General features: G+C 71.7%; 221 protein-coding genes, 4 tRNA genes and 1 pseudogene (2 of these 226 only partly in view). 169 read left to right on the top strand and 57 right to left on the bottom strand.

What is annotated here, in order from left to right; genetic code table 11:
- From lysX to ACFZB9_RS13220, 11 genes are all read right to left on the bottom strand, one after another.
- A protein-coding gene (lysX, locus tag ACFZB9_RS13270) for a bifunctional lysylphosphatidylglycerol synthetase/lysine--tRNA ligase LysX (RefSeq protein ID WP_391446528.1) crosses the window boundary here: on the bottom strand, positions 1-1,529 show its 5' portion. It extends 52 nt beyond the left edge of the window; the window shows 1,529 of its 1,581 coding nt (coding positions 1-1,529); the start codon lies at positions 1,527-1,529; the stop codon falls past the left edge of the window.
- A gap of 80 nt (positions 1,530-1,609) precedes the next feature.
- On the bottom strand, positions 1,610-3,238 hold the full coding sequence (locus ACFZB9_RS13265) for a hypothetical protein (RefSeq protein WP_391446526.1): 1,629 nt from the start codon (positions 3,236-3,238) through the stop codon (positions 1,610-1,612).
- Positions 3,239-3,455: 217 nt separating this feature from the next.
- Positions 3,456-4,202: a hypothetical protein gene (locus ACFZB9_RS13260; protein WP_391446525.1), complete on the bottom strand. Its 747-nt coding sequence runs from the start codon at positions 4,200-4,202 to the stop codon at positions 3,456-3,458.
- 87 nt (positions 4,203-4,289) lie between these two features.
- Positions 4,290-5,081 (bottom strand): type III pantothenate kinase, encoded by a 792-nt coding sequence (locus ACFZB9_RS13255; protein ID WP_391446523.1) that lies wholly within the window; start codon positions 5,079-5,081, stop codon positions 4,290-4,292.
- A 58-nt stretch (positions 5,082-5,139) separates the two neighbouring features.
- On the bottom strand, positions 5,140-6,108 hold the full coding sequence (gene nadC / locus ACFZB9_RS13250; RefSeq protein WP_391446521.1) for a carboxylating nicotinate-nucleotide diphosphorylase: 969 nt from the start codon (positions 6,106-6,108) through the stop codon (positions 5,140-5,142).
- Positions 6,105-7,781: an L-aspartate oxidase gene (locus ACFZB9_RS13245; protein ID WP_391446519.1), complete on the bottom strand. Its 1,677-nt coding sequence runs from the start codon at positions 7,779-7,781 to the stop codon at positions 6,105-6,107. The genes nadC and ACFZB9_RS13245 overlap by 4 nt, the downstream gene beginning before the upstream one ends.
- A gap of 22 nt (positions 7,782-7,803) precedes the next feature.
- Entirely contained in the window at positions 7,804-8,220 is a 417-nt protein-coding gene (panD, locus tag ACFZB9_RS13240; protein ID WP_184936936.1) for an aspartate 1-decarboxylase, read from the bottom strand.
- Between the two features lie 45 nt (positions 8,221-8,265).
- Complete coding sequence (panC, locus tag ACFZB9_RS13235; RefSeq protein ID WP_391446516.1) at positions 8,266-9,162, bottom strand: pantoate--beta-alanine ligase; 897 nt, start codon at positions 9,160-9,162, stop codon at positions 8,266-8,268.
- On the bottom strand, positions 9,162-10,109 hold the full coding sequence (locus ACFZB9_RS13230) for a Rossmann-like and DUF2520 domain-containing protein (RefSeq protein ID WP_391446514.1): 948 nt from the start codon (positions 10,107-10,109) through the stop codon (positions 9,162-9,164). Before ACFZB9_RS13230 ends, panC begins: the two co-directional genes overlap by 1 nt.
- 59 nt (positions 10,110-10,168) lie before the next feature.
- Entirely contained in the window at positions 10,169-10,855 is a 687-nt protein-coding gene (locus ACFZB9_RS13225; protein WP_391446512.1) for a response regulator, read from the bottom strand.
- Between the two features lie 13 nt (positions 10,856-10,868).
- Positions 10,869-12,071 carry a sensor histidine kinase gene (locus ACFZB9_RS13220; protein WP_391446510.1) on the bottom strand — a complete coding sequence of 401 codons (1,203 nt, stop codon included), beginning with the start codon at positions 12,069-12,071 and terminating at the stop codon, positions 10,869-10,871.
- A gap of 94 nt (positions 12,072-12,165) precedes the next feature.
- Here ACFZB9_RS13220 and ACFZB9_RS13215 point away from each other — a divergent pair, with 94 nt between their 5' ends.
- Both ACFZB9_RS13215 and ACFZB9_RS13210 read left to right on the top strand, forming a co-directional pair.
- Positions 12,166-13,173 carry an SAM-dependent methyltransferase gene (locus tag ACFZB9_RS13215; RefSeq protein WP_391446508.1) on the top strand — a complete coding sequence of 336 codons (1,008 nt, stop codon included), beginning with the start codon at positions 12,166-12,168 and terminating at the stop codon, positions 13,171-13,173.
- A gap of 5 nt (positions 13,174-13,178) precedes the next feature.
- Complete coding sequence (locus ACFZB9_RS13210) at positions 13,179-14,345, top strand: NADH-quinone oxidoreductase subunit D (RefSeq protein WP_391446763.1); 1,167 nt, start codon at positions 13,179-13,181, stop codon at positions 14,343-14,345.
- A gap of 63 nt (positions 14,346-14,408) precedes the next feature.
- Here the strand turns inward: ACFZB9_RS13210 and ACFZB9_RS13205 are convergent, their stop codons facing one another.
- Together ACFZB9_RS13205 and ACFZB9_RS13200 are read right to left on the bottom strand one after the other, a co-directional pair.
- A complete protein-coding gene (locus ACFZB9_RS13205; protein WP_391446507.1) occupies positions 14,409-15,242 on the bottom strand; it encodes a hypothetical protein in 834 nt (277 codons plus the stop codon).
- A gap of 48 nt (positions 15,243-15,290) precedes the next feature.
- Positions 15,291-16,046, bottom strand: coding sequence for an alpha/beta fold hydrolase (locus ACFZB9_RS13200; protein ID WP_391446504.1), 756 nt, complete (start codon positions 16,044-16,046; stop codon positions 15,291-15,293).
- Between the two features lie 117 nt (positions 16,047-16,163).
- On the opposite strand from ACFZB9_RS13200, the gene ACFZB9_RS13195 reads away from it, so the two are divergent.
- The 5 genes from ACFZB9_RS13195 (at position 16,164) to ACFZB9_RS13175 (ending at position 21,428) form a co-directional block, all read left to right on the top strand.
- Positions 16,164-17,129, top strand: coding sequence for a Ppx/GppA family phosphatase (locus tag ACFZB9_RS13195; protein WP_391446503.1), 966 nt, complete (start codon positions 16,164-16,166; stop codon positions 17,127-17,129).
- 202 nt (positions 17,130-17,331) lie between these two features.
- Positions 17,332-18,153, top strand: coding sequence for a sugar phosphate isomerase/epimerase family protein (locus ACFZB9_RS13190; protein ID WP_391446761.1), 822 nt, complete (start codon positions 17,332-17,334; stop codon positions 18,151-18,153).
- Positions 18,154-18,182: 29 nt separating this feature from the next.
- Complete coding sequence (locus ACFZB9_RS13185) at positions 18,183-18,947, top strand: class I SAM-dependent methyltransferase (RefSeq protein ID WP_391446501.1); 765 nt, start codon at positions 18,183-18,185, stop codon at positions 18,945-18,947.
- 103 nt (positions 18,948-19,050) lie between these two features.
- Positions 19,051-20,895 carry a dihydroxy-acid dehydratase gene (gene ilvD, locus ACFZB9_RS13180; RefSeq protein WP_391446499.1) on the top strand — a complete coding sequence of 615 codons (1,845 nt, stop codon included), beginning with the start codon at positions 19,051-19,053 and terminating at the stop codon, positions 20,893-20,895.
- A gap of 38 nt (positions 20,896-20,933) precedes the next feature.
- Positions 20,934-21,428 carry a hypothetical protein gene (locus ACFZB9_RS13175; RefSeq protein WP_391446497.1) on the top strand — a complete coding sequence of 165 codons (495 nt, stop codon included), beginning with the start codon at positions 20,934-20,936 and terminating at the stop codon, positions 21,426-21,428.
- Here the strand turns inward: ACFZB9_RS13175 and ACFZB9_RS13170 are convergent, their stop codons facing one another.
- Both ACFZB9_RS13170 and ACFZB9_RS13165 read right to left on the bottom strand, forming a co-directional pair.
- Complete coding sequence (locus tag ACFZB9_RS13170; protein WP_391446495.1) at positions 21,429-22,601, bottom strand: hypothetical protein; 1,173 nt, start codon at positions 22,599-22,601, stop codon at positions 21,429-21,431.
- Positions 22,602-22,723: 122 nt separating this feature from the next.
- Positions 22,724-23,173, bottom strand: coding sequence for a hypothetical protein (locus tag ACFZB9_RS13165; protein ID WP_391446493.1), 450 nt, complete (start codon positions 23,171-23,173; stop codon positions 22,724-22,726).
- 332 nt (positions 23,174-23,505) lie between these two features.
- On the opposite strand from ACFZB9_RS13165, the gene proC reads away from it, so the two are divergent.
- The 8 genes from proC to ACFZB9_RS13125 all read left to right on the top strand — a co-directional run bounded on the left by proC (position 23,506) and on the right by ACFZB9_RS13125 (position 30,581).
- The gene (proC, locus tag ACFZB9_RS13160; RefSeq protein ID WP_391446491.1) at positions 23,506-24,333 is read left to right on the top strand and encodes a pyrroline-5-carboxylate reductase; all 828 of its coding nucleotides are present in this window, start codon (positions 23,506-23,508) and stop codon (positions 24,331-24,333) included.
- A 53-nt stretch (positions 24,334-24,386) separates the two neighbouring features.
- On the top strand, positions 24,387-25,070 hold the full coding sequence (locus tag ACFZB9_RS13155) for an HAD family hydrolase (RefSeq protein WP_391446760.1): 684 nt from the start codon (positions 24,387-24,389) through the stop codon (positions 25,068-25,070).
- 138 nt (positions 25,071-25,208) lie between these two features.
- Positions 25,209-26,423, top strand: a complete 1,215-nt coding sequence (locus tag ACFZB9_RS13150; protein ID WP_391446489.1) for an MFS transporter — start codon at positions 25,209-25,211, stop codon at positions 26,421-26,423.
- Positions 26,404-27,615: an acetoin utilization protein AcuC gene (locus tag ACFZB9_RS13145; RefSeq protein ID WP_391446487.1), complete on the top strand. Its 1,212-nt coding sequence runs from the start codon at positions 26,404-26,406 to the stop codon at positions 27,613-27,615. The genes ACFZB9_RS13150 and ACFZB9_RS13145 overlap by 20 nt, the downstream gene beginning before the upstream one ends.
- A gap of 256 nt (positions 27,616-27,871) precedes the next feature.
- Positions 27,872-28,081, top strand: a complete 210-nt coding sequence (locus ACFZB9_RS13140) for a helix-turn-helix domain-containing protein (protein ID WP_035847941.1) — start codon at positions 27,872-27,874, stop codon at positions 28,079-28,081.
- Between the two features lie 121 nt (positions 28,082-28,202).
- On the top strand, positions 28,203-28,301 hold the full coding sequence (locus tag ACFZB9_RS13135; protein ID WP_003948845.1) for a 30S ribosomal protein bS22: 99 nt from the start codon (positions 28,203-28,205) through the stop codon (positions 28,299-28,301).
- 142 nt (positions 28,302-28,443) lie between these two features.
- A complete protein-coding gene (locus tag ACFZB9_RS13130) occupies positions 28,444-29,535 on the top strand; it encodes an NAD-dependent epimerase/dehydratase family protein (protein ID WP_391446485.1) in 1,092 nt (363 codons plus the stop codon).
- Positions 29,532-30,581: a lysophospholipid acyltransferase family protein gene (locus ACFZB9_RS13125; RefSeq protein ID WP_391446483.1), complete on the top strand. Its 1,050-nt coding sequence runs from the start codon at positions 29,532-29,534 to the stop codon at positions 30,579-30,581. Before ACFZB9_RS13130 ends, ACFZB9_RS13125 begins: the two co-directional genes overlap by 4 nt.
- Before the next feature lie 122 nt (positions 30,582-30,703).
- Here the strand turns inward: ACFZB9_RS13125 and ACFZB9_RS13120 are convergent, their stop codons facing one another.
- The 3 genes from ACFZB9_RS13120 to ACFZB9_RS13110 all read right to left on the bottom strand — a co-directional run bounded on the left by ACFZB9_RS13120 (position 30,704) and on the right by ACFZB9_RS13110 (position 34,595).
- Positions 30,704-31,996, bottom strand: coding sequence for a DUF5667 domain-containing protein (locus ACFZB9_RS13120; protein WP_391446481.1), 1,293 nt, complete (start codon positions 31,994-31,996; stop codon positions 30,704-30,706).
- Positions 31,997-32,247: 251 nt separating this feature from the next.
- The gene (locus ACFZB9_RS13115) at positions 32,248-33,123 is read right to left on the bottom strand and encodes an ECF subfamily RNA polymerase sigma factor, BldN family (protein WP_391446479.1); all 876 of its coding nucleotides are present in this window, start codon (positions 33,121-33,123) and stop codon (positions 32,248-32,250) included.
- Positions 33,124-33,623: 500 nt separating this feature from the next.
- Positions 33,624-34,595, bottom strand: a complete 972-nt coding sequence (locus tag ACFZB9_RS13110; protein ID WP_391446477.1) for an HAD family hydrolase — start codon at positions 34,593-34,595, stop codon at positions 33,624-33,626.
- Positions 34,596-34,726: 131 nt separating this feature from the next.
- Here ACFZB9_RS13110 and ACFZB9_RS13105 point away from each other — a divergent pair, with 131 nt between their 5' ends.
- The 6 genes from ACFZB9_RS13105 to hemB all read left to right on the top strand — a co-directional run bounded on the left by ACFZB9_RS13105 (position 34,727) and on the right by hemB (position 41,140).
- Complete coding sequence (locus ACFZB9_RS13105; RefSeq protein WP_391446475.1) at positions 34,727-35,005, top strand: glutaredoxin family protein; 279 nt, start codon at positions 34,727-34,729, stop codon at positions 35,003-35,005.
- 250 nt (positions 35,006-35,255) lie between these two features.
- Positions 35,256-36,098, top strand: coding sequence for a redox-sensing transcriptional repressor Rex (locus ACFZB9_RS13100; protein ID WP_391446473.1), 843 nt, complete (start codon positions 35,256-35,258; stop codon positions 36,096-36,098).
- The gene (locus ACFZB9_RS13095) at positions 36,095-37,441 is read left to right on the top strand and encodes a glutamyl-tRNA reductase (protein ID WP_391446471.1); all 1,347 of its coding nucleotides are present in this window, start codon (positions 36,095-36,097) and stop codon (positions 37,439-37,441) included. The genes ACFZB9_RS13100 and ACFZB9_RS13095 overlap by 4 nt, the downstream gene beginning before the upstream one ends.
- Before the next feature lie 41 nt (positions 37,442-37,482).
- A complete protein-coding gene (hemC, locus tag ACFZB9_RS13090; RefSeq protein WP_391446469.1) occupies positions 37,483-38,490 on the top strand; it encodes a hydroxymethylbilane synthase in 1,008 nt (335 codons plus the stop codon).
- Positions 38,487-40,148 carry a uroporphyrinogen-III synthase gene (locus ACFZB9_RS13085; protein WP_391446467.1) on the top strand — a complete coding sequence of 554 codons (1,662 nt, stop codon included), beginning with the start codon at positions 38,487-38,489 and terminating at the stop codon, positions 40,146-40,148. The genes hemC and ACFZB9_RS13085 overlap by 4 nt, the downstream gene beginning before the upstream one ends.
- A gap of 14 nt (positions 40,149-40,162) precedes the next feature.
- On the top strand, positions 40,163-41,140 hold the full coding sequence (hemB, locus tag ACFZB9_RS13080) for a porphobilinogen synthase (protein ID WP_391446465.1): 978 nt from the start codon (positions 40,163-40,165) through the stop codon (positions 41,138-41,140).
- Between the two features lie 67 nt (positions 41,141-41,207).
- Here the strand turns inward: hemB and ACFZB9_RS13075 are convergent, their stop codons facing one another.
- The 3 genes from ACFZB9_RS13075 to ACFZB9_RS13065 form a co-directional block, all read right to left on the bottom strand.
- Positions 41,208-41,495 carry a hypothetical protein gene (locus ACFZB9_RS13075; RefSeq protein WP_391446463.1) on the bottom strand — a complete coding sequence of 96 codons (288 nt, stop codon included), beginning with the start codon at positions 41,493-41,495 and terminating at the stop codon, positions 41,208-41,210.
- 218 nt (positions 41,496-41,713) lie between these two features.
- The gene (locus ACFZB9_RS13070; RefSeq protein ID WP_184936990.1) at positions 41,714-42,052 is read right to left on the bottom strand and encodes a rodlet layer protein; all 339 of its coding nucleotides are present in this window, start codon (positions 42,050-42,052) and stop codon (positions 41,714-41,716) included.
- 76 nt (positions 42,053-42,128) lie between these two features.
- A complete protein-coding gene (locus ACFZB9_RS13065) occupies positions 42,129-42,467 on the bottom strand; it encodes a rodlet layer protein (protein WP_391446461.1) in 339 nt (112 codons plus the stop codon).
- 427 nt (positions 42,468-42,894) lie between these two features.
- Here ACFZB9_RS13065 and ACFZB9_RS13060 point away from each other — a divergent pair, with 427 nt between their 5' ends.
- Positions 42,895-43,578 (top strand): hypothetical protein, encoded by a 684-nt coding sequence (locus ACFZB9_RS13060; RefSeq protein ID WP_391446459.1) that lies wholly within the window; start codon positions 42,895-42,897, stop codon positions 43,576-43,578.
- Positions 43,579-43,652: 74 nt separating this feature from the next.
- On the opposite strand, the gene ACFZB9_RS13055 is transcribed toward ACFZB9_RS13060, so the two are convergent.
- The 4 genes from ACFZB9_RS13055 to ACFZB9_RS13040 form a co-directional block, all read right to left on the bottom strand.
- The gene (locus ACFZB9_RS13055) at positions 43,653-44,042 is read right to left on the bottom strand and encodes a hypothetical protein (RefSeq protein WP_391446457.1); all 390 of its coding nucleotides are present in this window, start codon (positions 44,040-44,042) and stop codon (positions 43,653-43,655) included.
- 103 nt (positions 44,043-44,145) lie between these two features.
- Complete coding sequence (locus ACFZB9_RS13050; protein WP_391446455.1) at positions 44,146-44,415, bottom strand: chaplin; 270 nt, start codon at positions 44,413-44,415, stop codon at positions 44,146-44,148.
- Between the two features lie 94 nt (positions 44,416-44,509).
- A complete protein-coding gene (locus tag ACFZB9_RS13045; protein WP_391446453.1) occupies positions 44,510-44,752 on the bottom strand; it encodes a chaplin in 243 nt (80 codons plus the stop codon).
- A 188-nt stretch (positions 44,753-44,940) separates the two neighbouring features.
- Positions 44,941-45,180 carry a chaplin gene (locus ACFZB9_RS13040; RefSeq protein WP_391446451.1) on the bottom strand — a complete coding sequence of 80 codons (240 nt, stop codon included), beginning with the start codon at positions 45,178-45,180 and terminating at the stop codon, positions 44,941-44,943.
- A gap of 252 nt (positions 45,181-45,432) precedes the next feature.
- Between ACFZB9_RS13040 and ACFZB9_RS13035 the strand changes: the two genes are divergently transcribed.
- Together ACFZB9_RS13035 and ACFZB9_RS13030 are read left to right on the top strand one after the other, a co-directional pair.
- On the top strand, positions 45,433-45,672 hold the full coding sequence (locus tag ACFZB9_RS13035) for a chaplin (protein ID WP_391446449.1): 240 nt from the start codon (positions 45,433-45,435) through the stop codon (positions 45,670-45,672).
- Between the two features lie 192 nt (positions 45,673-45,864).
- Positions 45,865-47,514 (top strand): RICIN domain-containing protein, encoded by a 1,650-nt coding sequence (locus tag ACFZB9_RS13030; protein ID WP_391446447.1) that lies wholly within the window; start codon positions 45,865-45,867, stop codon positions 47,512-47,514.
- Positions 47,515-47,828: 314 nt separating this feature from the next.
- Here the strand turns inward: ACFZB9_RS13030 and ACFZB9_RS13025 are convergent, their stop codons facing one another.
- Positions 47,829-48,311: a hypothetical protein gene (locus tag ACFZB9_RS13025; protein WP_391446445.1), complete on the bottom strand. Its 483-nt coding sequence runs from the start codon at positions 48,309-48,311 to the stop codon at positions 47,829-47,831.
- A 390-nt stretch (positions 48,312-48,701) separates the two neighbouring features.
- Here ACFZB9_RS13025 and hemL point away from each other — a divergent pair, with 390 nt between their 5' ends.
- From hemL to ACFZB9_RS12975, 10 genes are all read left to right on the top strand, one after another.
- Positions 48,702-50,036, top strand: a complete 1,335-nt coding sequence (hemL, locus tag ACFZB9_RS13020; RefSeq protein ID WP_391446443.1) for a glutamate-1-semialdehyde 2,1-aminomutase — start codon at positions 48,702-48,704, stop codon at positions 50,034-50,036.
- On the top strand, positions 50,033-50,710 hold the full coding sequence (locus tag ACFZB9_RS13015; RefSeq protein ID WP_391446441.1) for a histidine phosphatase family protein: 678 nt from the start codon (positions 50,033-50,035) through the stop codon (positions 50,708-50,710). Before hemL ends, ACFZB9_RS13015 begins: the two co-directional genes overlap by 4 nt.
- A 126-nt stretch (positions 50,711-50,836) precedes the next feature.
- Positions 50,837-51,430 (top strand): TlpA family protein disulfide reductase, encoded by a 594-nt coding sequence (locus tag ACFZB9_RS13010; RefSeq protein WP_391446439.1) that lies wholly within the window; start codon positions 50,837-50,839, stop codon positions 51,428-51,430.
- A gap of 170 nt (positions 51,431-51,600) precedes the next feature.
- Positions 51,601-52,203 (top strand): TlpA family protein disulfide reductase, encoded by a 603-nt coding sequence (locus ACFZB9_RS13005; RefSeq protein WP_391446437.1) that lies wholly within the window; start codon positions 51,601-51,603, stop codon positions 52,201-52,203.
- A 170-nt stretch (positions 52,204-52,373) separates the two neighbouring features.
- Complete coding sequence (locus ACFZB9_RS13000; protein WP_391446436.1) at positions 52,374-52,976, top strand: TlpA family protein disulfide reductase; 603 nt, start codon at positions 52,374-52,376, stop codon at positions 52,974-52,976.
- Positions 52,973-53,752 carry a cytochrome c biogenesis CcdA family protein gene (locus tag ACFZB9_RS12995; protein WP_391446433.1) on the top strand — a complete coding sequence of 260 codons (780 nt, stop codon included), beginning with the start codon at positions 52,973-52,975 and terminating at the stop codon, positions 53,750-53,752. The genes ACFZB9_RS13000 and ACFZB9_RS12995 overlap by 4 nt, the downstream gene beginning before the upstream one ends.
- A gap of 1 nt (position 53,753) precedes the next feature.
- On the top strand, positions 53,754-55,580 hold the full coding sequence (locus ACFZB9_RS12990) for a cytochrome c biogenesis protein ResB (protein ID WP_391446431.1): 1,827 nt from the start codon (positions 53,754-53,756) through the stop codon (positions 55,578-55,580).
- Positions 55,581-55,586: 6 nt separating this feature from the next.
- Positions 55,587-56,741 carry a c-type cytochrome biogenesis protein CcsB gene (gene ccsB / locus ACFZB9_RS12985; RefSeq protein ID WP_391446429.1) on the top strand — a complete coding sequence of 385 codons (1,155 nt, stop codon included), beginning with the start codon at positions 55,587-55,589 and terminating at the stop codon, positions 56,739-56,741.
- Positions 56,742-56,933: 192 nt separating this feature from the next.
- Positions 56,934-57,338 (top strand): hypothetical protein, encoded by a 405-nt coding sequence (locus ACFZB9_RS12980; protein ID WP_327067474.1) that lies wholly within the window; start codon positions 56,934-56,936, stop codon positions 57,336-57,338.
- 117 nt (positions 57,339-57,455) lie between these two features.
- Positions 57,456-57,950, top strand: coding sequence for a GNAT family N-acetyltransferase (locus tag ACFZB9_RS12975; RefSeq protein ID WP_391446426.1), 495 nt, complete (start codon positions 57,456-57,458; stop codon positions 57,948-57,950).
- Here the strand turns inward: ACFZB9_RS12975 and ACFZB9_RS12970 are convergent.
- The 3 genes from ACFZB9_RS12970 to ACFZB9_RS12960 form a co-directional block, all read right to left on the bottom strand.
- Complete coding sequence (locus tag ACFZB9_RS12970) at positions 57,928-58,137, bottom strand: acyl-CoA carboxylase epsilon subunit (RefSeq protein ID WP_391446424.1); 210 nt, start codon at positions 58,135-58,137, stop codon at positions 57,928-57,930. The two genes, ACFZB9_RS12975 and ACFZB9_RS12970, sit on opposite strands and share 23 nt — an antisense overlap.
- Before the next feature lie 79 nt (positions 58,138-58,216).
- The gene (locus ACFZB9_RS12965) at positions 58,217-59,803 is read right to left on the bottom strand and encodes an acyl-CoA carboxylase subunit beta (protein ID WP_391446422.1); all 1,587 of its coding nucleotides are present in this window, start codon (positions 59,801-59,803) and stop codon (positions 58,217-58,219) included.
- 438 nt (positions 59,804-60,241) lie between these two features.
- On the bottom strand, positions 60,242-60,583 hold the full coding sequence (locus ACFZB9_RS12960; RefSeq protein WP_391446420.1) for a PLD nuclease N-terminal domain-containing protein: 342 nt from the start codon (positions 60,581-60,583) through the stop codon (positions 60,242-60,244).
- A 105-nt stretch (positions 60,584-60,688) separates the two neighbouring features.
- Between ACFZB9_RS12960 and ACFZB9_RS12955 the strand changes: the two genes are divergently transcribed.
- The 3 genes from ACFZB9_RS12955 (at position 60,689) to ACFZB9_RS12945 (ending at position 63,588) form a co-directional block, all read left to right on the top strand.
- Entirely contained in the window at positions 60,689-62,146 is a 1,458-nt protein-coding gene (locus tag ACFZB9_RS12955) for a menaquinone biosynthesis decarboxylase (RefSeq protein ID WP_391446418.1), read from the top strand.
- A gap of 76 nt (positions 62,147-62,222) precedes the next feature.
- Positions 62,223-63,131: a menaquinone biosynthesis prenyltransferase MqnP gene (gene mqnP / locus ACFZB9_RS12950; RefSeq protein ID WP_391446416.1), complete on the top strand. Its 909-nt coding sequence runs from the start codon at positions 62,223-62,225 to the stop codon at positions 63,129-63,131.
- Between the two features lie 88 nt (positions 63,132-63,219).
- Positions 63,220-63,588, top strand: coding sequence for a VOC family protein (locus tag ACFZB9_RS12945; protein WP_391446414.1), 369 nt, complete (start codon positions 63,220-63,222; stop codon positions 63,586-63,588).
- 47 nt (positions 63,589-63,635) lie between these two features.
- Here the strand turns inward: ACFZB9_RS12945 and ACFZB9_RS12940 are convergent, their stop codons facing one another.
- On the bottom strand, positions 63,636-64,346 hold the full coding sequence (locus ACFZB9_RS12940) for an MOSC domain-containing protein (RefSeq protein WP_391446412.1): 711 nt from the start codon (positions 64,344-64,346) through the stop codon (positions 63,636-63,638).
- Between the two features lie 75 nt (positions 64,347-64,421).
- Entirely contained in the window at positions 64,422-65,180 is a 759-nt protein-coding gene (locus ACFZB9_RS12935; RefSeq protein WP_391446410.1) for a cyclase family protein, read from the bottom strand.
- 39 nt (positions 65,181-65,219) lie between these two features.
- Here ACFZB9_RS12935 and ACFZB9_RS12930 point away from each other — a divergent pair, with 39 nt between their 5' ends.
- From ACFZB9_RS12930 to ACFZB9_RS12905, 6 genes are all read left to right on the top strand, one after another.
- Positions 65,220-65,930: a UbiX family flavin prenyltransferase gene (locus ACFZB9_RS12930; RefSeq protein WP_391446408.1), complete on the top strand. Its 711-nt coding sequence runs from the start codon at positions 65,220-65,222 to the stop codon at positions 65,928-65,930.
- A gap of 150 nt (positions 65,931-66,080) precedes the next feature.
- The gene (locus ACFZB9_RS12925; RefSeq protein WP_391446407.1) at positions 66,081-66,539 is read left to right on the top strand and encodes an Lrp/AsnC family transcriptional regulator; all 459 of its coding nucleotides are present in this window, start codon (positions 66,081-66,083) and stop codon (positions 66,537-66,539) included.
- Positions 66,540-66,653: 114 nt separating this feature from the next.
- Positions 66,654-67,616: a threonine/serine dehydratase gene (locus tag ACFZB9_RS12920; protein WP_391446405.1), complete on the top strand. Its 963-nt coding sequence runs from the start codon at positions 66,654-66,656 to the stop codon at positions 67,614-67,616.
- A gap of 68 nt (positions 67,617-67,684) precedes the next feature.
- Positions 67,685-68,848 carry an aminofutalosine synthase MqnE gene (gene mqnE / locus ACFZB9_RS12915; protein ID WP_391446404.1) on the top strand — a complete coding sequence of 388 codons (1,164 nt, stop codon included), beginning with the start codon at positions 67,685-67,687 and terminating at the stop codon, positions 68,846-68,848.
- 160 nt (positions 68,849-69,008) lie between these two features.
- A complete protein-coding gene (locus ACFZB9_RS12910; RefSeq protein ID WP_391446402.1) occupies positions 69,009-70,016 on the top strand; it encodes a hypothetical protein in 1,008 nt (335 codons plus the stop codon).
- A gap of 141 nt (positions 70,017-70,157) precedes the next feature.
- Complete coding sequence (locus ACFZB9_RS12905) at positions 70,158-71,102, top strand: beta-ketoacyl-ACP synthase III (RefSeq protein WP_391446400.1); 945 nt, start codon at positions 70,158-70,160, stop codon at positions 71,100-71,102.
- A 238-nt stretch (positions 71,103-71,340) separates the two neighbouring features.
- On the opposite strand, the gene ACFZB9_RS12900 is transcribed toward ACFZB9_RS12905, so the two are convergent.
- The gene (locus tag ACFZB9_RS12900; RefSeq protein WP_184937043.1) at positions 71,341-71,988 is read right to left on the bottom strand and encodes a TetR family transcriptional regulator; all 648 of its coding nucleotides are present in this window, start codon (positions 71,986-71,988) and stop codon (positions 71,341-71,343) included.
- A 411-nt stretch (positions 71,989-72,399) separates the two neighbouring features.
- Between ACFZB9_RS12900 and ACFZB9_RS12895 the strand changes: the two genes are divergently transcribed.
- Together ACFZB9_RS12895 and ACFZB9_RS12890 are read left to right on the top strand one after the other, a co-directional pair.
- Positions 72,400-75,012, top strand: coding sequence for a serine/threonine-protein kinase (locus ACFZB9_RS12895; protein WP_391446397.1), 2,613 nt, complete (start codon positions 72,400-72,402; stop codon positions 75,010-75,012).
- A 231-nt stretch (positions 75,013-75,243) separates the two neighbouring features.
- Positions 75,244-76,275, top strand: coding sequence for a S1C family serine protease (locus ACFZB9_RS12890; RefSeq protein WP_391446758.1), 1,032 nt, complete (start codon positions 75,244-75,246; stop codon positions 76,273-76,275).
- Between the two features lie 133 nt (positions 76,276-76,408).
- Here ACFZB9_RS12890 and ACFZB9_RS12885 read toward each other — a convergent pair whose 3' ends face one another.
- Positions 76,409-77,617, bottom strand: coding sequence for a sensor histidine kinase (locus ACFZB9_RS12885; protein ID WP_391446395.1), 1,209 nt, complete (start codon positions 77,615-77,617; stop codon positions 76,409-76,411).
- Positions 77,618-77,955: 338 nt separating this feature from the next.
- Here ACFZB9_RS12885 and ACFZB9_RS12880 point away from each other — a divergent pair, with 338 nt between their 5' ends.
- The 13 genes from ACFZB9_RS12880 (at position 77,956) to ACFZB9_RS12820 (ending at position 91,032) form a co-directional block, all read left to right on the top strand.
- A complete protein-coding gene (locus ACFZB9_RS12880; protein WP_391446393.1) occupies positions 77,956-78,372 on the top strand; it encodes an NADH-quinone oxidoreductase subunit A in 417 nt (138 codons plus the stop codon).
- Positions 78,363-78,989: an NADH-quinone oxidoreductase subunit B gene (locus tag ACFZB9_RS12875; RefSeq protein WP_391446391.1), complete on the top strand. Its 627-nt coding sequence runs from the start codon at positions 78,363-78,365 to the stop codon at positions 78,987-78,989. Before ACFZB9_RS12880 ends, ACFZB9_RS12875 begins: the two co-directional genes overlap by 10 nt.
- On the top strand, positions 78,986-80,062 hold the full coding sequence (locus ACFZB9_RS12870; protein WP_391446389.1) for an NADH-quinone oxidoreductase subunit C: 1,077 nt from the start codon (positions 78,986-78,988) through the stop codon (positions 80,060-80,062). Before ACFZB9_RS12875 ends, ACFZB9_RS12870 begins: the two co-directional genes overlap by 4 nt.
- A 44-nt stretch (positions 80,063-80,106) precedes the next feature.
- Complete coding sequence (locus tag ACFZB9_RS12865) at positions 80,107-81,021, top strand: NADH-quinone oxidoreductase subunit H (protein WP_391446756.1); 915 nt, start codon at positions 80,107-80,109, stop codon at positions 81,019-81,021.
- A gap of 50 nt (positions 81,022-81,071) precedes the next feature.
- On the top strand, positions 81,072-81,557 hold the full coding sequence (locus ACFZB9_RS12860; RefSeq protein ID WP_391446754.1) for a 4Fe-4S binding protein: 486 nt from the start codon (positions 81,072-81,074) through the stop codon (positions 81,555-81,557).
- Positions 81,554-82,210 (top strand): NADH-quinone oxidoreductase subunit J, encoded by a 657-nt coding sequence (locus tag ACFZB9_RS12855; RefSeq protein ID WP_391446387.1) that lies wholly within the window; start codon positions 81,554-81,556, stop codon positions 82,208-82,210. Before ACFZB9_RS12860 ends, ACFZB9_RS12855 begins: the two co-directional genes overlap by 4 nt.
- Before the next feature lie 6 nt (positions 82,211-82,216).
- Positions 82,217-82,615, top strand: coding sequence for an NADH-quinone oxidoreductase subunit NuoK (nuoK, locus tag ACFZB9_RS12850; protein WP_391446386.1), 399 nt, complete (start codon positions 82,217-82,219; stop codon positions 82,613-82,615).
- On the top strand, positions 82,612-84,660 hold the full coding sequence (locus ACFZB9_RS12845; protein WP_391446384.1) for an NADH-quinone oxidoreductase subunit L: 2,049 nt from the start codon (positions 82,612-82,614) through the stop codon (positions 84,658-84,660). Before nuoK ends, ACFZB9_RS12845 begins: the two co-directional genes overlap by 4 nt.
- Positions 84,661-84,733: 73 nt before the next feature.
- On the top strand, positions 84,734-86,293 hold the full coding sequence (locus ACFZB9_RS12840; RefSeq protein ID WP_391446382.1) for a NuoM family protein: 1,560 nt from the start codon (positions 84,734-84,736) through the stop codon (positions 86,291-86,293).
- Between the two features lie 3 nt (positions 86,294-86,296).
- Complete coding sequence (locus ACFZB9_RS12835; protein ID WP_391446380.1) at positions 86,297-87,880, top strand: NADH-quinone oxidoreductase subunit N; 1,584 nt, start codon at positions 86,297-86,299, stop codon at positions 87,878-87,880.
- A gap of 140 nt (positions 87,881-88,020) precedes the next feature.
- Positions 88,021-88,878, top strand: coding sequence for a zinc metalloprotease HtpX (gene htpX / locus ACFZB9_RS12830; protein WP_391446379.1), 858 nt, complete (start codon positions 88,021-88,023; stop codon positions 88,876-88,878).
- Positions 88,879-88,944: 66 nt separating this feature from the next.
- A complete protein-coding gene (locus ACFZB9_RS12825) occupies positions 88,945-89,241 on the top strand; it encodes a YciI family protein (RefSeq protein ID WP_391446377.1) in 297 nt (98 codons plus the stop codon).
- Between the two features lie 303 nt (positions 89,242-89,544).
- On the top strand, positions 89,545-91,032 hold the full coding sequence (locus ACFZB9_RS12820) for a CehA/McbA family metallohydrolase (protein ID WP_391446752.1): 1,488 nt from the start codon (positions 89,545-89,547) through the stop codon (positions 91,030-91,032).
- Positions 91,033-91,047: 15 nt separating this feature from the next.
- Here the strand turns inward: ACFZB9_RS12820 and ACFZB9_RS12815 are convergent, their stop codons facing one another.
- From ACFZB9_RS12815 to ACFZB9_RS12790, 6 genes are all read right to left on the bottom strand, one after another.
- Entirely contained in the window at positions 91,048-92,040 is a 993-nt protein-coding gene (locus tag ACFZB9_RS12815) for an MASE1 domain-containing protein (protein ID WP_391446375.1), read from the bottom strand.
- A gap of 137 nt (positions 92,041-92,177) precedes the next feature.
- On the bottom strand, positions 92,178-93,002 hold the full coding sequence (locus ACFZB9_RS12810) for a PP2C family protein-serine/threonine phosphatase (protein WP_391446372.1): 825 nt from the start codon (positions 93,000-93,002) through the stop codon (positions 92,178-92,180).
- A gap of 149 nt (positions 93,003-93,151) precedes the next feature.
- On the bottom strand, positions 93,152-94,801 hold the full coding sequence (locus ACFZB9_RS12805) for an LCP family protein (protein WP_391446370.1): 1,650 nt from the start codon (positions 94,799-94,801) through the stop codon (positions 93,152-93,154).
- On the bottom strand, positions 94,794-95,360 hold the full coding sequence (locus tag ACFZB9_RS12800) for a DUF6542 domain-containing protein (protein WP_391446369.1): 567 nt from the start codon (positions 95,358-95,360) through the stop codon (positions 94,794-94,796). Before ACFZB9_RS12800 ends, ACFZB9_RS12805 begins: the two co-directional genes overlap by 8 nt.
- A gap of 164 nt (positions 95,361-95,524) precedes the next feature.
- On the bottom strand, positions 95,525-96,853 hold the full coding sequence (locus tag ACFZB9_RS12795) for a nitrate/sulfonate/bicarbonate ABC transporter ATP-binding protein (RefSeq protein ID WP_391446366.1): 1,329 nt from the start codon (positions 96,851-96,853) through the stop codon (positions 95,525-95,527).
- Between the two features lie 32 nt (positions 96,854-96,885).
- Positions 96,886-98,631: an ABC transporter permease gene (locus ACFZB9_RS12790; RefSeq protein ID WP_391446364.1), complete on the bottom strand. Its 1,746-nt coding sequence runs from the start codon at positions 98,629-98,631 to the stop codon at positions 96,886-96,888.
- 214 nt (positions 98,632-98,845) lie between these two features.
- On the opposite strand from ACFZB9_RS12790, the gene ACFZB9_RS12785 reads away from it, so the two are divergent.
- The gene (locus tag ACFZB9_RS12785; protein ID WP_391446362.1) at positions 98,846-99,247 is read left to right on the top strand and encodes a YccF domain-containing protein; all 402 of its coding nucleotides are present in this window, start codon (positions 98,846-98,848) and stop codon (positions 99,245-99,247) included.
- A 79-nt stretch (positions 99,248-99,326) separates the two neighbouring features.
- Here ACFZB9_RS12785 and ACFZB9_RS12780 read toward each other — a convergent pair whose 3' ends face one another.
- Complete coding sequence (locus tag ACFZB9_RS12780) at positions 99,327-99,980, bottom strand: TetR/AcrR family transcriptional regulator (protein WP_391446360.1); 654 nt, start codon at positions 99,978-99,980, stop codon at positions 99,327-99,329.
- 154 nt (positions 99,981-100,134) lie between these two features.
- Between ACFZB9_RS12780 and ACFZB9_RS12775 the strand changes: the two genes are divergently transcribed.
- Entirely contained in the window at positions 100,135-101,166 is a 1,032-nt protein-coding gene (locus tag ACFZB9_RS12775; RefSeq protein ID WP_391446358.1) for a medium chain dehydrogenase/reductase family protein, read from the top strand.
- Between the two features lie 47 nt (positions 101,167-101,213).
- On the opposite strand, the gene ACFZB9_RS12770 is transcribed toward ACFZB9_RS12775, so the two are convergent.
- The gene (locus ACFZB9_RS12770; protein ID WP_391446356.1) at positions 101,214-102,413 is read right to left on the bottom strand and encodes a citrate/2-methylcitrate synthase; all 1,200 of its coding nucleotides are present in this window, start codon (positions 102,411-102,413) and stop codon (positions 101,214-101,216) included.
- A 312-nt stretch (positions 102,414-102,725) separates the two neighbouring features.
- Here ACFZB9_RS12770 and ACFZB9_RS12765 point away from each other — a divergent pair, with 312 nt between their 5' ends.
- Positions 102,726-104,129 carry a citrate synthase gene (locus ACFZB9_RS12765; RefSeq protein WP_391446750.1) on the top strand — a complete coding sequence of 468 codons (1,404 nt, stop codon included), beginning with the start codon at positions 102,726-102,728 and terminating at the stop codon, positions 104,127-104,129.
- Between the two features lie 35 nt (positions 104,130-104,164).
- Here ACFZB9_RS12765 and ACFZB9_RS12760 read toward each other — a convergent pair whose 3' ends face one another.
- The 4 genes from ACFZB9_RS12760 to ACFZB9_RS12745 form a co-directional block, all read right to left on the bottom strand.
- Entirely contained in the window at positions 104,165-105,172 is a 1,008-nt protein-coding gene (locus ACFZB9_RS12760; RefSeq protein ID WP_391446355.1) for an NADP-dependent oxidoreductase, read from the bottom strand.
- A gap of 363 nt (positions 105,173-105,535) precedes the next feature.
- Positions 105,536-106,105, bottom strand: a complete 570-nt coding sequence (gene mug, locus ACFZB9_RS12755) for a G/U mismatch-specific DNA glycosylase (protein ID WP_391446353.1) — start codon at positions 106,103-106,105, stop codon at positions 105,536-105,538.
- A gap of 65 nt (positions 106,106-106,170) precedes the next feature.
- Positions 106,171-107,502 (bottom strand): phosphatase PAP2 family protein, encoded by a 1,332-nt coding sequence (locus ACFZB9_RS12750; protein WP_391446351.1) that lies wholly within the window; start codon positions 107,500-107,502, stop codon positions 106,171-106,173.
- A gap of 557 nt (positions 107,503-108,059) precedes the next feature.
- Entirely contained in the window at positions 108,060-108,548 is a 489-nt protein-coding gene (locus ACFZB9_RS12745) for a YajQ family cyclic di-GMP-binding protein (RefSeq protein WP_391446350.1), read from the bottom strand.
- Positions 108,549-108,740: 192 nt separating this feature from the next.
- Between ACFZB9_RS12745 and ACFZB9_RS12740 the strand changes: the two genes are divergently transcribed.
- The 13 genes from ACFZB9_RS12740 (at position 108,741) to ACFZB9_RS12680 (ending at position 124,850) form a co-directional block, all read left to right on the top strand.
- Positions 108,741-108,821, top strand: a tRNA-Tyr gene (locus ACFZB9_RS12740).
- Positions 108,822-109,192: 371 nt separating this feature from the next.
- Entirely contained in the window at positions 109,193-109,720 is a 528-nt protein-coding gene (locus ACFZB9_RS12735) for a universal stress protein (RefSeq protein ID WP_391446348.1), read from the top strand.
- Positions 109,721-109,728: 8 nt separating this feature from the next.
- Positions 109,729-110,157, top strand: coding sequence for a hypothetical protein (locus ACFZB9_RS12730; RefSeq protein ID WP_391446346.1), 429 nt, complete (start codon positions 109,729-109,731; stop codon positions 110,155-110,157).
- Between the two features lie 132 nt (positions 110,158-110,289).
- Positions 110,290-112,269, top strand: a complete 1,980-nt coding sequence (locus ACFZB9_RS12725) for an APC family permease (protein ID WP_391446344.1) — start codon at positions 110,290-110,292, stop codon at positions 112,267-112,269.
- 437 nt (positions 112,270-112,706) lie between these two features.
- Complete coding sequence (locus ACFZB9_RS12720; protein WP_391446748.1) at positions 112,707-114,710, top strand: APC family permease; 2,004 nt, start codon at positions 112,707-112,709, stop codon at positions 114,708-114,710.
- A gap of 213 nt (positions 114,711-114,923) precedes the next feature.
- Positions 114,924-115,136, top strand: a complete 213-nt coding sequence (locus tag ACFZB9_RS12715; RefSeq protein WP_391446342.1) for a hypothetical protein — start codon at positions 114,924-114,926, stop codon at positions 115,134-115,136.
- The gene (gene kdpF / locus ACFZB9_RS12710; RefSeq protein WP_184937114.1) at positions 115,133-115,222 is read left to right on the top strand and encodes a K(+)-transporting ATPase subunit F; all 90 of its coding nucleotides are present in this window, start codon (positions 115,133-115,135) and stop codon (positions 115,220-115,222) included. The genes ACFZB9_RS12715 and kdpF overlap by 4 nt, the downstream gene beginning before the upstream one ends.
- 1 nt (position 115,223) lies before the next feature.
- Positions 115,224-116,885 (top strand): potassium-transporting ATPase subunit KdpA, encoded by a 1,662-nt coding sequence (gene kdpA, locus ACFZB9_RS12705; protein WP_391446340.1) that lies wholly within the window; start codon positions 115,224-115,226, stop codon positions 116,883-116,885.
- Positions 116,885-118,999 (top strand): potassium-transporting ATPase subunit KdpB, encoded by a 2,115-nt coding sequence (kdpB, locus tag ACFZB9_RS12700; RefSeq protein ID WP_391446337.1) that lies wholly within the window; start codon positions 116,885-116,887, stop codon positions 118,997-118,999. Before kdpA ends, kdpB begins: the two co-directional genes overlap by 1 nt.
- A 19-nt stretch (positions 119,000-119,018) precedes the next feature.
- Entirely contained in the window at positions 119,019-119,651 is a 633-nt protein-coding gene (gene kdpC, locus ACFZB9_RS12695; protein ID WP_391446335.1) for a K(+)-transporting ATPase subunit C, read from the top strand.
- 109 nt (positions 119,652-119,760) lie between these two features.
- Positions 119,761-122,316: an ATP-binding protein gene (locus ACFZB9_RS12690; RefSeq protein WP_391446333.1), complete on the top strand. Its 2,556-nt coding sequence runs from the start codon at positions 119,761-119,763 to the stop codon at positions 122,314-122,316.
- On the top strand, positions 122,313-123,002 hold the full coding sequence (locus ACFZB9_RS12685; protein ID WP_391446331.1) for a response regulator: 690 nt from the start codon (positions 122,313-122,315) through the stop codon (positions 123,000-123,002). Before ACFZB9_RS12690 ends, ACFZB9_RS12685 begins: the two co-directional genes overlap by 4 nt.
- Positions 123,003-123,329: 327 nt before the next feature.
- Complete coding sequence (locus ACFZB9_RS12680) at positions 123,330-124,850, top strand: hypothetical protein (protein WP_391446329.1); 1,521 nt, start codon at positions 123,330-123,332, stop codon at positions 124,848-124,850.
- A gap of 59 nt (positions 124,851-124,909) precedes the next feature.
- Here the strand turns inward: ACFZB9_RS12680 and ACFZB9_RS12675 are convergent, their stop codons facing one another.
- Positions 124,910-126,424 (bottom strand): hydrolase, encoded by a 1,515-nt coding sequence (locus ACFZB9_RS12675; RefSeq protein ID WP_391446328.1) that lies wholly within the window; start codon positions 126,422-126,424, stop codon positions 124,910-124,912.
- A 320-nt stretch (positions 126,425-126,744) separates the two neighbouring features.
- Here ACFZB9_RS12675 and ACFZB9_RS12670 point away from each other — a divergent pair.
- The 6 genes from ACFZB9_RS12670 to ACFZB9_RS12645 all read left to right on the top strand — a co-directional run bounded on the left by ACFZB9_RS12670 (position 126,745) and on the right by ACFZB9_RS12645 (position 129,347).
- Positions 126,745-126,817 (top strand) — tRNA-Thr (locus ACFZB9_RS12670).
- Positions 126,818-126,858: 41 nt separating this feature from the next.
- Positions 126,859-126,931 (top strand) — tRNA-Met (locus ACFZB9_RS12665).
- 83 nt (positions 126,932-127,014) lie between these two features.
- The gene (gene rpmG / locus ACFZB9_RS12660; protein WP_006604855.1) at positions 127,015-127,179 is read left to right on the top strand and encodes a 50S ribosomal protein L33; all 165 of its coding nucleotides are present in this window, start codon (positions 127,015-127,017) and stop codon (positions 127,177-127,179) included.
- Positions 127,180-127,292: 113 nt separating this feature from the next.
- Entirely contained in the window at positions 127,293-127,754 is a 462-nt protein-coding gene (locus ACFZB9_RS12655) for a MaoC family dehydratase N-terminal domain-containing protein (RefSeq protein ID WP_391446326.1), read from the top strand.
- Positions 127,755-127,758: 4 nt separating this feature from the next.
- Entirely contained in the window at positions 127,759-128,181 is a 423-nt protein-coding gene (locus tag ACFZB9_RS12650) for a MaoC family dehydratase (RefSeq protein ID WP_391446324.1), read from the top strand.
- A 119-nt stretch (positions 128,182-128,300) separates the two neighbouring features.
- Positions 128,301-129,347: a UDP-N-acetylmuramate dehydrogenase gene (locus ACFZB9_RS12645; protein ID WP_391446322.1), complete on the top strand. Its 1,047-nt coding sequence runs from the start codon at positions 128,301-128,303 to the stop codon at positions 129,345-129,347.
- A 61-nt stretch (positions 129,348-129,408) separates the two neighbouring features.
- On the opposite strand, the gene ACFZB9_RS12640 is transcribed toward ACFZB9_RS12645, so the two are convergent.
- From ACFZB9_RS12640 to ACFZB9_RS12630, 3 genes are all read right to left on the bottom strand, one after another.
- Positions 129,409-129,633, bottom strand: a complete 225-nt coding sequence (locus tag ACFZB9_RS12640) for a hypothetical protein (protein WP_391446321.1) — start codon at positions 129,631-129,633, stop codon at positions 129,409-129,411.
- A gap of 35 nt (positions 129,634-129,668) precedes the next feature.
- Positions 129,669-130,694 (bottom strand): adenosine deaminase, encoded by a 1,026-nt coding sequence (locus tag ACFZB9_RS12635; RefSeq protein ID WP_391446319.1) that lies wholly within the window; start codon positions 130,692-130,694, stop codon positions 129,669-129,671.
- Positions 130,695-130,800: 106 nt separating this feature from the next.
- A complete protein-coding gene (locus ACFZB9_RS12630; RefSeq protein ID WP_391446317.1) occupies positions 130,801-132,039 on the bottom strand; it encodes a pyridoxal phosphate-dependent aminotransferase in 1,239 nt (412 codons plus the stop codon).
- Positions 132,040-132,278: 239 nt separating this feature from the next.
- On the opposite strand from ACFZB9_RS12630, the gene ACFZB9_RS12625 reads away from it, so the two are divergent.
- The 19 genes and pseudogenes from ACFZB9_RS12625 to ACFZB9_RS12535 all read left to right on the top strand — a co-directional run bounded on the left by ACFZB9_RS12625 (position 132,279) and on the right by ACFZB9_RS12535 (position 155,642).
- Positions 132,279-132,351, top strand: a tRNA-Trp gene (locus ACFZB9_RS12625).
- A 163-nt stretch (positions 132,352-132,514) separates the two neighbouring features.
- The gene (gene secE / locus ACFZB9_RS12620; RefSeq protein ID WP_391446315.1) at positions 132,515-132,886 is read left to right on the top strand and encodes a preprotein translocase subunit SecE; all 372 of its coding nucleotides are present in this window, start codon (positions 132,515-132,517) and stop codon (positions 132,884-132,886) included.
- A 221-nt stretch (positions 132,887-133,107) separates the two neighbouring features.
- Complete coding sequence (nusG, locus tag ACFZB9_RS12615) at positions 133,108-134,094, top strand: transcription termination/antitermination protein NusG (RefSeq protein WP_391446313.1); 987 nt, start codon at positions 133,108-133,110, stop codon at positions 134,092-134,094.
- Between the two features lie 155 nt (positions 134,095-134,249).
- The gene (gene rplK, locus ACFZB9_RS12610; RefSeq protein WP_266296769.1) at positions 134,250-134,684 is read left to right on the top strand and encodes a 50S ribosomal protein L11; all 435 of its coding nucleotides are present in this window, start codon (positions 134,250-134,252) and stop codon (positions 134,682-134,684) included.
- Positions 134,685-134,754: 70 nt separating this feature from the next.
- Positions 134,755-135,477: a 50S ribosomal protein L1 gene (gene rplA / locus ACFZB9_RS12605; RefSeq protein WP_391446311.1), complete on the top strand. Its 723-nt coding sequence runs from the start codon at positions 134,755-134,757 to the stop codon at positions 135,475-135,477.
- 247 nt (positions 135,478-135,724) lie between these two features.
- On the top strand, positions 135,725-136,600 hold the full coding sequence (locus tag ACFZB9_RS12600; RefSeq protein ID WP_391446310.1) for a hypothetical protein: 876 nt from the start codon (positions 135,725-135,727) through the stop codon (positions 136,598-136,600).
- Positions 136,601-136,632: 32 nt separating this feature from the next.
- Complete coding sequence (locus ACFZB9_RS12595) at positions 136,633-137,595, top strand: hypothetical protein (protein WP_391446308.1); 963 nt, start codon at positions 136,633-136,635, stop codon at positions 137,593-137,595.
- 54 nt (positions 137,596-137,649) lie between these two features.
- On the top strand, positions 137,650-138,501 hold the full coding sequence (locus ACFZB9_RS12590) for a hypothetical protein (protein WP_391446306.1): 852 nt from the start codon (positions 137,650-137,652) through the stop codon (positions 138,499-138,501).
- A 354-nt stretch (positions 138,502-138,855) separates the two neighbouring features.
- Positions 138,856-139,419, top strand: coding sequence for a 50S ribosomal protein L10 (gene rplJ / locus ACFZB9_RS12585; RefSeq protein WP_391446304.1), 564 nt, complete (start codon positions 138,856-138,858; stop codon positions 139,417-139,419).
- Between the two features lie 91 nt (positions 139,420-139,510).
- Positions 139,511-139,891 carry a 50S ribosomal protein L7/L12 gene (gene rplL, locus ACFZB9_RS12580; RefSeq protein ID WP_391446302.1) on the top strand — a complete coding sequence of 127 codons (381 nt, stop codon included), beginning with the start codon at positions 139,511-139,513 and terminating at the stop codon, positions 139,889-139,891.
- 612 nt (positions 139,892-140,503) lie between these two features.
- Entirely contained in the window at positions 140,504-143,977 is a 3,474-nt protein-coding gene (gene rpoB / locus ACFZB9_RS12575) for a DNA-directed RNA polymerase subunit beta (protein WP_391446300.1), read from the top strand.
- Positions 143,978-144,092: 115 nt separating this feature from the next.
- Positions 144,093-147,998, top strand: coding sequence for a DNA-directed RNA polymerase subunit beta' (locus tag ACFZB9_RS12570; protein WP_391446298.1), 3,906 nt, complete (start codon positions 144,093-144,095; stop codon positions 147,996-147,998).
- 203 nt (positions 147,999-148,201) lie between these two features.
- Positions 148,202-148,879 carry a DUF4097 family beta strand repeat-containing protein gene (locus ACFZB9_RS12565; protein ID WP_391446296.1) on the top strand — a complete coding sequence of 226 codons (678 nt, stop codon included), beginning with the start codon at positions 148,202-148,204 and terminating at the stop codon, positions 148,877-148,879.
- 85 nt (positions 148,880-148,964) lie between these two features.
- The gene (locus ACFZB9_RS12560) at positions 148,965-150,170 is read left to right on the top strand and encodes a histidine kinase (protein ID WP_391446295.1); all 1,206 of its coding nucleotides are present in this window, start codon (positions 148,965-148,967) and stop codon (positions 150,168-150,170) included.
- A gap of 17 nt (positions 150,171-150,187) precedes the next feature.
- Complete coding sequence (locus ACFZB9_RS12555; protein ID WP_391446293.1) at positions 150,188-150,868, top strand: response regulator; 681 nt, start codon at positions 150,188-150,190, stop codon at positions 150,866-150,868.
- A gap of 99 nt (positions 150,869-150,967) precedes the next feature.
- Positions 150,968-153,079 (top strand): MMPL family transporter, encoded by a 2,112-nt coding sequence (locus ACFZB9_RS12550; RefSeq protein ID WP_391446291.1) that lies wholly within the window; start codon positions 150,968-150,970, stop codon positions 153,077-153,079.
- 147 nt (positions 153,080-153,226) lie between these two features.
- Positions 153,227-153,406, top strand: a pseudogene (locus ACFZB9_RS12545) (NAD-dependent deacetylase); the annotation flags it as partial.
- 38 nt (positions 153,407-153,444) lie between these two features.
- Positions 153,445-154,650, top strand: a complete 1,206-nt coding sequence (locus ACFZB9_RS12540; protein ID WP_391446289.1) for a cytochrome P450 — start codon at positions 153,445-153,447, stop codon at positions 154,648-154,650.
- Complete coding sequence (locus ACFZB9_RS12535; RefSeq protein ID WP_391446287.1) at positions 154,647-155,642, top strand: ADP-ribosylglycohydrolase family protein; 996 nt, start codon at positions 154,647-154,649, stop codon at positions 155,640-155,642. Before ACFZB9_RS12540 ends, ACFZB9_RS12535 begins: the two co-directional genes overlap by 4 nt.
- Before the next feature lie 34 nt (positions 155,643-155,676).
- On the opposite strand, the gene ACFZB9_RS12530 is transcribed toward ACFZB9_RS12535, so the two are convergent.
- Entirely contained in the window at positions 155,677-156,975 is a 1,299-nt protein-coding gene (locus ACFZB9_RS12530; RefSeq protein ID WP_391446746.1) for a DUF2786 domain-containing protein, read from the bottom strand.
- A gap of 191 nt (positions 156,976-157,166) precedes the next feature.
- Between ACFZB9_RS12530 and ACFZB9_RS12525 the strand changes: the two genes are divergently transcribed.
- The 41 genes from ACFZB9_RS12525 to glmM all read left to right on the top strand — a co-directional run bounded on the left by ACFZB9_RS12525 (position 157,167) and on the right by glmM (position 185,642).
- The gene (locus ACFZB9_RS12525) at positions 157,167-157,748 is read left to right on the top strand and encodes a DUF1707 and DUF4190 domain-containing protein (RefSeq protein ID WP_391446285.1); all 582 of its coding nucleotides are present in this window, start codon (positions 157,167-157,169) and stop codon (positions 157,746-157,748) included.
- A gap of 455 nt (positions 157,749-158,203) precedes the next feature.
- The gene (gene rpsL / locus ACFZB9_RS12520) at positions 158,204-158,575 is read left to right on the top strand and encodes a 30S ribosomal protein S12 (RefSeq protein ID WP_014144289.1); all 372 of its coding nucleotides are present in this window, start codon (positions 158,204-158,206) and stop codon (positions 158,573-158,575) included.
- A 2-nt stretch (positions 158,576-158,577) separates the two neighbouring features.
- Complete coding sequence (rpsG, locus tag ACFZB9_RS12515) at positions 158,578-159,048, top strand: 30S ribosomal protein S7 (protein ID WP_035848142.1); 471 nt, start codon at positions 158,578-158,580, stop codon at positions 159,046-159,048.
- Positions 159,049-159,087: 39 nt separating this feature from the next.
- Positions 159,088-161,193 carry an elongation factor G gene (gene fusA, locus ACFZB9_RS12510; RefSeq protein WP_391446284.1) on the top strand — a complete coding sequence of 702 codons (2,106 nt, stop codon included), beginning with the start codon at positions 159,088-159,090 and terminating at the stop codon, positions 161,191-161,193.
- A gap of 194 nt (positions 161,194-161,387) precedes the next feature.
- Positions 161,388-162,581 (top strand): elongation factor Tu, encoded by a 1,194-nt coding sequence (gene tuf / locus ACFZB9_RS12505; RefSeq protein WP_329564865.1) that lies wholly within the window; start codon positions 161,388-161,390, stop codon positions 162,579-162,581.
- A gap of 564 nt (positions 162,582-163,145) precedes the next feature.
- Entirely contained in the window at positions 163,146-163,454 is a 309-nt protein-coding gene (gene rpsJ, locus ACFZB9_RS12500; protein WP_012785157.1) for a 30S ribosomal protein S10, read from the top strand.
- 14 nt (positions 163,455-163,468) lie between these two features.
- A complete protein-coding gene (gene rplC, locus ACFZB9_RS12495) occupies positions 163,469-164,116 on the top strand; it encodes a 50S ribosomal protein L3 (RefSeq protein ID WP_327067387.1) in 648 nt (215 codons plus the stop codon).
- A gap of 4 nt (positions 164,117-164,120) precedes the next feature.
- Entirely contained in the window at positions 164,121-164,798 is a 678-nt protein-coding gene (gene rplD, locus ACFZB9_RS12490) for a 50S ribosomal protein L4 (RefSeq protein ID WP_391446281.1), read from the top strand.
- Positions 164,798-165,118, top strand: a complete 321-nt coding sequence (rplW, locus tag ACFZB9_RS12485) for a 50S ribosomal protein L23 (RefSeq protein ID WP_035848160.1) — start codon at positions 164,798-164,800, stop codon at positions 165,116-165,118. The genes rplD and rplW overlap by 1 nt, the downstream gene beginning before the upstream one ends.
- Before the next feature lie 43 nt (positions 165,119-165,161).
- Complete coding sequence (gene rplB / locus ACFZB9_RS12480) at positions 165,162-165,998, top strand: 50S ribosomal protein L2 (protein ID WP_280692193.1); 837 nt, start codon at positions 165,162-165,164, stop codon at positions 165,996-165,998.
- An 11-nt stretch (positions 165,999-166,009) separates the two neighbouring features.
- Positions 166,010-166,291, top strand: a complete 282-nt coding sequence (gene rpsS, locus ACFZB9_RS12475; protein ID WP_030232469.1) for a 30S ribosomal protein S19 — start codon at positions 166,010-166,012, stop codon at positions 166,289-166,291.
- Between the two features lie 55 nt (positions 166,292-166,346).
- Entirely contained in the window at positions 166,347-166,694 is a 348-nt protein-coding gene (rplV, locus tag ACFZB9_RS12470) for a 50S ribosomal protein L22 (protein WP_280692195.1), read from the top strand.
- Positions 166,694-167,527 (top strand): 30S ribosomal protein S3, encoded by an 834-nt coding sequence (gene rpsC / locus ACFZB9_RS12465; protein ID WP_327067383.1) that lies wholly within the window; start codon positions 166,694-166,696, stop codon positions 167,525-167,527. Before rplV ends, rpsC begins: the two co-directional genes overlap by 1 nt.
- A 5-nt stretch (positions 167,528-167,532) precedes the next feature.
- Positions 167,533-167,952: a 50S ribosomal protein L16 gene (gene rplP / locus ACFZB9_RS12460; RefSeq protein ID WP_344442252.1), complete on the top strand. Its 420-nt coding sequence runs from the start codon at positions 167,533-167,535 to the stop codon at positions 167,950-167,952.
- The gene (gene rpmC / locus ACFZB9_RS12455; protein WP_035848170.1) at positions 167,952-168,176 is read left to right on the top strand and encodes a 50S ribosomal protein L29; all 225 of its coding nucleotides are present in this window, start codon (positions 167,952-167,954) and stop codon (positions 168,174-168,176) included. The genes rplP and rpmC overlap by 1 nt, the downstream gene beginning before the upstream one ends.
- Positions 168,176-168,448 carry a 30S ribosomal protein S17 gene (rpsQ, locus tag ACFZB9_RS12450; protein WP_110670527.1) on the top strand — a complete coding sequence of 91 codons (273 nt, stop codon included), beginning with the start codon at positions 168,176-168,178 and terminating at the stop codon, positions 168,446-168,448. The genes rpmC and rpsQ overlap by 1 nt, the downstream gene beginning before the upstream one ends.
- A 102-nt stretch (positions 168,449-168,550) precedes the next feature.
- A complete protein-coding gene (rplN, locus tag ACFZB9_RS12445) occupies positions 168,551-168,922 on the top strand; it encodes a 50S ribosomal protein L14 (RefSeq protein ID WP_035848171.1) in 372 nt (123 codons plus the stop codon).
- 14 nt (positions 168,923-168,936) lie between these two features.
- Positions 168,937-169,248, top strand: a complete 312-nt coding sequence (gene rplX, locus ACFZB9_RS12440; protein ID WP_391446744.1) for a 50S ribosomal protein L24 — start codon at positions 168,937-168,939, stop codon at positions 169,246-169,248.
- Positions 169,248-169,826, top strand: coding sequence for a 50S ribosomal protein L5 (gene rplE, locus ACFZB9_RS12435; RefSeq protein WP_184937222.1), 579 nt, complete (start codon positions 169,248-169,250; stop codon positions 169,824-169,826). Before rplX ends, rplE begins: the two co-directional genes overlap by 1 nt.
- A 4-nt stretch (positions 169,827-169,830) precedes the next feature.
- A complete protein-coding gene (locus ACFZB9_RS12430; RefSeq protein ID WP_057231320.1) occupies positions 169,831-170,016 on the top strand; it encodes a type Z 30S ribosomal protein S14 in 186 nt (61 codons plus the stop codon).
- A 296-nt stretch (positions 170,017-170,312) separates the two neighbouring features.
- Positions 170,313-170,720 carry a 30S ribosomal protein S8 gene (gene rpsH / locus ACFZB9_RS12425; protein WP_184937226.1) on the top strand — a complete coding sequence of 136 codons (408 nt, stop codon included), beginning with the start codon at positions 170,313-170,315 and terminating at the stop codon, positions 170,718-170,720.
- A gap of 22 nt (positions 170,721-170,742) precedes the next feature.
- Positions 170,743-171,282: a 50S ribosomal protein L6 gene (rplF, locus tag ACFZB9_RS12420; protein WP_391446277.1), complete on the top strand. Its 540-nt coding sequence runs from the start codon at positions 170,743-170,745 to the stop codon at positions 171,280-171,282.
- A gap of 3 nt (positions 171,283-171,285) precedes the next feature.
- Positions 171,286-171,669: a 50S ribosomal protein L18 gene (gene rplR / locus ACFZB9_RS12415; RefSeq protein ID WP_391446276.1), complete on the top strand. Its 384-nt coding sequence runs from the start codon at positions 171,286-171,288 to the stop codon at positions 171,667-171,669.
- A gap of 48 nt (positions 171,670-171,717) precedes the next feature.
- Positions 171,718-172,362, top strand: coding sequence for a 30S ribosomal protein S5 (gene rpsE, locus ACFZB9_RS12410; protein WP_391446274.1), 645 nt, complete (start codon positions 171,718-171,720; stop codon positions 172,360-172,362).
- Positions 172,362-172,544, top strand: coding sequence for a 50S ribosomal protein L30 (gene rpmD / locus ACFZB9_RS12405; RefSeq protein WP_030300409.1), 183 nt, complete (start codon positions 172,362-172,364; stop codon positions 172,542-172,544). Before rpsE ends, rpmD begins: the two co-directional genes overlap by 1 nt.
- A 2-nt stretch (positions 172,545-172,546) precedes the next feature.
- The gene (gene rplO, locus ACFZB9_RS12400) at positions 172,547-172,999 is read left to right on the top strand and encodes a 50S ribosomal protein L15 (RefSeq protein WP_391446271.1); all 453 of its coding nucleotides are present in this window, start codon (positions 172,547-172,549) and stop codon (positions 172,997-172,999) included.
- Positions 173,000-173,318: 319 nt separating this feature from the next.
- Positions 173,319-174,626: a preprotein translocase subunit SecY gene (secY, locus tag ACFZB9_RS12395; RefSeq protein ID WP_391446270.1), complete on the top strand. Its 1,308-nt coding sequence runs from the start codon at positions 173,319-173,321 to the stop codon at positions 174,624-174,626.
- Positions 174,626-175,285 (top strand): adenylate kinase, encoded by a 660-nt coding sequence (locus tag ACFZB9_RS12390; RefSeq protein ID WP_391446268.1) that lies wholly within the window; start codon positions 174,626-174,628, stop codon positions 175,283-175,285. The genes secY and ACFZB9_RS12390 overlap by 1 nt, the downstream gene beginning before the upstream one ends.
- Before the next feature lie 136 nt (positions 175,286-175,421).
- Positions 175,422-176,261: a type I methionyl aminopeptidase gene (map, locus tag ACFZB9_RS12385; protein WP_391446266.1), complete on the top strand. Its 840-nt coding sequence runs from the start codon at positions 175,422-175,424 to the stop codon at positions 176,259-176,261.
- A 54-nt stretch (positions 176,262-176,315) separates the two neighbouring features.
- Complete coding sequence (gene mscL / locus ACFZB9_RS12380) at positions 176,316-176,741, top strand: large conductance mechanosensitive channel protein MscL (RefSeq protein ID WP_391446264.1); 426 nt, start codon at positions 176,316-176,318, stop codon at positions 176,739-176,741.
- Between the two features lie 162 nt (positions 176,742-176,903).
- The gene (gene infA / locus ACFZB9_RS12375; protein ID WP_003956442.1) at positions 176,904-177,125 is read left to right on the top strand and encodes a translation initiation factor IF-1; all 222 of its coding nucleotides are present in this window, start codon (positions 176,904-176,906) and stop codon (positions 177,123-177,125) included.
- A gap of 65 nt (positions 177,126-177,190) precedes the next feature.
- Positions 177,191-177,304: a 50S ribosomal protein L36 gene (rpmJ, locus tag ACFZB9_RS12370; protein ID WP_003956441.1), complete on the top strand. Its 114-nt coding sequence runs from the start codon at positions 177,191-177,193 to the stop codon at positions 177,302-177,304.
- A 191-nt stretch (positions 177,305-177,495) separates the two neighbouring features.
- Entirely contained in the window at positions 177,496-177,876 is a 381-nt protein-coding gene (gene rpsM, locus ACFZB9_RS12365; protein ID WP_280692217.1) for a 30S ribosomal protein S13, read from the top strand.
- Between the two features lie 73 nt (positions 177,877-177,949).
- Positions 177,950-178,357 (top strand): 30S ribosomal protein S11, encoded by a 408-nt coding sequence (gene rpsK / locus ACFZB9_RS12360; RefSeq protein ID WP_030232513.1) that lies wholly within the window; start codon positions 177,950-177,952, stop codon positions 178,355-178,357.
- 170 nt (positions 178,358-178,527) lie between these two features.
- A complete protein-coding gene (locus tag ACFZB9_RS12355) occupies positions 178,528-179,550 on the top strand; it encodes a DNA-directed RNA polymerase subunit alpha (RefSeq protein WP_035800873.1) in 1,023 nt (340 codons plus the stop codon).
- 134 nt (positions 179,551-179,684) lie between these two features.
- On the top strand, positions 179,685-180,161 hold the full coding sequence (rplQ, locus tag ACFZB9_RS12350) for a 50S ribosomal protein L17 (RefSeq protein WP_391446261.1): 477 nt from the start codon (positions 179,685-179,687) through the stop codon (positions 180,159-180,161).
- Positions 180,162-180,267: 106 nt separating this feature from the next.
- Positions 180,268-181,167 (top strand): tRNA pseudouridine(38-40) synthase TruA, encoded by a 900-nt coding sequence (gene truA / locus ACFZB9_RS12345; protein WP_391446260.1) that lies wholly within the window; start codon positions 180,268-180,270, stop codon positions 181,165-181,167.
- A gap of 42 nt (positions 181,168-181,209) precedes the next feature.
- Positions 181,210-182,874: an ABC-F family ATP-binding cassette domain-containing protein gene (locus tag ACFZB9_RS12340; RefSeq protein ID WP_391446257.1), complete on the top strand. Its 1,665-nt coding sequence runs from the start codon at positions 181,210-181,212 to the stop codon at positions 182,872-182,874.
- Between the two features lie 218 nt (positions 182,875-183,092).
- Positions 183,093-183,536 carry a 50S ribosomal protein L13 gene (gene rplM, locus ACFZB9_RS12335; RefSeq protein WP_327067370.1) on the top strand — a complete coding sequence of 148 codons (444 nt, stop codon included), beginning with the start codon at positions 183,093-183,095 and terminating at the stop codon, positions 183,534-183,536.
- A gap of 74 nt (positions 183,537-183,610) precedes the next feature.
- A complete protein-coding gene (gene rpsI, locus ACFZB9_RS12330; RefSeq protein ID WP_376778550.1) occupies positions 183,611-184,093 on the top strand; it encodes a 30S ribosomal protein S9 in 483 nt (160 codons plus the stop codon).
- Between the two features lie 181 nt (positions 184,094-184,274).
- Positions 184,275-185,642, top strand: a complete 1,368-nt coding sequence (glmM, locus tag ACFZB9_RS12325) for a phosphoglucosamine mutase (protein WP_391446255.1) — start codon at positions 184,275-184,277, stop codon at positions 185,640-185,642.
- Positions 185,643-185,649: 7 nt separating this feature from the next.
- Here the strand turns inward: glmM and coaA are convergent, their stop codons facing one another.
- On the bottom strand, positions 185,650-186,654 hold the full coding sequence (coaA, locus tag ACFZB9_RS12320) for a type I pantothenate kinase (protein WP_391446253.1): 1,005 nt from the start codon (positions 186,652-186,654) through the stop codon (positions 185,650-185,652).
- Positions 186,655-186,774: 120 nt separating this feature from the next.
- Between coaA and glmS the strand changes: the two genes are divergently transcribed.
- From glmS to ACFZB9_RS12295, 5 genes are read left to right on the top strand one after another with little or no spacing between them, the layout of a single operon-like run.
- A complete protein-coding gene (gene glmS, locus ACFZB9_RS12315) occupies positions 186,775-188,631 on the top strand; it encodes a glutamine--fructose-6-phosphate transaminase (isomerizing) (protein WP_391446251.1) in 1,857 nt (618 codons plus the stop codon).
- A gap of 21 nt (positions 188,632-188,652) precedes the next feature.
- On the top strand, positions 188,653-189,021 hold the full coding sequence (locus tag ACFZB9_RS12310; RefSeq protein WP_391446247.1) for a holo-ACP synthase: 369 nt from the start codon (positions 188,653-188,655) through the stop codon (positions 189,019-189,021).
- Between the two features lie 9 nt (positions 189,022-189,030).
- A complete protein-coding gene (locus ACFZB9_RS12305; RefSeq protein WP_391446246.1) occupies positions 189,031-190,524 on the top strand; it encodes an NAD(P)H-hydrate dehydratase in 1,494 nt (497 codons plus the stop codon).
- A gap of 35 nt (positions 190,525-190,559) precedes the next feature.
- A complete protein-coding gene (gene alr / locus ACFZB9_RS12300; protein ID WP_391446742.1) occupies positions 190,560-191,720 on the top strand; it encodes an alanine racemase in 1,161 nt (386 codons plus the stop codon).
- Entirely contained in the window at positions 191,692-192,954 is a 1,263-nt protein-coding gene (locus ACFZB9_RS12295) for an alpha/beta fold hydrolase (protein ID WP_391446244.1), read from the top strand. Before alr ends, ACFZB9_RS12295 begins: the two co-directional genes overlap by 29 nt.
- A gap of 4 nt (positions 192,955-192,958) precedes the next feature.
- Here ACFZB9_RS12295 and ACFZB9_RS12290 read toward each other — a convergent pair whose 3' ends face one another.
- Positions 192,959-193,792 (bottom strand): hypothetical protein, encoded by an 834-nt coding sequence (locus ACFZB9_RS12290; RefSeq protein ID WP_391446242.1) that lies wholly within the window; start codon positions 193,790-193,792, stop codon positions 192,959-192,961.
- Between ACFZB9_RS12290 and ACFZB9_RS12285 the strand changes: the two genes are divergently transcribed.
- The 3 genes from ACFZB9_RS12285 to ACFZB9_RS12275 all read left to right on the top strand — a co-directional run bounded on the left by ACFZB9_RS12285 (position 193,791) and on the right by ACFZB9_RS12275 (position 195,337).
- Positions 193,791-194,240 carry a hypothetical protein gene (locus ACFZB9_RS12285; RefSeq protein WP_391446240.1) on the top strand — a complete coding sequence of 150 codons (450 nt, stop codon included), beginning with the start codon at positions 193,791-193,793 and terminating at the stop codon, positions 194,238-194,240. The two genes, ACFZB9_RS12290 and ACFZB9_RS12285, sit on opposite strands and share 2 nt — an antisense overlap.
- 217 nt (positions 194,241-194,457) lie before the next feature.
- Positions 194,458-195,012 (top strand): tRNA (adenosine(37)-N6)-threonylcarbamoyltransferase complex ATPase subunit type 1 TsaE, encoded by a 555-nt coding sequence (tsaE, locus tag ACFZB9_RS12280; RefSeq protein WP_391446238.1) that lies wholly within the window; start codon positions 194,458-194,460, stop codon positions 195,010-195,012.
- A 115-nt stretch (positions 195,013-195,127) separates the two neighbouring features.
- Positions 195,128-195,337: a hypothetical protein gene (locus ACFZB9_RS12275; protein WP_391446236.1), complete on the top strand. Its 210-nt coding sequence runs from the start codon at positions 195,128-195,130 to the stop codon at positions 195,335-195,337.
- On the opposite strand, the gene ACFZB9_RS12270 is transcribed toward ACFZB9_RS12275, so the two are convergent.
- Positions 195,283-195,810, bottom strand: a complete 528-nt coding sequence (locus ACFZB9_RS12270) for a L,D-transpeptidase (RefSeq protein ID WP_391446234.1) — start codon at positions 195,808-195,810, stop codon at positions 195,283-195,285. The two genes, ACFZB9_RS12275 and ACFZB9_RS12270, sit on opposite strands and share 55 nt — an antisense overlap.
- Positions 195,811-196,004: 194 nt before the next feature.
- On the opposite strand from ACFZB9_RS12270, the gene tsaB reads away from it, so the two are divergent.
- The 5 genes from tsaB (at position 196,005) to ACFZB9_RS12245 (ending at position 199,660) form a co-directional block, all read left to right on the top strand.
- A complete protein-coding gene (tsaB, locus tag ACFZB9_RS12265; RefSeq protein ID WP_391446232.1) occupies positions 196,005-196,676 on the top strand; it encodes a tRNA (adenosine(37)-N6)-threonylcarbamoyltransferase complex dimerization subunit type 1 TsaB in 672 nt (223 codons plus the stop codon).
- Between the two features lie 38 nt (positions 196,677-196,714).
- A complete protein-coding gene (gene rimI, locus ACFZB9_RS12260) occupies positions 196,715-197,233 on the top strand; it encodes a ribosomal protein S18-alanine N-acetyltransferase (protein WP_391446740.1) in 519 nt (172 codons plus the stop codon).
- Positions 197,226-198,353, top strand: a complete 1,128-nt coding sequence (tsaD, locus tag ACFZB9_RS12255; RefSeq protein ID WP_391446230.1) for a tRNA (adenosine(37)-N6)-threonylcarbamoyltransferase complex transferase subunit TsaD — start codon at positions 197,226-197,228, stop codon at positions 198,351-198,353. The genes rimI and tsaD overlap by 8 nt, the downstream gene beginning before the upstream one ends.
- On the top strand, positions 198,350-198,622 hold the full coding sequence (locus ACFZB9_RS12250; RefSeq protein ID WP_391446228.1) for a hypothetical protein: 273 nt from the start codon (positions 198,350-198,352) through the stop codon (positions 198,620-198,622). Before tsaD ends, ACFZB9_RS12250 begins: the two co-directional genes overlap by 4 nt.
- Positions 198,623-198,703: 81 nt before the next feature.
- The gene (locus ACFZB9_RS12245) at positions 198,704-199,660 is read left to right on the top strand and encodes a polysaccharide deacetylase family protein (RefSeq protein WP_391446226.1); all 957 of its coding nucleotides are present in this window, start codon (positions 198,704-198,706) and stop codon (positions 199,658-199,660) included.
- On the opposite strand, the gene ACFZB9_RS12240 is transcribed toward ACFZB9_RS12245, so the two are convergent.
- Together ACFZB9_RS12240 and ACFZB9_RS12235 are read right to left on the bottom strand one after the other, a co-directional pair.
- Positions 199,636-200,841: an SAM-dependent methyltransferase gene (locus tag ACFZB9_RS12240; protein ID WP_391446225.1), complete on the bottom strand. Its 1,206-nt coding sequence runs from the start codon at positions 200,839-200,841 to the stop codon at positions 199,636-199,638. The two genes, ACFZB9_RS12245 and ACFZB9_RS12240, sit on opposite strands and share 25 nt — an antisense overlap.
- 12 nt (positions 200,842-200,853) lie before the next feature.
- Positions 200,854-201,156 (bottom strand): hypothetical protein, encoded by a 303-nt coding sequence (locus ACFZB9_RS12235; protein WP_391446223.1) that lies wholly within the window; start codon positions 201,154-201,156, stop codon positions 200,854-200,856.
- Between the two features lie 246 nt (positions 201,157-201,402).
- On the opposite strand from ACFZB9_RS12235, the gene groES reads away from it, so the two are divergent.
- The 3 genes from groES to ACFZB9_RS12220 all read left to right on the top strand — a co-directional run bounded on the left by groES (position 201,403) and on the right by ACFZB9_RS12220 (position 204,696).
- Positions 201,403-201,711, top strand: a complete 309-nt coding sequence (gene groES, locus ACFZB9_RS12230) for a co-chaperone GroES (RefSeq protein WP_391446221.1) — start codon at positions 201,403-201,405, stop codon at positions 201,709-201,711.
- A gap of 171 nt (positions 201,712-201,882) precedes the next feature.
- Positions 201,883-203,514 carry a chaperonin GroEL gene (gene groL, locus ACFZB9_RS12225; protein ID WP_391446220.1) on the top strand — a complete coding sequence of 544 codons (1,632 nt, stop codon included), beginning with the start codon at positions 201,883-201,885 and terminating at the stop codon, positions 203,512-203,514.
- A gap of 153 nt (positions 203,515-203,667) precedes the next feature.
- Entirely contained in the window at positions 203,668-204,696 is a 1,029-nt protein-coding gene (locus ACFZB9_RS12220) for a LysR substrate-binding domain-containing protein (RefSeq protein WP_391446218.1), read from the top strand.
- 127 nt (positions 204,697-204,823) lie between these two features.
- Here ACFZB9_RS12220 and ACFZB9_RS12215 read toward each other — a convergent pair whose 3' ends face one another.
- Positions 204,824-205,138 carry a WhiB family transcriptional regulator gene (locus ACFZB9_RS12215; protein ID WP_391446217.1) on the bottom strand — a complete coding sequence of 105 codons (315 nt, stop codon included), beginning with the start codon at positions 205,136-205,138 and terminating at the stop codon, positions 204,824-204,826.
- Positions 205,139-205,597: 459 nt separating this feature from the next.
- On the opposite strand from ACFZB9_RS12215, the gene ACFZB9_RS12210 reads away from it, so the two are divergent.
- The 4 genes from ACFZB9_RS12210 (at position 205,598) to ACFZB9_RS12195 (ending at position 210,191) form a co-directional block, all read left to right on the top strand.
- The gene (locus ACFZB9_RS12210) at positions 205,598-206,209 is read left to right on the top strand and encodes a response regulator transcription factor (protein WP_014136228.1); all 612 of its coding nucleotides are present in this window, start codon (positions 205,598-205,600) and stop codon (positions 206,207-206,209) included.
- A 225-nt stretch (positions 206,210-206,434) separates the two neighbouring features.
- Positions 206,435-207,103, top strand: a complete 669-nt coding sequence (gene shbA, locus ACFZB9_RS12205; RefSeq protein WP_391446216.1) for an RNA polymerase sigma factor ShbA — start codon at positions 206,435-206,437, stop codon at positions 207,101-207,103.
- Positions 207,104-207,461: 358 nt separating this feature from the next.
- Positions 207,462-208,964: an IMP dehydrogenase gene (gene guaB / locus ACFZB9_RS12200; RefSeq protein ID WP_391446214.1), complete on the top strand. Its 1,503-nt coding sequence runs from the start codon at positions 207,462-207,464 to the stop codon at positions 208,962-208,964.
- 111 nt (positions 208,965-209,075) lie between these two features.
- Positions 209,076-210,191 carry a GuaB3 family IMP dehydrogenase-related protein gene (locus ACFZB9_RS12195; protein ID WP_391446212.1) on the top strand — a complete coding sequence of 372 codons (1,116 nt, stop codon included), beginning with the start codon at positions 209,076-209,078 and terminating at the stop codon, positions 210,189-210,191.
- A 49-nt stretch (positions 210,192-210,240) separates the two neighbouring features.
- Here the strand turns inward: ACFZB9_RS12195 and ACFZB9_RS12190 are convergent, their stop codons facing one another.
- Positions 210,241-210,804 (bottom strand): hypothetical protein, encoded by a 564-nt coding sequence (locus ACFZB9_RS12190; protein ID WP_391446210.1) that lies wholly within the window; start codon positions 210,802-210,804, stop codon positions 210,241-210,243.
- Between the two features lie 221 nt (positions 210,805-211,025).
- Between ACFZB9_RS12190 and ACFZB9_RS12185 the strand changes: the two genes are divergently transcribed.
- The 9 genes from ACFZB9_RS12185 to ACFZB9_RS12145 all read left to right on the top strand — a co-directional run.
- Positions 211,026-213,152 carry a serine/threonine-protein kinase gene (locus ACFZB9_RS12185; protein ID WP_391446208.1) on the top strand — a complete coding sequence of 709 codons (2,127 nt, stop codon included), beginning with the start codon at positions 211,026-211,028 and terminating at the stop codon, positions 213,150-213,152.
- A gap of 18 nt (positions 213,153-213,170) precedes the next feature.
- Positions 213,171-214,343 (top strand): protein kinase, encoded by a 1,173-nt coding sequence (locus ACFZB9_RS12180; protein WP_391446206.1) that lies wholly within the window; start codon positions 213,171-213,173, stop codon positions 214,341-214,343.
- A 158-nt stretch (positions 214,344-214,501) separates the two neighbouring features.
- Positions 214,502-216,355 carry a serine/threonine-protein kinase gene (locus tag ACFZB9_RS12175; protein ID WP_391446204.1) on the top strand — a complete coding sequence of 618 codons (1,854 nt, stop codon included), beginning with the start codon at positions 214,502-214,504 and terminating at the stop codon, positions 216,353-216,355.
- A gap of 109 nt (positions 216,356-216,464) precedes the next feature.
- On the top strand, positions 216,465-218,084 hold the full coding sequence (locus ACFZB9_RS12170) for a succinic semialdehyde dehydrogenase (protein ID WP_391446202.1): 1,620 nt from the start codon (positions 216,465-216,467) through the stop codon (positions 218,082-218,084).
- Entirely contained in the window at positions 218,081-219,877 is a 1,797-nt protein-coding gene (locus ACFZB9_RS12165; RefSeq protein ID WP_391446201.1) for a GMC oxidoreductase, read from the top strand. The genes ACFZB9_RS12170 and ACFZB9_RS12165 overlap by 4 nt, the downstream gene beginning before the upstream one ends.
- Before the next feature lie 149 nt (positions 219,878-220,026).
- On the top strand, positions 220,027-220,611 hold the full coding sequence (locus tag ACFZB9_RS12160) for a hypothetical protein (RefSeq protein WP_391446200.1): 585 nt from the start codon (positions 220,027-220,029) through the stop codon (positions 220,609-220,611).
- Complete coding sequence (locus tag ACFZB9_RS12155) at positions 220,592-221,287, top strand: class F sortase (RefSeq protein WP_391446198.1); 696 nt, start codon at positions 220,592-220,594, stop codon at positions 221,285-221,287. The genes ACFZB9_RS12160 and ACFZB9_RS12155 overlap by 20 nt, the downstream gene beginning before the upstream one ends.
- Before the next feature lie 123 nt (positions 221,288-221,410).
- Positions 221,411-222,391: a hypothetical protein gene (locus ACFZB9_RS12150; RefSeq protein WP_391446196.1), complete on the top strand. Its 981-nt coding sequence runs from the start codon at positions 221,411-221,413 to the stop codon at positions 222,389-222,391.
- Positions 222,388-223,213, top strand: the 5' portion of a protein-coding gene (locus ACFZB9_RS12145; protein ID WP_391446194.1) for a response regulator. It continues 8 nt past the right edge of the window; 826 of the gene's 834 nt are visible here — the first part of the coding sequence; the start codon lies at positions 222,388-222,390; the stop codon falls past the right edge of the window. Before ACFZB9_RS12150 ends, ACFZB9_RS12145 begins: the two co-directional genes overlap by 4 nt.

Genomic DNA, 223,213 nt, shown 5'->3' with positions numbered 1-223,213 from the left:
GCGGCCCCACCGCCGAGGTCAGGCCGCACCAGCGGGAAGAGCACCGTCTCGCGGATGTTCTTGCCGGTGAGCAGCATGATCAGGCGGTCGACGCCCAGGCCCAGGCCGCCGGTGGGCGGCATCGCGTACTCCAGCGCGCGCAGGAAGTCCTCGTCGATCTGCATCGCCTCGACGTCGCCGCCGGCCGCCAGCAGCGACTGGGCGGTGAGGCGGGCCCGCTGCTCGACGGGGTCGATCAGCTCGGAGTAGGCGGTGCCCAGCTCGGTCCCGAAGATCACCAGGTCCCACTTCTCCGCCACGCCCGGGATCGAGCGGTGCTGGCGGGTGAGCGGGGAGACCTCGGTCGGGTAGTCCTTGATGAAGGTCGGCCGGATCGCGTTCTCCTCCAGCAGGCGCTCGACCATCTCCAGGACGATCTGCCCGTGGCCCCACTCCTTGTCGTAGGGCACGCCGGCCGCGTCGGCGAGCTTGCGCAGCTCCTCGACGGTGGTCTGCGGGGTCACCTCGCTGCCCAGGCGGGCGGAGATGCCCGGGTAGACGCTGACCTCCTCCCACGGCTCGGCCAGGTCGATCTCGTGCTCCACGCCGTGCGCGTCCAGGCCCTTGATCACCGTGGTGCCCAGCGCGTCGCGGGCCGCGTTGACGATCGTGGCGCGGATCAGCTCGGCCTGGGTGTTGTAGTCGCCGTACGCCTCGTACGACTCCAGCGAGGTGAACTCCGGGTTGTGGGTGGAGTCCGCGCCCTCGTTGCGGAAGTTGCGGTTGATCTCGAAGACCTTCTCGGCGCCGCCGACCACCAGCCGCTTGAGGTACAGCTCGGGGGCGATGCGCATGAAGAGGTCGATGCCGTACGCGTTGATGTGCGTCTTGAACGGCCGTGCGTTGGCGCCGCCGTGCACCGGCTGCAGCATCGGGGTCTCGACCTCGATGAAGCCGCGGTCCTCGTAGGTGCGGCGGATCGAGCGGACCACCTTGCTGCGCAGCTGCAGGATCTCGCGGGCCTCGGGGTTCACGATCAGGTCCACGTACCGCTGGCGGACCCGGGCCTCCGGGTCGGTCAGGCCCTTGTGCTTGTCCGGCAGCGGGCGCAGGCACTTGGCGGTGAGCTCCCAACGGTCCACCATGACGCTCAGCTCGCCGCGCTTGGAGGTGATCACCTCGCCCTCGACGCCCACCTGGTCGCCGAGGTCGATGTCCGCCTTCCAGGCCGCCAGCCGCTCCTCGCCGAGCTTGTCCAGCGAGAGCATCACCTGCAGGTCGCCCGAGCCGTCGCGCAGCGTGGCGAAGCAGAGCTTGCCGCCGGTGCGGGCCAGGATCACGCGCCCGGTGACGCCGGCCCGCTCACCGGTGGCGGTGTCGGCGGGCAGGTCCGGGTGCTTGGCGCGGAGGTCCGCGATGGTGGTGGTCCGGGGGAACCCGACCGGGTACGGGTCGATCCCGGCGGCGCGGAGCCGGTCGAGCTTCTCGCGCCTCACGCGCATCTGCTCGGGAAGGTCGTCGGTCGCGGGAAGGCTGCTCTGATCGCTCACCTCACCAGGGTAGCGAGCCAAACGCCCCGCCCCGCCACCGGATATCACCGGACGGCGGGGCGGGGCCTGTGGCCAGGTCGTCAGTGCTGCGCGCCGGCCTTGCGGCGGCGGGCGGCGTACACCAGGGCGCCGGCGCCGAGCAGCACCGCGGCACCGCCGGCGGCGGCGATGGCGCCGGCATCGGAGCCACCGCCGGTGAAGGCGAGCTCCTGGCCGGCGGGCTTGCTCGCCGCGGCGGTCGCGGTGGCCTTGCCGGTCGCGGCGGTGGTGGTCGGCGCGGCGCTGGTGGCGGCGGCCGGGGCGGCGCCGGTCGGGGCGGCACTCGGGGTCGTGGCGGGCTGGGCACCGAAGGCCAGCTGGACGCTGTTGTTGGCCGGGTTCGGGTCGAAGCTCAGCTTGTCGGTGGCGTTGAAGTCGGACGGCAGCTCGCCGTCGACGAAGTCGACCAGCCCGTTGCGCACGGCGCTCGGGTCGTCCACCTGGATGCCGAAGTCAAAGGTGATCTTGAAGCCGGCCGGCTGCGTCTGCTTGGTGTCGCAGCGGTACATGGTGCGGTTCGCCGCGTCGGTCAGGTGGGTCTGCAGCAGGCAGCCGTTCGGCACCGTGGTGGCCTTGACGCCGGCGGGCAGGATCACCTGCAGGTCGGCGATCGAGGATCCCGACCGGTTGCTGAAGAGCGCCGGGCCGTCGTTGCGCAGGCCGACCTCGAGGGTGCCCTGCTTGCCGCCGGCCTGCGGCTGCCAGCTGCCGAGGGCCACGTAGTCCGCGTGGTTGACGGCGGTGACGTCGAGCTCCGCCTCGCTGTTGCGGCCGAGGTCGGCGATGGTCGAGGGCCCGGTGACGGGGGATTCGGGCTTGCCGAGGGTCAGGTGCGGGCCGCTGCCCTGGGTGAACGTGACGCCGGAGTTGTAGGAGTTGTCGAACGGCTGCGGGCTGACCGCGAATTCGACGAAGTTCTCCAGCGCCTGGCTCGACACGTCGAACTGCACCGGGTCCAGGTGCACGGTCTCGCCGGGGGCGATGCCGGTGTCGATCGTGCAGATCGCGGTCGAGGAGTAGTCGTTCGCGCCCTTGCCGTACTCGCAGTTCCCGTACTGCTGGTGGAACGGCAGGGCGACGGAGGAGTAGATCTCGATGGTCGTCCGGGTCGAGGCGAGCGGGCCGTTGTTGGTGATGTCGAGCCCGGTGGACACGGTCGAGCCGACCTTGACGCCGTTCTGCGCCGGGATCTGCTTGACCGACAGCTTGGAGCCGCCGACGGTCAGGACGGTGTCGAACGAGGCGGAACCGCCGTCCTCGGTGGTGGCCGTCAGGTGCAGCTTGCCGCCGGCCCCGAGCTTCGCGCCCTTGACCGCCTGGAACGGCAGCTCGATCTGGTTGCCGATCCGCGGGCCGACGGACTGGGCGCACGTGACGATGGAGCCCTGCGAGGTGCAGGACGCGCTGCTCTGGAAGGTGGCGATCCCGGCCAGGGCGCTGAGGTCGATGGTGAGCTTGCCCCCCTGCGGCGAGGACGCGCCGGGGGCGGTCACGGTCACGTCGATGTTCTGCACGCTGCCGTCGGTGGGCAGCGCGTAGGCGGCGGCGCCGCTGATCGTCAGCCCGCCGGCGGCAGCATGGGCCGGCAGGGCCGTCAGGCCGGCGGTGAGGAGCGCGGTGAGTGCGGTGGCGCCGGTGGCGGTGGCGCGGCGGGTGCGGGCTGAGAGCACGAGGTCCCCCTGGTTGCTGAATATTCCCAGCGGACCATAGGGGCAGAGGGGAAGGCGCGAATCGGACAGTTTCGGGCAGTGCTGTCTCAAATGCGCTCAAGTTTTAGTGAAGCTTGACCATAAGTCAGCAACTAAGTCATCACATTATCGATAAAGCACTGCGCGCCACCGCCCCCAGGGCGATGGCACGCAGTGCATGGGACGACCGGACGGCTGGTCAGCCGGTCCCGGTGGCCAGCTCCTCGTCCTCCTCGGTCCGCGCGACCACGACCGGGGCCGGGCGGCGGGCGAAGAGCTCGGCAGGGGTGGGGATCCGGCCGGCGGCCGGGGCCGCGGAGGTGCCCGCCTTGGCGGAGGTGGTCGGGCGGGGGGCGGGGGTACCAGCGGGGGTGCTCATCGGAATCGGTCCTCCGGCGCGGTCGGCTCGGTCGTTGAGGGGGCTGGGCACGGCCGCCAGGTGCCGCGCGGTGGCGGGGCCCGGGACGGCGGGGCGGGGCAGGCCGGTGGTGCGGGCCAGGCGCTCGCGGATGGCGGCCTCGGCCAGGGCGTGGCAGCGGCCGGCCAGGCGGGAGCGGCGGGCACGTTCGCCGGGGCCGCAGGGCAGCTTGGCCAGGGAGCGCAGGGCGGCCAGATCGTCCGGTTCGGGGAGGTAGCCGTCGGTGACGGCCTCCTCCAGGCGTTCCAGGTAGCCGCGGGCACTGCCGGGCAGGGCGGACCGGTAGCGGACCAGCTCGGCGAGGAGGAAGCCACGCAACCGGCCGCCCTCGCTGACGGCCTCGTCGATGGCCTCGGTCAGCCGGAGTGCCTCCTGGACGTCCTCGGCCCAGAGGTCGGCCAACAGCGGGCCGGCCGGCAACTGGGCGGGAACGGCGGGGTGGAGGGCTTGGGCGAGGGCACGGCGCAGCACGCGCACTTCGTCGGCGCTGAAGGCCATGCCACCGCGGGATCCGTGAGGCGTGGGCATAAGTTGACACTACGTGAGGAATATCCGATTTGCGGGATGCCTCGCATGGCGCCGCCCGGATGGCCCAGCTTTATATATGACAGGCCGTCAGGTGGCGGTGTTCCGCTCGTAGACCAGTCGCAGCCCGATCAGCGTCAGCCAGGGCTCGTGCACGTCGATGGTGCTCGCCTCGTCCAGCACCAGGGGGGCCAGGCCGCCGGTGGCGATCACCTGGACGTCCTCGGGGTCGGTGGGCGACAGCTCCTTGGCCATTCTGGTGACCAGCCCGTCCACCTGGCCGGCGAAGCCGTAGAGCACGCCGGACTGCATGCCCTCCACGGTGTTCTTGCCGATCACGTTGCGGGGCTTGGCCAGCTCGATCTTGCGCAGCTGGGCGCCGCGCACCCCCAGCGCCTCGACCGAGATCTCGATGCCGGGGGCGATCGCGCCGCCCACGTAGTCGCCGCGTTCGTTGATCGCGTCGAAGGTGGTGGCCGTGCCGAAGTCGACCACGATGCACGGTCCGCCGTAAAGGTGGTTGGCGGCCAGCGCGTTGACGATCCGGTCGGCGCCGACCTCCTTGGGGTTGTCCATCAGCACATGCACCCCGGTCTTGACGCCGGGGGCCACCAGCACCGCGGGCAGGTCGCCGTAGTAGCGGCGGGTCACCTCGCGCAGCTCGTGCAGCACGGCGGGCACCGACGAGCAGATCGCCAGCCCGTCCACCCGTTCACGGCCCGCACCACCGGGCTGGCGGCCCATCAACCCCTGCATCAGGACCGCCAGTTCATCGGCGGTGCGGCGCGGGTCGGTGGAGATCCGCCAGTGGTCGACGACCTCCTCACCGTCGAACAGGCCGAGCGTGGTCTGGGTGTTGCCGACGTCGATGGTGAGGAGCATGGGCCCCGCTTTCCGGATCGGAGGGGTCGTCAAGGGTCGTCAGCGGTCGGCCGCTGGATCAGGCCCGCAGGTCCAGGCCGATGTCCAGGACCGGCACCGAGTGGGTGATCGCGCCGACCGCCAGGTAGTCGACACCAGTCTCGGCGACCTCGCGCGCGGTGGCCAGGGTCAGACCGCCGGAGGCCTCCAGCTTGGCCCGGCCCGCCACCAGCTCGACCGCCTCGCGCATCTGCGGGACGGTGAAGTTGTCCAGCAGGATCAGGTCGGCACCCAGAGCCAGCACCGGCGGGATCTGCTCCAGGGTGTCCACCTCGACCTCCACCGGGAGCTCGGGGTAGGCGGCCTTGACGGCCGCGAAGGCCTCGGCCACGCCGCCCGCGGCGACCACGTGGTTGTCCTTGATCAGCGCGGCGTCGGAGAGCGCCATCCGGTGGTTGACGCCGCCGCCGCAGCGCACCGCGTACTTCTGCAGCGCCCGCAGGCCCGGGTGGGTCTTGCGGGTGTCGCGCACCGCGGCGCCGGTCCCCGCCAAGGCGTCGGCCCAGGCGCGGGTGGCGGTGGCGATGCCGGACAGGTGACAGAGCAGGTTGAGCGCGCTGCGCTCGGCGGTGAGCAGGTCGCGGGTGCGGCTGCGCACCGAGAGCAGCACCTGGCCGGCCTCGACCCGGTCGCCGTCCTCGACGTGCCGCTCGACCTCGAACTCCTCCTCGCAGATCAGCGAGACCACGGCCTCGGCGATCCGCAGGCCGGCCACCACGCCCGCCTCGCGGGCGGTGAAGTCGGCGGTGGCCACCGCGTCCTCGGGGACGGTGGCCACCGAGGTGACGTCCTCGCCGCCGGCCAGGTCCTCGGCCAGCGCCAGGGTGGCGATGTCCTCGACCTCGACCGGGTCCAGGCCCGCCTGCTCCAGCAGCTCGGCCAGCGCCGGGTCCAGGCCCGTCTCGTAGCCCTCGCCGTCGGCGCAGCCGCAGCCGGCGCCGCAGCCGTCCTGATCGGCCATCGGAAGTTCCTCGTGGCTGTGGGTCATCGGTTCTGGTGCTCCTCACGGACGCGGACACCGGCGGCGTCCAGGACGGTGGTCAGATGACGCTGCCAGGTGGCGTCGTCGCGATCGGGGAAGTCCTCGCGCCAGTGGCAGCCGCGGGTCTCGGTGCGGCGGGTGGCCGCGGCCACCAGCGCGGTGGCGACCAGCAGCAGGTTGGCGGCCTCCCAGGTCTCCACCCGCGGGTCGGCCGGCTTCTGCTCGGCGGCGCGCTCGGCGGCGCCGGCGGCGACCGCGGCCAGCCCCTCGGTGGCGCCGGCCATGCTCCCGGCCGAGCGCAGCACGCCCGCGCCGCGCGACATCAGGTGCTGGATCCGGGCCCGGGCCTCGGGGGCGGGCAGTGGCACGGGGGTGGCGGCCCGGGCGCCGGCCACATCGACCTCGCGCAGCGGCAGTTCGCCGGCCGCACTGCGCTCGGCCAGGTCGTGGGCGATCCGCTCGGCGAAGACCAGGCCTTCGAGCAGCGAGTTGGAGGCCAGCCGGTTGGCGCCGTGCACCCCGGTGCAGGCCACCTCGCCGCAGGCGTACAGGCCGGGCACCGAGGTCCGCCCGTGCAGGTCGGTGCGCACCCCGCCGGAGGCGTGGTGCGCGGCCGGGGCCACCGGGATCGGCTCGGTGACCGGGTCGATGCCGTGGGCCCGGCAGGCGGCCAGGATGGTGGGGAAGCGCTCGGCCCACATCCGGGCGCCGAAGTGCCGCCCGTCCAGGTACATGTGCTCGGCGCCCTGGGCCGCCATCTGCTGCATGATCGCCTTGGCCACGATGTCGCGCGGGGCCAGCTCGTTCAGCTCGTGCCGGCCGACCATGAACCGGGTGCCGGCGGCGTCCACCAGGTGGGCGCCCTCGCCGCGGACGGCCTCGGAGACCAGCGGCAGCTGGCCCTCGGCCCCCGGCCCGACCCAGAAGACGGTGGGGTGGAACTGGACGAACTCCAGGTCGGCCACCTCGGCGCCGGCCCGCAGCGCGAGCGCCACCCCGTCGCCGGTGGCGACCGCCGGGTTGGTGGTGGCGGAGAAGACCTGGCCCATGCCGCCGGTGGCCAGCACCACGGCCCTGGCCCGGATCGCGCCGACCCCGTCACGCTGGCCCTCGCCCATCACGTGCAGGGTCAGCCCGGCGGTGCGGCCCGCGGCGTCGGTGAGCAGGTCGAGCACCAGCGCGTGCTCGACCAGCTCGATCTCGGGGTCGGCGTGGACGGCGGCGACCAGGGCGCGCGATATCTCCGCGCCGGTGGCGTCGCCGCCCGCGTGGACGATCCGGTTGCGGTGGTGGCCGCCCTCGCGGGTGAGCAGGATCTCGCCCTCGGCGTCGGTGTCGAAGGCCGCACCGAGGGCGATCAGGCGGCGCACCGCCTCGGGGCCCTCGGTGACCAGCACCCGCACGGCCTGCTCGTCGCAGACCCCGGCGCCGGCCACCAGGGTGTCGGCCAGGTGCTGTTCGGGAGTGTCGCCCTCGCCCAGGGCGGCGGCGACACCGCCCTGGGCCCAGCGGGTCGAGCCCTCGTCGAGCACTGCCTTGGTGACCACCGTCACCCGCAGGCCCGCTTTGCGGATGTTCAGGGCGGCGGTCAGGCCGGCGACACCCGAGCCGACCACCACGACGTCGGTCGTGGCGGTCCAGCCGGGGGCGGGTGCGGTGAGGCGGTGGGTCGCAGGCATCTCAGGCTCCAGTCGGCCGGTGTTACGCGTGTACGGCGTCGCCGCGCAGGGTGTCCGTCCCGGGCAGGGCTTCGGCGGCGTCGGAACCGAAGCCGGTGATCTTGTTCTCCGCGTCCACGAAGACCACCTTGGGCTGGTAGGCCTTGGCCTCGGCGGTGTCCATCTGCCCGTAGGCGATCAGGATCACCAGGTCGCCGGGGTGGACCAGGCGGGCGGCGGCGCCGTTGATGCCTATCACGCCGGTGCCGCGCGGCCCGGCGATGGTGTAGGTCTCCAGCCGGGCGCCGTTGTTGATGTCGACGATGTGGACCAGCTCGCCGGGGAGCAGGTCGGCCGCGTCGAGCAGGTCCTGGTCGACCGTCACCGAACCGACGTAGTGCAGGTCGGCCTGGGTGACGGTGGCCCGGTGGATCTTGGACTTGAGCATGGTGCGGAGCATGGGTCACGCCTCCTGGGTTGAGTGCATGCCGAAGGGACTGCTGACTTACCTGACCTGGATGCGGACGTTGTCGATCAGGCGGGTGGAGCCCACCTTCGCCGCCACGGCCAGTACCGCCTCGCCCTGGAAGTCGTCCGGCGCCTCGACGAAGTCGTGCGGGTCGATCAGGGCGAGGTAGTCGAGTGCGACGCCGTCCGCCTCGGCCAGCACCTGGGCGGCGGCCTCGCGCACGGCCGCCGGGCCCTTGGCGGCCACGTCGCGGCCGGCGAACAGCGCGCGGGAGAGCGCCAGCGCCTGGGCGCGCTCGGTCTCGGAGAGGTACTGGTTGCGCGAGGAGAGCGCCAGGCCGTCCGTCTCGCGGATGGTCGGCACGCCGATCACCTCGACGTCGAAGTCCAGGTCGGCCACCATCCGCTGGATGACGGCCAGCTGCTGGGCGTCCTTCTCGCCGAAGAACGCGTAGTCCGGGTCGGTGATGTGCAGCATCTTGGCCACCACGGTCAGCACCCCGTCGAAGTGCCCGGGGCGGGTGGCGCCCTCGAACCGCTCGCCCATCGGGCCCGCGCTCAGCCTCACCTGCGGGGTGCCGTTGGGGTAGACCTCCTCGGGCAGCGGGGCGAAGACCACGTCGGCGCCGTGCTCCTCGGCCAGCCGCACGTCGGCGGCCAGGCTGCGCGGGTAGCGGTCCAGGTCCTCGGTCGGGCCGAACTGCAGCGGGTTGACGAAGACCGTCACGGCCACCCGGCCCTCGGGGCCGACCTCCTTGCGGGCGGCCCGGATCAGCGCGGCGTGGCCCTCGTGCAGTGCGCCCATGGTCATCACGAGCGCGTTGTCCACCGGGCTCTCGTCGGGCCAGAAGGCCGCCTCGAAGTCACCGACGGTGTGGGTGAGCTGGGTCTTGCGGACCTTGGGGGCCTTGGCGGCGGGCTTGGGGCGGGCCATTAGTTCTCCTCGTCGAGTACGTCCAGCAGCGAGGCCGCCGCTTCGTCCGTCAGCGTCCCGTGGGCCAGCGCCCGCTGTGCGGTGGCCTTCGCCATCGCCCGGTAGGCCGCCGGGATGTCCGGGGACACGGTGGTCAGCTGCGCCAGGTGGCGGCGCACGGTGCCGGCGTCGCCGCGGGCGACCGGGCCGGTCAGCGCCGCGTCGCCGGAGCGCAGGCTGTTGTCCAGCGCGGCACCGAGCAGCGGGCCGAGCAGCCGGCCCGGCTCCGCGATGCCCGCGGTGCGCAGCAGCTCCATGGCCTGCGCGACCAGGGTGACCAGGTGGTTGGCGCCGTGCGCCAGGGCCGTGTGGTAGAGCGGGCGGACCTCCTCGGGCACCCACTCGGGCTCGCCGCCCATCTCCACCACCAGCGCCTCGGCCACCGGGCGCAGCTCCTCGGGAGCGGTCACCCCGAACGGGCAGCCGGCCAGGCGGGCCAGGTCGACCGAGCCGCCGGTGAAGGTCATCGCCGGGTGCAGCGCCAGCGGCAGCGCGCCGACCCGGGTGGCGGGGGCCAGCACGCCCACGCCGTGCGCGCCCGAGGTGTGCACCACCAGCTGGCCGGGGCGGATCGCGCCGGTGGCGGCCAGGCCGGCGACCAGGTCGGCCAGCGCGTCGTCCGGCACGGTGAGCAGGACCAGGTCGGCGGCGGCCAGCACCTGCGGGGGCGTCACCAGGCGCACCCCGGGCAGCAGCGCCTCGGCACGGCGGCGCGAGGCGGTGGAGACGCCGGAGGCGGCCACCACCTGGTGGCCGGCCAGCTGCAGGGCGGCGCCCAGCGCGGGGCCGACCCGTCCGGTGCCCACCACGCCCACGGTCAGGCGGGCGGGACGGGCCGCGGGGTCACCCGGGTCGGGGAGGGCGAACAGATCGGAGGTGCTCACGGGCTTCTGCGTTCCAGTCCTCATACGGGTACCAGACGGTCCGTCCCATCCTACGACCCGGCCCGGACCCGCCCGGACAAGCCCTAGGCGCGGCCGGCCCGCAGCAGTCCGGCCTCGTAGGCGAGCACCACGGCCTGCACCCGGTCGCGCAGGCCCAGCTTGCCCAGGATCCGCCCGACGTGGGTCTTCACGGTGGCCTCGGAGAGCACCAGCTCGGCGGCGATCTCGCTGTTCGACAGCCCCTGGGCGACCAGCAGGAAGACCTCGCGCTCGCGCTCGGTCAGCGGGGTCAGCGCGGGCGGGCCCGAGGCGGGCTGCGGGATGGGCAGCACCTCGGCGAACCGGTCGATCATCCGCCGGGTGGTGGTCGGGGCGACCACCGCGTCGCCGGCGTGCACCGAGCGGATCGCGGTGACCAGCTCGGTGGGCGGCACGTCCTTGAGCAGGAACCCGCTGGCCCCGGCCTTGAGCGCGGCGAAGGCGTACTCGTCCAGGTCGAAGGTGGTCAGGATGAGCACCTTGGGGGCTCCCGCGCGGGGGGTGCCGTCGGGTTCCAGGCAGATCCGCCGGGTGGCCTGCACGCCGTCCAGCCGGGGCATCCGGACGTCCATCAGGATCACGTCGACCTGGCTGGCGGCGGCCACCTCGATGGCCTGGGCGCCGTCGCCCGCCTCGGCGGCGATCTCGATGTCCGCCTGCGACTGCAGCACCATCCGGAAGCCGGTGCGCAGCAGTTCCTGGTCGTCGACGAGCATCACGCGGATCGTCACCTGGGGTTCTCCTTCATCGGGCCGTCTTGAGGGGGAGCACGGCGCGGATCCGGAACCCGCCGCCGGGCCGCGGGCCGGCGTCCAGGCTGCCGCTGACCATGCCGATCCGCTCACGCATGCCGATCAGACCATGGCCCTGGCCGTCCGTGCCGCCCCGGGAGAGCTGCTCGTCGGTGCTGCCACGGCCGTCGTCCTCGATCAGCACGTTCAGGTCGCGGTCGCCGAAGTCCACCGCCACCCGGGCGCTGACGTTCGGTCCGCCATGCTTGCGCACGTTGGTGAGGGCTTCCTGAACGATCCGGTAGACGGTCAGCTCGACGCCGCGCGGCAGCTCGCGGACCTCGCCCGAGGTGGAGTACTCCACCGGCAGGCCGGCGGTGCGCACCTGCTCCAGCAGCTCGGGCAGCTCCTCCACCCCGGGCTGCGGCACGTACTCCTCGATCGCGTCGGCGGTGCGCAGCACGCCCAGCAGGCGGCGCATCTCGACCAGCGCCTGCCGCCCGGTGGAGGCGATGGTGCCCAGCGCCTCCTTGGCCTGTTGCGGCGAGTTGTCCATCACGTAGGCGGCGCCGTCGGCCTGGACGATCATCACCGAGACGTTGTGGGCGACCACGTCGTGCAGTTCGCGGGCGATCCGGGCGCGCTCGGCGGCCACCGCCACCTTGGCCTGGGCGTCGCGTTCGCGCTCCAGCCGCGCCGCGCGGTCCTCCAGCTCCACCAGGTAGGCGCTGCGGACCCGGGTGAGGCGGCCCCAGGCCCAGCAGAGGATGAAGGGGGTGGAGAGCAGCGCGGCCACGAAGGCCTGCTGCAGGAAGCCGTGGACGGGTGAGCCGTCGTCCGAGGTCTTGTGCAGCATGCCGACCGTCAGCGGTCCGGCGAGCAGGCCGCTGACCAGCGCGAAGCGCGAGATCCAGGGGACGGCGAAGGCGGCGCCGGTGTAGACGAAGACCAGGTAGCCCAGCGAAGAGGCGTCCGGGTCGATGTTCGCCAGCACCTGCATCAGGCCGAGCAGCATCGCCGCGACCGTGGTCGGCCCCGGCCAGCGGCGGCGCACCACCATCAGGCCGAACATCAGCACGGTGATGAGGTAGTAGGCCTCGCGGCGCCAGCCGACGGTGTTCATGTTGGACACCAGGGCCAGGAAGAGCACGATGGACGCCCAGACGCCATCGACCACCATGGGGTGTCCGCGAAGCCAGGCGTAGAGTCGATGCACGTGACAAGCCTAGGCAGTCGCCGAGGGCCATCCCGTCCGCCACAAGAGCGATCCCGGCCTCGTCCGCAGGTCGGAGCCCGGTACCGTCGCGGACATGACCTGGATGCGCTGGCGACCCGCCATGGAAGGGGCCCTGTACGGGTCCCAGGGCGGCTTCTACCACCGTCCTGAGGGACCTGCCGGGCACTTCAGGACCTCCGTGCACGCCTCACCCCAGTACGCGGCGGCCGTCGGGCGCCTGCTCCTGGAGGTGGACGAGGCGCTCGGCCACCCCGAGGAGATCGCCCTGATCGACGTGGGGGCCGGCCGCGGGGAACTGGTCGGGGCGCTCTGCGAGCTGCTGCCGGGCCGGCTGCGCGCCTACGGCGTCGAGCTGGCGGCCCGCCCGGGCGGGTTGCCGCAGCAGGTGCGGTGGACCGAGCGGGTGCCCCAGGGGGCGGTGGGGCTGCTGTTCGCCAACGAGTGGCTGGACAACGTGCCGCTCGCGATCGCCGAACGGGACGAGGACGGTGTGCCGCGCTACGTCGAGGTCACCGTGACGGGGGAGGAGCGGCTCGGCCCGCCGTTGACCGGGGCCGACGCCGAGTGGGCGCAGCGGTGGTGGCCCGAGGGCGATCGGACCCAGGGGGAAAGGCTTGAGCTGGGCGGCACCCGGGACGCGGCCTGGGCGGCGGCGGTGGGCGCGCTGGACCGTGGGCTCGCGGTGGCGGTGGACTACGCGCACCGGAAGTCGGACCGGCCGATCTTCGGGACGCTGACCGGTTTCCGGGACGGCCGCGAGGTGCCCCCGGTGCCGGACGGCAGCTGCGACCTGACGGCGCACGTGGCGCTCGACTCGGTGGCCGTCCCCGGTGTCCACAGCCTGTGGACAACCCAGCGGGACGCCCTGCGCGCGCTCGGTGTCGACGGCAGCAGGCCGCCGCTCGCGCTGGCCTCCAGCGACCCGGCAGGGTACGTCCGGGCGCTGGCCGCCGCGGGGGAGGCGGCCGAGCTCACGGCCACCGCCGGGTTGGGCGGCTTCGGCTGGCTCGTCCAGGCTGTCCGGATGCCGGTACCGCGGAGCTTGGCGGGGCTGGCGGGATGGCAGACTCTGGGGGCATGAGCAGCTTGAGGGAGACCACGGTCGGCATCGGTGCGGGAGCCGCCCCCCTTGATGACGGTCTGGGCGCCTCCACCGACATGGTGCTGAACATCGGCCCGCAGCACCCGGCCACCCACGGTGTGCTCCGGCTCAAGCTGGTGCTGGACGGTGAGCGCATCGTCTCGGCCGAGCCGGTCATCGGCTACATGCACCGCGGCGCCGAGAAGCTCTTCGAGGCCCGGGACTACCGGCAGATCATCATGCTGGCCAACCGGCACGACTGGCTCTCCGCCTTCGCCAACGAGCTGGGCGTGGTGCTCGCCGTCGAGCGGATGCTGGGCATGGAGGTGCCCGAGCGCGCGGTGTGGACCCGCACCCTGCTCGCCGAACTCAACCGGGTGCTCAACCACCTGATGTTCATCGGCTCCTACCCGCTGGAGCTGGGCGGCATCACCCCCGTCTTCTACGCCTTCACCAGCCGCGAGGAACTCCAGCAGGTGCTGGAGGAGGCCAGCGGCGGCCGGATGCACTACATGTTCAACCGGGTCGGCGGCCTCAAGGAGGACCTGCCGGCCGGCTGGCTCGGCCGGGTCCGCACCGCGATCGCCGCCGTCCGCGGCCAGCTGCCGGTCTACCAGGACCTGGTGCTGGGCAACGAGATCTTCCGGGCCCGCACGGCGGGAGTCGGCGTGCTCGCCCCCGAGCACGTGCACGCCTACGGCATCACCGGCCCGATCGCCCGGGCCAGCGGCGTCGACTTCGACCTGCGCCGCGACGAGCCCTACCTGGCCTACGGCGAGCTGCAGGACGTGCTCACCGTGGCGGTGCGCGAGGAGGGCGACTGCCTGGCCCGCTTCGAGTGCCTGCTGGAGCAGACCACCAACTCGCTCGACCTGGCGGACGCCTGCCTGGACCGGCTGGAGCGGCTGCCGGGCGGGCCGGTCAACCTGCGGCTGCCCAAGGTGCTCAAGGCACCCGAGGGCGAGACCTACGCGTGGACCGAGAACCCGCTCGGGGTCAACGGCTACTACCTGGTCTCGCGCGGCGACAAGACGCCCTGGCGGCTCAAGCTGCGCTCGGCGTCCTTCAACAACATCCAGGCGCTGATCGAGCTGCTGCCCGGCACACTGGTGGCGGACATGGTGGCGATCCTCGGGTCGATGTTCTTCGTGGTCGGGGACATCGACAAGTAGCCGGGAGCCGGGCAGCCGCCGGCGGCTGCGCGTCCTTCTCGCGGCTGCGCGTCCGTCTTGCGGCTACGCGTCCTTCTTGCGCTTCGGGTCGGCGGGGTGCGGCGCGAGCTTGCGGTCGGCCCTGCTCTTGATCCGCTGGTCGCACAGCTCGGCCAGCACCGCGTAGGCCGCCGGGCCCATCAGCTCGGTCAGCTCGGCGCGGTAGCTGACGTAGACCGCGTCGGGGCCCTGGTGCGCCTCCGGGCTGCTGGTGCACCACCAGTGCAGGTCGTGGCCGCCCGGGCCCCAGCCGCGCCGGTCGTACTCGCCGATGCTCACCTGCAGGTAGCGGGTGTCGTCCGGGCGGTCGATCCAGTCGTAGGTGCGGCGGATCGGCAGCTGCCAGCAGACGTCCGGCTTGGTCTCCAGCGGCTCCTTGCCCTCCTGCAGGGCCAGCGTGTGCAGCGCGCAGCCCTGGCCGCCGGCGAAGCCGGGACGGTTGAGGAAGATGCAGGCGCCGTCGACCCGGCGGGTCTGCCGGTCGCCGTCCTCGTCCAGCATGGTGATGCCGCCGTCGAGCTTGAGCCGGCCCTTCTTGTCGGTGCCCCGCTCGAAGTACTGCCAGGTCTCGGGGGTCAGCCGCTTGGCGTGCTCGATGACGCGCTGCTCGTCGTCCTCGTCCGAGTAGTGCGCGCCCAGCGTGCAGCAGCCGTCGGACTCGCCGCGGCCCGGGCGGATGCCGTGGCAGCCCTGGCCGAAGATGCAGCCCCAGCGGGAGGTCAGCCAGGTCAGGTCGCAGCGGAAGACCTGCTCGTCGTCGGCGGGGTCGGCGAACTCGACCCAGGCGCGCGGGAAGTCCAGCCCGACCTCGGGCTGGGGCTTCTTGAGGGTGGGGGCGGGGATGTCGATGGCGGCCACCCGGCAAGGGTAGCCGCCATCGGCGACGGTGCCGCCTGAAGCGCCTCGTCAGCCCCGCAGGAAGGCCTCCAGCGCGGTGGCGAAGGCGACCGGGGTCTCGTACATCGGGTAGTGGCCGGTGGCCGGCAGCACCTGCAGCTCGGCGGCCGGGTAGAGCGGCTGCCAGCCGGTGCGGAAGGTCTCGGTGGTGAGCGCCAGGTCCAGCTCGCCGACGAAGACCCGCACCGGCAGCGGCAGACCGGCCACCTTCGCGGCGAAGTCCTGGGTGGTCCACTCGGTCAGATAGGCGTCGAAGGCGTCCACCCGGCTGGTCGCCGTGGAGCGGGCCACCATCCGGTCCAGCCAGACGGCGTTCGCCCGCTGCCCGGTGACCTGGTCCAGGATCATCCGCCGGGCGGTGAAGTTGCGCGGGGCGGCGTGGAACAGGGCGTGCTCCTGCTCGCCGAGCGGGAAGGCCGCGGCCGGCACCGGCGCGACGGCGGCCAGCTTGCGCACCCGGTGCGGCGCCTGGGCCAGCACCAGCTGGGCCGCCTTGGCGCCCATCGAGTGGCCGACCAGCGAGAACTGCTCCCAGCCCAGCTCGTCGGCGAGGGCGAGGGTGTCGGCGGCGATCTCGGCGAGGGTGAACTCGCCGGGGACCTCGACCCGCTCGCCGTAGCCGCGGTAGTCGAGGAAGGCGTAGCCGAAGGCGCTCTTGTCCAGGTAGTCCAGGAACGGGCCCCAGCCGGCCGTGGTGCCGAACCAGTCGTGCAGGACGATGACTTTGTGCTCGCCGGCGCCCAGGCGGCGGTGACTGATCGTCATGATGGGTGGCTCCCGGGGTGTGAGTGGTCGTCAGCCACCAGGCTGGCCCGCGAGCCGCCCGATCGGCAATCGAACAGGCGGGATTTCCGCAGGTGCCGTGGCGTAGCGTGGGGATCTATGCGACTCGGTGTGCTCGACGTAGGTTCCAACACCGTCCACTTCCTCGTGGTGGACGCCCACCGCGGCGCCGCACCGCTGCCCGCGTATTCGCACAAGGCGGAGCTGCGGCTGGCCGAAATGCTCGACGAGCGCGGGGCGATCCGGGACGACGGGGTGGCCCGGCTGATCGACATGGTCGCCTCCTCGCTGCGGGTGGCCGAGGACAAGGGCGTGGTCGACCTGCTGCCGTTCGCCACCTCGGCGGTGCGCGAGGCGGCCAACGGCGAGAGCGTGCTGCGCCGGGTGCGCGAGGAGACCGGCGTCGAGCTGACCGTGCTCGCCGGGCAGGACGAGGCGCGGCTGACCTTCCTGGCCGTGCGCCGCTGGTTCGGCTGGTCCTCGGGGCGGCTGCTCGACCTGGACATCGGCGGCGGCTCGCTGGAGATCGCCTGCGGCATCGACGAGCAGCCGGACACCGCCTGCTCGCTGCCGCTGGGCGCGGGCCGGCTGACCGCGAACTGGCTGCCGGGCGACGTGGCCGACCCTGAGGCGGTGCGCGAGCTGCGCCGCCACATCCGGGCCGAGATCGCCGGCGTGGTCGGCGAGGTGGCCAGACTCGGGCCGCCGGACCACGCGGTGGCCACCTCCAAGACCTTCAAGCAGCTGGCCCGGATGACCGGCGCCGCGCCCGCCGAGGCCGGCCCGCGGGTGCCGCGCCGGCTCACCCGCAGCGGTCTGGCCGCCTGGGTGCCGCGGCTGGCCGCGATGACGGCGGCCGAGCGGGCCAAGATCCCCGGTGTCTCCGAGGGCAGGTCCCGCCAGCTGCTGGCCGGCGCGCTGGTGGCGGACGCGGCGATGGACCTGTTCGGCCTGGAGGCGCTGGACATCTGCCCGTGGGCGCTGCGCGAGGGGATCATCCTGCGCCGGCTGGACAGCATGGGGCAGCAGGGCGCCGCGACCCCGCCCGCGCTGCTGGGCGCTTAACCTGAATCCCGTGGAGGAGCGGTCTCCGGTGGAGGAGCAGGCGAAGAGAGCGGGCGGCGGGCGCGCCGAGGAGCAGCCGCGCCGGCGCGGCGGGCCGTCGCCGTCGGAGCCCGCGCCGCGGCCCAGGCTGCCCAGGGCGCCGCGCCGCAAGGCGGCCGTCTTGCGGCGCGAGCCGCTGCTGCGCACCACCGACCGGCTGGTGCTGCCCGCGCACCCCGCGCTGCACGTCCCGGACACCAAGGTCGCGCTCTCCACCGCCTCGGTCTACCCCGACAACACCGCGATCGCCTTCGAGCTGGCCGCCAAGCTGGGCTACGACGGCGTGGAGGTGATGGTCTGGAACGACCCGGTCAGCCAGGACCTGGACGCGCTGCGCGCACTGGGCGAGAAGTACCGGATGCCGATCCTGGCGGTGCACGCGCCCTGCCTGCTGATCACCCAGCGGGTCTGGACCACCGACCCGTGGACCAAGCTGAAGCGGGCCAGGGCGGCGGCCGAGACGCTGGGCGCCGACACCGTGGTGGTCCACCCCCCGTTCCGCTGGCAGCGCAGTTACGCGCGCGAGTTCGTCCAGGGCATCGACCGGATGGCGGGCGAGACGGCGGTGCGGTTCGCGGTGGAGAACATGTACCCGTGGCGCTACAAGGACCGCGAGGTGCTCGCCTACGCCCCCGGCTGGGAGGTCACCGAGGAGGCGTACCGGCACTTCACCGTCGACCTCTCGCACGTGGCCACCTCGCGGATCGACGCCTTCGCGCTGGTCGACCGGATGGGCGACCGGCTGGCCCACGTGCACCTGGCGGACGGCTCCGGCTCCGGCAAGGACGAGCACCTGATCCCCGGGCGCGGCAAGCAGCCCTGCGCCGAGCTGCTGGAGCGCCTGGCGCGCACCGGTTTCGAGGGCCATGTGGTGCTGGAGGTCAACACCCGGCGCTCCGGTTCGCCCGCCGAGCGGGAGGCCGATCTGGCCGAGGCGCTGGCCTTCACCCGACTGCATCTGGCCACCGGCTCGCGCGTACCCTGACGGTACGAACGATCTGCCGAAGGGGTGCCATGACGGACAATCAGCACAGGGCCCACGCGGAGAGTTTCGGCGCGGTGGCCGCCGAGTACGACCGCGCTCGGCCGTCCTATCCCGATGAACTCTTCCAGGCGATCGAGGAGTTGACCGGCCGTGTGATCAAGGGCGCGGCGGTGCTGGACGTCGGCGCCGGCACCGGCATCGCCACCAGGCTGCTGCACGCCCGTGGCGCCCGGGTCACCGCCGTCGAACCGAGCCCCGGGATGGCGGCCCAGCTGCACCGGGTCAGCCCGGAGATCACGCTGATCAAGGGCGACGGCAACGACCTGCCGTGCCACGACGCCACCGCGGACCTGATCACCTACGCCCAGGCCTTCCACTGGACCGACCCCGAGCGCTCGCTGCCCGAGGTGCTGCGGGTGCTGCGCCCGGGCGGCGCGGTGGCGCTGTGGTGGAACATCAAGGACCGCTCGGTGCCGTATCTGGCCGCGCAGGAGGCCCGGCTGGTCGCGGCGCTGCCCTCGTACCACTACTACGGGGCGATGAACGCGATCGGCGACCAGCTGGCCCGCCACCCCTTCGAGGTGGCCCGGCGCACGCTGCGCTGGGAGCGCCGGCTCGGCGTCGAGGAGGTGCTGACCGACCTGCGCTCGAAGTCGTACTTCGCGGTGCTGGAGCCCGAGGTTCGCGAGCCGGTGCTGGCCGCCGAACGGGAGGCGCTGCTGGCCGACTTCCCGGACGGGCAGGTCGTCGAGCCGTACCAGCTGGACCTCTGGGTCGGCGTCAAGCGAGCCTGAGCGGCGCGCTCGCCGGGGTGACCGGCATGCGGACGGCGGGTCCGGCGGGTGGGACGGGGGCGTAGGCTCGGCTGTTACCTACCCCTGGGAATGGAGAGATCCCGTGCCCGAGCTGAAGTCCCGTACGGTCACCCACGGTCGCAACATGGCAGGCGCCCGCGCCCTCCTCCGGGCCGCCGGTGTAGCCCGGGAGGACTTCGGCAAGCCGATCATCGCGGTCGCCAACTCCTTCACCGAGTTCGTGCCGGGCCACACCCACCTGCAGCCGGTGGGCCGGATCGTCTCCGAGGCGATCCAGGCGGCCGGCGGCATCGCCCGCGAGTTCAACACGATCGCGGTGGACGACGGCATCGCGATGGGCCACCACGGCATGCTCTACTCGCTGCCCTCGCGCGACCTGATCGCCGACAGCGTGGAGTACATGGTCAGCGCGCACTGCGCGGACGCGCTGATCTGCATCTCCAACTGCGACAAGATCACCCCCGGCATGCTGATGGCCGCACTGCGCCTCAACATCCCCACCGTCTTCGTCTCCGGCGGCCCGATGGAGGCCGGCCAGGCGGTGCTGGTGGACGGCACGGTGCGCAAGCTCGACCTGGTGAACGCGATCTCCGACGCCGTCGACGAGAACGTCTCGGACGCGGACATCGCGATCATCGAGGAGAACGCCTGCCCGACCTGCGGCTCCTGTTCGGGCATGTTCACCGCCAACTCGATGAACTGCCTCACCGAGGCGATCGGCCTCTCGCTGCCCGGCAACGGCTCCACGCTGGCCACCCACACCGCCCGCCGGGCGCTGTACGAGGACGCGGGCCGCACCGTCGTCGAGATCACCAAGCGGCACTACGACGGCGACGACTACTCGGTGCTGCCGCGCTCCATCGCCACCCGCGCGGCCTTCGAGAACGCGATGGCGCTGGACATCGCCATGGGCGGCTCGACCAACACCATCCTGCACCTGCTGGCCGCCGCCCAGGAGGCCGAGCTGGACTTCGACATGCGGGCGATCGACCAGATCTCGCGCCGGGTGCCCTGCCTGTCCAAGGTCGCGCCGAACGGCTCGTACTACATGGAGGACGTGCACCGGGCCGGCGGCATCCCGGCGATCCTGGGCGAGCTGTACCGCGGCGGGATGCTCAACGAGGACGTGCACACGGTGCACAGCGACTCGCTCGCCGAGTGGCTGAAGACCTGGGACGTCCGCGGCGGCTCCCCCTCGCCGACCGCCGTCGAACTGTTCCACGCGGCGCCCGGCTGCGTCCGCTCGGCCACCGCCTTCTCGCAGTCCGAGCGCTGGGAGACGCTGGACACCGACGCCGCCGGCGGCTGCATCCGCAGCGTCGAGCACGCCTACTCGGTGGAGGGCGGGCTGGCCGTGCTCTACGGCAACCTGGCCGAGGACGGCTGCATCGTGAAGACGGCCGGTGTGGACGAGTCGATCTGGACCTTCAGCGGCCCGGCCGTGGTGCTGGAGTCGCAGGAGGACGCGGTGGACGCGATCCTGACCAAGCGGATCAAGGCGGGCGACGTGGTGGTCATCCGCTACGAGGGCCCCAAGGGCGGCCCCGGCATGCAGGAGATGCTCTACCCCACCTCCTTCCTCAAGGGCCGGGGTCTGGGCAAGGTCTGCGCGCTGATCACCGACGGCCGGTTCTCCGGCGGCACCTCGGGCCTGTCGATCGGCCACGCCTCCCCGGAGGCGGCCGCGGGCGGCACCATCGCGCTGGTCGAGGACGGTGACGTCATCTCGATCGACATCCCGGGCCGCTCGGTGCAGCTGGAGGTCTCCTTCGAGGAACTGCACGAGCGCCGGCTGCGCCTGGAGGCGTCGGGCGGCTACCAGCCGGTGCACCGCGACCGCCCGGTCAGCGCGGCGCTGAAGGCGTACGCGGCGATGGCCACCTCGGCGGACAAGGGCGCGGTGCGCGACGTCAGCCGACTGGGGTGAGCGGCCGGGCTCCGGGGCTGCTCGGTGATACTGGAGGGGTGACCGACGAGCGCCCCACCCCCGCAGCAGCCCCCGAGCCGATCCGCTTCTTCGGCACCAGCTGGGTGGCGCGCGGCGCCGACTACTGGGTGCGGCGGGTGGTCGTCTCGCTCGGCGCGATGCTGACGGTGGCCCTCGGCGCGCTGGTGCTGCGCTTCGCGGTGAGCGGGGTGCAGCTCTCCAAGGCGGGCGGCTTCGTCAACGGGCTGCTGCTCGCCGCCATCGCCGTCTGCTCCTGCCTGGCGGCGCTGCGGAACTGGAAGATTCTCGCCGAGGGCCGCGACTCGCTGGACGGCTGGATGGCCGAGGACAAGTCGCTCGGGGCGGTCTGGCTGATCGGCTGCGTGGGCGCGGCCGCGGCGTACTTCTTCCGCAGCCTGGTCGAGGCCCCGGGCGAGGCGGTCAAGCGGGCGGCCTGGGAACGCGAGACCGCCCGGCTCGTGAAGCGGCAGGCTTCGCGGGACGGGCGGCCGGGGAAGCGGAAGAAGCGGTAGCTAGGTGCGGCTCACGCTTCCGCACTTGCCATCGTTGTCGGGCAGCGGCTTGCTGCGGTCGTAGGGGTCGCTGGTCGGGCCGCCGTCCGGGCCACCGCTACCGGCGCCGGGCATCGCGGGCCGTGGGAACTCCGGTTCCAGCCAGCCGTCACCCACCACGCAGTAGTTGTTGCCCATGTCGCTGTTGCCCTTGCCGAAGTACAGCTTGTCGGCCGAGACCTTGAAGTGGGCCGGGTCGTAGAAGACGAAGTCCTGCACCCGGCGGACGATCTCGCGGGTGACCTCGGCGATCGGCTCCAGGCTCCGCAGGGAGACCGACTGCTGGTTGCCGCTCGGGGAGGCCGAGGGGCCGGGCACGCTCGACGGATCGAATACCTGCGGGCCTGGTACCAGGGCATAGACGAAGGTGTAGTCGGTGTGGACCACCACGCCCTTGCTGTCGTCCGGGTCGGTGTCGCCCTCGAAGGTGATCCGGCCCTGGAGCTTGACCACGCTGCCGGCCGGTATCGCCGTGCGTGGGTTGAACCGGCTGATCCAGCTGGTCGGGTCGTGGTCCGGTCCCGGATGGGCGAGGGCGTCCTCAAGTTCGCTTCGGGTCTTTCCACCCAGCAGGCCCACCACTTGCTGCGGGTCGCCGCCCGCGACCACGCCCGGGTCCAGGTTGGCGCCCACCAGGAACTGCTTCACCAGCTTCAGCTGCGCCGCCACCTCGTCGGCGCCGAACACCCCGGTGGCCTGCGCCTGCGGCAGCACGATCGCGTCCGCCCCGGCGGGCCAGGCATCGGCGGGCGAGCCCGCCCACGGATGGGCCACCGACGGGACCTGCGGGACCTGCGTGGAGGGCGCCGCCGTGGGCCGGGCCGTCTCCGGGGCCTGGGTGACCACCGGCTCGGGGTTCACCGGAAGGGCGGCGGCCGCCCTGTCCGAGCTGCCGCCGAACCTGTTCTGGTACCAGCTGTGCAGCCCGTTGATGTTGAGCCCGGCGCTCACCACGGCGACGGTGAGCAGCAGGAAGACCGGCGTCTGCCAGCCCGTCGTGCTGCGGCGCTTCGGGTTGCCCCAGGGGTCCGCGGCCTTCGGCGGCCGTGCGAACCGGCGCTGAGGGGTCCTGGTCGGCTCCTGCTGCTGAGGATCGCCGGGGGGCTGCTGGTCGGGGTCTTCGGCTATCGGCACCGGGTCAGTATGCCGATCGGGTAAGACAGTTCGCACACCGGCCGGACAACTTGCGGGCGGCCGGTGTGCGTTCTGTGCGATCTGTGGTGATTGCTCCCCGCCCGGGGCGGGGTGGCCTCCCGTCAGCCCGAGTGCCGGGCGGCCTTGACCGAGCCGACCACGCCGGCCACCACCAGCAGGATGCCGGCCGGGAGCAGGGAGGTGAACAGGGCGCCGAACACGCCCCAGCTGCCGAGCAGGGTCAGGGCCAGCGTGTTGAGCACCAGCAGGGCTCCGCTGGCGGGCAGTGCGGCCTGCCAGGGGTGGGCGTCGGCCCAGCGGCGCAGCCGGCGGTCGCCGGTGTCCTTGCGCAGCTGGCCGCCGACCGTGCCGACCAGGAAGAAGAAGAACAGCGCCAGCCCGACCGGGCCGGCCAGGATGCCGGTGGACCAGTGTCCGGTCACCACGTCCACGGCCAGGGCGGCACCGCCCACCACCGCGCCCACCGCCGCGGCTGCGCGCCACGGTCCGACGGTGGCGGAGGCGACGGCCAGCTGACGGTTCTCGCGTCGCGACAGATTTCCGTGTTCCATGCCTCTACGGTGCTCCTCGGGCGGCGCCCGGGCCAGCCTCTGCGGCCCTGAGTTTTCCCCTACTGGTGAGCCCTGCCGGGTGCGCCCTCCAGTAGGGGACCGGCGCCCGGGTCTCCTCCTGAGGGCCTGTGCCCGGCCCCGCTCGAACTTGACCCGCTCGAACTTGACCCGGGCGAGCCGGACCCGGGCGAGCCGGACCCGGGCGCCGGTCGCCCCGGCGGGGTCATCCCGCTGGTCACCAGATGTCCGCCCGATGGACACGCCCCCCGATCCGGCGGGCCCTGGTGCGAGGATGGGCGGCAGTACCGTCGCGGTGATCAAGGAGTCACGCCATGACCAGCAGCGCCGTCCACCCTCAGCGGATCGCTTTTCTGGGTACCGGCAAGATCGGTGAGGCACTGCTCTCCGGGCTGCTGCGGTCGGGCAAGCGACCGGCCGAACTCTGGGTCACCGCGCGCCGCCCCGAGCGGGCCGCCGAACTGGCGCGCAAGTACGGCGTGGCGGCCTGCTCCAACAAGGAGGCGGCCGGCCTCGCCGACACCCTGATCCTGGCCGTCAAGCCGCAGGACATGGGCACCCTGATGGAGGAGCTGGGCCCGCACGTCGCCCCCGAGCGCCTGGTGATCTCGGCCGCGGCCGGCATCCCCACCCGCTGGTTCGAGGCCCGGCTGCCGGCCGGCACCCCGGTGGTGCGGGTGATGCCCAACACGCCCGTCCTGGTCGACGAGGGCATGAGCGTGATCTCCGGCGGCTCGCACGCCACCGAGGAGCACCTGCGGCGCGCCGAGCAGATCTTCGAGTCGGTCGGCAAGGCCCTGCGGCTGCCGGAGGCCCAGCAGGACGCGGCCACCGCGCTCTCCGGCTCGGGTCCGGCCTACTTCTACTACCTGGTGGAGGCGATGACCGACGCCGGGATCCTGCTCGGCCTGCCCCGGCAGGTGGCGCACGACCTGATCGTGCAGTCCGCGATCGGTGCCTCGGTGATGCTGCGCGACTCCGGCGAGCACCCGGTCAAGCTGCGCGAGGCGGTCACCTCGCCGGCCGGCACCACCATCGCGGCCATCCGCGAGCTGGAGAACCACGGGGTGCGCGCCGCGCTGCTGGGCGCCCTGGAGGCCGCCCGGGACCGCTCCCAGGAACTCGCCTCGGGCGGGAAGTGAGCCGGGACGTGGCCCAGGAACCTCACCGGGACGTGGCCCAGGAACCGAACCGGCTGCCCGGCGAACCGACGAACCCGCACCGCCGCTACGACCTGGTCGTCTTCGACAACGACGGCGTGCTGGTCGACAGCGAGCCGATCGCCAACCGGCTGCTCGCCGGGTACCTCACCGAACTCGGCTACCCGACCACCATCGAGGACTCCTACCGGGACTTCATGGGCCGCGCGGCCCACGCGGTGCCGGAGGTGGTCGCCGAGCGGTTCGGCGGCACGCTGCCCGACGGCTTCCAGGCCGCCTTCCACGCCCGGGTCTTCGCCGCCTTCCAGCAGGAGCTGGCCCCGGTGCCGGGCGCGGCCGAGCTGCTCAAGGAGCTGGCCGAGCGCGGTGTGCCGTACTGCCTGGCCTCCTCGGCCGGGCACGACTGGATCCGCACCGCGCTCGACCTGACCGGCCTGCGCGGCTTCTTCGCCGAGGAGCGGATCTTCAGCGCCCAGGACGTCGGCGTCGGCAAGCCCGCGCCCGACCTGTTCCAGCACGCCGCCCGCACCCTGGCCGCCGATCCGGCCCGCTGCCTGGTGATCGAGGACAGCGCGATGGGCGTGCTGGCCGCCCGGGCGGCCGGGATGGACGTGTACGGCTACACCGCGCTCACCCCGGCCGCGCGGCTGACCGGGGCCGGCGCCACCGGCCTGATCGCAAGCCTGGCCGAGGTGGCGCCCCTGCTCGGCACCGGCTGACGCCGCTCGGCGCCGACCTGCTCGGCAGCGCTGGATCAGTGCGGTCGGACCCCTCCCCAAAAGTCGGCCCACCCCCTACGCTCACGCCAATGTCGTCGTACCGGCCGGTAGTGGCGCCGGTGGTGAGCGAGGTCCCGGATGACGTCAGCGGAGCCGACGGCCGAGCAACCGGCCGCACTGCGCCAGGCCCGTACCGCCCTGCTGGTCAGCTTCCTGCTCCAGGGCGCGACCTTCGCCCTGCTGGTCACCCGGATCCCCGGCCTGCAACGCCAGTACGCGCTGACCGACGGCACCCTGACCGTCATCCTGGCCGCCGTGCCGATCCTGGCCGGCGTCGGGTCGCTCTGCTCCGAGCAACTGGTCAGGCGGACCAGCCCGCGCGCCGTGCTGCGCACCGTCCAGCCGCTGCTCATCCTGACCCTGGTCACCGGCGGACTCGGCCACCGGCTCTGGGCGCTGGTGCCGGTGCTGGCCGCCTTCGGCCTGCTGACCGGTGCGCTGGACGCCTCGATGAACATGCTCGCGGTGGCCCTGCAGCACCGCTACGGGCGTTCGATCATGCTCGGCTTCTACGCCGCCTACAGCCTCGGCGGGATCATCGGCGCGCTGCTGGCCAGCGCCGGCGCGCGCCTGCACCTGCTCACCCTGTTCGGCGCCTGCGCGGTCGTGCTGATCCCGGCCGCGCTGCTCGCCGGCCGCTCCTTCGCCGGCCCGCGCGAACTGGGCTCCGCCGTCCAGGAGGCCGCCGCGGCCGCCGCCCGGGCGATCCCCTGGAAGCCGCTGCTGCCGCTCTGCGCCGTGCTGGCCTTCGCCTACATCGCGGACGCGACGGTCTCCAACTGGAGCGCCAAGGACCTGACCGAGTCGCTGCACAGCTCGGACCGGGTCGCCGCGCTCGCCTACGCCGGCTACCTGACCACCCTGCTGATCGGCCGCACGGTCGGCGACCGCTGGGTCCAGCGGTTCGGCGCCACCGCCGTGGTGCGCGCCGGCGCCGGGGTGGCCGCACTGGGCCTGCTGATCGCCGCGCTGGCCCCCACGCCGTGGCTGGGCATCGCCGGCTTCACGGTGCTCGGGGTCGGCAACTGCGCGGTGATCCCGCAGGTCTTCGCGGCCGGCGGCCGGCTCTTCCCGGACGACCTGGACGCGGCCGTGGCCCGGCTCAACCTCTTCAACTACGTGGGATTCCTGGTCGGCGCCCCGCTGGTGGGCGCGATTGCCGGGGCCAGCTCGTACCACTGGGCGCTGCTGGCACCGATGCTGCTGGTGCTCGCCGTGGTCCCGCTCGCCGGGCACTTCGCGGCGCCCGCGAAGCGGCCGCTAGCTTTGGACCATGCCTCAAGCCGAGCCTGACCAGCCCTGCAGCCTGCGCCTCTTCTGGGACGAGGCGGTCACCGCCTACGACTTCGGTCCGGGACACCCGATGGATCCGACCCGGCTCGCGCTCACCATGCGGCTGGTCGAGGCGTTCGAACTGACCGCCGCCGCCGGGGTGACGGTGGCCGCCGCGCCGCCGGCCGGCGAGTCCACCCTGCACCTGGTGCACCGCCTGGACTACATCGAGGCGGTCCGCCGGGCGGCGGCCGCCGCCACCCAGGTCGCCGCGACACCGGACGAGCGGCACGGCCTGGGCACCGAGGACAACCCGGCCTTCGCCGCCATGCACACCGCCTCGGCGCTCATCGCCGGGCAGTCGGTGGCCGCGGCCGAGGCCGTCTGGCGGGGCAGCGCCCGGCACGCCGTCAACTTCGCCGGCGGCCTGCACCACGCGATGCCCGGGCGGGCAGCCGGCTTCTGCGTCTACAACGACGCCGCGCTCGCCGTCGCCCGGCTGCTCGAACTCGGTGCCGAGCGGGTGGTCTACATCGACGTGGACGTGCACCACGGCGACGGCGTGCAGCAGGCCTTCTGGGACGACCCCAGAGTGCTCACCATCTCGCTGCACGAACACCCCAGCACGCTGTTCCCGCAGACCGGCTGGCCGACCGAGACCGGCGGCGAGGGCGCCGAGGGCTTCGCCGCCAACCTGCCGCTGCCCGCCGGCACCGGCGACGCGGGCTGGCTGCGCGCCTTCCACGCCCTGGTGCCCGAACTCCTTGCCGCCTTCCGGCCGGAGGTGATCGTCTCCCAGCACGGCGCCGACACCCACATCGAGGACCCGCTGGCCCACCTCGCGGTCACCGTGGACGCCCAGCGCGCGGTCGCCCTGAGCCTGCACGAGCTGGCCCACCAGCACTGCGAGGGCCGTTGGGTGGCCCTGGGCGGTGGCGGCTACGCGGTGGTGGACGTGGTGCCGCGCACCTGGACCCACCTGGTGGCCACCGCCGCGGGCCGGCCGATCGCGCCGCAGACCGAGACGCCGCCGCACTGGCGCGCCGAGGTTTACCGGTTGACCCGCCGTCAGGCACCTGCTCGGATGACCGACGGCGCCACGGCGGGCTGGCGCGACTTCATGGAGAGCGGCTACGACCCGGGCGACCGCCTCGACCAGGCGATCCTGGCGGCCCGCCGCGCGGTCTACCCGCACCACGGCCTGCTGCCCTGAGCCGGGGCGCCGGTCCTTCCGCTGCCGCGGGTCTGGTGGCCGAGGCCTGCTCGGTGCACGATGGAGCGCGGAGCGCCTGCGCCAGAGGATGGACCGACTACCTACTGCAACAGTCGGATCTCTGACCGTAAAACATCTCGGCGCCCCCCTCTTCCCACTGGTATCACCCGCAACTACTCTGGGGATACGCGTGTGTCGGTGGAGTCACCGGAGGGGAAGCCGGTGCCTTGCACACGGAAAAGGGTCGGGTGAGGTCATGAGTTCCGGCGAACGCCCCCTGCAAGAGGTCAACTTCCTGACCGTGGCGGAAGTCGCCTCGGTCATGAGGGTGTCCAAGATGACGGTCTACCGGTTGGTGCACAGCGGAGAGCTGCCCGCCATCCGGGTCGGCCGGTCCTTCCGGGTGCCCGAACAGGCGGTCCACGACTACCTCAAGGACTCCTACGTCGGCCGACAGAGCGCCTGACCGGCGGGCCCGTTCGGTCCCGATTACGGGGCTGGCCGGGTAAACGGTAGGCTAGGCCCTCCGTCAGTCGTATGGACTCCGTCTCTCACGGGCGGGAGTCTCAGTGAGCGAGGGTTGTTCCGTGGGCTCTGTCATCAAGAAGCGTCGCAAGCGTATGGCCAAGAAGAAGCACCGCAAGCTTCTGAAGCGGACCCGCGTTCAGCGTCGTAACAAGAAGTAACACCTGCGGAGCCTCGCTCCCGGTGCGCTGCTGCCCGTCCCAGCCGATCAGGCCGGGGCGGGCAGCACCCGTTTTCCCAGCGTGACGCGGTACGGTGCAAGCACCCGCCACGCGGGCGGGCCGGCAGGGAGGCGGCGGACACGTGGGCAAGGTCGTGCTGGTCACCGGCGTGGCCAGACAGCTCGGAGCCCGGTTCGCCGAGCGGATCCGCCGCGAGCCGGGAGTCGACCTGGTGGTCGGGGCGGACACCGAGCCGCTGCGCGGCGGCCTCGCGTCGCCGTCCCCGGACGAACGGACGGGCCCGCTCGCCGACTACGTCTTCGCCCCGGCCGACCTGCGCCGCCCGGCCATCGCCCGGGTGCTGGCCGAGTACGCGGTGGACACCGTGGTGCACCTCAACGTCAGCGCCACCAATCCGGGCACCGCGGCGCGTGCCACCGTCAAGGAGATCAACGTCATCGGCAGCATGCAGCTGCTCGGTGCCTGCCAGCAGTCGGGGCTGATCCGCCGGCTGGTGGTGAAGTCGACCACCGGCGTCTACGGCGCGACCCCGCGCGATCCGGCCGTCTTCTTCGAGCGGACCACGCCCAAGACCCTGCCCTCCGGCGGCTTCGCCAAGGACGCGGCCGAGGTCGAGGGTTATGTGCGCGGCTTCGCCCGGCGCCGGCCCGACGTCGCGATCAGCGTGCTGCGGTTCGCCAACCTGGTCGGCCCCGGCGCCGACACCCCGCTCGCCGAGTACTTCTCGCTGCCCGTGCTGCCCACCGCGCTCGGCCACGACCCGCGACTGCAGTTCGTGCACGAGGACGACGCCGTCGAGGTGCTGCGGCTGGCCGCGCTCGACCCCGGCCCGGGCGAGCCGCGACGGACCGGCACCTTCAACGTCGCGGGGGAGGGGGTGCTGCTGCTCTCCCAGTGCGCCCGCCGGCTGGGCCGCCCCACCGTGCCGGTGCTGCTGCCCGCGCTCGGCCTGGTCGCCCAGCTGGCCAAGCGGACCAGGGTCTCGGACTTCTCGACCGAGCAGATCGGCCTGCTGACCCACGGCCGGGTGGTGGACACCACCGCGCTGCGCGAGGTCTTCGGCTACCGGCCGCGCTTCACCACGCCCGAGGCGTTCGCCGACTTCGTCGCCGGCCAGCGCGCCGGACTGCTGCCGCCCGAGCGGCTGACCGCACTCACCGACCGGCTGGCCGCCCTGCTGCCCGCCACCGACCACAGGAGCGCCGGCCGATGAAGCCTGACCAGGAGACGGGGTCCGCCCAGGACCGGCCGGGCCCCGGCGCCGGGGCCACCGGCAAGGTGATCCCGATCGAGAGCGCGCCGAGCTGGGCGCCCGGACCCGCCGGCCAGGGGACGGCGGACTTCGCCGGACGGCTGGCCGAGGGGCTGGGCACGCTGCTGGCCGGGCGGGTCGGGACCGCGGCCGACGGGCTGTTCGGCAAGGGCTGGGAGAACCGGGCGGCCGACGGGCTGGCCTTCCTGCGCCGCCGGATCACCGGCGACTACGAGGTGGACGAGTTCGGCTTCGACCGCGAGCTGACCGAACAGGTCTTCCTGACCGCGCTGCGGCCGCTGGCCGAGAAGTACTTCCGGATCGAGGTCCGCGGCGTCGAGCACATCCCGGCCGAGGGCGGTGCCCTGGTGGTGGCCAACCACTCGGGGGTGGTCCCGCTGGACGCCCTGATGACGCAGGTGGCGATCCACGACCACCACCCGGCCGGGCGCCACCTGCGGATGCTCGCCGCCGACCTGGTCTTCGTGCTGCCGCTGATCGGCGAGCTGGCCCGCAAGTCCGGCCACACGCTGGCCTGCAACGAGGACGCCCAGGCGCTGCTGGAGCGCGGCGAGGTGGTCGGGGTCTGGCCGGAGGGCTTCAAGGGGATCGGCAAGCCGTTCGCCGACCGCTACAAGCTGCAGCGGTTCGGGCGCGGCGGTTTCGTGGCCTCCGCGCTGCGGGCCGGGGTGCCGATCGTGCCCTGCTCGATCGTGGGCGCCGAGGAGACCTACCCGATGCTCGGCAACGTCAAGAGCCTGGCCCGGCTGCTCGGGCTGCCCTACCTGCCGATCACCCCGACCTTCCCCTGGCTCGGCCCGCTCGGCGCGATCCCGCTGCCGACCAAGTGGACGATCCAGTTCGGCGAGCCGATCCGCACCGACGGCTATCCGCCGGAGGCGGCCGAGGACCCGATGCTGGTCTTCAACCTGACCGACGAGGTCCGCGAGACCATCCAGCACACGCTCTACGAGCTGCTGGTGGCCAGGCGCAGCCTCTTCTTCTGACTCTGCCGGCTCTTCTGGCGGTGCCGACGGTGCCGACTCTGCTGGCGCCAGACGTTCCGATGTTCCGACGAGCCCGCCGAAGGCGCTGGTGGGGGCGGTCGGGCCGCCCCCACCAGCACGGTTCAGCTCCCGTCCAGCCCCAGCCCCGGCAGCAGGCCCGGGATCAACGGCGGCAGGTTGAGCCCCTGCCCGGTGGCCGGCGTGCTGCCGCCCTGGCCGGGTGCGGCCGTCGGAGCGGCCGGCGCGGGCGTGGTGCCCGGTGCCGGGGCGCTCTGCGCGGTGCCCGGGGCGGCCGGCGCGGCGGGTGCCGCACCGGTACCGGAACCGTTGCCGGTCAGGCTGCCGGTGAGGCCGTTGACCAGCCCGCCCACCGGGTTGCCGCCGCCGAGCGCGCCGCCGCCCTGGCGGACCTGGCCGCCCGCCGGGCTCTGCGGCGTGCCGCCGCCCGTCGACGGCTGCCCGCCGCCGGCCTGGCCGCCGACCGGGCTCTGCGGGGCGCCGCCGCCGGTCGAGGGGTGGCCGCCGCCGCTCGCGGCGCCGGCGGGCGAGGGGGCCTGCGCCCCGCCGCCGGCCGGGCCCGCAGCCGGGGTCTGCCCGGGCGCCGGAGCGCTCGGTGCCTGCTCCAGGTGCAGCGGTGCGACGTCCTCGTTGAGGTTGTCGAAGAGCTGGTCGACCTGGCCCGCCATCGGCGTCAACTGCTGGGGCAGTCGCTGCTGCAGGGCACTCCAGTGGTTGTCCTGGACCTCGGTGAAACTGGCCAGCCTGCGCATCGGGTCGAGCGAGCCGTTGGCCCGGTAGACCGAGCGCAGCAGGTCCCGGCCCTTGGCCGCCTCGGCGTGCATGTCCTTCAGCGCCGAGGCGAGTTGGGCCACCGTGGTCTGGCTGAGCGCACCGCTCGCGCCCTGCCGGCCGACCAGCGAGCGGGCCTCCGCGAGCCGGGTGGAGGCCTGGTCGAGCAGCAGCGAGCCGCGCTCGGCGTCCGAGCCGGCCAGGTCGAGCCGCAGGCCCTCCAGACCGCGCTTCATCCCGTAGAGCGGGTCGCCGGGCAGTGCGCCCGAACTGGCCGCCGCCACCCCGGCGAAGCTGCCCACGGTGACCCCGGCCACCAGGCCGGTGATCGCGAACCGCCGTCCCCAGCGCCGCCGTTGCAGGCCGCGCTCGGTGCGGTGCCGGCGCTGGCGCGGCACGGTGGGCAGGCCACCGGCCGCGTGCTGCTCGAACGCGGCCATCAGCTGCGCCCGTTGCTCGCTCTTCACCCCGGCGTCCATGGCGGGGGCGGAGAGTTGTGCCAACACCTCGGTCGTTCCGAGGAGTTGGCCCAGGGTCGCGCTCGCTGCGGGCTGTCCCGTCCGGTGGGCCTCCAGCGCCTCGGCGAAGGCCTTCGCCCGCCGGTGCTCCAGCACGTTTGCCGTCACGGGCCACACCTCCCTTCGTCGTTGTCGACTCCCCGGCCTGCCGGACGGTTGCCACGGCGGGCCAAATCCACTCCTTCGGGTGACGGTTCGCGGCTTGGCTTGACCACGCGACCCGAGGGGGTTTGCACGCTGGGCAACGAGCGGTGCGGGGGGTCGGTTACGCACGAGTGATCATGTGACCGCATTCTCACCCGGACGTGTGGGAACGGTCCGTGGGGTGACCCGGCGTCAGCTATGGTCATCGGGCCGGGTCAGCGGGCGTCCGGCGGCAGCAGCCGGGCCAGGGTGCGGACGGCGCGGTACTGCAGGGTCTTGATGGCCCCCTCGTTCTTGCCCATGATCCGGGCCGTCTCGGCGACCGAGAGGCCCTGCAGGAAGCGGAGGGTGACGCACTCCTGCTGCTGCGGGTTGAGCCGCCGCACGGCGTCCAGCAGGGCGGCGTTGGAGAGCGACTCCAGCACCGAGTCCTCCGGGCTGCGCTCGCACTCGTTGGAGTCGAGCATCTCGCCGGTGGTCACCTCCAGCCGGAACCGGCTGGACTTGAAGTGGTCGGCGACCAGGTTGCGCGCGATGGTCACCAGCCAGGCCCCGAAGTCCCGGCCCTGCCAGGTGAAGGTGCCGATCCGGCGCAGCGCGCGCAGGAAGGTCTCGCTGGTCAGGTCCTCGGCCGTGGCCCGGCTGCCGACCCGGTAGTAGATGTAGCGGTAGACCGTGTCGCAGTAGTGGTCGTACAGGCGCCCGAACGCCTCGCTCTCGCCGGCCTGGGCGCGCTCGACCAGCTCCATGATCGGGTTGTGCTCGGTCTCGGTGCCCTGGTGCGGCACGGTGCCGGTGCGGCCGCGGGTGCCGGCCCCCCGGGTGCGGGTGCCCGCCGAGCCGGTGGCGGCCGAGCGCAGCGCGGTGCCCGCCGCGGCCGGTCCGAAGACCCCGAACGGGCCGGGCCCGTCGGCCGGTTGCCAGGCACCACCGGCGGGGACCAGCTCGGGCAGCGAGGGCAGCAGCTGACTGCGCAGCAGGGTGCGCAGCAGGCGGAGGTTGCGGGTGGTCGCGCGGGGCAGGGCAGCGAGCGCGACGGGTGGCGACGGGCGGGCGGGAGCAGGCGCGTCGTTCCGGACGGGTGGGTACACGGGACTCCCAGAGGCAGAACTGTGGACGGATCACCTCCGCCTGCGCGGAGAGCACACTCCCCGTCACCCCGTCGGGGGGACACCTGGGGTGGACGTGCATCCAGGAGAGAATAACGCTTTGTGCAATGACAGCTACACCGTGTGGCGGAAGTGGTCGATAGGGATCCACTTCGCGTGGTATATGAGCTGAAACCGACCGAACGCAGCACCGAACCGTGCGCTGTTGGTGAGCAATCGAGGGCGGGCTGTGACCGATTCCGAGGTCGGCCGGGCGGTTTCCCCGCCAACAGGCCTGCCAATCCCAGACTTTCCAGGGCGTTCGAACGATCAGATCCGGTCACTGGGCCGCCGACGCTGGGAGTTTGTCGGATTCCGCTGGTGACAGGTGTGGTGACGGCGTTTCGGGCCGCTGCGGGCGGCTGCCCGTGGTCCGGAACGCCCGGTTGACCGGGCCCACCCGCCCGGCATGGCGTCCTGGTTGACGCCGCGTCAGCTTCGCGTCAGCGCCGCTTGCGGCGCAGCGCCACGGTCGCCACCGTCGCACCCGCCACCGCGCCGAGCGCCACCGCGGCGGGCACCCCGATCCGCGCGGCCTTGCGCCCGGTGCGGAAGTCGCGCACCCGCCAGCCGTGCGCCCGCGCGTACTTGCGCAGCCGCGCGTCGGGGTTGACCACGAAGGGGTGCCCGACCAGCGAGAGCATCGGGATGTCGTTGGCCGAGTCGCTGTACGCGGCGCAGTGGCCCAGGTCGAGCTGCTCGCGCCGGGCCAGGGCGCGCACCGCGGCCGCCTTGGCCGGGCCGTGCAGCATCTCGCCGACCAGCCGGCCGGTGTACTGGCCGCCGACCTCCTCGGCCACTGTGCCCAGCGCGCCGGTCATGCCGAGCCGGCGGGCGATGATCCGGGCCACCTCCTGGGGGGCGGCCGTCACCAGCCAGACCCGCTGCCCGGCGTCCAGGTGCATCTGGACCAGCGCCCGGGTGCCCGGCCAGACCTTGGCCGCGACGATGTCCTCGAAGATCTCCTCGCAGATCTCCTCCAGGTCGGCGGTGCGCTTGCCGGCCACCAGCGACAGCGCGGTGTGCTGCGCGTCGGCGATGTGCCCGGGGTCCTCGGTGCCGAACAGCCGGAACCAGGCCTGCTGCCAGGCGAACTTGGCCACGTCGCGGCGGGAGAAGAAGTTGCGGCGGTAGAGCCCGACGCCGAGGTAGAAGACCGCGGCGCCCTGCAGGATCGTGTTGTCGCAGTCGAAGAAGGCGGCGCCCTGCGGGTGGTCGACCGGCGGCGTGGCCGACTGCGGCTCGACGGGCTGCGGCTCGGCGGGCTGCTCCGTCGGGGCCGACCCGGCGTCGACCGGAGCCGGCGCCCGCTCGCGCAGCGCCTGCTCGGCCGCCTGCGCGGCGGCCTCGCCTGCCAGGGCGGCCCGCTCGGAGGAGGATCGTCTTGCCTGGGTGAGCCTTCGCAGCGCGGCCATGGCACCGAGCATAGTCAGCCCTGGTGGGCGCCGGTATGGACGGGCGGGCCACGGCGCTCTGCCCGCCGCGGGAAGGCGGCGCGGCGCGGCCGGGCGACGGTGCGCCCGGGCGGGCGGCGCACAATGGTGCCGTGACCCCTCTCCTGCGCCGCGAGCGGCGTTCCAGCCCCGCCGATCGCACCGTGACCCTGATCGGCAAGCCCGACTGCCACCTGTGCGAGCAGGCCAGGGAGGTGATCGTGCGGGTCACCGCCGAGCTGGGCACCGGCTTCGAGGAGCGGGACATCACCCAGGACGAGGAGCTCTACCGCACCTACTGGGAGCAGATCCCGGTGACGCTGATCGACGGGCGTCAGCACGACTTCTGGCGGGTCGACGAGGCCCGGCTGCGCGCCGCACTCACGCGCTAGCGCGGACGCGGCGCCGTTTCGGTTCGAACTTCTGGCCGGACCGGCGCTGGTGGGCGACGATGGTGCCGCCGGAGCGGCGTGTGGCGTGATGCGCGTCACTGTGGCGGGACAAAACGGACATCATCTTTGTGCACACGTTCACAAACGCATAGCCTGGCTGCCAAAGCCCAGCTTCACCCACAGGAGCACCGTGGCAATCGGCCGATCCACCCCTGAATCCTCGCCCCCCAGCACCGCCGACGGAGGCTCCATGCGCCGCACCCCTGTGGGACGTCAGACGCGTGCCCGTGGCATCCCCGAGGCCACCGTGGCCCGGCTGCCGCTCTACCTGCGTGCGCTGACCGCGCTCTCCGAGCGCTCGGTCCCCACCGTCTCATCGGAGGAGCTGGCGGCCGCAGCCGGGGTCAACTCCGCGAAGCTGCGCAAGGACTTCTCCTACCTCGGCTCCTACGGGACCCGCGGCGTCGGCTACGACGTGGAGTACCTCGTCTACCAGATCTCGCGCGAGCTGGGCCTGACCCAGGACTGGCCGGTCGTGATCGTCGGGATCGGGAACCTGGGCCACGCGCTCGCCAACTACGGGGGCTTCGCCTCCCGCGGCTTCCGGGTGGCGGCCCTGCTGGACGCCGACCCGGCCGTGGTCGGCGGCAGCGCGGCGGGCCTGCCGGTGCGGCACATGGACGAACTGGAGTCCATCGTGGAGAGCCAGCAGGTCTCCATCGGTGTGATCACCACTCCGCCGGGCGCCGCCCAGCAGGTCTGCGACCGGCTGGTGGAGGCCGGGGTGACCAGCATCCTGAACTTCGCGCCGACCGTGCTGACCGTGCCGGACGGCGTGGACGTGCGCAAGGTCGACCTCTCCATCGAGCTGCAGATCCTGGCCTTCCACGAGCAGCGCAAGGCGGGCGAGGAGCCGCAGGCCGAGGAGGAGCCGGCGCCGAGCCGCGCCCCCGGCCCGGTGCGCGCCGCGGCGGCCAAGCTGCGCCGCGCGGCGAGCGGCGGCAAGGACGTCCGGGACGCCAAGGACACCGCTCGGGACGGCAAGGCGGAGCCGCGTGGCGAGAGCGAGCGGTCCGCGGTGATGCCGGCATGAGTCTGCTCGTTGTCGGACTGAGCCACCGCACCGCGCCCGTCACCGTCCTGGAGCGCGCCGCGCTGACCGGTGAGGTCCCCACCCGGCTGCTGCACGACGCGGCCGCCACGGCCACCGTCTCCGAGGCGGCCCTGCTCAACACCTGCAACCGGATCGAGCTCTACGCGGACGTGGACAAGTTCCACGCCGGCGTCGCCGAGCTGTCGCTGCTGCTCGCCGAGCACAGCGGGGTCGACCTGGAGGAGCTCACCGCGCACCTCTACGTCCACTACGAGGACCGCGCCGTGCACCACCTCTTCTCGGTGGCCTGTGGACTGGACTCGATGGTGGTCGGGGAGGGCCAGATCCTCGGTCAGCTGCGCGACGCGCTGGCCCGCGCCCAGGAGGAGCACACCGCCGGACGCCTGCTCAACGAGCTGTTCCAGCAGGCCCTTCGGGTCGGCAAGCGGGCGCACAGCGAGACCGGGATCGACAAGGCCGGGCAGTCGCTGGTCACCTTCGGGCTGGAGCAGATCGCCGCCGGGGCGGGCGAGATCGCCGGCAAGCGGGCCCTGGTGGTCGGCGCGGGCTCGATGAGCTCGCTGGCCGCCGCCACCCTCTCCCGGGCCGGCGTCAGCGACCTCCTGATCGCCAACCGCACCCCCGAGCGGGCCGAACGGCTGGCCGCCGCGCTGGGCGCCCGGACGGTCGCCTTCGCCAAGGTGGCGCAGGCGCTGGCCGACGTGGACGTGGTGATCTCCTGCACCGGCTCGGCCGGCGCGGTGATCCAGGCCGCCGACGTCGCCGCGGCGGTGGCGGCCCGGGCCGAGCGGACGCCGCTGGCCTTCCTGGACCTGGCGATGCCGCGCGACGTGGACCACGCGGTGCACGAGCTGCCCGGCGCGCTGCTGGTTGACCTGGAGTCGCTCTCCCAGGTCGACGCCGCGCTGCCCGGCAGCGGTGACGTGGACGCGGTCACCACCATCGTCGCCGACGAGGTGGCCGCCTTCGGCGCCGCCCAGCGCGCCGCGCGGATCGCCCCCACCGTGGTGGCGCTGCGCGCGATGGCCTCCGAGGTGGTCGGCGCCGAGCTGGCCCGCCTGGAGGCCCGACTGCCCGACCTGGACGAACGCTCGCGCGCCGAGATGGCGCAGACCGTCCGCCGGGTGGTCGACAAGCTGCTGCACGCACCGACGGTGCGGGTCAAGCAGTTGGCCGCCGAGCCCGGCGGTGCCTCCTACGCGGAGGCGCTGCGCGAGCTGTTCGACCTCGACCCGGGTGCGGTGCACGCCGTGTCGGGGACACCAGTAGGGCCGCAAGGGCAGCCCGCCAGCGGTAGTCTCGCGGGCGGAGCTGCGCGATGAACCATCTTCTCGACCACCAGCACGACCGGGATGATCACGTTATGAATGGTCAACTGAGCACGCAGCAGGGCCAGTTGGACGCCGAAATACCGCTGCGGCTCGGCACCCGGCGCAGCGCGCTGGCCATGGCGCAGTCCGGGATGGTCGCCCGCGAGGTCGGTCGGCTGACCGGCCGCGAGGTCGAGTTGGTGGAGATCACCACCTACGGCGACACCTCGCGCGAGCAGCTGGCCCAGATCGGCGGCACCGGGGTCTTCGTCTCCGCGCTGCGCGACGCGCTGCTCGCGGGCCGGATCGACTTCGCCGTCCACTCGCTCAAGGACCTGCCGACCGCCGCCCCCGAGGGCCTGGTGCTCGCCGCCGTGCCCGAGCGCGAGGACGTCCGCGACGCTCTGGTCGCCCGCGAGGGCCTGAGCCTTGAGGCGCTGATCGAGAAGTGCGCCGGGCGCACCGCCCGGATCGGCACCGGATCCCCGCGCCGGATGGCCCAGTTGAACGCCTGGGCCGCCGCCCAGGGCGCCGACGTCGAGACGGTGCCGATCCGCGGCAACGTCGACACCCGGATCAACTTCGTGCACAGCGGGGAGCTGGACGCGGTGGTGCTCGCCGCCGCCGGCCTCAACCGACTGGGCCGCTCGGCCGAGATCAGCGAGCACCTGGAGCCCGAGCTGATGCTCCCGGCCCCCGGGCAGGGCGCGCTGGCCATCGAGTGCCGGGCCGACGACCCCGAGCTCGCCGCCGCCCTCGGCGCGCTCGACCACGCACCCACCCGTGCCGCCGTCGTCGCGGAGCGCGCCCTGCTGGCCGCGCTGGAGGCCGGCTGCTCGGCTCCGGTCGCCGCACTGGCCCGGGTGAGCGAAGAGAACGAACTGTGGCTGGAGGGTGTCGTCGGCTCCGTCGACGGTGCCACCCTGCTGACGATGTCCACCACTGGCCCGCTCGCGACCGACGAGACGGCCGAACGGCAGGCGCGGGCCCTCGGCCACGCGCTGGCCGCCCGGCTGCTCGACGGCGGAGCGGCCGGTCTGATGGGGGAGCGAGTCCGATGAGCCCCACCACCACCGCCGCCGACCGGTCCGGACGCTGCACCTTCCTCGGTGCCGGCCCCGGCGACCCCGGCCTGCTGACGCTCCGGGCGGTCGAGGTGCTGGCCTCGGCCGACCTGCTGATCGCCGACCCGCTCACCGCCGGTGCGGTGCGCAGCCACTGCCCCGAGGGCGTCCAGGTGTTCGCACCGGGCGTGCCGGTGGGCGACGCGGCGCCGCTCGACATCGGCGGCGGCGACGCGGGCGCGCTCGCCCGGCTGATCGCCGACGCGGTGCAGGCCGGCAAGCACGTGGTCCGCACCGTCGACGGCGACCCGGGCCTGGACGGCCGGGCGGCCGAGGAGATGCTGCTCTGTGCCAAGGCGGGCACCTCCTTCGAGGTGATCCCGGGCGTGGCCCAGTCGGTCGGCGTCCCCGCCTACGCGGGTGTGCCGCTGCGCGGCAGCAACGGCGCCGACGTGCGCTTCGTGGACGGCTCGGCGCTGCTGGCCGGCGCCCTGGTCGACCTCGGCGCGCCCGAGACCACCCTGGTGGTGCGCACCACGCTCGGCCAGCTGCCCGCCACCGCGAGCGCGCTGGTCACCCACGGCCGCAAGCCGGACGCCGCGCTGTGCGCCACGCTCTCGGGCACCACCACCCGCCAGCGCACCTTCACCTCCACGCTGGCCGCCATCGGGGCCGACCTGAAGGCGGCCCGGGTGCTGCCCTCGCCGGTCTCCGCGCCGGTGGACCCGGCCACCTCGGTGATAGCCGTGGTGGGCGACCAGGTCGCCTACCGTGACTCGCACTCCTGGTTCGAGACCAAGCCGCTGTTCGGCTGGAACGTCCTGGTGCCGCGCACCAAGGAGCAGGCCACCGGCCTGTCCGAGCAGCTGCGCTCCTACGGCGCGGTGCCGCAGGAGGTGCCGACCATCGCGGTCGAGCCGCCGCGCACCCCGCAGCAGATGGAGCGGGCGATCAAGGGCCTGGTCACCGGGCGCTACGAGTGGATCGCCTTCACCTCGGTCAACGCCGTCCGTGCGGTGCGCGAGAAGTTCGAGGAGTACGGCCTCGACGCCCGCGCGTTCGCCGGCATCAAGGTCGCCGCGGTCGGCGAGACCACCGCCAAGGCGCTGGTCGACTTCGGTGTGAAGCCCGACCTGGTGCCCAGCGGCGAGCAGTCCGCGGCCGGACTGCTGGAGGACTGGCCGCCCTACGACCCGGTCTTCGACCCGATCGACCGGGTGCTGCTGCCGCGCGCCGACATCGCCACCGAGACCCTGGTGGCGGGCCTGGTCGAACTCGGCTGGGAGGTGGACGACGTGACGGCCTACCGGACCGTGCGCGCCTCGCCGCCGCCGGCCGAGACCCGCGAGGCGATCAAGGGCGGCGGCTTCGACGCGGTGCTCTTCACCTCGTCCTCGACCGTGCGCAACCTGGTCGGCATCGCCGGCAAGCCGCACAACGTCACCATCATCGCCTGCATCGGTCCGGCCACCGCCAAGACCGCCGAGGAGCACGGCCTGCGGGTCGACGTGATGGCCCCCGCGCCGTCCGCCGCCGCGCTGGCCGAGGCGCTGGCGGAGTTCGGCGCCGGGCGCCGCGACGCCGCCACCTCGGCGGGCGAACCGGTCTACCGGCCCAGCGAGCGGCGCCCCGGCTCCCGTCGCAAGGCGCGTTGACACCTGGAGGAATCGTGTCTTTCCCTGCCGCCCGACCCCGTCGTCTGCGCACCACCCCGGCGGTGCGCCGGCTGGTCGCGGAAACCCGGCTGCACCCGGCCGAGTTCATCCTGCCGGTCTTCGTGCGGGAGGGCATCAGCGAGCCGGTGCCGGTGAGTTCGATGCCGGGCGTCGTGCAGCACACCCGCGAGACGCTGCGCAAGGCGGCGGTGGAGGCGGCGGAGGCCGGTCTCGGCGGCATCATGCTCTTCGGCGTGCCGGAGACCAAGGACGCCCTCGGCTCGGCGGGCACCGACCCGCAGGGCATCCTGCAGCAGGCGATCCGCGACGTGGTCGCCGAGGTCGGCGACCAGCTGGTGGTGATGTCGGACCTGTGCCTGGACGAGTTCACCGACCACGGTCACTGCGGGGTGCTCGCGCCGGACGGCAGCGTGGACAACGACGCGACCCTTGAGCGCTACGCCGAGATGGCCGTGGTGCAGGCCGAGGCCGGGGTCCACATGGTCGGCCCGTCCGGGATGATGGACGGCCAGGTCGGGGTGATCCGCCGGGCGCTGGACGCCGCCGGCCACCAGGACGTCGCCGTGCTCGCCTACACCGCGAAGTACGCCTCCGCCCTCTACGGCCCGTTCCGGGAGGCGGTCAGCTCCTCGCTCAAGGGTGACCGCAAGACCTACCAGCAGGACCTGGCCAACTCCCGCGAGTCGCTGCGCGAGCTGGAGCTGGACCTGGCCGAGGGCGCGGACCTGGTGATGGTCAAGCCGGCCATGCCGTGCCTGGACATCCTGCGCCAGGTCGCCGACCGCTCGCCGGTGCCGGTGGCGGCGTACCAGATCTCCGGTGAGTACTCGATGGTCGAGGCGGCCGCGGCGAACGGCTGGATCGAGCGCGAGCGGACCATCCTGGAGACGCTCACCTCGATCCGCCGGGCCGGGGCCGAGCAGATCCTCACCTACTGGGCCGTCGAGGCCGCGCGGATGCTCGCGCGCTGAACGACGGCATGACCGAGGGGGCGTCAGCTGTTGCTGACGCCCCCTCGGTCATGCCCGGCTCAGTGGCTCAGTGGTGGTGCATCCCGTCGATCTCCACCCCGCCGGCGCCCTCGCCGCCGGTGGCCGTGGCGGTGGTCCAGCCGTCGCCCATGCCGGCGGTGTGCACGTGGCTGGTGCCCGCGACGCCGTCGAACCAGCCGGTCGCGAGGACGGGGTGCTTCCCGCTGACCACGCCGCCACCCTCGCCGGCGGTGTAGACGTGGGCGTAGGCCGGAGCGGCGATGCCGGCGATCATCAGCGCGCCGGCCGAGACGGCGGCGGCCCGGGCGGCCGTCGTACGCAGGGGATTGCGCATGTGTAATCGAGCCTTCCTGATAGGGGATTGACTGTCCGTCAGTCGATGACATGACAGCGGAGCCGGGGGAAGCGTGCTCCCCGGCTCCGCTGGGTCCAGCTCTGGAGGGTCGGATGCTGCTCTGGAGGGTCAGGGTGCTGCTCAGCTCTCGCGTGGCGGACCGGCCGGGGCCGGCCGGTCCGCCCGTGTGCGGGGCTGACTCAGCTGGTCGGTCCTGATCAGCCGATCAGGTGCGACAGCGCGCCGTCGCCGTTGGCCTGGGTGGTCTGGCCCACGTTGCAGATCTGGTGCTGCTGCTGGTTGAGGACCGGCACGTCGACCTGGACCGGCACGAGGCCGACCTGGACGTGGTGCACCTCGGGCAGGCAGACGTTGGTGTTGTCCAGGGTGTGGTAGTTCGGGCTGTGGTCGCCGTGGGTGCCGGTGTGGTTGGTGCCACCGTTGCCCTGCACCGAGGCGGCCGAGCCGTCGGCGTCGCCGATCGCCATCGAGGGGGCGGCGGACATCGCGATGGCGGCGGTGGCCAGACCGGCGGTGGCGAGGACCTTCTTCAGCATGGGAGTGCTCTCTCTTGCTACGGGATTACTGGGGGAGGTGGAGCGATGGAGCGGTGGAGCGGGGTGGCTTGCTTGCTCAGCCGACCAGGTGCGAGGCGACGCCGTCACCGTTGCTCTGGGTGGGCTGGCCCTGGTTGCAGACCTGGTGGATCTGCTGGTTGCCGACCGGCACGTCCGCCTGGATCGGGACGAGGCCGACCTGGACGTGGTGGATCTCCGGCAGGCAGATGTTGGTGTTGTCCAGGAAGTGGAAGTTGGGGCTGTGGTTGCCCCAAGTGCCGGTGTTGTTGGTGCCGCCGTTGCCGGAGAGCGAGGCCGCGGAGCCGTCCGCGTTGCCGATCGCCATCGCCGGGGTGACACCGGCAGCCATCGCGGCGGCCACCAGGCCGACGGAGGCCAGGGTCTTCTTGATCATGGGGTTCCTCTCTGGATTGCTGCGTCCGCTGCGTCTGGGGGCAATCCGTTCTCCGAATTGACCTGGTCTGCGGTCACCATGACATCCGCGGCGTATTCAGGAAATTGATCACATTCGGCAGACCTCTGGCTGCGGTGCGATCGGGCATCCGATCCGGCCGTCGTCGTGCTCGTTGTGCGGTGACATCGATATCAAAGAACGGCGGCCCGGAAAGTTACGCGAGGCGTGCCGGGAAAAATTCTGTACGACCCAATCAGTCGGCGCGTCGATGCTATTAATGAGCCATTCCGGTTAAGCCGTGCCTACTCCGACCGCGTCGGGTCGTTGAAACAGATCGACCCCGGTCCTGTCCGGCGGGCCGTGTGACGGGCCCGACCGGTGCCGGGGGCACTTCCCAGCGCCTCACGAGATCGGATCAGAGAAGACGATGAAGCTCCCCAAGCGGACCGGTGCACTGCTGCTGGCAGTCGGAGCGTCGGCGATCGCGGGCCAGGGTGCGGCCAGTGCCGCCGGTGCCCAGCCGGTCACCCCGGGCCAGCCGATGACCCCGGCTCAGGTGGCGGCGATGGAGGACGGCCTGGCGACCAAGACGGTGCCGCTGCGGGTCCCGCTGGAGACGGTCAGCCAGCATGCGCCGATGCTGCCGCTGGGTGGGGACATCCACGGCGCGCTGCCGGCCTCCCCGGTGCTGCCGCCGGTGCAGGGCGGTCCGGAGAAGCACGAGCTGGTGCCGGACAGGATCGTGCCCGCGCTCAACTTCAGCAAGGTCGGCCCGAGCCTGGGCAGCGACCTCCCGCTGCCCGCGGTGGCCGACGGGGTGCGGCCCGGCAACCTGGACCTGGACGCGCCCTCGGCGCCGCTGAAGGCGGTGGGCCCGGCCGTCGGCCTCGGGCACCCGCTGAACTTCGTGGAGGGCGCGGACGGCCAGCTGAAGAACGGCTCGCTGTCGGCCGGCGACCTGGACCCGCGGGTGCTGCCCGGCGCGCTGTCGGCGGGCCCGGACGCCAAGGCCTCGCTCGGCGGTCCCGACCGGCAGACCCCGATGCTCAAGACGGCGCAGGACCTGCTCGACACCACCGCGGCCACCGCCCAGGAGGCCACCCAGGGCTGAACCCCTGCGGCCGTCGAGCATGGGTCAGGCCCGGTGCGAGCACCCGCACCGGGCCTGACCCATGCGCCGCCCGCTCAGTGGCCGGGCACCGCGCCGAGCAGCAGGCCCAGGCCCGGCAGGTCCTTGGCCCCGCCGCCGTCGCTGAGCGCACCGGTGAGGGCCGTGCTGCTGACCGGCCGCATGCCGGGGTTGTCCGGCTTGACCGCGACCGTGTTGTTCAGCGGATCGGCACTGGACTGGGCGAACGGGTCCAGGCGCAGGTCCTTGACCGGCCCGGTGACATAGCCGGTGGTGTTGCCGACGGCCCCCAGCGCCGGGCCGACCTCGGTCGGCTGCAGCTGTGCCTTCGGCACGGGGGCCTGCGGTACGGCGGAGTCGGCCAGGGCGGTGCCGGCCGCCGCGGGGGTGAGCAGCAGGGCCGCCCCCAGCGCGGCCAGCGCGCCGCCGGTGGTGGTGAGGCTCAACGGGATCCTTCTCTCTTGCGGGCCGGCTCTCTTGTGGGCCGCAAACGGCGCTGTCCCCCGGACACGGAAGTCCGGGGGACAGCGCTCACGCGACTTCCGCTGCTCAGCAGTCGTCGTCGTGGTGCGGCGGGGCGTCGACGTTGGCGCAGGTGTTGCCGAAAGCCGGGTTCAGCAGGCCGATCACGTTGATCGAGTTGCCGCACAGGTTCACCGGGATGTGCACCGGCACCTGGATGGCGTTGCCGGAGGCGACACCGGGGGAGTGGGCGGCGACGCCCTCCGCACCCGCACTGGCGTTGGCGGCGCCGGCGGCACCGATCACCAGGCCGACGGCGGCGGTGGAGAGGATGGCGAGCTTCTTGGTGGACTGCATGGGGGATCTCCTAGGGGATCATCACGGGGTGGCGGGCTGTGCTGCCAGGGGGAGGCGGCCGCACAGCCCGCGGCGCCGGGTCAGCGGGGGTGGCTCAGCCCGCGTTGGCGCAGGTGTTGCCGAACGCCGGGTTCAGCGCGCCGATCACGTCGATGGTGTTGCCGCACAGGTTCACCGGGATGTGGATCGGCACCTGGATGGCGTTGCCGGAGAGCACGCCGGGGGAGCCGACCGCGGCACCCTCGGCGCCCGCGCTGGCGTTGGCCGCGCCGGCACCGGCCAGCAGCAGGCCGGCGGCGGCGGTGGTCAGGACGAGGGACTTCGAGAACTTGCGCATGAGTTATTCCTCCGTTGATTTCCCGGGAGCACTTCGGTCGGACAGTTTGTCGTTCCGGTCGTTCCGGGTACCGGGCGAAACAGGATTGGCGATCGGAAGGTTCCGGCCGACCGGCCCGAATTCACTCAGCCGGGCGAAAGTCCGGCGATTCGACTCGGGTGGCGAACCGGAATGACCGTCCTGGTCGGTCAGGCGTTGACGCAGGTGTTGCCGAAGGCCGGGTTCAGCAGGCCGATCACGTTGATGCTGTTGCCGCAGAGGTTCACCGGAACGTGCACAGGGACCTGGATCAGGTTGCCGGAGAGCACACCGGGCGAACCGACAGCGGCACCCTCGGCACCCGCGTTGGCCGAGGCGGCGGACGCGCCACCGATGATCAGAGCGGCGGCGGCGGCCACGCCGAACGCGCCGTGGACGAGCTTGCGCATGACGGAATTCTCTTTCTGCCTACGATTTCTGACGGTGTGAAGCGGCTTCCCGACATAGAACGAGCACCGGCGCGGGCGGAAACGGGCACCGCCCCGGATCACCCGATCGCCTGCACACGCGGGCCGGGCGCGGGTGGCGAGCCGGCTGGCTGCGCGCAAACGGGTGAATTCGGCGGCGGAGGCCGCAACCACTCGCGGTAGGGGTCGTTGCTGATCATGCACGCATCGTGCTCAGCAACAAGGAGACTCAATATGAGCGTCAAGAAGGCTGCCGCTGTCGGCGCCGCCGTGGTCGGAATCGTGGCCGCGGGTGCCGGGACCGCCATGGCCAGCGCGGGCGCCGAGGGTGCCGCCGTCGGCTCCCCCGGTGTCCTCTCCGGCAACCTGCTCCAGGTCCCGGTGCACGTTCCGATCAACGCCTGCGGCAACAGCATCGACGTGATCGGCCTGCTGAACCCGGCGTTCGGCAACACCTGCGTCAACGAGGGCTGATTCACCCCTGGCGAAGCCGTCGTCCGTCGTCTCCCCTCCTGAGGCGGCTGGCGGCGGCTTTGGCTTTTCCGCACCGGGCTATATGAGGGAGCCTCAACTTCTGCTGTCACGAGCCTTGTTGCGTTACTTGTCAGTACCTACCATGTGAACCCGCTCACCGCACAGCTCCGCCACCCCCACCAAGGAGTCTGCGTGATCAGGAAGCTCACATCCGGTCCCCCCACCGTCCTGCTGGCCGTCGCCGCGCTGGTCGCCACCATCGGCCTGGCCACTGGCGCCCCGGCGGCCCACGCCGCCGCCAACTCGCCGTCCCCGCGCGCCGCGTTGCCCAGTGCGATCGTCTCGCTGGGCGACAGCGCGATCTCCGGCGAGGGCGCCGGCACCGACACGAACGACGGCTACTTCGCCGGCACCGACGGTCCCAAGGACTACTGCCACCGGCACCCCCAGTCGGAGATCTTCGACACCGGCCTGTCCGGCGTCACCGCCGTCGACCTGGCCTGCTCCGGCGCCCAGACCGGCGACCTGGTCAGCGACCCGAACCTGGCCAAGGTCACCGGCGGCGGCAGCGGCGACTTCGGCGAGCCCAAGCAGGACGCCCAACTCGCCCAGACCGCGGCCAGGTACGACGTCAAGATGGTCGTCGTCACGATCGGCGCCAACGACGACTTCGACTTCAGCGGGATCATGGAGAGCTGCCTCGCGCAGTACTTCCCGATCCCCAAGTCGCAGGGCTGCCGGGACACCATCGGCAGTGCCACCATCACCCAGCGCGCCGCCAAGGTGATCCCCAAGGTGACCGCCGCGCTCACCGACGTCCGTCAGACCATGCGCGCCGCCGGCTACGCGGACGGCGACTACCAGCTGGTCTACCAGTCGTACTTCACCCCGATCACCCCCGACATCCGCAGCAACGACCCCGCGACCAAGCTCGCCCAGGGCTGCCCGGCCTTCCCCGAGGACCTGGCCTGGGGCCACAACTGGGTGGTGCCGACCTTCGACGACGCACTGCGTCAGGCCGCCGAGGCCGTGCCGGGGGTGCGCTTCCTGGACCAGCGCCGGGTCACCTACGGCCACGAGGTCTGCGCCGAGTGGACCACATCGCCCTACGAGTACACCAACGGCGACGTGATCGACCTCTCGGAGAACACCCGCAACGGCTGCGACTACTCGATCGGCATCCTCTCGCTCTGCGAGAACGAGATCCGGCAGTCCTACCACCCGCGGGTGGCCGGCTACCAGGCCGAGGGCAACTGCCTGGCCGAGTTCTACGGCGAGCCCGCCCAGCAGGAGGCCTACTGCACCCTGGACCAGGCGGACGGCACCACGATCATGCCGCTGACGCCGGGTCAGCCCTTCGGCGACGCCCCCGAGGACGGCGCCTGGTACCAGCTGACCAACGCCGCCACCGGCCAGGTGCTCGACCTCTCCGGCGGCGGGAGCTACGGCGACGCCACCAACGGCCGGCCCGCCATCAACTATCCGGCGGACGGCGGCCTCAACCAGTCCTTCGTGCTGGAGGCCAAGCCCGGCGGCAGCTACGAGCTGGACTTCAGCGGCAACCGCGGCATGTGCCTGGACGCCACCGGCGCGGCCACCGCGCCCGGTACCCGGCTGGAGCAGTGGGGCTGCAACGGCGGCGGCAACCAGCACTGGGTCTTCGAGCCCGCCGGCCAGAACCAGTACAAGCTGGCCGACTCCCAGGACACCGGCAAGGTGGCCACCGTCAGCGCCGACCACGACGCCCAGAACAACGCGATCGTGGAGCTGGCCGCCGACACCGGCGCGTCGGCCCAGCTCTGGCAGCTCACCAAGCTCGGCATCGTCTACCTGCACGGCTGAGGCCCGCACCTGAGTGTGGGAAGTCGGTCCACCCGACTTCCCACACTGTGAGCCGGACCACCGGCGACTCCCGCAGGTTCACGGCAGGATCCCGACTTCAGTAGTTGGCGCTGGTCAGCGGCGTTTTTGGGCTCCAGGTGCCCCGGATGTGCCCATGGAAGTGGTGTGCAGGGTCCACCCGTTCCAGACGCTGGGCCTGATGACGCCGCCGGCCTACGACAAGATGGCGGACGGCGGCGGGCTGCTCGTTGACCAGCCGTGACGCCCCGCCAAACGGTCGCTGACGAGCCCTCAGAAGCCCATGGAGCTGCAGGTCAGGGCCACACCAGGCAGTACAGCTGGTGCCCCGCGTCGTGCAGCCGGTTCGCGAAGTCCTGCCACTCGTGCAGCATCGTGTAGATCACGAACGCGTCCCGGGGCCCGCGCCGGTCCGGCACGGTGGACCAGATGAACGCCGCCGCGCCCAGTTCGGTCTCGTCCGCCTTGCGCAGTGGCTCGACCACGGTGTGCGGCAGCTGAACCACCGCGTAGTCGGGGTGCAGCACGACCAGTTCGAGCGGCGGGACCTGGTGCAGCGGGATGCCCTCGATCCCGGTGAGGACCATGGCGCTCATGGTCTCGGGTTTGATCTTGGTGGAGAGATGGCCAGTGGGGGAGCCACTGGTCTCCATCAGATCGCCGAGCCGGCCGAGCGAGCCGAGCTCACCGGCGTCCAGCCCCAGCCCCCCGGGGCCGAGCGCGGTGGGGACTCTCGCGGCGGTCGCGCGGTCGGGTGCGCCGAAGTACTTGTACGTCACCCCCACGCGTCCTTCACCCCGCCTTCCCCTTCCCGCGCGGGCGGCCTTGCGGCCGGCCCCCGTGGCCTCCTCGAAGCCGTCCTGCTCCTCGGACACTCGGACCATCCTCACCGGAATTCGCCGGAATCGACAGACCCCCGGACCTCCGGTGCCCCGCCGGATGTCCCTTTTTCCCGTTATGTCAGCGATTGTGCACCGTGCCCGGCCAGCGTTGACCGCATCACGTCACCGCGTGCCCAGCCCCGCACCGGGGCGCGAACCCGCGCTCTCCAGTGTGCGGGATGAACCGACCGTGGCCGCACACGGATCATCGTTCCAGATGATCGGCTCCGACATGCAGAGGTAAAGGACACGATTTGAGAGCGGCGCCGTTTGAGAGGATGTGGTCTCGTGAGCTACCCCTATGAAGCACCCCAGTCCCAGTCGCTCTTCGAGCGCGCCTCGGCCGTGACCCCCGGCGGGGTCAACTCCCCGGTGCGCGCCTTCCGCGCCGTCGGCGGTACCCCGCGGTTCATGGTCTCGGGCACCGGCCCCTACCTGACCGACGCCGACGGCCGCGAGTACGTCGACCTGGTCTGCTCCTGGGGTCCGATGATCCTGGGCCACGCGCACCCGGCCGTCCTGGAGGCGGTGCGCGAGGCCGTCGGCAAGGGGACCTCGTTCGGCACCCCCGGTCAGGGCGAGGTCGAGCTGGCGGAGGAGATCGTGGCCCGGGTGGCTCCGGTCGAGCAGGTCCGCCTGGTCTCCTCCGGCACCGAGGCGACCATGTCCGCGATCCGGCTGGCCCGCGGTTTCACCGGCCGCGCCAAGGTCGTCAAGTTCGCCGGCTGCTACCACGGCCACGTCGACGCGCTGCTGGCCGCGGCCGGCTCCGGCGTCGCCACCTTCGCCCTGCCGGACACCCCGGGCGTGACGGGCGCTCAGGCGGGCGACACCATCGTGGTGCCGTACAACGACCTGGCGGCCGTGGCGGAGGCCTTCGCGCTGCACCCGGGCGAGATCGCCTGCGTGATCACCGAGGCCGCCCCCGGCAACATGGGCGTGGTCCCGCCGGGGCCCGGCTTCAACGCCGGCCTGGCCCGGCTCTGCCGGGAGAACGGCGCGCTCTTCATCTCGGACGAGGTGATGACCGGCTTCCGCGTCTCCAAGGCCGGCTGGTACGGCCTGGAGGCGGCGCACGAGGGCTGGGCGCCCGACCTGCTGACCTTCGGCAAGGTGATGGGCGGCGGCTTCCCGGCCGCGGCCTTCGGCGGCCGTGCCGACGTGATGGCCCACCTGGCCCCGGCCGGCCCGGTCTACCAGGCCGGCACGCTCTCCGGGAACCCGATCGCCACCGCGGCCGGCCTGGCCCAGCTGCGCGCCTGCACCGACGAGGTCTACACGACCCTCGGCCAGGTCGCCGACACCGTCTGCGGCCTGGTCTCCGAGGCGCTGACCAAGGAGGGCGTGGCGCACCGGCTGCAGAAGGCGGGCACCATGTTCTCGGTCTTCTTCACCGAGGAGCCGGTCACCGACTACGCCTCGGCGAAGCGTCAGGAGGCGTTCCGCTTCACCGAGTTCTTCCACAGCCTGCTCGCGGACGGGGTCTACCTGCCGCCGTCCGCCTTCGAGTCCTGGTTCGTCTCGGCGTCCCACGACGAGCGCGCGATCGAGCGGATCGCCGCCGCCCTGCCCGCCGCCGCCCGTGCCGCGGCGCTGGCCAAGCCCACGGAGGAACTGCGATGACCGACACCACGGTGGTGCACCTGGTGCGCCACGGCGAGGTGCACAACCCGCAGGGCGTGCTGTACGGGCGGCTGCCGGACTACCACCTGTCCGAGCTGGGCCGGCAGATGGCCGACCGGGTCGCCGAGCACCTGGCCGACCGCGACATCACCTACGTGGTCGCCTCCCCGCTGGAGCGCGCCCAGGAGACGGCCGAGCCGACCGCCAAGTCGCACGGCCTCACTGTCGCGGTGGACGAGCGCCTGATCGAGGCCGACAACATCTTCGAGGGCAAGACCTTCGGCGTCGGCGACGGCTCGCTGCGCAACCCGCGCTACTGGAAGTACCTGGTCAACCCGCTGCGCCCGTCCTGGGGCGAGCCGTACGTCGAGCTGGCGGTGCGGATGATGGGTGCGCTCGCGGGGGCGCGGGACGCCGCGCGCGGGCACGAGGCGGTCTGCGTCAGCCACCAGCTGCCGATCTGGATCGCCCGCTCGTTCGCCGAGAAGCGCCGGCTGTGGCACGACCCGCGCAAGCGGCAGTGCTCGCTGGCCTCGCTGACCAGCTTCACCTACGAGGGCGACAAGCTGGTCTCGGTCGGCTACCGCGAGCCGGCCCGGGACCTGCTGCCGGCCCACCTGCTCGGCAAGGGCAGCAAGGGCGACAAGCCCGTCGGCAAGAGCTTCGGGGCCTGACCCTTTTCACACTGGTCAACACCGATCGGCGCTTAGACGATCTTTACAGCCGCAGTTCGCAGGGGGGCCGACAGTCAACTGCCGACCCCCCTGAAACGCCCCGAACTGCCGTGCGAAGCTCTTCACATGTCTGGTACGCCCCGCGTCCGCCTGGCCGCGATTCTCACCGCCGCAGCCGCCGTCGTCGCCCTTGCCGGGTGCAGCTCGGCCGACGGCGGTAACGGCCAGGCCGGCTTCGTCGCCGGCAACGGCGGCGTGGACACCGTTCCGTTGGCCAAGCGGAAGCCGGCCCCGGCGATCGACGGCAAGGACCTGGAGAACAAGCAGGTCGCGCTCTCCGACTACACCGGCAAGATCGTGGTGATCAACATCTGGGGCTCCTGGTGCTCGTCCTGCCGCAGCGAGGCGGCCGGTCTGGAGCAGTCGTACCAGAAGTACAAGGACCAGGGCGTGGTGTTCCTCGGCATCAACACCCGGGACACCGACCCGACCAACGCCCGGCAGTTCGAGGCGAACCAGGGGATCACCTACCCGAGCATCTACGACCCGGACGGCACCCAGATCCTCAAGTTCCCCAAGGGCAGCCTCAATCCGCAGGCGATCCCGACCACCATGGTCGTCGACCGTCAGGGCCGCCTGGCCGAGCGCGCGATGCGGCCGGTCTCGATCTACGACATGGACGCCATCCTGGAGCCGCTGCTCGCCGAGCAGCACTCCTGACCGGCGCCCGAACGCCGCTCGGATCGACCCCGTCGAAAGGCTTTCGGGGCTTGCTCCTCTTAACGCCGATTGGCGTTTAAAGGATCTTTACAAGCCCAGTTCACAGGGGGGCCGACACGCAACTGCCTACCCCCCTGAAACGCCCTGAACTGCCATGCGAAACTTTTCACATGTCTGGTACGCCCCGCTTCCGCCTGGCCGCACTTCTCACCGCGGCGGCCGCCGTTCTCGCCCTCGCCGGCTGCAGCTCGACCGGCAGCGGCGGCAGCGGTGACGCCCAGACCGGCTTCGTCGCCGGCAACGGCGGCGTGGACACCGTTCCGCTGGCCAAGCGGAAGCCGGCCCCGGCGATCGACGGCAAGGACCTGGAGAACAAGCAGGTCGCGCTCTCCGACTACACCGGCAAGATCGTGGTGATCAACATCTGGGGCTCCTGGTGCTCGTCCTGCCGCAGCGAGGCGGCCGGTCTGGAGCAGTCGTACCAGAAGTACAAGGACCAGGGCGTGGTGTTCCTCGGTATCAACACCCGGGACACCGACCCGACCAACGCCCGGCAGTTCGAGGCGAACCAGGGGATCACCTACCCGAGCATCTACGACCCGGACGGCACCCAGATCCTCAAGTTCCCCAAGGGCAGCCTCAATCCGCAGGCGATCCCGACCACCATGGTCGTCGACCGTCAGGGCCGCCTGGCCGAGCGCGCGATGCGGCCGGTCTCGATCTACGACATGGACGCGCTCCTGGAGCCGCTGCTCGCCGAGCAGCACTCCTGACCGGCGCCCGAACGCCGCTCGGATCGACCCCGTCGAAAGGCTTTCGGGGCTTGCTCCTCTTAACGCCGATTGGCGTTTAAAGGATCTTTACAAGCCCAGTTCACAGGGGGGCCGACACGCAACTGCCTACCCCCCTGAAACGCCCTGAACTGCCATGCGAAACTTTTCACATGTCTGGTACGCCCCGCTTCCGCCTGGCCGCACTTCTCACCGCGGCGGCCGCCGTTCTCGCCCTCGCCGGCTGCAGCTCGACCGGCAGCGGCGGCAGTGGTGACGCCCAGACCGGCTTCGTCGCCGGCAACGGCGGCGTGGACACCGTTCCGCTGGCCAACCGGAAGCCCGCCCCGGCGATCGACGGCAAGGACCTGGAGAACAAGCAGGTCGCGCTCTCCGACTACACCGGCAAGATCGTGGTGATCAACATCTGGGGCTCCTGGTGCTCGCCCTGCCGCAAGGAGGCGGCCGGTCTGGAGCAGTCGTACCAGAAGTACAAGGACCAGGGCGTGCAGTTCCTCGGCATCAACACCCGGGACACCGACCCGACCAACGCCCGGCAGTTCGAGGCGAACCAGGGGATCACCTACCCGAGCATCTACGACCCGGACGGCACCCAGATCCTCAAGTTCCCCAAGGGCAGCCTCAACCCGCAGACCATCCCGACCACCATGGTCGTCGACCGTCAGGGCCGCCTGGCCGCCCGTGCGATGCGGCCGGTCTCGATCTACGACATGGACGCCATCCTGGAGCCGCTGCTCGCGGAGCAGCACTCGTGACCGGCGAACCGGGGTTCCTTGCCGACGGGGTCAACCAGACGGTGTTGAACGGCCCGCTGCTGCTCGCCATCCCCGTGGCCGTCGCGGCCGGCCTGGTCTCGTTCTTCTCGCCCTGCGTGCTGCCGCTGGTCCCGGGCTACCTCTCGTACATCACCGGCTTCTCGGCCGCCGACCTGGCGGACGCCCAGGGCCGGCGGCGCGGGCGGATGCTGCTCGGCTCGGTGCTCTTCATCCTGGGCTTCGCCGCGGTCTTCATTTCGTTCGGGGCGCTCTTCGGTGACTTCGGCGACACCCTGCGACACCAGCGGCACACCGTCAACGTCGTGCTGGGCTCCCTGACGGTGCTGATGGGCCTGGCCTTCATGGGGCTCCTGCCGGGGTTCAGCAACCGCGAGTTCCGCTCGCACCGCCGCCCGGTGGTCGGGCTGGTCGGCGCGCCGCTGCTCGGCGTCGTCTTCGGACTGGGCTGGGCGCCGTGCATCGGACCGACCATGGGGGCCCTGCTCTCCCTGTCGTTCAACCAGGCCAGCGCGGCGCGCGGGGCGTTCCTGATGGCCGTCTACTGCCTGGGCCTCGGCATACCGTTCGTGGTGGCGGCGCTGGCCTTCCGCAAGGCACTCGGTGCCTTCGGCTTCATCAAGCGGCACTACCAGTGGGTCATGCGGATCGGCGGCGGCATGCTGGTCGCCGTCGGCATCCTGCTGGTCACCGGCGGCTGGGACTACCTGGTGAACCAGCTTCAGTACGTCGCCCCCAGCGGCGAGATCGGAATCTGACGTGAGTGACACCGACCTCAAGCCTGTGGACGCCACCCCACCGCCGGGTGAGACCCCGGCGGACGAGGTGTCGGCCGAGCGGCTGACCAGCGCGCCGCAGGAGGCGGAGGCGCCGGTCGGCATAGGGCTGCTGGGCTGGGCGCGCTGGACGTGGCGTCAGCTGACCTCGATGCGGGTCGCGCTGATCCTGCTCTTCATGCTCTCGCTGGCCGCGATCCCGGGCTCGCTGATCCCGCAGACCAGCGAGAACCCGTTCAAGGTGCAGACCTTCCAGGCCGCGCACAAGAGCATCACGCCGCTCTACATCAAGCTCCAGCTGTTCAACGTCTACAGCTCGGTCTGGTTCTCGGCGATCTACATCCTGCTCTTCGTTTCGCTGGCCGGCTGCATCATTCCGCGCACCTGGCAGTTCGTCGGGGTGCTGCGGGCCAAGCCGCCGGTGGCGCCGGCCAACCTGACCCGGATGCCGGTCTACGCGGCCTGGCACACCGACGCCGACCCCGAGACCGCGGTGCGCGCCGCCGAGCGGCTGCTGCGCAAGCGCCGGTTCCGGGCGCACCTGGCGAACGGCGCGGTCGGGGCGGAGAAGGGCTACCTGCGCGAGGTCGGCAACCTGCTCTTCCACCTCTCGCTCTTCGCCCTGCTGGCCGGCTTCGCCTGGGCGAGCCTGGCGAGCGGCACCGGGAGCAAGCTGGTGGTGGAGGGCGGCGGCTACACCAACACCATGACCCAGATGGACAACTTCACCGGGTCGGCCTTCTACGGTCCCGAGGACCTGGACCCGTTCGGCTTCAACCTGGACCACTTCACCGCCACCTACCAGACCACCGGTGACCAGATCGGCGAGGCCCGGGACTTCACCGCGCACATCCAGTACTGGCAGGGCGCGGACCCGACCAAGCTGAAGACCGGTGAGATCCAGGTCAACAAGCCGCTGGAGATCGACGGCAGCAAGGTCTTCCTGATCGCCCACGGCTACGCCCCGGTGGTCACGGTCCGGGACGGCAGCGGCAAGGTCGTGTACCACGACAAGGTGCCGTTCCTGCCGCAGGACACCAACCTGACCTCGACCGGCGTGATCAAGGTCGGTGACTACGGGCAGAAGGACGGCAAGAAGGTCCAGCTCGGTTTCAGCGGCTTCTTCCTGCCGACCGCGCCGGCCAACTTCGACGCCAACACCGGTCCGCGCTCGCTCTACCCGGGCCCCGCGGCCCCGACCATGGTGCTCACCGCCTACGAGGGCGACCTGGGCACCGACTCGGGCCAGCCGCAGAACATCTACCAGCTCGACCTGTCGCACCTGACCCAGCTGCAGCAGGACGGGCAGCCGGCCAAGGTCAAGATGGTGCCCGGCCAGGGCTGGGAGCTGCCGGACGGCTACGGGTCGATCACCTTCGACGGCTACCAGCAGTGGGCGAACTTCAACATCTCGCACCGCCCCGGCAACTCGGTCGCGCTGACCGGCGCGGTGCTCGCGGTGCTCGGCCTGATCGGCTCGCTGCTGGTGCAGCGCCGCCGGATCTGGGTCCGCGCGGTCGCCACGCCGGACGGCCGGACCCTGGTGGAACTGGCGGGCCTGGCCCGCAGCGAGTCGGCGAAGATCGCCGAGGAGCTGGCCGAGCTGGCGGTCGACCTCCAGGACGACGCCCCGGCCCTCGACGACGACACCCCGGCCGCCGAAGCCGCCGCCGAAGCCGCTGACGAGGCCGCTGACCGAGCTGCCGCCGAAGCCGCCGACGACCCTGGTGCCCCGGAGGACCCGTCAGCCGACGACTCACCCGGCACCCCCGCAGAAGCCACCCCCGCCGCACCGGAATCCAAGGAGTAGACGGTGATGTACCTCGCCACCGGGGTCAATACCCAGCTGTCGGGCCTGTCCGACAAATTGATCTACTCGGCCATGTTCGTCTACGCGCTGGCCATGTTCGCCCACATGTTCGAGTGGACCTTCGGCAGCAAGGGCGGGGTCGCCCGCCGCTCGGCCGAGCAGGCCTCGCTGGCCGCCGCTGCCGCCGCGGCCAGCCTGCCCGGGCAGCTGGCGGCCGCCCAGGCGGCCAAGAAGGTGACCGTCACGGTCGCCACCGGCGACGGCGGCACCACCACGCTGACCCGTACCGCGCTGGCCGGCGAAGGGGCCACCGTGGTCACCAGCGGCCGCGGCGACGAGCTGGAGCTCGACGGCCCGGGCGCGGCCGGCAGCAGCGAGAAGGGCGACCTGGCGGGCCGGATCGCCATCTCGCTCACCGTCCTCGGCTTCCTGTGCAACTTCGGCGGCGTGCTCTTCCGCGGCCTGTCGGTGATGCGCTGGCCGTGGGGGAACATGTACGAGTTCTCCTGCGCCTTCGGCGTCACCATGATCGGCGCCTACCTGCTGCTGCTGGCGTTCGGCAAGCCGGTCCGCTGGATGGGCCTGCCGGCCGTGGTGGCCGCCTGTCTGACCCTGGGCCTGGCCACCAGCGTGCTCTACACCGACTCCGAGCAGCTGGTGCCCGCGCTGCACTCCTACTGGCTGGCGATCCACGTGACCGCCGCGATCATCTGCGGTGGCGCCTTCTACGCGGCCTTCGCCACCACCGCGCTCTACCTGGGCCGGGAGTCCTACGACAAGCGGGTGGCGGCTGGTCTGCCCGGCGGCCCGTTCAGGACCGCGGCCTCGATCTGGGAGCGGCTGCCCGCCACCGCCACCCTGGACAAGCTCTCCTACCGGATCAACGCGCTGGTCTTCCCGCTGTGGACGTTCACCATCATCGCGGGCGCGATCTGGGCCGAGGCGGCCTGGGGCAAGTACTGGGAGTGGGACCCGAAGGAGACCTGGTCCTTCATCACCTGGGTGGTCTACGCCTGCTACCTGCACGCCCGGGCGACCGCGGGGTGGAAGGGCCGCAAGGCGGGGTACCTGGCGCTGCTGGCCTTCGCCTGCTTCCTGTTCAACTACTACGGCGTCAACATCTTCATCACCGGTAAGCACTCGTACGCGGGTGTGGGCTGATCCGACCGGCCCGGCACCCCGTCCCGCCGCCGGTCCCGCGGCCCGCCACTGAGCGGACGTCAGCAGGATCACCGGCCCGACGGGGTGTCAGAGTTACCGGGGTGGGCAGGACTCGGAACGAGTAACTGGCTGTGACAGAGTGGGACGTACCGGGACGAATGCCGGTGCGCCGGGCAGCGGGGAGGCCGCGACATGGACAGCGATGAGCTCATGCTGACGGTCCGGATCACGGTCGCGGAGCGGGCGCTGCTGCGGCGGCTCGCGCAGGGGCACCGCAGCGATCTGTCCGAGGTGGTGGCCGACGGCCTGCTCGACATCCTGCCGACGCTGTCCGGCACCGCCCGCGCCTACCTGCTGCTCGCCGCGCTGACCGAGCCGGCCCCGTGCGCCCTGACGGTCTGGCTGCCCGCGCCGCTGGCCGACCTCCTGGTGCCCGCCGCCGACCAGGTGGCGCTGGCGACCGGGGTGCGGCTGGGCTCGGGCAGCTCGATGCTGGGCGCCGCCCTGCGGCTCTGGCTGGCCCAGGACCCGCAGCTGCTGGCCGACCACCTGGACCTGATGCACGCGGGCCGCTCCACCGGCCTGGTGGCCGCCTAGGCCTTCGCGCCACGGGAAGACGCCCACCGGAAGACGCCCACGGGAAACGTCGACGAGAACCCGGCCACGGAGAAATCAGGGTGCTCCGCGAGCGCCGTCGCGGCCATGATGACCCGCGTGAACGCGAAGAGCTGGACCATCGAACCGACCCCGGTCGACCACCCCGAGGCCGTCGCCCTGCTGCGCGCCTACCTGACCGAGATCGTGGGCCGCTACCACCAGCGCCCCGCCACCGAGGCGGAGGTCGACCAGGTCCAGGAGTGGGAGCCGGCCACCGGCCTCGCCGCCTTCCTGGTGGCCCGGCTGGACGGCCTGCCGGTGGGCTGCGTGGGCCTGCGTGAACTGGCACCGGGGCTGGGCGAGCTGACCAAGGTCTACCTCGGCCCGGCCGCCCGCGGCCAGGGCGGCGGCGGGCGGCTGATCGCCGCCGTCGAGGCGGCGGCGCTGGAGCTCGGGCTGACCACGCTGCGCCTGGACACCCGCGCCGACCTGGTGGAGGCGCGGGCGCTGTACGCGCGGCAGGGCTATCGCGAGATACCCCGCTACAACGACAGCGCCTACGCCGCCCACTGGTTCGAGAAGGAGCTGGTCAGGCAGCCCACTGCCAGCTGACCGGCGAGTAGTACACGGGGTGGCGGTCCAGCCGCTGCCAGCGGGCGATCGGCTCGACGGGGGCGAGGCCGGCGGCCGACTGGGTGGCCGCGGCGCGGGCCAGCAGGACGGCGGTGAGGGCGGCGAGCTCCTCGTCGGACAGGGTGCCGCGGGTGACGCGGACGAGTGGTTCGGTTGCTGCGGTCATGGCTGGGTCTCTCTCCCCCGAAAGCTGTGGTTGACGAGGCGGCGCGCGGGCCCGGCGGCGGTCGGCCGCCGGACGGCTGCTACATCGGCGGGTTGCCGTGCTTGCGGCTGGGCAGGTCGGCGTGCTTGGTGCGGAGCATGGCCAGCGCGTGGGCGAGCACCGCACGCGTCTCGGCCGGGTCGATGACGTCGTCCACCAGGCCGCGCTCGGCCGCGTAGTACGGGTGCATCAGCTCGCTCTTGTACTCCTTGATCTTCTGCGCGCGCATCGCCTCGGGGTCCTCCGCCCCGTTGATGTCACGCCGGAAGATCACGTTCGCCGCACCCTCGGCGCCCATCACCGCGATCTCGTTCGTCGGCCAGGCGTACGACAGGTCGGCGCCGATCGAGCGGGAGTCCATCACGATGTACGCGCCGCCGTAGGCCTTGCGCAGGATCAGCGAGATCCGCGGCACGGTGGCGTTGCAGTAGGCGTAGAGCAGCTTGGCGCCGTGGCGGATGATGCCGTCGTGCTCCTGGTCGACACCGGGCAGGAAGCCGGGCACGTCCAGCAGGGTGACCAGCGGGATGTTGAACGCGTCGCACATCTGCACGAAGCGGGCGGCCTTCTCCGAGGAGTGGATGTCCAGCACCCCGGCCAGCGACTGCGGCTGGTTCGCGATGATCCCGGTGACGTGCCCGTCGATCCGGGTCAGCGCCACGATCACGTTGGTGGCCCAGCGCTCGTGGATCTCCAGGTACTCGCCGTGGTCGACGATCTCCTCGATCACCTTGCGCATGTCGTAGGGGCGGTTCCCGTCGGCGGGCACCAGGTCGAGCAGCAGGTCGTTGCTCCGCTCGATCGGGTCGTCGCTCGCCGTGGCCGGCGGCATCTCCCGGTTGTTCTGCGGCAGCAGCGACAGCAGGTAGCGCACCTCCTCGATGCACGACTGCTCGTCGTCGTAGGCGAAGTGCGACACCCCCGACACGCTGGAGTGCACGTCCGCGCCGCCCAGCCCGTTCTGGCTGATCTTCTCGCCGGTCACCGCCTGCACCACGTCCGGGCCGGTGATGAACATCTGCGAGGTCTCGCGGACCATGAAGATGAAGTCGGTGAGCGCGGGGCTGTAGGCCGCGCCGCCCGCGCAGGGGCCGAGCATCACGGAGATCTGCGGGATGACGCCGGAGGCGCGGGTGTTGCGCTGGAAGATGCCGCCGTAGCCGGCGAGCGCGGTGACGCCCTCCTGGATCCGGGCCCCGGCGCCGTCGTTCAGCGACACCAGCGGCGCGCCCGCCGCGATCGCCATGTCCATGATCTTGTGGATCTTCTGCGCGTGGGCCTCGCCCAGCGCGCCGCCGAAGATCCGGAAGTCGTGCGCGTAGACGAACACCGTCCGGCCGTGCACCGCACCCCAACCGGTGATCACACCATCGGTGTGCGGCCGCTTGCCCTCCAGGCCGAAGCCGGTGGCGCGGTGCCGGCGCAGCGGCTCCACCTCGTGGAACGAACCCTCGTCGAGCAGCAGGTCGATGCGCTCACGCGCCGTCAACTTGCCCTTGGCGTGCTGCGCCTCGGTCGCCTTGTCGCTCGGACCGCGCCGTACCGCCGCACGCAGCTCGTGCAGCTCGGCGACCCGGCCACGCGCGTCCGCGGGCTCACCCGCAGCGGCCTCCTGCAACACCGTCATCTCGAACTCCCAGGTATGTGAGCGAGCGAGCAGTCGGTGTCGGCTGTGGGCTCCGGCTGCGATTTCCTTCTTCCCCTACGACATTACGAGGCCAGGCCACTCCGTTTCGGCGTTGATTCCGTACAAGGTCCTCTCGGTTTAGCTGTCGAGGACATACAGAAAATCTGGCCACGGTACCCAGGAGGCAGTCACCCGAATGCCTCTGGGGCGCCGCCTTGCGCCGTGCACGCCAAGATCGGCGGTAGGCGAGCGGATGAGTCGATTGCGCAGCTCAGAGTGGGTTACTGGGGGGTGTCACAACGGTCGACGGGGTGTCGGTCAGGGGTTCCTAGGGGTTGGTCCCGGCAGTGGACCGGTGGACCATCAGTCGTAGGGATGCGCCAAAAGGCGAAGATTGCTGATCAAGCGGCACAGGAGCGCGCTCCGCCCCAGGTGGCGTCAGGTCGTGGCGTCCCCACGACCCTCGCGGCGGCGGCGCTCGTTGTCGCGCTGCAGCGAGGCGAGGAACTCGGGGTCGTCGTCCGGCGCCGGCGGGCGCCCGGGGCGGTCCGGCTCGGGCGGCGCGAAGCCCACGGTGCGCCCGAGGGCCGGTGCGCCCCGGCGCCGCCCGGCCAGCAGCCAGGCGAGCGGGCCGAGCAGCACCTCGCCGAAGAAGAGGATGAGCAGGATCCAGACCACCTTGGGCAGGTGGCGGACCTCCTGCTCAGGGGTGGTCAGGCAGTCGATGAACGCCCAGACCCACAGCAGCAGGACGACCAGGAACGGCAGATAGTCCAGCACGTCGGTTTTCTCTCCCCCGAGACCGAGCGGGCGGCGGGGCCCGCGCCGCAGCGGAGCGGGACCTGTTGACCGGGCCAGGCTATCCGGTACCCGATACTGGCAGGCATGGCATACGACGATCTCCGCTCATTTCTGCGGGCTCTCGAACGAGAAGGCGACCTCAAGCGCATCAAGGTCGAGGTGGACCCCCATCTGGAGATCGGCGAGATCGTCGACCGGGTGCAGAAGGCCAAGGGCCCGGCGCTGCTCTTCGAGAATGTCAAGGGCTGCACGATGCCGCTGGCGATGAACGTCTTCGGCACCGAGCGCCGGCTCGCCAAGTCACTCGGCCTCAAGTCCCCGGAGGACATCGCCGAGAAGATCGCCGGGCTGCTCAAGCCCGAGCTGCCGCACGGCTTCACCGGCGTCCGGGACGCCTTCGGCAAGCTCGCCTCGATGACCCATGTGCCGCCGCGCAAGGTCAGGACGACCGAGGCGCCGGTGCAGGAGGTGGTGCTGACCGGGGACCAGGTGGACCTGGACACCCTGCCCGCGCTCTTCACCTGGCCGCTGGACGGCGGCTCCTTCTTCAACCTGGGCCTGACCCACACCAAGGACCCGGAGACCGGCGGGCGCAACCTGGGCCTGTACCGCCTGCAGCGGCATGACAAGCGGACCATCGGCATGCACTGGCAGATCCACAAGGACAGCCACAACCACTACCAGGCGGCCGCCCGGCGCGGCGAGAAGCTGCCGGTGGCGATCGCCTTCGGCTGCCCGCCGGTGGTCACCTACGCCGCCACCGCCCCGCTGCCCGGCGACATCGACGAGTACCTGTTCGCGGGCTTCGTGGCCGGCGAGCGGGTCAAGATGGTCGACTGCAAGACCGTCCCGCTCCAGGTCCCGGCCGACGCCGAGGTGGTGCTGGAGGGCTGGCTGGAGCCGGGCGAGATGCTGCCCGAGGGCCCGTTCGGCGACCACACCGGCTTCTACACCCCGCAGGAGCCGTTCCCGGCGCTGACCATCGACTGCGTCACGATGCGCCGCCGGCCGATCCTGCAGTCCATCGTGGTCGGCCGCCCGCCGACCGAGGACGGGCCGCTGGGCAAGTTCACCGAGCGCTTCTTCCTGCCGCTGCTCAAGATCATCATCCCGGACATCGTCGACTACGACCTGCCCGAGGCCGGCGGCTTCCACAACTGCGCGATCGTCTCGATCGACAAGAAGTACCCCAAGCACGCGCAGAAGGTGATGCATGCCATCTGGGGTGCCCACATGATGTCGCTGACCAAGCTGATCATCGTGGTGGATGCCGACTGCGATGTGCACGACTACCAGGAAGTCGCCTGGCGGGCACTGGGCAACACCGACTACAGCCGCGACCTGAGCGTGGTCGAGGGCCCGGTGGACCACCTGGACCACGCCTCCTACCAGCAGTTCTGGGGCGGCAAGGCGGGCATCGACGCGACCCGTAAGCTCCCGGAGGAGGGGTACACCCGCGACGGCGGCTGGCCGGAGATGGTCAGCTCCGACCCGGCCACGGCCGAACGGGTGACGAAGCGCTGGAAGGAGTACGGGCTGTGAGGACGGCAGACATGATGAGGGTGAAGGGGCAGGGCGGCGTGCCCCGCCTTCGCGGGGGTATTCCGGAGTACGGGCTGTGAGCCTGACCGCCGACGCGTTCGAGGCGCCCCCGAACAAGGCCAAGGCTTTCCTGCGCCTGGTCCTGATCGAGCACTCGGTCTTCGCCCTCCCCTTCGCCTACATCGCCACCCTCACCGCGATGTTCCTCGCGGACAAGCGGGTGCACTGGGGCCAGCTGCTGATCGTCACCGTCGCGATGGTGAGCCTGCGGACCTTCGCGATGGCCGCGAACCGGATCATCGACCGCGAGATCGACGCCCGCAACCCCCGCACCGCGGGCCGCGAGCTGGTCACCGGCGCGGTCTCGGTGCGCACCGCCTACACCGGCTCGGCCCTCGCCCTGCTGGTCTTCCTCGGCGCGGCCGCCCTGCTCAACCCGCTCTGCCTGGCGCTCGCGCCGGTGGCCGTGGTGCCGATGGTGGTCTACCCGTACGGCAAGCGCTTCACCGACTTCCCGCACGCGATCCTCGGGCTGGCCCAGGCGATGGGCCCGGTCGGCGCCTGGCTGGCCGTCACCGGCACGTGGTCCTGGGACGCGGTGGTGCTCGGGCTCGCGGTGGGCATCTGGATCGGCGGCTTCGACCTGATCTTCGGCTGCCAGGACGTGCTGGCCGACCGGGCCGAGGGCGTCCGCTCGGTGCCCGCCCGGTTCGGCGTCGCCGCGGCGCTCACCGGCGCCCGGGTCTGCCACGCCGTCACCACCGCGCTCTTCGTCTGGTACGGCGTGCTCACTCACGCGGGCCCGGCCTTCTACGTCGGCCTGGTGGTGGTGATCGTCGCCTTCTGCTACGAGCACAGCATCCTCAAGCCGGACGACCTCTCCCGCCTCAACCGGGCCTTCTTCACCGCCAACGGCTTCGTCGGCATCTCGCTGTTCGGCTTCGCCCTGCTGGACCTGATCCTGCGCGGCCTGCACTTCGCCTGACCCGGCCGGCCACCCCGGGGTGGCACCTCCCCGGGGCCCGGCCGGTACGCGATGATCGGAGCCCGAAGGGGCCCCGGAGGAGGCGTCGATGCTCGGTTCCCTGCAGTGCGTGGTGCTGGACTGCCACTACCCGGCCGCGCTGGCCCGGTTCTACGCCGAGCTGCTCGGTGGCGAGTTGGACCGGCCCGACCCGCGCTGGCGGCTGGACGAGGACTGGTCCACCCTGCACACGCCGGGCGGGCTGGTGCTCGCCTTCCAGCGGGTCGCGGACTTCCACCCGCCGCAGTGGCCCGACCCGGGCCACCCGCAGCAGTTCCACCTGGACGTCCAGGTCGCCGACCTGCCGGCCGCCGAGCGCGAAGTGACCGCGCACGGCGCGGCCTTCCTGCGCCGCGAGGCCGGCTGGGTCATCTACGCCGACCCGGCCGGCCACCCGTTCTGCCTGCTGTCGCACTGACCGGCGCCGCCGCGTCGCCGGGGCCTGCCCTGTCGCCAGGGCCTGTCCTAGAGGAGCCGCAGCCGGTCCCCGACCCGCAGCAGCCCGGGCGCGCTGACGGTGGCCAGCGCGTCCAGCCGCCGCTGGTGGGCCCGGTCCAGCACCCGCAGGATCTCGGGGGCGTGCGGCAGCCCGGGCTGGGCGGCGGTGGACATCACACAGCGCTCGCTGGAGCGGACGAAGGCCAGCCGGGCGCCGGACCGCAGCTCCCCCTCCCGCCCGAACCAGTGGTCCTCGACGAACGGCGGGGTGCCCGGCGGGGTGCGCAGCACGATGTTGGGGCGGAACCGGCGCTCGTCCACCAGCTCGGTCGGCACGGCCTCGCGGACCCAGTCCAGGGTGGCGGTGGTCAGCAGGCTCACCGGCAGCTGGTCGAAGTGCGAGACGGCGTCCTCGCGGGCCAGCTCGACGCCGTCCCGCTGCAGGTAGGCGCGGAGGAAGGCGGTGGGGTCGGCGATCGGGCGGCCCAGCGGGTCGAGCAGCTCGGGGCCCTCCAGTCGGTGGCCGAGCCGGGAGCCGAGACGCAGCAGCCCGTCCATCCGCCGCAAGCGGCGGGTGGTCCTGCCCGAGCCGAGTCTGCCGTCGGTGTCCCGGACGGCGTAGAGCCGGTCGCCGGCCAGGCCGCGGTCGTCCAGGGCGACCTGGGTCAGGCGCTCCCCGGCGGTGGACTTCACGGGGTAGCGCCAGAGTCGCTCGACCACTCCGACGATCTCTGCCATGGACGGGCAGCCTATCGGGGGCGGCGAACCTTGGTCTAGACCTATGGAGCGAGGTGGGGAACGGGCGGCGCGGGCTCAGCCGACCCGCGCCACCGCCCGCACCGGAGCGCCGTCGGCGGCGGCCAGCCGCAGCGGGAAGAGGCTGATGCTGATCGGCTTCTCCCGGGCCTGGGCCTCCAGCAGCGCCGTCAGATCGGTCAGGTTCTCCGCGATCACCCCGCCGCCCTCGGCGCCGAGCAGGATCCGGTGGGCGGCCAGCAGCGGCGCCTCGGCCGCCGGGGCGGCGTCGTGCTCGTCGGCGAGACCGGCCAGCAGCACGGCCACCGCCGGGTCCGCCGGGCCGGGGTCGGGGGTGGGGTCCACGCTCAGCGCGTCCACCCCGAGGGTGCGCACCCCGGCCGCCACGATCGCCTCGGCCGCCTCGGGGGTCAGGTAGGGGTGGGCCAGATAGCGCTCGGTGCCCCAGAACCGGGGCCAGCCGGTGGCCAGCAGCAGGATCGCGTCGGGCGTCAGCCGCTCCAGCGCGGGCGCCAGCTGATCGGGCGTCACCGGGGTGCGGGCCGGCAGCGCGCGCAGGTCGGCCACCACGGCGGGGCCGGTGAACCGGGTGAGCGGCAGCCCGTCCAGCGTGGGCCAGGTGACATCCACGTGGTACGGGGCGTCCACGTGGGTGCCGGACTGCGAGCCCAGGTGCACCGAGAGCACGTTCACCCCGGCGGTGTCGGTGGTCAGCGCGGGGCGCAGCGCGACCTCGGGGTCACCGGGGTAGACGGGCATGCCGGTGGTGACCTGGTGGGTGAGGTCGATCAGGACCGGGGCCGGCGAAGGAGTCACCCCACCATGCTCTCGCGTCCCAGGCCCTAGGGTGCGGGTATGGGCAAGGAAGAAGACGACACCGTACGGCGGCCCTGGGTGGTCGGGGTCTCGGGGGCCTCGGGCACCCCGTACGCGGCCTCGGTGATCCGGGCGCTGCTGGCGGCCGGTGAGGCGGTGGACCTGGTGGTCAGCCGGGCCGCCCGGCTGACCATCCTGGACGAGACCGGCATCTCCTTCCGGGACGCGCACTGGCGGGCCGACCTGGCCGCCTGGCTGGGCGACAGCGCCGGCGACAGCGACACCGACAACGACGGCAACGGCGACGGCCCGGCCGCCGTCGAGCTGGACCGGGTCCGCTACTGGGCCGCCGGCGACTTCGCGGCGGGGCCCTCCAGCGGCTCCTACCCGGCCAAGGGGATGCTGGTGGTGCCGGCCACCACCGGCGCGGTGGCCGGGATCGCGCTCGGCCTGAGCAAGGACCTGCTCCAGCGGGCCGCCGCCGTCACCCTCAAGGAGCGCCGCCCGCTGGTGGTCTGCGTCCGCGAGGCACCGCTCGACGGGGTGACGCTGCGTCACCTGGTCGAGCTGGACGCGGCCGGCGCCGTGGTGCTGCCCGCCTCGCCCGGGTTCTACGCGGGCGGCTCCACCGCCCGGGAGCTGGTGGACTTCGTGGCCGGGCGGGTGCTGGACGCGGTCAAGGTGCCGCACGCGCTCTACCGCCGCTGGGGCGGCGAACTGGGTGCGGCCCGCACCGCGGAGGGGGCGTAGGAGGGTGCGTGCCGAGAGAGTATGTTCTCTGCGATATCTGGCATCCGACATCTGACGTCTGCGAAATCCGGGTTGCGCCACGTGTGAGCCCTTGGATTTGCGGATAATGCTCTCGGGGTCTGGCGAGTTCGGAAGGACGCGGGACGGTACATGGACACGGTGGACAGACAGCTCATCCAGGCGCTCCGGGAGAACGGTCGCGCCTCCTACGCGGAACTGGGCCGCCTGGTGGGCCTGTCGGGTCCGAGCGTCACGGACCGGATCAACCGCCTGGAACAGGCCGGGGTGATCACCGGCTACCGGGCGACCGTCAACCCGGCCTCGCTCGGGTTCGGGGTGACCGCCCTGATCGGCCTGCAGCTCACCGACGCGGCCGACCACGAGGACGTGGCGCACCGGCTGAAGGACCTCGGCGAGGTCGAGGACTGCTGGTTCATCGCGGGCGACGACTCCTACATGCTCAAGGTCCGGGTCTCCGACGTGGAGGGCCTGGAGTCGGTGGTGAAGCGGCTGTCGGGCACCAAGGGGGTGGCCCGCACCCGGACCACCGTCGTACTGTCCACCAAGTGGGAGAACCGGGTCAGCGACCTGCCGGCCCTGAGCGACTGAGCCGCGCCGCGGCGCCGGGTGGGGTCCGCCGAGCCGGGTCGGCGGCGGGCCCCGTCCGCAGCGGGGGAGCGGCTCGTCGAGCGAGTGCACATCAGTCTCGGGAATGAGGATCGGATGCCACTGGTCGGGCTGGAAGAGCTGCGTGCCGCTCAGCGACGGATAGCCGGGGTCGCGGTACGCACCCCGCTGATGCCGGCGCTCTGGGCAGAGGACGGCAACCGCCGGCTCTGGCTCAAGCCGGAGAGCCTCCAGCCCACCGGCGCCTTCAAGATCCGCGGCGCCTACAACCGGCTGGCCCAGCTGAGCGCCGCCGACCGGGCGCGCGGTGTGGTCGCGCAGTCCAGCGGCAACCACGCCCAGGCGGTCGCGTATGCGGCCGGGCTGCTGGGGATCAAGGCCGTCATCGTGATGCCCGACACCTCGCCCGCGGTGAAGGTCGAGAGCACCCGCTCCTACGGCGCCGAGGTGGTGCTGGTCGCCCCCGACCGGCGCGACGACGTCCCCGCCGAGCTGAGGGAGCGTCACGGCTACGTCTGGGTGCCGCCCTTCGACGACCTGGACATCATCGCCGGCCAGGGCACGGTGGGCCTGGAGATCGGCGAGGACGCCCCGGACGAGCTGGACACCGTGCTGGTGCCGGTCAGCGGCGGCGGGCTGATCAGCGGGGTGGCGGCGGCGATCAAGCTGACCACCCCGGGCGTGCGGGTGATCGGCGTCGAGCCGGAGCTCGCCGCCGATGCCCGGGCCAGTCTGCGGGCCGGTGAGCGGATCAGCTGGCCGGTCGCCGACACCTACCGGACGATCGCCGACGGGCTGCGCACCCCGGCCGTGGGCGTGCTGCCGTTCGAGCACCTGCAGGCCTACGTGGACGACATCGTCACGGTCAGCGAGGCGGAGATCCGCGACACCGTCGCCGTGCTGGCCCGGCGCGGGCGCCTGGTCGCCGAGCCGTCCGGGGCGGTGGCCACCGCCGGGTACCTGCACCGGGCCGGTGAGCTGCGCGGGAGGGTCTTCGCGGCGGTCGTCAGCGGCGGCAATCTGGAACCCAAGCTGCTGTCGGAGCTGCTCGCCGCATAGGCGTAGTCTCGATCTGGCCATCAGGCCGATGGCTTTTGCACCGAATGACACAGGAGGCGGGTCGCCGCATGGACGCAGGGCTGAAGCGGGAGCTGGAGGCGAAGGTCTACGCGGGCGAGCGGCTGACCCGTGAGGACGGCATCGCGCTCTACGAGAGCGACGACCTGGCCTGGCTGGGCGGCCTGGCGCACCACGTGCGGACGAAGAAGAACGGCGACGTCGTCCACTTCAACGTCAACCGCCACCTGAACATGACCAACGTCTGCGCCGCCTCCTGCGCCTACTGCTCGTTCCAGCGCAAGCCGGGCGAGAAGGACGCCTACACCATGCGGATCGAGGAGGCCGTGCGGCTGGCCAAGGCGATGGAGGTGGACTCGCTCACCGAGCTGCACATCGTCAACGGCCTGCACCCCACCCTCCCGTGGCGCTACTACCCGCGCAGCCTGCGCGAGCTGAAGGCCGCGCTGCCCAGCGTCTCGCTCAAGGCGTTCACCGCCACCGAGATCCACTGGTTCGAGAAGATCAGCGGGCTGAGCGCCTCGGAGATCCTGGACGAGCTGATCGACGCCGGCCTGGAGTCGCTGACCGGCGGCGGCGCGGAGATCTTCGACTGGGAGGTCCGCCAGCACATCGTCGACCACGAGACCCACTGGGAGGACTGGTCGCGGATCCACCGCCTGGCGCACGAGAAGGGCCTGAAGACCCCGTGCACCATGCTCTACGGCCACATCGAGGAGCCCCGGCACCGGGTCGACCACGTGCTGCGGCTGCGTGAGCTGCAGGACGAGACCGGCGGCTTCCAGGTCTTCATCCCGCTGCGCTACCAGCACGACTTCCACGACTCCAAGGACGGCGTGGTCCGCAACCGGCTGATGGAGCGCACCGAGATGGCCACCGGCGCCGAGGCGCTGAAGACCTTCGCGGTCTCCCGGCTGCTCTTCGACAACGTCCCGCACGTCAAGGTCTTCTGGGTGATGCACGGCGTCACCACGGCCCAACTGGCGCTCAGCCACGGCGCGGACGACATGGACGGCTCGGTGGTCGAGTACAAGATCACCCATGACGCGGACAACTTCGGCACCCCGAACAAGCTCGGCCGCCAGGACCTGCTGGAGCTGATCCGGGACGCCGGTTTCCGGCCGATGGAGCGCAACACCCGCTACGAGGTGATCCGCGAGTACGACGGCCCGGACCTGCAGCGCCGCGAGACCCCGCAGGCGATGCGTCTCTGAGCGCAGTCCTCCTGGCCTCGGACACAGGGCCTTCTGGCCTCGGACACAGGCCCTTCCGGCCACGGACACAGGCCCTCCGCACGAGGCCTGACGTCCCTTCATGAGGATTTATGGCGGCCCGGGTTTACCGATCCGGGCCGCTTTTGGCAGGATCGATCGCATGTCCGGAACACGTCGTGCTGCCGAACGCCGCCGCCCCGCGGGTGTCTCCACCGTGGAACCCGTCGGGGGGCGCGCGGTCCCAGGACCCCGGGCGCAGGCCCGCGGCAGGCGGCGCAAGGCCCGACGGCGACGCGGCGCCGCCTCGGCGGGCACGGCGGCACTGCTGGCGGTCGCGGCCGTCGGCTGGTTCGGGTTCGGCCCCGGCGGGCTGCTCACCGCGCACAGCAGCACGGCGGCCGCCCAGGGCACACCGCTGCCGTTGCCGCCCCGGGCGCAGGCACCCGCCACACCGCAGGGCACGCCCGGCGCGAGCGCCGCCGCGACCCCGACGGGGCAGCCGATCGGGCAGCAGCCCGCCGGTGATCCGCACTCCCAGGCACCCAGCGCCGACCGTTCCGACCGGGCGGACGGCACCTTCGCCGCGATACCCGGCCTGGGCACGGGCTTCAGCGCGAAGATCCCGGCCCAGAGCACCCAGGTGGTACTGGCCTCCGGCGCGGGCAAGGACTCCGCCGACTCCACCGTGACGCTGTGGAGCCGCACCCCCGAGGGCCGCTGGCGCCCCGGCGGCGCGTGGAACGCCCACAACGGCGACTCCGGCTGGACCGCCGACCACACCGACGGCGACCTGCGCAGCCCGATCGGCGTCTACACGCTCAGTGACGCCGGTGGTCTGAAGCCGGACCCGGGCAGCAAGCTGCCGTACCACCAGGACAGCGACTTCGTGGCGAGCGGCACCGGTTTCAACGGCGAATCCCTGGCCGGCGCGTTCGACTACGTGGTGGCGATCGACTACAACCGGGTTGTCGGCACCTCCCCGCTGGACCAGCGGAAACCGCTCGGCGCGGCCAAGGGCGGCGGCATCTGGCTGCACGTCGACCACGGCGGCCCGACCCATGCCTGCGTCTCGCTGACCGAGGACCACATGACCGAGCTGCTGCACACCCTCGATCCGGCGGCCCACCCGGTGATCGTGATGGGCGACGCGGCCTCGCTCGCCACCTGAGAATCCTCTTTATGCCCCCGAATGTCCCCACGGGGCCCGTTGCGGGACAAGGGCTGTTGTTCGTCTCCTACAGCTTCCGGGGCCGGATCCTGTCACCGGCCGTGAGCAGTTGACGCACCGGTAACCGGGTTGAGTGGCACTATGACCGGTTCCCGCATTGTGGCGCTCGGCCACTACCAGCCCGCCAAGGTCCTCACCAACGACGACCTGGCGGTTCTGGTCGACACGGACGACGAGTGGATCCGCAGTCGGGTGGGCATCCGCGCGCGGCACATCGCCGAGAGCGAGACGCTCGTCGACCTCGCCACCGAGGCCGCGCAGAAGGCGCTGGCCGCCAGCGGGTTCGCCCCGGCGGACATCGACCTCGTGGTGGTGGCCACCTGTACGGCTGTCGAGCGCAGCCCCAACACCGCCTGCGCGGTGGCCGCCCGGCTCGGCATTCCCAGCCCCGCCGCCTACGACATCAACACCGTCTGCTCGGGCTTCTCCTACGCGCTGGCCACCGCGGACCACGCGATCCGGGCCGGCGCGGCCACCCGGGCGCTGGTGATCGGCGCGGAGCGGATGTCCGACACCATCGACTGGACCGACCGCAGCACCTGCGTGATCTTCGCCGACGGGGCCGGGGCGGCGGTGGTCGAGACCCAGCCGGAGGGGGCCGAGCCCGGCATCGGCCCGGTGGTCTGGGGCTCGGAGCCGGAGAAGACCGATGCGGTGACCATCACCGGGTGGAAGCCGGTGATCAGCCAGCAGGGTCAGGCGGTCTTCCGCTGGGCCACCACCCAGATCGCCCCGCTGGCCCGGCAGACCTGTGAGCGGGCCGGGATCGACCCGAGCCAGCTCAAGGGCTTCGTGGCGCACCAGGCGAACCTGCGGATCATCGACTCGATCGCCGCCAAGCTCGGCGCGACCGACGCCGTGATCGCCCGCGACGTGATCGACTCCGGCAACACCTCGGCCGCCTCGATCCCGCTGGCGCTCAGCAAGCTGGTCGAGCGCGGAGAGCTGAGCAGCGGCGATCCGGTGCTGCTCTTCGGCTTCGGCGGCGGGCTGGCCTACGCGGGCCAGGTGATCCGCTGCCCCTGAGCGGGCTGCCCCCAGGGCTGTCGGACGAGCCCAGGCCGGGCGCAGGCTCGGCTCACAACAGAACGGTGGGCGGGATCCCTGATCGGGATCCCGCCCACCGCCACGTGTGGGGCCGGCGCGCTGCGGTACGTCGGCGAACCTCCCCCGAGGACACGGCCGCCGCCCGACGTTCCACCGGACAGGAGGCCGGGGCCACGCGCGAGCACACGCTATGGGGTTTTTAGGGTTGTCGGACGGTCTACCTGGGAGGCTTCTTGCCGGTGACGCCCAGGTAGACCAGGGGGGCGAGGGTGGGCTTGAGGTCCTTGACCTTGACGCCCCAGGAGGTGAAGGCCTTCTGATGCTCCGCCGCCGAGGCGAGTAGCGAGATCAGCGAGCCGGCCACCGCCGCGGCGTCCTGCGCCTTGTCGGCCTGGCCCTTGGCCTGGAGGTCCTTGACGGCATCCGCGAGCGGCTTGGCGACCGAGTTGAGGACTGTCATACGGATCTTGAAGAACCGCTTGTCCCCTTCCGCGGCACCCAGGGTGACCACGCGCAGAATGGCGTCGTTCTTGCGCCAGAAGGCGAGGAATCCGTCCACCAGTTCTTCGGAGGTGGTGGCACCGGACTTTCCTGCCCAGGACTTTCCGTCGATCAGCTCTTTGAGCTCGACGGAGTCCTTGGCCATTTCCTCGGCGATCTCGAGGACAGCGCCCTCGACATCCGGGAAGTACTGGTAGAAGGTCGCGGGGGAGGTACCCGCCATACGGGCGACGTCGATGACCTTGACGTCCCGGTACGGCGACGTGCTGAGCATCTCGCGGAGGCAGTCGAGCAGCTTCTGCCGCGTCTCCTGTCCGCGTCGCCCGGCGACGCGACCGTCGACGGTGCGAACTTGTCCTGTCATGCCGTCAGCTTACCGCGCACCGATCATGGCGCGATTCGGTGATGCGACTATTAGTCCGCACGGGGGCGGTAATGGGGGCGCGATAGCGATATTCGAAGCCCCCCCGTGTGCTGATGGCGGCACAGAGTGACGGCCAGTGGGCTGAGGGGGACTCGGGTTGCTCTGTGTAGTGCCGCGCATGAATGCGGTGACTCCCGAGGGCTCGTCAGATCGGCTGGCCGATCGTCGAGTCGACGGGCCGTCGGTCCTCTTCCCGGTCGGCCCGGGTCGGCGGCTGGCTGGAAGCCGACGGTATGGCGCGACACGGCCGCAGACCTGGGGCGGGGAGAGATTGGCTCAGGGGCCAGGTGCATTGGAGAATCAACTCCGGCCCCCGAACGGGTGTCGTGGGGACGGGGAGGTGGCAGCCGAGTGGACCAGCTGACGGCGCAGGATCCGAGACGGATCGGGCCGTTCGAGGTGCTCGGGCGCCTCGGCGCCGGTGGGATGGGGCTGGTGTACCTGGCGCGGTCCGCCTCGGGCCGGCGGGTGGCCATCAAGACGGTGCGCGGTGAGCTCGCCGAGGACGAGCTGTTCCGGGTCCGCTTCGCGCGCGAGATCGCCGCGGCCAAGACGGTCGGTGGTTTCTACACCGCGGCCGTGGTGGACGCCGACGCGGATGCCCGGGTGCCCTGGCTGGCCACCGCGTACGTGCCCGCGCCCTCGCTGGAGGACCTGGTCGGCGACTGCGGGCCGCTGCCGGTGGACGCGGTGCGCTGGCTGATCGCCGGCATCGCCGAGGCGCTGCAGTCCATCCACGCCGCGGGCCTGGTGCACCGTGACCTCAAGCCGTCCAACGTGCTGGTGGTCGAGGACGGCCCGCGGGTGATCGACTTCGGGATCGCGGCCGGTGTCTCGAACAGCCGGCTGACCATGACCAACGTGGCGGTCGGCACGCCCGCCTACATGTCGCCGGAGCAGGCCAAGGACAGCCGCAGCGTCACGGGGGCCAGCGACGTCTTCTCGCTCGGTTCGCTGCTGGTCTTCTGCGCCACCGGGCACGCGCCCTACCACGGCGGCAACCCGGTGGAGACGGTCTTCAAGCTGCTGCGCGAGCAGCCGGACCTGTCCGGCCTGCCGGTGGAGCTGGTCGATCTGGTCCGGGCCTGCATGCGGCCCGCGCCCGAGCACCGGCCCACACCCGCGCAGATCCAGGCGGAACTGGCCCCGCACCTGTTCTCCCGGGACGACGCGGGGGAGGAGGGCGGCACCTGGCTGCCGCCCGAGGCGCTGGACCTGATCGAGCACAAGCGCCGCCCCCGCCCGGTGCCGGCCCCGCGGGTGACGGCCGCGCCGCCCGCGATTCCGCCGCTGCCGGCGGGCCCGCCGCCGGTCCCCGCGCCCTACCTGGCCGCGCACGCCGGGCCGGCCGCCTCGGAGGGCCACTGGGGGCCGCCGCCGGTCCCGCCGCTGCCGCCGCGGACGAGCCCGCCGGCGCGTCGCGGGGCGGTGGACCCGCGCACCGGGGCGCTGGGGCCGCTGGGGTCCACGGCGATGGCCCAGGCGGCGGGCTCCGCGGCGGTCGGCCGCCCGGCCATGGGCCAGGCCGTGACCGGCCAGGGAGTGACGGGCCAGGGCATGGCCGGGGCGGCGCAGGACGAGGACGGCGAGGTGGCCACGGCCAAGCTCGGCTCGGCCCACCGGCACCGGCGCGACCCCGTCCAGGAGATCCAGCTCTCCGGCGCCTCGGTGCGGATAGGGCCCGGGCCGCAGGCGCACGGCGTGGAGCCGGCGCCGCCGGCCGCCCCGCCCGGCTGGTCGTCGCCGACGCCCGCCGAGACCGACTGGGTGCGCCGCGCCGAGACCACGGGCGCCCCTGCCGCGGGCCCGGCCGTCACCTCCTCGGTGACCTCCTCCGGCACTGTCGAGCAGGCGGCGCCGGGCCGCTGGCGGCCGTGGCGGTTCCGGATGTCCAACGACGTCTGGGGCACCCCGGTGGTCGCCGACGGCACCCTGTTCATCTCCAGCTTCGAGGTGCACGCCCTGGACATCGCCTCGGGCCGGCGCCGCTACAAGACCCGGGACGTGGCCTGGGCGGTGGCGGTGGACGCCGGACGGCTGCACGCCGCCGACGGCCCGCACCTCTACACGGTGGACGTCGCCGACGGCACCGAGCGCTGGCGCACCTCGCTGGACGGCTGGGTCTACGCGCTGGACGCCGCGGACGGGGTGCTCTGCTGCGGGCTGCGCGGCGGCGGGGTGCAGGTGCGCTCCAGCGCCAACGGGGCGGAGCTGTGGCGGGTGGAGGACGCCCAGCAGGACTACGAGAACCCGCAGTCCGGCCCGGCGCTGCTGGCGGGGTCGGTCTACTACTACGGCGGCGGACGGCTGCGCTGCGTGGACGCCCGCGGCGGACTGCCGCGCTGGACCTTCCCGGTCGGCGAGGACGTGCCCTCGCGTCCCGCGGTGCGCGGCGGCCTGGTCTACGTCACGGCGGGCACCGCGGTGTACGCGCTGGACGCCGCGAGCGGGGCGCAGCGCTGGCGGTTCGAGGCGCCGGTGGTGCTCTTCACCCCGCCGGTGCTGGACGACTCGGCCACTCCGGCCGTCTACGTGGCCGACTACCTCGGCACCCTCTACGCGCTGGACGGCGCCACCGGGCGGGTGCGCTGGCAGGGCCGGACCGCGAGCCGGCAGGGCGCCGAGCCGGTGGTGCTGGCCGGGCGGACCGCGCTGATCGCCAGCGGGGACACCCTCTACGCCTTCGACACGGTGAGCGGGCGGGAGCTGTGGCGCTACGCGGCGCGCGGCGAGATCGTCGGGGCCCCGGCGGCCGCCGACGGGCTGGTCCACCTGGGCAGCCGGGACCACTCGCTGCACACCCTGGAGCTCGGCAGCGGGCGGCTGCGCTGGGAGCTGGGGACCAAGGGCGAGCTGACGGGCTCTCCGGTGGCCGCCCTCGGCCGGGTCTTCGTGAGCAGCAAGGACCGCTGCGTCTACGCCCTGGACGCGGTCTACGGAACGGCGGTGCCCGAGCAGCGCTGAGGCGTGTCCGGGGCCCGTCCCGGGCCGCCTGCGGCGCGCCATTGACGGCAATTCGGACATATCGGTGGAATGCTGACGTGGCCTGGCGAAGGCCGGGCAGCAGTCCCCGTATGGACGGAACCGGAGGCAGTCCAGGTGCACCCCTCGAAGGACCACACCCGCCCGATCCCGCCCGGCCCGCGTCCCACCGGACCCAAGGCCGTCGCCTTCCGGTCGGCCGGGCCGGGGGCGGTGGTGCTCTGCGCCGCGCTGGCCCTGGCCGGCTGCACCAGCGGTCCGTCCTCCTCGTCCTCGGCCTCCTCCTCGACCGGGGCCAGCGCCTCGCCCTCGGTGACCAACCAGCTGCAGACCGAGTACCAGCAGGTGATCGGCAACGTGCTGCCCTCGGTGGTGCAGATCACCACCGCCTCCGGGCTCGGCTCGGGGATCGTCTACGACGACAAGGGCGACATCGTCACCAACGCCCACGTGGTGGGCACCGCGACCAGCTTCCAGGTGAGCCTGGCCAACAGCAGCAGCCAGCTGGACGCCACCCTGGTCGGCAGCTACCCGGACTCCGACCTCGCGGTGGTCAAGCTGACCAACCCGCCCAGCGGCCTGCGCCCGGTCACCTTCGGCAACAGCGCGCAGGTGGAGGTCGGGCAGATCGCGCTGGCGATGGGCAGCCCGCTCGGGCTCTCCAGCAGCGTGACCGAGGGCATCGTCTCCGCCACCGGGCGGACCGTCACCGAGCCGCAGGGCGGCGGCTCGCCCGGCGCCACCATCGGCAACATGGTGCAGACCTCGGCCGCGATCAACCCCGGCAACAGCGGCGGGGCGCTGGTCAACCTCTCCAGCCAGGTGATCGGCATCAACACGCTGGCCGCCGTCGACCCGGAGCTGAACGGCAGCGCCGCCACCGGGATCGGCTTCGCGATCCCGAGCGCCACCATCACCAGCATCGCCGACCAGCTGATCTCCAGCGGCAAGGTGACCAACTCGGGCCGCGCCGCGCTCGGCATCTCCGCCCGCACCTACTACAGCGGCAGCTACCAGCCGGCCGGTGTGGTGATCGTCAGCACCACCTCCGGCGGCCCGGCGGCCTCGGCCGGACTGCAGGCGGGCGATGTGATCACCCAGGTCGGCAGCACCCCGATCACCACGCTCAACTCGCTGACCACCGCGCTGGCCTCGCTCTCGCCCGGCAGCAGGACCACCGTCACCTACACCCGTTCAGGCGCCGGCAAGACGGCGGACGTGACCCTGGGGACGCTCGGCTCCTGACCCGGCGTCGGGGGCGGCCCGTCAAGGACCGGTCCGGCGGCGGCGTACCGCGCAAGGGTCGCCGCCGCCGGACCACGCTCGTTCGGTCACCTCTTCGGGTGGCCCCGGCCCCGGCTCGGGCGCAGGCGCAGGCTCAGGCGGTCCGGGCCGCCCTGGTGTGCCAGGGGAGCTCGATGGTGACCGTGGTCGGGCCGCCCACCGGGCTCTCCACCAGGAAGACGCCGTCCACCGCGCCGACCCGCTCGGCCAGGCCGGCCAGCCCGCCGCCGGGGCGGAAACCGCCACCCGGGGCCATGGCACCGCCCCGGCCGTCGTCGCTGACCTGGATCATCAGCCGGTCGGCGGAGCGCCAGGCGTCCACCGAGGCGTTGGTGGCCCCCGCATGCTTCGAGGTGTTGGTGAGCAACTCGCTGACGGTGAAGTAGGCGATGCCCTCCACCGCGGAGTCCGGGCGCTCGGCGACCCCACCGGGGCCGGTCAGGTCCACGTTGACCTTCACGCCCCCGGGCACGGTGCAGCGGGCGGCCACCGCGGAGAGCGCCGCGTCCAGGCCGCGGTCGGTCAGCACGGCGGGGTGGATGCCGCGGGCCAGGTCGCGTAGCTCCTGCAGGGCCAGCTTCACCTCGCCGTGCGCGGCGTCGACCATCTTGGCGGCCGAGGCCTGCTCGGTCGACAGCTCGGTCTCCAGCAGCTTCTCCTTGGCCAGGCCCAGGTCCATGGCGAGGGCGACCAGCCGGGCCTGGGCGCCGTCGTGCAGGTCGCGCTCGATCCGGCGCAGGTCGGCGGCGGCGGTGTCGACCACCGCGCCGCGGTCCTCCTCCAGCTCGCGCACCCGCGCCGAGAGCCGGTTCGGGCCGAGCAACTGCTCCACCAGCACCCGGTGGGCCACCGCCAGGTAGCGCACCACCCAGGGCAGCAGCGGCCAGCCGGCCAGCAGGAAGACCAGCGTCAGGGTGAACGTGATGATGCCCCAGGGCAGCATCAGCAGGCAGTAGAGGACCGAGCGCCAGCTCAGCCCGTCGGTCAGCGAGGCCAGCACCCAGCCGGTCACCCCGGGCTTGGCGGCCGCCAGCGGCTCCGGCTCCTCGATCTGGGCGCCCAGGCTGGCCCGGGCCCGCCAGCGCGCCGCCGCGCCGAGGCCACGGGCCCCGCGCAGCCCCAGGGCCAGGACCGGCAGCCCGACCACCGTCACGCTCAGCCCCGTGCCGAGCGCGATCACGGTGGTGGTGAAGACGAAGGCCGCGACGCCGAAGGGCAGGCCGAGCAGGTGGTGGCGCACCTCACGCCACAGCTGGGCGCCGTACAGCGGCCGGGCGTCGCGGCGCTCGCCGGGGAGCTTCATGGGGGCGTCCGTTCCAATCGTGAGGGTGGGGCGACTGACAGCTTCGCCGAGGTGGGGGGTTTCGCGCACGGGGGCTAGGGCGAGTCATCACCGGGGGATATCCCCACCCCTGCTCCACGGGGCGGCCGGTCCCGGGGTTCGCCCCGGGAACGGTTGTGGGGCTGCTCGTGGGGCTGTCCTGCCAGTGGACCGAGTCGTCTTAAGTGGCGGGCAGGGTTCCGGCGGGACCGAGCCATGGCCATAGACTCACCGCGTAGCAAGGTTATGGATGAGTAAATAAATGCCCGCGCTGCCTGGCCCGGCCAGCCGCGCGGCACCGCTGAGCTGGAGGCGAACGCATGCAGGGGCCCTGGGCCACCGCCCTCGCGGCCGACCCCGCGCAGGGTGGCGGCTACTTCCACGCGTACGGGGCGGTGGGGCTGCTCGCGGTGGTCGGCGTGCTCTTCCTCGCGGTGGCGTTCACGGCCAACCGCCTGCTGCGCCCGGCGGTCTGGTCCCCCGAGAAGCTGCTCAGCTACGAGTGCGGAGTGGACCCGGTCGGTGAGGACTGGGCGCACACCCAGGTCCGCTACTACGTCTACGCGTTCCTCTACGTGATCTTCGCGGTCGACGTGATCTACCTCTTCCCGTGGGCGACGGTGTTCGCCGCCGCGGGATACGGCATGGGGACGCTGGTGGAGATGTTCATCTTCCTCGGCTTCCTCGCGGTCGGTCTGCTCTACGCCTGGAAGAAGGGGGTCCTGGAATGGACCTGACCCACAGCCACGGCTCGGGTGGACCCGTCCCGCTCGGCCTGCCGGACCCCGCCAACCCCGGCCCGGGGGCGCTGGAACAGCGCCGCCTGGGCCCGCTGGCCCGGCTCGCCCCGGACCCGGTCAAGGTGGTGCTCAACTGGGGGCGCCGCTACAGCCTCTGGTGCTTCAACTTCGGGCTGGCCTGCTGCGCGATCGAGTTCATCGCCGCGTCGATGGCCAAGCACGACTTCATCCGGATGGGCGTGATCCCGTTCGCGCCCGGGCCGCGGCAGGCCGACCTCATGATCGTCTCGGGCACCGTGACGGACAAGATGGCCCCCGCCGTCAAGCGCCTCTACGAGCAGATGCCGGAGCCGAAGTACGTCATCTCCTTCGGCGCCTGCTCCAACTCCGGTGGGCCCTACTGGGACTCCTACTCGGTCACCAAGGGCGTGGACCAGATCATCCCGGTCGACGTCTACGTGCCCGGCTGCCCGCCGCGTCCCGAGGCGCTGCTGCAGGGCATCCTCAAGCTGCAGGAGAAGATCGCGGCCGAGTCGCTGGCGGAGCGCTACGCCGGCCCGTCGACCGCCGCGCTGCGCCGTCCGCTGGTGCCGGGCCCCGGAGGTGCGCAGTGAGCGAGGAGCTGACGCCCGAGCGGGCGGCCGCGGCCATCGGACCCTGGGCGACCGCGGCCCAGGCCTATGAGCTGCTGACCGTCGACGTGCCGGCCGAGCACTGGATCGAGGCGTTGACCGCCGCCCGGGACGGGCTCGGTCTGCGCTTCTTCGACTGGCTGAGCGCGGTGGACGAGCTCGCCGAGGGCTTCGCGGTCTGCGCGCACCTGGCCGCCGCCGGGGACGGCACCCGGGTGCGCCACCTGCTGGTGCGCACTCGGGTGCCGCGCGCGGGCGCTGCGCTGCCGACCGCCGCCGGCGTCTACGCCGGGGCCGGCTGGGCCGAGCGCGAGACGCACGAGATGTTCGGGATCGAGTTCACCGGGCACCGGGACCTGACGCCGCTGCTGCTGCCGGAGGGCTTCGAGGGGCACCCGCTGCGCAAGGAGTTCGTCCTCGCGGCCCGGGTGGCCAAGGCCTGGCCGGGTGCCAAGGAGCCGGGCGAGAGCGACCACGACGGTCCGGCCCGGCGCAAGATGCAGCCGCCCGGCGTGCCGGACCCCAACGAGTGGGGGCCGCTCAAGGGCACCCTGCCGCCGGTCGCCGAGCGGCCGGCCCGCGCCGCCCGCGGACCGCGCGCGGCGGCGGCCGGGGCAGCGGCGGCGGCGGAGGGCGCGCCCGCGGTGCGGGCCGACCGGCCGCGCCGCAACCGCAGCATCAGCGACGGCTCCACCAGCCAGTCGGCACCCGTGGCACCTGCGGCGCCCGAGGTTCCTGCCGCGCCCGCCGCTGAGGGGGCGCCCGCCGCCGAGGGCGCGCCCACGGCCGAGGCCCCGGCGGCCCCGGCCCGTCCCGCGCGCACCCGCAGCGCCGACGCGCCGTGGCACAGCCCGGTGCCGGCGCACGATCCCGCGCCCGCGAAGGAGGCCGCGAAGCCGGCCGAGCCGGCTGCGGACGCCCCGGCAGCCGACGCACCCGCCGCTCCGGAAGCCCCGCAAGCGCCTGAAGAGCCGCAAGCCCCCGAAGCCCCGCAAGCCCCACAAGCCCCACAAGCCCCCGCAGACCCCGAGAAGCAGGACGGAGAGGGCGCGTGAACCTGCTCGACACGCTGCTGCGCTGCCTCGCCGCGCTGGTGGTCATGCTCACCTTCCCGCTGATCATCGGTCAGACCGAGCACAAGGTGATGGCCCACATGCAGGGCCGGCTCGGCCCGATGTACGCCGGTGGCTTCCACGGCTGGGCCCAGCTGGTGGCGGACGGCCTCAAGTTCGCGCAGAAGGAGGACATCGTCCCGGCCGGCGCCGACCGGCGGGTCTTCCAGCTGGCCCCGGCCGTCGCGCTGCTGCCGTACCTGCTCGTCCTGCTGGCCGTGCCGGTGGGCCCCAACGGCTTCGTCGGGCAGGCGATCGACGCGGGCATCTTCTTCGTGCTCGCGGTCATGGGCATCGGCGTGCTCGGCTCGCTGATGGCCGGCTGGGCCTCGGCGAACAAGTTCTCGCTGCTCGGCGGCCTGCGCACGGCCGCCCAGCTGATGTCCTACGAGCTGCCGATGCTGCTGGCCGGCGCCTCGGTGGCGATGGCGGCCGGCACCCTGTCGCTGCCCGGGATCATGGGCGCCTTCCACTGGTGGTGGATCCCGTGGCAGGCGATCGGCGGGTTCGTCTTCTTCACGGCCGGTCTCGCCGAGCTGCAGCGCCCGCCGTTCGACATGCCGGTGGCCGACTCCGAGATCATCTTCGGCGCCTACACCGAGTACACCGGGCTGCGCTTCGCGCTCTTCCTGCTCTCCGAGTACGCGGGCATCCTGGTGCTCTGCGCGCTGACCGCGGTGCTCTTCCTCGGCGGCTGGCACGGCCCGCTGCCGGACAGCCTCGGCTGGCTCTGGACGCTGCTGAAGACCTTCGCGCTCGCCTTCGTGGTGATCTGGGCCCGGGTGACCTTCCCGCGGCTGCGCGAGGACCAGCTGATGCGCTTCGCCTGGACCGTGCTGATCCCGCTCGCGCTCCTCCAGCTCGCCCTGACCGGCATCATCAAGGTGGCGATCTCCCAGTGAACCTCCCCGGATCCGGTCTGGCCAAGGGCCTGGCCGTCACCCTGCGGACGATGACGCGCAAGACCGTCACCGCGCAGTACCCCGAGGTGCAGCCGCAGCTGCCCCCGCGCAGCCGCGGGGTGATCGGGCTGCTGGAGGAGAACTGCACGGTCTGCATGCTCTGCGCCCGGGAGTGCCCGGACTGGTGCATCTACATCGACTCGCACAAGGAGACCCTCCCGGCGGCCGACCCGAACGCGCGCGCCCGCACCCGCAACGTGCTGGACCGCTTCGCCATCGACTTCTCGCTCTGCATGTACTGCGGGATCTGCATCGAGGTCTGCCCCTTCGACGCGCTCTTCTGGTCGCCCGAGTTCGAGTACGCGGAGACCGACATCCTGGAGCTGACCCACGAGCGCGAGAAGCTGCGCGAGTGGATGTGGACCGTGCCCGCGCCGCCGGCGCTGGACCCCGCGGCCGAGGAGCCCAAGGAGATCGCCGCCGCCCGCAAGGCCGCCGACAAGCTGGCCGCCGCCCTGGGAGGTGACGGCGCATGAGCGCGCTGCTCGCCGCCACCGGCTCGCTCGCCCCCGCGAGCCGGGGTTTCCTGTCGCCGACCGGCGTGGAGATCGTCTTCGTCCTGGTCGGCCTCGCGGTGCTCGGCTCGGCACTGATCTCGGTGACCACCAAGCAGCTGGTGCACGCCGCCCTGTGGCTGGTCGTGGCGCTCGGCGGCCTCGCCGTCGAGTTCCTGCTGCTCACCGCCGAGTTCGTGGCCTGGGTGCAGGTGCTGATCTACCTCGGCTCGGTGGTCGTGCTGGTGCTCTTCGGCCTGATGCTCACCAAGGCGCCGATCGGCCGCTCGCCGGACGCCGACTCGGGCAACCGCTGGGTCGCCCTCGGCGTCGCGCTGGCCTCGGCCGGCACCCTGGTGACCCTGGTGGTCGACGCCTTCCGGACCTCCTGGATCGACCTGGGCGGGGGCGGCGGCAGCGCCGCCGTCACCGGGGCCAGCCTGTTCCGGTACTGGGTGCTGCCCTTCGAGGCGCTCTCGGTGCTGCTGCTGGCCGCACTGGTCGGCGCGATCGTGATCTCCCGGACCGGCAAGGGCGGCACCAGGCCGCGCGCGGGCAGGCTGCGCACCGCGCGCCCGCCCGGCGCCCCGCGCCCCGGCCGCGCCACCGCCGCCCCCGAGCAGCAGGAGCGCTGACCGCCGATGCATCTCGCCTACCCCGCCGTCCTGGCCGCACTGCTCTTCAGCATCGGCGTCTACGGTCTGCTCGCCCGGCGCAACGCCATCCTGGTGCTGATGTCGGTGGAGCTGATGCTCAACGCCGTCAACCTCAACCTGGTCGCCTTCGACGCCTGGCTGCGCGACGCGCTGCACGCCGGACAGGCGCTCACCCTCTTCACCATCACCGTGGCCGCCGCCGAGATCGGCCTGGGGCTGGCCATCGTGCTGCTGGTCTTCCGGACCAAGGGCACGGCCGACGTCGACCGGCTGACCGCGCTGGGGGACCGGGCCGCCGAGGTCCCGGCCCCGGCCGCGCCGCTCGACCCGGCCGCCTGCGACACCGAAGCTGACGACGCGTCGAAGGGCCAGGCCGTCTCGTGAACATCGCCCTCCCCGCGCTGGTCCCGGCGCTGCCCGCGCTCGGTGCCGCCGCCACCTTCGCCACCGGCCGCAAGGCCCCCGGCTACAGCCGGCCGCTGGCGATCCTGCCGGTGGCCGCCGCCGCGGTGCTCGCCCTGGTCGCCGCCGTGCAGCTGGGCACCGGCCACACCCTGGACGCCGCCACCCGGCTCACCCCCACCGGCGGCCCGGACATCTCGCTCGCGATCCACCTGGACGGCTACACCTCGCTGATCTCCGTCCTGGTCGGCCTGGTCGCCACCTGCGTGCAGGTCTACTCGACCGCCTACCTGCGCACGGACCCGCGCTACCCGTCCTACGCGGCGCTGGTCTCGCTCTTCACCGCCGCGATGTTCCTGGTGGTCTACTCGGGCGACCTGATGGTGCTGCTGGTCGGCTGGGAGATCATGGGCATCTGCTCGTACTTCCTGATCGGCCACCACTGGGAGACCGCGGACGCCCGGGGAGCCTCGCTCAAGGCCTTCCTGGTCACCAAGCTCGGTGACGTGCCGTTCCTGTTCGGCATCTTCGCGCTGGCGGCCGACGCGCACACCTTCCGGATCAGCGGCGTGCTCCAGGCCGCCGCGCACGGTCAGCTGCACCACCCCACGCTGATCGCGCTGCTGCTGCTGGCCGGCGTGGCCGGCAAGAGCGCGCAGTTCCCGCTGCACACCTGGCTGCCGGACGCGATGGCCGGCCCGACCCCGGTCTCCGCGCTGATCCACGCGGCCACCATGGTGGCCGCGGGCATCTACCTGGTGGCCCGGCTGCTGCCGGTCTTCCTGCTCTCCGGCGCCGCGCTGGTGGTGCTGGCGGTGCTGGCGGCCGTGACGATGGTCGGCTCGGCGCTCTGCGCGCTGGCCCAGGACGACATCAAGCGGGTGCTGGCCTACTCCACCGTGGGCCAGCTGGGCTACATGGCCGGCGCGCTGGCCAGCGGCGACCGCGAGGCGGCCGTCTTCCACCTGGTGGGCCACGGCGCGTTCAAGGCGCTGCTGTTCCTGTCCGCCGGGGTGCTGATCCACGCCGCGCACACGAACTCGCTCTCCGCGATGTCGCGGCTGCCCGGGCTGCGCGACCGGGTGCCGGACGCCCGCTGGACGCTGGGCATCGGCCTGGTCGCACTGGCCGGCCTGCCGCCGTTCACCGGCTTCTTCAGCAAGGAGGCGGTGCTCACCGCCGCCGAGCACGCGGCCACCGGCGAGGCGCTGACCAACGGCGTCGGCCCGGCCGGCGCGGTGCCGCACGCGGCGGGCTGGATCGTGCTGGTCGCCGGGATGCTGACCGCGCTGCTGACCGCCGCCTACGCGACCAGGCTGTGGCTGCTCGCCTTCCCGAGCCTGCCCGCTCAGGCCAAGGCTCGGGCCGCAGCCCCGGCCGCCTCCGCCACCGCCGCCGAGCCCGGGGCGCCCTACTCGCCCGAGGCCGACGAGGTCGCCCCAGGCCAGGCCGAGCCGGCCGCGATGCGCTGGCCGCTGTGGGTGCTGGCGCTGCCGACCATGGCCTTCGGCGTTGCCGGTCTGCGCACCGACTGGCTGCCCGAGCTGCTGGACGGCGGCTCGCTGCGGCCGAGCCTGGTCACCGGCGTGCTCGGCACCGGGCTGGCCGTGGCCGGGGTGCTGATCAGCTACGCGACCTGGCGGGTCGTCAGCGCCCGGAGCACCGAACGGGTGCCGGAGCAGGGCGGCGCGCCCGACGCCGAGCGGCTCATCCCGGCCGCCCCCGCGCCCGCCCCGGCCGACCCGGGCCGGGTGCTGCTCGGTCCGCTCTACGGCCCGGCCCAGCACGGCTTCCGGCTGGACCGGCTCTACAGCCTGCTCTTCGTGCGCCCCACCGTGGCCGCCGCCGAGCTGGTCAAGTTCCTGGACCGCGAGGTGGTCGAGGGCTATGTGCAGGCCTCCGGCGGTACGGCCAAGCTGCTCGGCTGGGTGGTGCGGCGCAGCCAGACCGGCAACGCGCAGACCTACCTGAGCGCGCTGCTGGCCGGCGTGGTGCTGATCGCGGTCTTCGTGGCGGTCGGCACATGAGGCACGCCCGGCTGATCCCCCCTCACCCGTCCACCAGTCACCCCTGTGACCCAGCCAGCGCCGGGAGTCCCCGATGAACGTGCTCCTCATCGCCCTGCTGGCGCTGCCCCTGCTCGGCGCCGCCGCCACGCTGGCCCCGGCCACCGTGTTCGGCGCCGACCGCGAGGCCCAGGACCGGCGGGCGCTGCGCTTCAACGCGGTGCTGACCGGCCTGGTGCTGGCCCTGTCGATCGCGCTGGCGGCCGGTTTCGACCGGTCCCACCCGAGCCGGATGCAGGGCGTCACCGACGTCGCCTGGATCCCCGCGCTCAAGGTCCGCTTCCACCTCGGGGTGGACGGCATCTCGCTGCCGCTGGTGGTGCTGACCGCGCTGCTCACCTTCCTGTGCGCGCTCTACTCCACCAGGAAGCTGCCGAACGGCGAGGGCACCCCGTCGGCCCGGGTCTTCACCGGCCTGTTCCTGCTGCTGGAGGTGGGCATGCTGGCCACCTTCCTGGTGCTGGACCTGCTGCTCTTCTTCCTCGCCTTCGAGATCGTGCTGATCCCGATGTACCTCCTGATCGCGCGCTGGGGCAGTGGTGCCCGGACGGCCTCGGCCAACCGGTTCATCCTCTACACCCTGCTCGGCTCCGCGGTGATGCTGCTCGGCTTCCTGCTGATCGGCCTGAAGGCGGGCACCTTCGACATGACCGCGCTGGCCGCCGCCCACGGTCACGGCCTCTCGCACAGCACCCAGGTGCTGGCCGCACTGGCGATCGGCCTGGGACTGATGGTCAAGGCCCCCGCCTGGCCGCTGCACAGCTGGCTGCCGGACGCCCACACCTCGGCGCCGACCGTCGGCTCGGTGCTGCTGGCCGGTGTCCTGCTCAAGATGGGGACGTACGGCCTGGTCCGGGTGCTGCTGCCGGTGGTGCCGGACGGCGCCCACACGCTGGCGCCCTACCTCGGCGCGCTGGCCGCCGTCGGCATCGTCTACGGTTCGCTCGCCTGTCTCGCGCTCGCCCGCCCGGGCCGCCGGGGCGACCTCAAGCGCCTGATCGCCTTCTCCTCGGTGGGCCACATGGGCTTCGTGCTGCTGGGCATCGCCTCGCTCACCCCGGTGGGCGTGAACGGCGCGCTCTTCGCCAACATCGCCCACGGCCTGGTCACCGGCCTGCTCTTCTTCATCGTCGGCGCGCTGAAGGACCGCTACGGGACGGCCGACCTGGACACCCTCGCCGGTGAGACGGGCGCCGCGCTCTACGGCCGTGCGCCCCGGCTCGGCGCGCTGCTCGCCTTCGCCGCCGTGGCCAGCCTGGGCCTGCCGGGGCTGGCGGGCTTCTGGGGCGAGGTGCTGGCGATGTTCGGCGCCTTCGATCCGGCCGCCGGGCTGTCCCGTCCGGCCTTCGTCACCTTCATGGCGGTGGCCGGTCTCGGCACCCTGCTGACCGCCGCCTACCTGCTGGTCGTGGTCCGCCGGGTCTGCATGGGCGACCCGGCGCAGCCCGCAGCGGCCGAGGTGGCCGAGCTGCGCCCGTACGAGGCGGTCAGCTGGACCCCGCTGGCCGCGCTGACCCTGCTGGCCGGGCTCTGGCCGGCGCTGCTGCTCGGGCTCTCCGATCCGGCCGTCAAGCACCTGCTGGCGGGGGGCTGACCGATGACCAGTTCCCTCGCCGCTCTTCACTCCCTGGGGCAGCCAGCCGTGAACCCGACCCACCTCGCCGTCGCGAACCCCGGCGCGCTCATCCAGTCGGTCGACTGGGTGGCGATCGCGCCGCCGCTGATCGCCGCGCTGGCCGCGCTGCTGGTGCTGCTGGCCGATCTGCTGCTGCCCGAGGCCCGCAAGCGGCTGCTCGGCCCGCTGACCGCGGCCGGTCTGCTGCTGGCGCTGCTCGCCCTGCTGCCGCTGACCGGCGGGCAGCCGCGGGCCACCTTCTGCCTGCCCGGCGGCCAGGGCGGCACCGGCGGCTGCTCGTACGTCGCGGACCACTTCGCGCTGGTCTTCCAGCTGCTGGTGCTCGGCGGCGCGCTGATCGCCGCGCTGCTCTCGCTGCACACGGTGGACGAGCAGCGGCTGCCGGCCGGCGAGTACTGGTTCCTGCTGCTCAGCAGTGCCGCCGGAGCCGCGCTGCTGCCCGCCGCCCGCGACCTGGCGACCCTGGTGATCGCGCTGGAGGTGGTCTCGCTGCCGTCCTTCGCGCTGGTCGCCCTCAAGCGGGACGGGCGCGGCGGCGAGGCGGCGCTGAAGTTCTTCCTCTCCTCGGTCACCGCGACGGCCGTGATGCTGCTCGGCGTCAGCTTCGTCTACGCCGCCACCGGCAGCCTGCACCTGTCCGCGATCGCGGACGCCCTGGGCCACCTGCCCGGGCAGCTGCGGCCGCTCGCCGAGGCGGGCGCCGCGCTGACCCTGGTCGGCTTCGCCTTCAAGGTGGCCGCCGTCCCGTTCCACTTCTGGGTGCCCGACACCTACGCCGGTGCCCCGCTGCCGGTGGCCGGCTACCTGTCGGTGGTCGGCAAGGCGGCCGGCTTCGCCGGGCTCGCGCTGATCACCAACCTGGGGTTCCGCCCCTACGGCCACACCTGGGGCCTGCTGCTCGCGGTGCTGGCCGCCGTCACCATGACGGCCGGCAACGTGGCCGCGCTGCGCCAGCGGACCGACTCCGCCCAGGGCGCGGTGCGCCTGCTGGCCTGGTCCTCGGTGGCCCAGGCCGGCTACCTGCTGGTCCCGCTGGCCGCTGCCGGGTACGCGGGCAGTGCGCACCCGCTGGGCGCCACGGCGGCGTACGCGCTGATCTACGGCCTGGTCAACCTGGGCGCCTTCGGGGTGGCCGCGGTGGTGGCCCGGACCAGCCCGGCCAACCGGCTCGACGACTACCAGGGCCTGTTCGCCCGCAACCGCTGGGCGGCGCTGGCGCTGGCCTTCTTCCTGCTCTGCCTGGCCGGACTGCCGCCGGGTGTGGTCGGGCTGTTCGGCAAGGTGGTGGTCTTCCAGGCGGCGGTGGACGCCGGTCTCGGCTGGCTGGCGGTCCTCATGGCGGTCAACGTGGTGATCGCGCTGTACTACTACCTGCTGTGGCTGGCGAAGCTGTTCACCCCCGCCCCCGAGGCGGCCGGGCAGGCGACGGGCACCAGGCTGCCGCGGCCGCTGGCCGCGACCCTGGGGCTGACCGCGGTGGGCGCCGTGGTGCTCTCGGCGGCCCCGCAGCTCGTCCTCCAGGTGGTGTCGGGGAGCCTGTTCTAGAGCCTGTTCCGGGGGTGGTTCGCACCCGCCCCGAAGCACCGACGGCGAGCGCGGGGAACCAGCACCCCGCGCTCCTCCGTTGACCAGGCACGAGGGATGTGAACAGAGGGCTTCCCACCGCACCACTTGGAGGGGCTGCCGTGCACCGCCAGCACAACGGACTGAGGACCGCTGTCCTCCTCGGTGGACTGTCGGCACTCATCCTGGTGATCGGCAGCTTCTTCGGACGGACCGGCCTGCTGATCGCGCTGCTGGTCGCCCTCGCCACCAACGGCTACGCCTACTGGAACAGCGACAAGCTCGCGCTGCGCGCCATGCGGGCCCGCCCGGTGAGCGAGATCGAGGCCCCCGGCCTCTACCGGATCGTCCGCGAGCTCTCCACCTGCGCACGCCAGCCGATGCCGCGCCTGTACATCTCGCCGACCGAGGCCCCCAACGCCTTCGCCACCGGGCGCAACCCGCGCAACGCGGCGGTCTGCTGCACCGACGGCATCCTGCGCCTGCTGGACGAGCGCGAGCTGCGCGGGGTGCTGGGCCACGAGCTGAGCCATGTCTACAACCGCGACATCCTGATCTCCTCGGTGGCCGGAGCACTGGCCTCGGTGATCATGTTCCTGGTGAATTTCGCCTGGCTGATCCCGTTCGGCCGCAGCGAGGACGACGACGGACCCGGGCTCTTCGGCATCCTCGCCATCATGATCCTGGGCCCGCTCGCCGCGAGCTTGATCCAGCTGGCCGTCAGCCGCTCGCGCGAGTACCAGGCCGATGCCGACGGCGCCCGGATCACCGGGGACCCGCTGGCGCTGGCCGGCGCGCTGCGCAAGCTGGAGACGGGCACCCAGCGGCTGCCGCTGCCGCCCGAGCCGCGGCTGCAGACCGCCAGCCACATGATGATCGCCAGCCCGTTCCGCCGCGGCGACTCCGGCACCCGGCTCTTCGCCACCCACCCGCCGATGGCCGAGCGGATCGCCCGGCTGGAGCGGATGGCGGGGCGTTAACCTGGCCTCGACCTTGATCACCGCACCCTCGACGATCACCGCACCCTCAGCCGCAGGAGCCCGTCCGTGTTCATCGTGACCATGACCTACACCGTCCCGCTGGAGCAGATCGACGCCCTGCTGCCGGACCACGTGGCGTGGCTGGAGCGGAACTACGCGGCCGGCCGCTTCCTGGCCTCCGGGCGGCAGGTGCCCCGGGTGGGCGGGGTGATCCTGGCGCAGGCCGGGAGCCGGGCGGAGCTGCTCGCGGTGCTCGCCGAGGACCCGTTCCAGCAGGCGGGCGTGGCCGAGCTCCAGGTCACCGAGTTCCTGCCGACCATGACCGTGCCCGCGCTGCAGCCGCTGCGGGTCACGCTGGGCTGACCCCGGGCGGCGACCGCACGGCGCAGCGTCCACTGATTGCCTGTTGGTCCCGCCTCGTCCGCATGCCGATCGCCCGGGCGTAACCGGCGGGGGAAGGGGCGGGAGAGCGGGTCGGCACGGACGCGTCGAGACCGGCCCGACCTGACCTCCGGGAGGACCACCGTGTGCGAGAACGACAACTGCCGGCACCCCGACCCCCTTGACCGGCCCGAGGCCGACGACCTGCCCGAGGCCGACGGCGGGCCGGGCCCGGACCGCCGCGCACTGCTGCGCACCGGACTGCTCGCCGGGGCGGCCACCGCACTGACCCTGGCCCCGGTCTCCTTCGCCGCCGCCAGCCCGGGCAGCCCCCGCAGCGGCATCGACAGCCGCACCATCACCGGCCATCTCGACACCGGCGCCGCCGACTTCGTCCAGCTGCCGGTCGAAGTCCCGGACGGCGTCCAGCAGATCGCCGTCTCGTACAGCTACGACAAGCCCACCGTCCCCGCCGGTGTGCCGGGCAACTCCTGCGACATCGGCGTCTTCGACCAGCGCGGCACCGAGTTGGGCGGCGAGGGCTTCCGCGGCTGGTCCGGCGGGTTCCGGACGTCGTTCGCGATCAGCAACGGCGAGGCCACCCCGGGCTATCTGCCCGGGCCGGTCGAGGCGGGCACCTGGCACGTGGTGCTGGGCCCGTACCAGGTGGCGCCGCAGGGGCTCGACTACCAGGTCCAGGTGACCCTGACCTACGGCGAGCCGGGGCCCGGCTTCACCCCCGACTACCCGCCTGAGCGGGCCAAGGGGCGCGGACGGGACTGGTACCGCGGCGACTGCCACCTGCACACCGTCTACTCGGACGGCCGCCGGCTGCCCGCCGAGGTCGCCGCCGGGGCCCGCGCCGCCGGGCTGGACTTCATGGTCACCACCGACCACAACACCTCGGCCTCGCACGGCGTCTGGGGCCCGCTGGCCGGTCCCGACCTGCTGATCATCACCGGGGAGGAGGTCACCACCCGCAACGGCCACTGGCTCGCCCTCGGGCTGCCGCCCGGCACGTGGATCGACTGGCGCTACCGGGCCCGGGACAACGCCTACCCCCGGGTCGTCCGCCAGGTGCACGGCCTGGGCGGCCTGGTGGTGCCCGCGCATCCGTACTGCCCGTACATCGCCTGCCAGTGGAAGTTCGGCTACCAGGGCGCGGACGCGGTCGAGGTGTGGAACGGGCCGTGGACCTACGACGACGAGTCGGCGGTGGACAGCTGGGACGCCCAGCTCGCCGAGGCCGTGCGGGCCGGCCGGCCCTGGCTGCCGGCGATGGGCAACAGCGACGCGCACAGCGTGCCGCAGGTGATCGGCTCCCCGCACAACGTCGTGCTGGCCCAGGACCTGAGCCGGGACCAGATCCTGGCCGGGCTCAAGGCGGGGCGCAGCTGGCTGGCCGAGTCCGCCGCCGTCCGGCTCGACTTCACGGTCACCGGCCACGGGCGGCAGGCGGGCATCGGGGAGCGGCTGAGCGTCCCGGTGGACGCGCCGGTGGACGTGCGGGTCACCGTCGCCGGGGTGCCGAACGGCACCGTCCGCCTGGTCACCGACGAGGGTCAGTTGCACCAGGAATCGCTGCCGGCGAGCGGCGCGGGCACCGTGGTCTGGCGCACCACGGCCTCGCTGGCCGGCTACGTGCGGGCCGAGGTGCGCCACCCGCTGGCGGACGGCACGCCGGGCCAGGGCAACACCATGGGTGCCGCGCTGCCCTGGGGGTCGATGGCGGCGCTGACCAACCCGATCCTGCTCACCGCCGACGGGAGTTGAGCGGACGTCGCGGCACTAGGGCTGGTCGTCGCCCTCGGGCGGGGGCCAGTTCGAAGCGGCCTCGCCGGGTGCCAGCCGGGCCACCACCTCGGCCAGGCCCCGGCAGGCCAGCTCGATCCGGCGGTACATCGACTGCTGCTCGGCGATGATGGCCGACAGCAGCAGGCCGGTCAGCGCGGCCGCACCGTTGAGCGCCTGCAGGATCACCATGGTCTGCAGCACCCCGTGGTGGGCGAACGGCCCGCGGTGGGCGGTGGCCGCGGTGATGGCGAGTACCGAGACCACCAGCACGCACGGCGCCGCGCCGATCAGCTGGAAGCGCAGCGCGGCCCAGATGAGCAGCGGGAAGACCAGGAAGAGCAGGCTCAGGTGGCTGTTGGTGACGGCCAGCGTGACCAGCACGGTGCCGGCCAGCAGGACCGCCGGTTCGATCAGGTCGAAGGGCCCGCGGTCCTCGGGCAGCCGGAACCGGTACAGCGCCAGCAGCAGCGGCGCGCAGACCAGCACGCCCATGGCGTCGCCGGTCCACCAGGCCGACCAGGCCGACCAGAAGTCGTGCCCGGGCACCGAGCCGGTGAGCCGCAGCAGGCCGATGCCCACCGTGGCGCTGACCAGCATGCCGCCCAGCGCGCCGAGGAAGACCAGCGCCAGGCCGTCGCGCAGCCGGTCCAGCTCGATCCGGAAACCGGTGGCGCGCAGCAGCAGGTAGGCGGTGATCGGGGCCGCGGTGTTGCCCGCGATGATCCCGAAGGAGGCCGGGTGCAGCGGCCCGATGGTGGCGATCACCGCGAAGGTGCCCAGCGCGATGCCCGGCCAGATGCGCAGGCCGAGCAGGAGCAGGCAGGTCAGCGCGATGCCGGTGGGCGGCCAGAGCGGGGTGACCTTGGCGCCGGCGACCACCACCTGCTGGATCAGCCCGAGCCGCCCGGCCACGAAGTAGGCGAGCGCGACGGCGAGCACCCGTAGGACCGCCGCGAGGGGGCGCCGGAGGTCCTGGTTACGGGTCACAGCAGTCATCAGACAACGCCGGGCGGGCGCGGGCGGCCGTGACACGCGCGAGCGGTGGCGGCGGTCCGCCGGTCGGTGGGCGTTTCCGCGACGGGTGGGCGGGGCCCGGACCGCGCTCGGCCCTGCGCAGGGCGGACTCAGCCCGGCGGCAGGTCGTGGCGCAGCACCAGGACGGCGGCGTCATCGGTGTGCCCGGTCAGATCCGCCACCTTGATCACCGCGGCGGCCAGCTCGGCCGGCTCGGCGTCCACCCCGGCCCGGGTCACCCGGGCCACCTCGGCCAGACCGGCCGAGATCGGGAACGCCGGACCCTCGATCACCCCGTCGGTGACCAGCACGAACGCGCAGGAGGCCGGCAGCAGCCGGCGGGTGACGGGGTAGCTCTCGTCCGGCAGTACGCCCAGTGGCAGGCCGCCCTCGTCCTCGCCCAGGCCCCAGCGGCCGTCCGGCGTCGCCCAGACCCAGGGCACGTGGCCGGCCCGGGCGTGGGCCAGCTCCCGGGTGACGGGGTCGAAGCGCAGGAAGCTGCAGGTGGCGAAGAGCCGGGTGTCCATCGAGAGCAGCAGGTCGTTGGCCCGGCTGAGTACCTGGCCCGGGTCGGCGGCGGTGGCCGCCACCGCGCGCAGGCCGACCCGCACCTGTCCCATGAAGGCGGCCGCCTCGACGTCATGGCCCTGGACGTCGCCGATCGAGAAGGCGAGCGAGCCGTCCGGCAGCGGGAAGCCGTCGTACCAGTCGCCGCCGATGTTCAGGCCGTGCCGGGCCGGCGCGTACCGGGCGGCGGCCCGCAGGCCGGGCAGCTGGGGCAGCTCGGCGGGCAGCAGCTCGCGCTGCAGCGCCTCGGCCAGCTCGACCCGGGCCTGCTGCAGCTCCGCGCGTTCCAGCGCCTGCTCGGTGAGCCGGCCGAGCTCGGTCAGCAGCTCGTCGGCACTCGCGTGGCGAGGGGGGCGGCGTCGGGTCATCGACCCTCCGAGGGCTGCGTGGGTGCGGTGCTGCGTTTCTTCCGGGCCGGTCGGCGATGGGCGGGCATGGTGCACGCTCATCCTATTTCCGTGCCGCAAGGCGTGCGTGGTGGGCGCCGCGGGCCCCGGCGTCGACCACGGCCACGACCTCAGTTCACACAGGGAATCCCGCCCATCTTGACCGGCGGCCCCTGCATCGGCAGGTTGGCCGCCGGGTCGGCCGTGGAACTGGCGGCCGCGCTCGCGGCGGCGGCGGCCGGGGGCGCGGCGGCGGGGCCGGCGGGCGGGCTGTAGCCGGTGCCCAGCACCACCTGGATGTGGCCGGGCGCCACCGAGGCGGCGGCGGTGGCCGTCACGCCGTACCGGGCCGCGGCGGCGTCCGCGCCGTCCTTGGCACCGGTGCCGTAGGTCACCGTGACCTCCTTCGGGTGGCTGCTCGCCTCCGCGACGCGTCCGGCCTTGAAGCCCATGGCCACCAGCGCCTTGGACTCGTTGCCGGCCGCCCCGGTGACGGTGGAGGCGTTGAGGACGTCCACCGTGCCGCTCGGCTTGGCGGCGGGCGCGGCCGGGGGGCTGCTCGGCGCGGCGGGGCCCGCCCCGCTCCCGGCGGGTGCGGGCGAGGAGGCGGCGGTGGGCGCGGGCGCCGGGTCATGGCCGAACAGGGTCCGGACGATCTGCTTGATCTCCACCGGGTCGACCTTGTTGACGTCCTCGCCGCCGATGGTCGCGAAGCCGGCGATCGGCAGCGTGTTGAACTCGACGTTGCCGCCGGTCAGGTTGGGCGCCTGCTGGGCGAAGTCCAGGATGTTCCACTGGTCGTCGATCACCACGTCCTTCTTCACCACGTCGAACAGGCCCTGCATCTTGCCCAGGTCGCCGAAGATGCCCTCCTGCTTGAGCTTGTACTCGGCCGAGGAGATGAAGGCCTGCTGGCGGTGGGTGCGGTCCAGGTCGCCGCCGGGCAGGTTGTGGCGCTGGCGCACGAAGGCGAGCGCCTGGGAGGCGTTGAGGGTGTTGATGCCGGCCTGGCCCGAGAAGCCGGAGCCCTGGCCGGTCTCGGCCGGGTCGCTGGTGGCGTGGTTGAGGCAGACCTGGACCGGGCCGATCGCCTGCGCGATGTCGTAGAAGCCGAGCAGGTTGACCTCGGCGAAGTGGTCGATCGGTATGCCGAGGAAGTTCTGCACGGTGGCCAGCGTGGCCGCGCGGCCCGCCTCCCGGCTCTGCTGCTCCTCCTGCGCCTTGGAGAGCCCCTTGTTCGCCAGCTTGGCGTCCGCGGCCGCCTTGGCGATGCCGTAGGCCTCCTTGATCTTGTGCATCTTCCCGTCCGCGCCCTCGGTCTGCACGTAGTCGTCGCGCGGGACGGACAGCGCGGTGACCTTGCCTCCGTTGGCCGGTATGTGCAGCACGATCAGGGTGTTGGTGTTGTAGCCGCCGATGTCGCTGGAGCCGGCGTTCAGCTCGTCCTGGACGAACTGCTTCGGCAGGTCGTTGCCGTTCATGTCCTTACGGCTGTCCAGGCCGATCAGCAGGATGTTGACCGAGCTGTCCAGGTGCGGGGGCGCGGACTTCTTCACGGCGCTCAGCGCGGTGGAGGTGGTCAGGCCGGTGGTCAGCGAGGTGTAGGCGTACCAGGCGAAGCCGCTGCTGCCGAGCACCGCGAGGGAGAGGGTGCAGGCGATCGTGCGGCCGGCCACCACCAGGGGAGACCTGCGGCGTCCGGCGGTCGCCGGGGCCTGGCGGCGGGCCGCGCGGCCGGGGCCGATCGGGTCGCTGGGGTCGCTGGGGAACTGGTCAGCCACGGCGGTTCCTCTTCTGCAGAACGAGGCGGATCAGGATGACGGCCAGCGCGGCGCCGATGGACTCGACCATCACCGGGAAGCCGTGCACCAGCCAGCGCACGGATCCGGTGGCCAGCGCCTTGGAGCCCTGGTACTTGGCGGAGTCGCCGAGCAGCTCGGCGCCGGCCCAGGCGGCCAGCACGACCGGCGGCGGGGCCGGCAGCACCCACCACCAGCCCGCGCGGCCGGCCAGTGCGGCCGCGCCGGCCGTGCCGAGGACGGCGCAGCAGGCGAAGATCAGGCCCAGGCCCGGGCCGGTCAGCTCGTCGGCCAGGGCGCCGGCCAGCGGCAGGGCGACCGCCAGCAGGACGACCGCGCCGCGGTGGCGGGCGGGTGGTGCGGCCGGGGTGGAGCGGCGTCGGCTCGTAGGGGCCGGCTCACCGCGCCGCCGGCTCGCGGGGGCGGGTTCGGCGCCGCGCCGACGGGCGGCCGCGGGCGTGGCCGGTTGTGACCGTGGCTCGGGCCGGCCCGGCCACGGGGCTATGTCACCGTCGGGCCGTTCGGCCCACTCGTCTGCCACCTGTTCCGCTCCCTCGCTGTTTGCTCGGTTGCGCAATGTAGCAAGTGTTCCTGTGGGCTCTCCCGGCGGCCACCCGGCAGCGGATCCCGGGGGCGCGCGGCCGTCGCGGTGCGCCCACCAGCTGCGGGGATCCCGAGCCTTGGGGCTGTCTGCAACCTCCCGCCCTAGAGCGCCGCCTCCGCGCCGGGCTCCAGGGTGAACTCGCCGTCGTCGGCGTCGTAGTCGTAGAGCTCGCCGTACCGCCCCCAGGCGATGGCGATCTCCAGTTGGCGCCGGGCGTCCTCGGCGTCGTAGCCGCGGCGCAGCAGGTCGAGGAAGAGGTCCTCGCGCAGCTTGTGCTGGTCGGTGGCGGCCAGCGTCTGCACGATGGCGCGCACCAGCGGGGCCCGGCGGGCCGCGTTGCGGGCGAAGAGCTGCTTGCTGGTGAGGATGTCGGCCACGGTGAACTCGCGCCCGGCCTCGGTGATCGCCATCCGGGGCCCCTCGGTGCGGGCGAGGCCGAGCAGGACGGCGGCGTCGACCAGCGGCAGCAGGTCGTCGACCTCGAAGTTCAGCTCGTCCGCGATCTCGGCAAGGCCCTCCTCGCCGCCGAAGGAGAGCAGGATCTCCAGCAGGCCGGCCAGACCGCCGACGCTGGCCACCGGCAGCGGTGTGGTGATCGGAGTGGCGTTGGTGGGCGCCGCCACGGCCTCGGGCGCGGCCGGCGCCTCGTGCTCCTCGCGGCCGGTGAGGATGCCGTAGACGGTGTCGACCAGCGCCTCGAACTGCGGGGTGCGCCGGTCGCGCGGGCGGGCCAGGTCGACGGGCAGTTCGGCCTTGATCCGGCCGGGGTTGGAGGAGAGCACCAGGATCCGGTCCGCGAGCAGCACCGCCTCCTCGATGTTGTGGGTGACGATCAGGATCGACTTCACCGGTGCCTCGTGGCCCTCCCACAGGCCCATCAGCTCGGAGCGCAGGTTCTCGGCGGTCAGCACGTCGAGCGCGGAGAACGGCTCGTCCATGAAGAGCGCGTCCGGCTCCACCACCAGCGCCCGGGCGAAGCCGACCCGCTGGCGCATGCCGCCGGACAGCTCCTTGGGGTAGGCGCCCTCGAAGCCGTCCAGGCCGATCAGGTCGATCGCCTTGAGCGCCCGCTCGCGTCGCTCCTCGGCGTTCACCCCGCGCGCCTGGAGGCTCAGCTCCACGTTCTGCTGGACGGTGAGCCAGGGCAGCAGGGCGAAGGACTGGAAGACCATCGCCACGCCGGGGTTGGCGGCGCTCAGCGGTGTGCCGCGGTAGGAGACGGTGCCGGAGGAGGGCGCGATCAGGCCGGCCAGACAGCGCAGCAGGGTCGACTTGCCGGAGCCCGACTTGCCGAGCAGCGCCACGATCTCGCCCTCGGAGAGCCGCAGCATGATGTCGTCCAGCACCGGCAGCGCGCGGCCGTCGGGGGTGCTGAAGGTCTTGGTCACGCCATCGGCCTCGACGATCGTGGGGCGGGCGACAGTGGTCATGCTCGGTCAGCTCCAGTCACAGCGCGTAGTGGTCACAGCGCGTAGCGGGTCTCGGCCAGCCGGTACAGGGGCCGCCACAGCAGGCGGTTGAGCGCGACCACGTACACGCTCATCACCGTCACCCCGACCAGGATCTTCGGGAAGTCCCCGGTGCCGGTGGCCTCCGCGATGTAGGCGCCGAGGCCGGTGGCCTTCAGGTGGTGCGAGCCGTAGTCGACGACCTCCGCGACGATGGAGGCGTTCCAGGCGCCGCCGGCCGCGGTGATCCCGCCGGTCACGTAGTAGGGGAAGACGGCCGGCAGGATGAACGAGCGCCAGCGCAGCCAGCCGCGCACCTGGAAGCCCCGCATCGCCTCGCGCAGGTCGGAGGGGATGGCCGAGGCCCCGGCGATGACGTTGAAGAGGATGTACCACTGCGCGCCCAGCGCCATCAGCAGCACCGCGCCGAGGTTCAGCGAGAGGCCGATCGCGAGGAAGACGACGGTGGCGAACGGGAAGATGAAGTTCGCCGGGAAGCTGGCCAGCACCTGGACGACCGGCTGGGCGAACCGGGTGACCTTCGGGTCCATCCCGATCCACACCCCGATCGGCACCCAGACGACGGTGGCCGCGATCAGCAGCACCACCACCCGGCTGAAGGTGGCCGCCCCCAGGCCCAGCGCGTGGCCGAACTCGCCGAGCCCGACCGTGCTGTGCACGTAGTCGAAGGCCCGCCAGGCGCCGTAGACCACCACCACGGCGACCGCGCCGGCGAAGAACACGTCGCCGGTCCGCTCGCGGCTCGCCGGCCGGGCGAGCGGGTGCTCGGCCAGCCCGAAGACCCGGGTGCCGTGGTCCAGCGCCACCCCGACCGGGCGCAGCGGGCGCCCGAGCCTGGCCGGCACGCTGGAGCGGCGCAGCAGGTCGAGCACCACGCTGCGCGGACGGTCGGCGGATTCCGACTCCTCCACCCGGAACCGCTCCGACCAGGCCGTCATGGGCCGCCAGAAGAGCACGTTGACGCCGATCACCATCAGCACCATGACGGCGATCGCGATGCCGACCTGGCGCAGGTTGCCGTCCGCGATCGCGGTGGCGGCGTAGGAGCCCATGCCGGGCAGCGCGTAGTGGTGGTTGAGCACGCTGATCGACTCCGAGGCGGCCAGGAAGAACCAGGCGCCGCCGAAGCTCATCATCCCGTTCCAGACCAGCGGGATCATCCCGCTGGGCACGTCCAGCCGCCAGAACCGCTGCCACTTGGTCAGCCGCATCACCCGGGCCGCCTCGTCCAGCTCCCGGGGCTGGGTGGTCAGCGAGGCATGGAAGGCGAAGGTCATGTTCCAGGCCATCGCGGTGAAGATGGCGAAGATCGAGGCGCACTCCAGGCCGAGCGTCGAGCCGGGGAAGAGCGCGATGAACGCCGTCACGGTGACCGAGAGGAAGCCGAGCACCGGCACCGACTGCAGGATGTCCAGCACCGGCAGCAGCACCTTCTCGGTCCGCCGCATCCGGGCGGCCGCGGTGGCGTAGACGAAGGTGAACAGCACCGAGGCGATCAGCGCCGCGAACATCCGCAGCAGTGAACGCACCGCGTAGTACGGCAGGTTGGCCGGATCGGTGGAGACCGTGGCGGGCGCCTGGTCGGGCAGGAACGGCGCGTTCAGACCTGGCGCCAGCTCCAGCAGGCCGTACAGCAGCGCCACCAGCGCGGCCCCGACCAGGACGTCCACCCAGCGCAGCGCGGGGCGCCGCCACACTCCCCGGGACGGGAATCCGCCGTTGCCCGCCACCCGCGCCACCACCCGACTCCGCCTCGCGCCGCCGCCTCACGCGGCCGTCTCGCGGCCACTCAACCACCCGCCTCGCGCCACGCCCGGGCGCTCGAAGGGGCGGGGGCGCAACACTCACCGGCACGGCCCAACGGCCACCTTCCCGGTCCGCTCCGGCACTGTCGCGCAAGCTGCCCGGCCCGGGGAGGTTATGGGCGGCGCCAGGAGTGGGAGGCTTGGAGACATGAAGGCGATCGGGTTTGTGCTCAATATCCTGTGGCTGATCTTCTGCGGTATCTGGATGGCCATCGGCTATGTGATCGCCGGGGTCATCTGCTGCATTCTGATCATCACCATTCCGTTTGGCGTCGCGTCGTTCCGGATCGCCGGCTACGTCCTGTGGCCGTTCGGGCGCACCACGGTGCAGCGTCCGGACGCCGGGGCGCCCTCGCTGATCGGGAACGTGATCTGGTTCCTGTTCGCGGGCCTGTGGCTGGCGATCGGGCACCTGCTGACGAGCATCCCGCTCTTCCTGTCGATCATCGGAATCCCGTTCGGCGTGGCGAACCTGAAGATGATCCCGATCTCGCTGATGCCGCTGGGGCGGGAGATCGTCTCCACCGACGAGCGGTTCGGCGGGCGCTGATCCGACGCGGGGCCGGGTGCGCGCCGCAGGTCAGGGGCGTGCCTCGGGCCGGGTGCGCGCCTCGGGGTGGGTGTGCGCCTCAGGGGGCCAGCAGGCTGCTCAGTTCCGACTCGAAGAGCAGGGCGGGGTCGAAGCCCATGCCCGCGTAGTGGCCGGCGAGTTCGAGGGAGAGGACGCCGTGCAGGCGGGACCAGAAGGCCAGCGCCCGGCGCAGTGCCGGGGTGGCGGCCGGGTTGCCGCCGTCCCACTGGCGGTGGTCGGCCAGGTGTTCGTCGAACGCGGTGGTGGGGGCCGGGGCTGACAGCGGCTCGCAGGCCCGGAGCAGGACGGCCATGATCTCCGAGGCGATCGTCGTGACCTCCGCGGGTGCGTGGTAGCCGGGCACCGGTGTGCCGTAGATGAGGAAGTAGCGCTGCGGGTCGTCGAGCGCCCAGCGGCGCAGGGCGTGGGCCAGGCCGCCGAGGTCGGCGCCCGCGGCGGCGGCGCTCTGCACGGTGGCGGCCTCGCTGCGGTAGGCGTCCTTGATCAGCTCGGTGATCAGCTCGTCGCGACTGGCGAAGTAGCGGTAGAGCGCCGGGCCGCTCATGCCCAGTTGCTTGGCGATCGCGTTGAGCGAGAGCGCGGTGGCGCCCGCGGTCGCGATCTGCTCCCAGGCTCGTTCCTTGATCTCCGCGCGCAGCTGGCTCCGGTAGCGCTCGCGGGGGGTGGTCGGGTCGCCGGTCTTGGGAGTCATGGATCCACTGCCTCTCTCGGTTGGTTAGAGGCTATCACTCTCGCCAGTATGGCTAACAAAAGTTTTCGCGAACCCGTTGACAGGCCTTCGCTTCAGTTAGAAGCTGTAACTAACACAAGCGCCCCTAAGGGGCCTCTGGAAGGAGTGGATGGCGATGGGTGCCGCAACGTGCGTCGAGGTCGTGCTGCCGGGCAAGGTCGAGCCGGAGGGGCTGAAGATCCGGCGCGGGGCGGTCCCGGTGGCGGGCGCGGGCCAGGTGGTGGTCGAGGTGGAGGCGACCGGCGTCTCCTTCGCCGAGCAGCAGATGCGCCGCGGCCGGTACTACGACCAGCCGCCGTTCCCGTTCGTGCCCGGGTACGACCTGGTCGGCACCGTGCTGGAGACCGGCGCGGGCGTCGCGCCCGAGCTGGCCGGCCGCCGGGTGGCCGCGCTGGTGAAGGTCGGCGGCTGGGCCAGCCACGTGGTGCTGGACGCGCTGGACCTGGTGGAGGTGCCCGACGATCTCGGCGCCACGGAGGCGGAGGCCCTGCTGCTCAACGGCGTCACCGCCTGGCAGCTGCTGCACCGTCAGGCCCGGGTGCGCGCCGGGCAGACCGTCCTGGTGCACGGTGCCAACGGCGGGGTCGGCTCGGTCCTGGTCCAGCTGGCACAGGCGGCCGGGGCCCGGGTGATCGGCACCGCGACCGCCCGTCACCATGACGCGCTGCGCGCGGCGGGCGTGCTGCCGGTCGACTACCGCACCGAGGATGTGCCCGCCCGGGTACGGGAGTTGGCGCCCGGCGGGGTGGACGCCGTGTTCGACCACGTCGGCGGGCGCGGCGTGATCGACTCCTGGCGGCTGCTCGCGCCCGGCGGTGCGCTCGTCTGCTACGGCAGCGCCGCGACCCGGGACGACACGGGCTCCAAGCAGTGGCCGGTGTTCAAGCTGCTCGGGCGGGTCTGGCTGTGGAACAGCCTGCCCAACGGGCGCCGCGCCTCCTTCTACAACGTCTGGGCCGGGCGGGCCGTCAGCAAGTCCCGTTTCCGGGCCCGGCTGCGGACCGACCTGGCTCAGGTCTTCGCCGCCGCGCGGCGCGGCGAACTCGTCGCCCGGATCGGGGCCGAGCTGCCGCTGGACAGGGCTGCCGAGGCGCTGCGGCTGGCGGAGTCGGGGACGGTGGCCGGGAAGGTGGTGCTGAAGCCGTAGTGGGGGGAGGGGAGTTGGCGCAGTCGGGGCTACAGCTGCGGTGTCGGCTACGGGAGCGGCACCGGCTGTGGGGCGGCCAGGCCGGTGTAGCGGGCGGCGGGGCGGATGATCTTGCTGTCGGCGGCCTGCTCCAGGATGTTCGCGCTCCAGCCGATCACCCGGGCGGCGGCGAAGGTCGGGGTGAACATGGCGCGCGGCAGTCCGCACAGGTGCATCACCACGCCGGCGTAGAACTCGACATTGGTGTGCAGATCGCGACCCGGCTTGAGTTCGGCCAGGATCGTCAGCACCTGGCGCTCCACCTCGACGGCGAAGTCCACCAGCTCGCCCCCGAAGCCCTCGGCCACGGCGCGCAGCATCCGCGAGCGGGGGTCGTCGGTGCGGTAGACGGGGTGGCCGAAGCCCATGATCCGGTCGCCGGCCAGCACGCGCTCGCGGATCCAGCCGTCGATCCGGTCGGGGGTGCCGATCGCGTCCAGGGTGTCCAGCGCCCGGCTCGGCGCTCCGCCGTGCAGCGGACCGGAGAGCGCCCCGAGCCCGCCCACCAGGCAGGCCGCCAGGTCGGCGCCGGTGGAGGCGATCACGCGGGCGGTGAAGGTGGAGGCGTTGAAGCCGTGGTCCACGGTGGAGACCAGGTAGCGCTCGATCGCGCGGGCCTCGGCCGGGCCCGGCTCGCCCCCCGTCAACATGTACAGGTAGTTGGCGGCGTACGGGAGGTCCTCGCGCGGCTCGATCGGGGCCTGGCCCTGCTGCAGCCGGTAGAGCGCCGTGAGCACGGTGGGCACCAGCGCGGTCGCGAAGAGCGCGTCCTCGATCCGCTGCTCGGGCGCGGTGTCGTAGAGCGGTCGGCTGCCCCGGGCGGCCGACGCGATGGAGAGCGCGGCGCCGAGGCCGGCCAGCGGGCCGGCGTCCTTGGTGGAGGCGGCCAGCGCGGGCAGCAGCGGGCGCAGTGCCTCGGGCAGGCGGCGCAGGGGTGCGGTGCGGGCGTGGAAGGCGGCGCGGGTGGCGGCGTCGGGCAGCTCGCCCAGCAGCATCAGGTGCCAGACGTCCTCCAGGCTGCGCTGTTCGGCGAGCTCGATCGCCGAGTACTGGCGGTAGTGGTAGAAGCCCTCGATCCCGCGGACGTCGCTCAGCGCGGTCTCGGTGACGACGACGCCCTTGAGGCCGCGCGGCACCTCGATGCCCGGGGGCTCGGTGGCGGGGGAGCGGTCGGTGGGGGTCCGGTCCGGGTCTATTGCGGTCGGCATGACTACCTCCTTCGGTGGGCTGGCAGTCGGTACTCTCCAAGTGTTGATCCATGTTGTCAATGTTGATTGAAATCAATGTGACATACTGCAGCTGAGCGAGATGGCCCGGGATCGCGGGGCAGCGCAGCGCAGGCGGCACGGCATGTGGGCAGGCAGGCCGGGAGAGGGGCAGGGATGGAAGAGCGCAGAGCCACGGGCGGGGCGGCAGGTGCGGGGAATGCGGCTGGTTGGTCTGCTGTGACCGGTGAGCCTGCTGGTGCGGCTTCTGGTGCGACTCCTGGTGCAGGGGAAGGGGCGGGTGCGCCGGGCCGGCTGACCACGCAGCAGGTGGCCGAGCTGCTCGGCGTCAAGGTGGCGACCGTCTACGCCTACGCCAGTCGCGGCCTGCTGAGCAGCGAGCGGGTGCCGGGCGGCAAGGGCAGCACCTTCGATGCGCGCGAGGTGGACGCCCTGGTGGCCGGTCAGCGCCGTCGGCTGCCGCGTCCGCCGGTCGCCGAGGCGGGGACGCCGCCGTTCTCCGTGCCGGGGCTGCCGCCCGTCGAGCCGGTCACGGTGCGCACCGCGCTGACGCTGATCGAGGACGGCCGGCTGTACTACCGGGGAGCGGACGCCGTGCGGCTCGCCGAGCGGTGCGGGTTCGAGGCGGTGGTCGGCTGGCTCTGGGGCGTGGGGGCGGACGCCGGGCCTGGATCGGCGGCCGACGCGGGTGCTGCTGGGTTGGGTGGGAGGACTGCGCCGGGCGGTGGGGCCGGCGAGGACGCCGTGGTCCTGCGTGCGCCCGAGGAGCTGGTGGCCACGTTGCGGCGGGCCGGGCGGGCGTTGCCGGCCACGGCTCGGCTGCCCGACCGGTTGCGGGTCTCGGCCGCGGTCGCGGCAACCGCCGACCCGCTGCGCTTCGACCTTCGGGAGGAGAACGTCCGGGCCGTGGGGGCGGGACTGATCGCCGCGCTGGTGGAGGCACTGCCGTCCGCTTCGGGGGCGGCGTCCGAGGTCGTCTCGGGGGCGGCGCCTGACGCCGCTTCGGGGGCAGCGCCCGGCGCTGCCGGGTCGCCGGCCGATGCCTCTCTCGCCGCCCGCCTGTGGACGCGGCTCTCGCCCGTCGCGCCGACGCGCGGTGCGGTGCAGTGCCTGGACCGCGCACTGGTGTTGCTGGCCGACCACGAGTTGGCGGTGTCCACGGTCGCCGCGCGGGTCGCGGCCTCGGCGCGGGCCCACCCCTACGCGGTCGTCTCGGCCGGCCTCGGCGCCAGCGACGGACCGTTGCACGGCGCTGCCAGCGCGCTGACCTATCGGATGCTCGGCGAGGTGCTGGCGGCCGGGGATGCGGTGCCGGTGGTCTCCGAGTACCTGCGCACCGGCGTGGCGATCCCGGGCCTGGGGCACCGGCTCTATCGGACAGGCGACCCGCGGGCCCGCGCCCTGCTCGAAGCCATGCGCCAACTGCCGGGTTCAGGCGATGTGTTGGCGGCCGTCGAGGCAGTGGTCCGGGCGGCCGGCGGGCCGCGGGCGCGGGCGGGCGACGCCGCCAACGTGGACCTGGCGCTGGCGGCGTTCGCGCAACTGGGAGGCATGGCGGCGGAGGCCGGCGAGGTGGTCTTCTCGGTTGCCCGGACGGCGGGTTGGCTGGCCCATGCGATGGAGGAGTATCGCGAGGCGCCGCTGCGGATGCGGGCGCGTGGCGTCTACGTGGGCCCGCCGGTGGAACGGGACAACTGACAAGTCCGGTGCGGAGTCAGCTGATTGATGAGGCCTCAGGAATCGGCATCGCCGACCTGGACGATCATCTTGCCGATGTTCGCGCCGTCGAGCATGCCGAGGAACGCGGTCACGACGTTCTCGAAGCCGGTGACCACCGTCTCGTCCGCCCGGACTCGCCCGGAGCGGATGTGCGGGGCCAGGAAGTCCGTCAACTCCTGCTGGACATCACGGTATTCCCGTACCAGGAAGCCGTCCATCCGCAGGCTCTTGTGGACCACGTTGTAGAGGTTGCGCGGCGCGGCGGGGGGTTCGAGGCTGCTGTACTGGGCCACCGCGCCGCACCAGGCGATCCGGCCGTGGTCGCGCAGCACGTCGAGGGCGCCTTCGAGGTGGTCGCCGCCGACGTTGTCGAGGAAGGTGTCGATGCCCTCCGGTGCTGCCGCGCGCAGTAGTTCGCCGACCGGGCCGTCGTGGTAGTCGAAGGCGGCGGAGAAGCCGGCCCGCTCGGTGAGGTGCTTGACCTTGGCGGCGGATCCGGCGCTGCCGATGATCCGGCTCGCGCCGAGCAACTGGGCGATCTGGCCCGCCGCGCTGCCGACACCGCCGGCCGCGGCCGAAATGAAGATCGACTCGCCGGGCTGCAGGCGCAGGACCTTGGTCAGCCCGACGTAGGCGCTCAGCCCGGTGCCGCCCAGCAGACTGAGGTGGGTGCTGAGCGGCACGCCCTCGATCGGCCGCAGCACGCGCACCTCCGCGGCGTCGACCACGGCGTGGGTGCGCCAGGCCTTTCGGTGGAAGACGATGTCGCCGACGGAGAGTTCGGGTGTCCGTGACTCGATGACTCGGCCGATCGAACGACCCTCCAGCGCAGCGTTCAGCTCCCACTCGCCCTCGTCCATCGCCTCGCGCATATAGGGGTCGACGGAGAGGTAGATGTTCTCGACCAGCGCGTTGCCGGGGGTGAGCGGGGCGAGCTGATCCGCCACAAAGGTGAAGTTGTCGGCGCTGGGGCGGCCGACGGGGCGGGATACCAGGTGGACGGCCATGGGCTGACGGGACATCGCGAGCTCCGGGAGGGGATCGGCTGGTTGGGATGCGATCACCGTAGAAGCGCTGGGGAGCGGGTTGCAGAGGGGCGCGTTGATGGAGCGGGGGGCTTCCATGAGCGTGATTCATGGAAGGCGGGGGTGGTTGATGAATGAGCGGGCATTCATCGCGCGGGGGTTCCTGAATGACCGTTCATGCATCGTGGGGTGGCTGAGCGGGCGGGTGTGCGGCGTGGCAGGTGGCGGGGATAGTGCATGGCTGGTCATTTATGATCGCCCAGGAAGCTCCCACCCCACCCGCGCGCACCCGCCCCATCAATGATGAATGACTGTTCATTCATTAACCGTGGGCCCCGCCTGTGCCGGAGCCGCCGCCACTCACTCCTCCACGGCCTCGCGCAGCTTGCGGAACTCCGCTGCCAGCGCGTCCAGCGAGTAGTGGGCGTTGAGGCCGCTCGGGTTGGGCAGCACCCAGACCTCGGTCGCGGCCAGCCCCTCGTCCTGCCGCCCGACCACTGCGCGCGGGTGTCCGAACGCCGCGCGGTACGCCCCGATGCCCAGCACCGCCAGCACCCGCGGCCGCAGGCGCGTCACCCGCTCGACCAGCGCCGTGCCGCCCTGCTTGAGCTCGTCCCGGGTCAGCTCATCGGCCTTCGCACTGGCCCGGGCGACCACATTGGTGATGCCCAGGCCCAGCTCCAGCAGCTCGCCCTGCTCGTCCGGCCGCAGCTGTCGGGAGGTGAAGCCCGAGCGGTGCAGCGAGGGCCAGAACCGGTTGCCGGGCCGGGCGAAGTGGTGCCCGGTCGCCCCGGACCAGAGCCCGGGGTTGATCCCGCAGAACAGCACGCGCAGGCCCGGAGCCGCGACATCGGGGATGGTCACGTTCTGGGCCGCCGCCAGCTGCTCGGCGTTGGGGCGGAACGGGGGCACGGGGGAGGGATTCTGCACCGGACCAGTCTGCCGGTGCCACCGCTCGCCCCGGAAGGCGTACCGCCCCCGCCCGCCCTGTGCCGCTAGCTCGGCGCGGTCGTCGTTGCCGCTGCGGCCTTCGCCGCCGCCGCTGCGGTCGTCGCGGTCGTCGTAGCGGCAGCCGCAGTCGCCGCGGTCGCCGTCGCCTTCACCGCTGCCGTCCTCGGCACCGCCGTCTTCGCCTTCGCGGTCGCCGTCGCGCCGGTCGGCTCAGGACTGCTGGGCGCGGACCGCGTGGCCAGCAGCTCCTGGGCCTGGCGCGCCTGCCGCTTCGCCGCGCGGCGGTCCAGCAGGCGGCCGAGACCGAAGACCACCACTGCCGCGTACAGCCAGCCCATCAGCACGTCGATCACGAAGTGCTCGGCGCCGTAGACCAGCGTGAACGCCATCGCCAGCGGATAGGCGGCCAGCAGGATCCGCAGCTTGCGCCCGGCCGTCGGCCAGAAGAAGAGGGCCAGCAGCATCGGGTACGCGGCGTGCAGCGAGGGCATCGCGGCCACGTCGTTGTCGAACTGGCTGCCGTTCTCGAAGATCGACCCGGCCCGGGGCAGCCCGCTCTGGGTCAGCACATCCGAGACCACCCGGGTCAGCTGCGGCAGGTGCCCGTTCTGTGCGACCAGCCACGGCGGGTCGGCGGGGTAGAGGATGTACGTCGCGAAGCCGGCGAAGGTCAGCGCCAGATAGAACGCGAGCAGCCGGGTGAACCGGTCGTGGCGCCGCCGCCAGAGCGCGGCCAGGACCACGAAGATCGCGAAGAAGTGCGACATGTAGACCGTGGTGCACAGGTAGTCGTACCAGTGCGGGTGTCCCGGCGTGTACAGCCAGTGCTGCAGTCGCACGGTCCACACCTGGCCGAAGCCGAACACCTTGTCGATCGCGAGCTGCGGCGCGTAGTGCACCGCCCACGGGGTGTGGGCGCCGTAGCCGCGCAGCAGCGAGTAGACGTAGACGGCGCCCATCACCGGGAGCCAGTCCCGCAGTACCCGCAGCCAGCCGCCTCGGTAGCCGCTGTGCACAGCACCGGCGACCAGCGCGCCGATCAGCCAGCAGAAGACCACGTCGTTCGCATAGGGCAGCCCGTTGGCCGCGATGTACCGCCAGAGGAGGAAGCCGTAGAGCGGCCAGGCCAGCAGCCGCAGGTGCCGGGTGCGGTACCGGAGGACGGCCAGCCGTTCACTCACCGGCGCGAGCCTCTCCTGGAGCGTGGCCAGTCGGCCGCGCCATCCCGTCGGCGGTGGCCCCGAGCGCTTGCCGCTGACGCCGGAGGCGCCGTTGGCCCCGCCCTCTGCCGGGTCCTCGGCGGTCGATGGGGAGCTGACCGGCGCCGGACGGGTCGCGTCGGCGGCGGAGCGGACGAGGTGGAGCGGGCTGGTCACCGGTGGCGTCCCCTTCGAGAGATCTGGTGGGGCAAGCCGGGTCAACGTAATGCTCGTTTTTTAAGAATTACTGAGCCCGGGCGTCGGCCCCGTGCCGTCGCGCCCCGATCCTGCCTCCGTGCCGGGTGTGCTGCCCACCCTTCGGGAGCCACCTGGCCTGGACTTGACCGGTTCGAACCCATTTGCGGGGGCAGCCGGCGCCCAGCGGACTTACACCAAATTCTCAGGAAACTTCCGCAACCGCGACCGCAGGCCCGAGTGCGGCAGGTCGCACGGGTCCATCACGATCCGTCACCAACCGCCCTGCGGAGGTCGCGGGACCCCGCCCTGCCCGGCCGACCCGCCCATCGCTCCTCGCGCACGAGTGCGGCGACAGTTGCTCGGGTGGATCGTCAAACCAACCGGCACGATGGACAGTTGGGAGAAGTGGGCGTGGCGGGTTGGCCTGCCGCAGGGGTGCCGCCCAGTGCGACCGCCCGCACGGCGGCGGCCGCTACGCGTGATGGCCGTGTCCGGGGATCCCCGGACACGGCCATCACGTGGCTGGACTCGGCCTGTCAGCGGTAGTTCGCGAACTGGATCGCGAAGTCCAGGTCCTTGCCCTTGAGCAGCGCCTGCACCTCCTGCAGGTCATCGCGGCTCTTCGAGGAGACACGCAGCTCCTCGCCCTGGATCTGGGCCTTCACGCCCTTCGGGCCCTCGTCGCGGATGATCTTGGAGACCTTCTTGGCATCTTCCTGGGAGATGCCCTCCTTGATCGTCGCGAAGATCTTGTACTCCTTGCCGGACAGCTGCGGCTCGCCCGTGTCCAGCGCCTTCAGCGAGATCTTGCGCGCGATCAGCTTGCTCTGGAACACGTCGAGGATGGCCTTGACCCGCTCCTCGCCGTCAGCCTTGAGTTCGATCCGCTCGCCCGTCCAGCCGATGGTCGCGCCGACGTTCTTGAAGTCGTAGCGGGTGGCGATCTCGCGGGAGGTCTGGTTGATCGCGTTGTCGACCTCCTGCTTCTCGACCTTCGAGACGATGTCGAAACTGGAGTCGGCCATCTGTGGTGGTCTCCTTGCGATGTCGGCAGCACTTGCCCCACCGATGCGGGGCTCTCACGCCCCCAGCCTATCCAGCACCACCCCGCCCCGACCCTCTGATCACCCGTGCCCAATCGAGTGGCGGAGCACCCCCTGCCATCAGGTAAGGTTTACCCAGTCGAACGGGGCAAGGCCCCGAGAGACACCAATCCTGGCTGGTTGCCCGAGCGGCCAAAGGGAGCAGACTGTAAATCTGTCGCGCAAGCTACGCAGGTTCGAACCCTGCACCAGCCACAGGATAGAGAAACAGCCCCCGATCTGCGGAAACGCAGATCGGGGGCTGTTTCGTTGTGCGGGCGGGCACGGACAGGCCCTGGCGCTGGGGAGGCCTGGTCGGCCGTCAGGACCGAGACCCCGAGCCGGGCCCGGCACCGGACAAACCCGTTCCGCCGGTACCTGGTTGACGCTCCCCTGGTGTGGCGCGGACGGCATGTGGCGCACCCGGAAGCAGGGGCAGGGGCAGGGGAAGCGCGCGGGCCGTGCGTGGGGGCGTCAGGGGGGCGTTGGGATGGGGGGTGGGCGCGTCAGGGTTGTGTCAAGGGGGTGATGGGGGGTGGGGGCGGCTCGGTTTGCTAGGGGGACGAGTCGGCGGAGAAGGGGCAGTCATGGGCGAGCGGCGGCGGGTCGTCGTGGGTGTCAGTGGGTCGCTGGGGAGTCTGGCGGCGCTGCACCGGGCGGCCGAGGAGGCGCGGCGGACCGGAGCCGAGCTGTTGACCGTGCTGGCGTGGATGCCGCCGGGCGGTGAGCACAGTGTGCGGCGGGCGCCCTGTCCGCCGCTGGTGTCGGCGTGCCGGGAGGCGGCGGTCGAGCGGCTCGGGACGGCGCTGGGGGAGGCGTTCCCGGGCGGGCTCGCGGGGGTGCCGCTGCAGTGTGTCGCGGTGCGTGGGGAGGCGGGGCCGGCGCTGGTGGCGGCGGCGGACGGGCCGGACGACGTGCTGATCGTGGGTACGGGCGGCGGCCGGTGGCGGCGGTGGTTGCGGCCGTCGGTGACCAACTACTGCGTGCGGCACGCCGGGTGCCCGGTGCTGACCGTGCCCAGGCCCCAACTGCTGCGCGAGCTGGCCTCGTTCGAGCGGCGCAACACCTACCACCTACCGCTGGAGACGATGGAGATGACCGGTTCGAGCCACTGACCGCGCCGATGTTCTTCTACACAGCGCGTCCTGGCGCGCGCCGCTACCGGCCGGTGGTGGGCCGGCTGGCGGTGCCGGGCTCCGGCGCGTTCGCGTTCCTCGGCAGTGCGGGGCTGGTGCTCGGGCTCGCCGGAGTGGGGGAGTTGCGGGCCGGCTGGGTCGCGCTGGGTGCCTTCGCGGTGCTCGGCGCGCTGCTCGGCCGGCGCTCGCGACCGGCGGCCGCACCGCTGATCGGGGTAGTGGAGTGGCTGTTCTACAACGGGTACGTGGTGCACCGGTACGCCGTGCTCGGGTGGGCCGGCGGCGCCGAGGTGGGGAGGGCGGGTCTGCTGACGGCTGCCGCGCTGCTGGCCGCGTGCTCGGCGACCTGGCCGCGGCGGCGGATCCGTGCGGAGCGGTGGGTGTTGCACGGCCTGCCGAGCGGCGAACGGCGGTGAGCGGTGGCCGGGTGCCGTCAACGGCGCGTCAGGGGTGCCGGGGCGAGCGTTAGGAAGGCGTATGGGGACGGGGGTGCGCCGGGCTTGCCCGGAGACGATGCGTAGCGCACCCGAGCACGGAGGATCCGTCCGATGTCCATAACCCCTGATGCCGCCCAGGCCGAGCCGCCGCATACCGGCCCGGCCGCGCGCCACCTGTCCGGCGGGAACCCGGCGCCCGGACAGGTCCCCGGACACACCTCAGGACACACCTCAGGACACGCCCCCGACGAGGCGTACGAGAAGGCGCACGACCGCGACAAGCTGACGGCGCTCGGCGGACTGGCCGCGCTGTCGCTGGACGCGATGGCCTCGGTGGCCTACGGGCCGGAGTCGATCGTCCTGGTGCTCGCCGCCGCCGGCAGCTACGGGCTGGGCTTCACCCTCCCGGTGACGGCGGCCATCGCCCTGCTGCTCGCGGTGCTCACCGCCTCCTACCGCCAGGTGATCGCGGCCTTCCCGGACGGCGGCGGCTCGTACGCGGTGGCCAAGACCCACCTGGGCCGGCGCACCGCGCTGACCGCCGCGGCCTCGCTGGTGATCGACTACATCCTGAACGTCGCCGTCTCGGTGACGGCCGGTGTGGCCGCGCTGACCTCGGCCTTCCCCTCCCTCTACCCGGACCGGGTCTGGCTCTGCCTGGGCGTGCTGGTCCTGGTGACGGGGGTGAACCTGCGCGGTATCGCGGAGTCGGCCCGCTGGTTCATCGTGCCCACCGCCGTCTTCGTGCTCTCGATCATGGCGATCATCGTGGTCGGCCTGTTCCGCTCGGCACCCGCCAGCACGGCCGCCGCCGCCGGGCACGCCTCGACCCTGGCCGCCAACGCGACCTCGGTCGGCGCGCTGCTGCTGCTCAAGGCCTTCGCCTCCGGCTGCTCGGCGCTGACCGGGGTGGAGGCGGTGGCCAACGCCGTCCCGTCCTTCCGCGCGCCGCGGGTCAAGCGGGCCCAGCACACCGAGGTGGCGCTGGGCGCGGTGCTCGGCGTGATGCTGATCGGCCTCGCGGTACTGATCGGCCGCTTCCACCTGCAGCCGGTGGAGGGCGTGACGGTGCTGGCCCAGCTGGCGGACGCCTCGCTCGGCCACGGCTTCGGCTTCTACCTGGTCCAGTTCGCCACCGTGATCCTGCTGGCGCTGGCGGCCAACACCTCCTTCGGCGGCCTGCCGGTGCTGATGCGGCTGCTGGCCCGGGACAACCACCTGCCGCACGTCTTCGCGCTGCGCGCCGACCACCAGGTGCACCGGCACGGCGTGCTCTTCCTGGCGCTGGTCTCGGCGGGGCTGCTGGTGGCCTCCGGCGGCGACGTGAACAGCCTGGTGCCGCTCTTCTCGATCGGCGTCTTCGTCGGCTTCACGATCTGCCAGGTCGGCATGGTCAAGCACTGGTTCCAGGAGCGCGGCGCGGGCTGGCGCGGCCGGGCGGCGCTGAACGGCTTCGGTGCGCTGCTGACCGGCGTCGCGACCCTGGTGGTCACCGGCACCAAGTTCACCGAGGGAGCCTGGGGCATCGTGGTGGCGCTGCCGCTGCTGGTGCTGCTCTTCGAGCTGGTGCACCGGGCGTACGGGCGGATCGGGGCGCGCCTGGAGCTGGGCAAGGTGCCCGGCCCGGTGGTCCGGCAGCGCTCGCTGGTGGTGGTCCCGGTGACGATGATCTCGCGGCTGACCCGGGAGGCGCTGTCCACCGCGGTCTCGCTGGGCGACGAGGTGCTCGCGGTGACCGTGGTGGCGACCGAGCCCGACGCGGAGGACCGGCAGAACCTGGAGGCGCTGCGCCGGGACTGGGAGCTGTGGCAGCCGGGGGTGCCGCTGATCGAGGTCCGGGACGCGCACCGGCGGCTGGGCCGGCCGCTGGTCGGATTCGTCAACGGGCTGGCCGGCGAGGCGCACGGCAGGGACGGCGAGGACGGCTACGAGGGCTTCGACGGCTACGACCGGATCACCGTGCTGATCGCGGAGGTCGAGCCGGTGCACTTCTGGCAGCGGGCGCTGCAGAACCAGCGCGGTGTGCTGATCGACCGCGCGCTGCGCCGGGGCACCGACGCGGTGGTCTGCCGCCTGCGGCTGCGGATGTAGTGGGGCCCAGGGGACGATCCCCGGCCGCTGGGGAGATCCCCAGCTGCTGGGGGCGATCCCCGGCCGACGAAAGCGCCCGACGGGACTCCCGTCGGGCGCTTTCGCGTCAGCCGGGAATACCCGGCCCGCCACCTGCGGTTGTAAGGCGCAACGATGCCTTTGACCATGCGAACAGGGCTCAAACATCACGATTAGCCTATATAAGTGGTAACGGCTCGATATGTGCTGCGCCCTTGGCGCGACGTCTTAACGCCGCCAAAGCGCTCGTCCGTCTCCGGGGCCACCCCTCCTGGCCTGCGGAAACGTTGCCGGACCCGGGCCGCTGAAGGCCGTCCGCCCCCCGCGAGTCGCCCGTTGTCCATACGCCCGGGGCGCATACGCTCGCGCTTGTGTTCAACCTGCCCTCGGCGCTCAAGCGTCTCGTGATCGGTAAGGCCATGCGCAGCGAGGAGCTGGGCGAGACCCTGCTCCCCAAGCGGCTGGCGCTGCCGATCTTCGCGTCCGACCCGCTCTCCTCGGTGGCCTACGCCACCGAGGAGATCCTGCTGGTGCTCACCGTCGGCGGCACCGCCTTCCTCTACCTGACTCCGTGGATCGCGGCCGGCGTGGTGGCGCTGATGGCGGTCGTGGTGCTGTCCTACCGGCAGGTGGTGCACGCCTACCCGGGCGGCGGCGGCTCGTACGAGGTGGTGACGCAGAACCTGGGCGCCAGGTCCGGTCTGGTGGTGGCCGCCTCGCTGATGGTCGACTACGTGATGACCGTCGCGGTCTCGGTCGCCTCCGGCGTGGACAACATCATCTCGGCGTTCCCCAGCATCGGGGACGCCCGGGTGCCGATGGCCTGCGGCTTCGTCGCCCTGCTGGCCGCGGTGAACCTGCGCGGTGTGCGGGAGTCCGGCAAGGCGTTCGCGGCGCCGACCTACATGTTCATCTTCGGCATCGTGCTGATGGTGGTCACCGGGTTCATCAAGATGGCCTTCGGACACACCCCGGTGGCCTCCAGCGCGCACTACGCGATCATGCCCACCGACCACAACGGGACGCTGACGGGCGTCGCCCTGCTGATGCTGGGCCTGAAGGCCTTCGCCTCCGGCTGTACCGCGCTGACCGGTGTCGAGGCGATCTCCAACGGTGTGCCGGCCTTCCGGAAGCCGAAGTCGAAGAACGCCGCCACCACGATGGCCGTCATGGGCATCACGGCCGTGGTGATGTTCATCGGCATCACCGCGCTGGCGCTGGTCGCCAAGGTGCACAAGACCAGCGACACCTGCCAGTTGGTGGGGTACCCGGGCGACTGCCACACCGCCTCGCAGCCGACCGTGATCGCGCAGCTGGCGTCCTCGATCTTCGGCGGGGACCACAGCATCCTCTTCTACTTCATCCAGGCCGCGACCGCGCTCGTCCTGATCCTGGCCGCGAACACCGCCTTCAACGGGTTCCCGCTGCTCGGCTCGATCCTGGCCCAGCACCGCTACCTGCCCCGGCAGTTCCACACCCGTGGCGACCGCCTCGCCTTCTCCAACGGCATCATCGCGCTGGCCGTGGTGAACATCCTGCTGCTGTGGGGCTACAAGGCGAACGTCTCCAACCTGATCCACCTGTACATCCTGGGTGTGTTCACCTCCTTCACGCTCTCCCAGATCGGCATGGTCCGGCACTGGAACGAGGTGCTCGGCAACGAGAGCGACCCCTCGGTGCGGGCCCAGGCCCAGCGCTCCCGGGTGATCAACGCCTTCGGCGCCTGCACCACCGGCCTGGTCCTGGTGATCGTCATGGCCACCAAGTTCCTGGAGGGCGCCTGGCTCGCGGTGCTCGCCGCGATCGTGCTCTTCGCGATGATGCGCGGCATCCGCCGGCACTACGACGCGGTGGCCGAGGAGCTGACGGTGGACGACCCGCACGCCGAGGCGGTGCGCCCCTCCAAGGTGCACGGCATCGTGCTGGTCTCCAAGGTGCACAAGCCCACCCTGCGGGCGCTGGGTTACGCCGAGGCGTTCCGGCCCGACACGCTGGAGGCGGTCAGCGTCGCGGTGGAGAAGGAGGGCATCGACGAGCTCAAGGAGCAGTGGAACGAGTTCGACATCCGGGTGCCGCTCAAGGTGCTGGACTCGCCCTACCGGGAGATCACCAAGCCGGTGGTGGCCTACGTCCGTTCGGTGCGCCGCACCAGCCCCCGGGACGCCGTCGCGGTCTTCATCCCGGAGTACGTGGTGGGCCACTGGTGGGAGCACTTCCTGCACAACCAGTCGGCGCTCTGGCTCAAGAGCCGGCTGCTCTTCACCCCCGGCGTGATGGTCATCAGCGTGCCCTGGCAGCTCTCCTCGGCGCCGCACGCCGATCACCCGGCGCGCCGGGGCCCCGGCGCGGTGCGCCGTGGTGAGCCGGCGGCCAAGGGCCGCGGCAAGGAGCGCGAGAAGATCGAGGCGCCGGAGAACGTCTGAGCCGGAACAGGCAGCACAGCCGGAGAACGCGCAGCCGGCGGCGGAGCCCCAGCAGGCCCCGGGTGGACCAGACGGTCCCCCGGGGCCTGCCGCGTTTTCGAACGCCCGCACGGCGCGGATGAGTCCACCCCGCCTCGTTGCCGCCGCGTTATCGCCTCGTGACCGCCTCTCGACGCGCCGTATGGAGGCCGTCAACAACACCACTGCGCCCGTATGGAGGGCGTCAAGAGTTGCCGGGGCGGCTCGAACGCACGATTTGCTACGTGGGCCGGTCTGCCGCCGGTGTCGTGTGGAGCCGCCCGGCCGCCCACGGCCAGGTTCCTGAAGCAACTGGTGGAGCTCATGCTCGATCTCGTCTTCATCGGCCTCACGATCGTCGTGTTCGCCGTGCTCGCCCTGATCGCGAAGGGGGTGGAGAAGCTGTGAGCGTCGAGAATCTCGCAGGTCTCATCGTCGCTGTCGTCCTCGTCGGCTACCTCGTCGTGGCGTTGATCTACCCGGAGAAGTTCTGACATGAGCTCCACTCTCGCGGGCTGGCTGCAGGCCCTCGCCCTGGTGGGCGCGCTGGCCCTGTGCTACCGGCCGTTGGGCGACTACATCGCCAAGCTCCTCACCACCGCCAAGCACCTTCGGGTCGAGCGCGGCATCTACAAGGTCATCGGGGTCGACGGCGACGCCGACCAGCGCTGGCCGTCCTACCTCCGCTCGGTGCTGGCCTTCTCGGTCGTCGGCATCCTCTTCCTCTACGGCCTGCAGCGGGTCCAGAACCACCTGATGCTCAGCCTCGGCTTCAAGGCCGTCGGCCAGCACAGCGCCTGGAACACCGCGATCTCCTTCGTGACCAACACGAACTGGCAGGACTACAGCGGCGAAGCCACCATGGGCCACGTCGTCCAGATGACCGGCCTGGCGGTGCAGAACTTCGTCTCCGCCGCCGTCGGCATCGCCGTGGTCGCCACCCTGATCCGCGGCTTCACGCGCAGCAGGACCGACCGGGTCGGCAACTTCTGGGTGGACCTCACCCGGATCAACCTGCGCCTGCTGCTGCCGCTGTCGATCGTCTTCGCGCTGGTCCTGGTCAGCCAGGGCCTGATCCAGAACTTCCACGGCTTCCACGACATCACCACCATCACCGGCGACACCCAGTCGATCCCGGGCGGTCCGGTGGCCTCGCAGGAGGTCATCAAGGAGCTGGGCACCAACGGTGGCGGCTTCTTCTCGGCCAACTCGGCCCACCCGTTCGAGAACGCGACCGGCTTCACCAACTGGCTGGAGATCTTCCTGCTGCTGGTGATCTCCTTCTCGCTGCCCCGCACCTTCGGCAAGATGGTCGGCGACAACCGCCAGGGCTACGCGATCGTCTCCGTGATGGCCATCTTCTGGACGGCCTCGGCCGCGCTGATGACCTTCTTCGAGACCCACGCCTCCGGTGTGGCACTGAAGGCGGCCGGCGCCGCGATGGAGGGCAAGGAGGTCCGCTTCGGCGTCTGGGCCACCAGCCTCTTCGCCTCCTCCACCACGCTGACCTCCACCGGTGCGGTCGACGGCGCGCATGACTCGCTCACCCCGGGCGGCGGTGGCGTGGCGCTCTTCGACATGATGCTCGGTGAGATCGCACCCGGCGGTACCGGCTCCGGCCTCTACGGCATGCTGGTCCTGGCCATCGTGGCGGTCTTCGTCGCCGGTCTGATGGTCGGCCGCACGCCCGAGTACCTGGGCAAGAAGCTCGGCGGCCGGGAGATGAAGTTCGCCTCCCTCTACATCCTCACCACCCCGGCGATCGTCCTGATCGGCACCGGTCTGTCGATGGCGCTGGGCGGCGAGCGGGCCAACATGGGCAACGACGGTGCCCACGGCTTCTCCGAGGTGCTCTACGCCTTCACCTCAGCGGCGAACAACAACGGGTCCGCCTTCGGCGGCCTGACGGTGACCTCGCCCTGGTGGGACACCGCGCTCGGCCTCGCGATGGTCTTCGGCCGCTTCCTGCCGATCATCTTCGTGCTGGCGCTGTCGGGTTCGCTCGCGCAGCAGCAGCCGGTCCCCGCCACCAAGGGCACCCTGCCCACTCACAAGCCGCTCTTCGTGGGCCTGCTGTCGGGCGTTGTCCTGATCGTGGTTGGCCTCACCTACTTCCCGGCCCTGGCTCTCGGGCCGATCGCGGAAGGTCTGCACTGATGTCGTCCACCCTTACTCCCGCTCCCGCCGACCAGGCGCCGGCTGCCGAGCAGCCGCACCGCGTCTCGTCCGGCCTGCTCGACCCCAAGCTGATCGTCGCCTCCCTGCCGGACGCGGTGAAGAAGCTCGACCCGCGGGTCATGATCAAGAACCCGGTCATGTTCGTGGTCGAGGTCGGCTCGGTGGTCACCACCGTCGACGCGATCGCCAAGCCCTCGGTCTTCGCCTGGGCGATCACCGTCTGGCTCTGGCTCACCGTGATCTTCGCCAACCTGGCCGAGGCCGTGGCCGAGGGCCGTGGCAAGGCGCAGGCCGACACGCTGCGCCGCACCAAGACCGAGACGATGGCCCGGCGCCTCGTCAACTGGCCCACCTCGCAGGCCGAGGAGGAGGTGGCCGGCACCGAGCTGCGGCTCGGCGACCACGTGGTGATCGAGGCCGGCCAGATCATCCCCGGCGACGGTGACGTGGTCGAGGGTGTCGCCAGCGTGGACGAGTCGGCGATCACCGGTGAGTCCGCGCCGGTGATCCGCGAGTCCGGCGGTGACCGCAGCGCGGTCACCGGTGGCACCAAGGTGCTCTCCGACAAGATCGTGGTGAAGATCGCCTCGGAGCCCGGCAAGTCCTTCATCGACCGGATGATCGCCCTGGTCGAGGGCGCCGCCCGGCAGAAGACGCCGAACGAGATCGCGCTCAACATCCTGCTCGCCTCGCTGACCATCGTCTTCCTGGTCACCGTCGCCGCGCTGCAGCCGATGGCCGCCTTCGCCGGCGCCCCGCAGACCCTGATCGTGCTGGTCTCGCTGGTCGTCGCGCTGATCCCGACCACCATCGGCGCGCTGCTCTCCGCGATCGGCATCGCCGGTATGGACCGCCTGGTGCAGCGCAACGTGCTGGCCATGTCGGGCCGCGCCGTCGAGGCCGCCGGTGACGTCAACACCCTGCTGCTGGACAAGACCGGCACCATCACCCTGGGCAACCGCCAGGCCGCCGAGTTCCTGCCCGCCACGGGCGTGGAGTCCGGCGAGCTGGCCGACGCCGCGCAGCTCTCCAGCCTGGCCGACGAGACCCCCGAGGGTCGCTCGATCGTGGTGCTGGCCAAGACCGAGTACGGTCTGCGGGCCCGCGCCCAGGGCGAACTGACGAACGCCACCTGGGTCCCGTTCACCGCCCAGACCCGCATGTCGGGTGTGGACCTGGAGGAGGCCGACGGCATCCACTCGGTGCGCAAGGGCGCGGCCGGCTCGGTCACCCGCTGGGTCACCGAGAACGGCGGCACGGTCGGCGAGGACATCGCCCAGCTGGTCGACGGCATCTCCGCCGCCGGTGGCACCCCGCTGGTGGTGGCCAACAAGATCGGCGGCGCCCCGGCCCGCGCCCTCGGGGTGATCTACCTCAAGGACGTGGTCAAGGAGGGCATGAAGGAGCGCTTCGACGAGCTCCGCCGGATGGGCATCAAGACCATCATGATCACGGGCGACAACCCGCTGACCGCCAAGGCGATCGCGGAGGAGGCCGGCGTGGACGACTTCCTCGCCGAGGCCACGCCCGAGGACAAGATGGCCCTGATCAAGAAGGAGCAGGAGGGTGGCAAGCTGGTCGCGATGACCGGTGACGGCACCAACGACGCTCCGGCCCTGGCCCAGGCCGACGTGGGTGTGGCGATGAACACCGGCACCATGGCGGCCAAGGAGGCCGGCAACATGGTGGACCTGGACTCCAACCCCACCAAGCTGATCGAGATCGTCGAGATCGGCAAGCAGCTGCTCATCACCCGCGGCGCGCTCACCACCTTCTCGATCGCCAACGACGTCGCGAAGTACTTCGCGATCATCCCGGCGATGTTCGCCTCGGTCTACCCGGGCCTGCAGCACCTCAACATCATGGATCTGCACAGCCCCAAGTCCGCGATCACCTCGGCGATCATCTTCAACGCCCTGGTCATCATCGGCCTCATCCCGCTCGCCCTGCGCGGTGTGAAGTACCGTCCTTCCGACGCCAGTTCGCTGCTCCGCCGGAACATCGGGGTCTACGGCTTCGGCGGTCTGATCGTGCCGTTCATCGGCATCAAGCTGATCGACCTCGTCGTCCAGTTCATCCCCGGTCTGCGCTGAGAAACGACAGGAAGCTCTCATGTCCAAGCCACTGCCCACCTCGGTGCGCACCCACTTCTCCGCCCTGCGGATGCTGCTGGTGATGACGGTGATCCTCGGGATCGCCTACCCGTTGCTGGTCACCGGGATCAGCCAGGTCGCCTTCTCCCAGAAGGCCAACGGCTCGATCGTCAAGGACGCCGGCGGCAAGGAGATCGGCTCCAGCCTGCTGGGCCAGAACTACAACCTGCCCAAGAAGGACCCGAACGACTCGAAGGAGGTGGCGCAGCCGGACCCGAAGTTCTTCCAGCCCCGCCCCTCCGCTGCGGGCTACGACCCGCACGGCTCGGCGGCCACCAACCTGGGCCCGAACAGCGACACCCTGCTGAAGTCGGTCAACGACGCCCGCGCCTCGATCGCCGCCTTCGACGGGGTCGACCCGGCGAGCGTGCCGGCCGACGCGGTCACCTCCTCGGGCTCCGGCCTGGACCCGCACATCTCGGTGGCCTACGCCGACGAGCAGGTCAACCGGGTGGCCAAGGCCCGCGGCGTCTCGGCGGACGCGGTCAAGGCGCTGGTCAGCAAGTACACCGAGGGCCGCTCGCTGGGCTTCCTCGGCGACCCCGGTGTCAATGTGGTGCTGCTCAACAACGCGGTCAACGAGCTGAAGTGACACCTCAGCTGACCGAGTGACCGGACCGGCCCGTGCGGGGAACCTGCCCCGCACGGGCCGGTCCGGCCTGTCTCTGCCCATCTTTTCGTGAAGAGAGAAGAAGCCCCCCATGGCTCGCGATCTCGCCTCCGCCGCCCCGCCCCGGCGCGGCCGGCTGCGGGTGTACCTCGGCTCGGCCCCCGGCGTCGGCAAGACCTACCGGATGCTGGACGAGGCCCGACGCAGACAGGAGCGAGGCGCGGACGTCGTGGTGGGCTACATCGAGTGCCACGGCCGCAAGCACACCGAGGGCATGCTGCAGGGCCTGGACGTGATGCCCCGACTGCACCGCAGCTACCGGGGCACCGAGTTCACCGAGATGAACGTCGAGGCGGTACTGGAGCGGCGCCCCGGCGTCGTCCTGGTGGACGAGCTGGCGCACACCAACATCCCGGGCGGAAAGAACGCCAAACGCTGGCAGGACGTCGAGGACCTGCTGGTCGCCGGCCTCGACGTGATCACCACGGTCAACATCCAGCACCTGGAGAGCCTCAACGACGTCGTCCAGAAGATCACCGGCACCCCGCAGCGGGAGACGGTGCCGGACGAGGTCGTGCGACGGGCCGACCAGATCGAACTCGTCGACATGGCCCCGCAGGCACTGCGCCGCCGGATGGCCCATGGCAACGTCTACAAGGCCGAGAAGGTGGACGCCGCGCTCTCCAACTACTTCCGGGTCGGGAACCTGACGGCGCTTCGGGAACTCGCTCTGCTCTGGGTGGCCGGGCGGGTCGACGAGGGACTGCGCGACTACCGGGCCGAGCACAACATCGACCGGGTCTGGGAGACGCGCGAGCGGGTGGTGGTCGCGCTCACCGGCGGCCCCGAGGGCGAGACACTGATCCGGCGCGCCGCCCGGATCGCCGACCGCACCGCCGCGGGCCAGATGCTGGCCGTGCACGTCACCCGCAGCGACGGCCTGGCCGGCGCCTCACCCGGCGCGCTGGCCAACCAGCGCCGCCTGGTGGAGACCCTCGGCGGCACGTACCACGTGGTGGTCGGCGACGACATCCCGAGTGCGCTGCTCGGCTTCGCCCGCGCCAACGACGCCACCCAGCTGGTGCTCGGCACCAGCCGGCGCGGCCGGATCACCCGCTTCCTGACCGGCCCCGGCATCGGTGAGACCACCGTCGACGAGTCCGAGGACATCGACGTCCACATGGTCACCCACGAGTTCACCGGGCGCGGCCGGCTGCCCAAGCTGGGCCGGCGGCACTCCCGGCGGCGCACGGTGGCCGGCTTCACCTCGGGCCTGCTGCTGCCCTTCGTGCTGACCGGCCTGCTCTCCCAGCTGCACCACACGCTCAACCTGACCACCGTCGCGCTGCTCTTCCAGCTCGGCGTGGTGGCGGTGGCGCTGCTCGGCGGTGCGGCCTCGGCGCTGGTGGCCTCGCTGATCGCCTCGCTGCTGCTCAACTACTACTTCATCCCGCCGGTGCACACCTTCACCATCGGCGAGCCCAACAACGTGATCGCGCTGCTGGTCTTCGCGATGGTCGCGCTCACCGTCTCCACGGTGGTGGACCGGGCGACCAGGCTCACCGGGCGGGCGGCCAGGGCGACCGCCGAGGCCGAGACGCTCTCCGCGCTGGCCGGCACCGTGCTGCGCAGCCAGGACTCGGGCCGGCACGGCCAGTCGGCGATACCGACCCTGCTGGAGCACTCCCGCAACACCTTCGGCCTGGACTCGGTGGCCCTGCTCTCCCGGGAGAGCGGCGAGGTGATCGCCCGCAGCGACTCCTCGGGGGACGGCGCGGACGAGACCGAGAGCACCGAGGTGCCGGTGGGCTCAGACGCGCTGCTGATCCTGACCGGGCGCCGGCTGACCGTCGACCAGCACCGGCTGCTGACCGCCTACTCGGCCCACGTGGCCGCCGCGCTGGAGCGCGACCGGCTGGCGGCGGTGGCCGCCGAGGTGGAGCCGATCAAGGCGGCCGACAAGATGCGCACCGCCCTGCTGGCCGCCGTCAGCCACGACCTGCGCACCCCGCTGGCCGCCGCGCTGGCCTCGGTCGGCTCGCTGCGCAGTCCGGACGTCGAGTTCTCGCCGGAGGACCAGGCCGAGCTGCTGGCCACCGCCGACGAGTCGCTGATCCGGCTCAACCGCCTGGTCGACAACCTGCTCGACATGAGCCGGCTGCAGGCGGGGGCGCTCACGCTGAACCTGGGCCCGGTCCACGTGGACGAGGTGCTGCCGCGCGCGCTCGACTCGCTGGCGAACCCCGACGCCCCGGTGCAGCCGCTCGACCTGGAGCTGGTGCCCGCCGTGCTGGCGGACGCCCCGCTGCTGGAGCGGGTGCTGGCCAACGTGATCACCAACGCGCTGCGCTACAACGCCCCGGGCGCCCCGGTGCTGGTCAGCGCGAGCACCCACCTGGACCAGGTGCAGATCCGGATCGCCGACCGCGGCCCGGGCATCCCGACCGCCGACCGGGACCGGGTCTTCCTGCCCTTCCAGCGGCTCGGCGACACCGACAACACCACCGGAGTCGGCCTGGGCCTGGCGCTCTCCCGGGGCCTGGCCGAGGCGATGGGCGGAACCCTGGAGGTCGAGGACACCCCCGGCGGCGGGACCACCATGCTGCTCACCCTGCCCACCGCGACGGAGGAGGACGAGGCACCGTGACACACATCCTGATCGTCGACGACGAGCCTCAGCTGCTGCGCGCGCTGCGGATCAACCTGCGGGCCCGCGAGTACAAGGTGGCCACCGCCGCCACCGCGGCCGCCGCCCTGGAGTCCGCCGAGCGCAGCCGGCCGGACGCCGTGCTGCTCGACCTGGGCCTGCCCGACCTGGACGGGGTGGAGGTGATCCACCGGCTGCGCGGGCGCGGCCCGGTGCCGATCATCGTGCTCTCCGGGCGCAGCGGCGCGGACGACAAGATCCAGGCGCTGGACGCCGGCGCGGACGACTACGTCACCAAGCCCTTCCTGATGGACGAGCTGTTCGCCCGGCTGCGCGCGGTGCTGCGCCGCCCGGCCGGCACCGCGGCGGTGACCAAGGCGCTGCTGGGGGAGTGGGTGATCGACCTGACGGCCGGCACCGTGCTGCGGGCCGCCGGCGACCAGGGGCCGTCCCAGCTGCGGCTGACCCCCACCGAGTGGAAGATCCTCACCATGCTGCTGGCCAACCCGGGCCGGCTGCTGCCCGGTCGGCAGATACTGCGCGCGGTCTGGGGGCCCGGCCACGAGGAGCGGGGCAACTATCTGCGGGTCTACTTCGCGGGCCTGCGCCGCAAGCTGGAGCACGATCCGTCGAGGCCGCGCCACCTGATCACCGAGCCGGGTATCGGCTACCGCTACGAGCCCTAGACGGCCAGGTAAAACCCCAGGTGGGCCCGGGGGCGCTAATGATGCGTCAAGACCGGTCCGGGAGGCGCCAAGGGGGCGTCAGGACGGAGCACAATCATCACGCCCAGGGGCTAGCGTCACTCGTGAGGAAACGGTTCCGCTCCGCTCCGTGGGGGAGCCCGGCTCACTGCCGGGTCAGGGGCTGGACCGTGCCGGACACCGGTGGATCCCGATCGGGACCCACCAGGAGCCGGCGGCCAGGTGATGGGGAGGGGACGCGCGGCCATGGCCACGGGAGTCACACCACAGGTTGCACCGGGGGAGATCCGCTCCGAAGGGACGGGTTCGGTGACAGCCGGAGGTGCTTCCGGGCCGCGCGCCCCCCGCACCGGCCGATCCTCCACCGCTGCCGCGCCGGCCTCGCGCACCTCAACCGCGGGGCCGGCGCCGGCCGGCCTGGCCCGGTTGTTCCAGCGGGCCTTCTGGACCACTCCGCGCCGGGTCCGCGCGCTCACCGCGGCCGCGCTCGCCGCCCTGCTGCTCTTCGCGGGGGTCGGCTACACGGTGCTCAGCGGCGCCCGGGACAGCGTGGACGCCATCGGCCACCACGCCGCCCCGCAGGCCGAACGGGCCTCGGACCTCTACTTCGCCCTCGGGGACCTGGACGCGCAGGCGGCCAACCTGCTGCTGGTCGGCGCCGACGAGGCCGACTTCGCCAAGCGCAAGGCCGTCGAGGACACCTACGACCAGCGCCGGGCCCAGGCGGACGCCGACCTGGAACAGGCCACCGAGGCGCTGTCCGGGGACGCGGCGGGCCGCAAGGCCGTCCAGGACGAGCTGGACGCGCTCGGCCAGTACGAGGCCCTGGTGGCCCGTTCCGACCTGCAGGAGAACACCGCCAGGTCGCTGCCGGGCAAGCCCTCCGCCGACGCGCTCAGCTCCTACCGGCAGGCCACCGACCTGCTGCGCAGTCAGCTGCTGCCCGACGCCGATCAGGTGGCCAACGCCAACGCGGCCGTCGTCGCGTCGAGTTACACCGCCCAGCGCGGCGATCTCGACTCCGGCTGGTGGTGGCTGCTGGTCACCGGGCTGCTCGCGCTGGGCCTGCTGGGCACGCTGCAGCGCACCCTGACGGTCCGCTACCGGCGGCTGATCAGCCCGCCGCTGATCGCGGCCCTGCTGCTGGCGGTGATCGGCCTCGGCTACGGCCTGTCGCTCGTCTCCGGCACCAGCGACCGGCTGCACACCGCCAAGGCGGACGCCTACGACTCGGTGATCGCGCTCAGCCGGGCCAAGGCGGTGGCCTACGACAGCAACGCCGACGAGAGCCGCTGGCTGAGCGACCCGAGCCGGGCGGACAGTTACGCGCAGGCGTTCTTCGACAAGAGCCAGCAGGTCGTGAAGCTGGACCACACCGACCCGGCCGACTACCTGGCCGCGCTGACCCAGGCGGTCAGCGCACACCAGGCCTCGGCGGGCACCGTGGGCTTCGGCGGCTTCCTGGGGGACGAGGAGCACAACATCACCTTCGCCGGTGAGCAGCAGGCCGCCGACCAGGTGCTGAGCGACTTCCGGACCTACCAGCAGGACGACCGCCAGATCCGCCAGTTGCAGGGCCAGGGCCGGCTGGCGGACGCCATCGCCTTCGACACCGGCACCGCGGTGGGGCAGTCGGACGGGGACTTCGGCAAGCTGAGCGACGCCTTCGACCAGGTGATCGCGATCAACCAGCACGCCTTCGACCAGGCCGTCCAGCAGAGCGACGACGCGCTGGGCGGCGGGGCGGCGATCGCCTGCGCGGTGCTGCTGGCGGGCGCGCTGGCGCTCACCGTGCTGGCGGTGCGGCCCCGGCTGCGCGAGTACCGCTGAGGCCGTGCCCCAGGGCGCCGGTCGTGGCGCCGGCCGTGGCGCCGGCCGTGGCGCCGGGCTCAGTGGTGGCCGCTCTGCCGCGGCAGCGCCAGTGCCACGGTGTCCGCGAACTCCCGTACCGCGCTGGTGCGGGAGACCACCCGGCCGCTGTGCACCACCAGGCGGCTGTGCCCACCGGAGAGCGCGCCGGCCAGGCTGTCCCCGCGCACCGCGAGCAGCTCGGCCGGGAACCCGGCGTCCACCCGTACCGCGGGCAGCCCCATCAGCTGCCTGGCCTGCCCGCTGATCGCCTCGTAGGCGGCGCCCACGCTCAGCGCGCCCGAGGCGGCCAGCAGATAGGCGGCCTCCAGCGGATCGGCCCGGCCGACCGGGTTGACCGCGTCCCGCAGCGCTCCGCTGCCCGCCGCCAGCGGGACCTGATGGAACGTCAACTCCGCTGTCACCGAAGGACTCAGGCCGCCGGGCGGACCGTCGGTGGCGCAGCAGGCGCCGTTCTGCGGCAGGCAGACCACCCGCAGTCCGGCCGCCCGCAGGCCCGCCGCGGAGCCCGCGGTGAGCAGATCGCACGGGCCCACCGCGACCCGCGGTCGCAGCGGCGCCAACAGGGCGGTGAGACGGGCCAGTTGGTCCGGGTCGCGGCCGCGCAGATGCAGGTCGACGGGGCAGTCGAAGTCGGTGGCCGCGGCCACCACGGTCTGCACGTAGCCGGCCGGGTCCGGATCCAGCTCCGGGCAGCCGCCCACCACGTCCGCGCCCAGCCGCAGCGCCTCGCGCAGCTGGGCCCGGCCCTCGGCGCCGGCCAGTCCGGTGAGCAGCCGGGGCACCGCCACCACCTGCAACTCGGCCAGCCCGCGCAGGGCCCCGCGCGCGGTGAGCACCGCCTCCAGCCGGCGCAGCCCGTGCGCGTCGCCGATCCGCACATGGGTGCGCTGGGCGGTGGCGCCGTAGCCGAGCGAGGTGAGCGCGGCCTCGGTGATCCGGCGCACCATCCCCCGGCCCTCGTCCTGGGGCGCCGCCGTGTCCTGGTCCTCGGCGGGTGGCCCGGCCAGCGGGGGCCGCGGCTCGGTGCCGCCGGTGGCCGTGCCGGTGAAGGCGGTGTCGTGGTGGGCGTGCGGCTCGGCGGGGGCAGGCAGCAGCAGGTAGCCGGTCAGGTCGATCCGGGCGCCGGCCGCGACCGCCGGCTCGCCGCCGCAGGCCGCACCGGCCGGCAGCGCGGACTGCGGCAGCGGCCCCAGGCTGCCGGCGGTGCCGACGGCCTGGATCCGGTCGCCGCTGATCCGTACGTCGACCACCCGCCCGTCGGCCAGCCGGGCGCCGCTGAGCAGCAGGACCGGGCCGTGGCCGAGCGGGTTGCCCGCGCCCGTGCCCGAGCCGCCCGCGCCCGATCCCGGCGTCCCGGGGCCCGGTCCGCCTTCGCCGCCCTGGTCGCCCGAGCCGGCCGGCCCCGAGCCGGAGGGTCCTGGGCTGGAGGGTCCTGGGCCGGCCGGGCCCGAGCCGGAGGGCTCCGAGCCGGCCGGTCCTGAGCCGGGCGGGCCGGGGTGCGGTCCGTCGGGGGAGGTGCTGTCCGGGCTCATCGGCGGGCTCCTTCCAGTCGTAGGCGCGGGCGGCCGCGGCCACCCGCGCCGCGCGGAAGATCACTGGCGGTCGAGCCTATGGTCAGCGCGGGCGTGGGGGGCGGAGGCTCGCGGCGGACCGGCCCGGTCGCGGCGGGCGCCGCCCGCAACCGCCGGAGGGGCCCGGCCGAGCCGGGTGCCGCCCGGCCCCCGGCACGGCCTCGAACGCCCGCCCTGGAGTCGCCGGCCCGTGCGAGCCGTCGACCTGCGATCTTGTGCTCCGGATACGGATTTCACCTCCGGCCCTGAAACGTGTAATCTCTTCCTCGTTCGGCCGGTTCGCCCCTATAGCTCAGTCGGTAGAGCGTCTCCATGGTAAGGAGAAGGTCTGCGGTTCGATTCCGCATGGGGGCTCTGGTGGTCGGGATTCCGCTCGTCGGGGTTCTGAGTACCAAAGCGGTGTAGCTCAGTTGGTAGAGCAAGCGGCTCATAATCGCTGTGTCACCGGTTCAAGTCCGGTCACCGCTACCCCGCGTAGTCGGTCGGGAGATCGAACTCCCGATCGGCTACTCTTGTTGTGTCATCACCCATTGTTCAAGGAAGGCACTCCCGTGGCTGCCACCGATGTCCGCCCGAAGATCACGCTGGCCTGCGTGGAGTGCAAGGAGCGGAACTACATCACCAAGAAGAACCGGCGTAACGACCCGGACCGTCTTGAGATGAAGAAGCACTGCCCGCGCTGCAACTCGCACACCGCCCACCGCGAGACCCGCTGACCCCGTAAGGCGTTTGCGGGCCTGGCAAGGCGTTCAGGTCTTAGGCTTCAGGCCGCACCCCATCGGGGTGCGGCCTGAAGTCGTTTCCGCACAACCCAATTGAGGAGTAGTCCATGGCGCTCGACGCTTCCTTCATCGGGCGGACCTACCCGCCCACCGAGGTGTACGAGGTGGGGCGGGAGAAGATCCGTGAGTTCGCCCTCGCGATCGGCGACGCGAACCCGCTGTACACCGATCAGGAGGCGGCCAAGGCGCTGGGCCACCCGGACGTCCTGGCACCGCCGACCTTCTCCTTCACCCTCAGCTACACGGCCGCCGCCCAGGTCGTGCAGGACCCGGACCTGGGGCTGGACTTCTCCCGGGTGGTGCACGGCGACCAGAAGTTCATCTACAGCCGCCCGCTGCGGGCCGGCGACCGGGTGCGGGTGCTGATCGGCATCGACAACATCAAGTCGCTGGCCGGCAATGACGTCCTCACCGTGCGTGGTGAGATCGTGGACGAGAGCGGCGAGCACATCGTGACGTCCGTCATGACCCTGGTCGCCCGGGCGGCCGACGAAGCAGCGGGGGAGTAGCACGATGGCTGTCAGCTTCGACGAGGTCGAGGTCGGGACCGAACTGCCCGCGCAGTCCTTCCCGGTGACCCGCGCCACTCTGGTGCGCTACGCCGGCGCCTCGCTGGACTTCAACCCGATCCACTGGGACGAGAAGTTCGCCCGTGAGGTCGGCCTGCCCGATGTGATCGGCCACGGCATGTTCACCATGGCCGAGGCGGTCCGGGTGGTCACCGACTGGACCGGCGACCCGGCGTCGCTGGTGGAGTACGGCGTGCGGTTCACCCGGCCCGTGGTGGTGCCGAACGACGGGACCGGCGCCGTGATCGAGGTCACCGGCAAGGTGGCCCAGCTGCTGGAGGACCGCCGGGTGCGGGTGGACCTGGTGGTCACCAGCGCCGGGCAGAAGGTGCTCGGGATGTCCCGCGCCGTGGTCCAGCTGAGCTAGCGCCGGTTCACCTCGCAGCGCGCCGCCCCCGGGACACGCCCGGGGGCGGCGCGTTCGCGTTGCGCCGTGCTGCCCGGGAGCGCCCTGGAGCGCCCGGGCCATCCATTACCGTGGAGCGCGTGCACGTGACCGAGAACGCCCCACTCGCCCCGTTGACCACCCTGCGGCTCGGCGGCCCCGCCCGCCGGCTGGTGACCGCCCGGACCGACGCCGAGGTGGTCGACGCCGTCCGGGCCGCCGACGCGGCCGGCGAGCCGCTGCTGGTGATCGGCGGCGGCAGCAACCTGGTGATCGGCGACGGGGGCTTCGACGGCACCGTGCTGCGGATCGCCACCACCGGGTTCCAACTGACGGGCACCGTGCTGGAGCTGGCGGCCGGCGAGGTCTGGGCCGAGGCGGTGGCCCGCACGGTCGAGGCGGGCCTGGCGGGCATCGAGTTCCTGGCGGGCATCCCCGGCTCGGCCGGTGCCACCCCGGTGCAGAACGTCGGCGCCTACGGCCAGGAGGTCGCGCAGACCATCACCGAGGTGGTCGCCTACGACCGCCACGAGCGCGAGACGGTCACCCTGCCCGCCGCCGACTGCGCCTTCGGCTACCGCCACAGCCGCTTCAAGGCCGACCCCGAGCGCTATGTGGTGTTGCGGGTCCGGTTCGCCCTGGAGGCGGCCGACGGGGCCTGCAGCCCGATCCAGTACCCCGAGGTGGCCAGGACCCTCGGGGTGGCGGCGGGCGAGCGGGTGCCGCTGCGCACCGCCTTCGAGACGGTGCTCGCGCTGCGCGCGGGCAAGGGCATGGTGCTCGACCCGGCCGACCACGACACCTGGTCCGCGGGCTCCTTCTTCACCAACCCGCTGCTGACGCCGGATCAGTACCAGGACTTCCAGCGCCGCCTGGCCGAGCGCGAACTCACCGCGCCCGCCTGGCCCGCGGCGGACGGCCGGACCAAGACCTCGGCGGCCTGGCTGATCGACCGGGCCGGCTTCGGCAAGGGCTACGGCAGCGGCCCCGCGACCCTGTCCACCAAGCACACCCTGGCCCTGACCAACCGCGGCCGCGCCAGCACCGAGGACCTGCTCACGCTGGCCCGGGAGATCCGCGACGGTGTGCACGCCGCCTTCGGCGTGCACCTGGTCAACGAGCCGGTGATGGTCGGCGTCGAGCTCTGACCGTCGGCCGAGAGGCCCCTGCGCGGGGCGCGCGGCCCAGAGGGTCCGCCGGCGGACCCTCTCAGGCGCGCGCCCTGCGGACCACCAGCCACACCACCAGGGCTATCAGGGCCAGCAGGACGAAGAGCGTCAGGCCGAGCCCGCCGCCGTGCGTGCTCCGGTAGTAGTAGCTGCGGTGCACGACGGTCACGTGGTGCACCACGTGGTGGGTCGTGGTGCTGTGGGTCGTCGTGGTGTGCGTGGTGGTGTGGGTGGTGCCGTGGCCGGTGCCGTGATGCGAACTCATGGGGCGTCAGCCTTCCATGGCCGCCACCGGGCCGGTCAAGCAGATTCTGATGTCAGCCAGGTGTCGATCTCGCCGAGCAACTCCTTGCGGACGCCCTCCGGCGCCCGGGAGCCGCGGATCGACTGCCGGGCCAGCTCGGCCAGTTCCTGGTCCGAGAAGCCGTGCACGGTCCGCGCCAGTTCGTACTGGGCCGCCAGCCGGGAGCCGAAGAGCAGCGGGTCGTCGGCGCCCAGCGCGAGCGGGACCCCCGCCTCGAACAGCGCCCGCAGCGGCACCGCCGCCGCTTTCTCGTAGACGCCGAGCGCCACGTTGGAGGCCGGGCAGACCTCGCAGGTGATCTGCCGGTCGGCCAGCCGCTGGAGCAGCCGAGGGTCCTCGGCCGCCCGCACCCCGTGGCCGATCCGGCCCGCGCCCAGGTCGTCCAGGCAGTCGCGCACCGAGTCGGGGCCGGCCAGTTCACCGCCGTGCGGGGCCGCCAGCAGCTCACCCTTGCGAGCGATCGCGAAGGCCCGGTCGAAGTCCCTGGCCATACCGCGCCGCTCGTCGTTCGAGAGCCCGAAGCCCACCACGCCCTGGTCGGTGTAGCGCACCGCGAGCCTGGCCAGCATCCGGGCGTCCATCTCCGACTTCATCCGGTTCGCCGCGACCAGCACCCGGATCCCCACGCCGGTCGCTGCCGAGGCCTCCCGCACGGCGTCCAGGATCAGCTCCAGGGCCGGGATCAGTCCGCCCAGCCGCGGGGCGTAGGAGGTCGGGTCGACCTGGATCTCCAGCCAGCGCGAGCCGTCCGTCACCTCGTCCTCGGCGGTCTCCCGGACCAGGCGGCGGATGTCCGCCTCGTCGCGCAGGACCGAGCGGGCGGTGTCGTAGAGGCGCTGGAACCGGAACCAGCCGCGCTCGTCGGTGGCCCGCAGCTTGGGGGGAGTGGCGGAGATCAGCGCCTCGGGCAGTCGGACCCGGTGCTTGTCGGCGAGCTCCAGCAGTGTGGCCGGACGCATCGAACCGGTGAAGTGCAAGTGGAGATGGGCCTTCGGCAGCGCCCTGATGTCTCGCTGTTCCATTCACGAATCCTGCCGCATGCACCCCCTCGACGGGAACCGCCCCCGTCGGATCCCTCGCAAGGGTGACGGGGGCGGTGTGCGCCGCGATGACGCGGGCCTCAGGCGGTCAGTCCCGCGCCTCGCCCAGCAGCTTCTGCATCCGGCTGACGCCCTCGGCGAGGTCGGCGTCACCCAGCGCGTAGGACAACCGCAGGTAGCCGGGGGTACCGAAGGCCTCGCCCGGGACCACGGCGACCTCGGCCTCGTCCAGGATCAGCGCGGCCAGCTCGGCGGAGGTCTGCGGCCGCTTGCCGCGGATCTCCTTGCCCAGCAGGCCCTTGACCGACGGGTAGACGTAGAAGGCGCCCAGCGGCTCGGGGCAGACCAGGCCGTCGATCTCGTTGAGCATCCGCACGATGGTCTGCCGGCGGCGGTCGAAGGCGACCTTCATCTCCTCGACGGCCGACAGGTCGCCGCTCACCGCGGCCAGCGCGGCCCGCTGGGCCACGTTGCTCACGTTGGAGGTGGCGTGCGACTGCAGGTTGGCCGCGGCGGCCACCACGTCCTTGGGGCCGATCAGCCAGCCCACCCGCCAGCCGGTCATGGCGTAGGTCTTGGCCACACCGTTGACCACGATGCACTTGTCGGCGAGCCCGGGCACCAGCACGGGCAGCGAGCTGAAGGTCGCGTCGCCGTAGACCAGGTGCTGGTAGATCTCGTCGGTGAGCACCCACAGGCCGTGCTCGAGCGCCCAGCGGCCGATCGCCTCGGCCTCGGCCTCGGTGTAGACCGAGCCGGTCGGGTTGGACGGCGAGACGAAGAGCACCACCTTGGTGTTCTCGGTCCGGGCCGCCTCCAGCTGGGCCACCGAGACCTTGTAGTCGGTGGTCTCGTCGGCCACCACCTCGACCGTGACGCCGCCGGCCAGCTGGATCGACTCGGGGTAGGTGGTCCAGTAGGGGGCCGGGACGATGACCTCGTCGCCCGGGTCCAGGATGGCCGCGAAGGCCTCGTAGATGGCCTGCTTGCCACCGTTGGTCACCAGCACCTGGGAGGCGTCCACCTGGTAGCCGCTGTCGCGCAGGGTCTTCGCCGCGATGGCCGCCTTGAGCTCGGGCAGGCCGCCGGCGGGCGTGTACCGGTGGTTCTTCGGGTCCTGGCACGCCTCGACGGCGGCGGCGACGATGTAGTCCGGGGTCGGGAAGTCGGGCTCACCGGCCCCGAAACCGATCACCGGGCGGCCGGCCGCCTTGAGGGCCTTGGCCTTGGCATCGACGGCGAGGGTGGCCGACTCGGCGATGGCGCCGACCCGGGCGGAGACCCGGCGGTCGGCGGGGCGGACGTTGGCGGGGGAGGAAGCGCTCATATGTGCATCGTCGCAGAAGCCGGCGGGCCGCCGGGGGGTCGTTTCACCATCCGTACGCGTCCGGTCCACCTGGTGACCGTGCCGGTACCGGCCCGAGGTAAGAGGTTCGACCAAACGCCGTTGAACCCGTACACTCACTGATCGACGGCACCGCCGCACCACGATGATCGGAAGCGTTCAACACGCGGACGGTCAGATGGGGTAGGTTGGTCGTCGACTCCGGAGCCGCGAGGCACCGAAGGGTACTAGCTCAATTGGTAGAGCACCGGTCTCCAAAACCGGCGGTTGGGGGTTCAAGTCCCTCGTGCCCTGCTGCTTGATCCTTGTCCAGCCCGTTCGCTCCACAAGAGCGAGCGGGCTTGACGCGGAAAGGGCGCAAGTTGTTCAACACATCCATTCAGCACTGCGCCGGATCGCCCGTGCTCTCATGGCACGTCGGTGACCTTCGGCTGGACCCGGATTCAGGTGAGGACGAGTGACGGAGACCACGGGCTCCACCGCAACGCCTGAGAGCGGCAACCCCGAGGGTGCCGAGGACGCGGTCGACACCGCCGAGGGCACTGCGAGCGAGGGTGGCAAGGCTCTCTCCCGCCGTGAGCGCAAGCGCGCCAACCGCGAGTCCGGTAGCGGCAAGACGCCCGGCAAGCGTGCCAAGGCAGGTCTGTTCGCCCGGATCGGGCTGTACTACCGGCAGATCATCGCCGAGCTTCGCAAGGTCGTCTGGCCGACCAAGAGCGAGCTGATGAACTACACCAGCGTCGTGGTGGTCTTCGTGGCCGTCATGATCGGCTTGGTCGCGACCCTGGACTGGGGCTTCGCCAAGGCCAGCTTCTGGATCTTCGGCTGATCCAGCCCCCACAGCATCACCACTCGACCCGGTCGGACCTCCGAGCACCAACGGGGGACCGTCCGGGTCGAGCTGTCGCCGCCGTGCGGACGAGCCCGCTACCGTTGACTGGGTACTGTTGAGACTTCGAGTCGTGCCACCCGCGCCCGCGCCCACGGGCCCGTGGCGGGCGCGCCCCGGAGCCGTACCATCTCCACACCTCCAGGAAAGAAGCAGCCACCGTGTCTGAGTCCCCTCTGTACGACGCCGACGAGACCGTCAGCGAGGCGGATGTCGCCGCCGAGCTGGACGCGGCTGAGGCTGCCGACGCCGAGGCCGACTTCGCCGAGCCCGCCGCGTACTCGGACGACGACGAGCAGGCCACCGACGGCGAGCAGATCGCCGACGCGGTGGACGGCGACGAGGACGAGCTCGAGGCGGCCGACGAGGCCGAGGCCGGGGAGCCCGCCGAGGAGGCCGCGCTGCACGAGGTGAGCGAGGCCGACGCCGAGGTCGACGCCGACGCCGAGGCCGACGTGGAGGACGAGGCCGAGGTCGAGTCCGAGGTTGAGGCCGCCGACGACGCCGCTGCCGAGGAGGCCGTCGAGCTGGTCGAGGAGCAGGTCGACCCGGTCGCCAAGTTCCGCGAGGAGCTGCGCACCCTGCCCGGCGAGTGGTACGTGATCCACACCTACGCGGGCTACGAGAACCGGGTCAAGCAGAACCTGGAGCAGCGCGCCGTCTCGCTCAACGTCGAGGACTACATCTTCCAGGCCGAGGTGCCGCAGGAGGAGGTCGTCCAGATCAAGAACGGCGACCGCAAGACGATCCGGCAGAACAAGCTCCCCGGCTACGTGCTGGTCCGCATCGACCTGACCGCCGAGTCCTGGGGCGTCGTGCGCAACACCCCCGGCGTCACCGGCTTCGTGGGCAACGCCTACGACCCGTACCCGCTGACCCTGGACGAGGTCGTCAAGATGCTCGCCCCCGACGTCGAGCGCGCCGCCGCGAAGGAGGCCGGCAAGCCCTCGCCGGTCCGCCCGGCCGAGATCCAGGTGCTCGACTTCGAGGTCGGCGACTCGGTCACCGTCACCGACGGCCCGTTCGCCACCCTGCAGGCGACCATCAACGAGATCAACCCGGACTCGAAGAAGGTCAAGGGCCTGGTCGAGATCTTCGGCCGGGAGACCCCGGTCGAGCTGTCGTTCGACCAGATCCAGAAGAACTGACACAGGTCTTCGGATTCGGGGTGGGGGCCTCCCCACCCCGAATCCGTTTTGGCCGGGCAGCGCATCCGCGTTAGCCTGGTCCGCTGTGTGTACGCATACCCGGGTGTCGCCCCGGAGCCGTGCACACGTCCATCGAAGGAAGGACCCGGAGAGACATGCCTCCCAAGAAGAAGAAGGTCACGGGGCTTATCAAGCTCCAGATCAACGCCGGTGCGGCCAACCCGGCCCCGCCGGTCGGCCCCGCGCTGGGTCAGCACGGCGTCAACATCATGGAGTTCTGCAAGGCCTACAACGCCGCGACCGAGTCGCAGCGTGGCATGGTCGTGCCGGTGGAGATCACGGTCTACGACGACCGCAGCTTCACCTTCATCACCAAGACGCCGCCGGCCGCGCGCCTCATCCTGAAGGCCGCGGGCGTGGAGAAGGGCTCCGGCGAGCCGCACAAGACCAAGGTCGCCAAGCTGACCTCGGCCCAGGTGCGCGAGATCGCCACCACCAAGCTCCCCGACCTGAACGCCAACGACCTGGACGCCGCGGAGAAGATCATCGCGGGTACCGCCCGGTCCATGGGCATCACCGTCGAGGGCTGAAAACCCCCTTCCGTTCAGTGGTAGGGCCAGCGCGGCCCGTACACCACAACTCCACCCTTCAGGAGCAGCAGTGAAGCGCAGCAAGGCCCTCAAGGCCGCGGACCTCAAGGTCGACAGCGACCGCCTGTACGCCCCGCTCGAGGCCATCCGCCTCGCCCGGGAGACCTCCACCTCCAAGTTCGACGCGACCGTCGAGGTTGCCATGCGCCTGGGTGTCGACCCGCGCAAGGCCGACCAGATGGTCCGCAGCACCGTCAACCTGCCGCACGGCACCGGTAAGACCGCCCGGGTCCTGGTCTTCGCGACCGGCGAGCGTGCAGCGGCTGCGGAGGCTGCGGGTGCCGACATCGTCGGCTCCGACGAGCTCATCGACGAGGTTGCCAAGGGTCGCCTGGACTTCGACGCCGTCGTCGCCACCCCGGACCTCATGGGCAAGGTCGGCCGCCTGGGCCGCGTGCTCGGTCCCCGTGGTCTGATGCCGAACCCGAAGACCGGCACCGTCACCCCGGACGTGGCGAAGGCTGTCACGGACATCAAGGGCGGCAAGATCGAGTTCCGCGTGGACAAGCACTCGAACCTGCACTTCATCATCGGTAAGGCCTCCTTCACCGACGAGCAGCTGGTCGAGAACTACGCCGCCGCGCTCGACGAGATCCTGCGGGCCAAGCCGTCCGCCGCCAAGGGCCGCTACATCAAGAAGACCGCGGTCTCCACCACCATGGGCCCCGGCATCCAGGTGGACCCGAACCGCACCCGCAACCTCCTCGTCGAGGAGGACCCGGCGTCGGTCTGACGCCGAGCGAGCTTGCGAGCGAGGTGTCAGGACCAGCCTCACCGCACAGCGTCGGTCTGACCTCTTCTGGTCCGATCCGTGCCGGTCTGACCTGATCCAGGTCTGATGCTCTGTCAGGGCCCGCACTCCGCAAGGAGTGCGGGCCCTGACGCGTTCCGGCTGGGAACCGAATTCCCTTTCCCCCGTGTCTTCACCCTCGGCTAGAGTCCGCAGGTCATCGGTAAGACGTACAAAAGGGGGAAACGTCGTGCGCAGTACGCGCATCGCAGTGGCGCTGGCTGTTCCGGCCGTGCTGGTCGGTTCACTGACCGCTTGCAGCAGCAGTAGCAAGAGCTCCACCGGCTCGGGCGGTGCGGCCGCCGCCGCGTCCGGTGCCGCCGCCGCTGGTGGGTCGGACCTCGGGTCGAAGGCGGCGCTGCTGGAGTCGGCCGCCGTGATGCAGAAGGCCGGCAGCGCCGACGTGGCCGTCAGTTCGAGTGACAGCTCCTCGGGCAACGGCACCGGCGTGTACGCCTGGGGCACCAAGCCGGCCCTCGACCTGGCCGAGCAGGAGTCCGGGAAGACCATCAAGTTCCGCCTGGTGAACGGTGGTTCGTACCTCGGCGTGGCGGACGACCAGGCCGCGCTGCTCGGCGGCAAGCACTGGGTCGACCTGAACGCCGGCAGCGGCAGCACCATCGGCGACCCGTTCACCGCGCTCGCCGTGCTGATGGACCCGACCGCCGAGCTCACCGTCGCCGCGCAGAACGGCACCCTCAGCAAGGTCGGTTCGGAGCAGGTGGCCGGCGCCGCCACTACGCACTACCGCAGCACGATGCAGGCCACCGACCTGGTCGGCAAGATGCCGAGCCTCAGTGACGCCCAGCGCAAGGCCGCCCTGCAGGTGGTCGCCGACGGCGGTTCGACCGTCATCACCGACTTCTGGGTGGACGGCAAGCACCAGCTGCTCCAGATGACGGAGCAGAACGTCGACGGCTCCTCGCCGAGCAGCGCCGGCGCCGGCTCCAACGCGAGCACCGTCAAGTACTCGAACCTCGGCGTGAAGGTCAGCGTCAGCGCACCCGCCGCGAGCGACCAGGCCGACCCGGCCGCCGCGGCGAAGCTGATCAGCAGCCTCGGCTGACCACCCGCAGGGACCCCGGGGAGGGGATTCGCATGACCAGTACCCGTATTCGCACCCTCGCTGCCGCGGCCGCGGTGGCCGCCCTGACCGCGGGCCTGGCGGCCTGTGGCCCGGACGAGTCGGCCGGCGGCAAGGCCAAGGCCGCCGCCAGCGCCGCACCTGCGGCGATCAGCCGTGTCCCCGAGGCCGCCCAGCCGCCGGCCGCCGTCACCCCGGCCGCCTTCCTCCAGCAGGTCGGCGACAAGAGCAGCGCCCAGAAGTCGGCCAAGGCCGTCGAGGTGATCAAGACCCAGACCGGCCAGATCACCAGCCAGGGCGCCATGTCCTGGGCGAACGGCCTGACCGGCTCGATGACGATGCAGCTGCCGTCCGCCGTGGCGGGCAAGCTCGGCACCAGCGGGGCGGCGGACGTCGTCTACCAGGCCGACGCGATGTACGTGAACATGCACCTGCCGCAGTCGATGCTCTCCCAGATGGGCGGCAAGCACTGGTTCAGGTACTCCTACGACGACCTCGCCAAGGTCATGGGCCCGGCCGGGGACAGCCTCAAGGACGGCCTGAAGAACGCCGACCCGGTGGCGACGGTCCGCGCGGCGATCGCCTCCGGCAAGGTGACCGAGGTCGGCAAGGAGAGCCTCAACGGGGCGCAGGTGACCCACTACGCGGCCGACCTGACCCTCGCCCAGATGTCCGGACAGGGCACCTCGCTCACCCAGGACCAGATCGACGCGGTGCGCCAGCAGCTGAAGAGCCAGGGCATCACCAGCGCCCACTACGACGTCTGGGTGGACGGCCAGGGCCTGCTGGTCAAGCAGGAGACCAAGTCCCAGAGCGCCAACGGTCCGATCGACGTCACCGTGAGCTACTCCGACTACGGGACCCAGGTCACGGCCACCCCGCCGCCGGCCGAGGACACCATGGACGCGGCCCAGCTGCTCGCCCAGGCGGCCAAGCAGCTGGGGCAGCCGGGGCAGACCCAGCCCGCCGCAGACTGATCAGGGGACGCGTGGCACTCTGAGGAAGACGGACCGGACCGGGAGGTGATGAGCGTGGCGCGACGGCGCACGGCGGGTGCCGCGGCGGTGGCCGCCGCGCTCATCGCCGCTCTGGCCGCCTGCGGCGGCCCGGCCGGCGGCGCGGTGACGCTGCCCACCTCGCCGGCCCCGTCCATCGGCTCCGCCTCGCCCACGGACAAGCCGACCGACCGCTCCCCGCAGGGTGTGCTGCTCTCGGCCGAGCAGGTGCTGCAGACCGCCCGCCGGGCCAAGCTCAGCTACCGCTTCGACACCCCGGACGGGAAGAGCGACAGCGCCGACGGCTCGCTCTACTGGGCGCCGCGCACGATCATGCAGCTCACCAAGACCAATCCGGGTGCCACCGACCAGCTGATCGTCATGGACACCGTCAGCTACCAGGGCGGTGACGCGGCCACCGCGGCCCGGCTCGGCGGCAAGCACTGGGTGAAGTCGCCCGAGGTGCTGGGCCCCGACGGCCACCCGGTGACCCCGTTCGCCGCCCTGGTCGACCAGCTCAACCCGCTGGAGGCGGTCACCGCCGCGGCCAACGCCCCCGATCTGCGCAAGCTGGGGGAGGAGAAGCTGGGCGACAGCACCGTGGAGCACTACACGGCCAGCCTCTCGGTGGCCGACTACGCCGCCGCCCAGCAGAACCTGCTCACCGCCGACCGCCGGGACTCGCTGGCCGCCACCCTGGGCCAGGGCGGGGTGACCACGCTGACCCTGGACCTGTGGCTCAACGACAAGGACCAGCTGGTCCAGCTCCAGCGCGGCGGCACCGGCACCAAGGGCGACCTGAACCAGGTGATCCAGTACAGCGAGTTCGGCGGCAACCTCGCCGTCCAGGCCCCGGCCGAGAGCGACACCCAGGGCGGCGGCTCCTGAGCGGCGGGCTCTCCCGCTCATTGGATTTGGCGTTCCCGCACATCGCCCCGTACGCTGAAACCTGCCAAAGACCGCTGGTTGTCGTGGCGTGTCCGTAAGGGGACGTTCGACCGAAGGATCTGCGCTTCGTCGCAGGCAGCCCGCGCAGGAGTGTTTGGAGCTTGGACTTCCGGTTCGCACGGTTTCGTGCGTCCGTCGAGGTCTGTACTGAGCCCCGTGCGCCTGCGCACCGGGGCTTTTCCCGTTCTCCGCTGAGACTTTCTCCGCGTAGGCGCCCTTCTGGTGGTCCGAGGCAGTGTAGGTCGACTTGTCCAGGTCGGCCGACCTCGACATCACGGAAGGAGGCGTAAGCCTATGGCAAGGCCCGACAAGGCTGCTGCCGTCGCGGAGATCGCGGACAAGTTCCGTTCCTCCAACGCGGCCGTGCTGACCGAGTACCGCGGTCTGACGGTGAAGCAGGTCAAGACTCTGCGTCGCTCGCTGGGTGACAACGCCCAGTACGCCGTGGTGAAGAACACGCTGACCAAGATTGCGGCCAACGAGGCCGGGATCACTGAGCTCGACGACCAGTTCACCGGTCCGACGGCTGTCGCCTTCGTCACCGGTGACCCGGTGGAGTCGGCGAAGGCTCTGCGTGACTTCGCCAAGGAGAACCCCGCTCTCATCATCAAGGGCGGTGTCCTTGACGGTAAGGCGCTGACCGCCGATGAGATCAAGAAGCTCGCGGACCTCGAGTCCCGCGAGGTTCTGCTCGCCAAGCTGGCGGGTGCCATGAAGGCCAAGCCCTCCCAGGCTGCTGCGCTCTTCCAGGCCCTGCCCTCGAAGCTCGTCCGCACCGTGGACGCGCTGCGCGAGAAGAAGGCCGAGCAGGGCGGTGCCGGTACGCCGGCTCCCGCCGAGGACGCCGCCGCCGAGTGATCGGCGACGGGCTGACGCCCTCGCTGCGGGCCCGCGCCCGCCAATCCCGTACATCCGGCACCACCTGCCGATTTAGTGGAAGGACGCCATCATGGCGAAGCTGTCCCAGGACGACCTGCTCGCGGAGTTCGAGGGCATGACCCTGATCGAGCTCTCCGAGTTCGTGAAGGCCTTCGAGGAGAAGTTCGACGTCACCGCCGCCGCTCCGGTTGCCGTTGCCGCCGCTGCCGCCCCGGGTGCCGTTGAGGCCGTCGAGGAGCAGGACGAGTTCGACGTCATCCTCGATGGTGCCGGCGACAAGAAGATCCAGGTCATCAAGGAGGTGCGCACCCTGACCTCCCTCGGCCTGAAGGAGGCCAAGGACCTCGTTGACACCGCCGGCGCCAAGGTGCTGGAGAAGGTCGCGAAGGACGTTGCCGAGAAGGCCAAGGCTGCCCTCGAGGCCGCTGGCGCCAAGGTCACCGTCAAGTGACTTCTCGCTCCTGAGTGAGCACGCTCCTGAGTGAGCACTTCGGCCGGGCCGGTCACCCCTCGCGGGGTGGCCGGCCCGGCCTTTTGTGTCGGTGCGGGCCGGTAAGGTGATCACGTTCGATCCCGGTGATCATCGACCGGCGGCCCCGGCCGCTGACAGGTCCGCTGTAACGCGGCGGGGGCACAGAGCGATGAAGAGTACGAGGTCCGCGCTCCGGCCGGGCCTTGACGAACGGCACGCGGCGCGCGATTCTCAAGTCGCGCGCCGACACCGTGAGGGCGGTTGGCCGTTAGTTTGAGTGTCCCCGGATGCATAACCCGGGGTCGCGGCGGGAAATGACTCACGTGAGTCGCGGTGCCGGCCTCAGGAGAGGTTGGGCACCGCTGCAGTGCGCGGTGGCAGGACGAGCAGTAGGGAGTGTCCGATTCGGTCTCCGAATCAGGGCTGGACAGCAGTGTGCCGTTTGGCTACACTGTCCCTTTGCGCTGCCTGTTAGCTGCTCCGTGACTCGTCGCCCGGAGTGTGCGCTGCCCTGACCTGGGGTTTCCCCCCTCGGCAAGGCCCGGCCGGTACGCGCGCAGTGAGCTCCGAGCCCTCGGAAGGACCCCCCTCTTGGCCGCGCCGCGCAACGCCTCGAACAACGCCAATTCCACCGCCCCGCTCCGCGTCTCCTTCGCGAAGATCAAGGAGCCCCTCGAGGTCCCGAACCTCCTGGCCCTGCAGACCGAGAGCTTTGACTGGCTGCTCGGCAACGCGGCCTGGAAGTCCCGGGTCGAGGCGGCCCTGGAGAGTGGTCAGGACGTCCCCACCAAGTCCGGTCTGGAGGAGATCTTCGAAGAGATCTCCCCGATCGAGGACTTCAGCGGGTCGATGTCCCTGACCTTCCGCGACCACCGTTTCGAGCCGCCGAAGAACTCGATTGACGAGTGCAAGGACCGCGACTTCACGTTCGCCGCCCCGCTCTTCGTCACGGCCGAGTTCACCAACAACGAGACCGGTGAGATCAAGTCTCAGACGGTCTTCATGGGCGACTTCCCGCTCATGACCCACAAGGGCACGTTCGTGATCAACGGCACCGAGCGTGTCGTCGTCTCGCAGCTGGTCCGCTCCCCGGGCGTGTACTTCGACTCCACCCTGGACAAGGTGTCCGACAAGGACATCTTCTCCTGCAAGGTCATCCCCTCGCGTGGTGCCTGGCTGGAGATGGAGATCGACAAGCGCGACATGGTCGGTGTCCGCATCGACCGCAAGCGCAAGCAGTCGGTCACCGTGCTGCTCAAGGCCCTCGGCTGGACCAACGAGATGATTCTCGAGGAGTTCGGCGAGTACGAGTCGATGCGCGCCACCCTGGAGAAGGACCACACCCAGGGCCAGGACGACGCGCTGCTGGACATCTACCGCAAGCTGCGCCCCGGCGAGCCGCCGACCCGCGAGGCCGCGCAGACGCTGTTGGAGAACCTCTACTTCAACCCGAAGCGCTACGACCTCGCCAAGGTCGGCCGTTACAAGGTCAACCGCAAGCTGGGCAACGCCGAGTCGCTGGACTCCGGCGTGCTCACCGAGCCCGACATCATCGGTGCGATCAAGTACCTGGTGAAGCTGCACGCGGGCGAGACCGAGTGGCGTGACGACGAGGGCCGCGACATCGTCGTCGAGGTCGATGACATCGACCACTTCGGCAACCGCCGCCTGCGCAACGTCGGCGAGCTCATCCAGAACCAGGTCCGTACCGGCCTGGCCCGGATGGAGCGCGTCGTGCGCGAGCGCATGACCACCCAGGACGTCGAGGCGATCACGCCGCAGACCCTGATCAACATCCGGCCGGTCGTCGCCTCCATCAAGGAGTTCTTCGGCACCAGCCAGCTGTCCCAGTTCATGGACCAGACGAACCCGCTGTCGGGTCTGACCCACAAGCGTCGTCTGTCCGCGCTGGGCCCCGGTGGTCTGTCCCGTGAGCGCGCCGGCTTCGAGGTCCGTGACGTGCACCCCTCGCACTACGGCCGCATGTGTCCGATCGAGACCCCGGAAGGCCCGAACATCGGTCTGATCGGGTCGCTGGCCTCGTACGGACGGGTGAACGCCTTCGGCTTCATCGAGACCCCGTACCGCAAGGTCGTCGACGGTGTCGTCACCGAGCAGGTGGACTACCTGACCGCTGACGAGGAGGACCGCTACGTCATCGCGCAGGCCAACGCGCCGCTGACCGAGGACCTGCACTTCGCCGAGCCCCGCGTGCTGGTGCGCCGCCGTGGCGGCGAGATCGACTACATCCCCGGCACCGAGATCGACTACATGGACGTCTCGCCGCGCCAGATGGTGTCGGTCGCGACCGCCATGATCCCCTTCCTCGAGCACGACGACGCCAACCGCGCGCTCATGGGCTCGAACATGATGCGCCAGGCCGTCCCGCTGCTGCGCAGCGAGGCGCCCGTGGTCGGTACCGGCATGGAGTACCGCTGCGCCGTCGACGCCGCGGACGTCATCACCGCCGAGAAGGCCGGTGTGGTCCAGGAGGTCTCCGCCGACTACGTCACGGTGGCCAACGACGACGGCACGTACAACACGTACCGCGCCGCCAAGTTCACCCGCTCCAACCAGGGCACCGCCTTCAACCAGAAGGTGCTCGTGGACGAGGGCGTGCGGGTCGAGGTCGGCCAGGTGCTGGCCGACGGCCCGTGCACCGACGAGGGCGAGATGGCGCTGGGCAAGAACCTGCTCGTCGCCTTCATGTCCTGGGAGGGTCACAACTACGAGGACGCGATCATCCTGTCGCAGCGCCTCGTGCAGGACGACGTCCTCTCCTCGATCCACATCGAGGAGCACGAGGTCGACGCCCGTGACACCAAGCTGGGCCCCGAGGAGATCACCCGGGACATCCCGAACGTCTCCGAGGAGGTCCTCGCCGACCTCGACGAGCGCGGCATCATCCGGATCGGCGCCGACGTCGTCACCGGCGACATCCTGGTCGGCAAGGTCACGCCCAAGGGTGAGACCGAGCTGACCCCGGAGGAGCGCCTGCTCCGCGCGATCTTCGGTGAGAAGGCCCGTGAGGTCCGCGACACCTCGCTGAAGGTGCCGCACGGTGAGTCCGGCAAGGTCATCGGCGTGCGCGTCTTCGACCGTGAAGAGGGCGACGAGCTGCCCCCGGGCGTCAACCAGCTGGTGCGGGTCTACGTGGCCCAGAAGCGCAAGATCACCAACGGTGACAAGCTGGCCGGCCGTCACGGCAACAAGGGTGTCATCTCCAAGATCCTCCCGGTCGAGGACATGCCGTTCCTTGAGGACGGCACCCCGGTCGACATCATCCTCAACCCGCTGGGTGTCCCGTCCCGAATGAACCCGGGACAGGTCCTGGAGATCCACCTCGGCTGGCTCGCCAAGCAGGGCTGGGACGTCTCCGGCCTCAGCGAGGAGTGGGCCCGCCGCCTGCAGGCGATCGGCGCGGACAAGGTCGAGGGCGGCACCAACCTCGCCACCCCGGTCTTCGACGGCGCCCGCGAGGACGAGATCACCGGTCTGCTGGACAACACCACCCTCACCCGTGACGGTGAGCGCCTGGTGAACTCCACCGGTAAGGCGCGGCTGTTCGACGGCCGCTCCGGCGAGCCGTTCCCGATGCCGGTCTCGGTCGGCTACATGTACATCCTCAAGCTGCACCACCTGGTCGACGACAAGCTGCACGCCCGTTCGACCGGCCCGTACTCGATGATCACCCAGCAGCCGCTCGGTGGTAAGGCGCAGTTCGGTGGTCAGCGCTTCGGTGAGATGGAGGTGTGGGCCCTTGAGGCATACGGCGCGGCCTACGCGCTGCAGGAGCTCCTCACCATCAAGTCCGACGACGTGCTCGGCCGCGTGAAGGTCTACGAGGCCATCGTCAAGGGCGAGAACATCCCCGAGCCCGGCATTCCCGAGTCCTTCAAGGTGCTCATCAAGGAAATGCAGTCGCTCTGCCTCAACGTGGAGGTGCTGTCCTCGGACGGCTCCAACATCGAGCTGCGGGACTCCGACGAGGATGTCTTCCGCGCAGCCGAGGAGCTCGGTATTGACCTGTCCCGGCGCGAGCCGAGCAGCGTCGAAGAGGTCTGACGGAGGTTGGGCCGGCTGATTCCGCCCCCAGGGCGAACAGTCGGCCGGCCCGCCCCCAGGCCCCCCTCAGACCAGATGAACGACTTTCGACTTACGAAAGAGGGCTTGACGACCAGTGCTTGACGTCAACTTCTTCGACGAGCTCCGCATCGGCCTCGCGACCGCCGACGACATCCGCCAGTGGTCCCACGGCGAGGTCAAGAAGCCGGAGACCATCAACTACCGCACCCTGAAGCCGGAAAAGGACGGGCTCTTCTGCGAGAAGATCTTCGGTCCGACCCGGGACTGGGAGTGCTACTGCGGTAAGTACAAGCGCGTCCGCTTCAAGGGCATCATCTGTGAGCGCTGCGGCGTCGAGGTGACCCGCGCCAAGGTGCGTCGTGAGCGGATGGGCCACATCGAGCTGGCCGCGCCGGTCACCCACATCTGGTACTTCAAGGGTGTTCCCAGCCGCCTCGGCTACCTGCTCGACCTGGCGCCGAAGGACCTCGAGAAGGTCATCTACTTCGCCGCCTACATGATCACCTGGGTGGACGACGAGCGTCGCCAGCGCGACCTGCCGTCCCTGGAGGCGCATGTCTCGGTCGAGCGCCAGCAGATCGAGAACCGCCGCGACTCCGACCTGGAGAACCGCGCCAAGAAGGCCGAGACCGACCTCGCCGAGCTTGAGGCCGAGGGTGCCAAGGCCGACGTGCGCCGCAAGGTGCGCGAGGGTGCCGAGCGTGAGATGAAGCAGCTGCGCGACCGTGCGCAGCGCGAGATCGACCGCCTGGACGAGGTGTGGGCCCGCTTCAAGAACCTCAAGGTCCAGGACCTTGAGGGCGACGAGCTGCTCTACCGCGAGCTGCGCGACCGCTTCGGCACCTACTTCTCCGGCTCGATGGGTGCCGCGGCCCTCAAGGACCGCCTGGAGACCTTCGACCTGGCGGAGGAGTCCGAGCGCCTGCGCGAGATCATCCGCACCGGCAAGGGCCAGAAGAAGACCCGTGCGCTCAAGCGCCTCAAGGTCGTCTCGGCGTTCCTGCAGACCACCAACAAGCCCAACGGCATGGTGCTGGACTGCGTCCCGGTCATCCCGCCGGACCTGCGTCCGATGGTGCAGCTGGACGGTGGCCGCTTCGCGACCTCCGACCTGAACGACCTGTACCGCCGCGTGATCAACCGCAACAACCGCCTGAAGCGCCTCCTCGACCTCGGTGCCCCCGAGATCATCGTGAACAACGAGAAGCGCATGCTTCAGGAGGCCGTCGACGCGCTCTTCGACAACGGCCGTCGTGGTCGCCCGGTCACGGGCCCCGGCAACCGTCCGCTGAAGTCGCTGTCCGACATGCTCAAGGGCAAGCAGGGGCGTTTCCGTCAGAACCTGCTCGGCAAGCGCGTCGACTACTCGGCCCGTTCGGTCATCGTCGTCGGCCCGCAGCTCAAGCTGCACCAGTGCGGTCTGCCGAAGGCCATGGCGCTGGAGCTCTTCAAGCCGTTCGTGATGAAGCGCCTGGTGGACCTCAACCACGCGCAGAACATCAAGTCGGCCAAGCGCATGGTCGAGCGCGCGCGCCCGGTGGTGTGGGACGTCCTCGAAGAGGTCATCGCCGAGCACCCGGTGCTGCTCAACCGTGCGCCCACCCTGCACCGCCTGGGCATCCAGGCCTTCGAGCCGCAGCTGGTCGAGGGCAAGGCCATCCAGATCCACCCGCTCGTCTGCACCGCGTTCAACGCGGACTTCGACGGTGACCAGATGGCCGTCCACCTGCCGCTCTCCGCGGAGGCGCAGGCCGAGGCCCGCATCCTGATGCTGTCCTCGAACAACATCCTGAAGCCGGCCGACGGTCGCCCCGTCACCATGCCGACCCAGGACATGGTGCTCGGTCTGTTCTTCCTCACCTCGGACCGCGATGAGGTGAAGGGCGGTGGCCGTTCCTTCTCCTCGACCGCCGAGGCGATCATGGCCTTCGACGCCCGCGAGCTGGACGTCCAGGCCCCGATCGACCTGCGCCTGCCGATCGGCACCGTCCCGCCGCGTGGCTGGACCCCGCCGGTCGACCCCGAGTGGTCCGAGGGCCAGCCGGCTGCCTGGATGGAGGGCGAGTCCTTCCGTCTGCGCACCACGCTGGGCCGCGCGCTCTTCAACGAGCTGCTGCCCGAGGACTACCCGTTCGTCGACTACGAGGTGGGCAAGAAGCAGCTCTCCGCGATCGTCAACGACCTGGCGGAGCGCTACCCCAAGGTCATCGTCGCGGCGACCCTGGACAACCTGAAGGCGGCCGGCTTCCACTGGTCGACCCGTTCGGGTGTCACCGTCTCGATCTCGGACGTCGTCGTGCCGCCGAGCAAGCCGCAGATCCTCGAGGGCTACGAGGCTCAGGCCGAGAAGGTCCAGAAGAACTACGAGCGCGGTCTGATGACCAACGACGAGCGCAAGCAGGAAATGGTCAACATCTGGACCAAGGCGACCAACGAGGTTGCCGAGGCCATGAACGCGAACTTCCCGAAGACCAACCCCATCTTCATGATGGTCGACTCGGGTGCTCGCGGAAACATGATGCAGATGCGTCAGATCGCCGGTATGCGTGGTCTGGTGTCGAACGCCAAGAACGAGACCATCCCGCGTCCCATCAAGGCCTCGTTCCGTGAGGGCCTGTCCGTGCTGGAGTACTTCATCTCCACCCACGGTGCCCGTAAGGGTCTGGCCGACACCGCGCTGCGTACCGCCGACTCGGGTTACCTGACCCGTCGTCTGGTGGACGTCTCGCAGGACGTGATCATCCGCGAGGAGGACTGCGGCACCGAGCGCGGCCTCAAGCTGGCGATCGGCACGGTCGGCGAGGACGGCGTCCTGCGCAAGACGGACGACGTCGAGACCAGCGTCTACGCCCGCATGCTGGCCGAGGACATCACCGTCGACGGCAAGCTCATCGCGACCGCCAACACCGACCTCGGTGACGTGCTGATCGACGAGCTGATCCGCCACGGCATCTCCGAGGTCAAGACCCGCTCGATCCTGACCTGCGAGTCGGCCGTCGGCACCTGTGCCTTCTGCTACGGCCGTTCGCTGGCCACCGGCAAGCTGGTCGACATCGGTGAGGCGGTCGGCATCATCGCCGCCCAGTCCATCGGTGAGCCCGGCACCCAGCTGACGATGCGTACCTTCCACACCGGTGGTGTGGCCGGTGACGACATCACCCAGGGTCTGCCGCGTGTCGTCGAGCTCTTCGAGGCCCGTACCCCCAAGGGTGTGGCCCCGATCTCGGAGGCGCAGGGCCGGGTCCGGATCGAGGACACCGAGAAGACCCGCAAGCTCGTCGTCACCCCGGACGACGGCACGGACGAGATCGCCTACCCGGTCTCCAAGCGTGTGAAGCTGCTGGTCAGCGAGGGTCAGGCGGTCGAGGTCGGCCAGAAGCTGACCGTCGGTGCCACCAACCCGCACGACGTGCTGCGGATCATGGGCCAGCGTGCGGTCCAGATCCACCTGGTCGCCGAGGTCCAGAAGGTCTACAACAACCAGGGCGTGTCGATCCACGACAAGCACATCGAGATCATCATCCGGCAGATGCTCCGCCGCGTGACGATCATCGAGTCGGGCGACGCCGAGCTGCTCCCGGGCGAGCTCGTCGAGCGCGGCCGGTTCGAGACCGAGAACCGTCGTGTGGTCTCCGAGGGCGGTCACCCCGCCTCCGGCCGTCCGCAGCTGATGGGTATCACCAAGGCCTCGCTGGCCACCGAGTCCTGGCTGTCGGCCGCCTCCTTCCAGGAGACGACCCGGGTGCTCACCGACGCGGCGATCCACGCCAAGTCGGACCCGCTGCTGGGCCTCAAGGAGAACGTCATCCTGGGTAAGCTCATCCCGGCCGGTACGGGTCTGCCCCGCTACCGCAACATCCGGGTCGAGCCGACCGAGGAGGCCAAGGCCGCGATGTACTCGGCCGTCGGCTACGACGACTACGACCTGTCGCCCTTCGGCGCCGGCTCCGGCCAGGCGGTCCCGCTGGACGACTACGACTACGGCCCGTACACGGGCTGAGTGGTCTAAACACCGCTGGGCGGTCACCCCTTTCGGGGGGTGGCCGCCCAGCGGCGTTCCGCGGCCCCTGGAAAGCCCCTCCTCCCCCGCGCGGGGGAGGAGGGTAAACCGCCCGGGGGAGCGATCCCCGGTCAGGGGGCGAGCGGGCAGGCTGAGGGGGTCGGTTCGGATGGTCCGGGCCCGCGATCCAGGGGGATTCTCCGATGAACCAGCGCTTGACCCGGCTGCTCGGCTGTACCGCGATCACCGGCTTGGTCGTCTTCGGGATGTCCGGCTGCTACTTCGACGACCAGCAGCACCGCGACGTCGGCTACGGGATCGACCAGCCGGTGCACGCCCTGGTGATCAAGGGCGATACCGGCAACATCCGGGTGGTCGGCGCCGGCAGCGGGGTGCACGTGGTGGAGCACCAGAACTACGGCAGCAAGGCACCGGCCAGCACGCACACCGTGGCCGACGGCACCCTCACCCTCACCTACAGCTGCCACGACTGCGGGATCGACTACGACGTCGACGTGCCGGCGGGCACCGACGTCAAGGTCAGCGAAGGCACCGGCGACGTGCACCTGTCCGGGCTGAGCGCCGGGGTGCAGGCCAGCACCGGAACCGGCTCGGTCGAGGGAGTGGGCCTCACCAGCGCCAGCGCCAGCCTCGGCTCGTCCACCGGGAACGTCTCCGCGACCTTCACCGGGGTGCCGGGCTCGGTGACCGCGAAGACCTCGACCGGCAACGTCAAGGTGGTGGTCCCGGCCGGCGGCTACGCGGTCAAGGCGACGGCCGACACGGGCAGCGTCAAGGTGTCGGTTCCGCAGGACGGCGCCTCGGGCCATGCGATCGACGCCGAGTCCGACACCGGCAACGTCACCGTCTCGCATGCCTGACAAGCGCCCGCTCCAGCCCGCCTACGACCTCTTGACCTGGGGCGATAGGCTCCCTGCGAACGGGGGAGGGGAACGGGTGGAAGCGATGACGCGCGGTCAGCAGTGGCTGGCCGAACGGGGGCGGTGGCTGCGGGAGCGGCTGGCCGGGATCAACCCGTACGTGGTGGACGGCCTGATCGCGGTGGTCTCGGTCGCGGTCTCGCTCTGGGCGGTCCACAACGACGAGACGCACTGGCCGCTGTGGACCTACCTGCTGGCCGCCGGCTGCTCGCTGCCGCTGCCCTGGCGGCGCAGGGCGCCGGCCGCGGTCTTCCTGGCCGCCGTGCTGCTCTCGGGGGCGCTGGGGGTGTTCGCGCACTCCGCCCAGCCGCAGCTCCCGGTCTACGGGGTCGTCGCCATCTACACCCTGGCCGACCTGGGGAAGAACTGGCAGCGCTGGCTGATGCTGGCGGTCCTGGTGCCGGCCAACGTGCTGGGCACCCGCTCGCTGGACGGGATGATCTTCAGCGAACTCACCGTGGTCGGCTCCTTCGCGCTCGGCACCGCGGTGCGCGAGCTGCGCCGGCTGGCCCGGGTGGAGGCCGACCGGGCGCGCGAGACCGGGCTGCGCGCGGCCAGCGACGCGGCTCGCGCGGTCGCACAGGAGCGCGGGCGGATCGCCCGGGAGATGCACGACATCCTGGCGCACGCCGTCGCGCTGATGGTGATCCAGGCCGAGGCGGGCCCGCTGGTGGTGCGCGCCGACCCGGAGAAGGCGATCAAGACGTTCGACACCATCGCCGACTCGGGGCGCGACGCGATGGTGCAGCTGCGCAGGGTGCTGGGTGTGCTCAAGGAGGACGGTGCGGGCCCGCAGCTCGCCCCGCAGCCCAGGCTGCCCGAGCTCGCCGCCGTGGCCGAGCGGATGACGGTGGCGGGGGTGGCGGTGCGGCTGGTGCTGCCCGAGCGGGCCTCGGTGCTGCCGGCCGCCGTGGAGACGGCGGCCTACCGGATCGTCCAGGAGGCGCTGACCAACATCGTCAAGCACTCCGGCGCCAACGCGGCCGAGGTGCGGATCGCCGAGGTGGACCAGGCGCTCGAACTGGCGGTCAGCGACAACGGGCACGGGCTGGACGACAGGGCCCAGGAGCTGCGCCGGTCGGCCGGTGGGGCGGGCTGGTCCGGCGGCCGCGGGCTGCTCGGGATCCGGGAGCGCGCGGCGGCCTGCGGGGGCCGGGCCGCGGCCGGCCCGGCGCCGGACGGGCGGGGTTTCGTGGTGACGGCGCGGCTGCCGCTCGGGGCGGCGAGCTGAATGACGAGGGAGCGGGGATGTCCGTGATACGCGTGGTGGTGGCCGACGACCAGGAGCTGGTGCGGGCCGGGTTCGGGATGATCCTGGACGCACAGCCCGACATCGAGGTGGTGGCGGAGGCGGCCAACGGTCAGGAGGCGATCGAGGTGGTGGCCGCGCACCGCCCGGACGTACTGCTGCTGGACGTGCGGATGCCCGTGATGGACGGCCTGGAGGCCGCCCGCCGGGTCTGCGCCGAGTACCCGGCGACCAAGGTGATCATGCTGACCACCTTCGACATCGACGACTACGTCTACGACGCGCTGTACGCCGGGGCCAGCGGCTTCCTGCTCAAGGACGTGCGGCGCGACGACCTCGCGCACGGCGTGCGGCTGGTCGCCTCGGGGGAGGCGCTGCTGGCGCCCTCCGTCACCAAGCGCCTGATCAGCGAGTTCGCGGCGCGCCGCCCGGTGGGCCCGGGCGCGGCGGTGCGCGCGCCGGCCAGACTGCTGGAGCAGCTGACCATCCGGGAGCAGGAGACGCTGCGGCTGATCGCCCGCGGCTGCTCCAACGCGGAGATCGCCGCCGAGCTGGTGGTCAGCGAACACACCGTCAAGACCCATGTCAGCAACGTGCTGAGCAAGCTCCAGTTGCGCGACCGGGTGCACGCGGTGGTCTTCGCCTACGAGGCGGGCGCGGTGGTGGCGGGCGAGGGCTGAGCCGTGGCCGGTCCGCTCGTCTCCCCCGTACGGGGGAGGTGAGCGGACCGCTCGGCCGGGGGATCCGTGATGAGCGGTGCCACCAGCAGAGTTACCGCCATGACCTCGTTCCTCGCCAGGGTGACCACGCGTCACCCGCTCGCCGTCCTGTTCAGCTGGCTCGCCGTGATCCTGCTCGGCTTCGGCCTCAGCGGTATCAGCGCCACCCGGATGACCGGGTCGGTCAGCTCGGTCCCCGGCAGCGAGTCGCACCGGGTGGCCGACCGGCTCGACCGCTCGGACCACTCGGGCGGCACGATCAGCGCCGTGCTCAGCGGCCAGGACGTCACCGACCCGGCCTTCCGGGCCCAGATCGCCGCCGCGGTCCACGACCTGGCCGCGATACCCGGCGTCGGGCCGGTCGCCGATCCGTACCGCCCGGGTGGCGCGGTCTCGGCGGACCACCAGGCCCTGATCTTCCCGGTCACGCTGGCCGGGGGCTTGTCCGACGACGATCAGCAGGCCGCCCAGGACGCCGCCGAGGCCCGGCTGCGCCAGCTGCACGCCACGCATCTGCAGGTCAGCGGCGGGCCGCTGCTGAGTCAGCAGATGAACGAGGCGGGCAAGGAAGGCGTCGGCCGCGCCGAGCTGTTCTCGCTGCCGCTGGTGCTGCTGCTCTGCCTGCTGGTCTTCGGCGGTCTGCTGGCGGCGGGGCTGCCGATCCTGGTCGCCTTCTGCGGGATCGGCGGGACCTTCCTGAGCCTGCTGGTGGTCTCCGAGTTCACCGAGATCAGCGCCTCCTCGCTGCAGGTCACCACGATGCTGGGACTGGGCCTGGCGATCGACTACGCCCTGCTGGTGATCAACCGCTTCCGCGAGGAGCGCCGCCACACCCCGGACCTGCTGCTCGCCGTCACCCGGACCGTGCAGGCGGCCGGCCGTACCGTCTTCTTCTCCGGCCTGACCGTCGCGCTCTGCCTCTGCGGCCTGCTCGCCTTCAACAGCCCGTTCCTGCGCAGCATGGGCCTGGCCGCCGCCTCCGTGGTGCTGATCGACATGGCCGCCGCGGTCACCCTGGTGCCGGCTGTGCTCGCCCGGTTCGGCCGCCGGCTGCGGCTGCGCGAGCCGAAGCCCACCGCGGGCCGCGGCTTCGCCCGGATCGCCCGGCTGGGCACCTCGCGCCCGCTGCTCCTCGCCGTCACCATCACCGCCGCGCTGGCCGCGCTGGCACTGCCGCTGGCGGGCCTGCGCACCACTGCCGGCGACGCCCGCTACCTGCCGGCCGGCTCGGACGGCCGGCTCGCCTACCAGGCCCTGCGCACGCACTTCCCGCAGCTGTCCACGGCCGACCCGGTCGTCGTGCTGCTGGGCGGCCACGGCCCGGCCTACGACGCGTTCGCCGAGCGGGCCCGCACGCTGCCCGAGGTCGGTGCGGCGCAGCTCGGCACGCTGCCGGACGGCACCACCGAGCTCCAGCTGACCCCCACGGGCGGCAGCGACGGCCCGCAGGCGCTCGCCCTGGTGCGCGCCCTGCGCGCCCAGCACCCCGGCCTCACCGCCGAGGTCGGCGGCACCGCCGCCCGGGTGGCCGACTTCCAGCAGATGCTCACCGACGGCCTGCCCGGTGCGCTCGCGGTGGTGGTCGGCGGGATCCTGCTGCTGCTCTTCGGCTTCACCGGCTCGGTGCTGATCCCGGTCAAGACCGTGCTCTCCACCGCGCTGTCGCTGGGCGCCGCGATGGGCATCACCGAGCTGGTCTTCCAGGACGGCCACGGCGCCGCCCTGCTCGGCGGCCAGGGGATGGGCGCGCTGGACCTGGTCGCGCTGCCACTGATCGCCGCGATCGCCTTCGGCCTGGCGATGGACTACGAGATCTTCATCCTGGCGCGGGTCCGCGAGGAGTGGCTGCGCACCGGTGACCCGAAGGCCGCCGTCCAGGTCGGCCTGGCGCAGAGCGGGCGGATCGTCACCAGCGCCGCCGCGCTGATCCTGATCGTCTTCGCCGCCTTCATGACCAGCGGCTTCGGCCAGATCCTGCAGATCGGCCTGGGGCTGAGCCTGGCGGTGCTGATCGACGCCACCGTGGTGCGGATGCTGCTGGTGCCGGCCACCATGGCCCTGCTCGGCCGCGCGGCCTGGTGGGCGCCGGCCCCGCTGACGCGCCTGCACGCCCGCTACGGGCTGCGCGAGGAGCGGCCCGCCGCGACCGGGGGCGCACCGCTCTTGGCCTGACCGGTCCGCCCCCTGGGGGGCGGGCTCAGGCGCCCGCACCGGGCGGGGCCGCCGGAAACCCGGGTGCGGGGGACGGGTGCGCGCCCTAGGGTCCCCTCATGACCCGCACGCTTGTCGCCGTCCTGACCGGGGCCGGCCTGTCGACCGACTCCGTTGCAGGTCTACCCGGCCGCCGCACTGCCGCGGATCGCGCTGGAGAACGGCGCCCGGCTGATCGTGGTCAACGGCGAGCCGACGCCCTACGACGAGCTCGCGGACGAGGTGATCCGGGAGCCGATCTCGCAGGCGCTGCCGGAGCTGGTGCGCCGCCTGCAGGCCGGGGGATGACCCCGGGGACGGCCCCGCCCGCTCGCTAGGCTGCTCGGATGACGCACTTCGATCCATGGTCGGCGGAGTTCATCGCGCACCCCTACGACGCGTATGCCGAGCTGCGGGAGCAGGCGCCGGTCCGGTACTTCGAACCGACCGGGCAGTGGCTGATCTCCCGTCACCAGGACGTCAGTTCACTGCTCCGGGACCGCCGGCTCGGGCGCACCTACACGCACCGGTTCAGCCACGAGGAGTTCGGGCGCACGCCGCCGGACCCGGCGCACGAGCCGTTCCACACGCTCAACGACAACGGGCTGCTCGACCTGGAGGCGCCGGACCACACCCGGATCCGGCGGCTGGTCTCGAAGGCGTTCACGCCGCGGATGGTCCAGGCGCTGCGGCCCACTGTGGCGCGGCTGGCCGAGGACCTGGTCACCGGCCTGGTCGAGGAGGGCGGCGGCGACCTGATCAAGGCCGTGGCCGAGCCGCTGCCGGTGGCCGTCATCGCCGAGATGCTCGGGGTGCCCGCGGCCGACCGGGGGCTGCTGCGGCCCTGGTCGGCGGCGATCACCGGGATGTACGAGCTCAACCCGACGCCGGCGGCGGCCGAGCGCGCGGTGGCCGCCAGCATCGAGTTCTCCGACTACCTGCGCGAGCTGATCCGGGAACGGCGCGCCGCGCCCGGCCCGGACCTGGTCTCCGCGCTGATCGCCGCCCATGAGGAGGGCGACCGGCTGAGCGAGCAGGAGATGATCTCCACCTGCGTCCTGCTGCTCAACGCGGGGCACGAGGCGACCGTCAACACCACCGGCAACGGCTGGTGGGCGCTGCTGCGCAACCCCGACCAGCTGGCCCTGCTGCGCTCCGATGTCGAGCGCCATCTGCCCAGCGCCATCGAGGAGTTGATGCGCTACGACACTCCGCTGCAGCTGTTCGAGCGCTGGGTGCTGGAGCCCGTCGAGGTGGCCGGGGTGCGCATCCCGCGCGGCGCCGAGGTCGCGCTGCTCTTCGGCTCCGCCAACCGCGACCCCGAGCGCTTCGCCGACCCTGATCAGCTGGACGTCACCCGGGCCGACAACCCGCACCTCTCCTTCGGTGCCGGACTCCACTTCTGCCTCGGCGCGCCGCTGGCCCGGCTCGAACTCGCCGAGTCCTTCGGCGCCCTGCTGCGCCACGCGCCCGAGTTGGCGCTGGTGCGGGAACCCACCTGGCAGCCCGGATATGTGATCCGCGGCCTGAACGAACTGCTGGTGACCACATGATGCGCGCCACCGGAACGCTGCTCGGCCTCGCGATCGGGGACGCGATGGGCTACCCCACCGAGTTCGACGAGATCGAGCAGATCGCCGCTTACTGCCCCGACTGGCGCGAACTCCCGCTGCCCACCCCGGCGTTGGTCACCGACGGCACGCAGATGACGCTCGCGCTGGCCCGCGCCGTGCGGCAGGCCGGGCCGGGGGAGCTCACCCCGCAGGGGCTGGTGCCGCCGCTGCGCGACGAGTTCGTCTCCTGGGCCCGCTCGCCCGAGAACAACCGCGCGCCGGGCATGACCTGCCTGCGCGCCTGCGGACTGCTGGCGCGGCCCGGGCAGCCCTGGCAGCAGGCCAGTCAGCTCGGCTCCAAGGGCTGCGGCGCCAACATGCGGGTCGCGCCGCTCGGGCTGGTGCCCGGCCTCACCGAACGTCAGCTCTCCGGTGCCGCGCAGCTGCAGTCCGCGCTGACCCACGGTCACCCGACCGCGCTCGCCGCGAGCGACCTGACCGCGCTCACCGTCCGGCTGCTGGCGGAGGGCACCGCGCCGCACGAGCTGCCCGGCCGGTTGCGTGCGCACGCCCTCGCCAACCGCGAGCGGTACGACGCCTACTGGCTCGACGACCTGGCGGCGCAGGTCGGCATCGTGCGGCCCGAGGAGTTCATGGCGCGTGGCTGGGACGAGTGCCTGGCCGCCCTGGACCGCCTGGACGCGGCGCTCGCCGACCCCGACCCGCAGGCGGACCCGTGCCTGGCCACCGGCGAGGGCTGGATCGCCGAGGAGGCGCTGGCGACCGGACTGCTCTGCTTCCTGCTCTTCCCCGACGAACCGGTCACCGCCGTGCGCCGAGCCGCCTACTCCTGCGGCGACTCCGACTCCCTGGCCTGCCTGACCGGCGCGTTCGCGGGCGCGCACGCCGGCCCCGACGTCTGGCCGGCCGACTGGGTACGGCGGATCGAGCACCGCGACGAGCTCCTGGCCCTGGGCGCGCTCTGGGACTGACGCCCGCTCGATCCCAAGGCGCCCTCAGCTCAGCTCAGCCCTGCCCGCGCCCCACCCGGCCGCGCCCGTGCAGCGCGGCCCGGTCCGCCGCCGCGCGCCCGGCCGCCCAGCCCTCGCCGTCGCTCACCCGCACCCGCTGCGAGGTCAGCTTGGGGAACATCCGGTCGGTGACCGAGTCCACCGCCTCCTCGCGCGCGGCCAGGGCCGGCAGCAGCCGCTCGTCCGGCACCAGCTGCTCGGCGGTGCCGTCCTCGCGCAGGTGGCGGCCGGCCGCGGCCTCCCGGGTGGTGCGCTCGGTGGCCTCGGTCAGCCGCTCGCGGATCCGCGCCGCGTAGGAGACCAGGAAGGACTGCCGGAACGCCCGGGTGCGCGAGGCCCCGTCCAGGTGCTGCTTGCTGCCCGAGCGCTGCATCGCGGCGGTGGCCTGCACCAGCAGCGAGGTGTAGAGCAGCTCGACGGCGTCCAGATCGGAGTCGAAGCCGATCACCGTGCAGAAGCCGAACTCCTTCGCCCAGACCACCCGGCAGCGGTTGGCCGCCGCCACCGCGTCCAGCAGCATCGCCTTGGGGCCCTCGTACGGGTTCTCCACCCCGATCCGCAGCGCGCCCGGCAGGCCGCTCTCCGGCTGGCCGGCGGCGAGCAGCGCCTCGTCGATGCTGTGCTGCGCCATCAGCTGCTGCGCCTTCTCCGTCAGCGCCTCGGCCTCCTGCGGGTACTCGGTGGACTCCGCCTTGGCCAGCAGCGCCCGGATCCGGGAGAGCATCCGCGGTTCGCCCGGCACCCGCACCGCGGCCCGGTGCTCGACCGGCCGCTGGGCGGCGCCGGGCGCGGGCCCCACCGGCGCGATGGCCGGCAGCCGTCCGAGCAGCCGCAGCAGCTCCAGGGCGGTGGTGGCCAGCGCGAACCGGTCCAGCCGGTGGCGGGCCGCGAAGCCGGGCAGGAACTCCTCGTCGCGCGGCCACCAGACCTCGCCGGCCAGCTCGCGCAGCTGCTCCTGCCAGCGCCGGTCCAGCGCGGCGGGGGAGTAGCGGCGGGCCTCGGCGGCGACCAGGTCGACCAGCAGCGCCTGGTGGGTGGCGGCCAGATCGCGGCGGACCAGCCGGGCGAGGTCCGCGGGGCGCCAGCCGCGGGTCCAGAGCGCGCCGAGCGAGGTGTCCGCCAGCGTCAGCAGCCCCCGGCTCACCGCGGGCCAGCGCTCGGCGGAGGCGGCCAGCAGCGAGGCCCCGCTGTCCACGGCGTCCTCGACCCGGCGGTCGGGCGCGTCCAGCACCGCCGACAGCGCTCGTCCCAGCAGCTCACCGATGCTCTTCTGGTCTACGTCCACCGAGTCCATGATGCCGCAGCGGGCCTGCCGACCGGCCCGGCCCGGTGCGCCGGTCACCGGCGGGTGGGCCAACCCCGGCGGCAACCGGCGGGGTTCGGGGCATGATGGTGCCCGGAGAGTGGAACCCAGCGGCGGGTGCGGTTCGTCCACTGGGGGACAGGCGCGGCGCGCGGGGCGGGCCGCTTTCGGGAGGAGACCGGATGGGCGACGTGCAGCCCTGGCCGCCGGCGGGCCGGCCCGGCCGGCCGCAGGGCGGTGGCTGGCCCAGCCCCCAGCCGAGCGCGCAGGGCGCGGGCTACGCCGCGATGCGCGCCGCGCACACCGATCGGGACCGCACGGTGGACGTGCTGAAGGCGGCCTACGCGGAGGGCCGGCTGTCGTCCGCCGAGTACTCCGAGCGTTTCGACGCCGCCCACCAGGCCCAGACCTACGGCCAGCTGGCACAGATCGTGGCCGATCTGCCCACCGGCCCGATGCCCGGTCCGGTGTCGGGCCCCTCGGCCGCCACGGTCCCGCCGACCTTCCTGGCACCGGTGCGCCCGGCCCCCAACAACGGCATGGCCATCGCCTCCCTGGTGCTCGGCCTGCTCTGCGTGCCCTCCGGCGGGGTGCTCGGCGTGCCGGCCGTGATCACCGGTCACCTCGCCCGCCGGCAGATCCGCGAGACCCAGGAGAGCGGCGACGGCATGGCCACCGCGGGCCTGGTGCTGGGCTACCTCTCGGTGGCCGGCTGGGCGGCGGTGCTGCTGCTCGGCGTGCTGCTGATGGGCGTGCGCGGCTGAGGCCGGCCGGGCACCCGGCGACCCGAGCAGGCCCTCGGGTCGCCGGGCCGCCCCCGGTGTGGTACGACGGACGAGGCGGCGGGGCGACACCCACCAGCAGGTCGCGCCCGGACACATGTCCGGCCGTGGGCCCGGTCCCCGGCGGCACCGCTATCCCGCCACGACCAGCCAGGTCGCATTTGTTTTGACCGCGCCCGATGCGCTAGGTACGCTCTGACCTTGTGCCTGGGGTGTCCCCGGGTCCTTGTGCGTGCAAGCACACCGGCCGCCGCGCCACTCGCGCGTGAGCGCCGTCGCTGCGCATCAGCACATCAGGATTCCGCGATTTCCTCCGCAGTCCCCGCCTCTGGCAGGACCGGAAGGAGCCCAACACACCCGACCTCGTGGGTCGGCGTGAGCTGGGAACACCGCAGGTTAGATCTACCAAGCGATGGCACACAGAAAACGGAGAAACGGTGCCTACGATCCAGCAGCTGGTCCGAAAGGGCCGGCAGGACAAGGTCGAGAAGAACAAGACGCCCGCGCTGAAGGGCTCCCCGCAGCGTCGTGGCGTCTGCACGCGTGTGTACACGACCACCCCGAAGAAGCCGAACTCGGCGCTTCGTAAGGTCGCCCGTGTGCGCCTCACCAGCGGGATCGAGGTCACCGCTTACATTCCGGGCGAGGGCCACAACCTGCAGGAGCACTCCATCGTGCTCGTGCGTGGCGGTCGTGTGAAGGACCTGCCGGGTGTGCGTTACAAGATCATCCGCGGCTCGCTTGACACCCAGGGTGTCAAGAACCGCAAGCAGGCCCGCAGCCGCTACGGCGCCAAGAAGGAGAAGTAAGAATGCCTCGTAAGGGCCCCGCCCCGAAGCGCCCGGTCATCATCGACCCGGTTTACGGCTCCCCGCTGGTGACCTCGCTGGTCAACAAGATCCTGCTGCACGGCAAGCGCTCCACCGCCGAGCGGATCGTGTACGGCGCCCTGGAGGGCGTCCGCGAGAAGACCGGCTCGGACCCCGTCGTGACGCTGAAGCGTGCGCTGGAGAACGTCAAGCCGGCCCTTGAGGTCAAGTCCCGCCGTGTCGGTGGCGCCACCTACCAGGTTCCGGTCGAGGTCCGTCCGGGCCGCGCCAGCACCCTGGCGCTGCGCTGGATGGTCGGCTACTCCCGCGCCCGTCGCGAGAAGACCATGACCGAGCGCCTGATGAACGAGATCCTCGACGCCAGCAACGGCCTGGGCGCTTCCGTGAAGCGTCGCGAGGACACCCACAAGATGGCCGAGTCCAACAAGGCCTTCGCGCACTACCGCTGGTAGTCCGAACCCCGTCACTAGACAGAGAGAGAACGAGCCACCATGGCTGCAACCTCCCTTGACCTCGCCAAGGTCCGCAACATCGGGATCATGGCGCACATCGACGCGGGCAAGACCACCACCACCGAGCGGATCCTGTTCTACACCGGTGTCTCGTACAAGATCGGTGAGGTCCACGATGGCGCTGCCACCATGGACTGGATGGAGCAGGAGCAGGAGCGCGGCATCACGATCACGTCGGCCGCGACGACCTGTCACTGGACGCTTGACGACTCCGACCACACCATCAACATCATCGACACCCCGGGCCACGTCGACTTCACCGTCGAGGTGGAGCGTTCGCTGCGCGTGCTCGACGGTGGCGTGACGGTGTTCGACGGTGTCGCCGGTGTCGAGCCCCAGTCCGAGACCGTGTGGCGGCAGGCTGACCGCTACGGTGTCCCGCGCATCTGCTTCATCAACAAGCTGGACCGCACGGGCGCCGACTTCTACTTCTGCGTGCAGACCATCGTGGACCGCCTCGGCGCCACCCCGCTGGTCATGCAGCTGCCGATCGGCGCCGAGGGCGACTTCGCCGGTGTCGTCGACCTGGTGAAGATGAAGGCCCTGGTCTGGTCCGCGGATGCGCCCAAGGGCGAGATGTACGACACCGTCGAGATCCCGGCCGACCTGGCCGAGAAGGCTGCGGAGTACCGCGAGCAGCTGCTCGACACCGTCTCGAACGTCAGCGACGAGGTGATGGAGCTCGCCCTCGAGGGCGAGGACATCCCCGAGGAGCTGCTGGTCGCCGCGATCCGCAAGGGCACGCTGAACTCGGACTTCACGCCGATCTTCTGCGGCTCCGCGTTCAAGAACAAGGGCGTCCAGCCCCTGCTCGACGCGGTCGTCAAGTACCTGCCGTCGCCGCTCGACATCACGGGCATCGAGGGCACGAAGCCGAACGACCCCGAGACGAAGATCATCCGCAAGGCCTCGGACGACGAGCCGCTCGCCGCGCTCGCGTTCAAGATCATGTCGGACCCGCACCTCGGCAAGCTCACCTTCGTCCGGGTTTACTCGGGCCGCCTGGAGTCCGGCACCTCGGTGCTGAACTCGGTCAAGGGCAAGAAGGAGCGCATCGGCAAGATCTACCGCATGCACGCGAACAAGCGTGAGGAGATCGAGTCGGTGGGCGCCGGCGACATCATCGCCGTGATGGGTCTCAAGCAGACCACCACCGGTGAGACGCTGAGCGACGAGAAGAACCCGGTCGTCCTGGAGTCCATGGACTTCCCGGCCCCGGTCATCCGCGTCGCGATCGAGCCCAAGTCCAAGGGCGACCAGGAGAAGCTGGGTGTCGCCATCCAGCGTCTCGCGGAGGAGGACCCCTCCTTCCAGGTCAACACGGACGAGGAGACCGGCCAGACCATCATCGCGGGTATGGGCGAGCTGCACCTCGAGGTGCTGGTCGACCGTATGCGCCGTGAGTTCAAGGTCGAGGCCAACGTCGGCAAGCCGCAGGTGGCGTACCGCGAGACGATCCGCAAGGCCGTCGAGCGTATCGACTACACGCACAAGAAGCAGACCGGTGGCTCCGGCCAGTTCGCCAAGATCCAGATCGCCATTGAGCCTCTGGAGTCGGGCGAGGGCTACGAGTTCGTCAACAAGGTCACCGGTGGCCGCGTGCCGCGGGAGTACATCCCGTCGGTCGACGCCGGTTGCCAGGAGGCCATGGAGTTCGGTGTCCTCGCCGGCTACCCGCTCCAGGGTGTCCGCGTGACGCTGCTCGACGGTGCGGCGCACGACGTCGACTCCTCCGAGCTCGCGTTCAAGATCGCCGGCTCGATGGCCTTCAAGGAAGGCGCCCGCAAGGCCGGTCCGGCCCTGCTGGAGCCGATGATGGCCGTCGAGGTCACCACGCCCGAGGACTACATGGGCGAGGTCATCGGCGACATCAACTCTCGTCGTGGCCAGATCCGGTCCATGGACGAGCGTCACGGTGCCCGCGTGGTCAACGCGCTGGTGCCGCTCTCCGAGATGTTCGGCTACGTCGGTGACCTGCGCAGCAAGACCTCTGGTCGCGCGAGCTACTCGATGCAGTTCGACTCGTACGCCGAGGTTCCGCGGAACGTGGCGGACGACATCATCGCCAAGGCCAAGGGCGAGTAAGTCCCGCAATCGGGACTTTTCACACGCCTTAGGCTTTAAGGAGACATACCCGGCGGGGTCGTACCCCGACCCCGCCGGCGTCTCCGCCCCACCCGCGGGACGGCATGGGGTGCCACCAGCACCCCGTTCCAAAAACCCGATCAAAGACCAACTGACGTCGTACGGCGTACAGAACTGTCCTCAGGAGGACTGCAGTGGCGAAGGCGAAGTTCGAGCGGACGAAGCCCCACGTCAACATCGGCACCATCGGTCACATCGACCACGGTAAGACGACCCTTACCGCGGCGATCACCAAGGTGCTGCACGACGCGTACCCCGACATCAACCCCTTCACGCCGTTCGACCAGATCGACAAGGCGCCGGAGGAGCGGCAGCGCGGTATCACCATCTCGATCGCGCACGTCGAGTACCAGACCGAGGCGCGTCACTACGCCCACGTCGACTGCCCGGGTCACGCGGACTACATCAAGAACATGATCACCGGTGCGGCCCAGATGGACGGTGCGATCCTCGTCGTCGCCGCCACCGACGGCCCGATGCCGCAGACCAAGGAGCACGTCCTCCTGGCCCGCCAGGTCGGCGTCCCCTACATCGTTGTCGCCCTGAACAAGGCCGACATGGTGGACGACGAGGAGATCCTGGAGCTCGTCGAGCTCGAGGTCCGCGAGCTGCTCTCCGAGTACGAGTTCCCGGGCGACGACCTGCCGGTCGTCCGCGTCTCCGCGCTGAAGGCGCTGGAGGGCGACAAGGAGTGGGGCGAGAAGCTCCTCGGCCTGATGCACGCGGTCGACGAGGCTATCCCGACCCCGGCTCGCCTCACCGACCAGCCGTTCCTGATGCCGATCGAGGACGTCTTCACGATCACCGGTCGTGGCACCGTCGTCACCGGTCGTATCGAGCGTGGCATCCTCAAGGTCAACGAGACTGTCGACATCATCGGCATCAAGGAGACCAAGACCACCACCACGGTCACCGGCATCGAGATGTTCCGCAAGCTGCTCGACGAGGGCCAGGCCGGTGAGAACGTCGGTCTGCTGCTCCGTGGCATCAAGCGCGAGGATGTCGAGCGCGGCCAGGTCATCATCAAGCCGGGCACCGTCACCCCGCACACCGAGTTCGAGGCCCAGTCCTACATCCTGTCGAAGGACGAGGGTGGCCGTCACACCCCGTTCTTCAACAACTACCGCCCGCAGTTCTACTTCCGTACCACGGACGTGACCGGCGTCGTGACCCTCCCCGAGGGCACCGAGATGGTCATGCCGGGCGACAACACCGCCATGTCGGTCGTGCTGATCCAGCCGATCGCCATGGAGGAGGGCCTGAAGTTCGCCATCCGTGAGGGTGGCCGCACCGTCGGCGCCGGCCAGGTCACCAAGATCGTCAAGTAATTTGACCGTCTGACCTGCCTGTACCACAGGCTGCTCGAAGGGCCCCGGTGGCCGTCCGCGAGGACGGTCGCCGGGGCCCTTCGGCGTGCCCGCGGGGCGAGTTGACGCCCGCTCAGAAAATCGTTCCATGTGCTACCCGGCGGCAATTGGCGTCAAACGCCTCTGATATGGCAAGATAGTCAAGTTGCTCGGTTGAGTGCCGATGCTGCGCGCCTCCCGCCGGGAGGACCGGAAGCGAGTCCCATGTACTCGTCGTTCCCGTGATGGCCGTTCATGTGTTCACGTGCTTTGTGTGAATGCAGTGGTGTGTAAGCGACACCGCGGCAGCTGCGGGGCGGACGTACGGGAATCTTCTGGGAAGCGTGGGCGGGGCCTCGACCCGGTGCCCATGGGTGCAAGACCGACCCGGACCCCGAAGAGGGTTTTTCCCTTTTCTTAAGCGCGAGCGCGACACGCCCGAGCGCGGGGACCGGCGGGAAACCATCCAGGACGCCACCGGAGCAGTCCACCCGGACGAAACCGGCCGCAGAAGCAGCATGACGACTCAAAGGACTACGAGTAGCCATGGCGGGACAGAAGATCCGCATCCGGCTCAAGGCCTACGACCACGAGGTGATTGACTCCTCGGCGAAGAAGATCGTCGAGACCGTCATTCGCACTGGTGCGCAGGTCGCGGGCCCGGTGCCGCTGCCCACTGAGAAGAACGTTTACTGCGTCATCCGCTCGCCGCACAAGTACAAGGACTCGCGCGAGCACTTCGAGATGCGCACTCACAAGCGTCTGATCGACATCCTCGACCCGACCCCGAAGACCGTGGACTCGCTGATGCGCCTCGACCTTCCGGCCGGCGTCGACATCGAGATCAAGCTCTGAGAGGGCCGACGAAGATGGCAAAGCAGATTAAGGGCATCCTGGGCGAGAAGCTCGGCATGACCCAGGTCTGGGACGAGAACAACCGGATCGTTCCGGTGACCGTCGTCAAGGCCGGGCCCAATGTCGTGACCCAGGTCCACACCGCTGATTCCTCGGCCGGCTACGACGCCGTCCAGATCGGCTTCGGCGAGATCGACCCCCGCAAGGTGAACAAGCCCCTCGCGGGCCACTTCGCCAAGGCCGGTGTCACCCCGCGCCGCCACCTGGTGGAGCTGCGTACCTCGGACGCGTCCGAGTACACGCTGGGCCAGGAGATCACCGCCGAGCTGTTCGAGGCGGGTGTCAAGGTCGATGTGACCGGCACCTCCAAGGGCAAGGGCTTCGCCGGTGTCATGAAGCGTCACAACTTCCGCGGCCTCGGCGCCGGTCACGGCGTGCAGCGCAAGCACCGTTCGCCCGGCTCGATCGGTGGCTGCGCCACCCCGGGTCGCGTGTTCAAGGGCATGAGGATGGCCGGCCGGATGGGCCACGAGCGCGTGACCACCCAGAACCTGACCATCCACGCCGTTGACGCGGAGAAGGGGCTGCTCCTGATCAAGGGAGCGATCCCGGGCCCGAACGGCGGCCTCGTCCTCGTCCGCACCGCGGCGAAGGGGCTGTGAGGATATGAGCACCATTGACATCCTGTCGCCCTCGGGCGACAAGACCGGCAGCCTCGAGCTGCCCGCCGAGATCTTCGACGCCAAGGTCAGCGTTCCGCTGATGCACCAGGTCGTCGTGGCGCAGCTCGCTGCGGCCCGTCAGGGTACCCACAAGGTCAAGTCTCGTGGCGAGGTCCGAGGCGGCGGCCGCAAGCCGTACCGCCAGAAGGGCACCGGCCGCGCCCGTCAGGGCTCGACCCGCGCTCCGCAGTTCGTCGGCGGTGGCGTCGTGCACGGTCCCGTGCCGCGTGACTACTCGCAGCGGACCCCGAAGAAGATGATCGCCGCCGCTCTGCGTGGCGCGCTCACCGACCGGGCCCGCCACAACCGCATCCACGTCGTCACCGACGTGATCGCGGCCGAGGCGCCGTCGACCAAGGCCGCGAAGGGCCTGTTCGGCAAGATCACCGAGCGCAAGAACATCCTCCTCGTCGTCGAGCGTGCCGACGAGCTGGGTCTGAAGAGCGCCCGCAACCTGCCGAACGTCCACATCCTGGACGCCGGTCAGCTGAACACCTACGACGTGCTCGTCTCCGACGATGTGGTCTTCACCCAGGCCGCCTTCGAGCGTTTCGTGGCCGGTCCGGTCGCGTCCGCCAAGGCTGTTGGCGCTGAGGGCGAGCTCGAAGGGAGCGCCGCCTGATGGCTGCGGACATTACGAGCAAGACGTTCACGGACCCCCGTGACGTCCTGGTGAAGCCGGTTATCTCCGAGAAGAGCTACGCGCTCCTCGACGAGAACAAGTACACGTTCGTCGTGTCGCCGGGCGCCAACAAGACCCAGATCAAGCAGGCCGTCGAGGCGGTCTTCTCGGTCAAGGTCGAGTCGGTCAACACGCTCAACCGTCAGGGCAAGCGCAAGCGCTCCAAGACGGGCTTTGGCAAGCGCAAGGACACCAAGCGCGCCATCGTGACGCTGGCCGAGGGCAACCGCATCGACATCTTCGGTGGTCCGGTCTCCTAACGGGGATCGGATGCGTCGATAAGGACGAGGACGAGAGAGCCAAATGGGCATCCGCAAGTACAAGCCGACTACGCCGGGCCGTCGTGGCTCCAGCGTGGCCGACTTCGTAGAGATCACGCGGTCCACGCCGGAGAAGTCGCTGGTTCGCCCCCTGCACAGCAAGGGCGGCCGTAACAACGCCGGTCGTATCACCGCTCGCCACCAGGGTGGCGGACACAAGCGCGCCTACCGCGTGATCGACTTCCGTCGTCACGACAAGGACGGCGTGCCGGCCAAGGTCGCGCACATCGAGTACGACCCCAACCGCACCGCGCGCATCGCGCTGCTGCACTACGCGGACGGCGAGAAGCGCTACATCATCGCCCCGCGTGGCATCACCCAGGGTGACCGGATTGAGAACGGCCCGACGGCCGACATCAAGCCCGGCAACAACCTGCCGCTGCGCAACATCCCGGTCGGTACCACCATCCACGCGGTGGAGCTGCGTCCCGGCGGCGGTGCCAAGATGGCCCGCTCCGCGGGTTCCGGCATCCAGCTGCTCGCCCGTGAGGGTCGCATGGCGCACCTGCGCATGCCCTCCGGCGAGATCCGCCTGGTGGACGTGCGCTGCCGCGCGACCGTCGGCGAGGTCGGCAACGCCGAGCAGTCGAACATCAACTGGGGCAAGGCCGGCCGTATGCGCTGGAAGGGCGTTCGCCCGACCGTGCGTGGTGTGGCCATGAACCCGATCGACCACCCGCACGGTGGTGGTGAGGGTAAGACCTCCGGTGGTCGCCACCCGGTTTCGCCGTGGGGCCAGAAGGAGGGTCGTACCCGTAAGCCCGGCAAGGCTTCGGACGCCCTCATCGTGCGCCGCCGCAAGACCAACAAGAAGCGCTAGGAGCAGGTCAGATGCCGCGCAGTCTCAAGAAGGGCCCCTTCATCGACGGCCACCTCATCAAGAAGGTGGACGTACAGAACGAGGCGGGTACCCAGAACGTCATCAAGACCTGGTCCCGTCGCTCCGTGATCAGCCCGAGCATGCTCGGTCACACGATCGCGGTTCACGATGGTCGCAAGCACGTCCCGGTGTTCGTCACCGAGTCGATGGTCGGCCACAAGCTCGGCGAGTTCGCTCCGACCCGCACCTTCCGCGGCCACGTCAAGGACGACCGCAAGTCGAAGCGTCGCTAGTCGCCGGCAGAACTGCCAAACGACTCAAATGACTTACACCAGCAAGGGGACAACCATGGAAGCCAGGGCCCAGGCGCGGTACATCCGCGTCACGCCCATGAAGGCCCGCCGCGTGGTGGACCTCATCCGTGGCCTGAACGCCACGGAGGCCCAGGCGATCCTGCGGTTCGCTCCGCAGGCCGCCACCGTGCCGGTCGGCAAGGTGCTCAACAGCGCCATTGCCAACGCCGCGCACAACTACAACCACAACAACGTGGACGACCTCGTCATCAGCGAGGCGTACGTTGACGAGGGCCCGACCCTGAAGCGGTTCCGGCCGCGCGCCCAGGGCCGTGCCTACCGGATCCGCAAGCGGACCAGCCACATCACCGTGGTCGTCAGCAGCAAGGAAGGGACCCGGTAATGGGCCAGAAGGTTAACCCGCACGGGTTCCGCCTCGGCATCAGCACGGACTTCAAGTCCCGCTGGTACGCCGACAAGCTGTACTCGGACTACGTCAAGGAAGACGTTGCCATTCGTCGCATGATGACGAAGGGCATGGAGCGCGCCGGCATCTCGAAGGTTGAGATCGAGCGCACCCGCGACCGCGTCCGGGTCGACATCCACACCGCCCGCCCCGGCATCGTCATCGGTCGCCGTGGCACCGAGGCCGACCGCATCCGCGGCGACCTCGAGAAGCTGACCGGCAAGCAGGTCCAGCTGAACATCCTCGAGGTCAAGAACCCCGAGCTGGACGCCCAGCTCGTGGCTCAGGGCGTCGCGGAGCAGCTGTCCTCCCGCGTGTCGTTCCGCCGTGCCATGCGCAAGTCGATGCAGGGCACCATGAAGTCCGGCGCCAAGGGCATCAAGGTCCAGTGCTCCGGTCGTCTCGGCGGCGCCGAGATGAGCCGTTCGGAGTTCTACCGCGAGGGTCGTGTGCCGCTGCACACGCTGCGCGCGAACGTCGACTACGGCTTCTTCGAGGCCAAGACGACCTTCGGCCGTATCGGCGTGAAGGTCTGGATCTACAAGGGCGACGTCAAGAACATCGCCGAGGTCCGCGCTGAGAACGCTGCTGCCCGCTCGGGCAACCGTCCGGCCCGCAACGACGCCCGCCCCGCGCGTGGCGGCGAGCGCGGTGGCCGTGGCGGCGAGCGCGGTGGCGCCCGTGGCGGTCGTCGTCCCGCGAACACCGAGGCCCCCGCGGCCCCGGTGAGCGAGGCGCCGGCTGCCGAGAGCACCGGAACGGAGGCCTGACCGACATGCTGATCCCCCGTCGGGTCAAGCACCGCAAGCAGCACCACCCCAAGCGCCGCGGCGCTGCCAAGGGTGGCACCGAACTCGCGTTCGGCGAGTACGGCATCCAGGCCGTCACCCCGGCCTACGTGACGAACCGGCAGATCGAGTCCGCTCGTATCGCCATCACCCGTCACATCAAGCGTGGCGGCAAGGTCTGGATCAACATCTACCCGGACCGCCCCCTCACCAAGAAGCCGGCCGAGACCCGCATGGGTTCCGGTAAGGGTTCGCCGGAGTGGTGGATTGCCAACGTTCACCCGGGACGGATCATGTTCGAGCTGTCCTACCCCAACGAGAAGGTTGCTCGTGAGGCGCTCACCCGCGCTGCTCACAAGCTCCCGATGAAGTGCCGGATTGTCCGGCGCGAGGCAGGTGAGAGCTGATGTCGGCCGGCACCAAGGCTGCTGAGCTGCGCGAGCTGGACAACGAGGGTCTCGTTGCCAAGCTCCGCGAGGCCAAGGAGGAGCTGTTCAACCTCCGCTTCCAGGCGGCGACCGGACAGCTCGACAACCACGGACGGCTCCGGCTGGTCCGTAAGGACATCGCGCGGATCTACACCCTGATGCGCGAGCGCGAGCTGGGCATCGAGACGGTGGAGAACGCCTGATGACTGAGAACACCAACGAGACGCGCGGTTTCCGCAAGACCCGTGAGGGTCTCGTCGTCAGCGACAAGATGGACAAGACCGTCGTCGTCGCCGTCGAGGACCGCGTCAAGCACGCTCTGTACGGCAAGGTCATCCGCCGTACGAACAAGCTGAAGGCGCACGACGAGCAGAACGCGTGCGGCATCGGTGACCGGGTCCTCCTCGCGGAGACCCGCCCGCTGTCCGCGACGAAGCGCTGGCGCGTCGTCGAGATCCTCGAGAAGGCCAAGTAACGAAGTTGTCCGGGTACGGCCGTATGTGCACCAGGTCCCTCGCGGGCGCTGGTGTGAGCAGCGGCCGGCCCGCCAGCTCTCGTTGACGATCAGGAGAAAGTTGTGATCCAGCAGGAGTCGCGACTGCGTGTCGCCGACAACACGGGCGCGAAGGAAATCCTTTGCATCCGCGTTCTCGGTGGCTCCGGTCGCCGCTACGCCGGCATCGGGGACGTCATCGTCGCCACCGTCAAGGACGCGATCCCCGGTGGCACCGTGAAGAAGGGCGACGTCGTCAAGTGCGTCATCGTCCGTACCGTGAAGTCGCGCCGTCGTCCCGACGGTTCGTACATCCGGTTCGACGAGAACGCCGCTGTCGTGCTCAAGAACACCGATGGTGATCCTCGTGGCACGCGCATCTTCGGCCCGGTGGGCCGCGAGCTGCGTGACAAGAAGTTCATGAAGATCATCTCGCTGGCGCCGGAGGTGCTCTAACCATGGCGAACAGCATGAAGATCAAGAAGGGTGACCTGGTTCAGGTCATCACCGGCAAGGACCGCGGTAAGCAGGGCAAGGTCATCCAGGCCATGCCCACCGAGAACAAGGTCCTCGTCGAGGGTGTGAACCGGGTCAAGAAGCACACCAAGCCCGGCCAGGGCACCGCCGGTGGCATCATCACCGTCGAGGCCCCGGTGCACGTTTCCAACGTGCAGCTGGTCGTGGAGAAGGACGGCAAGAAGGTCGTCACTCGCGTTGGTTACCGCTTCGATGACGAGGGCAACAAGATCCGCGTTGCCAAGCGAACCGGTGAGGACATCTGATGTCTGAGACGACGATCGAGAACGTTGAGAAGGTGGCCCCCCGCCTCAAGGCGCGTTACAACGCCGAGATCAAGGGCCAGCTGCAGGAGGAGTTCTCCTACGAGAACGTCATGCTGATCCCCGGCCTGGTCAAGGTCGTGGTCAACATGGGTGTGGGCGAGGCCGCCCGCGACTCCAAGCTGATCGACGGTGCCATCCGCGACCTCACCGCCATCACCGGCCAGAAGCCGGCCGTGACGAAGGCTCGCAAGTCCATCGCGCAGTTCAAGCTGCGTGAGGGCCAGCCGATCGGCACCCACGTCACCCTCCGTGGTGACCGCATGTGGGAGTTCCTGGACCGTCTGGTGACGCTGGCCCTGCCGCGTATCCGTGACTTCCGTGGCCTCTCCCCGAAGCAGTTCGACGGCCGTGGCAACTACACCTTCGGTCTGACCGAGCAGGTCATGTTCCACGAGATCGACCAGGACAAGGTCGACCGTCAGCGCGGTATGGACATCACCGTCGTGACCACCGCCCAGACCGACGATGAGGGCCGGGCGCTCCTGCGCGCTCTGGGCTTCCCGTTCAAGGAGGCGTAAGCACATGGCGAAGAAGTCCCTCATCGCGAAGGCCGAGCGTAAGCCGAAGTTCGCTGTCCGCGGTTACACCCGCTGCCAGCGCTGTGGCCGTCCGCACTCGGTGTACCGCAAGTTCGGCCTGTGCCGTGTGTGCCTCCGTGAGATGGCGCACCGCGGCGAGCTGCCGGGCGTGACCAAGAGCTCCTGGTAGTCCAGGCCTCTCGGTAGCGGTAGCACAACACTGCGAAGCAGCGGTGCCCGATCCCACGCCGGCGCCAGCCTCCCTTTGGGGCGGTTTGGCCGCCATCACGGATTCCCGTAAGGTAGTGGGGTCGGGCCCCCTGCCGCGGCATTCCCTATGGATGCCTGCGGTCCTTCTTCGGAGGGCTCGCACCCAGTCTTACTAACGCCGCAGGTCCCCTGCGTCTGTGCCCCCGCCGCACTCCTCGGAGTGCGGCGGGGGGACCTGGCGCGGAGAAACCACGGCGAGAGAGGCCTGAGGCCATCATGACCATGACCGACCCCATCGCAGACATGCTCACGCGTCTGCGTAACGCGAACTCGGCGTACCACGACACCGTGGCGATGCCGGCTAGCAAGATCAAGTCGCACGTCGCGCAGATCCTGCAGCAGGAGGGTTACATCTCCAGCTGGAAGGTCGAGGAGCCGCAGGAGGGCGAGGTCGGCAAGAAGCTGACCATCGAGCTCAAGTTCGGCCCTAACCGTGAGCGCTCGATCGCTGGTATCAAGCGCATCAGCAAGCCGGGCCTGCGGGTCTACGCAAAGTCCACCAACCTGCCGAAGGTCCTCGGCGGCCTGGGCGTGGCGATCATCTCCACGTCCTCGGGTCTCCTCACGGACAAGCAGGCCGCCAAGAAGGGCGTAGGCGGAGAAGTTCTCGCCTACGTCTGGTAATTCGGGAAACGGAGGTACAGCAATGTCGCGCATTGGACGGCTGCCCATCCCGGTTCCCGCCGGCGTGGACGTCACCATCGATGGCCAGGCGGTCTCGGTGAAGGGCCCCAAGGGCTCCCTCACCCACGTTGTCGCCCAGCCGATCGAGATCGGCAAGGACGAGAACGGCACTCTGGTTGTCACTCGCCCGAACGACGAGCGTCAGTCGAAGGCCCTGCACGGCCTTTCTCGCACGCTGGTGGCGAACATGATCACCGGCGTGACCGCGGGCTACCGCAAGTCGCTGGAGATCAGCGGTGTTGGTTACCGAGTCGTGGCGAAGGGCTCCAACATGGAGTTCGCGCTCGGCTACAGCCACCCGATCCTGATCGAGGCCCCGGAGGGCATCTCCTTCGTGGTCGAGTCGCCCACCAAGTTCCACGTGGACGGGATCGACAAGCAGCTGGTCGGCGAGGTTTCGGCCAAGATCCGCAAGCTGCGTAAGCCCGACCCGTACAAGGCCAAGGGCGTCAAGTACGCGGGCGAGGTCATCCGCCGCAAGGTCGGAAAGAGCGGTAAGTAAGCCATGAGTCTTTCTGTCAAGATCGGCAAGGGCAACGGCTACAAGAACGCCGCCCGCAAGCGCCGCGCGATCCGCGTTCGCAAGCGCGTCACCGGCACCGAGGCGCGTCCGCGTCTCGTGGTGACCCGCTCGAACCGCCACATGGTCGCCCAGGTCATCGACGACGCCAAGGGTCACACCCTGGTGTCGGCGTCCACCCTCGACGTGTCCATCAAGGGCACCGAGGGCGACAAGACCGAGCTGGCCAAGAAGGTCGGGAGCCTGGTCGCCGAGCGCGCCAAGGCCGCCGGCATCGAGTCGGTCGTCTTCGACCGCGCGGGCAACCGTTACGCCGGGCGCATCGCCGCCCTGGCCGACGGTGCTCGTGAGGCCGGGCTCGACTTCTAAGCCGCTCGTCGGCTCAGTCGACGGACGTAATCGAGAGAGGTAATTCCAATGGCTGGACCCCAGCGCCGCGGTAGCGGCGCCGGCGGCGGCACCGGTGGCGAGCGGCGCGACCGTAAGCGTGACGACCGGGGCAACGCTCCCGCCGTCGAGAAGACCGCTTACGTTGAGCGCGTTGTCGCGATCAACCGTGTCGCCAAGGTTGTCAAGGGTGGTCGTCGTTTCAGCTTCACCGCGCTGGTCGTGGTGGGCGACGCTGACGGCACCGTGGGTGTCGGTTACGGGAAGGCGAAGGAGGTTCCGGCCGCCATCGCCAAGGGTGTTGAGGAGGCCAAGAAGAACTTCTTCAAGGTCCCCCGTATCCAGGGCACCATCCCGCACCCGATCCAGGGCGAGAAGGCCGCTGGCGTCGTGCTCCTGAAGCCGGCTTCCCCCGGTACCGGCGTTATCGCCGGTGGCCCGGTGCGTGCCGTCCTGGAGTGCGCCGGCGTTCACGACATCCTGTCGAAGTCGCTCGGCTCGGACAACGCGATCAACATCGTGCACGCCACCGTGGCTGCTCTGAAGGGCCTCGTGCGCCCCGAGGAGATCGCCGCGCGTCGTGGTCTGCCGCTCGAGGACGTGGCCCCGGCCGCCCTGCTGCGCGCTCGCGCCGCCGGCACCGCCGCCGCCGCGACCGCGGGGGCGGGTGTCTGATGGCTCGCCTGAAGATCACGCAGACCAAGAGCTACATCGGTAGCAAGCAGAACCACCGCGAGACGCTGCGCTCGCTGGGTCTGAAGCGCATGCACGATGTGGTCGTCAAGGAGGACCGTCCCGAGATCCGCGGGATGGCCCAGACCGTGCGTCACCTCGTCACGGTCGAGGAGGTGGACTGATCATGTCTGACAACCCGATCAAGATCCACAACCTGCGTCCCGCCCCGGGTGCCAAGACCGCCAAGACCCGTGTCGGTCGTGGTGAGGCATCCAAGGGTAAGACCGCCGGTCGTGGTACCAAGGGCACCAAGGCCCGCTACCAGGTTCCGCAGCGCTTCGAGGGTGGCCAGATGCCCCTCCACATGCGCCTGCCGAAGCTGAAGGGCTTCAAGAACCCCTTCAAGATCACCTTCCAGGTGGTCAACCTCGACAAGCTGGCCGAGCTCTACCCGCAGGGTGGCGAGGTCACGGTCGAGGGTCTCGTCGAGAAGGGCGCGGTTCGCAAGAACTCGCTCGTCAAGGTGCTCGGCACCGGCGAGATCTCCGTCGCGCTGCAGGTCTCGGTGGACGCCGTCTCCGGCTCCGCCGCCGAGAAGATCCAGGCTGCCGGCGGGACCGTCACCGAGCTGATCTGACCCCCTCGGGTGGTTGATCACGCGCGCTGACAGCACGTCAGAACCAAAGCCCCGTCCCTCATTCGAGGGGCGGGGCTTTGGTCATTCCAGGTGCCCGGCGACACGAAATTGCCGATCAACCCGGGCCAAATCCGGGCATCTGGGCGCGCTTTCGACAACCCCGGGGCGCACGAGCTTCTTCTTCGTTGCCACACACTGTTAGAGTCCGTGGAGTTCCCTTGTAGCCTGCCCCAGGCTGCCGCGGAGCTGGACAACCTCAACTCCCCATCATCAGGACCGACCCTCCCGCCGACGACGCGCGGGAGGCGCAGGAGGCACCGTGCTCAGTGCGTTCGCGCGGGCGTTCAAGACGCCCGACCTGCGCAAGAAGCTGCTGTTCACGCTGGGCATCATGGTGCTGTTCCGGATGGGTGCGCACATTCCCGTCCCGGGCGTCGATTTCAAAGCCGTGAACACGTGCGTCAAGCAGAGCAACAGCGGCCTCTTCGGCCTCGTCAACCTGTTCAGCGGCGGCGCGCTGCTGCAGTTGACGATTTTTGCGCTCGGCATCATGCCGTACATCACCGCCAGCATCATCCTGCAGCTGCTGACCGTCGTGATCCCGCGACTCGAGGCACTGAAGAAGGAGGGGCAGGCCGGTACGACGAAGATCACCCAGTACACCCGGTACCTGACCATCGCGCTGGCCATCCTGCAGGGCACCGGCATCGTGGCGACCGCCTCCAACGGCGCGCTCTTCTCCAGCTGCTCGGTCGGCAACCAGGTCGTCCCGGACACCTCGGTCTTCCGGATCGCCACCATGGTCATCACGATGACCGCCGGTACCACGGTGATCATGTGGCTCGGTGAGCTGATCACCGACCGCGGCATCGGCAACGGCATGTCGATCCTGATCTTCACCTCGATCGCCTCCGGCTTCCCCGGCAACCTGTGGTCGATCAAGAAGGCCGGCAAGATCGGCGGTGGCTGGTTCGACTTCTTCGCCGTCCTGGCGGTCGGTGTGGTCGTGGTGGTGCTGGTCATCTTCGTCGAACAGGCCCAACGCCGGATCCCGGTGCAGTACGCGAAGCGGATGATCGGGCGGCGGGCCTTCGGCGGTACGTCGACCTACATCCCGCTCAAGGTGAACCAGGCCGGTGTCATCCCGGTCATCTTCGCCTCCTCGCTGCTGTACATCCCCGCGCTGGTCGCGCAGCTGACCAACAGCAAGGCGGGCTGGGCGGTCTGGGTCCAGAACAACTTCACCAAGGGTGACCACCCGGCGTACATGATCGCCTACTTCGTGCTGATCGTGTTCTTCGCCTTCTTCTACGTCGCGATCTCCTTCAACCCCGAAGAAGTTGCCGACAACATGAAGAAGTATGGTGGCTTCATCCCGGGCATCAGGGCCGGTCGGCCGACGGCCGAGTACCTGAACTACGTGCTGACCCGCATCACCTGGCCGGGTTCGCTCTACCTGGGCCTCATCGCGTTGATCCCGATGATCGGCCTGGTCGCCCTGAACGCGAGCACCACGATCCCGTTCGGCGGCACCAGCATCCTCATCATCGTCGGCGTCGGACTCGAAACTGTGAAGCAGATCGAGAGCCAGCTCCAGCAGCGTAATTACGAAGGGTTCCTCCGCTGATGCGTATCGTCCTCGTCGGACCTCCCGGGGCCGGGAAGGGTACTCAGGCGCACGTGCTCGCCAAGACCCTGTCCATTCCCCACATCTCCACCGGTGACCTGTTCCGGGCCAACATCAGCCAGAAGACACCGCTCGGGGTCGAGGCCAAGGGCTACATGGACAAGGGTCAGCTCGTACCGGACGAGGTGACCATCGGGATGGCCAAGGACCGCCTGCTGCAGTCGGACGCCGACGCGGGCTTCCTGCTCGACGGCTTCCCGCGCAACCTGGCCCAGGCCAAGGCGCTGGACGAGTACCTGACCGAGCAGGGCATCGCCCTGAACGGCGTGCTCGACCTGGAGGTCCCCGAGGACGAGGTGGTCAAGCGGATCGCCGGTCGCCGGCTGTGCCGCAACGAGGGCAGCCACGTGTTCCACGTGGTCTACAACCCGCCGGCCGTCGAGGGCGTCTGCGACCACTGCGGTGGCGAGCTGTACCAGCGCTCGGACGACACCGAGAGCGCGGTGCGCACCCGGCTGGAGGTCTACCACACGGAGACCGAGCCGATCATCGAGTACTACCGCCAGCAGGGCCTGGTGACCACCATCTCGGCGCTCGGCAAGGTCGACGAGGTGACGCAGCGCGCGGTCGAGGCGCTGCAGGCCCGCACGCAGGGCTGAATCGACGCCTGTTCTCCCCCCACGGCCGCGGTACCCGGATCGGGTACCGCGGCCGTGTCGCGTCGTACCGTGGGGGAGTGGACACGCCGCCTGGCAAGGACCGGGTGGCGAACTTTCAACGAAAGGCACTGGCCAGATGGTGGAGATCAAGACCCCCGAGCAGATCGCGAAGATGCGAGTGGCCGGGCTGGTCGTCGCCGAGGCGCTCAAGGCCTGCCGTGAGGCGGTCGCGCCCGGGGTGAGCACCCAGGAGCTCAACGACATCGCGGCCAAGGTGATCGCCGACCACGGTGCCACCTCCAACTTCCGCGCCCACCACGGCGGCCTCTGGTTCCCCGGGGTGATCTGCGCCTCGGTCAACAACGAGGTGGTGCACGGGATCCCGGGTGAGCGGGTGCTGGTCGAGGGCGACATCATCTCCATCGACTGCGGCGCGATCGTGGACGGCTGGCACGGCGACGCGGCGATCACCGTCGAGGTGGGCGAGGTGCGTCCCGAGGTCGCGATGCTCAGCAGGGTCACCGAGGGCTCGATGTGGGCCGGCATCGCCCAGATGAAGAAGAACAACCGCCTGGTCGACGTCTCCAAGGCGATCGAGGGCTTCATCCGCCGCCAGCCGCTGCCGCCCAAGGGCAAGTGGGGCATCACCGAGGGCTACGGCGGCCACGGCATCGGCACCGCGATGCACATGGAGCCGCACGTGCTGAACTACGTGGAGCGCGGCCGCGGCAAGGGCCCCAAGCTGGTCACCGGCACGGTGCTGGCGATCGAGCCGATGGTCTCGCTCGGCACCCCGCACACCTCGGTCCTCGAGGACGACTGGACCGTGGTGACCAACGACGGCACCTGGGCCTCGCACTGGGAGCACTCGGTGGCCGTCACCGAGCAGGGCCCGCTGGTGCTCACCGCCTTCGACGGTGGAAAGGCCCAGCTCGCGGCCCTCGGCGTGACCGCGGCTCCCGACCCGCTGGGCTGAACCGGTATCGTGCTGCCTTCAGCGGCAGGCGAAATCGGACAATAGGGGTAACAAGTGCTCAAGGGCTTCCGCGACTTCATGATGCGCGGCAACGTCATCGACATGGGCGTCGGCATCGTGATCGGGTCGGCGTTCACGGCGGTGGTCACCGGATTCGTCAAGGCGTTCCTGACCCCGCTGGTGGGCGTGGTGGTGGGTGCGACCGGAGACTTCAGCTCCTCCAGCTGGAAGGTGATGGGCGTCACGTTCCCCTACGGCGAGTTCCTGAACGTGCTGATCGCGTTCATCATGACCGCCGCGGTGCTCTACTTCTGCGTGGTGCTGCCGGTGACCAAGGCCACCGCCCGCTACCTGCCGAAGAAGCCGAAGGTCGCCAAGCGGCCCTGCCCGGAGTGCCTGACCGAGATCCCCGAGGCGGCCACCCGCTGCTCGGCCTGCACCGCCCAGGTCCAGCCGCTGGCCTTTCCGGTGCAGCGCTGAGGCTCGTTTTGGTCGCTGAGCGGACGGTGGCGTAGGATGGACCGTCGGCTCACTCGTAGCGTGCTTCAGCACGCCCTCTTCCCCTCGGGGATGGGGTGAACCCAGGTTCGCACGAGCGTGCCGCATACGGTAGCCGGTCCCGGAAGGTGGATCTCGTAGTTCATGGCAAAGAAGCAAGGCGCCATTGAGATCGAGGGCACCGTGATCGAGTCTCTGCCGAACGCCATGTTCAAGGTGGAGCTGCAGAACGGTCACAAGGTCCTCGCGCACATCAGCGGCAAGATGCGGATGCACTACATCCGAATCCTGCCGGATGACCGCGTCGTCGTGGAGCTGAGCCCCTACGACCTGACTCGCGGCCGCATCGTCTACCGCTACAAGTAAGACCCTGTCCCTCGCGTCGAGCGGGGGGCGACCACTGTCAGATCTAGACCCGGAGAACCTGAACCATGAAGGTCAAGCCGAGCGTCAAGAAGATCTGCGACAAGTGCAAGGTGATCCGCCGCCACGGCCGGGTCATGGTGATCTGCGACAACCTGCGCCACAAGCAGCGCCAGGGCTGATCCTCCCGCATTTCTCGTAGCACCTTCGCGCGACGCGCACAACGCCCACCGGCGTTGTCCATGTAGAACGGGCCGCCCGATCCAGCCGTACGGCTGGACTGCCGCCCCCGGTCAGAGGCCGGGGCTCGCACACCGAGAGGTGTCCGGGTAGGCGGCTCGTAAGACCTCTGAAAGAACCACAGGAGCCATGAATGGCACGCCTCGCCGGCGTTGATCTCCCCCGCGAGAAGCGGATCGAGATCGCCCTCACGTACGTCTACGGCATCGGCCGTACCCGCGCCCAGCAGACGCTGGCCGAGACTGGCGTGAACCCCGACATCCGCGTCCGCGACATCTCCGAGGACGACCTCGTCAAGCTCGGCAAGTGGATCGAAGCCAACTACCGCGTCGAGGGTGACCTCCGCCGTGAGGTTGCCGCCGACATCCGCCGCAAGGTCGAGATCGGCTGCTACGAGGGTCTGCGTCACCGCCGTGGCCTGCCCGTCCGCGGTCAGCGCACCCACACCAACGCGCGTACCCGCAAGGGCCCGCGTCGCGCGATTGCCGGCAAGAAGAAGCCGGGCAAGAAGTAGTCCGCCCGTTAACCGGACATCCCTCCGGCCCGCGGGTTAGCGGACCGACCACCTCAGTAGGAGAAACAGACTTATGCCCCCCAAGGGTCGTCAGGCTGCCGGCGCGAAGAAGATCCGCCGCAAGGAAAAGAAGAACGTCGCTCACGGGCACGCCCACATCAAGAGCACGTTCAACAACACCATCGTTTCGATCACCGACCCCGCGGGCAACGTGATCTCCTGGGCCTCTGCCGGCCACGTCGGCTTCAAGGGCTCGCGCAAGTCCACCCCGTTCGCCGCGCAGATGGCCGCCGAGGCCGCCGCGCGTCGTGCGCAGGAGCACGGCATGCGCAAGGTCGACGTCTTCGTGAAGGGTCCGGGCTCCGGCCGCGAGACCGCGATCCGTTCGCTCCAGGCCACCGGCCTGGAGGTCGGCTCGATCCAGGACGTCACCCCCACCCCGCACAACGGCTGCCGTCCGCCGAAGCGTCGCCGCGTCTGACCTCACGCAGATGGTTCGGCTTCGGCCGGATCGTGCTTGCCGTGTGACGCGTCGCCTTCGGGTGCGAGTGTCTTAACCACGTACGGGGTCCTGTTTCAGACGGGACCCCGTACGCTGGTCTTGTTCGGCATCAAATAGTGGGTGCCGAAAACAACTGGAGGATCTGAACCATGCTGATCGCTCAGCGTCCCTCGCTGACCGAAGAGGTTGTGGACGAGTACCGCTCGCGGTTCGTCATCGAGCCGCTGGAGCCGGGCTTCGGCTACACCCTCGGCAACTCGCTTCGCCGCACGCTCCTCTCCTCGATCCCCGGTGCCGCTGTCACCAGCATCCGGGTCGACGGTGTCCTGCACGAGTTCACCACCGTGCCGGGTGTCAAGGAGGACGTCACCGACCTCATCCTGAACATCAAGCAGCTGGTCGTCTCCTCGGAGCACGACGAGCCGGTCGTGATGTACCTGCGCAAGCAGGGTCCGGGTGTGGTCACCGCCGCCGACATCGCGCCCCCGGCCGGTGTCGAGGTGCACAACCCCGAGCTCGTCCTGGCCACGCTGAACGGCAAGGGCAAGCTGGAGATGGAGCTGACCGTCGAGCGCGGTCGCGGCTACGTCTCCGCCGTGCAGAACAAGGCTTCCGGCCAGGAGATCGGCCGGATCCCGGTCGACTCGATCTACAGCCCCGTGCTGAAGGTCACCTACAAGGTCGAGGCCACCCGTGTCGAGCAGCGGACCGACTTCGACAAGCTGATCGTCGACGTCGAGACCAAGCCCGCCATGCGCCCGCGTGACGCCATGGCCTCGGCCGGCAAGACCCTGGTGGAGCTGTTCGGCCTCGCTCGCGAGCTGAACATCGACGCCGAGGGCATCGACATGGGCCCGTCCCCGACGGACGCCGCCCTGGCCGCCGACCTGGCGCTGCCGATCGAGGAGCTGGAGCTCACCGTTCGGTCGTACAACTGCCTCAAGCGCGAGGGCATCCACACCGTGGGTGAGCTCGTGGCCCGCTCCGAGGCCGACCTGCTCGACATCCGCAACTTCGGTGCGAAGTCGATCGACGAGGTCAAGGCGAAGCTGGCCGGCATGGGCCTGGCCCTCAAGGACAGCCCGCCCGGGTTCGACCCGACCGCCGCCGCCGACGCCTTCGGCGCCGACGACCTGGACGACGCGGGTTACGCGGAGACCGAGCAGTACTGATGAGTTTGCGGTGGGGGCGACTCCCAGCGGGTCGCCCCCACTTCAATGCAAGGAACTAAGTCGTCCGGGCAACCGTGCCCGGCCGCCCGTTCCGGTACCTGATACGGCCGGATTCGGAGATTCAAGGAGCTACCATGCCCCGTCCCGCGAAGGGTGCCCGCCTCGGCGGTGGCCCCCACCACGAGCCGCTGCTGCTCGCCGGCCTGTGCCGCGAGCTCTTCCAGTACGGCCGCATCACCACGACCGAGGCCAAGGCCCGTCGGATGCGCCCGCTGGCGGAGAAGCTGATCACCAAGGCGAAGGTCGGCGACATCCACAACCGTCGTATCGTCCGCAAGACGATCACCGACGTTGCGGTGCTGCACACCCTCTTCACCGAGATCGCGCCGCGCTACGAGAACCGCCCCGGCGGTTACACCCGCATCACCAAGATCGGTCCCCGTCGTGGCGACAACGCCCCGATGGCCGTGATCGAGCTGGTCGAGGCGCTGACCGTCGCGCAGACCGCTGTCGGCGAGGCCGAGGCCGCCACCAAGCGCTCCGTCAAGGAGACCGAGGCTGCTGCCGAGGTCGCCGACGCCGCTCCGGCCGCCGAGGCCGAGCAGGCCTGACGCCTGTAGGTGTCGCGCAGGCCTCGCGCCTGTAGGTGTACTGCACGGGCCCGTTTCCCCGCTTCGGCGGGGGAGCGGGCCCGTTCCCTTTGCTACGGAGGTATGTGTGGTGAACGACTGCGCCGAGCAGCCGCCCGTGAAGGACGGCCCCGCCGAGGGGCACGTGCGGATCCGGCTCGACCTGGCCTACCAGGGGGCCGAGTTCTCCGGCTGGGCCCGCCAGCGCGGCCGGCGCACCGTGCAGGAGGAGATCGAGAGCGCCCTGCAGGTGGTCACCCGCAGCGCCGAGCTGTTCCCGCTCACCGTGGCCGGGCGCACCGACGCCGGGGTGCACGCGCGCGGGCAGGTGGCGCACGTCGACCTGCCGGCCGGGCTGTGGGCGGAGCACGGCGAGAAGCTGCTGCGCCGGCTGGCCGGACGACTGCCGGGCGACGTGCGGATCTACCGGGTCACCGAGGCGCCGGCCGGCTTCGACGCGCGGTTCGCGGCGATCTGGCGGCGCTACGCCTACCGGGTGGCCGACCACCAGGGCGGGGTGGACCCGCTGCTGCGCGGGCACGTGCTCTGGCACGACCGGCCGCTGGACGTCGACAAGATGAACGAGGCGGCCCGGCTGCTGCTGGGCGAACACGACTTCGCCGCCTACTGCAAGAAGCGTGAGGGCGCCACCACCATCCGCACCCTGCTGGAGCTGCGCTGGGACCGGGTGCCGGTGGACCCGTACGCGGCCCAGGAGGGCTCGCTCGCGGTGGCCACGGTGCGGGCCGACGCCTTCTGCCACAACATGGTGCGGGCCCTGGTCGGCGCGATGCTGCTGGTCGGCGACGGGCACCGCCCGGTGGAGTTCCCCGGCGAGGTGCTGGCCGGCGGGGTGCGCAACAGCGCGGTCAACGTGATCAGGCCGCACGGGCTGACCCTGGAGGAGGTCGGCTACCCGGCCGACGACCAGCTCGCCGAACGCAACCGGCTCGCTCGGCGGATGCGGACGCTGCCGGGCCAGAGCTAATCCATTTGGTGGCGACACGCGGGCACTGCACAATTTCGCCTTATGGGACACGTCGAGATTTCGCACCTTGAGTACTACCTGCCGGACGGGCGGGTGCTGTTCGACGACGCGTCCTTCCGGGTCGGCGAAGGGTCCGCGGTCGCCCTGGTGGGGGCCAACGGCGCCGGCAAGACCACGCTGCTGCGCATGATCGCCGGGGACACCCAGCCGCACGGCGGCACGGTGACGCTCAGCGGCGGCCTGGGCGTGATGCGCCAGTTCGTCGGCACCACCGGCCGCGAGGACCTGCGCGAGACGCCGGGCGCGCTGCCGCCGGACGCCTCGGTGCGGGACCTGCTGGTGTCGGTGGCCCCGCCGCGGATCGCGCAGGCGGCGAAGGCGGTGGACGCCGCCGAGCTGGCGATGATGGCGCAGGACGACGAGAAGTCGCAGATGGCCTACGCCCAGGCGCTCTCGGACTGGGCCGACGCGGGCGGCTACGACTACGAGACCGACTGGGACGTCTGCACCATGGCGGCCCTGGGGATGCCCTTCGACCGGGCGCAGTTCCGCGGTCTGAACACCCTCTCCGGCGGCGAGCAGAAGCGCCTGGTGCTGGAGTGCCTGCTGCGCGGCCCGGACGAGGTGCTGCTGCTCGACGAGCCGGACAACTACCTCGACGTGCCGGGCAAGCGCTGGCTGGAGGAGGCGATCAAGGCCACTCCCAAGACGGTGCTCTACATCTCGCACGACCGTGAGCTGCTCTCCCGGACCGCGGACAAGATCATCAGTGTGGAGTCGGGCTTCGGCGGGGGCGGCAGCAGCGTCTGGGTGCACGGCGGCGGCTTCGACTCCTTCCACGAGGCCCGCAAGGAGCGCTTCGCCCGCTTCGAGGAGCTCGGCCGCCGCTGGGACGAGGAGCACGCCAAGCTGAAGAAGCTGGTGGTCACGCTGCGCCAGGCGGCCTCGGTCAGCCACGCGCTCGCCACCCGCTACGCCGCCGCGCAGACCCGGCTGAAGAAGTTCGAGGAGGCCGGCCGCCCCGAGGAGCCGCCGCGCGAGCAGAACATCACCATGCGGCTCAAGGGCGGCCGCACCGGGGTGCGGGCGCTCACCATGGAGCAGCTGGAGCTCACCGGCCTGATGCAGCCCTTCGACCTGGAGGTCTTCTACGGCCAGCGGGTGGCGGTGCTCGGCTCCAACGGCTCCGGCAAGTCGCACTTCCTGCGGCTGCTGGCGGGCGATGCGACGGTGCGGCACAGCGGCGGCTTCAAGCTGGGCGCCCGGGTGGTGCCGGGCCACTTCCGCCAGACCCACGCCCACCCCGAGCTGTTCGGCCGCACGGTGCGCTCGATCATCGAGGAGGAGCACGCGCTGGACCGCAAGGCGGCGATGGGCGCGCTGCGCCGCTACGAGCTGGACAAGCAGGAGGAGCAGAAGTTCGAATCGCTCTCCGGCGGCCAGCAGGCCCGGCTGATGATCCTCAAACTGGAGCTGGAGGGCGTCACCGCGCTGCTGCTGGACGAGCCCACGGACAACCTGGACCTGGAGAGCGCCGAGGCGCTGCAGGAGGCGCTGGAGGGCTTCGAGGGCACCGTGCTGGCCGTCACCCACGACCGCTGGTTCGCCAGGACCTTCGACCGCTTCGTGGTCTTCGGCTCCGACGGCCGGGTCTACGAGGCCCCCGAGCCGGTCTGGGACGAGTCCCGGGTGCAGCGCGAGAGGTGACTCCGGTGGGGATTTGGCCAGGCCCCGCGAAGCCGGTAGGCTGAGCACTTGTTGTGCGTATTGGCTCGCTCCATCTCACGTGAGAGGTCATTACGCCGGAGATACCAGGCCGACCGACCAGCGGCTCCCCTTGAATTGCGTCCAAGTGGAGCCAGGCTGATCTCCTCGTCCGGGTGCTCCTGTCAGGACTCACTCACTGAAAAGCGAAGGCTACGACCGTGCGTACGTACAGCCCCAAGCCCGGCGACGTCCAGCGTCAGTGGCACGTCATCGACGCGACCGACGTCGTGCTCGGCCGTCTGGCCTCCCAGGCTGCCAACCTGCTCCGTGGCAAGCACAAGGCGATCTACGCGCCGCACGTTGACACTGGTGACTTCGTCATCATCATCAACGCCGACAAGGTGCACCTGTCCGGTAACAAGAAGACCCAGAAGCTGGCCTACCGCCACTCGGGCTTCCCGGGCGGTCTGCGTTCGGTGCGCTACGACGACCTGCTGGACAAGAACCCGGAGAAGGCCGTCGAGAAGGCCATCAAGGGCATGATCCCCAAGAACACCCTGGGCCGTCAGATGCTCTCGAAGCTGAAGGTCTACTCGGGCGACCAGCACCCGCACGCTGCCCAGCAGCCGGTGCCGTTCGAGATCTCCCAGGTCGCGCAGTAATTCCGGCCACCAAGCCCCTTAACTAAGAAAAGCTGAGGAACATCGTGGCCGAGAACGCTGCCATCGAGACCCCCCTGGACATCGAGGTCGACGAGGAGTACACCGAGTACACCTCCGAGGACACCGAGTCGTACTCCACCGAGTCGCTGGCCGGCCGCTTCGCCGAGGCCGTCCCCGGCGCCGGCCTGGGCCGTCGCAAGGAGGCGATCGCCCGCGTGCGCATCGTCCCCGGCACCGGCCAGTGGAAGATCAACGGTCGCACCCTGGAGAACTACTTCCCCAACAAGGTGCACCAGCAGACCGTGAACGAGCCCTTCAAGCTCCTTGAGCTGGACGGCCGTTACGACGTTGTCGCGCGCATCGCGGGCGGCGGCGTCTCCGGTCAGGCCTACGCGCTGCGCCTCGGCGTGGCCCGTGCCCTGAACGAGGCCGACGTGGACAACAACCGCGCCGCCCTCAAGAAGGCCGGCTTCCTGATGCGTGACGCGCGTGCCGTCGAGCGCAAGAAGGCCGGTCTCAAGAAGGCCCGTAAGGCCCCGCAGTACAGCAAGCGCTAGTCACGCCCCGGGGTTGCGTACCGCCCTTGGTGCGCACCCCGCAGGTGGGACCCACGCCCCGGAGCACTTCATGTGCCCCGGGGCGTTGTGCTCCCTGGACCGGTCAGGCGGCCAGGGATTCCTCCACCGACACGCGGCCCCTCCCCAGGTCGCGCGACGGCCGGCAACAAAGGACGGGACTGTGGCACGACTCTTCGGTACGGACGGCGTACGCGGTGTGGCCAACGAATCTCTGACCGCCGAACTGGCGCTGGGCCTGTCGATGGCCGCAGCCCACGTGCTCGGCGACTCGGGCGGCGCCGGCCGGCGTCCGGTGGCGGTGGTGGGCCGTGACCCGCGTGCCTCGGGCGAGTTCCTGGAGGCCGCCGTGATCGCCGGGCTGGCCGGCTCCGGCGTGGACGTGCTGCGGGTGGGCGTGCTGCCGACCCCCGCCGTGGCGTACCTGACCGGTGCGCTCGGTGCCGACTTCGGTGTGATGCTCTCGGCCAGCCACAACGCGATGCCCGACAACGGCATCAAGTTCCTGGCCCGCGGCGGCCACAAGCTGGACGACGCGATCGAGGACGCGATCGAGGCGGACCACCAGCATTCGCGGTCCGGCGCGGAGCCGGTGCGGGTGCGTCCCACCGGCGCCGGGGTCGGCCGGGTGCACGAGTACACCGAGGGCTTCGACAAGTACGTCGCCCACCTGGTGGCCGTGCTGCCCAACCGGCTGGACGGCGTGAAGGTGGTCATCGACGGGGCGCACGGCGCCGCGGCCAAGGTCGCCCCCGAGGCCTTCGCCCGGGCCGGTGCCGAGGTGGTCTTCACCCTGGGCGCCGAGCCGACCGGACTGAACATCAACGACGGCGTCGGCTCCACCCACCTGGACGGGCTGCGCCGGGCGATGCGCGAGCACCGCGCCGATCTGGGCATCGCGCTGGACGGCGACGCGGACCGCTGCCTGGCCGCCGACGCCGAGGGCGGCGAGGTGGACGGCGACCAGATCATCGCGATCCTGGCGGTGGCCATGCGCGAGGCCGGCACGCTGCGCGGCAACACCGCGGTCGGCACCGTGATGGCCAACCTGGGCTTCAAGCTGGCGATGGAGCGCGAGGGCATCGACCTGGTGGAGACGGCGGTGGGGGACCGCTACGTGCTGGAGGCGATGAAGGAGCACGGCTACGCGCTGGGCGGCGAGCAGTCCGGGCACGTGATCCTGCTGGACCACGCGACCACCGGCGACGGCACCCTGACGGGCCTGATGCTGGGCGCCCGGCTGGCCGCCACCAAGCAGCCGCTGGCGGAGCTGGCCGCCGTGATGACCCGGCTGCCGCAGGTGCTGATCAACGTCAAGGACGTGGACAAGGGCCGGGCCGCCGGCAACCCCGAGCTGCTCGCGGCGGTCGCCAAGGCCGAGGGCGAACTCGGCAGCACCGGACGGGTGTTGCTGCGCCCGTCCGGCACCGAGCCGCTGGTGCGGGTGATGGTCGAGGCGGCCGACCAGGAGCAGGCCAAGGCGGTGGCCGAGCAGCTGGCCGGCGTGGTCCGCGAGCAGCTGGCGATCTGAGCCGGGCTCAGAGTTTGCGCAGGAGGGCGCGGCGGACCTTGTGGTCGGCGCCCTTCTGCAGCACCAGCGTGGCCCGCCCCCGGGTGGGCAGCACGTTCTCCAGCAGGTTGGGCTTGTTGATGGTGCGCCAGACCTGGCGGCCGTACTCCAGCGCCTCCTCCTCCGGCACCTCGGTGAACCGGCGGAAGTAGGAGTTGGGGTCCTGGAACGCGGTGTCCCGCAGCTTCTTGAACCGGGACAGGTACCAGTTCTCGATGTCGTCGGTGCGGGCGTCGACATAGATGGAGAAGTCGAAGTAGTCGGCCACCGCCAGGCGGGTGCGGCCGTCGGTGCCCGGCAGCGCGGGCTGCAGCACGTTGAGGCCCTCGACGATCAGGATGTCCGGGCGCTGCACCACGAGCCGCTCGGTGGGCACGATGTCGTAGACCAGGTGCGAGTAGACCGGGGCGGTGACCTGGTCCTTGCCCGCCTTCACGTCCGCCACGAAGCGCATCAGGGCCCGGCGGTCGTAGGACTCGGGGAATCCCTTGCGGGCCATCAGGCCGCGCCGGCGCAGCTCGGCGTTGGGCAGCAGGAAGCCGTCGGTGGTGACCAGTTCGACCCGCGGGTGCTCGGGCCAGCGGGCCAGCAGGGCCTGCAGCAGGCGGGCGGTGGTGGACTTGCCCACCGCCACCGAGCCGGCCACCCCGATGACGAACGGGGTGCGGGTGCGCTCGGTGTCCGGGGTGTCGAGGAAGGTGCCCACCGCGCCGCGCAGCTCGTGGGTGGCGTGGATGTAGAGGTTGAGCAGCCGGGACAGCGGCAGGTAGACGTCGCGGACCTCGTCCAGATCCAGTGCTGTGCCGAGGCCGCGCAGCTGCTCCACCTCGGCCGCGGTCAGCGGCAGGGGGGTGCGGTCGCGCAGGGCGCTCCACTCGGCCCGGGAGAGGTCGACGTACGGCGAGGGTGACGGCGACGGGCTGGGCGTCGAGAGGGCGCCCTGGCTACAGAGTTCGGTCAGCACATGGTCCATTGTGGGCGCTCCCGGCCCGGCCCGGTGCTGTGGTGTCGGTCACGAACCGTTGCCCAAAGGGCGGCTTCGGTGAAACCTCAGCGCCGCTTTGGCCGTTCATCGGCCCTTATGCTGACACATATGTGCGGAATTGTTGGTTATGTGGGCTCCCAGCCCGCGCTCGACGTAGTGATCGCAGGGCTGCAGCGCCTTGAGTACCGAGGGTACGACTCGGCGGGCGTGGCCATCCAGACGGCGGACTCCTCAGGGCAGTGGAGTCTCGCCACGGACAAGCGGGCCGGGAAGCTCGTCAATCTTGAGAAGTCGCTCGCCGAGGCCCCTCTCCCCGGCGGCACCACCGGCATCGGCCACACCCGCTGGGCCACCCACGGCGGACCGACCGACGTCAACGCCCACCCCCACCTGGACGACGACCGCGAGGTCGCGGTGGTCCACAACGGGATCATCGAGAACTTCGCCCAGCTCACCGCCGAGCTGGCCGACCGCGGCCACACGCTGCGCTCGGAGACCGACACCGAGGTGGTCGCGCACCTGCTGGCCGAGGCCTACGACGGCGACCTGGCCGAGGCGATGCGGGTGGTGTGCCGGCAGCTGGACGGGGCGTTCACCCTGGTGGCGGTGCACGCGGACGCACCCGGCACGGTGGTCGGCGCCCGGCGCAACTCGCCGCTGGTGGTCGGGCGCGGGGTGGGCGAGAACTTCCTCGCCTCGGACGTGTCCGCCTTCATCGCGCACACCCGCGAGGCGATCGAGCTGGGCCAGGACCAGGTGGTCGAACTGCGGGCCGACGCGGTGACCGTGACGGACTTTCACGGCGAGCCGGTGGAGGTCCGCGAGTACCACGTGGACTGGGACGCCTCGGCCGCCGAGAAGGGCGGCTACGACTACTTCATGCTCAAGGAGATCGCCGAGCAGCCCAAGGCGGTCGCGGACACCCTGCTGGGCCGGATCGGCACCGACGGGCGGCTGACCCTGGACGAGCTGCGGATCCCCGACTCGGTGCTGCGCGAGGTCGACAAGGTCGTCATCGTGGCCTGCGGCACCGCCTTCCACGCCGGGATGATCGCCAAGTACGCCATCGAGCACTGGACCCGGATCCCGTGCGAGGTGGAGGTGGCCTCCGAGTTCCGCTACCGGGACCCGATCCTGGACCAGCGCACGCTGGTGATCGCGATCTCGCAGTCCGGCGAGACCATGGACACCCTGATGGCCCTGCGGCACGCCCGTGAGCAGGGCGCCCGGGTGCTGGCGATCTGCAACACGAACGGCTCGACCATCCCGCGCGAGTCGGACGCGGTGCTCTACACCCACGCCGGGCCCGAGGTGGCGGTCGCCTCCACCAAGGCCTTCCTCACCCAGCTGGTCGCCTGCTACCTGGTCGCGCTCTACCTGGGCCAGGTGCGCGGCACCAAGTGGGGCGACGAGATCTCGGCGGTGATCCAGGAGCTGTCCGAGGCGCCGAAGCAGGTCGAGCAGGTGCTGCGGACCATGGAGCCGGTGCGCGAGCTGGCCCGCTCGCTGGCCGACGCCCGCTCGGTGCTCTTCCTGGGCCGGCACGTCGGGTTCCCGGTGGCGCTGGAGGGCGCGCTCAAGCTCAAGGAGCTGGCGTACATGCACGCCGAGGGCTTCGCGGCCGGCGAGCTGAAGCACGGTCCGATCGCGCTGATCGAGGAGGGGCTGCCGGTCGTCGTGGTGGTGCCCTCGCCGCGCGGGCGCTCGATCCTGCACGACAAGATCGTCTCCAACATCCAGGAGATCCGCGCCCGCGGCGCCCGGACCATCGTGATCGCGGAGGAGGGCGACGAGGCCGTGGTCCCGTACGCCGACCACCTGATCTCGATCCCGGTCACCCCGACGCTGCTCCAGCCGCTGGTCTCGACGGTGCCGCTGCAGGTCTTCGCCTGCGAACTGGCCACCGCCAAGGGCCACGAGGTGGACCAGCCGCGCAACCTGGCGAAGTCCGTGACGGTGGAGTAGCCACCGGCTAGGGTCGGTCGGGTGATCATCGGTGTGGGAATCGACGTCGCCTCGATCGACCGCTTCACGGAGTCGCTGGCGCGGACCCCGGGTCTGCGCGAGCGGCTCTTCACCGCGGCCGAGCAGCTGCAGCCCACCGGCAAGCAGCGCTCGGCCGCCTCCTTGGCGGCCCGGTTCGCGGCCAAGGAGGCGCTGGCCAAGGCGCTCGGCGCGCCGGGCGGGCTGGAGTGGCACGACGCCGAGGTGCGCAGCGAGCCGTCGGGCCGGCCGACCTTGCACGTCAAGGGCACGATTGCCGCCCGGGCGGCGGAACTCGGCGTGCGGACGTGGCACTTGTCACTCAGCCACGACGCTGGCGTGGCCTCGGCGGTGGTCATCGCGGAGGGTTAGGTTGCTGTCATGCGCCACGCTCACACCGTCGAACAAGTCCGCGCGGCCGAGGCCGAACTGGCCGGGCAGCCCCTGATGGACCGGGCCGTCGCGGGCCTGGCCGCCACCTGCGCCCGGGTGCTGACCCGCCGGCGCGGCCGGGTCTACGGCAGCCGGGTGCTGGTGCTGGCGGGCAGCGGTGACAACGGCGGCGACGCGCTCTTCGCCGGCGCCCGGCTGGCCCGCCGTGGCGCCGCCGTGACCGCCGTGCTGCTCACCCCCGAACGGGCGCATCCCGCCGCCCTGGCGGCGCTGCGCGCGACGGGCAGTCAGGTGACCAGCGATCAGGAAGTCGGCCTGGCCGACTTCAGCCGTGCCGACCTGATCCTCGACGGGATCGTCGGCATCGGCGGCAGCGGCCCACTGCGGCCGGCCGCCGAACCGTACGCCCGGCAGCCGCGCCGCGGGGTGCTGATCGCGGTGGACCTGCCGAGCGGAGTGGACGCCGACACCGGGGAGGTCGCCGGGGCCGCGCTGCGCGCCGACCTGACGGTCACCTTCGGCACCCACAAGCCGGGCCTGCTGATCGATCCGGGCGCCGGGTACGCCGGCCCCGTGCAGCTGGTGGAGATCGGGCTGCGCCCGCCGGCCGCGCCCGTCGAGGCGCTCCAGCACACCGACCTGGCCGAGCTGCTGCCGTGGCCGACGGCCGAGAGCGACAAGTACAGGCGCGGCGTGGTGGGGCTGCTGGCCGGCTCCGAGCGCTACCCGGGTGCCGGGCTGCTCACGGTGGCCGGAGCGCTGCACGGCGGCGCCGGCGCGGTGCGCTACCAGGGCCGGCCCGCCGAGGAGGTGGTCCGCCGCCACCCCGAGATCCTGCTCACCGTCGGCCGGGTGCAGTCCTGGGTGGTGGGCCCCGGCTCCGGCGAGGACACCGCCGAGGCGCTGGACGACGCGCTGGCCGGCCAGGTCCCGGTGCTGGTGGACGCGGACGGCCTGACCGAGCTGGCCCGCCGCGGCCCGAGCGCGCTGGCCGGGCGCAGCGCGCCCACCCTGCTCACCCCGCACGCCGGCGAGGCGGCCCGGCTGCTGGGCGGCGACGCGAGCGCCGAGCAGGTGGCCGCCGCCCGGCTGCGGCACGCCCGCGAGCTGGCCGCCCGCTACGGCGCCACCGTGCTGCTCAAGGGTTCGACCACGGTCGTCGCCCGCCCGGACGGCACCGCCCGGGTGAACGCCACCGGCACCGGCTGGCTGGCCACCGCCGGCAGCGGCGACGTGCTGGCCGGCCTGATCGGCGCGCTGCTCGCCGCCGGTCTGCCGCCGTTCGACGCCGCGCCGGTCGGCGCCTACCTGCACGGGCTGGCCGGACGGCTGGCCGCCGGCAGCGGAGCGCCGATCACCGCGAGTGACATCGCCGCCGCGCTGCCGGCCGCCTGGCGTGACGCCGCGCGTGGGCAGGAGCCGAGCCGCGGGGAGCGGGCACAGGGCCGTCGGGCGGGCAATGCCGCAGGTCTGGGAGACTGACCCCGATGACAACTGCGAACACGACCGGGACCGCCATGCTCGCCGAGGGACTGCGCGCCGAGGCGACGATCGATCTGGCCGCGCTCCGAGGCAACCTCGCGTCACTGCGTGAGCGGGTGCCGAGCGCCGCCCTGATGGCTGTGGTGAAGGCCGACGCCTACGGCCACGGCGCGCTGCCGTGCGCCCTGGAGGCGCTGGCGGCGGGCGTGCGCTGGCTCGGCGCCACCACGCCCGAGGAGGCGCTGGCGCTGCGCGCGGCCGGGATCGCCCCCGAGCAGGCCAGGGTGCTCTGCTGGCTGTGGACGCCGGGCGGCCCCTGGGCCCAGGCGCTGCGGGCCGACATCGACGTGTCGATCAGCGGTCAGTGGGCGCTCGACGAGCTGCTCGACGCGGTGCGGGCCACCGGCATACCGGCCCGGGTCCACCTGAAGGCCGACACCGGTCTGGGCCGCAACGGCTGCCAGCCGCACGACTGGCCCGATCTGGTGGACGCCGCGCTGCGCGCGCAGGCCGCCGGACAGCTCGACGTGGTCGGCATCTGGTCGCACTTCGCCGCCGCGGACGAGCCGGGCCACCCCTCCATCCGGGCCCAGCAGGACGCCTTCGCCGCCGCGCTGGCCTACGCCGAGCGGGCCGGGGTGCGCCCCGAGGTCCGCCACCTCGCCAACTCGCCGGCCACCCTGTTGCTGCCGGACTCCCACTACGACCTGGTCCGCACCGGCCTGTCGATGTACGGCCTGTCACCGGTGCCCGAGGTGGGTTCGCCGGCCGACTTCGGGCTGCGCCCGGTGATGTCGCTCAGTGCCCGCCTGGCGCTGGTCAAGCAGGTCCCGGGCGGACACGGCGTCAGCTACGGCCACCAGTACACGACGCCGGGCGACACCACCCTCGGCCTGGTCCCGGTCGGCTACGCCGACGGCATCCCCCGGCACGCGAGCGGCACCGGCCCGGTGCAGATCGGCGGCAAGTGGCGCACGGTGGCCGGCCGGGTCGCGATGGACCAGTTCGTGGTCGACCTCGGCGGTGACCTGCCCGACGTGGGCGAGGAGGCGCTGCTCTTCGGCAACGGCGAGCGCGGCGAGCCGATGGCCGAGGACTGGGCGCGGGCCTGCGGGACCATCTCCTACGAGATCGTCACCCGGATCGGTTCCCGGGTGCCGCGCCGCTATGTGGGCGGGAGCGGGGCGCTCGGGTGAGCGGGCGGCCGGCGTGAGCGACCCGGTGGGCCCGGCGGTGCCGGGCGGTGCGGCGAGCCCGGTCAGCCGGGCAGGGCTGATCGGCCTGTCGCTCGGTGTCGCGGCGGCCGGCGCCGCCGCGGGTGTGGCGATCGAGCGCCTGACGCTGGGCCGGGCCCGGCGGCGGGCCCGCGAGGAGCTGGACGCGGTCGCCCCGTTCGGCACGCTGCGCGGACGGCCGCGCACCGTGCGGGCCGAGGACGGCACCGAACTGTACGTCGAGGTGGACGGACCCGAGGCGGGCGAGTCGGCGCTGACGGTGGTCTTCTGCCACGGCTACTGCCTCAACCAGGACAGCTTCCACTTCCAGCGCGCGGCCCTGCGGGCCGGTCTGCGGCTGGTCTTCTGGGACCAGCGCAGCCATGGCCGCTCCGAGCGCTCCCGCTCCTACCTGGCCGGGCGGCCCGCCTCGATCGACCAGCTGGGCAGCGACCTCAAGGCGGTGCTCGACGCGGTCGTGCCGAGCGGGCCGCTGGTGCTGGTCGGCCACTCGATGGGCGGCATGACCGTGATGGCGCTGGCCGACCAGGAGCCGCAGCTGTTCCGCGAGCGCGTGGCCGGGGTCGCGCTGATCGGCACGATGGCCGGGCAGTGGGACACCGTCACCTTCGGGCTGCCCCCGGTGGGTTCCAAGGTCTGGCGCCGGGTGGGCCCCGGCGTGGTCAGGCTTCTGGGCAGTCAGGTCGGCCTGGTGGAGGCCACCCGGCGGATCGGCGCGGACGTCAGCGCCGTCTTCTACCGCCGGTTCTCCTTCGGCGGCGGCAAGCCGGTCGACCCGGCGGTGGCCCGGTTCGCCGAGCAGCTGCTCGACGGCACCCCGATCGACGTGGTCGCCGAGTTCTACCCCGCCTTCGGTGCCCACGAGAAGACCGCGGCGCTGGCGACGATGACCGGGCTGCCGGTGCTGGTGCTGGCCGGCACCGAGGACCTGATCACGCCTGCCACCCAGAGCGAGGCGATCGCCCGGGCGCTGCCGGAGGCCGAGCTGGTGCTGGTGCCGGGCGCCGGCCACCTGGTGCTGCTGGAGTGCCCCGTGGAGGTCGACCACCGGCTCGCCGTCCTGCTCGAACGCGCGGCCGAGCGGGCGGGCGCGCGGTTGCCCGCGGCCGTGCACGAGCTGGCGCGGGGCGCGGACGAGCCGGCGCGGGGCGCGGACGAGAGCCCCGGGGAGGAGCAGAGCCGCCCCGGGGCGTGAGACGTCAGGCGGCGTGGCTGCCCTTGCGGCGGCGCACCATCACGAGGGTGGCGACACCGGCGGCGATCACCGCGGCGCCGGTCAGCGCGATCGGCAGGCTGTCGCTGCCGCCGCCGGTGAACGCCAGCGAGGGGCCGGCGCTGTGGCTGGGGGCGGGGAGGTCGCCGGCCGGGTGGGCCGGGGAGGCGGCCTTGGCGGCGGCGATCACCGCCGGAGCGGGCGCGGTGACCTGCGGGGTGGTGACCTTGCTCAGCACGCTCGCCGGGACGGCGGGGTTCGAGCCGGGCTTGGCGTTCGAGCCGTTCGAGCCGTTCGAGCCGTACGGTCCGGTGGCGGCCGTGCTGCCACCGCTGGTCGGCGAGCCGCCGGCCTGCGGGCTCGCGGTGGCCGCCGCGAAGTTCAGCGTGGCGCCCCACATGCCGCTGGCCACGCTGACCGGGGTCCCCGAGGAGTCGAGCAGCGACCCGGTGAAGTCGGAGACGGCGTACGTGACGCCGGTCGGGGTGGTGGGGCCGGCGGTCAGCCGGACGTGGATGCTCGCGACGTCACCGGCCGGCACGTACAGCCAGCTGTTGTCCCACGGGTCGCCCTGCGGGCCCGGGTAGACCATGGCCCAGGTCGTCGGGGCCGAGGAGCCCGAGCCGAGCTGCGCCGCGGTGTGCCAGACCCCCTGCGCGTCCTGGACCTCGAGCTTCAGCGGGGCGGCGCCGTTCGGGTTCGCCGCGCTGTTGGGAATGAAGAGGTTCGGGAAGGCGATCAGGTCCTGGTGGCTCGGGTTGGTGTAGGTCACGGTGAACTCGACCGGCGCGCCACCCACCACGACCGGGCTGGTCGGCATGGACTGGAAGCCGACGACCGGGTTGTCCCCCTGCGCGGCCGGCGGCAGCTGGGTGACCGAGCTGGGCGACCCGCTCGGGCTGCCGCTCACGGGGGAGCCGCTGGGCGAGGAGACCGGCGGGGACCAGACGCCGCCGCTGGGCGAGGCGACCGGCGAGGAGACCGGGCTGCCGCTCGGGGAGGCGACCGGGGAGGACCAGGGGCTCCCGCTGGGCGAGGCGACGGGCGAGGACCAGGCGCTGCCGCTGGGCGAGGCGACGGGCGAGGACCAGGTGCTGCCGCTCGGCGAGGGCAGCGGGGAGGACCAGGTGCCGGTGCTGGGGGAGGGGACGGGCGTGGCGGTGTCGGCGAACGCACTCGGGCCTGCGATGGCGGTGACGACGACGGCACTGCCGAGTGCGGTGGCGGCAGCCGCCAGGCGCATCTTCATGGGGGTCCCCTGTTGGTGAAGAGTTTGGTGTGCGAAGCGTGAGAACTTCGCGAGAGCTGCACGGACGATAGCGGCCGCCGAACCACCGCCCGCAACAGGGTTTCCCGTCACACCGTGTACAGAAGGCCCACTCCTGCCCACAGCCGGACGAATCGACGGCCCCGCCGCGTGGGCCGCGCCCGATATGGCACCGTTGGCTCAGAGTCGACCGACCCGTCCACCAGACAAGAGGAGCCATGGGCGCCCACACCACACTCACCGTCCCCACGCCCGAGCTGATGACCGGTCTCGGCCGCCGGCTGGCCGGGGTGCTGCGACCCGGGGACCTGGTGCTGCTCTCCGGCGAGCTGGGGGCCGGCAAGACCACGCTGACCCGGGGGCTCGGGGAGGGGCTCGGGGTGCGCGGGGCGGTGACCTCGCCGACCTTCGTGATCGCCCGGGTGCATCCGTCGCTGGTGGGCGGCCCGGCGCTGGTGCACGTGGACGCGTACCGGCTGGGCGGCGGGCTGGACGAGATGGAGGACCTGGACCTGGACGTCTCGCTGCCGCAGTCGGTGGTGGTGGTCGAGTGGGGCGAGGGCAAGGTCGAGGAGCTGTCGCAGGAGCGCCTGGAGGTGCGGATCGAGCGCGCCCTGGGCGGGGCCGAGCCGGCGACGGCGGTGGCCCTGGAGGCATCGGCCGAGGTGGCCGAGGAGATGGCCGACCCACGCCGGGTGACCCTGCGGGGCCTGGGCGAGCGCTGGACCGGGGTGGACCTGGCAGCACTGGAGGTCGACGGGGCCGACGTCTGAGGCGGGGGCCGATGCACGACTCTTACCGACAGGCTGTCGGGATCCTGTTGCGGCGGCGGTGGCCGACGTGATGGGATGGGCTTTGCAGTTAGGTGTACCTAACTAGGGAGTCGTGATGGAGAGCAGCACCCCCGCCGCTGTCACCGCCGCGGTCGGCAAGCACGCCGAAGCCGCCGCCGAGCAGGTGCCGATGGGCCGGCTGCTGGCGGCGACGGCCGCGGCCGCGGCCGTGTGCACCCCGCCGAGTCCCCGTGAGCCGAAGCCCGGCGATCAGGGCACCACCTGTACCCGGGTGCCGTCGGGGGCGAAGTCCCAGAGGGTCTGACCGTCGGCCCGGTCGGTGCGGATGCCACCGGTCTTGGTCTTCGGGTCGGCTTCGGGGGTGGCGCCGTCGACGGCGGCGCTGAAGCCGAAGACCGTGCCGGCCTGCTGGGCGAAGCGCACCACGTGCTCGATCTGCTTGCCGTCGGTGCCGTTGGCGGCGGCCGCCCGGCTGTAGACGGTGTAGGTGCCCGGCGTCGGGTTGACCGAGCCGGGGGTCACCGGGAAGGCGGCCTGGATCTGCGGGTCCTTCTTCGGGTCGACCAGCCAGACCTCCTTGGCGCCCACCGAGTAGACCACCCGCCGCAGGGCGACGCCGGCCGCCGTCGCGGGCAGCGGCGGAATCGTCGGGGAGGGCGAGGCGCTGGGGGAGGGCGCGCCGGGCGGCGCGGCGTTCGCGCTCGGCGGCGGCTGGGCGGCCGAGGCCTTCGTGGCGGTGCCCTCGGCCTGGACGGCCAGCAGGGAGATCAACCCCATGGCACCCAGGGTCAGCCCGGCAACCGCGACTGCAGGACCCCTCTTCGCCACTGTCCGCTCCCGTCGTTCGTAGGGCCGTGCGCCCCATCGTGCCAGGTTCTGCACGGGCCTTCGGGACATCGCGAACGTGTGTTCCTGAGGAGGGGTGAACAGCGAAAAAAGAGCGGACTCCGGCGACCAACTAACCTTGACCCGTGCTGCTGCTCGCGTTCGACACCGCTACCCCTGCCGTTACCGCCGCCGTCCACGACGGCTCGGCCGTCCTGGCGCAGACCTACCAGGTCGATGCCCGGCGCCACGGCGAACTGCTGCTGCCCGCCATCGGGCGGGTGCTGGCCGAGGCGGGGGTGGACAAGCGGGAGCTGACCGCGCTCGCGGTCGGCGTCGGCCCCGGCCCGTACACCGGGCTGCGGGTGGGCCTGGCCACCGCCGCCGCCCTCGGCCACGCGCTCGACCTGCCGGTGCACGGCGTCTGCACGCTGGACGCGATCGCCCACCAGGCCCGGGCCGAAGGCCTGACGGGCCCCTTCACCGCGGCCACCGACGCGCGCCGCAAGGAGGTCTACTGGGCCGACTACGACGCCGAGGGGTGCCGGGTCGAGGGCCCGGCGGTGGACCGGCCCGGCGACCTGACGGCCCGTGAGGTCTCGGTCGGCGCCGGCGCGCTGCTCTACCCCGAGACCTTCCCCGGCGCGCTCGGCCCCGAGCACCTGTCGGCCGGCGCGCTGGCCGACTTCGCGGTCACCGAGCTGGCCGCCGGGCGCGAGCTGCTGGCGCCGCTGCCGCTCTACCTGCGCCGCCCCGACGCCCAGGTGCCGGCCGCCTTCAAAACGGTTCTGGGTGGCAAGCCGGTGCTGCCGGCGTGACCGCGCCCGTGCGGACCGCGCGCATCACGCTGCGGCCGATGCGCTGGTGGGACATCGCGCCGGTGCTGGAGCTGGAACCGCGGCTCTTCCCGGAGGACGCCTGGTCGGCCGGGATGTACTGGTCGGAGCTGGCCGAGGCGCACCCGGGCGGCAACCGCCACTACACGGTGGCCACCACCGAGGACGGCACCATCGTCGGCTACGCGGGCCTGATGGCGGTCGGCGACGAGGCGGACGTGCAGACCATCGGCGTGGACGACCGCTACCAGGGCCGCGGCCTGGGCACCGCGCTGCTCGGCGACCTGATCGCCGAGGCGGCCCGGCGCGGCTGCGCCGCCCTGCTGCTCGAAGTGCGGATCGACAACTTCCGCGCCCAGCGCCTCTATGAGCGCTTCGGCTTCGCGCCGGTCGGCATCCGGCGCGGCTACTACCAGCCGGCCAACGTCGACGCGCTGGTGATGCGCCTGGACCGGCTGGACGCGAACGAGCCCGCCGACCACGAGTTCACCGATCACCAGCCGAACGAGAACGACACCGAGGATGAAGACCATGGCTGACGAACCGCTCGTCCTGGGCATCGAGACCTCCTGCGACGAGACCGGCGTCGGCATCGTGCGCGGCACGACCCTGCTGGCCGACGCGGTGGCCTCCAGCGTCAACGACCACGCCCGGTTCGGCGGCGTGGTCCCGGAGATCGCCAGCCGGGCCCACCTGGAGGCGATGGTCCCCACCATCCAGCGCGCGCTGGACACCGCCGGGATCAAGGCGAGCGACCTGGACGGCATCGCGGTCACCGCGGGCCCGGGCCTGGCCGGCGCGCTGCTGGTGGGCGTCAGCGCCGCCAAGGCCTATGCCTGGGCGCTGGACAAGCCGCTGTACGGGGTCAACCACCTCGCCTCGCACATCTGCGTGGACCAGCTGGAGCACGGCCGGCTGCCCGAGCCGACGATGGCCCTGCTGGTCTCCGGCGGCCACTCCTCGCTGCTGCTCACCGGCGACATCACCTGCGATGTGCGGCCGTTGGGCGCGACCATCGACGACGCGGCCGGCGAGGCCTTCGACAAGGTGGCCCGGGTGCTCGGCCTCGGCTTCCCCGGCGGCCCGGTGGTGGACAGGATGTCCCGCACCGGCGACCGCAAGGCGATCCACTTCCCGCGCGGCCTGAGCGGCCCCAAGGACCCCGCCTTCGACTTCTCCTTCTCCGGTCTGAAGACCGCGGTGGCCCGCTGGGTGGAGGCCAAGCGGCGGGCCGGCGAGGAGGTGCCGGTGGCGGACGTCGCGGCCTCCTTCCAGGAGGCGGTCACCGACGTGCTGACCCGCAAGGCGGTCAAGGCCTGCCAGGAGCACGGCGTCGACCACCTGATGATCGGCGGCGGCGTGGCGGCCAACTCCCGGCTGCGCGCGATGGCCGAGCAGCGCTGCGAGCGGGCGGGCATCCGGCTGCGGGTGCCGCGTCCGGGCCTGTGCACGGACAACGGCGCGATGGTCGCGGCGCTCGGCGCGGAGATGGTCTGGCGCAACCGCGCCCCCTCGGCGCTGGACCTCTCGGCGGACTCCTCGCTGCCGGTCACCGAGGTCTCGGTGCCCGCGGCCGGGGTGCCCGCGGCCGGGGCCGCCGGCGATGCCCACAGCGACCTGCACGGCCAGGCCTACCGCGCGCTGGACGGCCGGGCGTGACCGTAGCGGCCATGTGGGAGGCCCGGGCGGCCCAGGGGCGCGGCGCCGAGCTGCTCGCCTGGGCCCGCGAACAGGCGCTGCCCGTGCCGGCGGCCGACGGCCCGGACAGGGTCGAGCTGTTCACCGCGCCCGGCGAGCGGGTGCTGCTGATCAGCTGGTGGCCGGACGGGGTGGCGCCGCTCGCGCCGCCGCAGCCGCCGGCCGAACTGCTGGCCCGGCCGGTGCACCAATGGGCGTTCCGTAGCGAGCTGGTGGTCGAGGCAGGGTAGCGTTCGGGGCCGGAAGCTAAACGAAGCCTGATCGAAGCCTGATCGAAGCCTGATCATCGAGGACGCTGGGGGCGGGACGCCGTGAAGAGGGACCACAGGAGCCGGCTGACGGCGCTCGCGGCGGGTGCGCTGGCGCTGGCCGCGGCGGTCACGGTCAGCGGCTGCGGCAGCAGTGGCGGCGGCAGCGGCAGCGGGGACGGCGGCGGCAAGAACGTCGCCCCGCAGGGCGCCTCGCCGAGCGCGGGCTCGCCGAGCGCGGGCTCGTCGGCCCCGCCGCCGGCCGGTGCCGTCCCGGCCGTCTCGCCGAGCACCGTGGCCCCGCCCGGCCAGGTGTCGGCGGCGGCCTGGGCCAAGTGGAACCTCAAGCCGCTGCCCGCCGCCCCGCCGCCGCCCTCGGACAAGCCGGTCAAGCTGACGAAGACCGGCCAGGTCCCGGTGATCAGCAACATCACCACCACCGACAAGGTGGTCTTCGTGACCCTCGACGACGGTGCGGAGAAGGACCCCAAGTTCATCGAGATGATGAACGACCTGAAGGTCCCGATCACCATGTTCCTGATGAACGACACGATCAAGGACAACTACGGCTACTTCAAGCCCCTGCAGGCGGCCGGCAACTCGATCCAGAACCACACGCTGCACCACCCGCAGATGAGCACCAAGTCGGCCGCCGAGCAGAAGACCGAGGTCTGCGGCGACCAGCAGGTGCTGACCCAGCAGTACGGCACCGCCCCGATCCTGTTCCGCCCGCCCTACGGCGACGGCGCGCACACGCCGACCCTGAACACCGCCGTGCAGGAGTGCGGTCCGCGCGCGATCGTGCTGTGGCGCGAGTCGATGCAGATCCACGACATGCAGTACCAGGCCGGCGACAAGAAGCTGAAGCCCGGCGACATCATCCTGGCCCACTTCCGCGGCCCGACGGAGCTCAAGGGCGAGACGATGACCCAGATGTTCGGCGAGCTGCTCAGCCGGATCCAGGAGCAGGGCTTCGCGGTGGCCCGGCTGGACGACTACATCGCCCCGCCGGCCGGCTGAGGGGGTCGGCCGGCCGGCTGGGCCAGCAGCATCGCCGGGGCGTCGGCGATCCGGGTCAGGAAGACGGTGACCGCGTTCGGCCCCTCGGGCTTCAGCTGCCGGCGCAGCTCCTCCGGCGTCAGCCCGATGCCGCGCTTCTTGATCACCACCGTGCCCACCGCCCGCTGCCGCAGCAGCGCCTTGAGCTTCTTGACGTTGAACGGCAGCACGTCGGTGATCTCGTACGCGTGCGCGTAGGGCGTGGGCAGCAGCTGATCCGAGGTCAGGTACGCGATCATCGGGTCGATCAGGGTGGCGCCCAGCTGCCCGGCCACCTCGGCGACCAGATGGGCGCGGATCACCGCGCCGTCCGGCTCGTAGAGGTAGCGGCGCACCGGTGCGGCGGGGGGATCGGGCAGCCGGCCGCCGGTGAGGCTGTGCCCGCCGGGCAGCAGGGTGGCGCGGTGCGGGGCGTCGGCGGCGGGCCCGGTGCCGAACCAGAGGACCGCCTCCTTGACCTCGCCGTGGTCGGAGACCCACTCCGCCTCGGCGTCCTCGGGGACCGCCTCGTGCGGGATCCCCGGGGCCACCTTGAGCGCCCCGAACGGGGTGCGGCGACCGGCCTCGACGGCCCAGGAGAGCGGCGGGGAGTACGCGGCGGGGTCGAAGACGCGGCCCTTGTCGGTGCGCCGGGCGGGGTCGGTGAAGACGGCGTCGAAGCCGTCCACCGACACCTCGGTGACGTCCGCGCAGCGCACCTCGATCAGCTCGGCCAGGCCCAGTGCCTGCGCGTTGGCGGCGGCCACCGCACAGGTCAGCGGGTCCCGGTCGACGGCGAGGACGCTGATCCCGGCCCGGGCCAGCGCGATCGCGTCCCCGCCGATGCCGCCGCACAGGTCGGCCAGCCGGCGCACCCCGAGCGCGGCGAAGCGCCGGGCCCGCCAGTCGGCGACGGTGCGCCGGGTGGACTGCTCGACCCCGTTGGGGGTGAAGTACATCCGCCGCGCGTCGGCGCCGAACTTGGCCTCGGCCCGCTGGCGCAGCCGTGCCTGCCCCAGGGCTGCCGAGACCAGCTCCGCCGGGTGCTCCCGCCGCAGCCGGGTGGCCAGCGCGAGTTCCTGCTCGGGGGCGTACTCGCGCAGGTCGTCCAGCAGCCGCTGTCCCTGCTCGCTCAGCAGTTGCTCAAGGGTCTCGGTCTCCACCCGCCCATTCGATCACGACAGGACCGGCAGCAGGCCGAGCGCGGTGACGCCGAGCTGGAGGGCTCCGGCGCCCGGCCGCCGGAGCCCGAGGCAGATCAGGCCGCTGGCGGCCGACACGCCGAGGCAGCTCCAGTAGAGGACGGCAATCTTCCGGAACAGACCGTCGAGGCCGTCCTCGCCGACCCGGCTCGCCATGGCGACGACGACCAATGTGAAGCCCACGAACAGGACGAGGTCGAGGGCCAGCAGGCCGAGGATCAGCTGCCGGTTCCGGGGCCCCGGCGGGTGGGGCTGCTGCTGTTCGGAGAGCGTCATGCCAGGAGTCTGCCCGGGCCCGCGGCCGCCGCACATGAGTACGGGTACCCGGGTTCTCGCGATCGGCTGGCGCGCCGTTGGCACTCTGGTTGACTGAGTGCTAACCGCGGCCTAAGGTCGTTCCTGGCACTCTCCCCCGGGAGAGTGCTAACGCGACAGTGCTGGCCTGACCCCCGCGACGGCAGGCCAACGGTGTCGCCACCTACCTGTTAGACAACCCCGTAATCTCCGAAGGGGAACTCGGACGTGACCACCGCCAGCAGCAAGGTTGCCATCAAGCCGCTTGAGGACCGCATCGTGGTCCAGCCGCTCGACGCCGAGACCACCACGGCCTCCGGCCTGGTTATCCCGGACACCGCCAAGGAGAAGCCCCAGGAGGGCGTCGTCCTGGCCGTCGGCCCGGGCCGCTTCGAGGATGGCCAGCGCCTGCCGCTCGACGTCGCCGTCGGCGACATCGTCCTGTACTCGAAGTACGGCGGCACCGAGGTGAAGTACAAGGGCGAGGAGTACCTCGTCCTCTCGGCTCGCGACGTTCTCGCCATCGTCGAGAAGTAGATCGTCAAGCAGTCAAGCAGTCCGACGGACCTGACGGTCCGTCCTCTGGCCCCGCCCCGGATCCGTGTCTCCCTCCCGGCAACTGCCGCAGGGGCTCAAGACAGGGGCCCGGGGCGCGGCTGTTGGTCCACCTGACGTCACGTAACGCAGACATCCCGAGGAAACGGAATCATGGCGAAGATCCTGCAGTTCGACGAGGACGCCCGCCGCTCGCTCGAGCGCGGTGTGAACAAGCTGGCCGACACCGTCAAGGTGACCATCGGTCCCAAGGGTCGCAACGTCGTCATCGACAAGAAGTTCGGCGCCCCGACCATCACCAACGACGGTGTCACCATCGCCCGTGAGGTCGAGCTCGACGACCCGTACGAGAACCTTGGCGCGCAGCTCGTCAAGGAGGTCGCCACCAAGACCAACGACGTCGCGGGTGACGGCACCACCACCGCCACCGTGCTGGCCCAGGCCCTGGTCAACGAGGGTCTGCGCAACGTCGCCGCCGGTGCCGGCCCGGCCGCCCTGAAGAAGGGCATCGACAAGGCCGTCGCCGCCGTCACCGAGCACCTGCTCTCGGTGGCCCGCGAGATCGAGGGCAAGGACGACATCGCCGCCGTCGCCTCCCTCTCCGCGCAGGACCCGCAGGTCGGCGAGCTCATCGCCGAGGCCATCGACAAGGTCGGCAAGGACGGTGTCATCACCGTCGAGGAGTCGAACGCCTTCGGCGTGGAGCTGGACTTCACCGAGGGCATGCAGTTCGACAAGGGCTACCTGTCGCCGTACTTCGTCACCGACCAGGAGCGTCAGGAGGCGGTCCTGGAGGACCCGTACATCCTGATCAACCAGGGCAAGATCTCCTCCATCCAGGAGCTGCTCCCGCTGCTGGAGAAGATCCTGCAGGGCGGTGCCTCCAAGCCGCTGCTGATCATCGCCGAGGACGTGGACGGCGAGGCGCTCTCCACCCTCGTGGTGAACAAGATCCGCGGCACCTTCAACGCGGTGGCCGTCAAGGCCCCGGGCTTCGGCGACCGCCGCAAGGCCATCCTGGGCGACCTGGCCACCCTGACCGGTGCCACCGTCATCTCCGAGGAGGTCGGCCTCAAGCTCGACCAGGCCGGCCTGGAGGTGCTGGGCTCCGCCCGCCGCGTGACCATCACCAAGGACGAGACCACGGTCGTCGACGGTGCCGGTGACAGCGAGGCCGTGGCCGGCCGGGTGGCCCAGATCAAGGCCGAGATCGCCAACACCGACTCGGACTGGGACCGCGAGAAGCTGCAGGAGCGCCTGGCCAAGCTGGCCGGCGGCGTCTGCGTGATCAAGGTCGGCGCCGCCACCGAGGTGGAGCTCAAGGAGCGCAAGCACCGCCTGGAGGACGCCATCTCGGCGACCCGCGCCGCGGTCGAGGAGGGCATCGTCGCCGGCGGTGGCACCTCCCTGGTGCACGCGCAGAAGGTGCTGGACGGCGGCCTGGGCCTGTCGGGCGACGAGGCCACCGGTGTCGCCGTGGTCCGCAAGGCGCTCGCCGAGCCGCTGCGCTGGATCGCTCAGAACGCCGGCCTGGAGGGCTACGTCATCACCTCCAAGGTCGCCGAGCTGGACGGCAACCAGGGCTTCAACGCCGCCACCGGCGAGTACGGCGACCTGGTGAAGGCCGGCGTCATCGACCCGGTCAAGGTCACCCGCTCCGCCCTGGAGAACGCCGCCTCGATCGCCTCGCTGCTGCTCACCACCGAGACCCTCGTGGTGGAGAAGCCGGCCGAGGAGGAGGCGGGCGCCGGTCACTCGCACGGCGGCCACGGTCACTCGCACTGACCCGAGCCGGTAGCGCGCCGCTGAGCGCGCCACCCCTCTCATGAGGCCCGGTCACCCCCGCTCGACGGGGGCGACCGGGCCTCAGGCGTTCCCGTGGCGGTGGCCGGGCCTCAGGCGTTCGGGCGCGGCAGCGGCGCGGCGTACGGTTGGCGCATGATCGAGGCTCGTCATCTCCGTGTCCTGCGCGCGGTCGCCCGCACCGGCTCCTTCTCCGCCGCCTCGCGTGAGCTGGGGTGCACCCAGCCGGCGGTCAGCCAGCAGATGAAGGCGCTGGAGAAGGCGGTGGGCCTGCCGCTGGTGGCCCGCTCCGGGCGCGGGGTGCAGCTGAGCGAGGCCGGCGAGGTGCTGCTCAAGCACGCCGCGGGGATCCTGGCCGGGCTGTCGGCCGCCGAGCAGGAGGTGGCCGCCATCGCCGGGCTGCGGGCCGGGCGGGTGCGGCTGGTCTCGTTCCCGACGGCGAGTTCCACCCTGGTGCCGCCCGCCGTCGCCCGACTGCGCGACGCCCATCCGGGGGTGCGCGTGTCGCTGGTGGAGGCCGAGCCGCCGGAGTCGCTGGCGATGCTGCGCGGTGGCGAGTGCGAGATCGCGCTGGCCTTCCGCTACCCGGATCAGGCCGCGAGCCCGCTGCCGGCCGAGCCGGCGGCCGCCTTGGCCGCCGGCCCCGCGCACAGCACCTCCCGGGCCGATCGGGCCGCCGCGGTCCTGGCCGCGGCCGAGACGGCCGCCGCGGGGGACTGGGCCGACCTGGTGGCCCGCCCGCTGCTGGCGGATCCGCTGGTCGGCCTGCTGCCGGTGGACCACCCGCTGGCCGGCCGCGGCGAGGGGCACCCGGTCGAGCTGTCCGAGCTGGCCGAGGAGCAGTGGATCGCGGGCTGCCCGCAGTGCCGCGGGCATCTGGTGGAACTCTGCGCGGGTGCGGGGTTCGCGCCCCGGATCGACTTCGCGACCGACGACTACCCGGCGGTGGTGGGCCTGGTCGCCGCGGGGCTGGGGGTCGCGGTGCTGCCGAGCCTGGCGCTGACGGCGGTGCGGCACGACGCGGTGGCCGCGGTCCCGGTGCACGCGGCCTTCGGCGGACCCGCGGTGCGCGAGGTGGTGGCGCTCACCCTGCCCGACCTGGCCGAGGTGCCGGCCGTCGCGCTCATGCTCGACCGGCTCGCCATGGTGGCGGCCGGTCGCTGAAGGGATGCCGAGGGCTGGGCCGGCGGGTGCTTCGATGAAGGCCGGGGCCGGGTGAGCGACGAGTGCCCGGGTGAGCGACAAGTGAGCGAAGAAACGTTTCCTCCGCTCGGCGGCTGCTGATCGGCAGTTACTGAGGGGCGGTCAGTGGCACCTCGATCAGCCGGTTGCGCGCGCGTCCCTGAAGTTCCTCGCGTTCGTCCTCGGTCAGGCCGCCCCAGACGCCGTACGGCTCCCGGACCGCCAGTGCGTGCGCCGCGCACTCGGTCCGTACCGGGCAGCGCATGCAGACCTCCTTGGCGCTCTGCTCACGCGAACTGCGCGCCGCGCCGCGCTCCCCTTCGGGGTGGAAGAAGAGCGAACTGTCCACGCCGCGGCAGGCGGCGGAAAGCTGCCAGTCCCACAGATCCGCGTTCGGACCGGGGAGTCGGGAGAAATCGGCCATGGCTCGTTCCCTTCGAGTCGTCCGACAGCCGTTCGGCGAGGCTTCGAGGCGCCGGGATGGACACCTGGAAATATGACTTACGGCAAGCTGTGGGACAAGTCACCCACAGAGTTACACAACAGTCAATGATCGTACAAAAGCCCTAAAAACGGACGAAGGGCGCCGGAAAGCGATCGCGTCCGCTGTGGCAATCGGGTGGACCGGTGTGTCGGCGCCGCCCGGTCCCGGGCTGCCGCCAGGCCGTACTCCGGCGTGCGCGGCGCGCGCCGGATGTGCGTGCCGAGCACAAAAGAGCGGCGTTTGCCCCGCGATGCGGCTGATCCGTAATGGGTTGGCCACGTACAGTGGTGGAGATGGCCCTGAAGGCCGTAACTCATTCGGGTGACGGTCGTTGGAAGTGCGGAGAGTGTTCGTACCAGCCAGGAGGCTCAACGTGACGCGGATCAGCGGAGGACGGTCATGACTTCCGTTCTCGTTTGCGACGATTCACCGCTTGCCCGGGAGGCGCTGCGCCGCGCGGTGGCGACCGTGCCGGGTGTCGACCGGGTGACAACGGCGACGAACGGTGAGGAGGTCCTCCGCCGCTGGGTGGCCGACCGCTCCGACCTCGTCCTGATGGATGTCCGGATGCCCGGACTGGGCGGGGTGGAGACCGTGCGGCGGCTGCTGTCCGCGGACCCGGGGGCCCGGATCATCATGCTCACGGTCGCCGAGGACCTCGACGGCGTCGCGCTCGCGGTGGCCGCCGGGGCGCGCGGCTACCTGCACAAGGACGCCTCGCGGGCCGAACTGCGGGCCACCGTGACCCAGGCGCTGGCCGATCCGACCTGGCGACTGGCGCCGCGCCGGCTGCGCAGCCCGGACATGGGGGCGGCCCCCACCCTGACGGCCCGTGAGATCCAGGTGCTCGAAGGCATGAGCCACGGGCGGAGCAACGCCGAGATCGGCCGCGAGCTCTTCCTCTCCGAGGACACCGTGAAGACGCACGCCAGGCGGCTGTTCAAGAAGCTCGGCGCCTCGGACCGCGCCCACGCGGTGGCGCTCGGCTTCCGCTGGGGCCTGGTCCGCTGAAGGTCCACCGGCCGCTGCCGCGCCCCTTCCTCCCCTGGACGGAGGGAGGGGCGCGCTCGCTTTTCCTCGGGCGCGGCATAGGACCTTCGGCCCGTCAGGCTGCACCATGGAGGAGTGGAGCACGGCGACGGTGGGAGCGGGGGTGGCTCGGTGGCGGATAACGTTCCGGTGCACAAGTCCGGACGCGGTGCGAGGTTTTCCGATGTGACCAGGCACCATGGACCGATGCGCGACGACGAGGCCACCGACTCCGGCGAGGAAGCACCGGCCGCTGCCGTCCCCGACAACTCCGGGGCCCGCGGCCGCAGGTCGTCGCACACCGGCACATCGCCGCTGGTGGCCGAGCTGGTCTCGGCCGCGGTCCGCGGTGAAGGCCCGGCCACCGACGCTCTGTTGGCATACGTCCATCCGCTGGTGCTGCGGTACTGCCGCGGCCGCCTGGTGCGGCTGCCCGGCGGTGCCCGGCACCACGTGGACGACGTGGCGCAGGAGGTCTGCGTCGCGGTGCTCTGCGCGCTGCCCCGCTACCGGGACGAGGGGCGCCCGTTCGAGGCCTTCGTCTACAGCATCGCCGCGCACAAGATCGCCGACCTGCAGCGGGCCGCGATGCGCGGACCCGGCTCGACGGTGATCCCGCCGGACGACCTGCCCGAGGTGCCGGACGAGGCGCTCGGCCCCGAGGAGCGGGCGCTGCTCAGCAGCGACGCGGCCTGGATGCGCGAGCTGCTCTCCAACCTGCCGGCCCGTCAGCGCGAGCTGGTGCTGCTGCGGATCGCGGCCGGGCTGTCGGCCGAGGAGACCGGCGAGATGCTGGGGATGTCGCCCGGCGCGGTCCGGGTCGCCCAGCACCGGGCGCTGAGCCGGCTGCGGGCGCTCGCGGAGGAGTCGGCCTAGGGCCGCTGCCGAGGGCGCCGCCAGGCGCCCGGACCGGCACGGCGCGGGCCTGCGCGGTTGTGGAATAGCTCACCATGCCCAGCTGCTGTCAAGGGGGCGCGACGCCGACATTCGCCGCACCAGTACCATGGGGTATCGGCGCCTGGACAGGTTGCCAAAGATCCGCGCGGGCGGGCGGTCCTTTCTTGGATGTTCCTCCAAACGGTTGCTTCTGGTGTCCTGGCCGGTGCCGGTGAGCGCGCGGGTGTGAGGAGGCCGTCACCACGGCCCAGCCACCCGGCAGAGCGACTCCTGCGCCCCCGACCCTCCGTAGGGCGCATCCGATCGACCGGCCGGCCACGGGAAGGTAGCCCCCACCATGTCTCTTAACGCCGCAGGCGTACCCGAGAAGTTCGCGATGCTCGGGCTCACGTACGACGACGTCCTGCTGCTGCCCGGGGAATCCGCCGTGCTGCCGAACCAGGTGGACACCGCGTCCCGGGTCTCGCGCAATGTCCGGGTGAACATCCCGCTGCTCTCCGCCGCGATGGACAAGGTGACCGAGGCCCGGATGGCCATCGCGATGGCGCGCCAGGGCGGCGTCGGCGTGCTGCACCGCAACCTGTCGATCGAGGACCAGGCCAACCAGGTCGACCTGGTCAAGCGTTCCGAGTCCGGCATGGTCACCGACCCGATCACGGTGGGCCCCGAGACCACGCTGGCCGAGGCCGACGCGCTCTGTGCCAAGTTCCGGATCAGCGGCGTGCCGATCGCCGACCCGGACGGCAAGCTGCTGGGCATCGTCACCAACCGTGACATGGCCTTCGAGTCGGACCGCAGCCGCCAGGTCCGCGAGATCATGACCCCGATGCCGCTGATCACCGGCAAGGTCGGGATCTCCGGCGAGGACGCGATCGGCCTGCTGCGCCGGCACAAGATCGAGAAGCTCCCGCTGGTCGACGACGAGGGCCGGATCAAGGGCCTGATCACGGTCAAGGACTTCGTCAAGGCCGAGAAGTACCCGAACGCCGCCAAGGACGCCGAGGGCCGACTGCTGGTCGGTGCCGCGGTCGGCGCCAGCGCCGAGGCCTTCGACCGGGCGCAGGCCCTGGTCGCGGCCGGTGTCGACTTCCTGGTGGTGGACACCTCGCACGGCCACAGCCGCAACGCGCTGGACTGGATCGCCAAGATCAAGTCCGCCGTCGCCGTCGACGTGGTCGGCGGCAACGTGGCCACCCGGGACGGCGCCCAGGCGCTGATCGACGCGGGCGTGGACGGCGTCAAGGTCGGCGTCGGCCCCGGCTCGATCTGCACCACCCGCGTGGTGGCCGGCATCGGCGTCCCGCAGGTCACCGCGATCTACGAGGCCGCGGTGGCGTGCCAGGCGGCCGGCGTGCCGGTGATCGGCGACGGCGGCCTGCAGTACTCCGGTGACATCGGCAAGGCGCTGGCCGCCGGTGCCGACACGGTGATGCTCGGCTCGCTGCTGGCCGGCTGCGAGGAGTCGCCGGGCGAGCTGCTGTTCATCAACGGCAAGCAGTTCAAGTCCTACCGCGGCATGGGCTCGCTGGGCGCCATGCAGTCCCGCGGCCAGGCGAAGTCCTTCTCCAAGGACCGCTACTTCCAGGGCGAGGTCACCTCCGACGAGAAGCTGATCGCCGAGGGCATCGAGGGCCAGGTGCCCTACCGGGGCCCGCTGTCCGCCGTGCTCTACCAGCTGGTCGGCGGTCTGCGGCAGACCATGGGCTACGTGGGTGCCGCCACCGTCGCCGAGATGGAGAGCAAGGGCCGGTTCGTCCGGATCACCTCGGCGGGGCTCAAGGAGAGCCACCCGCACGACATCCAGATGACCGTCGAGGCGCCGAACTACACCAGCCGCTGACCACGGCGAAGGCCCGCCACCCGAGCCGGGTGGCGGGCCTTTGTGCGTGCGGGGCCGGGCGTCCGGGATACTGGGGGCGATCGTGAGCAGCAAGAAGCAGAGAGGCTCGAAGTGACTGAGATCGAGATCGGGCGAGGCAAGCGCGGCCGGCGGGCGTACTCCTTCGACGACATCGCCGTCGTCCCCAGCCGCCGGACCCGGGACCCGAAGGAGGTCTCGATCGCCTGGCAGATCGACGCCTACCGCTTCGAGCTGCCGTTCCTGGCGGCCCCGATGGACAGCGTGGTCTCGCCCGCGCAGGCCATCGCGATCGGCCGGCTGGGCGGCCTCGGGGTGCTGAACCTCGAAGGCCTGTGGACCCGCTACGAGGACCCGCAGCCGCTGCTGGACGAGATCGCCGCCATCAGCGACGAGGCCGCCGCCACCCGCCGCCTGCAGGAGATCTACGCCGCGCCGATCCAGGCCGAGCTGATCGGCCGGCGGATCCGCGAGGTGCGCGAGTCCGGCGTGGTGACCGCCGCCGCGCTCTCGCCGCAGCGCACCGCCGAGTTCTCCAAGGCGGTCGTGGACGCGGGCGTGGACGTCTTCGTGATCCGCGGCACCACGGTCTCCGCCGAGCACGTCTCGGGTGCGGCCGAGCCGCTGAACCTCAAGCAGTTCATCTACGAGCTGGACGTCCCGGTGATCGTCGGCGGCTGCGCCACCTACACCGCGGCGCTGCACCTGATGCGCACCGGCGCGGCCGGCGTGCTGGTCGGCTTCGGCGGCGGCGCCGCGCACACCACCCGCAACGTGCTGGGCATCCAGGTCCCGATGGCCACCGCCGTCGCGGACGTGGCCGCCGCGCGCCGCGACTACATGGACGAGTCCGGCGGCCGCTACGTGCACGTGATCGCGGACGGCGGCGTCGGCTACAGCGGCGACATCGCCAAGGCGGTGGCCTGCGGCGCGGACGCGGTGATGATCGGCGCCGCGCTGGCGCGGGCCACCGACGCGCCGGGCAAGGGCTTCCACTGGGGCATGGAGGCGGTGCACGAGGAGCTGCCGCGCGGCAAGCGGGTGGACCTGGGCACCGTCGGCAACACCGAGGAGATCCTCACCGGTCCCTCGCACACCCCCGACGGCACCATGAACCTGTTCGGCGCGCTGCGCCGGGCGATGGCCACCACCGGGTACTCGGAGCTCAAGGAGTTCCAGCGGGTCGAGGTGACGGTCAGCCACCGCTGACCGCGGGTCGACAGCGGGGCCGGGCGGTTCGCCCGGCCCCGCTGCGCGTTCAGCCCCGGCCGAAGCGCCGGGTGAAGACGAAGCCCTCGGCGCCGGCGATGCCGTAGAAGAGCAGGTCCTTGGCGTCCAGCAGGCTGCGCCAGCCGGACAGGGTGTCGCCGAGATCCGAGCCGAACACGTCGGTGGGGCCCAGCCCGTACTGCTGGTGCAGCACCAGGTAGATGAAGAAGAGCTGGCCGAGGAAGACCCCGAGCAGCGAGAACAGCGCACCCAGTACCGGCAGCGCCGGGTGACGGCCGCCGAACCGGCCGAGCCCGAGGGCGATCGCCAGGGCGAGTGCGAGGGCGAACCAGCTCCACTGCCCGTCGGCCGCCTTCATGACGAAGCCGTAGGCCAGCGCGCTCGCGAGCGTGGCGACGAGCCCGGCGGTGAGCCCGGCGGTGAGTCCGGCTGCGAGCCCGGCGCCGAGCCGGCCGGGCCGTGGCGGCGCGGCGGCGATCGGTGCGTATCCGTAGGGCACCGACTGGTCGAAGGCGGGTGGCTGCGCGGAGAACGGGTGTGGCTGCTGTGGCTGTTGATGCGGCTGGGGCAGCGGTGGCTCGGGCGCGGTCATGGAGCTTCCCCAGGAGTGGAGCGGATGCGACGGGGGCGAACGCTAGCAGCGGCTTCGCGTCGGGCGACACCTGATTCAAGTCAGCCGCTGACCATTCCAGGGGTCGAGTGAACAGTAGTCAGGGGCACAGGGGATGATGGAGGCTTGGCCGTCACACCGGTGCGCGCAGCGACCCGACGGTCCGTCACCTGACCGGCAGCAGCACATGGGGGAACGCCCGAATGACCCAGCCGCAGGGCAATTCCGGACGCGTCCTGGCCGATCGCTATCGGCTCGAGTCGGTCCTCGGCAGCGGCGGCATGGGGACCGTCTGGCGCGCCGAGGACGAAATGCTGGGCCGGATAGTCGCGGTGAAGGAACTGCGGATGCACGGCGGCGTCGACGACGACGAACGCCACCGCCTGATCGTCCGGACGCTGCGGGAGGCCAAGGCCACCGCGCGGATCCGGCACACCGCCGCCGTCACCGTCTTCGACGTGGTCGAGGAGGACGACCGGCCCTGGATCGTGATGGAGCTGGTCGACGGCCGCTCGCTCGCGGAGGTCGTCAAGGAGGACGGTCCGGTGACGCCGGCCCGCGCCGCCGAGATCGCGCTCGAACTGCTCGGTGTGCTCGGGGCCGCGCACAGCCAGGGCATCCTGCACCGTGACGTCAAGCCGTCCAACGTGCTGATCGGCGAGGACGGCCGGGTGGTGCTGACCGACTTCGGCATCGCCAGCGTGGAGGGCGACAGTTCGGTCACCTCCACCGGCATGCTGGTCGGCGCGCCCTCGTACATCTCGCCGGAGCGGGCCCGCGGGCAGAAGCCGGGACCGCCGGCCGACCTGTGGTCGCTGGGCGGCACGCTGTACGCGATGCTGGAGGGCAAGCCGCCCTACGACCGGGGATCCGCGCTGGCCACGCTCACCGCGGTGATGACCGAGGAGCTGCCGGCGCCGGCCAACGCCGGGCCGCTGCGGCCGGTGATCGAGGGCCTGCTGGACAAGGACCCCGAGAAGCGGCTGGACGCCTCGACCACCCGCTCGATGCTCAAGCGGATCGTGGCGGAGTCGACCACGCGGGCCGAGTCGACCACCCAGGCGGCGGTGCCGGCTGCGGAGTTGACCAAGATCGACCTCGCCACGGCGAAGGGGCCGGCGGAGAGCAAGGGCAGGACGCCCGGGGGGAAGAAGGCCGGAGGGAAGGGCCCCGGAGGGAAGGACCCCGGAGGGAAGAACGCCGAGGAGAAGAACGCGCCGGAGAAGGCCGAGGCGGCATCGGAAGTCGCAGCGGCCGACGCTGCGGGCAAGCCGGCCGCAGCGGCGAAGCGCAAGCCGGGCCTGCGGCCCGGGCTGAGCACCGTGCGGGTGGGCAGCCGGGTGCCGGCCGGCGAGAGCGCCGCAGCCGCACCCGCCCCCCGCGCCGAGGCCCCGGCCGCGCCGGAGCCGGTCGCCGCGGCCGCCGGTGCGGGCGACGGCGGCTGGTCGCGCAGCGGCACGCTGGGTGCGGCCGCGCGCTGGTCGCGGCGCCGGCAGCTGCTGGTCGCCGTGGTGCTGGTGCTGCTGCTGATAGCGGGCGGCGTCTGGCTGGCGGTGGGGTCGGGCGGCTCGACGGCCAAGAAGGGCGCGGCCGCCGCTCCGGCAGCCGGTACCGGCGGCTCCGGCACCGGCACGGGCTCCGCCGTGTCGCACACCTCCGCCGGCGCCGGTACGGGCACCCCCGCGGGCGCGGCCCCGGCCGGCAGCACGCCCGCCACCAATGCCGCCACGCCGCCGGCGGCTCCGGACAGCCCGGCCGGTTCACCCGCCGCGTCCACCACGCCGACGCCCTCGACCGCCGCGAACGGCGCCGCGCCGAGCGGTTCGGCGAACAGCTCACCGAGCGGATCGCCCAGCGGATCGCCCAGCGGTTCGCCGAGCCCCAGCGTGCCGGCCGGCTACTCCCTCTACACCGACCCCTCCGGCTTCTCCATCCAGCTGCCCGCCTGGCTCGCCCACGACACGGGCGCCTCGAAGCAGAACAGCCAGGTCTTCGACGGCAACGGCCTGCGCCTGCAGATCGATTGGACCGACTCGCCGGGCGCCAGCGCCCTCGCCAACTGGCAGTCGGAGGAGAGGCAGGTCGCGCCCGGCCTCAGCAACTACCAGCGGGTCCAGCTGGCGGGGATCGGCTACCGCAGCTGGAGCAACGCCGCCGACTGGGAGTGGACCTTCGGCTCGGACACCAAGCAGCACTCGTTGAACCGCGGCTTCGTCACCGGCCGTCATGGTTATGCGCTCTACTGGACCGCGAACGACAGCGACTGGAACAGCCCCGCGAACAGCGACGCCCGGAACAACGCGTTCCAGACCTTCGAGCCTGCGCCATAACGAGAGAGGGGGCCGCCCATGCGAGCTGGCCCTGGCCAGACGGTGGCCGCCCGGTACGAGGTGACGGACCGCGCCCCGCAGGACGGGACGGCCGGCCCGCGCCGACTCGCCACCGACCTGCGCAGCGGCGTCCCGGTGCTGCTGGAGGCGCTGGAACTGCCCGAGGTGCTGGTGCCCGAGCTGGCCGGCAGCGCCGATTTCGAGGCCAGCCGCTGGCTCGATCCCGCCGAGGTGCTGGCCGCCGTGCGCGCGGTCCTCGCCAGGACGCCCGAGCACGCCAGGCTGCGGCAGGTCTTCGAGGTGCTCGCGGAGGACGGCCTGGTCTGGGTGGTGGGCGAGCAGCCGGTGGCGGTCGAGCTGTCCGAGCTGCTCCAGGAAGGCCCGCTGGAGCCCTACCGGGCCGCCGAGCTCGCCGCCGATCTGGTGAGCGGGCTGGGCGCGGTGCACCGGGCGGGTCTGGCACACGGTCAGGTGGTGGCCGAGCAGGTGCTGATCTGCGCGGACGGAGCCGCGCTGCTCGGCGGCCAGGCGGGCGCGGCGGCCGAGGAGGCGCTGGCCCGCGGGCTCTCCGGTACCGACGGGCGGCGCTGGGCGCAGGCACGCGCCGGGCTGGTCGGCACCCGGGCCGAGCGCTGGTCGCCCGAACTGCTGCGCCCCGAACTGCTGGGGCAGGGCGCCGCCGCGGGACCCGAGGCGGACCTGTGGGCGCTGGGGGTGCTGCTCCAGCGGGTGCTGACCGGACAGGGCCCGTTCCCCGAGGCGACCCCCACCGCGCTCTTCGCGGCCGTGCGGGCGGGGCAGCGGTCCACCAGCGGGGGGTGCGGTCCGCTCGCCCCGCTGGTGGACCGGCTGCTGGCCGCCGACCCGGCCGAGCGGCCCACGGCCGAGGAGGCCGGGCGCTGGCTGGCCGAGCTGCTGGCGCACGCGCCCGAGCCGCTGCAGGCCGTCGAGCCCGCCCAGGCACTGCCGGTGCCGCGCCCGGCCTGGCCGCTGGTGCCGCGCCCGCGCCACAGGGGAGCGCCTTCGGCCGAGGCCGGGGGGCAGAGCGCGGCGCAGGTGGCACCCGAGCCCGCCCGGCACGCCCATGCCGCGGCCCGGCGGCCCTCGCGGCTGCTGCCGGTGGTGCTGGTGGGCGGGGTGCTGGCCGCGATGGTGCTGGGAATCGCGGCCGTGGTGGTCTTCGCCGGGTGACGGCGAGGCGGTCGGCGGGGCCCTGGACATCACAGCCCGGTCACGTGGCCGGGTCGCGATGAACGTCTTAGGAATAGACGCCTAGGCTGGGATCGGAACATTGTCCGAGCGGTGATCAGATGCGTGGTGCACCGAATGACGAGGGGGGAGCGGTCGCCGTGAGTGGACAGGAGCAGGCGGGGGCTGCCACCGAGTCCGAGCGGGCCGAGCCGATCGCCGCCGCCGAGACGCGACGGATGCTGGCCGGGCGCTACGAGTTGGGGGATCGGCTCGGTCGTGGCGGCATGGGCACGGTCTGGCGCGCCCGGGACCTGATGCTGGACCGCGAGGTGGCGGTCAAGGAGCTGACCGTCGACCACCTGCCGGAGGAGGATCTGGCGATCCTTCAGTCCCGGATGAAGCAGGAGGCCAGAGCCGCGGCCCGGATCAAGCACGCCGGTGTGATCACCATTCACGACGTGCTGGAGCAGGGTGGCCGGCCGTGGATCGTGATGGAGCTGATCGACGGCCGCTCGCTGGCCGACGTGATCTCCCAGGACGGCCCGCTCTCCCCGCGCGAGGCGGCCGAGGTCGGCACCCAGGTGCTGGCCGCGCTGCACCGGGGCCACCAGCTCGGGGTGCTGCACCGGGACGTCAAGCCGGCCAACGTGCTGCTGGAGCACGGCACCGGCCGGGTGGTCCTGCTCGACTTCGGCATCGCCAAGTTCGAGGGCTCCTCCGAGCTGACCCGCCCCGGCGACCTGGTCGGCTCGCCCGACTACCTGGCGCCCGAGCGCGCCCAGGGCGAGCGCCCCGGACCGGCCTCGGACCTGTGGGGCCTGGGCGCCACGCTCTACACCGCGGTGGAGGGCCAGTCGCCGTTCCGCCGCTACGACCCGCTGAGCACGCTGGCCGCCGTGGTCTCCGAGCCGCTGCCCGAGCCGCGCAACGCGGGCGCGCTCGGTCCGGTGCTGGCCGCGCTGATGGCCAAGGACGCGAACGACCGCCCGAGCGCGGACGAGGCGCTGCAGATGCTGCGCGAGGTGAAGTCCGGCTACACCCTGGGGATCACCGTGCGGCCTCCGCTGCAGCGGGTGCCCACCCAGGTGGTGCCCATAGTGGACCGCCGGCCGGCCGAGGAGGAGCCCGCGACGCCCTGGGTGGCGAGCGGGCAGCAGCCGCCGGTCGCCCAGGGCGCCGCGACGGCGCAGACCCCGTCGGTCGCGCAGACCCCGTCGGTCGTCCAGCACACCCCCACGGCAACCTCGCTCCCGGCCGCGGCCCCCGCCCCGGCGCAGGCGCCCGCCCCGCCCGCGCGCCGTCGTCGCCGGGGCCTGCGGACGGCGCTGGTCGGGCTGACCGCGGCCGTGGTCAGCGGCGCGGTGGCCTTCGGGGTGGTCCGGCTGGAGCACCGTGGCACGCCGGTGGCCGACCCGTCCACGTCGGTGAGCAGCACGCCCAGTGCCTCCCCGAGCAGCCCGGTCACGACCGCCCCCACCGGCACCGCCGTGCTCTCCGGGCCGGCGCCGGCCGGCTACGCGTGGCAGACCGATCCGAGTGGCTTCCGCTTCCCGTTGCCGCTGGACGGCGGCTCCTGGCAGCGCACCATGGACGACAAGAACCAGATCTTCTACAGCCCCGACAACAAGCGGCACTTCCTCCAGTTCGCGGTCACGGTCGGTGACGCGGTCGCGCCGTACGACAACATGCTGAGCATGGAGGCGCAGCTGCGGCAGAACTCCAAGGACTACCACCGGGTGAGCCTGGTCCAGACCACCGTGCGCGGTCATGAGGCGGCTCGGCTGGAGTGGGGCTACACCCAGGTGTCCGGGTCGAACCCGGGCAAGCGCACGGTGATCGACGAGGAGTACCGGGACTCGGACGGGACCAGCTACGCGATCCTCTCGTCCGGCCCCGACGCCGACGGGGTCGCGACGCAGCAGCGGCTGACCGCGGTCCTCAACAACTTCAACCCCGTCGCCCAGTCCGGCGGCGCGGCCGTCCAGGCGCCCACGACGCCACCGACCGGCTGACCGCACGCCCGGCCGGACCCTCCCCGGACCCCGATCGCGCCCGCACTCGGGGTCCGATTCCTGTTACCGACGGGTACCGGACCCGCCGTCAAGAGCCTAGGCTGCGCCCATGACGGACATCACGGCAGAAAGCCGCAGCACCGGCCGCAACCCCGTGGCCCCGGGTGCCGGTCGTACGGTCACCTCGGCGGTCCCGCAGTCCCTGGTCCGAAGGCTCGCCCGGGGCATCACCGCCACCGGCGGCGCCGAGCCCGCGCTGACCCGGACGCCGCTGACCGGCGAGGTGCTGGCCGAGCTGCCGCAGTCGACCACCGAGGACGTCAAGGTCGCCTTCGAGCTGGCCCGGCGGGCCCAGCAGGCGTGGGCCGCGCAGCCGGTGCGGCGCCGTGTGGCGGTGCTGCTGCGCTTCCACGACCTGCTGCTCAAGCGGCAGGACGAGGTGCTCGACCTGATCCAGGCGGAGACCGGCAAGGCCCGGCTGCACGCCTTCACGGAGATCCTGGCCACCACGATGGCCGCCCGCCACTACGGGCGCGCCGCGGCCGGCTACCTCAAGGACCGCCGTCGCGGCGGCGCGGTCCCGGTCCTCACCAAGGCGGTGGAGGCCCGCCGGCCCAAGGGCGTGATCGGCCAGATCTCCCCGTGGAACTACCCGCTGGAGCTGTCGGTCGGCGATGCGCTGCCGGCCTTCGCCGCGGGCAACGCGGTGGTCAACAAGCCCGACACGCAGACCGCGCTGACCGCGCTGTGGGCCCGCGAGCTGCTGATCGAGGCCGGGCTGCCGGCGGATCTGTGGCAGATCGTGGTGGGCGAGGGGCCGGTGATCGGCCCGGCCGTGGTCGAGCACGCGGACTACGTCGCGTTCACCGGCTCCACCGCCACCGGGCGCGAGGTGGCCCGGCGGGCGGCCGGCCGGCTGGTCGGCGCCTCGCTCGAACTCGGCGGCAAGAACGCCATGCTGGTGCTTGCCGACGCCGATCTGGACAAGGCGGCCGAGGGCGCGGTGCGGGCCTGCTTCGACTCCGCGGGGCAGCTGTGCATCGCGGTCGAGCGGCTCTTCGTGCACCGCTCGGTGGCCGATGCCTTCCTCGCCCGGTTCGCCGAGCGGACCAGGGCGCTGCGCCTGGGCGCCGGCCTGGCCTATGGCGCGGACATGGGGTCGCTGGTCTCCGAGCGGCAGCTGGAGACGGTCAGCCGGCACGTGGCGGAGGCCGTCAAGGCGGGCGCCACGGTACTGGCCGGCGGGCAGGCCCGCCCGGAGCTGGGGCCGCTCTTCTACGAGCCCACCATCCTGGACGGGGTCACCCCCGAGATGGCGGTCTGCACGCAGGAGACCTTCGGCCCGGTGGTCTCGGTCTACCGGTTCGACACCGAGGAGGAGGCCGTCGAGCGGGCCAACGCCACGCCGTACGGGCTCAATTCGAGCATCTGGACGAAGGACACCCGGCGCGGCCGGGCCATCGCGGCCCGCTTGCGCACCGGCACCGTCAACGTCAACGAGGGTTACGCGGCGGCCTACGGCTCGGTGGCCTCGCCGATGGGCGGTATGGGCGAGTCGGGGCTCGGCCGCCGGCACGGCGCGGAGGGCATCCTGCGCTACACCGAGGGCCAGACCATCGCGACCCAGCGGCTGTTGCCGATCGCGCCGTCGCTGGGTCTGACCGACGAGAAGTTCGCGGCGGTGTTCACCACCAGCCTGCGGGCGTTGAAGGCGCTGGGGCTCAAGTGACCGACGGGGAGCAGGCGGTGGAGGACTTCGACTACGACGTGATCGTGGTCGGCTCGGGGTTCGGCGGCTCGGTCAGCGCGTTGCGGTTGACCGAGAAGGGCTACCGGGTCGCGGTGCTGGAGGCCGGGCGGCGCTTCGGGCGCGACGAACTGCCCAGGAACTCCTGGGACGTGAAGAACTACCTGTGGGCGCCGGGTCTGGGCCTGTACGGCATCCAGCGGATCCACCTGCTGGCCAACGTGCTGGTGCTCGGCGGGGCGGGGGTGGGCGGCGGCTCGCTCAACTACGCCAACACGCTCTACGTACCGCCGAAGGCCTTCTTCGAGGACCGGCAGTGGCAGCACATCACCGACTGGGCCGAGGAGTTGGCCCCCTTCTACGACCAGGCGCAGCGGATGCTCGGGGTGCGCGCCAACCCCACCACCACGCCCTCGGACGTGCACCTGAAGGCGGCGGCCGAGCGGATGGGAGTGGGCGACAGCTTCCACTTCGCGCCGGTGGGCGTCTTCTTCGGGGACGGCCGGGACGCCGACGGGAGTGCCAAGGCGGCCCCGGGCGGCGAGGTGGAGGACCCGTACTTCGGCGGCGCCGGGCCGAGCCGCAAGGCCTGCGTGGAGTGCGGCGAGTGCATGACCGGCTGCCGGCACGGCGCCAAGAACACGCTCACCGAGAACTACCTCTTCCTGGCCGAGGCGGGCGGCGCCGAGATCCACCCGCTCACCACGGTGGCCCGGATCCGCGAGCTCGACGGCGGCTTCGCGGTGGACGTCAAGCGCACCAACGCCCGCGGCGCGGCGGCCGAGCGGGCCGGCGCCAGGACGCTGACCGCGGCCAGGGTGGTGGTGGCGGCCGGCACCTACGGCACCCAGACGCTGCTGCACACCATGCGCGACCAGGGCCGGCTGCCCCGGATCTCGGCCGCGCTCGGCAAGCTGACCCGCACCAACTCCGAGGCGCTGGTGGGCGCGCAGACCACGCCCCGGCGCTACGGCGGCCCGGTGGACTTCACCAAGGGGGTGGCGATCACCTCCTCGATCCACCCCGACGAGAACACCCACATCGAGCCGGTGCGCTACGGCAAGGGCTCCAACGCGATGGGCTTCCTGTCGATCCTGCAGGTGCCGGGCGGTGGCCGCGGTCCGCGCTGGCTGCGGGCCGGTGCCACGGCGGTCAAGCACCCCACGGTCTTCGCCCGTTCGCTGAGCAACTACCGCTGGTCGGAGCGGACCATCATCGGCCTGGTGATGCAGTCGCTGGACAACTCGATCACCGTCTCGCTCAGGCAGAAGGGCCTGGGGAAGGGCAAACTGACCTCCCGGCAGGGCCACGGCGAGCCGAACCCGACCTGGATCCCGGCCGCCGAGCAGGGCGCCCAGGCGCTGGCCGCCGAGATCAACGGGTTCGCGGGCAGCACGGTCGGCGAGATCTTCGACATCCCGATGACCGCGCACTTCATCGGCGGCTGCCCGATCGCGGACAGCCCCGAGCACGGCGTGGTCGACCCCTACCAACGGCTCTACGGCTACCCGGGGATCAGCGTGGTGGACGGCTCCACGATCTCCGCCAACCTCGGCGTCAACCCCTCGCTGTCGATCACCGCGCAGGCCGAGCGGGCGATGTCGATGTGGCCCAACAAGGGCGAGCCGGACCCGCGGCCGGCCCAGGGCGAGGCCTACCGTCGGGTTCCCGCGGTCGTGCCGGTGCGGCCGGCGGTGCCCGCCGGGGCCTTCGGCGAGCTGCGGCTGCCGCTGCTCGCGGTGCCCGAGGTGCCGAAGAAAGAGAAGCAGGGGTAGGCACGTCCGGTGGGTCGCCAAGGACCGTTACACACCCGCGCGGTGGGTGTTACACGGCCGGCGGCCCACCGTGCGGTGGGCTTCCTAGCGTGGGCACCACACCGCCTGGGCCACCAGGGCCCAGTCGGCGGAACCTCGGAGGACCACCCATGTCACGTGCTCGTTCCCCGCGTCGCTCCGCGCGTCTGACGCTGGTCGGCTTCGGCGTCGCGGCCGTTCTGGCCGGCTCCACGACGGCTGCCTTCGCGGACGGCGCGCCGAGCGCCGCGCCCACCCCGGCGGCCAGCGCGCCGGCTCCCGCGTCCACCCCGGCGGCCAGCGCGCCGGCTCCCTCGTCCTCGCCGAGCGCCCCGGGCGGGGTGGCCGTCATGCCGACGCCGGCGGCCGGCGGGCCGGCTCCCGCGTCGACTCCCGCGGCCGGCTCGGCGGTCAAGGTCGCGGCTCCCTCCTCCTCGCCGAACGCCTCGGGCGGTGCGGCTGTCATGCCGACCCCCGCGGCCGCCGGCTCGGCCAAGGGCGTCGCTCCCTCGGCCTCGGCGAGTGCGCCGGGCGCGTCGGCCACCGCCGGCTCGGGGGCGCAGGTCAAGGCCGTGCCCAAGGGCGGCGCCCAGACCGGTGAGGGTTCGACCGGCACCTCCTCCACCGCGCTGGCGGGTGGCTCGGTGCTGGGCGCCGGCGGCCTGGCGGCCATCGGCTACGCGATCCGCCGTCGCCGTGCGGGCTCGGCGGCCTGAGCGCCGCCGCCACGGTCGGCGCCCGCGCAGGTGGGCGCCGTTCGCGGCGGGCGGTGCCCTCGCCCTGGCGCTCGGCGGGTTCCTGCTCGGGCACACCACCCAGCAGCCGCCGCCCGTGCGGATCAACACGGTCGCGGCAGCGCCCATGAACAGCCAGGACACGCCGTCGGGGACCGCGCCCAGCGGCGCGGCGCCCGCCGGCGCCCCGTCCGGCGGTGCGAAGCCGGCCGCGCCGCCGACCCGGCTGGTGATCCCGAGTATCGGGGTGGACGCCGCGGTAAGTCCCGGTGGTCTGAACTCCGACGGCACGGTGGAGGTCCCGCCGCTTGACCAGCCGTCCCAGGTCGACTGGTACGACCAGGGGCCCGCGCCCGGCGCGGTGGGTCCCGCGGTGCTGCTCGGTCACGTGGACACCAAGGCCGGTCCCGCGGTCTTCGCCAAGCTGCCGAAGCTCAAGCCGGGCGACCGGATCGAGATCCACCGCGGCGACGGCAGCACGGTGACCTTCCAGGTCCGCAAGCTGGAGCAGCCGCACAAGGACCAGTTCCCGACCGACGAGGTGTACGGGAACACCGACACACCGCAGTTGCGGGTGATCACCTGCGGCGGATCGCTGCAGAGCAACGGGCATTACTCCGATAACATCATCGTCTTCGCGGATCTGGTCTCGTCCTAGGGCCGGTCCGACCGCCTGACGATGCAACCTGCCGGGTGCTCGCGGACGTGTCAGCCGCTGACCGGGGCCGGCGACCGAAACGTCCGCAAGCCCCGTCCGCCCCGTCGAAAGGCGCTGTTCCGCGTGAGTTCCTGGCTCAGTCGCACCGCCGCCCGGTGCGGCGTGGTGCCCGCCGTGCTGGCCCTGGCCGCGCTGGCCGCCCTGGCGGGCTGCGCCGACACCGGGCAGCTGCACGACGCCGGTGCGACCCGTCCGCTCTCGGCGCCCTCCAGCCCGCCCACCCCGGTGGCGCTGTGGGCGGCGGTGGGCACCGCGCCCACCCCGTCCGCCTCGGCCACGCAGCCGGTGGGCGCGCTCACCCCGGTCCCGGGCATCACCGTGTCCGGCGCCGACCTGCGCTCGGCGGACGTCCACCAGCTGCTGCGGCAGGACCCGCAGCTGAAGGACGCGGAACGGGCGGCGCTGGCGGGCTGCACCGGCTGCCAGGTGCTCGATCCGCGCTACGCCGACCTGGTCGGCGACGGCGGGGCCGAGCTGATCACCGCCGTGCTCACCGCCGACCAGCACGCCTACCTGCACGTCTACCAGTTGCGGGACCACCAGGTGCTGGCGGTGCCGGAGATCTCGGTGCTGCCCGGCTTCACCGCGCAGACGGTCGGCCGGGACCTGGTGGTGAACGAGCCGACCAGCGCGGCCACCGAGACCAGCAGCACCTACCGCTGGGACAGCGGCCAACTGGTCCGGGTGGAGACCAAGTTCACCGGGCCCGACACGATGACCACGCCCGACTGCCAGCCGGGCGTGGTCACCCAGCCCTACCCGCCCGGCAAGCCCTCCCACCCGCAGCCCTCCGCCGTGGCCTCCGCCGGGCCCGCCGCCGCGCCGTCGGGGCCCTCCTCCTACCTGCCGCCCACGGCGCCGCCCGGCGCCAAGACCTCGGCGTCACCGAGGACCGGCGTCGGGCCGGTCACCAGTGCGGTACCGGCGAACACGCCACCGGTGAACCCGGCACCGTCGAATTCGGCGCCGGTGAATCCGGCACCGTCCAACTCGGCGCCATCGTCCGTGGCACCGTCGAAGCCGACCGCGGAGCGCACACCATGACCACCTCCGGCACACCGCGGATCCTGCTGGTCGAGGACGACGAGGTGATCCGCGAGGCGACCCGGATGGCGCTGGAGCGCTACGGGTTCCCGGTGGACACCGCCGCCGACGGCCTGGAGGGCCTGGAGCGGTTCCGCGCCGGGCGCCCCGACCTGATGCTGCTCGACGTGATGCTGCCGCTGCTGGACGGCGTGGGCCTGTGCCGCCGGATCCGCGAGGAGAGCCAGCTGCCGATCCTGATGATGTCGGCCCGCACCGACCCGATCGACGTGATCTCGGGCCTGGAGGCGGGGGCGGACGACTACCTGGTCAAGCCGTTCGAGACAGCGGTGCTGGTGGCGCGGATCCGTACCGTGCTGCGGCGCACCGGGCTGCCCTCGGCCGCCCCGGTGAGCCCCGTGCCCGCCGCGCCGCCCGCCGCTCCTCCGGTGCCCCCCGTTCCACCGTTCCCGCCCACGGCACCGGCCCCCGCCGCCCCCATGGCCCCGCCCGCCGCATCCGCACCGCCGGCCCCCACGCGCACCGTGCGGTCGATCGACGGCCTGGAGGTGGACACCGACGCCATGGAGGTGCGCGCCGACGGCCGTCCGGTGCTGCTCACCCCCACCGAGCTGCGGCTGCTGCTGGAGTTCACCGCCGCGCCCGGCATCCTGCTGGAGCGGCACACCCTGCTGGAGCGGGTCTGGGACTACGCCTGGGGCGCCGACACCCGGGTGGTGGACGTGCATGTGCAGCGGCTGCGGGCCAAGATCGGCGCGGGCCGGATCGAGACCGTCCGCGGCTTCGGCTACAAGCTGCGCACCCGGCGCGGGACCGGCGGGG

Origin of the sequence: Kitasatospora sp. NPDC008050, from assembly GCF_042957465.1 — a bacterium.
Lineage (GTDB): Bacteria > Actinomycetota > Actinomycetes > Streptomycetales > Streptomycetaceae > Kitasatospora.
The sequence above is the reverse complement of the archived record's forward strand: the minus strand, read 5'-3'. Positions and strand labels throughout refer to the sequence as shown.

Coding starts and splice junctions, on each gene's coding strand:
- ACFZB9_RS12560 (WP_391446295.1), top strand. CDS start 148,965: ATGACGCGCGGTCAGCAGTGGCTGGCCGAACGGGGGCGGTGGCTGCGG.
- ACFZB9_RS12745 (WP_391446350.1), bottom strand. CDS start 108,548: ATGGCCGACTCCAGTTTCGACATCGTCTCGAAGGTCGAGAAGCAGGAG.
- ACFZB9_RS12220 (WP_391446218.1), top strand. CDS start 203,668: ATGATCGAGGCTCGTCATCTCCGTGTCCTGCGCGCGGTCGCCCGCACC.
- rpsK (WP_030232513.1), top strand. CDS start 177,950: ATGCCCCCCAAGGGTCGTCAGGCTGCCGGCGCGAAGAAGATCCGCCGC.
- ACFZB9_RS13095 (WP_391446471.1), top strand. CDS start 36,095: ATGAGTCTGCTCGTTGTCGGACTGAGCCACCGCACCGCGCCCGTCACC.
- rplW (WP_035848160.1), top strand. CDS start 164,798: ATGGCTGCGGACATTACGAGCAAGACGTTCACGGACCCCCGTGACGTC.
- ACFZB9_RS12725 (WP_391446344.1), top strand. CDS start 110,290: ATGTCCATAACCCCTGATGCCGCCCAGGCCGAGCCGCCGCATACCGGC.
- ACFZB9_RS12955 (WP_391446418.1), top strand. CDS start 60,689: ATGGCATACGACGATCTCCGCTCATTTCTGCGGGCTCTCGAACGAGAA.
- rpsJ (WP_012785157.1), top strand. CDS start 163,146: ATGGCGGGACAGAAGATCCGCATCCGGCTCAAGGCCTACGACCACGAG.
- rpsM (WP_280692217.1), top strand. CDS start 177,496: ATGGCACGCCTCGCCGGCGTTGATCTCCCCCGCGAGAAGCGGATCGAG.
- ACFZB9_RS12650 (WP_391446324.1), top strand. CDS start 127,759: ATGGCTGTCAGCTTCGACGAGGTCGAGGTCGGGACCGAACTGCCCGCG.
- rpsE (WP_391446274.1), top strand. CDS start 171,718: ATGGCTGGACCCCAGCGCCGCGGTAGCGGCGCCGGCGGCGGCACCGGT.
- ACFZB9_RS12810 (WP_391446372.1), bottom strand. CDS start 93,002: ATGACCCGACGCCGCCCCCCTCGCCACGCGAGTGCCGACGAGCTGCTG.
- ACFZB9_RS12925 (WP_391446407.1), top strand. CDS start 66,081: ATGGACACGGTGGACAGACAGCTCATCCAGGCGCTCCGGGAGAACGGT.
- ACFZB9_RS12215 (WP_391446217.1), bottom strand. CDS start 205,138: ATGGCCGATTTCTCCCGACTCCCCGGTCCGAACGCGGATCTGTGGGAC.
- ACFZB9_RS13165 (WP_391446493.1), bottom strand. CDS start 23,173: ATGGAACACGGAAATCTGTCGCGACGCGAGAACCGTCAGCTGGCCGTC.
- rplV (WP_280692195.1), top strand. CDS start 166,347: ATGGAAGCCAGGGCCCAGGCGCGGTACATCCGCGTCACGCCCATGAAG.
- proC (WP_391446491.1), top strand. CDS start 23,506: ATGACCAGCAGCGCCGTCCACCCTCAGCGGATCGCTTTTCTGGGTACC.
- ACFZB9_RS13195 (WP_391446503.1), top strand. CDS start 16,164: ATGCGACTCGGTGTGCTCGACGTAGGTTCCAACACCGTCCACTTCCTC.
- ACFZB9_RS12630 (WP_391446317.1), bottom strand. CDS start 132,039: ATGAGCGCTTCCTCCCCCGCCAACGTCCGCCCCGCCGACCGCCGGGTC.
- ACFZB9_RS13040 (WP_391446451.1), bottom strand. CDS start 45,180: ATGCGCAAGCTCGTCCACGGCGCGTTCGGCGTGGCCGCCGCCGCCGCT.
- ACFZB9_RS13005 (WP_391446437.1), top strand. CDS start 51,601: ATGTCTGGTACGCCCCGCTTCCGCCTGGCCGCACTTCTCACCGCGGCG.
- ACFZB9_RS12535 (WP_391446287.1), top strand. CDS start 154,647: ATGATGCGCGCCACCGGAACGCTGCTCGGCCTCGCGATCGGGGACGCG.
- ACFZB9_RS12785 (WP_391446362.1), top strand. CDS start 98,846: ATGAAGGCGATCGGGTTTGTGCTCAATATCCTGTGGCTGATCTTCTGC.
- shbA (WP_391446216.1), top strand. CDS start 206,435: ATGCGCGACGACGAGGCCACCGACTCCGGCGAGGAAGCACCGGCCGCT.
- ACFZB9_RS12185 (WP_391446208.1), top strand. CDS start 211,026: ATGACCCAGCCGCAGGGCAATTCCGGACGCGTCCTGGCCGATCGCTAT.
- ACFZB9_RS13145 (WP_391446487.1), top strand. CDS start 26,404: ATGCCTCAAGCCGAGCCTGACCAGCCCTGCAGCCTGCGCCTCTTCTGG.
- fusA (WP_391446284.1), top strand. CDS start 159,088: ATGGCTGCAACCTCCCTTGACCTCGCCAAGGTCCGCAACATCGGGATC.
- ACFZB9_RS12655 (WP_391446326.1), top strand. CDS start 127,293: ATGGCGCTCGACGCTTCCTTCATCGGGCGGACCTACCCGCCCACCGAG.
- ACFZB9_RS12720 (WP_391446748.1), top strand. CDS start 112,707: ATGCGCAGCGAGGAGCTGGGCGAGACCCTGCTCCCCAAGCGGCTGGCG.
- ACFZB9_RS12635 (WP_391446319.1), bottom strand. CDS start 130,694: ATGGAACAGCGAGACATCAGGGCGCTGCCGAAGGCCCATCTCCACTTG.
- ACFZB9_RS12715 (WP_391446342.1), top strand. CDS start 114,924: ATGGAGGGCGTCAAGAGTTGCCGGGGCGGCTCGAACGCACGATTTGCT.
- ACFZB9_RS12885 (WP_391446395.1), bottom strand. CDS start 77,617: ATGAAGCTCCCCGGCGAGCGCCGCGACGCCCGGCCGCTGTACGGCGCC.
- rplC (WP_327067387.1), top strand. CDS start 163,469: ATGGCAAAGCAGATTAAGGGCATCCTGGGCGAGAAGCTCGGCATGACC.
- ACFZB9_RS13015 (WP_391446441.1), top strand. CDS start 50,033: ATGACCGACACCACGGTGGTGCACCTGGTGCGCCACGGCGAGGTGCAC.
- rpsG (WP_035848142.1), top strand. CDS start 158,578: ATGCCTCGTAAGGGCCCCGCCCCGAAGCGCCCGGTCATCATCGACCCG.
- kdpA (WP_391446340.1), top strand. CDS start 115,224: ATGAGCTCCACTCTCGCGGGCTGGCTGCAGGCCCTCGCCCTGGTGGGC.
- ACFZB9_RS12795 (WP_391446366.1), bottom strand. CDS start 96,853: ATGACCACTGTCGCCCGCCCCACGATCGTCGAGGCCGATGGCGTGACC.
- rpmC (WP_035848170.1), top strand. CDS start 167,952: ATGTCGGCCGGCACCAAGGCTGCTGAGCTGCGCGAGCTGGACAACGAG.
- ACFZB9_RS13050 (WP_391446455.1), bottom strand. CDS start 44,415: ATGCAGTCCACCAAGAAGCTCGCCATCCTCTCCACCGCCGCCGTCGGC.
- rpsH (WP_184937226.1), top strand. CDS start 170,313: ATGACCATGACCGACCCCATCGCAGACATGCTCACGCGTCTGCGTAAC.
- infA (WP_003956442.1), top strand. CDS start 176,904: ATGGCAAAGAAGCAAGGCGCCATTGAGATCGAGGGCACCGTGATCGAG.
- nadC (WP_391446521.1), bottom strand. CDS start 6,108: ATGACCCACAGCCACGAGGAACTTCCGATGGCCGATCAGGACGGCTGC.
- ACFZB9_RS12540 (WP_391446289.1), top strand. CDS start 153,445: ATGACGCACTTCGATCCATGGTCGGCGGAGTTCATCGCGCACCCCTAC.
- ACFZB9_RS13000 (WP_391446436.1), top strand. CDS start 52,374: ATGTCTGGTACGCCCCGCTTCCGCCTGGCCGCACTTCTCACCGCGGCG.
- ACFZB9_RS13035 (WP_391446449.1), top strand. CDS start 45,433: ATGAGCGTCAAGAAGGCTGCCGCTGTCGGCGCCGCCGTGGTCGGAATC.
- rplJ (WP_391446304.1), top strand. CDS start 138,856: ATGGCAAGGCCCGACAAGGCTGCTGCCGTCGCGGAGATCGCGGACAAG.
- ACFZB9_RS12675 (WP_391446328.1), bottom strand. CDS start 126,424: ATGAGCCCGGACAGCACCTCCCCCGACGGACCGCACCCCGGCCCGCCC.
- ACFZB9_RS12160 (WP_391446200.1), top strand. CDS start 220,027: ATGTCACGTGCTCGTTCCCCGCGTCGCTCCGCGCGTCTGACGCTGGTC.
- ACFZB9_RS13060 (WP_391446459.1), top strand. CDS start 42,895: ATGAAGCTCCCCAAGCGGACCGGTGCACTGCTGCTGGCAGTCGGAGCG.
- rimI (WP_391446740.1), top strand. CDS start 196,715: ATGCGCTGGTGGGACATCGCGCCGGTGCTGGAGCTGGAACCGCGGCTC.
- rplQ (WP_391446261.1), top strand. CDS start 179,685: ATGCCCCGTCCCGCGAAGGGTGCCCGCCTCGGCGGTGGCCCCCACCAC.
- ACFZB9_RS13140 (WP_035847941.1), top strand. CDS start 27,872: ATGAGTTCCGGCGAACGCCCCCTGCAAGAGGTCAACTTCCTGACCGTG.
- rpsC (WP_327067383.1), top strand. CDS start 166,694: ATGGGCCAGAAGGTTAACCCGCACGGGTTCCGCCTCGGCATCAGCACG.
- ACFZB9_RS12275 (WP_391446236.1), top strand. CDS start 195,128: ATGGAGAGCAGCACCCCCGCCGCTGTCACCGCCGCGGTCGGCAAGCAC.
- ACFZB9_RS13150 (WP_391446489.1), top strand. CDS start 25,209: ATGACGTCAGCGGAGCCGACGGCCGAGCAACCGGCCGCACTGCGCCAG.
- ACFZB9_RS12980 (WP_327067474.1), top strand. CDS start 56,934: ATGGACAGCGATGAGCTCATGCTGACGGTCCGGATCACGGTCGCGGAG.
- ACFZB9_RS12690 (WP_391446333.1), top strand. CDS start 119,761: ATGGCTCGCGATCTCGCCTCCGCCGCCCCGCCCCGGCGCGGCCGGCTG.
- ACFZB9_RS12525 (WP_391446285.1), top strand. CDS start 157,167: ATGGGCGACGTGCAGCCCTGGCCGCCGGCGGGCCGGCCCGGCCGGCCG.
- ACFZB9_RS12920 (WP_391446405.1), top strand. CDS start 66,654: ATGCCACTGGTCGGGCTGGAAGAGCTGCGTGCCGCTCAGCGACGGATA.
- ACFZB9_RS12900 (WP_184937043.1), bottom strand. CDS start 71,988: ATGACAGGACAAGTTCGCACCGTCGACGGTCGCGTCGCCGGGCGACGC.
- kdpB (WP_391446337.1), top strand. CDS start 116,885: ATGTCGTCCACCCTTACTCCCGCTCCCGCCGACCAGGCGCCGGCTGCC.
- kdpC (WP_391446335.1), top strand. CDS start 119,019: ATGTCCAAGCCACTGCCCACCTCGGTGCGCACCCACTTCTCCGCCCTG.
- ccsB (WP_391446429.1), top strand. CDS start 55,587: ATGTACCTCGCCACCGGGGTCAATACCCAGCTGTCGGGCCTGTCCGAC.
- ACFZB9_RS12355 (WP_035800873.1), top strand. CDS start 178,528: ATGCTGATCGCTCAGCGTCCCTCGCTGACCGAAGAGGTTGTGGACGAG.
- ACFZB9_RS12340 (WP_391446257.1), top strand. CDS start 181,210: ATGGGACACGTCGAGATTTCGCACCTTGAGTACTACCTGCCGGACGGG.
- guaB (WP_391446214.1), top strand. CDS start 207,462: ATGTCTCTTAACGCCGCAGGCGTACCCGAGAAGTTCGCGATGCTCGGG.
- ACFZB9_RS13125 (WP_391446483.1), top strand. CDS start 29,532: ATGAAGCCTGACCAGGAGACGGGGTCCGCCCAGGACCGGCCGGGCCCC.
- ACFZB9_RS12735 (WP_391446348.1), top strand. CDS start 109,193: ATGGGCGAGCGGCGGCGGGTCGTCGTGGGTGTCAGTGGGTCGCTGGGG.
- rplX (WP_391446744.1), top strand. CDS start 168,937: ATGAAGATCAAGAAGGGTGACCTGGTTCAGGTCATCACCGGCAAGGAC.
- ACFZB9_RS12235 (WP_391446223.1), bottom strand. CDS start 201,156: ATGACGCTCTCCGAACAGCAGCAGCCCCACCCGCCGGGGCCCCGGAAC.
- ACFZB9_RS12840 (WP_391446382.1), top strand. CDS start 84,734: ATGAACGTGCTCCTCATCGCCCTGCTGGCGCTGCCCCTGCTCGGCGCC.
- ACFZB9_RS12760 (WP_391446355.1), bottom strand. CDS start 105,172: ATGTCCCGTCAGCCCATGGCCGTCCACCTGGTATCCCGCCCCGTCGGC.
- ACFZB9_RS12860 (WP_391446754.1), top strand. CDS start 81,072: ATGACGCGCAAGACCGTCACCGCGCAGTACCCCGAGGTGCAGCCGCAG.
- ACFZB9_RS12930 (WP_391446408.1), top strand. CDS start 65,220: ATGGGCAAGGAAGAAGACGACACCGTACGGCGGCCCTGGGTGGTCGGG.
- ACFZB9_RS13185 (WP_391446501.1), top strand. CDS start 18,183: ATGACGGACAATCAGCACAGGGCCCACGCGGAGAGTTTCGGCGCGGTG.
- ACFZB9_RS12390 (WP_391446268.1), top strand. CDS start 174,626: ATGCGTATCGTCCTCGTCGGACCTCCCGGGGCCGGGAAGGGTACTCAG.
- ACFZB9_RS12555 (WP_391446293.1), top strand. CDS start 150,188: ATGTCCGTGATACGCGTGGTGGTGGCCGACGACCAGGAGCTGGTGCGG.
- ACFZB9_RS13110 (WP_391446477.1), bottom strand. CDS start 34,595: ATGGCCGCGCTGCGAAGGCTCACCCAGGCAAGACGATCCTCCTCCGAG.
- ACFZB9_RS12855 (WP_391446387.1), top strand. CDS start 81,554: ATGAGCGCGCTGCTCGCCGCCACCGGCTCGCTCGCCCCCGCGAGCCGG.
- rpmJ (WP_003956441.1), top strand. CDS start 177,191: ATGAAGGTCAAGCCGAGCGTCAAGAAGATCTGCGACAAGTGCAAGGTG.
- panC (WP_391446516.1), bottom strand. CDS start 9,162: ATGGCCCGCCCCAAGCCCGCCGCCAAGGCCCCCAAGGTCCGCAAGACC.
- ACFZB9_RS12430 (WP_057231320.1), top strand. CDS start 169,831: ATGGCGAAGAAGTCCCTCATCGCGAAGGCCGAGCGTAAGCCGAAGTTC.
- ACFZB9_RS13010 (WP_391446439.1), top strand. CDS start 50,837: ATGTCTGGTACGCCCCGCGTCCGCCTGGCCGCGATTCTCACCGCCGCA.
- ACFZB9_RS12180 (WP_391446206.1), top strand. CDS start 213,171: ATGCGAGCTGGCCCTGGCCAGACGGTGGCCGCCCGGTACGAGGTGACG.
- rplR (WP_391446276.1), top strand. CDS start 171,286: ATGAGTCTTTCTGTCAAGATCGGCAAGGGCAACGGCTACAAGAACGCC.
- ACFZB9_RS12295 (WP_391446244.1), top strand. CDS start 191,692: ATGTGGGCGGGAGCGGGGCGCTCGGGTGAGCGGGCGGCCGGCGTGAGC.
- ACFZB9_RS13065 (WP_391446461.1), bottom strand. CDS start 42,467: ATGATCAAGAAGACCCTGGCCTCCGTCGGCCTGGTGGCCGCCGCGATG.
- rplP (WP_344442252.1), top strand. CDS start 167,533: ATGCTGATCCCCCGTCGGGTCAAGCACCGCAAGCAGCACCACCCCAAG.
- ACFZB9_RS12880 (WP_391446393.1), top strand. CDS start 77,956: ATGCAGGGGCCCTGGGCCACCGCCCTCGCGGCCGACCCCGCGCAGGGT.
- ACFZB9_RS12290 (WP_391446242.1), bottom strand. CDS start 193,792: ATGCCGACCAGCCCGGTCGTGGTGGGTGGCGCGCCGGTCGAGTTCACC.
- glmS (WP_391446251.1), top strand. CDS start 186,775: ATGTGCGGAATTGTTGGTTATGTGGGCTCCCAGCCCGCGCTCGACGTA.
- ACFZB9_RS12305 (WP_391446246.1), top strand. CDS start 189,031: ATGCGCCACGCTCACACCGTCGAACAAGTCCGCGCGGCCGAGGCCGAA.
- ACFZB9_RS12210 (WP_014136228.1), top strand. CDS start 205,598: ATGACTTCCGTTCTCGTTTGCGACGATTCACCGCTTGCCCGGGAGGCG.
- ACFZB9_RS12865 (WP_391446756.1), top strand. CDS start 80,107: ATGCTCACCTTCCCGCTGATCATCGGTCAGACCGAGCACAAGGTGATG.
- ACFZB9_RS12970 (WP_391446424.1), bottom strand. CDS start 58,137: ATGACCGCAGCAACCGAACCACTCGTCCGCGTCACCCGCGGCACCCTG.
- ACFZB9_RS12905 (WP_391446400.1), top strand. CDS start 70,158: ATGACCGGTTCCCGCATTGTGGCGCTCGGCCACTACCAGCCCGCCAAG.
- ACFZB9_RS12565 (WP_391446296.1), top strand. CDS start 148,202: ATGAACCAGCGCTTGACCCGGCTGCTCGGCTGTACCGCGATCACCGGC.
- alr (WP_391446742.1), top strand. CDS start 190,560: ATGCTCGCCGAGGGACTGCGCGCCGAGGCGACGATCGATCTGGCCGCG.
- hemC (WP_391446469.1), top strand. CDS start 37,483: ATGAATGGTCAACTGAGCACGCAGCAGGGCCAGTTGGACGCCGAAATA.
- ACFZB9_RS12875 (WP_391446391.1), top strand. CDS start 78,363: ATGGACCTGACCCACAGCCACGGCTCGGGTGGACCCGTCCCGCTCGGC.
- ACFZB9_RS13045 (WP_391446453.1), bottom strand. CDS start 44,752: ATGCGCAAGTTCTCGAAGTCCCTCGTCCTGACCACCGCCGCCGCCGGC.
- tsaD (WP_391446230.1), top strand. CDS start 197,226: ATGGCTGACGAACCGCTCGTCCTGGGCATCGAGACCTCCTGCGACGAG.
- ACFZB9_RS13070 (WP_184936990.1), bottom strand. CDS start 42,052: ATGCTGAAGAAGGTCCTCGCCACCGCCGGTCTGGCCACCGCCGCCATC.
- ACFZB9_RS12640 (WP_391446321.1), bottom strand. CDS start 129,633: ATGAGTTCGCATCACGGCACCGGCCACGGCACCACCCACACCACCACG.
- groL (WP_391446220.1), top strand. CDS start 201,883: ATGGCGAAGATCCTGCAGTTCGACGAGGACGCCCGCCGCTCGCTCGAG.
- ACFZB9_RS12780 (WP_391446360.1), bottom strand. CDS start 99,980: ATGACTCCCAAGACCGGCGACCCGACCACCCCCCGCGAGCGCTACCGG.
- rpsQ (WP_110670527.1), top strand. CDS start 168,176: ATGACTGAGAACACCAACGAGACGCGCGGTTTCCGCAAGACCCGTGAG.
- mqnE (WP_391446404.1), top strand. CDS start 67,685: ATGGACGCAGGGCTGAAGCGGGAGCTGGAGGCGAAGGTCTACGCGGGC.
- ACFZB9_RS12170 (WP_391446202.1), top strand. CDS start 216,465: ATGACGGACATCACGGCAGAAAGCCGCAGCACCGGCCGCAACCCCGTG.
- ACFZB9_RS12550 (WP_391446291.1), top strand. CDS start 150,968: ATGACCTCGTTCCTCGCCAGGGTGACCACGCGTCACCCGCTCGCCGTC.
- tsaE (WP_391446238.1), top strand. CDS start 194,458: ATGGGCGCCCACACCACACTCACCGTCCCCACGCCCGAGCTGATGACC.
- ACFZB9_RS12940 (WP_391446412.1), bottom strand. CDS start 64,346: ATGGCAGAGATCGTCGGAGTGGTCGAGCGACTCTGGCGCTACCCCGTG.
- ACFZB9_RS13230 (WP_391446514.1), bottom strand. CDS start 10,109: ATGAGGACTGGAACGCAGAAGCCCGTGAGCACCTCCGATCTGTTCGCC.
- rplB (WP_280692193.1), top strand. CDS start 165,162: ATGGGCATCCGCAAGTACAAGCCGACTACGCCGGGCCGTCGTGGCTCC.
- ACFZB9_RS12910 (WP_391446402.1), top strand. CDS start 69,009: ATGTCCGGAACACGTCGTGCTGCCGAACGCCGCCGCCCCGCGGGTGTC.
- ACFZB9_RS12530 (WP_391446746.1), bottom strand. CDS start 156,975: ATGGACTCGGTGGACGTAGACCAGAAGAGCATCGGTGAGCTGCTGGGA.
- coaA (WP_391446253.1), bottom strand. CDS start 186,654: ATGGACCATGTGCTGACCGAACTCTGTAGCCAGGGCGCCCTCTCGACG.
- ACFZB9_RS12285 (WP_391446240.1), top strand. CDS start 193,791: ATGGACTGGAAGCCGACGACCGGGTTGTCCCCCTGCGCGGCCGGCGGC.
- ACFZB9_RS12775 (WP_391446358.1), top strand. CDS start 100,135: ATGGGTGCCGCAACGTGCGTCGAGGTCGTGCTGCCGGGCAAGGTCGAG.
- rplO (WP_391446271.1), top strand. CDS start 172,547: ATGTCTGACAACCCGATCAAGATCCACAACCTGCGTCCCGCCCCGGGT.
- rplD (WP_391446281.1), top strand. CDS start 164,121: ATGAGCACCATTGACATCCTGTCGCCCTCGGGCGACAAGACCGGCAGC.
- ACFZB9_RS12770 (WP_391446356.1), bottom strand. CDS start 102,413: ATGCCGACCGCAATAGACCCGGACCGGACCCCCACCGACCGCTCCCCC.
- map (WP_391446266.1), top strand. CDS start 175,422: ATGGTGGAGATCAAGACCCCCGAGCAGATCGCGAAGATGCGAGTGGCC.
- rplL (WP_391446302.1), top strand. CDS start 139,511: ATGGCGAAGCTGTCCCAGGACGACCTGCTCGCGGAGTTCGAGGGCATG.
- ACFZB9_RS12945 (WP_391446414.1), top strand. CDS start 63,220: ATGCTCGGTTCCCTGCAGTGCGTGGTGCTGGACTGCCACTACCCGGCC.
- ACFZB9_RS13255 (WP_391446523.1), bottom strand. CDS start 5,081: ATGCTCCTCACCATCGACGTCGGCAACACCCAGACCACGCTCGGCCTG.
- ACFZB9_RS13215 (WP_391446508.1), top strand. CDS start 12,166: ATGACCTGGATGCGCTGGCGACCCGCCATGGAAGGGGCCCTGTACGGG.
- rpsS (WP_030232469.1), top strand. CDS start 166,010: ATGCCGCGCAGTCTCAAGAAGGGCCCCTTCATCGACGGCCACCTCATC.
- ACFZB9_RS13100 (WP_391446473.1), top strand. CDS start 35,256: ATGCGCCGCACCCCTGTGGGACGTCAGACGCGTGCCCGTGGCATCCCC.
- ACFZB9_RS13260 (WP_391446525.1), bottom strand. CDS start 4,202: ATGCCCACGCCTCACGGATCCCGCGGTGGCATGGCCTTCAGCGCCGAC.
- rplK (WP_266296769.1), top strand. CDS start 134,250: ATGCCTCCCAAGAAGAAGAAGGTCACGGGGCTTATCAAGCTCCAGATC.
- ACFZB9_RS12730 (WP_391446346.1), top strand. CDS start 109,729: ATGTTCTTCTACACAGCGCGTCCTGGCGCGCGCCGCTACCGGCCGGTG.
- panD (WP_184936936.1), bottom strand. CDS start 8,220: ATGCTCCGCACCATGCTCAAGTCCAAGATCCACCGGGCCACCGTCACC.
- rplF (WP_391446277.1), top strand. CDS start 170,743: ATGTCGCGCATTGGACGGCTGCCCATCCCGGTTCCCGCCGGCGTGGAC.
- ACFZB9_RS13075 (WP_391446463.1), bottom strand. CDS start 41,495: ATGCGCAATCCCCTGCGTACGACGGCCGCCCGGGCCGCCGCCGTCTCG.
- ACFZB9_RS12270 (WP_391446234.1), bottom strand. CDS start 195,810: ATGGGGTTGATCTCCCTGCTGGCCGTCCAGGCCGAGGGCACCGCCACG.
- ACFZB9_RS13245 (WP_391446519.1), bottom strand. CDS start 7,781: ATGCCTGCGACCCACCGCCTCACCGCACCCGCCCCCGGCTGGACCGCC.
- rplE (WP_184937222.1), top strand. CDS start 169,248: ATGTCTGAGACGACGATCGAGAACGTTGAGAAGGTGGCCCCCCGCCTC.
- rpmD (WP_030300409.1), top strand. CDS start 172,362: ATGGCTCGCCTGAAGATCACGCAGACCAAGAGCTACATCGGTAGCAAG.
- ACFZB9_RS12965 (WP_391446422.1), bottom strand. CDS start 59,803: ATGACGGTGTTGCAGGAGGCCGCTGCGGGTGAGCCCGCGGACGCGCGT.
- ACFZB9_RS12595 (WP_391446308.1), top strand. CDS start 136,633: ATGACCAGTACCCGTATTCGCACCCTCGCTGCCGCGGCCGCGGTGGCC.
- ACFZB9_RS12835 (WP_391446380.1), top strand. CDS start 86,297: ATGACCAGTTCCCTCGCCGCTCTTCACTCCCTGGGGCAGCCAGCCGTG.
- ACFZB9_RS13085 (WP_391446467.1), top strand. CDS start 38,487: ATGAGCCCCACCACCACCGCCGCCGACCGGTCCGGACGCTGCACCTTC.
- ACFZB9_RS13200 (WP_391446504.1), bottom strand. CDS start 16,046: ATGACGATCAGTCACCGCCGCCTGGGCGCCGGCGAGCACAAAGTCATC.
- nuoK (WP_391446386.1), top strand. CDS start 82,217: ATGCATCTCGCCTACCCCGCCGTCCTGGCCGCACTGCTCTTCAGCATC.
- ACFZB9_RS12190 (WP_391446210.1), bottom strand. CDS start 210,804: ATGACCGCGCCCGAGCCACCGCTGCCCCAGCCGCATCAACAGCCACAG.